Below are 226997 nucleotides of genomic sequence, written 5' to 3' on the forward strand. Positions count from 1 at the left end.
GTCTGCACCAGCTGGAGGTCGTGCGCAGCGAAGCAACCGATGAAGACGGTTGGCTGCTGCAGGTTGAGATTCCAATCGCCGAGGCCGAGAAGCTGGCGGCCGGCGAGGACGGCGCACCGATCCGCGCCATGCTCCCGGAAAAGCTTCCCGAGTGGTGAGGGGTGCGCCGGCCGCTGGCCGGCGCCCGCGATCCTGAGGTAGTGCCGGCCGCTGGCCGGCATCCCATGATGCTGAGGGTGCGCGACCCTACGTCGCACCCGGCGACACACGACATCACCCACGATTTCGGCTAAAACTGGGGGCGTTCGTTCCCCCGTTGATCCAGGATTCCCCATGACCGTTCCTTCCGACGCCGAGCTCGGCGCCCTCGCCAGTGACGTGGGGCAGCGGCTGCAGCAGGCCTCGCTGCAACTGGTGACCGCCGAGAGCTGCAGTGGCGGCTGGATCGCCAAGGCGATGACGGATATCGCCGGTTCCTCGGCGTTCTTCGACTGCGGCATGGTGGTGTACAGCTACGAAGCCAAGCAGCGTCTGCTTGGCGTGCGTGCGCAGACGCTGGAGCAGTTCGGCGCGGTCAGCCGCGAGACCGTGCTGGAGATGGTCTCCGGCGCGTTGATCAATTCCGGGGCGGGCATCGCCGTGGCGGTGACCGGGATCGCCGGGCCGGGCGGCGGAAGCGAGGACAAGCCGGTCGGCAGCGTCTGGATCGGCTGGAAGGGCCGGGGCGGCTACGCCCGTGCGCAGTTGTTCCAGTTCGACGGCGACCGCGAAGCCATACGGCGGCAGACCGTACAGCAGGCGCTGACGGGAATCTTCCCCCTGTTGTGACATCCTGACCGCGTGTGCTGACAGGAGAGTGGGCCGATGTGGGAAACGCTGGGTACCGTGCGTGACCTGGGGCGATTGCAGGAAATCGCGTCGGTCCTGATCCGCTATGGCTTCGGCGATCTGGTGCGCCGGATCGGCCTGGCCGATGTGCTTGAGCGTGCCGGCCGCCTGCTGCACTGGAACGACACCCAGCAGATGCTGCGGATGACCGCGCCGGTGCGCGTGCGCCGCGCGATGGAGGATCTGGGTCCGACCTTCGTCAAACTCGGCCAGGTGCTGGCCACCCGCGTGGACCTGTTCCCGCCGGACTGGATCGCTGAATTTTCCGAACTCCAGAACGCGGTACCGGCGCTGCCGTACGCGCAGGTGCGCGACCAGCTGGAGCGCGACCTGGGCGCGCCGGCGACGGAGGTGTTCGCGTGGCTGGATGAAACCCCGATGGCCGCCGCCTCGCTGGCACAGGCCCATCGCGCGACCCTGCATGACGGCACTGCCGTGGTGCTGAAGATCCGCCGTCCCGGTATCCGCGACGTGATTGAAGCCGACCTGCGCCTGCTGGCGCGCCTTGCCGAGATCGTCGAGGCGCGGCTGCCCGATCTCCAGCGCTACCGGCCGGCCGAGGTGGTGCAGCAGTTCCAGGTGTCACTGCGCCGCGAGCTGGATTTCGCTGCCGAATGCCGCAACGCCGAACGGATCGCGCGCAACTTCCAGGGCCGCAACGACATCCTGATTCCCAACGTGCACTGGCAGTGGACCTGCGAAAGCCTCAACGTGCAGGACTTCGTCGATGGCATTCCCGGCCGCGACCTGGCCGGTGTCGATGCAGCCGGCCTGGACCGCGTGCAGCTGGCCCGGACCGGGGCGCGCATCGTGCTCAAGATGGTGCTCGAGGATGGCTGTTTCCACGCCGACCCGCACCCGGGCAACATCATCTACCTGCGCGACGGCCGGATCGGCGTGATCGATTTCGGCATGGTCGGCGCGATTTCCGAACAGCGCCGCTTCCAGGTCGCCCAGCTCCTGCACGGCCTGGTCACGCAGGAGCCCGAGCAGGTGGCCGACGTCCTGCTGGACTGGGCCGGTGGCGTGGAGGTGGACGAATCGCGGCTGCAGCAGGACATCAGCACCTTCGTCGACCAGTACCGCGGGGTGCCGCTCAAGGACCTGCACATGGGCCTGATGCTGGGCAACATCACCCAGCTGCTGCGCCAGTACGCGCTGACCCTGCCGGCCGATCTGGCCCTGATGATCAAGACCTTCCTGACCCTGGAAGGGATGGGCCGCCAGCTTGACCCGCAGTTCGACATGGCCAGTGCCGCGCGTCCGTACCTGGAACGGGTGATGTGGCAGCGTTACTCGCCCGGCGCCATGCTCAAGCGCGGCAAGCGCAGCCTGGTGGGGGTGATGGACCTGGTCGGCGACCTGCCGCGCGATGTCCGCCGACTGCTGCAGATGGCGCGCCGCGGGCGGCTCCAGCTCAAGGTCGAGACCACCGCACTGCAGGGCTTCGGCGACCAGGTCAACCGCGCCGCCAATCGGCTGGTGATGGGCATCGTGACCGCTGCGCTGATCATCGGCTCCTCCATCGTCATGCACAGTGTTGGCGGCGTCTCCAGCCGCTGGCTGCTGGCGCTGGGCGTAGCCGGGTTCATCGGTGCCGGCTTCTGCGGCGTGTGGATACTGTTCTCGATCTGGCGCAGCGGCAAGAACCCCTAGGGTTCTTGCCGCTGGGATCCGCAGGATCCCCGCAACGTGCCGCCAACGCCGCACGTCGCGCGTAGAGCCGACCGTTGGTCGGCTGCTCTTGGTGGTTTAGCTGGCTGGGCCGGTCATCGTTTGCCCCGGGTAGCGCCCCGCCATGCGTGTCTTCTTCTGTTTTGCCCCACGTAGTGCCACGCCATGCGTGGCTGCTCCCCATCCGGCGCCAGGAATGCCCGACCCACGAGATGGCAGAGGCTCAACGCCGGAGGGATGGCCGCAAGCGGCACGCGTCCGCAGCGTCAGGCATTGCCGCGCTGCGCGCGGTCACCGACCAACGGTCGCTGGCTACAGGCGTTGCTGGCGGCTTCGGCCGGGGCCCGGACCGCTGTCCTTTGTAATGGCTCTTGCTCTGCGGGCACTTGCGTGCCCGTATCGTTAGTAGTAATACTACTAACCATGGACCTGACCGATACCCAGCAGGCGATCCTGCAGTTGATCGCCGAGCGTATAGAGACCGATGGCGCACCGCCGTCGCAGACGGAAATCGCCCGCGCGTTCGGCTTCAAGGGCGTCCGCGCGGCCCAGTACCATCTGGAAGCGCTGGAGCAGGCCGGGGCGATCCGCCGCATTCCGGGCCAGGCCCGCGGCATCCGCCTGGTCCAGGCACCGGCGCTGCAGAGCGGCCTGCCCGAATCGCTGCCCGCCTCGGCGCTGCCGGACCACGTCCTGCGCCTGCCGGTGCTGGGCCGGGTCGCGGCCGGTCTGCCGATCGGTGCGGACATCGGCTCGGATGACTTCGTGGTCCTGGACCGGGTGTTCTTCTCGCCCGCGCCGGACTACCTGCTGAAAGTGCAGGGCGATTCGATGATCGACGAGGGCATCTTCGACGGCGACCTGATCGGCGTGCACCGCACCCGTGACGCGCGCTCCGGCCAGATCGTGGTGGCCCGCATCGATGACGAGATCACGGTCAAGCTGCTGAAGATGGGCAAGGACCGGATCCGCCTGCTGCCACGCAATCCCGATTACAAACCGATCGAAGTGCTGCCGGACCAGGACTTCGCGATCGAAGGCCTCTATTGCGGGTTGCTGCGGCCCAACCGCTGACCCTGTTCCCCCTGAATCACGCGCGGTCTTTTGTGGCACATCTCTGGTTTTGCTGAGGTTGGTACGGATGTCCGATAATTTTTTTCCGAACGCCGGGCAGAATCTCAGCCCGTGCGATACGCCAGCCTTAAAGTGAACCCATGGCCAAGAAGACTTCCAAAGACAGCACCTCCACCGATACGACCTCTGCAAGGACCACTCCGATGGACGAAAACAAAAAGCGCGCCCTCACCGCCGCGCTGAGCCAGATCGAAAAGCAGTTCGGCAAGGGCGCCGTGATGCGCATGGGCGACCGTGTCGTCGAGGCGGTCGAGGTCATCCCTACCGGTTCGCTGATGCTGGATATCGCACTCGGCATCGGCGGCCTGCCCAAGGGCCGTGTGGTGGAGATCTACGGTCCGGAATCGTCGGGCAAGACCACCCTGACCCTGCAGGCGATCGCCGAATGCCAGAAGAAGGGCGGTACCGCCGCCTTCATCGATGCCGAGCACGCGCTGGACCCGATCTACGCCGCCAAGCTGGGCGTCAACGTGGACGACCTGCTGCTGTCGCAGCCGGATACCGGTGAGCAGGCGCTGGAAATCGCCGACATGCTGGTGCGCTCCAGCTCGGTGGACATCGTGGTGGTCGACTCGGTCGCCGCGCTGACCCCGAAGGCTGAAATCGAAGGCGAAATGGGCGACCAGCTGCCGGGCCTGCAGGCCCGCCTGATGAGCCAGGCGCTGCGCAAGCTGACCGGCAACATCAAGCGCTCCAACACCCTGGTGGTCTTCATCAACCAGCTGCGCATGAAGATCGGCGTGATGATGCCGGGCCAGAGCCCGGAAGTGACCACCGGCGGCAACGCGCTGAAGTTCTACGCCTCGGTCCGCCTGGACATCCGCCGTATCGGCGCGATCAAGAAGGGCGACGAGATCATCGGCAACCAGACCAAGATCAAGGTGGTCAAGAACAAGCTGGCGCCGCCGTTCAAGCAGGTGATCACCGAAATTCTGTACGGCGAAGGCATCAGCCGCGAAGGCGAGCTGATCGACATGGGCGTGGAAGCCAAGCTCGTCGAGAAGGCAGGCGCCTGGTACAGCTACGGCGAAGAGCGCATCGGCCAGGGCAAGGACAACGCCCGCGGCTATCTTCGCGACAACCCGCAGGTTGCCCAGCGTCTGGAAGCCGAGCTGCGCGAGAAGTTCCAGCCGGAAGAAGCCGTGCGTGAAGGCGGCGATGACGCCGAAGACGACGCCGAGTGAGTTTCCTGCGGGGCAGGGCGGCGCCGTCAGTGACGCCTGCCCTGGCCCGCAGTTCCACGAATCCCCGACGGGATGGCGCCAAGGATGGCGCACTGTAATGATAGGCGGCCATGCACGATTCCGATCCCCCCGCACCCCGGCGCAAGCGCCGTGTCCAGGAACAGACGCCGGTCCAGCGGGCGTTGGGGTTGCTGGTGCGCCGCGAGCATTCGCGTAAAGAGCTGACCCGCAAGCTGCAGGCCCGGGGCATCGAGAACGAGGCCGCCGAAGCGGCCGTCAGCAAGCTGGCCGAGGCCGGCTGGCAGGACGACACCCGCTTTGCCGAGAATCTGGTCCGGATCCGGGCCAATACCGGCTATGGGCCGATCCACATCCGCGCCGAACTGGGCACGCATGGCCTGGATAGTGATCAGATCGCTGCCGCCATGGATACTTTCGAAGGCGACTGGACCGAGAACGCCCGCGACCTGGTCTGCCGCCGTTTCGGCGAGGCCGGCCCGCAGGAACTGCCACAGCGGCGCAAAGCGGCCGATCTGCTGGCCCGCCGCGGCTTCCCCGGCGACAGCATCCGCCAGGCCACCCGTTACGACCCTGAGGACTGAGCGGCCCGGGCCTGATACCCTTTGTGGTTTCGGCGGTCCTGCAGTTGACACCCGGCCATTGGGGCTGCGTGCCAGGGACTGACCGGCCCGCACAAAGCCAGCCCCCCATGAACGCATCCGTCAAATTCACTACCTCCCAGATCCGCAGCGATTTCCTTGAGTTCTTCAAGGGCAAGGGTCATACGATCGTGCCGTCGGCGCCGTTGGTGCCGGGCAATGATCCGACCCTGCTGTTCACCAATTCCGGCATGGTGCAGTTCAAGGACGTGTTCCTTGGCGCCGAGAAGCGCAGCTACGTGCGCGCGGCCGACGTCCAGCGCTGCCTGCGCGCCGGTGGCAAGCACAACGACCTGGACCAGGTCGGTTACACCGCGCGCCATCACACCTTCTTTGAAATGCTGGGCAACTGGTCCTTCGGCGATTACTTCAAGAAGGATGCCATCGCCTGGGCATGGGAGCTGCTGACCCAGGTCTGGAAGCTGCCGGCCGAGCGCCTGCTGGTCACCGTCTACCAGACCGATGACGAGGCCTACGCGCTGTGGCGCGACATGGTCGGCATTCCGGAATCGCGCATCGTGCGCATCGGCGACAACAAGGGTGCGCCGTTCGCCTCGGACAACTTCTGGCAGATGGCCGAGACCGGCCCGTGCGGTCCGTGCACCGAGATCTTCTACGACCACGGCGACCACATCGCCGGCGGCCCCCCGGGCTCGCCCGACGAAGACGGCGATCGCTTCATCGAGATCTGGAACCTGGTCTTCATGCAGTTCGACCGCCAGCCCGACGGCACCCTGGTGCCGCTGCCGGCGCCGTGCGTGGATACCGGCATGGGCCTGGAGCGTCTGGCCGCGATCCTGCAGCACGTCCATACCAATTATGAAATCGACCTGTTCCAGGCGCTGATCCGCAAGGCCAGCGAGCTGACCGGCATGGCCGATCTGGAGAACAAGTCGCTGCGCGTGATCGCCGATCACATCCGCGCGTGTTCGTTCCTGATCGTCGATGGCGTGCTGCCGTCCAACGAAGGCCGCGGCTACGTGCTGCGCCGTATCATCCGCCGCGCGCTGCGCCATGGCTGGATGCTCGGCGTGCGCCAGCCGTTCTTCAGCAAGCTGGTGCCGACCCTGGTCGAGCAGATGGGCGTGGCCTATCCGGAACTGCCGGCCCAGGTCGACACCGTCGTGCGCGCCCTGCAGGCCGAGGAAGAGCGTTTCGCTGAAACGCTGGATTCGGGCATGAAGATCTTCGACGACGTCGCGGCCAAGGTCAGCAACGGCGTGATTCCGGGCGTGGATGCGTTCCGCCTGTACGACACCTACGGCTTCCCGCTCGATCTCACCCAGGACATCGCGCGCGAGCGTGACCTGACCGTGGACATCGACGGCTTCAACGCCGCGATGGAGACCCAGCGCGAGACCGCGCGCGCGGCCGGCAAGTTCGGCGGCGGCGTGACCCTGTCGGCCGATCTGGTCGCCACGCTCAAGCCGACCGTGTTCCTCGGCTACGACCGCCTGCAGGCCGACGACCTCACCGTGGTCGCCATCCTCAAGGACGGCCGCCCGGCGCAGACCGCCCAGGCCGGTGACGACGTCATCGTGCTGACCAACCAGACCCCCTTCTACGCCGAATCCGGCGGCCAGGTCGGCGACAACGGCACCCTGACCGGCGCGGGCGTGCAGGTGGACATCCGCGACACGCAGAAGTTCGCCGGCCAGTTCCATGGCCATGTGGGCACGCTCACCCAGGGAAGCCTGAAGGTGGGCGACGTGCTGTCCGGCCAGGTCGATGGCCAGCGCCGCGGCGCCACCATCCTCAACCACTCGGCCACCCACCTGCTGCATGCCGCCCTGCGCGAAGTGCTGGGCACCCACGTGCAGCAGAAGGGCTCGCTGGTCGCGCCTGATCGCCTGCGCTTCGACTTCTCGCACTTCGCGCCGATCAGCGCCGAGGACCTGGCGATCATCGAGCGCAAGGTCAACGAACAGGTGCGTGCCAACAACGCGGCCGAAGTCCACAACATGGGCATGCAGGAAGCGCTCGACTTCGGCGCGATGGCACTGTTCGGCGAGAAGTACGGCGAGCACGTGCGCGTGCTGAAGATGGGCGACTACTCCACCGAACTGTGTGGCGGTACGCATGTCTCGCGCACCGGCGACATCGGTCTGTTCAAGATCACCTCCGAAGGCGGCGTGTCCTCGGGCGTGCGCCGTATCGAAGCGGTCACCGGGCAGGGCGCCCTGGATTACGTGGCCCATGAAGAAGCCCAGCTGAGTGAAGCGGCCGCCCTGCTCGGCGGTAACGCCGGTGACGTGGTCGACAAGATCCGCCAGCTCGGCGAGCGCCAGAAGAAGCTCGAGCGCGAACTCGACGCACTCAAGGCCAAACAGGCCGCCGGCGCGACCGCCGATCTTGGCGCCGGCGCAGTGGAGGTCAAGGGCGTCAAGATCCTGGCCGCGCGCCTGGAAGGCTTCGACGCCAAGGCCCTGCGCGATGCCATCGACCGCCTCAAGCAGCAGCTCGGTGATGCGGTGATCGTGCTGGCCGGCACCCAGGACGGCAAGGCCGCCCTGGTCGCGGGCGTGAACGGCAGCGCAATGGGCAAGGTCAAGGCCGGGGAACTGTTGGCCCATATCGCCAGTCAGATCGGGGGCAAGGGCGGCGGCCGCCCGGACCTCGCCCAGGGTGGTGGTGAGGACGGGCCCGCCCTTGCTTCTGCACTGGCCGCCGTCGTCGACTGGGTCACCCCCCGTATCTGAACAACCTGACGGTTCCTGCTCCTTGAAGGGGCGGGAGCCCTGACGGTACTATGGCGAATCTTTTCCCGTTGTCGTGGGGCGCTCTTGCCGGGGCGCCAAGCCGGTGGGGAAATGCCACCACCGGTTCCCTGGAGACTTGAACAAATGTTGATCCTGACTCGCCGCGTAGGCGAAACCCTGATGATCGGTGACTCGGTCAGCGTGACCGTGCTCGGCGTCAAGGGCAACCAGGTGCGTATCGGTATCACCGCTCCGAAGGACGTGGCCGTGCACCGCGAAGAGATTTACCAGCGCATCCAGCGCGGTGATGAGCCGAATGCATCCGGAAGTGAAAATTCTTCGGATTAAGGCTTTACCTGAGGGCGCGGAAAACGTTATTATTCGCGCCCCCGCTGAGATGATTCATCGCAGCGGCGGACCAAGAACACTGGAGCGGTGCCCGAGTGGCTGAAGGGGCTCCCCTGCTAAGGGAGTATAGGGCTTAAAACTCTATCGAGGGTTCGAATCCCTCCCGCTCCGCCAGTTGTAGAAAAGGCCTTCGTACGCAAGTACGGAGGCCTTTTTCTTTGTGCGATCCGGTTGCGCGATCTGGTTCACTCCACCGACTTGCAGACCGCTTCGATGCGATGCCCGTCCGGGTCGATCAGGAAGGCGGCGTAGTAGTGATTGCCATACGCATGAAACCGGCGGAACGCGCGTCGGCCGACGCATTCGGATGGCGAATGCACTCGATCCCCAATCTTCATTGGTGCCGGCGCGGCGGCTCGGCTACGGTCGTTCTCCAGCGGCGCCCACCGGGCGCCCCCGTGGAAGGAGCAGGAACATGTCGATGGGAAGGAGGTCGCTACGCGGCTGGGTGGTCATGAGCCTGCTGATGGGCATGGTCATGCCGGCCGGTGCCGCTTCGTTGGATGAGCGGCTGCATCGGGCGGCGGAGAAGGGCGATGCCACTGCAGTGCGTACGCTGCTGGGGCAGGGCGCCAGGGTGGATGCGCGCGGCGTGGCGAAGGCGACACCGTTGCTGGTTGCGACCCACCACAATCACGTGGAGGCCGCGCTTGCGCTGATCCAGGCGGGTGCCGACGTCAATGCCAAAGATGCGATCCAGGACAGCCCCTATCTCTACGCCGGTGCCCGCGGGCATCTCGAGATCCTGCGCGCGACCCTGGCGGCCGGTGCCGACCTGAAAAGCACCAACCGCTACGGTGGCACTGCACTCATTCCGGCGGCCGAACGCGGGCACGTGGAGACCGTGGCGACGCTGATCGCTGCCGGCGTGGAGGTGGATCATGTCAACAACCTGCGGTGGACCGCGCTGCTGGAGGCGATCATCCTCGCCGATGGCGGCCCGCGGCATGTCGAGATCGTCCGTCAGCTCATCGCGGCGGGCGCGGATGTGAACCTGCCCGACGGTGACGGCGTGAGCCCGCTGCAGCATGCACGCCAGCGCGGGTACCGCGCGATCGAGACGCTGCTTCTCGCCGCCGGCGCTGCCCAGGGCTGAGCATCCGCACGGCGGGGTGGGGAGCAATGTTGCCGCTGCCTTGACGCGGCAACGGCATGCTCTGCACCACCGTTCTGCGACGCTGTGCGCTTCCCCCGCAGAATCAGGAGTCGCCGTGAACGCACGTCGCCACTTCCTCTCCGTTGCCGCCGCCGGCACCGCCGCCTTCGCCGCTTCACCGTTGATGGCGCAGTCGTCCGGCCCGGGCAGCGTCCTGCCCACCCGCGGCCAGGCCTCGACGAAACCCTTGGCCGGCAATCCGGCGCAGCAGGGCAGGCGCTATCGTCCGCAGACCCGCCTGGGCCTGGGCGGTGTCGCGATAGGCAATGGCTTCGCGGCCGCCAGCGACGCACAGAGTGAAGCCACGCTGGCAGCGGCGTATGCGGCAGGCGTGCGCTATTACGACACGTCACCCTGGTACGGGCTCGGCCTGAGCGAGCGCCGCTACGGCCATCACCTGCACAACCACCCGGCGCGCGAGTACACGCTGTCAACCAAGGTTGGCCGGTTGCTGACCGCGACCGCCGGTGAACTGCAGGAGGTGATGTGGAAGGATCCCTCGCCGTTCCATTACCGCTATGACTACTCCGCCGATGGCACGCGGCGCTCGGTAGAGGACAGCCTCAACCGGTTCGGGGTGTCGCAGCTGGACGTGGTCTTCATTCATGACCTGTCGCCGGACAACGAGAAAGACCTCGGCATGCCGTGGGAGCAGCGCTTCGCAGAGGCCGCGAAAGGCGCGATGCCGGCGCTGACCCGTATGCGCGAGGAGGGGCTTATCAAAGCCTGGGGGTTCGGCGTCAATCGCCCCGAGCCGGCGCTGCGTGCGGTGGCCGAGGCCGACCCGGATATCTTCCTGCTGGCCTGCCAGTACTCGCTGCTGGATCACGAGCAGGCCTTGCATGACACCTTCCCGAAGATCGCCGCGCATGGCGCGTCGGTCGTAGTCGGGTCGCCGCTGTTGGCGGGCTACCTGGCCGGGCGGGACCGGTATCTCTATGACGGCAAGGTGCCGTCCTGGGCGCCGGAAAAGCGTGCCAGGGTGCAGGCTATCTGCGATCGCCATGGTGTGGACCTGCGCACGGCGGCGCTGCAGTTCGCCGATGCACCCGAGGTGGTATCGGCGGTCATTCCGGGCGCGCGCACGCCCGAACAGGTGCTGGCCAACGTCGCTTCCATGTCCGTGGCGGTGCCGGGCGCCTTCTGGGCAGAGCTCAAGCAGGAAAAGCTGATTGCCTCGGATGCGCCGGTGCCGCGTGGTTGATCCGGTGGGTGGACCGGCGGATCACCTGACGTGATTGCTACCGGCCAATGACCTGTGGCGCCCCGGCTGCAGCCGGAGCGTCGCCTGTCTGCGGGGCTCTCCACCCGCTCGCTTGCTGCGATAGCCTTTCGCTATAGGCCCGGATGCGGCATCATGCCGCCCATTCGTTCCCTCCAGCCGCCGCCAGAGGAATCCCGTCCTGCCTGGAGGCATTGCCGTGTCCGTCGTTCCGTTCCGTGTTGCCCCGATCCATTCGGGTCGCCGTCGTGCTGTTCCCTCGATCTCCCCGCTGATGCAGGCGATGGGCTGCGTGCTGGGCCTGGCCCTGTCCGCGTCTGCCGTGCAGGCCGACGAGGCGCCGGCGGGCGAGGCACCTGCCAAGGACGGCGCACAGACCCTGCAGACCGTGCAGGTCACCGCCAACCAGCTCGGCACCGTGACCGAGGGCAGTGATTCGTACACGCCCGGCACGATCGCCACTGCGACTCGCCTGGTGCTCAGTCCGCGCCAGACGCCGCAGTCGATCAGCGTGATCACCCGGCAGGAAATGAACGACTTCGGCCTCAACGGCATCGATGACGTCATGAAGGTCACGCCCGGCGTGAGCATCGTTACCTACGACAGCGAGCGCACCGAGTATTACGCGCGGGGCTTTGCGGTACAGAACTTCCAGTACGACGGCATCCCGATGGCGCGCGACTCGGCCTACTCGGCCGGCAACACGCTCAGCGACATGGCCATCTATGACCGCGTCGAAGTGCTCAAGGGCGCCACTGGCCTGCTGACCGGCATGGGCGATCCGGGCGCGACCATCAACCTGGTGCGCAAGAAGCCAACCCGCGAACTGGCTGGCAGCGCAACGCTGGGCGTGGGCTCGTGGGACAGCTATCGCGCCGAGGTCGATGTCGGCGGGCCGCTCACTGAAAGTGGCCGCGTGCGCGGCCGCGTCGTGGGCGCCTACCAGGACAAGCATTCCAATGCCGACCACTACCAGCGCAGCAATGAAGTCTTCTACGGCATTCTCGAGGCCGACATCGGCGAGAGCACCCTGCTGACTGTCGGTGCCGATTACCAGGACAGCGATCCGGAAGGGTCCAGCTGGGGTGGCATTCCGCTGCTGGACAGCGAGGGCAACTTCAACAGGATGCCGCGCTCGTTCAACAACGGCGCACGCTGGAGCCGCTGGGGCCAGTACGCCCGTACCGGCTTCGCCACGCTGGAGCACACCTTCGCCAATGACTGGGTCGCCAAGTTGCAGCTCAATCACCAGGTCAACGGGTATGACGCCTCGCTGGGCGCGGCGGCCGGTGGCAATCCCGATCCGGTCACCGGTGAGGGCGTGAGCATGTGGCTGGGCCAGTACATCGGCAAGACCACCAGCAACGCGGCCGATCTGTACGTCAGCGGCAAGTTCGAGTGGTTCGGCCGGCAGCATGAGCTGGTGGTCGGTGGCAGCGTGTCGCGCAAGCGCTGGGTCAACAACGGCTACTCGCCGCAGCCGGGCTATGTCAGCAGCGTTGCCGACTACTACGCCTGGGCCGGCGATGTGCCCGAGCCGGATTGGCAGTGGGGCTACGGTGACAACCAGGTCACCCGCGAAAGCGGTGCCTACGTGGTGGGCCGTTTCGACCTGGCCGATCCGCTCAAGCTGATCCTCGGCAGCCGTATCGCCAACTACAAGTCTCCGGATACCGACGAGAGCGGCGTGGTCGTGCCGTATGCCGGCCTGGTGTACGACCTCAATCGCAACGTCTCGGTGTTCGCCAGCTACAGCACCATCTTCAAACCGCAGGGCAACCAGGACGAGCAGGGCCGGGTGCTGGATCCGCTGGAAGGGCGCAGCTACGAGGCCGGCCTGAAAGCGGAGTTCTACGACGGCCGACTCAACGCCAGTGCGGCGGTGTTCCAGCTGGAACAGGACAACTACGCGCAGCCGACCGGCGGCAGGACGCCGAGTGGCGGGATCGCCTATGAAGGCCTGATGGGGGTGCGCACCAAGGGCTACGAGCTGGAGGTGTCCGGTCAGCTGGCGCCGGGCTGGCAGGTCCAGGGCGGCTACGCGCACAAGATCGCGCGCCAGCAGTCCACCAAGGTCTCCACGCTGGAGCCGGAAGACCAGTTCAGCGTGCACACCAGCTACCGGCTCACCGGTGCGGCCGATGGCTGGAGCCTCGGCGGTGGCGCGCGCTGGCAGGGCAGCACCTTCGGCACCATCACCAACCCGGCCACCGGCGGAAGCCAGGTCCATCGCACCGAGCCCTATTGGCTGCTCGATGCCATGGCGCGTTACCAGTTCAATGACCAGCTCTCGGCGACGCTCAACGTCAACAACCTGCTGGACAAGCACTACTACACGATCTTCAGCTGGTACAGCACCTACACCTGGGGTGAGCCGCGCAACGTCCGGCTGACGCTGAACTACAGATTCTGATCCACGCAACGACTGATCCGCGCAACGAACGACACCCCGGGCAACCGGGGTGTCTGCGTTTTCCGCGCCTGGTGATTACAGCGCGACGTCGAACACGATGACTTCCGCATCATTGGCGTTCTCCAGCGTCAGCTGCGCCTCGTCGCTGACCTGCAGCGCATCGCCGGTTTCCAGGGTGATGCCGTTGACCTGCAGCTGCCCGCGGGCCACCTGTACATAGGCGCCGCGGCCCGGGGCCAGCGGCAGGTGGACGCGGTCGTCACCGTCCAGGATCGTGGCGTAGAGGTTCGCGTCCTGGTGGATCAACAGCGAGCCGTCACGGCCATCGCGCGAAGCGATCAGGCGCAGCTGGCCGCGCTTGGTCTCCGGCGCGAAGTGGGTCTCCTGGTAGCTCGGGGTGATGTTCTCCTGATCGGGGAACAGCCAGATCTGCAGGAAGTGCACCGCCTCGTCGGCCGAGTGGTTGAACTCGCTGTGGCTGACGCCGCTGCCGGCGCTCATGCGCTGCACATCGCCGTAGCGCAGCACCGAACCGGTACCCATCGAGTCCTTGTGCTCCAGCGCGCCGCCGAGCACGTAGGAGACGATCTCCATGTTGCTGTGGCTGTGGGTGCCGAAACCCTGGCCGCCCTGCACGCGGTCTTCGTTGATCACCCGCAGCGGCCCGAAGCTGACGTAGCGCGGGTCGTAGTAGTTGGCGAAGGAGAAGGTGTGCATGGAGTTCAGCCAGCCATGGTCGGCCTTGCCACGGGTGTTGCTCTTGCGGATCTGCAGCATGGGAATCTCCTGGGTGTTCGATGGTTTCGATGGCGGTCCGGGGTGGTCGCTGCCGTTCCCTTTCCTGTTGCGGCCAGTATCCGCTTGCTCCGGCCGCTTGAAAAACGGATAGTTTCGCAAGCCATCATCGAAAATTTCGAATGCTCAAGCTCAGCCTCGACGCCCTGCAGATCCTGGATGCCATCGACCGCCGTGGCTCGTTCGCCGCGGCCGGCAAGGCCCTGCACAAGGTGCCCTCGACCATCTCCTACACGGTCGCCAAACTGGAAGAAGACCTGGGCGTGCAGCTGTTCGACCGGGTTGGGCCGCGCGCGCACCTGACCCCGGCCGGGGAGGCGCTGCTGGAAGAGGGGCGCCATCTGCTGCGGGCCGCCCGCGAGCTGGAGATGCGGGTGCGGCGCGTCGCCTCCGGCTGGGAAGCCGAGCTGACCGTGGCGGTCGATTCGATGTTCGTACCGGCGCTGCTGGCCGAGGACGTACGAGCCTTCAATGCGGTGGCCGAACAGACCCGGATGCGGCTGATCACTGAATCGCTCTCGGGCACGTGGGAGGCATTGCTGGACCGGCGCGCGGACCTGCTGGTCGGCGCGGCGGGTGAGGGGCCCAGTGGCGGCGGCTATGTAGTCGAGCCGATGGGCGTGGTGCGCTTCGTGTTCGCCGTCTCGCCCTCACATCCATTGGCGGCCGCGCCCGAACCGTTGGGCCGTGAGCAGCTGGCCACCCACTGCGCGATCGCCGTGGCCGATTCGGCACGGCGGCTGCTGCCGCGTACGGTGGGCCTGCTGATGGGGCAGGAAACGGTCACCGTGCCGGACATGGTCAGCAAGTTCCGCCTGCAGTGCGCCGGGCTCGGTTTCGGTTTCCTGCCCGAGCCGTATGTGCAGCAGGCGGTGCGGGACGGCCGGCTGGTGATCAAACAGGTCGAGGAACCCAAACCGGACGAGACGTTCTGGCTGGCCTGGCGCACCGGCGAGGAGGGGGCCGCATTACGCTGGTGGCGGGAGCGGATGCAGCGCCCGGAGGTGCTGGCGGGCTGGTGGCCCACCATGGAAGGCTGGCTGGGCTGATCGCAGGCCGGGCAGGGGCCTGCGCCGATGCCGCTGCCCGTCCCGTTCAAGCTGAATGTTCGCTTGGCTGTCATCGGATGGTCATCTGGATGCGATAGAGCGGCGCCGGCGTGATCGGTACCCTGCGCGACTCGTCTGGTTTTTCCGATTCCGCCCATGAAGCGCTTGCTGCTGTTGCTGCTGGCCGGGGCTGGCCTGTGGCTGGCTGCCTGCTCTTCCTTGACCTCCACCGCTGCCTCGACCTCGTTGAGTGATCGCCTGATCGCGCCCGGCGGCGTATCCACGCTGCTGGACATGCCGCGCATCGCCGAAGCGGTGGAGAGCGTGCCCAACCGGCATGGCCGGGTGACCGGGCGCGCGGGCGTGCCGATCTTCTGGCGTGCGTTCGACCCTGGTCAGTACGGGTTGCATTACCAGTACCTGGCCCAGCAGCACGACAACGGCGAGCCGCTGCGCACCGGCATGGCGCTGGACCTGCCGCACCCGTTCCGGGCGCAGGCACCGCGCGGCACGGTGGTGCTGCTGCACGGCTGGATGATGAACGGTGATGCGATGCTGCCGTGGTCGCTGCAGCTGGCGCAGTCCGGCTACCGCGTGGTCACCATCGACCTGCGCAACCACGGCCATTCGGGTGCGGGACCGTCGGGCTACGGCACCTTCGAATCGGATGACGTGGTCGATGTCATCGCGGCGCTGAAGGCGCGTGGCGAAGTGGTCGGGCCGTTGTACCTGTTCGGGGTGTCCTATGGCGCTGCCACTGCGCTGTTCACCGCCGACAAGCTCGGCGACCAGGTCACCGGCGTGGTGGCGATGGAGTCTTTCGCCAATGCCGGCGATGCCATCCGCAGCATGATCCCGCACCTGATGTCACTGCAGCCGACGGCATGGAAAGCGCAGGCGATGGCCGCCTACGGACGTTGGCGCTATGGCGGTCAGGATATCGACCAGGTGATCGCCGCCGCCAGCCAGCGGCTGGACCTGGATCTGGACCGCGTCGATGTCACCCGCGCGCTGGCCGACAGCCGCGCCTGCGTGCTGCTGCTGCATGGCCAGGACGATCAGCATGTACCGGTCGGGCAGGGGCGCCGCCTGGCGGCCGCCAGCCCGCGCGTGCATTACATCGAGCTGCGTGGCGAAGACCACATCACGCTGCCGCTGCGCGTGGATCTGCTGGGCAGTGTGGTGGATGACTGGCTGGCGCATGATGACCACGCCGGTGGGGCGTGCCCCGCGCCGGAGCTGCCGGGTGAAGCCGACCTGATGGCGATGCAGGCGGCACAGGCGCACGCCCCGCCGCAGGGGTGATAGCTGGGGACAACGCAAAAAAAAACAGCAACCGATGGCTGCTGTTTTCGTCGATGCAATGGTGCGCCCGGAGAGATTCGAACTCCCGACCGCCTGGTTCGTAGCCAGGTACTCTATCCAACTGAGCTACGGGCACATTTGCATTGTCTGGTTGTGTGTCCTGCCGCGCGTGTTGCCACGTTCGACGGGAAGGCAGGCAAGCCTGCCATTCGATGTAATGGTGCGCCCGGAGAGATTCGAACTCCCGACCGCCTGGTTCGTAGCCAGGTACTCTATCCAACTGAGCTACGGGCGCATTTACATCGAATTTTCATTACTGATACCGACGGCGAAATCGATACCCTGTTGATGGTGCGCCCGGAGAGATTCGAACTCCCGACCGCCTGGTTCGTAGCCAGGTACTCTATCCAACTGAGCTACGGGCGCGTCAACAGGAGCGGAATTATGCGGATCGGCGTCGCATTCGTCAACGGTTTTTGTGAAGGTCTTCATTCAAATGAATGAAAAAGGCGCTCCACGACGGCTTCCGGCGTTTTCATCCAGGCGAAGTGATCGGCACGCGTGCCCAGCGCCTGCGCACTCAACACGCTGAGCTGCGCACGCATGCCGGGCATCTTGGCCAGCAGGGCCTGCATCGAGGAAGGCGGTGCCAGCCAGTCGTGATCCATCACCACGGCAGTGGCCTGTCCCTGCAGGGTGCGCATGCCGGCCTCCAGATCGGTCGCCATGCACACCGCCGCATAGTGGTTGTTGAGGCCCACGCGTGACCAGTCGCGGATCAGGCCGCGCGCTTCCGTGCCGCCGAAGCCGAGCTTCTTGCCGTGCAGGACCCCTTGGCGCTGGGCCAGCCAGGGCAGGAAGCGGTACACCAGCGGCAGCGCCCAGCCACGCGGGGCGGGGAAGGTGCGCCAGTACGGCGTGCCGCTGGCGACCAGCCACACCCGTGCGAAGCGCTGCGGGTGCAACCCGGCGAAGCAGCAGGCCAGCTGACCGCCGAGGCTGTGGCCGCCGATGATCAGGGGCGTTACCGCGTCTTCGGGCATCTGGGCCAGGCTGGCCGGCAGGTCGTGTTCGAGGATCTCGCGATACCCCCAATCCTGCGTGCGCGACGGCCGCAGGCGGCTGCTGCCGTTGCCGCGCCACTCATGCAGGTACACCGCGATGCCACGCGCCGCGAGCGCCTCGGCGTAGGGCAGGTAGTGGCGCGCGGCCACGCCCAGCGCCGGCAGCCACAGCAGGCGTGCGCGTGGCTGCGTGGGCACGCGTGCCAGCAGTTCGAAGCGATGGCCATCGCCGGTCTGCACGGGCAGGGGAGAGGCGTCGATCATGCCGGGCGTGCCGCGCCGAAGTGGTCGATCACCAGCACCTCGCTGCGGCCCGGGTAGTAACCGCTCTGCAGGCCACGCGCGACGTAGTCGATGGCCGCTTCGCAGGCGTTCGGCAACGACAACCCCTGGCACAGCTGCGCGGCGATCGCCGAGGCCAACGTGCAGCCGGTGCCGTGCGCATCCACCGGCAACCGGGCGTGGATGAACTCGTCGCGGGTGACGCCGTCGAAGTAGCGATCGATCACGCGGCTGCCTTCATCCAGATGGCCGCCCTTGAGCAGTACCGCGCCGGCACCCAGCTCGAGCAGCGCGTCGGCGGCATCTTCGGCGTCTTCGGCGGTGACAATGCGGCGGCCGAGCAGCAGCTCGGCTTCCGGCGTGTTGGGCGTGAGCAGCGTGGCCAGTGGAACCAGGCGCGTGCGCATGGCCTCCAGGGCGGCGTCTTCAAGCAGTTTGGCACCGCTGGTGGCGACCATCACCGGATCCAGCACGACATGCGGCGGGCGGTGCTTTTCCAGCGCGTCGGCCACCAGGCCGATCACCTCGGCATTGGCGAGCATGCCCAGCTTCACCGCATGGATATCGAAATCGGCGAAGCAGGCGTCGATCTGCGCCTGCAGGAACTCCAGTGGCGGCACGTGCACGGCGGTGACGCCGCGGGTGTTCTGTGCGGTCAGCGCGGCAATCGCCGAAAGGCCATGTACGCGATGGGCGGCGAAGGCCTTCAGGTCGGCCTGGATGCCTGCGCCACCGCCGGAATCGGAGCCGGCGATGGTCAGGGCGGAAACGGGGCTGGAAGGCGTCATGCCTGGATTGTGCAATGTTTGCCGCCGTATTGCTGCCGCGCCGTCAGCGCGCCCGCAGCAGCGCCCACTGCCGGTACAGCACGTAGCCCAGCCCGGTGCCGCCGGTCAGCAGGGCAGGCGCCAGCAGCGCGTCGTAACCGAAGCGCAGGAACAACCCGGCGCCGATCACGCCGCCAGCCAGGAAACCGCTGACGATCAGGCCGCTCAGGGTCAGCCGCCGGATCGGCAATGGCAGCCCGCGCAGCAGGTGGCCCAGGCCGATGCCCAGGTCGGTGAACATGCCGCTGAGGTGGGTGGTGCGCACCACCGCACCGCTGAAGGTGGTGGCCATGGCGTTCTGCAACCCGCAGGCCATCGCCGCGGCCAGTGCGCCCCAGATCTGGTGCTGTTTGAACAGCGGGATGGCGGCCAGCAGCAACAGCGATTCCAGCGTGAGCACCACCCCATAGCGGCGGCCCAGCTGCAGGGTGCTGTCCTGCACGATCATGCCGCTGAGCATCGCGCCCAGGCAGAACGCGATCAGCAGGCCCCACAGATGTCCGACCACGCGCCAGTCGCGTTGTGCCAGCGCCATGCCAAGCTGGCTGGTGGTGCCGGTCATGTGGCTTACCGCCTGGTGTTCGAATCCCAGGAAGCCGACCACATTGACCATGCCGGCCACGCAGGACAGCGCGATCGCACCGATCCAGACCCAGGTCGGAAGCCGGATGCTCATCCGGCGTGCGGGCGGCTCATCGCGGCACGGTCAGCGCCATGCTCAACGGCCCTTCGGCGGGCCGTTGAACTGCACATCGGAGAAGGTGCCGGTGGCCGGATCGAACACCGCGCCCCAGAACTGCGCCCCGCCGTCACAGACCCGGATGGCGTCGCGCGCCGGGTCGATGTCGGTGCCGTCGGGCAGATGGAAGGCGTTGAGGTAGATCAGCTGCTTGCCGCCCATCTCGATGCCGACGTACTGCCGGTCGAAATCGGCCGCATGGGGCACCTGGGCGTCGAGGCCGGGCAGCTGCGCTTCCAGCTGCTCCACCTGCTGGCGGCTGGGCGCCCAGTAGCCGGTGACCGCCCCGGCCTCGCGGCCGGGGCTGGAACGTGAGCAGGTGTCCAGCACCTGGGCGGCGATCACCGGGCGGGTGACCACCCAGGACTGGCCGGTCTTGACTGCGGTGGGCACGCTGGCGCCCGGACGGACGTTGGCAGGCGTGCAGGCGGCCGCCAGCGCGGCAAGCGCCAGCGGCAGGACGGCACGGGACAGGGAACGGCTCACAACACCTCCGAGGCGTAATCGGCCAGGCGCGAACGCTCGCCACGGCGCAGCGTGACGTGGGCGCTGTGCGGCCAGTTCTTGAAGCGGTCCACCGCGTAGGTCAGGCCCGAGGTGGTTTCGGTCAGGTACGGGGTGTCGATCTGTTCGACGTTGCCCAGGCAGACGATCTTGGTGCCGGGGCCGGCACGGGTGATCAGGGTCTTCATCTGCTTGGGGGTGAGATTCTGCGCTTCGTCCAGGATCAGGTAGCGCGACAGGAAGGTGCGCCCGCGCATGAAGTTCAGCGAGCGGATCTTGATCCGGCTGGCGATCAGGTCGTTGGTCGCCGCACGGCCCCACGCGCCGCCTTCCGGGGTGTGGGTGAGCACTTCCAGGTTGTCGGTCAGCGCGCCCATCCACGGCGTCATCTTTTCTTCCTCGGTACCGGGCAGGAAGCCGATGTCCTCGCCAACGCTGACCGTGGCGCGGGTCATGATGATCTCGCGGTAGCGCTGCTGGTCCATGGTCTGGGCCAGGCCGGCGGCCAGCGCGAGCAGCGTCTTGCCGGTACCGGCGGTGCCGAGCAGGGTGACGAAATCGATCTCCGGGTCCATCAGCGCGTTGAGCGCGAAGTTCTGCTCGCGGTTGCGCGCGCTGATGCCCCAGACCGCGTGGCTGCCATGGCGGAAATCGTTGACCAGCGACAGCGTGATCTTCTCACCGTCCACCTTGGCCACGCGCAGTTCGACTTCATCATCGCCGGGCAGGTAGGCGTATTGGTTGGGATGCCAGTTCTCGTCTTCGCTGGCGATGATTTCGTAACTGGTGCGACCCTTGTCGCTCCAGCTGCGCAGGTTGTCGGTGTGCTTCTTCCAGAAGTCTTCCGGCAGCTCGGTGGCACCGGTGTAGAGCAGGCTGAAATCGTCGAGCGCGCGGTCGTTTTCGTAGTCTTCGGAGACGATGCCGGCAATGGCCGCCTTGATCCGCAGGTTGATGTCCTTGGAAACGAACACCACCGGAATCTCCGGGACCTGCTCCTTCAGGGCGAGGATCGCGCCGAGGATGGCGTTATCGGGAATGACCGCGCCGAAGCTCTTGCCGGCGTCGAAGTGGCTGGTCTGGAAGCGCAGCAGGCCCACGCTCTGCTTGCCGCGCAGCTGCAGCCCGTTCGGGCGCTGCAGTGGAATGCCGTCGGCCAGGTTCTCCAGGCCCGAAGCCTGCACCAGTTCATTGAGGAAACGGCTGACCTGGCGCGCGTTGCGGCTGGCCTCGGTGGTGCCCTTCTTGCCGTTGTCCAGCTCTTCGATCACCTGCATCGGCAGGTAGACATCATGCTCCTCGAACTTGAACAGCGCGGTCGGATCGTGCATGAGCACGTTGGTATCCAGTACGTAGATGCGCTTGCCTCGGGTCATCGTCAATTCCTGGTGGCAGAACAGGGACAAGCCATCACGACCTGCGGGGCAGGGTGATGGCCATTGGGGGTGCCGGGGTGGTCACTGGGTTTTCGCGGCCTTCAGGGCTTCAAGGACGGTGTCTGCGTGGCCGGCCACTTTGACCTTGCGCCACGCCTGCACGATACGACTGTCCGGCGAAATGAGGAAGGTGCTGCGCTCGATGCCGCGCACCTGCTTGCCGTACATGTTCTTCAGCTTGATCACGTCGAACGCGGTGCACAGTGCCTCATCGCCATCGCTGATGAGCGGGAAGGCGAAGCCCTGCTTGGCGCAGAAGTTGTCGTGGGATTTGACCGAATCGCGGGAAACGCCGAACACGCGGGCGCCGGCCTGGGTGAACTGCGGGAGCAGTGCGTTGAAATCGATGCCCTCGGTGGTGCAGCCCGGGGTGCTGTCCTTGGGGTAGAAGTACAGTACCAGCCACTGGCCGGCCAGATCGCCGAGGGTGGTGGTCTCGCCGCCGGACAAGGCCAGCGGCAGTGCGAGGGTGGTGCTGTCCAGGGTGTCGCCGTCGTTCATGGGTTCCTTTCCGGATCCTGGGGTGGATCTACTACAACTGCATGAAACCCCGCGCGCCCGTGACGAGCGCGCGAAACATCAGAACTTCATCGGGTCCATGATCGCATCGAGGTTGAGGTGATCGCAGAACTCGAGGAAATCATCGCGCAGCGCGGCGATGTGCATGTTGGCCGGCACACCGATCGTGACCTGCGCGGAGAACATTTCCGCACCGGTCTGCATCGCGCGGTAACGCGTGCTCTGCAGGTTTTCGATGGTGATGCCCTGGCGGTCGAAGAAATCGGCCAGCTGGAACAGGATCCCCGGCTTGTCGGCGGCGATCACTTCCACGATGTAGGGCAGCAGGTTGGACTGGGCCTGCTTGGCACCGGTGCGGTACCAGACCAGCTTCAGGCCTTCCTCACGCTCCAGCCGGGTCAGCATCGCCTCCAGCTTGGCCACCGAGTCCCACGAGCCGGTGGCCAGGGCGGTGACGGAGACGTCGCGGCCGACCGTGGCCAGGCGGGCATCGACCAGATTGCAGCCACTGTCGGCGATACGCCGGGTCACAGGCAGCAGGGGGGACTCCGGATGCGTCGTATAGGCGTTGATCAGGAGGTGGTTTTCGGTCGGCGCAGGCCGCGGCGTGGTGTCGGTCAAGATGGTTCCGGGTGATGCAAGGTGAGTCTGAACGGCCGGACGACGGCACGTTCGCCGGAGTCCAGCATACTTGCCCGCGCTTTCGACCCGCAAGTAACATGCAACGTACATCTGGCCGGCGTTTACGCAGGCACGGTGCCCCCTTTCTTCCGAGCACGATGTCCTTGTCCCTTTCCGGTCTCATCACCGCGCTGGCGACGCCCTTCCAGGCGAACGGCGCATTGGATCCCGACGGTTGGCAGCGCCTGCTGCATCTGCAACTGGAGGGTGGTGTTCACGGGGTGGTGGTGGCCGGTTCGACCGGTGAAGCCGCGGCCCTGTCCGACGACGAATACGACCAGTTGCTGCGCAGTGCGGTCAAAACCGTCGCCGGGCGCATCCCGGTATTGGCCGGCACCGGCCTGTCCGGGACGGCCAAAACGATCGAGCAGACCCGCCGGGCGGCCGCCAATGGCGCCACGCACGCGCTGGTGGTGACCCCGCCGTACGTGCGCCCCACCCAGGAAGGCCTGATCGCGCATTACCGCGCGGTGGCCGACCAGGGCGGCCTGCCGGTCATCCTGTACAACGTGCCCGGCCGCACCGGCTGCGACATGCTGCCCGCGACCGTAGCCGAGCTGGCCAGCCACCCGAACATCGTCGGCATCAAGGAAGCGGTGGGCGATATCGGCCGCGTGCATGCCCTGCTGGCCCTGCGTTCGCCGGATTTCGCCATCCTCAGTGGTGACGACGGCACGGCCGCGCGCTCGATCCTGTCCGGCGTGGACGGCCTGATCTCGGTCGGTTCCAACGCCTTGCCGGGTGCCTACCGGCGGATGTGCGACCTGGCAGCGGCCGGTGAGCGCGAGGCGACCGAGTCGTGGGATGCCCGTCTGGAGCCCTTCCATGAATTCTGCGGCGTGGAGTCCAACCCGATCCCGGTGAAGGACCTGCTGCGCCGGATCGGCATTGGTGACGGCCTGCGCCTGCCGCTGCTGCCCCTGTCCGCGGCCCATCACGCCGCTGCCGAACACCTGGCCACCGATATCGGTGCGCTGGAAGCACTATCCAACCACTGACCACAGTGGTCACCCAGGAGATTCCCATGCGTCAATCCGTTTCCGCCATCCGCGTGCTGTCCTTCGCGATCCTGGCTACCGCCACCCTCGTCGGCACCACCGGTTGCTTCAAGCGCGGTGCCAAGGGCGACTACGCCCTGGCCCCGGAAGTGCGTCCGCTGGAAGTGCCGCCGGATCTGAACGTCCCGGCCGGCCAGGCCGCTGCCACCGCCGCCACCAGCTCCACGCTGGCCTCGCAGTCTGCGCGTCCGGCGCCGTCCTCGACCCAGGCACCGGCCAACAATGCCGGGTTCACCGTGCCGGGCACCAAGGAAGAGGTGTTCGCCAAGGTCGGCACCGCGCTGGAGTCCGTTGAAGGCGTGAAGATCGCCAGCAAGGCACAGCTGCTGGGTTCCTATGACGTGGCCTTCGAAGGCAGCGACTTCCTGGTCCGCGTGGTGGCCGTCGATGCCGGCGCCTATGTGTCGGCCGTGGATCCGCGTGGCCTGCCGGCGACCGCCGCCGCGCCGACCAAGCTGCTGGGTGAGCTGAAGGCGAAGCTGGCTCCGTAAAAGCGCCAGCGGCCGGCACGACCGAAGCTGCGGGTCAGAGAAACGAAAAGGGCGCCCTCGGCGCCCTTTTTGTTGCCGCCAGCGCCGGAAGGCTCAGCGTTCCAGCAGCTTCAGCTTGTCCGGCTTGCCGTCCCATTCGCCGGCGTCGGCGGGCGGGTCCTTGCGCACGGTGAGCACCGGCCAGGCCTGGGCCAGTTCGGCGTTCAGGGCGACGAACACTTCCTGCCCGGCGGGCACGTCGTCTTCGGGGAAGATCGCGTTGACCGGGCACTCCGGTTCGCACAGGGTGCAGTCGATGCACTCATCCGGGTCGATCACCAGGAAGTTGGGGCCTTCGTGGAAGCAATCCACGGGGCACACTTCCACGCAATCGGTGTGTTTGCACTTGATGCAGTTTTCAGTGACGACGAAAGGCATGGGGAAATCCGGCGTTAAGCCGACCAATTCTAGAACAGGTTGTGCCTGAATGCTGGGGCCGTGCGCTCAGCCGAGCAGGCCGCGCTGCCGTGCAAGACGGTACAGGCCCCGCGCCGCAAGGCTTTCAGGTGCATCGACGGGGGTCCTGTGGAGCACCTTCAGCGCGTGGGCATAGCGCGTGGTCAGCGTGGAACTGCCCACCAGGTGCACCTCGGCCCCGGGCGCGGCCAGGTCGCGGATTTCATGGCCGAGCAACAGACCGGAGAGATAGGAGGGGGCGGCCGAAGGCGCGAGACGCTCGAACAGGCCCAACGCACGCACGCCGAACAGGTGGTGCAGCAGGCCACCGGCATCGCCGCTGCGCTGCACGCCTTGGGCGAAGGCGATGGCATCCAAACCATCGCCGTCGTCCATCAGGCGGCCGAGCAGGCTGTGCTGGCGCAGCAGCGCGAACACCTCGCCGGTCATGGCGGTCGCAAAACCGGTGATCGCCCCATCGTGCAGCGTTGCCCACTTGCTGTGCGTACCAGGCAGGCAGACATGGGCATGGCCTGCGCGGCTGTCCAGGCCGAATAATTGGGTTTCTTCGCCACGCATCACATCCGGCGTCCCGCCCGCGGCCTGGACGGCCACGCCAGGCACGAACCAGAGATCACGGCCGGGCAGCCGTGCATCGTGGTGCAACTGCAGCGCTGCGGCGAGATCGGCCAGTCCGGCCGGGCAGGGCAGGTAGGCCTGCTCGATCCAGCCATTGCGGCTGCCGATCATCCCGCTGAGCAGGATCGTGCTGTCCGGCCAGCCATCGACCAGCCCGGCCAGCACGTCGGCGTAGTTGCCATCGCAGTGCAGTATTCCGCGCGCACTGGCGCGCTGCTCAAGGGTGGCACCGTGCTGGTCCAGCCGGTAGCCGCGCAGGCTGCTGCTGCCCCAGTCAACGGCGATCATCCGCGGATCCGGCTCTCGGGCAGGCCGGGCTGCGCCTGGCGCGCGCTGAACAGGCTGCCGGCATGCGTGCTTGCGGCCAATTCCTCCGGCGTGTGGTCCAGCCGCGAGCTGATCACGTACAAGGTACGCAGGTCATTGCCGCCGAAGGCCACGCAGGTGGGGTGTTTGACCGGCACCGGCTGGACCTGCAACAGGGTGCCATCGGGTGCATAGCAGCTGACCTGGCGCGCGCGCCATTGCGCGTTCCAGACCCGTCCGGCCGCATCGACGGCCGAGCCATCCGGTTCGGCCGCCGTATCGGCCAGGGCGGTGAATTCGCGCACGTTACGGGTGCTGGCCTGCTCGGGGTCGTAATCGCAGGCCATGATCCGCGGCGATACCGAGTCGCACCAGTACATCGTGCGGCCATCCAGGCTGAAGCTGATCGCGTTGGAAATCACGATGCCCGGCAGCGGCAGCTCGCGCAGGCCGTGGCGGGTGGAGTACTGGTAGAAGCGGCCATCGGCAGCGCGCTCGGGGTGCTCGTTCATGGTGCCGAACACGAAATTGCCGTGACGATCGGCGCGGCCATCATTGCTGCGGGTATAGGGCTTGTAGGGCTCCACATCGGCAAGCCACTGCAGGGGCAGGGTGTCGTCGGTGGCGCGGGCAAGATCTGCGCGGTGCAGCGAGCTGACCAACGCCACCAGCAAGGTGCCGTCGTCGAACAGGCCGATGCAGCCAGGGCGGTCAGGCAGCACCCAGTAGCGGTGGGTGCCGCGCGCGGGGTGGTGCTCCCACAGCCGGCGCTCGGCGATGTCGATCCACAACACGCTCTGCCGCTGTTCGCACCAGAGCACGCCTTCGCCATGGGTGCAGCGGCTGTCCACCACCAACGTGGCCGGGGCCAGCTCAACGCTCATCGCCACTCACCATTCGGCAACGGAGCCGTCGCTGTGGCGCCAGATCGGGTTGCGCCAGTCAGGCGGGTTTTCATGGGCATGGCGCAGGCGCTCCTCATCGATTTCCACGCCCAGCCCGGGTTTGGGCAGGGCGGCGATGCTGCCATGGTCGCAGTGGAAGTCATCCTTGTTCAACACGTAATCAAGCAGATCGGCGCCCTGGTTGTAGTGGATGCCGATGCTCTGTTCCTGCAGCACCGCGTTGTGCGAGACGAAATCCAACTGCAGGCAGGCCGCGAGCGCGACCGGGCCCAGCGGGCAGTGCGGCGCGAGCGCGACATCGTAGGCTTCGGCCATCGCCGCGATCTTCAGGCACTCGGTGAGGCCACCGGCATGCGAGAGATCCGGTTGCAGCAACGACAGACCGCCGTTGGCGAGGACCTGCTTGAATTCGAAGCGCGAGTACATGCGCTCACCGGCCGCCAGTGGAATCGAGGTGGCCGCGGCCAGGCGCGGGTAGTACTCGGCCTGCTCCGGAAGGACCGGCTCTTCAACGAACAGTGGCCGGTATGGCTCCAGTTCCTTGAGCAGGACCCGGGCCATCGGTGCACCCACCCGGCCATGGAAATCCACGCCGAAATCGATGCTGTCGCCGAATGCATCGCGCAGCGCGGCGACCTTGGCGATGGCGGCATCCACGCGGCGGGGGCTGTCCAGCAGCTGCATCTCTTCAGTGCCGTTGAACTTGAACGTATCAAAGCCGAGCGCGCGGTACCGATGTACCTGCTCGACCAGATCGGCCGGCCGGTCGCCGCCCACCCAGCGGTAGGTCTTCATCCGATCGCGCACCAGGCCCCCAGCAACTGGTAGACCGGCACGCCGAGCGCCTTGCCCTTGATGTCCCACAGCGCCTGGTCGATGCCGGCGATGGCGCTCATCAGGATCGCGCCGCCGCGGTAGAAGCCGCCGCGGTACATCGTCTGCCACAGGTCGTTGATCCGGGTCGGGTCCTTGCCGATCAGATACGCCGACAGCTCATGCACGGCGGCGTCCACCGTGCGTGCGCGGCCTTCGATCACCGGTTCGCCCCAGCCGACGATGCCCTCGTCGGTCTCGATCTTCAGGAACAGCCAACGCGGTGCGGCGTGATAGGTAACCAGTCGGGTGATCTTCATCCGTGCGTAGTCCGGTAGGCCTGGAGGAACGCCTGGGCCTGCTCGCGGGTACGCTGCAGCGGCTGGGCGGGTTGATAGAGATCGCCCCCGATCCCGGCACCGACCGCACCGGCGGCAAGGTAGCTGGCGAGGGAGTCCGGGGTCACGCCGCCGACCACGTACAACGGCAGCTCGCGCGGCAATACCGAGCGCAGGGCGCGCACGTGGCCCGGGCCATAGGTGGCCGCAGGGAACAGCTTGAGCATCTGCGCACCGGCATCGATCGCATCGAATGCCTCGCTGGCGGTGGCGAACCCGGCCATCACCTGCAGGCCGCGATCCACCGCGTGGCGGATCAGCGCCGGCCGCGTGTTGGGGGTGACGATGAAGCGTGCGCCGATCTCCACCAATGCGTCCACCTGCTGTTCGCGCAGCACGGTGCCGCCCCCGATCCAGGCCTGTGCACCGAACGCGCGCTGCGCGCCGGCGATGCTGTCTTCCCAGCGTGGCGAGTTCAGCGGGACTTCGATCGCATCGAAGCCGGCATCCACCAGTGCGCCGACGTGAGCGAGGGTGTCTTCGGGGTGATGCCGCGCAGGATCGCGACAAGCGGCAGATGGAAGGTCGGTGCGGTCATGATTACTCGTGGTAAAGCTGGGAACGGCCACCGTCGATCAGGATGTCGGTGGCATTGATGAAGCGGGCTTCGTCACTGGCCAGGAACAGCGCGGTATGCGCCACCTCGCCGGGCTCGCCGATGCGCTTGCAGGGCAGCAGCTGCTCCTGCGCGTGGCGCGTGGCGGCCGGGTCGGCGCTGTTGGCGAACCAGGCTTCGATCCGCGGCACCAGGATCAGCCCCGGCGAAATCGAGTTCACCCGGATGCCCTGCGCCGCATACTCGATGCCCAGCGCTTTGCTCAGCCCGATCAGCCCATGCTTGGCGACCGGGTAGGGGAAGGCGTGCGGGATGATGCGGTGGCCATGTACCGAGGCGATGTTGACGATGGAACCGGCCTGCTGCGCCAGCATCGCCGGCAGCACTGCGCGGCACACGTTCCAGGCACCTTTGAGGTTGAGGTCCAGGCAGCGCTCCCACTGTGCGTCTTCCAGCTGCAGCGGGTCGGCGAAGACATCGGCCCCGGCATTGTTGACCAGTACGTCCACGCGGCCGTGCTCGGCGCGGATGGCCTCTACCAGGGCACCCACGGCGGCGGCATCGGTGATGTCGGCCAGGCGGTGGTCGATCCGGGCATCCACGGCATGCGGTGGATTGAGATCCAGTCCGATCACCCGGGCGCCGTGCTCGGCGAACAGCGCGGCGGTGGCCGCACCGATGCCGCTGGCCGCGCCGGTCACCAGCGCGATCTTGTCCTGCAGTCGTTTACTCATCGAACAGTGTGTCCAGGGGAGCCAACGGCAGACGGTACGACAAAGCGGGGACGGACAAAGCAGGCTCCAGGAATCGGCGGGCGCGGGGGGCGCTGGCGGGCTGGCAGCCGGCGGCGGCGCAACCATACGATCAGGGTTGCGTGCGAAGGTATTCTTATCAAATGAAATTTTTCGGGATATCTATTCCCCCGTCGAATACCGTGATTCAATGCGGCGATCAACGCAGAACGGATGTGTGATGACGACCGCGCCTGGCCCCTGGACAAATGCCTCCCGGCTCAAGACCCGGCATTTGATGTTGTTGCTGCACCTGCATGAACATGGTTCGGTCCTGCGCGCGGCCGAGGCCGCCGCCATGACCCAGCCGGCCGCGTCCAAGCTGCTGGCGGAGATGGAAGACATGCTCGGGGTGAAACTGTTCGAGCGCCATGCCCGCGGCGTGGAGCCGACCTGGTACGGCCACGTGCTGATCCGGCGCGCACGCTCGGCAATGTCCGAGATCGGGCGGGCCACGGAGGAGATCGCCGCGCTGCGCAGCGGGCATCGGGGCCAGGTGTCGATCGGCACCGTGGTCAACCCGGGCACCAACCTGGTGCCACAGGCGATCGCCGAGGTGAAGCGCGAGTTCCCGGACATCCTGATCCGGGTCGAGATGGACTACAGCCGGCCCCTGGTGGCCCGTCTGCTGGACGGCCAGCTGGACCTGGTGATCGGCCGGATCCTCGGGCCGGAGGGTGCGGCGGACCTGGCCTTCGAAGCGCTGGCCGATGAACCGCATTCGGTGATCGCCCGTGCCGGCCATCCGCTGGCCAACCGCGATGATCTGCACCATGCCGATCTGGCCCGGCATGGCTGGATCCTGCCCCCGGCCGACAGCGTGCTGCGCGCGCGGCTGGACGCGCTGTTCCTGGAGCAGGGCCTGCCGATCCCGCAGAACATCATCGAGACCAGTTCATTGCCGGTGATGACCAGCCTGCTGCGCGGCAGCGATCTGCTCGCCGCGCTGCCGGTGGAATCGGTGGCGCCCTACATCCAGGCCAAGCTGCTGACCGTGCTGCCGATCGATGTGGGCGTCCGCATGGAATCGTTCGGGATCATCTACCGGCGCGGCCACGTGCTGCCGCCCGCCGCCGAACGCATGCTGTTGGCCCTGCGTACCACCGCGCGCTGGCTGTATCCGGGGCTCCGCGGGAGCGGCTGACACGGGCGGGGCCCCTGCTGGTATAGGCACCGTGAATGGTATTCTCCGAAGGAATACATCCGGCCCAATATTTTATTGGCATGGAATGGCTCCCGCTGCCTAAGCTGCCCGCCAGCTACCACCCCTCACGAGGGTGGCCGCGATGATCCCCGGGTCGGTTCCACCGGTGTCGGGGTCACCTTAAAACCTGATTGTTACAGGCAGCGCCGCCTTCGCAGCGCTGTCCACCGTCAGCACATGTGTCCTGGGAGGGAAACATCATGTCAGTACGTTGTTGCCGTGGGGCGACAGGCGCGTCCGTGCCTGCACGCACCCCCACCGCTGTGCGCCGCCGCGCGCTGGCGGTCTGCGTTTCGATGCTGGTTGCCGGCCAGGCCATGGCGCAACAGAGTGATATCCAGGACACCACCGCGGCGACCCAGCTGGACACCGTCCAGGTGACCGGCACCCGCAGCAGCGTGACCCGTGCCCAGCAGATCAAACAGAATGCCGAGCAGATCGTGGATTCGATCGTGGCCGAGGACATCGGCAAGCTGCCCGACAACAATGTCGCCGAGGCACTGCAGCGCATCTCCGGTATCCAGATCACCCGCAACTACGGCGAGGGCAGCACGATCGCCATCCGTGGCCTGACCCAGGTGCGCACCGAGCTCAACGGGCGTGACATCTTCACCGCCAATGACGGTCGCGGCCTGAGCTTCGAGGATGTGTCGGCCGAGCTGCTCGGTGGCGTCAACGTCTACAAGAATCCGTCGGCGGAAATGATCGAAGGTGGCCTTGGTGGCACCGTCGACCTGCGTACGCGGCTGCCCTTCGATTACGAGGGCCGCAAAATCGCCGGCAGCCTGCAGTACAACCATTACGATCTGGCCGATGACAGCAAGCCCGCGTTCTCGGGCATGTTCAGCGACCGCTGGCAGACCGGCATCGGCGAAGTCGGCCTGCTGGTGAACTACTCGCAGCAGACCAGCCCGTTCCGCCAGGACACGATCTCGCTGGAGCCCTGGTATTCGCAGACGGACCTGCCCGGCTTCGAAGGGACCGAGGTATTCGTCCCGCATGGTGCCGGCGTCAATACCACCGTGGGTGAGCGCAAGCGCCGCACCGGCGCGGTGGCGCTGCAGTGGCGCCCGCGCGATGACATCGAGGTGCAGGCGCAGGTGTTGCGCTCGGACTACGATTTCCGCTGGCAGGACTATTCCTTCTTCGCCTACAGCGGCGGCGATGCCATGCAGGGCGCGCGCGATATCGTGGTCAACGACCGCAACGAACTGGTCAGTGGCGTATTCCAGAATACCCCGGCCGATTCCAACACCAGCCTGACCCAGCGCAAGTCGATCACCACCGACTACTCGCTGGGCGCGAAGTGGACGGTGAGCCCGAGCCTGACCCTGAGCACCGATGTCCAGTACGTCGATGCCACCACCAAGGGGACGCGCTACATCGTGGGCACCGGCATGAACGCCACGCCGTTCTACACGATCGACCTCAGTGGCGACCTGCCGTACCTGGCGGTGACCGATGCAGTCGGCAACCAGGGGTATCTCACCGATCCGGCCAACTACGTCGGCTGGAAGTTCCACCTGGACAACAAGGACGACAACAAGGGCACCGAGTTCGCGTGGCGCTCGGACATGGACCTGGCGTTCGAGGATGGCTTCGCCCGCAGCTTCAAGGCCGGCGTGCGCTACACCGATCGCAAGGCCGAGAACCAGGGCAATGTCTGGCGCTTCATGTGGCTGGGCGCGCCGTTCGCCGATTTCCCGAACGTGGGCCTGGTGCCGAACCCGATCACCGACTTCTTCCGCGGCAAAAGCTACACCTTCGGGCCGACCCTGAGTGCCTCCGATGCCGCGGTGGAGAATTACGAGCAGACCCTGGCCGCGTTCGGTGCCGATCCGCTGGAATTCTCGCCGAACAACATCAACAACCAGCGCGAAAAGACCTACGCCGCGTACGGCGTCCTTCGCTTCGGTGCGGATGACTGGGGCGTCCCGTTCGATGGCAACATCGGCGTGCGCGTGGTGCGGACCGAGGTGACCTCCGACGGCGTGCGTACCGGCACCGACATCGAAGGCGGTGGCCTGCTGCCGGTCAATGTCGAGCAGTCCTACACCGATGTGCTGCCCAGCCTCAACCTGCGCTGGATGTTCACCGACCAGCTGCAGCTGCGCTTTGCCGCCTCCAAGGGCATTTCGCGGCCGGGCTTCGACAAGCTCAACCCGAACCTGAGCCTGAGCGCGGCCGATGCCGGGGGGGGCGTGACCCGGCGCACCGGTTCGGCCGGCAATCCCAACCTCAAGCCGATGGAGGCCACCCAGTTCGATACCTCGCTGGAGTGGTACTTCGGGCAAGGCTCGATGATGTACGGCACCGCCTTCTACAAAAAGGTCGATGGGTTCATTGCCAACGCGGTGTTCAACGAGGTCTACGCCGGCGAGAACTGGGAGATCACCCGCCCGGTGAATGGCGATGACGGCAAGATCAAGGGCGTGGAGGTGGGCTACACCCAGTTCTTCGACTTCCTGCCGGGCTGGATGAGCCATTTCGGCCTGCAGACCAACTACACCTATGTCGACTCCAAGGCGCCCAGCCCGAATGCCACCGATACCAATGGCAGCCAGTTGGTGGTGCCGCTGGAGGGGCTGTCCAAGAACAGCTACAACGTCATCCTCAGCTATGAAGTCCCGCGCTTCCAGGCGCGCGTGGCCTACAACTGGCGCAGCGACTGGCTGATCACCACGGCCGGCAACGGCACCGGCAACCTGCCTGTCTACAACAAGGGCTTTGGCCAGCTGGACGCCTCGCTGCGGTTCAACATCAACGAGGTGTGGTCGGTGTCGCTGGACGGCATGAACCTGCTCGATACCCGCAACGAAAGCTACCTGGGCTACACCACGCGCTACCGCGACTTCGTGATCAACGATCGTCGCTACGGCATCACCCTGCGCGCCAGCCTGTAACGCGTGACCGTCTACGGGCCTTCCTGCTTCGTGGCACCTCCCCAGCACGAAGCAGGGAGGACCGCAGCTTCTGTTCCAGGCGTGTGGCCATCGGGCCGCATGCCGCTCCACCGGGAGGCCCGTGCATGACCCCCGCCGATTGGCTGATCTGGACCGTGCGCGCATCGGTCCGCCCGCGTCACTGCCGGGCAGGGTGGCTGGTGCTGCTGCTGGCCGTGTTTCCGGTTCTCGCCACCGCGGCGCCCTACCAGTGGCGCAACGTGGCCATCGGTGGTGGTGGCTTCGTGACCGGGCTGGTCTTCCATCCGGCCGAACCGGACCTGCTGTACGCGCGCACCGATGTCGGCGGTGCCTACCGTTGGGATCAGGCCACCGGCCGCTGGAGCGCGTTGACCGACTGGCTCGGTCGTGACGATGCCAATCTCACCGGTATCGAAAGCCTGGCCGTGGACCCGCGCGACCCGCAGCGTGTCTATCTGGCCGCAGGCACCTATACCAACCCCCGCGTGGGCAATGGCGCGATCCTGCGTTCGTCCGACCGGGGGGCCACGTTCGCGCGCACTGATCTTCCCTTCAAACTCGGTGGCAACGAGCTTTCGCGCGGCAATGGTGAGCGACTGGCCGTGGACCCCCATCAAGGCGGCATTCTTCTGCTCGGCTCACGCAGCAATGGCCTGTGGCGCAGTGACGACCATGGTGCGCACTGGCAGGAAGTGACGACCTTCCCGGCGATCGCGCGCAGCGCGCAGGCCAGCGCGCCGGCCTGGAACGGCACGCAGCAGATCGGTATCGTGTTCGTGCAGTTCGATGCGCGCAGTGGCCGCGCTGGCAACCCTACACCAGTGATCTACGCGGGCGTATCGACGACGACGGGCCCGGCGATTTTCCGTTCCACGGATGGTGGGCGCGCCTGGCAGCCGCTGCCCGGGCAACCGACCGGTCTGCGTCCCACCCGCATGGCGCAGGGCAGCGACGGCCGCCTCTACATCGCCTATGCGGATCTGCCCGGCCCGGACCGCATGGGCGACGGGGCGCTGTGGTGTTTCGACCTCAAGCAGGCTCGGTGGCAGGACATCAGCCCGGTGCCGCAGTCCAGCGACACCCAGGGCGATGGCTTCGGCTGGGGCGCGGTCGCGGTGGAGGCCGGCAACCCGGACGTGGTGATGGCCAGCACCTTCAACCGTTTCGGACCGCACGACGATATCTTCCGTAGTACCGATGGCGGTCGCAGCTGGACCCCGGTCATCGCGGGCGCGAGGTTCGACCACGGCAACGCGCCATGGACCGCACACGCCTCGCCGCACTGGATCGCCGACGTGCAGATCGATCCGTTCGATCCACGCCGGGTGCTGTTCGTCACCGGCTACGGGCTGTGGGCGAGCCGCGATGTCCGCGCGGCCGATCACGGCCAGCCCGTGCAGTGGTGGTTCCAGAATGATGGGTTGGAAGAAACGGTCCCGCTGGATCTGGTCAGCCCGGGGCAGGGCGCACACCTGCTGAGCGCGCTGGGCGACATCGATGGCTTCCGCCACGATGACCTGACCGTGTCGCCATTGCAGTACGCCGGTCCGCGCCTGACCAACAGCGAGAGCATCGACGCTGCCGCGCAGTCACCTTCCCACGTGGTGCGCAGCGGCACCGTGCGCCATCGCCTGCATGACGAGGTACGTGCGGCCTGGTCGAACGATGGTGGGCGTACGTGGCAGGCGTTCGTCAGCGAACCGCCGGACGGCGAGGGCGCGGGCCGCATCCGCATCGGCAGCGATGGCGGCCGTGTGCTGTGGCACACGCTGCGCGGCAGCCATTGGTACACCGATGACCATGGCCGGCATTGGCAGGCCGTGCGCGGCCTGCCCAACACTGCCGTGGTGGTCGCGGACACCCGCTCGCCTGCGTACTGGTATGGGTACGACGCCGCCAGCGGCGCGTTGCTGCGCAGCGACGATGGTGGCGCCTCGTTCGTCGCCGACCGCGTACGCCTGGCGCCGGCCCCGGTGCTGACGGCCGAGCTGCGCGCCGATCCACAGCAGGGTGGGCTGGTGTATGTCGGTGCCGGTCCGCAGGGGCTGCTGCGCTGGCGCGCTGGTGATCTGCAGCGCGTGGCGGGGGTGGAGGCGGTTCACAGCCTCGGCGTCGGCAAGGGTGCCCCGGGTCGTGACGTTGCCAGCGTGTTCGTTGCGGGCACCGTCGAGGGCGTCCATGGGCTCTTCCGTTCCGATGACGGCGGTGCCCGGTGGCTGCGCATCGATGACGCCGCGCACCAGTTCGGTCAGATTCAACGCGTCACCGGGGATCCGCGCCTGCATGGGCGCGTCTACTTCGCCACCGGTGGGCGCGGCATCCTCTATGGAGATCCACAATGAAACGAGCGTGTGCGCTGGCGGTATCGCTGTCGATGTTCACCGCGACCGTGCAGGCCGAGCCGGTCTTGCCCCGGCTGTTTGCCGACGGCATGGTGCTGCAGCGTGACCAGCCGCTGCCGGTGTGGGGTACGGCCACGCCCGGCGCACGCCTGCAGGTCGGCATCGACGGCGAACGTGCCAGTACCACGGTCGGTACGGACGGTAGCTGGAAGGTCGTGCTGCCGCAGCACGCGGCCGGTGGCCCGTTCCAGCTGGAGATCACGGGCGACGGGCGCGCGCTGCAGGTGCGCGATGTCCTGTTCGGCGATGTCTGGCTGGCCAGCGGCCAGTCCAACATGGAATGGCCGCTGCACGATACGCAGGGCGCGGCGGCCGCCGTCGCCGCTGCGAGCGACGCGCAGCTGCGTCATTTCAAGATTCCCAAATCCTGGTCCGGGCAGCCGGAAACAACACTGGCCGGTGGCCGCTGGCTGCCGGCGTCCCCCGCCAACGCGGGGAGCTTCTCCGCGGTCGCGTACTACTTCGCGCGCGACCTGCGGCAGCACGCCGGGGTACCGATCGGCATCATCGACAGCACCTGGGGCGGCAGCACCATCGAAGCCTGGATGCCTGCCGCGCTGCAGGACATTGATGCAGGCGCGCTGGCCACGCGCATGCAGGCGCAACGCGAGACGGATGTACGCACCCTGGCCAAGGTGCGCCAACGCCTTGCGCAGTGGCACACCTTTGACGAGCAGCCGCAGTGGGCCGCAGCCCGGTTCGACGATCGCGACTGGGAAGCCGCCACGCTCCCGGGGCTATGGGAAACCGGCGGCTATGCCGGCATGGACGGGATCGGCTGGTACCGTGCCGAATTCACCTTGAGCGCGGCGCAGGCTGCGCAGGCCGGCACCCTTGGAGTGGGGCGGATCGATGATTCGGACCGCACCTTCGTCAATGGCGTGCAGGTCGGCGCGACGACGATGGCCTGGAACACACCCCGTGTGTATCCGCTGCCCGCCGGCCAACTGCAGGCCGGCCGTAACGTGGTCGCGGTGCGGGTCGAGGACCTGGGCGGTGGTGGTGGCATCCACGGTGAGCCGTCCGAACTGTTCGTGCGCCTGGCCGATGGCAGCCAGGTGCCGCTGCAAGGCTGGCGTTTCCGTCCCGGCAAGGTGACGGTCGCCCTGGACGATGACAAGAACCAGATCCCGACGCTGCTGTACAACCGCATGATCCACCCGTTGCCGCCATTCCCGATCAAGGGGGTGATCTGGTACCAGGGCGAGAGCAATGCCACCGATGCCGGAGCGCTGGCCTATCGGGATCAGTTCAAGGCCTTGATCCAGCAGTGGCGGCAGGACTGGAACGCACCGGCGCTGCCGTTCGTCTGGGTGCAGCTGGCCAGCTTCGGCGCGGGCGCCGATCACGGTGAGCAGAGCCCGTGGGCGTTGCTGCGCGAGTCGCAGTCGGCGGCGCTGTCGCTGCCGCATACCGCACAGGTGGTGAGCATCGACCTGGGTAATGCGACGGATATCCATCCGCGCAACAAGCGCGATGTCGGCGCACGCCTGGCGCTGGCCGCCCGGCACGCGGCGTATGGCGAAACGCTGACGTACAGCGGCCCGGTGCAGCGCGCCGTTCGCTTCGATCGCGGCCAGGCCGTCATCACCTTCGATCCGATGGGCAGTGCGCTGGCGGTGCGCGGCGGTGGAATGCAGGTACAGGGCTTCACCGTGGCCGGTGCCGACCGCCGGTTCCACCCTGCACAGGCGCGAATCGATGGTGATCGCGTGATTGTCCACAGCGAGGCGGTCGCCACGCCGGTGGCAGTGCGCTATGCCTGGCGGGAGAACCCCGCCGACGCCAACCTGATCAATTCGCAACAGCTGCCGGCGTCGCCGTTCCGCAGCGATACCTGGTGACCACAAGGACCCCGTGCATGTCTCCGACCACATACCCGCTTCCGCTGTTCCCGCGCCGCCTGCTGCTGCCGGCTGCCTTGCTCTGCCTGCTTGCGGCCTGTGAGCAGGCACCGACGCCGACACCGGCCGCTGGCGCCACGGCTGCACAGCCTTCCGCGGCAGGCAAACCGGGGACGCCCGACGATGCCAGGCAGGTACCCATCCCGCAGTTCACCAGTAAGGATGGCAAGCACGCGCTGCTGGTGGATGGCGAGCCGTTCCTGGTGCTGGGCGCGCAGGTCAACAACTCCAGCAACTACGGGGCGGCGCTGGAGGCGGTGTGGCCGGCGGTGAAGATCATCGGGGCCAACACGGTGCAGGTGCCGATCGCCTGGGAGCAGATCGAGCCGGAGGAAGGAAAGTTCGATTTCACCTTCGTCGATACGCTGCTGCAGCAGGCGCGTGAACACGACGTGCGCTTGGTGCTGCTGTGGTTTGCCACCTGGAAGAACAACGGCCCGGCCTACGCGCCGCGCTGGGTGAAGACCGATAACACCCGCTTCCCCCGCGTGATCACCCGCGACGGGCGCAGCATCGGTTCGCTGTCGCCGCACGCCCCGGCCACGCTGGAGGCGGATCGCAGGGCCTTCGTTGCCTTCATGCAGCATCTCAAGGCGGCCGATCCACAGCGCACGGTGATCATGGTGCAGCCGGAGAACGAGCCGGGCACCTATGGCAGCGTCCGCGATTTCTCGCCGATGGCGCAGCAACTGTTCGACGGCCCGGTGCCGGCCGAACTGCTGCGCAAGCTCGGCAAGTCACCCGGCACATGGGCACAGGTGTTCGGTGCCGATGCCGATGAGTTCTTCCATGCCTGGTCGATCGGGCGCTTCATCGACCAGGTCACCGAAGCGGGCAAGGCGGTGTATCCGTTGCCGATGTACGTCAACGGCGCATTGCGCGGGCCGTTCAACCCCGGCCAGCCGGGCCAGTACGCCAGTGGCGGCCCGACCGACAACGTGCTCGATGTGTGGAAGGCCGCGGGGCCCCATATCGATTTCCTGGCCCCGGACATCTACATGCCCGAGTACCGCATGTACACCACGGTGCTGGCGCGCTATGCGCGGCCGGACAATGCGCTGTTCGTCGCCGAGACCGGCAACGCGCCACCGTATGCACGCTACCTGTTCCCGACGCTGGGCCATGACGGCATCGGCTGGTCCACGTTCGGCATCGATTTCAGCCACTACAGCAACTATCCGCTGGGCGCGAAGAAGGTGGACGAGGCAACATTGGCGCCGTTCGCCACGGGCTTCCAGCTGGTCAGCCTGGGCATGCGCCAGTTCGCCAAGGCCTCGGCCGAAGGCAAGCTGCATGGCGTGGCCGAAGAAGCCGGCCAGGCCGTGCAGGACGTGCCGCTCAATGCGCGCTGGCGCGCCACCGTCACCTATGGCGTGCCGCAGTTCTGGTTCCAGGGCCAGCCGCCGGGCAATCCCGAGCCGATCGGCAGTGCGCTGATCGCCGAACTTGGCCCGGACGAATTCCTGATCACCGCCCAGCACGCGCGGGTCACCCTGCACCCGGCCGGAGAGGCCACCGCGAACATGGTGCTCGATCGTGTCGAGGAAGGGTTCTACAAGGATGGCCAGTGGCAGTTCCAGCGCAACTGGAACGGCGACCAGACCGATTACGGCTTGAACTTCACCACTGCGCCGCAGCTGCTCAAGGTCACGCTGGCGACGTATTGAACCGGGGGTGCCCGCACCCGCGCAACGAATGAGAAGGGAGCACTGAATGCGTTACATGAGCGTACTGAGCGTGCCGCTGCTGGCATTGCTGGCGTCACCGGCGACGGCCCAGAGCCATCGCGTGCTGGACAACGGTGTGGTGGTGGTGCCGGCCCAGGCCGGCGCGGCCCAGGTCCGGCTGGAACTGGTGGACGACAACATCGTGCGGGTCAGCGCCGATCCGGATGGCGACTTCAAGCGCACTCCCAGCCTGATGCGTGTCCCCGTGCAGGGGAAGCCGCGCTTCACGGTGGAGCAGGGCGGCGGCAACGTGCGCCTGGTTGCCGCCGGCATCAGCGCGGAGATCTCCGAAGCCGATGGCCATGTCAGCTTCCGCGATGCCGAAGGCAAGCCGCTGCTGGCCGAGCGCGCCGGTGGCCGCAGCTTCAGCCCGCTCAGCGTGGAAGGCAAGGCGTACTACAGCGTGCGCCAGCGCTTCGAGTCACCCAGCGATGAGGCGATCTACGGGTTCGGCCAGCACCAGCAGGGCTGGATGAACCAGAAGGGGCGCGACGTCGAGCTGCTCCAGGGCAACATCGACATGGCGGTGCCGTTCATCGTCTCCAGCCGCAATTACGGTCTGCTCTGGGACAACAATGCGATCACCCGGCTGGGCGACCCGCGTGGGCTGCAGCCGCTGCAGTCTTCCCTTCAGGTGTTCGATGCCAAGGGCAAGGCCGGTGCCTTGACCGCCCGCTACATCGTCGATGGCAAAACCCGCGTCGAGCGCCGCGAGCCGGAGGTGAACTACCAGTACATCAAGGACCTCACCGCGTTCCCGGCCAAGGGCAGGAACGCGGCTGAGGGTGGGCGCTCGCAGGTGGTCTGGGACGGCGCGATCGAGGCGAAGACCGCCGGTCGCCATACCTTCTCCCTGTACGGCAGCGAATACATCAAGCTGTATGTGGACGGCAAGCTGGTGATCGATCGCTGGCGCCAGAACTGGAACCCGTGGCATCACGAGTTCGCGCTCGAACTCACGCCCGGCACCCGCCACCAGATCAAGGTCGAGTGGGACCTGATCGACCCCAGCTACATCGCGCTGCTGCATCGTGATCCGCTGCCGCAGGCCGAAGCGGCCGATCTCTCGCTGTGGTCCGAAGCCGGGCAGATGGTCGACTACTACGTGGTCGCCGGCGGCAACGCCGATCAGGTGATCGCCGGCTACCGCGAACTCACCGGCAAGGCCGTGATGCTGCCCAAGTGGGCGTACGGCTTCTGGCAGAGCCGCGAGCGTTACAAGAGCCAGGATGAACTCCTCGGCGTACTGGACGAGTACCGCCGCCGCAAGCTGCCGATCGACAACATCGTACTGGACTGGTCGTACTGGCCCGAAGATGCCTGGGGCTCGCATGACTTCGATCCCACCCACTTCCCCGATCCGGATGGCATGGTCAGGCACATCCATGACCAGCACGCGCAGGTCATGATTTCGGTGTGGCCGAAGTTCTACCCGACCACGGCCAACTACAAGGAACTGGACGCGGCCGGCTTCATGTACCAGCGCAACGTCGAGGTGGGCGAGCTGGACTGGATCGGCAAGGGCTACAAGAACTCGTTCTATGATCCGTATGCGGCCAAGGCGCAGCAGATCTACTGGCGCCAGATCAACGAGAAGTTGAACAGCAAGGGCTTCGATGCCTGGTGGATGGACGCCGACGAACCGGACGTGCACTCCAACCTGGATATCGGTGAGCGCAAGGCACGTACCACGCCGACCGCGCTTGGCCCGTCCACCGAGTTCTTCAATTCGTATCCGCTGCCCCACACCCAGGGCGTGTATGAAGGGGACCGCGCCGCCGATGGCAAGCGTGTCTTCATCCTCTCGCGCAAGGGCTATGCCGGCACCCAGCGCAACGCCGTGGCGGTCTGGAGCGGGGATATCGTGTCGCGCTGGGATGACATGCTCGAGCAGGTCTCGGCCGGCGTGAATACCGCCATGTCCGGCCTGCCCAACTGGACCTTCGACATCGGCGGCTTCTCCACCGAGAAGCGGTATTCCGAAGAGGATCCGGCGCACCTGCCCGAGTGGCGCGAACTCAACACCCGCTGGTTCCAGTTCGGTGCGTTCGTGCCGTTGTTCCGCTCGCATGGGCAGTACCCGTTCCGCGAAATCTGGAACATCGCGCCGGAAGGCACGCCGTACTACGACAGCATGGTGTACTACAGCCGCCTGCGTTACACGCTGCTGCCCTACATCTACACCCTGGCCGCGGACACGTGGCACCGCGACGGCAGCATCATGCGCGGCCTGCCGATGGATTTCCCGTCGGATCCGGCGGTCCGGGACATCAACGACCAGTACCTGTTCGGGCCGTCGCTTCTGGTCGCCCCGGTCACCACGTTCGGCGCGACCTCGCGCAAGGTGTACCTGCCGGCCGGCACCACCTGGCTGGATTACTACACCGGCCAGCGCCTGCAGGGTGGCCAGACCATCGAGGCCGCCGCGCCACTGGAACGCATCCCGCTGTACGTGCGCGCTGGCGCGATCATTCCAACCGGCCCGGTGCAGCAGTACGTGGACGAGCAGCCGGATGCGCCGCTGACGGTGGTGGTCTACACCGGTGCGGACGGTACCTTCTCGCTGTATGAGGACGACGGCCGCAGCTATGGCTATGAGAAGGGGCAGTTCAGCCGCATCCCGCTGCAGTGGAACGAGGCCACGCGCGAACTGCGCATCGGCAAGCGCGAAGGCCAGTGGAAGGGCATGCAGGCGCAGCGCACGATCCAGGTCCGCTTCGTGGACGGACCACGTGCCGATGCCGGTGCGCTGGCCCCGGCCATCGACCAGACCGTGCGCTACGACGGCAAGGCGGTGGTCGTGCCGCAGCGCAAGATGGCAGCCGCGCGCTGATCGCCTACGATGCGGATGACTACCGGTGGACATTTCGCCTTGGAGGGCGTTGAAGTGGCAGCAGGCAGCGCGGGCAAGCCAATGCAGAGCAGGGTGATGCCGTGGAACTGAGCCGTCGCGGTCTGTTCAAAGCGCTCGGGGCCGGGCTGACCCTGTCCGCGACCGGGTGGTCGGCGCAGGCCGGTGCGGTGCCAGGGGCTGTAGCGCGGGGCGACGCCGCTGGGGCGACAGGCGACGGCCTGCAGCTCTGGTACCGCGCGCCCGCCACCGAGTGGGTGCAGGCGCTGCCGACCGGCAACGGTCGATTGGGCGCGATGGTCTGGGGCGGAGTCGCGCACGAACGGATCGGCCTCAACGAGGACACCCTGTATGCCGGGGGGCCCTACGATGCGACCAGTCCGGAGGCCTTGGCAGCCCTGCCGCAGGTGCGCGCGCTGGTCTTCGCCGGGCGTTACGCCGAGGCCGAAGCATTGGCCGACGCCAAGCTGCTGTCGCGGCCGGCCAAGCAGATGCCGTATCAGCCGCTGGCCGATCTGCTGCTGGATTTCGACCGTGCCGATCATATCGACGGGTATCGCCGGTCGCTGGATCTGGACACGGCCGTGGCGACCACCGAATTCCGCAGCGGCGGCGCCTGGCACCGACGCGAGGTGTTCGTGTCCGAACCGGACCAGTGCATCGTGGTGCGGCTCAGCGCCGACCTGCCGGGGCGGATTTCGCTGCGGCTGGGCGTGGACAGCCCGCAGGCGGGCGAGGTAGCCGCCGACGAGGGCGGTCTGCTGTTCCACGGGCACAATGCAAGCTTCGCCGGTATCGAAGGCAAGCTGCGTTTTGCGCTGCGGGTGAGGCCGCGACTGCGCGGTGGCACGCTGCGGGTCGCACGCGATCGCCTGCAGGTGGAAGGTGCCGACGAACTGGTGCTGGTGCTGACGGCCGCCACCAGCTTCCGCCGTTTCGACGACGTCAGTGGGGATCCGCAGGCGCTCACCGCGGCGCACCAGGCGCAGGCTGATGCCCATGATTATCCGACGCTGCTGGCGCGGCATCTTGCCGCGCATCAGGCACTGTTCCGGCGCGTGTCGATCGATCTGGGCAGCACGCCGGCCGCGCAGCTGCCGACCGATCAGCGCGTGCACGCCTTCGCCAGCGGCAACGATCCGGCGCTGGCGGCCCTATATCACCAGTACGGACGCTACCTGTTGATCTGCAGTTCGCGGCCCGGCTCGCAGCCGGCCAACCTGCAGGGCGTGTGGAACGACCTCATGGCACCGCCGTGGGAGAGCAAGTACACGATCAACATCAATACCGAAATGAACTACTGGCCCAGCGAGGCCAATGCGCTGCACGAATGCGTGCAGCCGCTGGAGGAGATGCTGTTCGACCTGGCCCGCACCGGCGCGGTCACGGCGCGGCGCATCTACGATGCCCCGGGCTGGGTGGTGCACAACAACACCGACCTGTGGCGCCAGGCGGGCCCGATCGACGGCGCGCAGTGGAGCCTGTGGCCGATGGGCGGTGTCTGGCTGCTGCAGCAGCTGTGGGACCGTTGGGATTACGGCCGCGATCCAGCCTATCTGCGCCGGATCCATCCGCTGTTCAAGGGTGCGGCCGAGTTTTTCGTGGCCACCCTGCAGCGCGACCCGAACACCGGCGCGATGGTCACCAATCCCTCGATCTCGCCTGAGAACCAGCATCCGTTCGGGGCGGCGATATGCGCCGGCCCGGCGATGGACGCGCAGCTGCTGCGCGATCTGTTCGCGCAGTGCATCCAGATCAGTGCAGCCCTCGGTGTCGATACGGCCTTCGCTGCGCAGTTGAAGACGCTGCGCGCGCAGTTGCCCGCCGACCGGATCGGCAAGGCCGGGCAGCTGCAGGAGTGGCAGCAGGACTGGGACATGGAGGCGCCGGAAATGCACCATCGGCATGTCTCGCATCTGTACGCGCTGCATCCCTCCAGCCAGATCAACATCCGCGACACCCCCGCACTGGCGGCTGCGGCCAAGCGTTCGCTGCAGATCCGCGGCGACGAGGCGACGGGCTGGGGCATCGGCTGGCGGCTCAACCTGTGGGCGCGGCTGGGCGACGGCGAGCATGCGCTGCAGATCCTGAAGATGCTGCTCTCGCCCGAGCGCACCTACCCGAACCTGTTCGACGCGCATCCGCCGTTCCAGATCGACGGCAATTTCGGTGGCACGGCCGGCATCACCGAAATGCTGCTGCAGAGCTGGGGCGGGTCGATCTTCCTGCTGCCTGCCTTGCCGCAGGCCTGGCCCGACGGCCAGGTGCGTGGCCTGCGCGTGCGCAACGCGGCCGGCGTGGACCTGCACTGGCGCGATGGCCGGCTGCACTCGGCCCTGCTGCGCAGTGAGCGCGGGGGCACCTATCAACTCGTGCATGGCGACAGCACGCTGACTGTGGCGCTGCGCGCCGGCGGCCAGCAGCGCATCGGCCTGCGCGGCAATCAACTGGTGAAGCAATGAGTCTGTATGCAGGGCTGGATGTCGGCACCCAGAGCGTCAAGCTGCTGGCCTATGACCCGGCGCTGGGCGAGGTGGTGGCCACGGTCGCCCGGCCGATGCAGCTGGTCAGCCACGACGATGGCACCCGCGAGCAGCAGGCGCAGTGGTGGATCGATGGCATCATCGCCTGCTTCGCCGAGCTCACGGCCGCGCAGCGTGGCCGCATCCGGGCGATCGGCGTTTCCGGCCAGCAGCACGGCTTCGTCCCGATCAACGCACGTGGCGAGGTGATCGCCCCGGTGAAGCTGTGGTGCGACACCAGTACCGCGGCGGACTGCGAGCCGATCATGGCGGCCGTGGGCGGCACCGCCGCCTGCATCGCGCTGGCCGGCAACCCCATCCTCGCCGGTTACACCGCCTCCAAGCTGCCCTGGACGCGCCGCCATCGTGCGCAGGCCTATGCGGAACTGGACGGCATCCTGCTGCCGCACGACTACATCAACTTCTGGCTGACCGGGCAGCGTTACGCCGAGTACGGTGATGCATCCGGCACCGGCTGGCTGGACGTGCGCCAGCGGCGCTGGTCACCCGAACTGCTGCAGGCGATCGACCCGCAGCGCGACCTGGCCGCGCTGCTGCCGCCGCTGGTTCCCCTGGAAACAACCTTCCCCCTGGCGCCGCGGATCGCCGCACTGCTGGGCCTGCCGGCCGACGTGCAGGTCTCCACCGGGGGCGGCGACAACATGATGGCGGCGCTGGGCACCGGCAATGTTGCAGCAGGGCGGCTGACCATGAGCCTGGGCACGTCCGGCACGCTGTTCGCGTATGCCGACCACCCGGTGGTCGACGACGCCGGACGCTGGGCTGCGTTCTGCTCCTCCAGTGGCGGTTGGTTGCCGCTGATCTGCACCATGAACTGCACTGTCGCCACCGAGCGCATGGCGGCGCTGTTCAACCTCCCGCGCGGCGGTGGCGAGGCGCTGATGGCGCAGACCGAACCCGGCGCCGGCGGGCTGGTGATGCTGCCGTACTTCAACGGCGAGCGCACCCCCGACCTGCCCAACGCGCGCGCCTGCCTGCATGGCATGGACCTGCACAACACCACGCCGGCGCATTTCTATCGCGCGGCGATGGAAGGCGCCACCTACAGCCTGCGCAACGGCTATGACGCCTTCACCAGCGCGGGCCTGTCCTTCGACACCGTGCTGCTCACCGGCGGCGGCAGCAACAGTGCGGCATGGCGGCAATTGATCGCCGATGTGTTCGATCTGCCGGTGAAGGTGCCGACCCAGGCTGAAGGCGCGGCCTTCGGCGCGGCGCTGCAGGCGCTGTGGGCCTCGCAGCGCGGGCAGGGCGGAAGCGACAGCCTGGCCGCAACCGTCGATGCGCATGTGCGTTTCGATGCGGCGCTGTCGGCCACCCCGGATCCGCACACTGTGCCGCGTTACGCAGAACACTACCGGCGTTTCCTCCACCATCTTTCCGAGGTTGGTCCGCTGCTGCGCACCGACCCGTCACCACCGCAAGGATCCGAGCAATGAGCACCTCCGTTTACATCGGCGCAAAGGAATACTTCCCCGGCATCGGCCGCATCCCGTTCGAGGGACGCGACTCGGACAATCCGCTGGCCTACAAGGTGTACGACGCGGACAAGCGCGTGGGCGGCAAGACCATGGCCGAGCACCTGCGCTTCGCGGTGGCGTACTGGCACAGCTTCTGCGCGACCGGGCATGACCCGTTCGGCCCGGGCACCCGGGTGTATCCGTGGGACGCGGGCAATACCCCGCTGGCGCGCGCGGAAGCCAAGGCCGATGCCGCGTTCGAATTCATCACCAAGCTGGGCGTGCCGTACTACTGCTTCCACGACATCGATATGGCGCCGGACGCCGACGATATCGCCGAGTACGAGGCCAACCTGCAGCACATGGTCGGCATTGCCGGCGAGCGCCAGAAGGCGACCGGGGTCAAGCTGCTGTGGGGCACCGCCAACCTGTTCTCGCACCCGCGCTACATGAATGGTGCCTCGACCAATCCGGACTTCGCCGTGGTTGCCCGCGCCGCGGTGCAGGTCAAGGCCGCACTGGAGGCCACCGTGGCTCTGGGCGGTGAGAATTACGTGTTCTGGGGCGGCCGCGAAGGCTATGCCTGCCTGTACAACACGGACATGAAGCGCGAGAAGGACAACATGGCGCGCTTCCTTACGCTGGCCCGTGACCATGGGCGCAGCATCGGCTTCACCGGCAATTTCCTGATCGAGCCCAAGCCGATGGAGCCGATGAACCACCAGTACGATTTCGACAGTGCCACGGTGGTGGGCTTCCTGCGCGAGCACGGCCTGGACAAGGATTTCAAGCTCAACATCGAGGCCAACCATGCCACGTTGTCGGGGCATACCTTCGCCCATGACCTGCAGGTCGCCTCCGATGCCGGCCTGCTCGGCAGCATCGACGCCAACCGCGGCAACCCACAGAACGGGTGGGACACCGATCAGTTCCCGACCGACCTGTACGACACCGTCGGGGCGATGCTGGTCGTGCTGCGCCAGGGTGGCCTGGCCCCGGGCGGGTTCAACTTCGATGCCAAGGTGCGGCGCGAGTCGTCCGCGCCGGAAGATCTGTTCGAGGCCCACATCGGCGGCATGGATGCGTTCGCACGCGGCCTGGAGGTGGCGCATGCCCTGATCGAGACCTCGCCGCTGGAAGGGTGGCGCCAGGATCGCTACGCCAGTTTCAGCAGCGGCGCCGGTGCCGAGTTCACTGCCGGTCGCAGCAGCCTGGATGCGCTGCGCAGCCTGGCGCTGGCCCAGGGGGAACCGCAGCAGCGCAGCGGCCGCCAGGAAAGGTATGAGAACCTGATCAACCAGTACCTGCTGCGCTGACCCGCCGTCCCCTTCCGACCCAGGTATCACCATGTCCAGTGCTTCGCTCAGCAGTACCCGCGCCGGCAGCGGCGAGAACACCGGCTTCATCGTCCTGATCAGCTGCGTGGCCACCATCGGTGGCTTCCTGTTCGGGTTCGACAGCGGCGTGATCAATGGCACCGTCGATGGCCTCAAGGACACCTTCCAGTCCAGTTCGGCCGGGATCGGTTTCGAGGTCGCCTCGATGCTGCTCGGTTGTGCCATCGGTGCGTTTTTCGCCGGGCGCCTCGGCGACCGGCTCGGCCGCCGGGGGGTACTGATCATCGCCGCGGTGATGTTCCTGTTCTCCGCGCTTGGCGCGGGCGCGGCGCACAGCTCCACGGTGTTCATCATCGCCCGGGTGATCGGCGGCTTCGCGGTCGGCGCGGCCAGCGTGATGTCGCCGGCCTACATCGCCGAGGTGGCGTCCGCCCGTTACCGCGGGCGGCTGGCCACGGTGCAGCAGATCGCGATCATCAGCGGGTTGTTCTGTGCCTTCCTGAGCAACTACCTGCTGGCCAAGGCGGCCGGGGCCTCCACCCAGGAACTCTGGCTGGGCCAGGCGGCATGGCGCTGGATGTTCTGGATGCAGGCCATTCCCTCGCTGTTGTTCCTGGGCCTGCTGCTGGTGATCCCGGAGAGCCCGCGCTTTCTGGTGGTCAAAGGGCGACGTGACCAGGCGCTGGCGGTGCTGACCCGCCTGTATGGACCGGCCGAGGCGCAGGCCAAGATCACCGAGATCGAAGGCTCGCTGTCCCAGGACCAGCACCGGCCAACCTTCTCTGACCTGATCAGCAGGACCACCGGCAAGCTGCGCCCGATCGTCTGGATCGGTATCGGCCTGGCCGTGTTCCAGCAGCTGGTCGGCATCAATGTCGTCTTCTATTACGGCGCGGTGCTGTGGCAGGCGGTGGGCTTCTCGGAAAATGACGCGCTGCTGATCAATGTGCTGTCCGGCGCGCTCAGCATCGGCGCCTGCCTGATCACCGTGGTCCTGATCGATCGCATCGGCCGCAAGCCCTTGCTGTGGGTCGGCTCGGTCGGCATGGCGATCTCCCTGGCGCTGGTCACTATCGCCTTTGCCAGCGGCTCGCTGGATACCGCCGGCAAGCTGCAGCTGACCGACAACATGGGCGTGCTGGCGCTGGTGGCGGCCAATGTCTACGTGATCTTCTTCAACATGTCCTGGGGCCCGGTCATGTGGGTGATGCTGGGCGAGATGTTCCCCAACCAGATCCGTGGTTCGGGGCTGGCGGTGGCCGGTGCCGCGCAGTGGACCTCCAATTTCGCGATCACCGTGTCCTTCCCGATCCTGCTGGGCAGCATCGGCCTGGCCGGGGCGTACGGCATCTATACGGTCGCGGCGGTGATCTCGGTGTTCTTCGTGCTGCGCTTCGTGAAGGAGACCAAGGGCAAGGAACTGGAGCAGATGGAAGGCTGAACCCCTTCGGAGGTGGCCGGAAGCGTCAGGAAGCCTGGCCGGGGAGGGCGCTCCCCGGCCCGTGCCTGTCACGGTGCACGCCGCCAGCCTGGACCCTGAACGCAAAAAACCCCGCCGTGGCGGGGTTTTTGGCTATCTGCACCGCGACTGGTGCTCCCTAGGGGACTCGAACCCCTGTTTTAGCCTTGAGAGGGCCACGTCCTAACCTCTAGACGAAGGGAGCAGGCTTTGTCGCGAACTGCGCAGCGCGCTAGTATATGGACCTAGATGCCATTGGGCAATCCCGAAAACTCAACCGGAAGCGCCAACATCAATTCCTCTGCTACATCACCGTTCAGCCTGCGCGTGATCCCGCGCGATCAGCACAACATCTCCCGCAAGGACATCAGCCCCAACGCCCTGCGCGTTCTGTACCGGCTGCGTGATTCCGGGTTTGCCGGTTACCTGGTCGGCGGCGCCGTCCGCGATCTGCTGGTGAACGGCCACCCCAAGGATTTCGACGTTGCCACCGACGCGACGCCCGAGCAGGTCAAGCAGTTGTTCCGCAACTGCCGACTGATCGGCCGCCGCTTCCGCCTGGCGCACGTGGTGTTCGGCCGCGAGATCATCGAGGTCGCCACCTTCCGCGCCAACATCGACGATGGCAGCGGCGACCGTGAGATGGAAAACGGCATGCTCGTGCGCGACAACGTGTACGGCAGCATCGAAGACGACGCGATCCGCCGTGACTTCACCTGCAACGCCCTGTACTACGCGATCGAGGATTTCTCGGTGCGCGATTACACCGGCGGCTTTGAAGACGTGCAGGCCCGCCTGATGAAGCTGATCGGCGACCCCGAGCAGCGCTACCGCGAAGACCCGGTGCGCATGCTGCGCGCGGTCCGTTTGGCGGCCAAACTGGGCTTCCAGATCGAAGAGGCGACCGCCGAGCCGCTGCCGCGCCTGGCCAACCTCCTGGCCGAGGCCGCCCCGGCGCGCCTGTTCGAAGAAGTGCTCAAGCTGTTCCTGTCCGGGCACGGCGTGGCCAGCTTCGAAGGCCTGGAGCGCTATGGCCTGCTCGACGTGATGTTCCCGGAAAGCGCCGCGGCGCTGCGCAGCAACCGCAGTGGCGCGTTGCGCCGGATGGTCATCGAAGGCCTGCACAACACCGACCTGCGCGTGGCCAATGACGAGCCGGTGTCGCCGTCGTTCCTGTTCGCGCTGCTGCTGTGGCCGGCTTTCTGCCGCGCCCTGGCCAGCCTGCAGAAGCAGGGTGTCGCGCTGGAAGAAGCCCAGCGCCGCGCCGCTGATCGCGTGACCCTGCACCAGCTGACCACGATCGCGCTGCCGCGCCGCTTCTCGCTGCCGATGCAGGAGATCTGGCTGCTGCAGGGCCGCTTCAGTTCGCGCCAGCGCAAGCGGGTGATCCGCACGCTGACCCATCCGCGCTTCCGTGCCGCCTACGACTTCCTGGTCCTGCGCCAGGTCGCCTCCAGCGAGCACGAAGCCGATGTCGCGTTCTGGCGCGAAGCGCAGCTGCAGTCCGGCACGGAGCTGGATTCGGCGCTGGATGCCGCCCAGGCCGACGGTGAGGGCGAAGACGGTGCACCGCGCAAGCGTCGTCGCCGCCGCCGTCGTCCCGGTGGAGTGGCAGGCGAGTAAGCCGTGACCCTGGCCTGTATCGGATTGGGCGCCAATCTGGGGGACGCCGCGCAGACCCTGCGCGAGGCGTTCCAGGCGCTGGCGGCGCTGCCGCAGACCACGCTACAGGCGCGCTCGCAGCTGTACAGCACGCCGGCCTGGGGCAACGAAGACCAGCCGGCGTTCGTCAACGCCGCCGCCGTGCTGGATACCACCCTGCCTGCGCCGGCGCTGCTGGAGGCCTTGCTGGAGATCGAGCGCCGCTTCGGGCGTGTGCGTGACCCGGCGGTGCACTGGGGCCCTCGCGCGTTGGACCTGGACGTGCTGCTGTATGGCGAAGACGTCATCGATCTGCCGCAGCTGCAGGTGCCGCACCCGTATCTGCACGCGCGCGCGTTCGCACTGCTGCCGCTGGCCGAGATCGCGCCGGAGGCCCTCATTCCCGGTCACGGCCGCGTGCGGGATGCTGTGGTGCGGGTCGAGGCCTGCGGGATCGCTTCAATAGGAGGATAATGCGGGGCTTATCGCCACCGGTTATCAGCTCATGAGTACCCACGCAGACAGCAAGCCCTGGACCGTCCCCGCATTGGCGGAGGCCAAGCGCACGGGGCAGAAGCTGGTGATGTTGACCGCCTACGATGCCGGCTTCGCGCGCAGCTTCGACGCCAATGGCGTGGACCTGATCCTGATCGGCGACTCCCTGGGCATGGTGGTGCAGGGGCACGACTCGACCTTGCCGGTGACCACCGACGACATGGTCTACCACACCCGCGCCGTGGCCCGCGTGCTGGAGCGCGCGCTGCTGGTGGCCGATCTGCCGTTCGGCGCCGATGCCACCCCCGAGCGCGCGCTGGATGCCTCGCTGCGCCTGCTGCAGGCCGGTGCGGAAATGGTCAAGATCGAAGGTGCCGGCTTCAAGCTGGACATCATCCGTTATCTGGTCGAGCGCGAGATTCCGGTCTGCTCGCACCTGGGCCTGACCCCGCAGTCGGTGCTGCGCCTGGGCGGTTATCGCGTGCAGGGCCGTGGCGACGCCGCCCAGCAGCTGCGCGATGATGCCAAGGCCGTGGTCGCCGCCGGTGCCAGCCTGATCGTCCTGGAATGCGTGCCCACGCCGGTCGCCGGCCTGGTCACCGCCGAGGTCAGCGTGCCCACCATCGGCATCGGCGCCGGCCCGCAGTGCGACGGCCAGGTCCTGGTATTGCATGATTTCCTCGGTCTGGACAGCGGCCATCGACGTCCCAAGTTCGTCAAGGATTTCCTTGCCGAAGGCGGGTCGGTTGCCGGTGCGGTCCGTGCCTACGCCGACGCCGTGCGCGACGGCTCCTTCCCCGACGCAGAACACGCCTACGCCTCATGATCGAAACCGTCACCGAACTGTCCCGTCTGCGCGCCGTCGTCAACGGCTGGAAGCGCGAGGGCCTGCGCGTCGCGCTGGTCCCGACCATGGGCAACCTGCATGCAGGGCATTATTCGCTGGTCACGCTGGCGCGGCAGTACGCCGACCGGGTGGTCTCCAGCGTCTTCGTCAACCCGACCCAGTTCGGCCCGAACGAGGACTTCACCCGCTACCCGCGTACGCCCGAAGCCGATACCACCGGCCTGGAGCAGGCCGGCTGCGATGTGCTGTGGTTGCCCACCGTTGAATCGATGTACCCGTTCGGCGTCGAGCTGGCGGCCAGCGTCAACGTGCCGGGCATCAGCGGCCTGCTCGAAGGGGCGCACCGCCCGGGCCATTTCGATGGCGTATGCACCGTGGTCTCGCGCCTGTTCAACCAGGTCCAGCCGGACGTGGCCGCCTTCGGCAAGAAGGACTACCAGCAGCTGGCGGTGATCCGCCAGATGGTGGAAGACCTGGCCTTCCCGATCCAGATCGTCGGCGGCGACATCGTGCGCGAAGACGACGGCCTGGCGATGAGCTCGCGCAACCAGTATCTCAACGCCGAGCAGCGCCCGGTCTCCACCACCATCCACCAGGTGCTGCTGGGCATGCGCGAGGGCTTCATTGCCGGCAAGAGCCGCACCCTCATCGAGGCCGAGGCGGCGGCTGCCCTGCAGGCGGCCGGTTTCCAGGTCGACTACGCGGTGGTCCGCCTGCCGGACCTGTCCGAGCCGGCCGATGCCAACGACGGCACCCGCGTGGCCCTGATCGCCGCCCGGATCGGCAATACCCGGTTGATCGACAACCTGGAGTTCTGAGGCCGCTCTCGCGGTACCCACACAGGGCCACCTTCGGGTGGCCCTGTGCGTTTCCGCAGGCGGCTTCCCCGTTGCGGTGCGGGCTGGATTGACAGTGCGCAGCGCGCGCGACGACGATGTGATCGGGGCCGCCGGCCAACGAATGGGCTGGCGTCAAGCGCGTTCACACAGGGGAAGGGCACATGGCGGGAAAGAAACGGCGCTGGGCGGCCATGGTCGGGCTCGGCCGGATGACCGACCGCGAGTACCGCGCCAACATGAATGGCCTGAACATGTTCTTCGGTGCCGTGCTCGGCCTCGCACTGACCGGGGCCGAACAGCTCAACGACCTGCGTTTCGCCGTGGTCCTGACGATGGTGGCCGGTGCGGTCATCTCCATCCTCTACATTTCCTCCAGCCGGCACAGGGCGGCGTATGCCGCATACGCGGTGCTGGTTTCGGCGACCTTCCCCGAACTGGTGGGGGTGCTCTTCCACGATCCGGACATCGTCCCGGACAAAATCCGACCGACCCTGCTGGTCTGGGCCGGGATGACCATCCTGGTGGAGTTCTGGCAGCGCGAGAAGGAGGCTCCGGCGGCCGGGCCGGCCGGGGCTGATCCGGGTGCCTGAACGGATGGCAGCGCGGGACCGGCCTTGCGGGGCCACCCCCTGCCGCCCGCCCCCCGGGTGCTAGAATTTCCCTTTCCTTTACCGTTGTCCCGTTGCCATGCACCTGTCCCTGCTGAAGACCAAGATCCACCGCGCCACCGTCACTCACTCCGAGCTGAACTACGAAGGGTCCATCGCCATCGATGACAACCTGCTGGCTGCGACCGGCATCCGTGAGTTCGAGCAGGTGCACATCTGGGACGTGACCAACGGTGCGCGTTTCTCCACCTATGCCATCCGCGCCGAAGCCGGCAGCGGCGTGGTGTCGCTCAACGGCGGCGCCGCGCGCCACGTGCAGGTGGGCGACATCATCATCATCGCCGCCTTCGCCAGCATGAGCGAAGAAGAAGCTGACAGCTTCAAGCCGAAGTTGGTATATGTGGACGGCAAGAACCAGATCTCCCATACCAACGACACGATCCCGACACAGGCCGCATGACACAGCACAACGGATTCGACCCGCTTCATTCCCATGCCCAGCGCCTGCGCGGCGCGAGCATCCCTTCGTTGATCGCCGCCGAACCGGGCCGCGCACAATCGCTGGGCGTGCGGGTCGGTCCGTTGTATGTCAATTTCGCGCGGCAGAAGTACGACCGCGCGGCCTTGGACGCACTGCTGCAGCTGGCTGCCGAGCGCGATGTCGCCGGCGGGTTCCAGCGCCTGTTCCGCGGTGAAACGGTCAACGTGACCGAGGGCCGTGCCGCGCTGCACACCGCGTTGCGCGGCGATGCCAGCGGTGCGCCCGTGGCCGGCGAGGCGTTTGCCACCGCCGCCCAGGTGCGCCAGCAGATGGGCGAGCTGATCGCCGCACTGGAAGCGACCGACATCACCGATATCGTCAGCGTCGGCATCGGCGGCTCGGACCTCGGCCCGCGGCTGGTGGCCGATGCACTGCGCCCGGTCACCGGCGCGCGCTTCCGTGTGCATTTCGTTTCCAACGTCGATGGCGCCGCGATGCAGCGCACGCTCGCCACGCTGGACCCGGCCACCACCGCCGGCATCCTGATCTCCAAGACCTTCGGCACCCAGGAAACCCTGCTCAACGGGCAGATCCTGCACGACTGGCTGGGCGGCAGCGAGCGCCTGTATGCGGTCAGTGCCAACCCCGAGCGGGCGGCCAAGGCCTTCTCGATCGCCGCCGGCCGCGTCCTGCCGATGTGGGACTGGGTGGGCGGGCGCTATTCGCTGTGGTCGGCGGTTGGCTTCCCGATCGCGCTGGCGATCGGCTTCAGCCGCTTCGAGCAGCTGCTCGAGGGCGCTGCGCAGATGGACGAACACGCGCTGACCGCGCCGCTGCCGCAGAACCTGCCGGTGCTGCATGCGCTGACCGATATCTGGAACCGCAACCTGCTTGGCCACGCCACGCATGCGGTGATGACCTACGACCAGCGCTTGGCGCTGCTGCCGGCCTACCTGCAGCAGCTGGTGATGGAGAGCCTGGGCAAGCGCGTACAGCTCGATGGCAGCCCGGTCGCCAGCGACACCGTGCCGGTGTGGTGGGGCGGGGCGGGCACCGATGTGCAGCACAGCTTCTTCCAGGCGCTGCACCAGGGCACGAGCGTGATCCCGGCCGATTTCATCGGCTGCGTGCGCAACGATGATCCCTACGTGGTCAACCACCAGGCGCTGATGGCCAACCTGCTGGCGCAGACCGAAGCGCTGGCCAATGGCCAGGGCAGCGAGGATCCGCACCGCGAGTATCCCGGCGGCCGCCCGAGCACCCTGATCCTGCTCGATGCACTGACCCCGCAGTCGCTCGGTGCGCTGATCGCCATGTACGAACACGCCGTGTACGTGCAGTCGCTGATCTGGAACATCAACGCGTTCGACCAGTTCGGCGTGGAGCTGGGCAAGCAGCTGGCCAGCCAGTTGCTGCCGGCGTTGCAGGGGGAGGCGCATGCGATCACCGACCCGGTGACGCTGGAACTGCTGGGCCGGCTCAAGGGCTGAGCATCGGCCCCACCGCATGACCACGAACCGCCGGCCTGCCCGGCGGTTCTGCGTTCTGGCGCCTGCTGCTGCGCGTCCGGATCTGCGCAGTGCGCACCGAGCGGGATACTGCAGCGCAACACGGCAAACCCTGACAGGGCGGAGAGGTATGCCGTGAGCCGCCGGAATTGCAGGGTGGGGCGTCGGTTTGGCTATAGCACAATCCCATATCAGCGCCGGTCGATGGCATAGCCACGCGCCGGATTGACAGCATCGCGCGCAACACCAAAGGTACGTCGTCATGGCGCGGGGAGTCGCGCCATCCGTCTGCTGCTTGTGCGATACCTGGGAGGGTACATGCCGTTGCTTTCGCTTCGCTCCAACCGGCGGTCGATCCGCCACGCTCTCGCGCTGGCCACGTCGGCCACGATGTTGCTGTTGGCCGCTTGCGGCGGTGACCGGCCTGCCGCGACCACACCGTCGCCAGCGGCCGCCACCGCGGCCGACGCCATCCACCCGCAGAACTGGCCCGAGCTGGCGTGGCCGCTGGCCGAGGACCCGGCGCTGGAGAAGCGCATCGATGCATTGATGGCCGGCATGAGTGTGGAGCAGAAGGTCGGACAGACCGTGCAGGGCGATATCGCCAGCATGACCCCCGACGACGTGCGCCGGTACCACATCGGCTCAGTGCTGGCCGGCGGCAACTCCGATCCCGGCGGCAAGTACGACGCGCCGCCGTCGGCATGGCTGGCGCTTGCCGATGCCTACTACGCGGCCTCGCTGGATCCGGCCAGCGGCGGTCCCGGCATCCCGATCATCTTCGGCATCGACGCGGTGCACGGGCAGAGCAATATCGTCGGCGCCACGCTGTTTCCGCACAACATCGGCCTGGGCGCCACCCGCAACCCGGACCTGATGCGCCAGATCGGCCAGGTCACCGCCGTGGAAACACGCACCACCGGCATGGAGTGGACCTTCGCCCCCACCGTGGCGGTGCCGCAGGACGACCGCTGGGGCCGCACCTACGAAGGCTATTCCGAGTCGCCGGCGCTGGTGGCCAGCTTCTCTGGCAAGGTGGTCGAAGGTCTGCAGGGCATCCCCGGCCAGCCGGGCTTCCTGGACGGGCACCACGTGATCGCCTCGGTCAAGCACTACGCCGGCGATGGTGGCACCACGAACGGCAAGGACCAGGGCGATACCCAGGTCAGCGAAGCGGTCATGCGCGACGTGCATGCGGCCGGTTACCCGCCCGCCATCCAGGCCGGCGCGCAGACGGTGATGGCCTCGTTCAACAGCTTCAACGGCGTCGCCATGCACGGCCACAAGCCGATGCTGACCGATGTCCTGAAGGGGCGCATGCACTTCGGCGGCTTCGTGGTCGGCGACTGGAACGGCCACGGCAAGGTCGCTGGCTGCACCAACGACAACTGCCCGGCCTCGTTCAACGCCGGTGTGGACATGCTGATGGCGCCCGACAGCTGGAAGGGGATCTATGAAAGCAATGTCGCAGCGGTGAAGTCCGGCGTGATCAGCATGGAACGGCTGGACGAGGCCGTGCGTCGCATCCTGCGGGTCAAGCTGCGGCTGGGCCTGTTCGAGGCCGGCAAGCCCTCCACGCGTCCACTGGGCGGCAAGTTCGAGCTGCTCGGCGCGCCCGAACACCGCGCGATCGCGCGCCAGGCGGTACGCGAATCGCTGGTGCTGCTGAAGAACCAGGACGGCGTCCTGCCGCTGGCGCCGAAGCAGCGCGTGCTGGTCGCCGGGGATGGCGCAGACGACCTGGGCAAGCAGTCCGGTGGCTGGACACTCAACTGGCAGGGCACCGGCACCAAGCGTGCGGACTACCCGAATGCGGACAGCATCTGGGATGGGCTGAAGCAGCAGGTCACCGCCGCCGGTGGCAGCGCCGAGCTGGCGATCGACGGCAGGTACCGCACCAAACCGGATGTCGCGGTGGTGGTGGTGGGCGAGAACCCGTATGCCGAGTTCCAGGGCGACATCGCCACGCTGGCCTACAAGCCGGGCGATGACAGCGACCTGCAGCTGATCAAGCGGCTCAGGAGCGAGGGCATCAAGGTGGTCACGGTGTTCCTCAGTGGCCGTCCGCTGTGGGTGAACCGCGAGATCAACGCATCCGACGCCTTCGTTGCCGCCTGGCTGCCCGGCTCGGAAGGGGCCGGCATCGCCGACGTGCTGCTGCGCAAGCCCGACGGCAGCGTGCAGCACGACTTCAAGGGCACGCTCAGCTTCTCTTGGCCGCGTACCGCCGTGCAGTACCAGAACAATGTCGGCCAGAAGGACTACGACCCGCAGTTCGCGTTCGGCTTCGGCCTGCGCTATGCCGACAACGGCAACCTCGCCGCACTGCCGGAAGCCTCGGGCATCACCGGTGAGCAGGGCGATGCCGGCGTGTATTTCAACAAGGGCAAGCCGGCCGCGGGTCTGGCGATGCGCTTGAGCGGGGTCAAACAGTCCGAGCTGCCGGCCGTGACCTTCCCGGCCGTGCTCAGCGATGCCAGCCTGAAAGTGACGGCCGTCGATCACAAGGCGCAGGAAGACGCGCGCCGGCTGCAGTGGTCGGGGAGTGGCAAGGCGGACATGGCGCTGCTGTCCACGCGCCCGCTGGACCTCACCCGCGAGAGCAATGGCGATGTGCAGTTGCTGCTGACCGTGCGCCGCAGCGGCGCGATCAGCGGGCCGGTGGGGCTGGCGATCGGTTGCGGCCAGGGGTGCGAGGGTCGGCTGGATCTGGCGGCGACGTTGGGCGCGATCGGCGAGGACGAATGGCAGACGATCGGCGTGCCGTTGAAGTGTTTCGCCGCGGCCGGTGCTGACCTGTCGAAGATCGAGCGCCTGCCGGTGCTGGAGTCTTCAAACGCGCTGGACCTGTCGGTATCGCGCATCGCGCTGGGCACCGGCAATGATGCCCAGACCGTGGTCGCCTGTCCGACCCGGTGAGCCACAGGGCCCCTGCCGCTGGGCAGGGGCGGATCGCCGCCGCGCGCCGCACTTGCCGGCACGCGGGCCGGTGCAACGCTGCACAAGGAGCATGACGTGGGATTGGCAACACTCGATGTGGCAATCGTGCTGGTCTACCTGGCCGGCATCTTCGTGCTGGCGCAATGGGTCTCGCGCGAGAAGGCCGGGCACAGCAAGAGTGCCGAAGACTACTTCCTGGCCGGGCGCTCGCTGCCGTGGTGGGCGATCGGCGCGTCGCTGATTGCCGCCAACATTTCGGCCGAACAGATCATCGGCATGTCCGGCTCCGGCTATGCGATCGGCCTGGCCATCGCCTCCTACGAATGGATGGCTGCGCTTACCCTGCTGATCGTGGGCAAGTACTTCCTGCCGATCTTCCTGCGCAACGGCATCTACACGATGCCGCAGTTCCTGCAGCAGCGGTACGGCAACCGGATCCGCACGCTGATGGCGGTGTTCTGGCTGGGCCTGTACGTTTTCGTCAACCTGACCTCGATCCTGTGGCTGGGCTCGATCGCGGTGACCGAGGTCACCGGCATGGACCAGATGCTGGCGCTGGTGCTGATCGGCGTATTCGCGCTGCTCTACCAGTTGTACGGCGGCCTCAAGGCGGTGGCGCTGACCGATATCGTGCAGGTTTCGCTGCTGATCCTTGGTGGCCTGCTGGTGACCGCGCTCACCCTCAACGCGGTGGGCGGCGACGCCGGCATCCCCGGGGGGTTCCAGAAGCTGTGGGACCAGCACCCGGAACACTTCCAGATGATCCTGCACCCGGACAACCCGTTCTACAAAGACCTGCCGGGGTTGAGCGTGTTGATCGGCGGGCTGTGGATCATGAACCTGAGTTACTGGGGCTTCAACCAGTACATCATCCAGCGCGCGCTGGCGGCCAAGGACATCGGCGAGGCGCAGAAGGGCGTGTTGTTCGCGGCCTTCCTGAAGCTGCTGGTGCCGTTGGTGGTCGTGGTGCCGGGGATCGCGGCGGTGGTGCTGGCGCCGGATCTGGGCAAGCCGGACCGGGCCTACCCGGCGATGATGAGCCTGCTGCCCAGTGGCATCCTCGGCCTGGTCTTCGCGGCGCTGGTGGCGGCAATCGTGGCGTCGCTGGCCTCCAAGATCAACTCGGTCGCGACCATCTTCACCCTGGATTTCTACGCCAAGGCGCGCCCGCAGAGCAGCCAAGCCACGCTGGTGCGCGTGGGGCGCATCGCAGCAACGGTGTCGGTGCTGGTGGCGATCGCCACGGCACGGCCGTTGCTGGGCAGCTTCGACCAGGGCTTCCAGTACATCCAGGAATTCACCGGCTTCTTCACCCCGGGCATCACCGTGATCTTCCTGCTCGGCCTGTTCTGGAAGAAGGCCAGCGAAGCCGGCGCACTGGCCGCGGCCATCGGCTCGTTCGCCTTGTCGATCGTGTTGAAACTGGCGTGGCCGTCGCTGCCCTTCATCGACCGCGTCGGCCTGGTGTTCCTGCTGGCGCTGGTGCTGGCCGTGCTGATTTCGTTGTGGAAGCCGGCGCGCACCGGGCAGGACCTGATCCGTACCGATGACGTGCGCTATGCCACGCCGATGAGTTTCAACATCGGCGGTACGGCGGTGATCGCGATCCTGATCGCGCTGTACACGGTGTTCTGGTAACCGCGCATCCCCGCATGCGGCCAACAAAAACGGCGGCCTCGCGGTCGCCGTTTTCGTTTTCATGCGCGGCGCTGCAACGGGCCGGTCACCTGCTCGGATCGCGCTCCGGGCTGGGCCGCTTGGCCAGCTTGCGCTGCAGCGAGCGCCGGTGCATGCCGAGCAGCCGCGCGGCGGCGGAGACGTTGCCGCCGGTCTCATGCATCGCCTGCTGGATGTGTTCCCACTGCAGCCGGCTGATCGGGGTCATCGCATCCGGCGGTTCCATGTCGCCATCGTCGGCGGGACCATCGTCTTCCTCGCCGAGTGCGCGCAGGATCATCGGCACCGTGGCCGGCTTGGGCAGGTAATCGTCGGCACCGAGTTTGATTGCTTCCACCGCCGTGGCGATGCTGGCGTAGCCGGTCACCAGCAGGATCCGCATGTCTTCGCGCAGGGCGCGCAGCGGCTGGATCAAGGCAAGGCCGGACTCGGTGCCCAGCTTGAGATCGATCAACGCGTAGGCGGGCGGCTGCTGGCGGGCCAGCAGCAGCGCCGAGGCAGTGTCGCTGGCGGTGACGGTTTCCAGCCCCTTGCGGGCCAGGCTGCGCTGCAGCGTGCGCAGATACAGTTCGTCGTCGTCGACCAGCAGGCCGTGGCTGGCCTGACCGGGCGCGGGGGTGAAGGCGGTCATGCGGAAGTCTCCCGTGGGGACAAGGGCAGGCGGAAGCCGACGCGGGTGCCGGCACCATTGGCCGGGCGCATCCACAGCTCGCCGTCCAGGCGTTCGATGGTGGCGTGGGACAGCGCCAGGCCGACACCCATGCCGTCGGTCTTGCCGCTGTTGAACAAGGTGCCGGGCAGCACGGCCTGGCGGGCATCGAACCCGTGGCCGTAGTCGCGCACTTCGCCGATCAGGTCATCGCCTTCGATGCGCAGCGACAGATCCACCTGCGGGCGGTCGGCTTTCTCGCCGGCGTCGGCGGCATTGTTGAGCAGCACCATCAACAGATGGCCGATACCCGGATCCAGCGGCAGGGTCAGCGGGGCATCTTCATTGCGATGCAGTGCGATGGTCGGGCGCACCAGCCGCCATTGCTCCAGCACCTGCGGCAAGGTCACCGCATCGCGGCCGGGGGCATCGCCTGCGGCGGGGCGGGCCAGTGCCAGCACGCGCTCGCGGCACTGCACCAGCAGCTCGCGCAGGGTTTCCACGTCATCACGGACCTCGCTGCTTTCAGTCTGGTCGGCGATGTCGTCGGCCAGCAGGGTCATGGTCGCCAGCGGGGTATTGAGTTCATGCGCCACCGAGGCGGCGTGGGTGGCCAGGGCGACGATGCCTTCGTTGCGGACGAAGCGCTCGCGCAGCAGGGCCAGTTCGTGCTCGCGCTGGCGCAGGGCGATCGCCAGCCGGGTGGCGAACACCAGCACCACCGTTGCCGACAGCAGGAAGTTGCAGACCACGCCCCACTGCTGCATCTGCGCACCGGTGAAGTAGCCGCTGGGCAGTGGCAGGCCGAACACGCCGCTGACCGCGTAGCCGATCAGGCAGGCCGCCGCCACGGCCAGGGTCCAGCGCAGGGGCAGGGCAAGCGCGGCCAGGGCGATCAGGATCAGGAACAGCGAGCCGAAGGGGTTGGCGATGCCGCCACTCCAGCCGACCATCCAGGTCAGCACGGTGACATCCACCAGGATGTGGCCGAAGGCGGTGACCGGCGCGGTATCGGGGCCTTGCACACGCAGCTGCGCGTACAGGTTGAACAGGGTCAGCGCGGCGACGCCGGCCCACAGCGGCAGCTGCGGCAGTTCCAGGCCCAGCACCCAGGTGGCGACCAGGATCGTGGCGGCCTGGCCGGCCACGGCCAGCCAGCGCAGGCTGCACAGGGTGCGGAGAAAGGGGGCGTCGGTACCGGTCATCACCGCACATCCTATGCGCTCCCGACAGCGCCTGCCTGCGACAATCGGCCGCATCGGGGCGGGGCGCCGTGCGGCGGGCGCTGAACATGAGCGCCGAGCAACGACAGGCACCTACGTGCGCGCTGGGCGCGCTAAAATACGCCGATGCATGACGCCGTGACCCGACCGACCCAACCCGCCGACTCCGCCGTGTGGGCCCGCCGCCAGACCCAGCCTGTCCGTATCGGCGGCGTGGTCGTGGGTGGCGGCCATCCCGTGGTGGTGCAGTCGATGACCAACACCGACACCGCCGATGTCGCCGCCAGTGTGAAGCAGGTGGCCGAACTGTGGCGCGCAGGCTCGGAGATGGTGCGGCTGACCGTCAACAATCCCGAGTCGGCCGCGGCCATCCCGCGGATCGTGGAAAAGCTGCAGATGATGGGGATCGATGTCCCCCTGATCGGCGACTTTCATTACAACGGCCACCAGTTGCTGACCCAGGAGCCGGCCTGCGCCGAAGCCCTGGCCAAGTACCGGATCAATCCGGGCAACGTCGGCTTCGGCAAGAAGAAAGACACCCAGTTCGCGCAGCTGATCGAATTTGCGATCCGCTACAACAAGCCGGTCCGCATCGGCGCCAACTGGGGCTCGCTGGACCAGTCGCTGGCGGCGCGCCTGATGGACGAGAACAGCCAGCGCGCGCAGCCCTGGGATGCCGGGCGCGTGCTGCGTGAGGCGCTGATCCGCTCGGCGCTGGATTCGGCCGAGACCGCCGTGGAACTGGGCCTGCCGCGCGACCGCATCGTGCTGTCGGCCAAGGTCAGTGGGGTGCAGGAGCTGATCGCGGTGTACCGCGACCTGGCCCAGCGCTCGGATTTCGCGCTGCACCTGGGCCTGACCGAAGCCGGCATCGGCAGCAAGGGCATCGTCGCCTCCTCGGCGGCGCTGGCGGTGCTGCTGCAGGAAGGCATCGGCGACACCATCCGCATTTCGCTGACCCCCGAACCGGGCCAGTCGCGCACCGCCGAGGTGATCGTCGCCCAGGAACTGCTGCAGACCACCGGGCAGCGGGCCTTCACGCCGCTGGTCACGGCCTGCCCCGGCTGCGGCCGGACCACCTCGGAGTTCTTCCAGGAGCTGGCCAAGGTCGTGCAGAACCATGTGCGCGAGAAAATGCCGCTCTGGAAGGTGAACCACCCCGGGGCCGAAAGCATGACCCTGGCGGTCATGGGCTGCATCGTCAACGGGCCGGGCGAGTCGCGCCACGCCAACATCGGCATCTCCCTGCCGGGGACCGGCGAGACGCCGGCGGCGCCGGTCTTCGTGGACGGTGAAAAGACGGTCACCCTGCGCGGCGAGAACATCGCCCAGGACTTCGTGGCGCTGATCGACGATTACGTCGAACGCACCTATGTCCGAACGCTCGGATAAGCCGGCGGTGCTGGCTGCCCCGGAGGCGGCGGCCGGTTTCCGCCACTGGATGGGCCGCAACGCCTGGCGCTTCGTGCTGCTGTTCGTGGGCGTGCTGCTGCCCCTGGCCGGGTTCGTCGCCCTGGCCGATGAAGTCCATGAGCTGGAATCGATCTATTTCGATGCGCCGCTGCTGTGGAAGATGCATGGCCTGCATTCGCCGGGCCTGGACCAGTTCTTCGTGCTGCTCTCCAAACTGGGCTATGAGTGGTTCCTGATCCCGGCCGATGTGCTGATCGTGGTCCTGCTGGCCTGGCGCAGACGCTGGCGCGAGGCCAGTTTCGTGGCGATCTGCTTTGCCGGCTCGGCGCTGCTCAACCTGGGCAGCAAGCGCTTCTTCCAGCGCGACCGGCCCAGCCTGTGGGAATCCATCGCCCCGGAAAGCACCTTCAGCTTCCCCAGTGGCCATGCCATGGGCTCGATGACCCTGGCCGTCACCCTGGTGCTGCTGGCCTGGAACACCCGCTGGCGCTGGCCGGTCGCGTTCTCCGCGGTGACCTTTGCGGTGCTGGTCAGCCTGTCCCGGGTCTACCTCGGGGTCCATTACCCTTCCGACATCCTGGCCGGCTGGTGTGCCGCCCTGGTCTGGGTGGTAGGGTGCTTCCTGGTCATGTTCCGCCGTCGCCATCCGTGGCGGCATGCCGCTGAGACGAATACGGCGGTAAACTAGCCGAAAGCGGCATGAAAACGGGCGCCATCCATAGGCTGTTCCACTGGAACAGAAGAGGATGAGAGGCACAGGGGGAGGGGCAGACAGCACGTCTGTGATGCGTGGAGCAGAACGCGATGATGGGGAACCCGGTTCCTTGTGATCGACACATCCCGCGGCTAGGCTTGCCCCCGTTCACAGTGTTTGACGAGGTTGGCGGATGACGATTCGAGTGTATCTGGTGGACGATCATGCTCTGGTGCGCACGGGCATGAAGATGATCCTCTCCAACGAGACCGACATCGAGGTGGTCGGTGAGGCGGAGAGTGGCGAAGATGCATTGCCGGATATCCGCCGCCTGCGGCCCGACGTCGTGCTGTGCGATCTGCACCTGCCTGGCGTCAGCGGCATGGAAGTCACCGAGCGCGTGGTCCGTGGCGACCACGGCACCCGCGTGGTGATCGTCTCCGTCCTTGAAGATGGGCCGATGCCCAAGCGCCTGCTCGAAGCCGGTGCTTCCGGCTACATCGGCAAGGCCTGCGATGCCCAGGAACTGCTGCGTGCCGTGCGCGATGCAGCGCTCGGCCGTCGTTATCTCGGCAACAGCATCGCGCAGAACCTCGCGTTGTCCAATGTGGAAGGCAACCATTCGCCGTTCGACACCCTGTCCCCGCGCGAACTGGAAGTGGCGCTGCTGTTGACCCAGGGCCTGCGCCAGGAAGACATCGCCAAACGCCTGAGCCTGAGCGCGAAGACCGTCAACACGCACAAGGCGCGCCTGTTCGAGAAAATGGGCATCAACGACAACATCGCGCTCGCGCGCATGGCCAGCCAGTACGGCCTGGTGGATCCGGCGCGCCCGATGTAATCCACGCGCAGGATGCACGTAAAAAAACGCCCGGGCATGCCCGGGCGTTTTCGTTCAGTGCGCGCGGACCCGCGCCACGATCTTCGCGGCCTGGGCCGCGCTTTCGCGCACCTTGTCCCACTCGCCACGCTCGATCCAGCCCCCCGGCACCATCCACGAACCACCGATGCAGACCACGTTCTTCTGCTCCAGGTATTCGGCGGCGGTGTCTTCGGTGATGCCGCCGGTCGGGCACAGCTTCAGATCCGGAATCGGACCGGCCAGGCCCTTGATCATCGCCAGCCCGCCCACGGCCGAGGCCGGGAACAATTTGCACACCCGGAAGCCGCGCGCATACAGCGCCAGCATCTCCGTCGGCGACGCCGCACCCGGCACCACCGGCAGCGGCGCCTGCGCCAGCGCATCGGCCATGTGCACCGGCGTACCCGGCGTGACCAGGAAATCGGCGCCCGCATCGATGGACTGCTGCATCTGCTCCACGGTCAACACCGTGCCCGCACCCACCACCACATCCGGCAGCTCGCGCTTGAGCATGGCGAGCGCTTCCATCGCCACCGGCGTACGCAGCGTCAGCTCGATCGCCGGCAGCCCGCCCTCCAGCAACGCCGCGCTGACCGCACGGGCCTGGTCCAGCGTATGCACCGTCACCACCGGCAGAATGCCGGCAGCCTTCAACAGGGTTTCAGCGCGTTTCTGATGTTCGGCGATGCTCATGCGTTTCCAATCCTTCTTTTCATCAATGTCTGCGGCGCGAACGACGCGCCGGAATGTGTCGGGAGGCAGCGGGATGGCCCCCACCAGGACCGTCAAGCGGCATGGATGCCGCTTTACGAGCCCCCATGGATGGGTTCACGGCGCGTCCCGGTTGGGGCCGTCCGCTGCCTCAACCAGGACACCTTGCCGCTGCATCAGCTCAGGCGTCCTTCGCCTCATGCGGCGCATCCGCCGCCGCCGCATCATGCCCAAGCTCGTATTCCGCATCGTAATTCCAGATGCTGCCGTCATCGGCGGCCGGCCCACACGAAATCGACATCGCGCCCTGGTCGGCCGGGCCCACCAGGCGGCGGCTCATCGCGAACAGATTGCGGCCCAGATCGTGCGCGGCCGGTGCCGTGTTCGGCGCCGGCTCGCGCGCGGCGAATTCCGCCGCATCCACCAGCAGCTCCAGCGTGCCGGCCTCACCATCCAGACGGATGATGTCGCCCTCGCGCACCCGCGCCAGCGGACCGCCGCGAGAGGCTTCCGGCGTCATGTGGATCGCGGCCGGGAACTTGCCCGAGGCACCAGACAGGCGACCATCGGTGACCAGCGCCACGCGGCGGCCCTGGTTCTGCAGCAGGCCCAGCAGCGGCGCCAGCGAATGCAGCTCCGGCATGCCGTTGGCGCGCGGGCCCTGGTAACGCACCACCGCCACGAAATCGTGCGGCAGCACACCGGCGGCATGCAGCTTGTTCAGCACCTGCGGTGCATCGACCACCACGGCCGGCGCTTCGATCGTGCGGAACTGCGGCTTCACCGCTGACAGCTTGATCAGCGATCGGCCAAGGTTGCCGCGCAGCAGGCGCAGGCCACCCTGGGCTTCGAACGGATCGGCCACGCCACGCACCACGTCCGGATCGGCGCTCTCGCGCACGCCATCGATGTAGGTCAGCTTGCCATCGCGCAGCGCCGGTTCCTGGCCGTACTGGTGCATGCCGCCTTCGGCCACGGTCTGCAGGTCGGCGTGCATCAGCCCGGCCTCCATCAACTCGCGGAACACGAACGCGGTGCCACCGGCGGCGGCGAAGCGGTTCACGTCGGCTTCGCCGTTCGGATAGACGCGGGCCAGCAGTGGGATCAGCTGCGAGAGCTGGTCCATGTCGTCCCAGGTCAGCACGATGCCGGCCGCACGCGCCACCGCGATCCAGTGGATGGTGTGGTTGGTCGAGCCGCCGGTGGCCATCAGCGTGACCACCGCATTGACGATCGCGCGCTCGTCGATCAGCCGGCCGAGCGGACGGAAGTCATCGCCCAGTGCGCTGATTTCCAGCGCACGCACCGCTGCCTGGCGGGTCAGCGCATCGCGCAGCGGCGTATCGGGGTTGACGAACGAGGCGCCCGGCAACTGCACGCCCATCGCTTCGAGCAGGGTCTGGTTGGAGTTGGCGGTGCCGTAGAAGGTGCAGGTACCGGCGCCGTGGTACGAGGCGGCCTCGGCCTCCAGCAGTTCCTCGCGGGTTGCCTGGCCGGCCGCATAGCGCTCGCGCACTTCGGCCTTCTGCTTGTTCGGGATGCCCGGGGTCATCGGGCCGGCCGGCAGGAAGATCGCCGGCAGGTGGCCGAAGGCCAGCGCACCGATCAGCAGGCCGGGCACGATCTTGTCGCAGACGCCGAGGTAGACGCTGGCGTCGAACATGTCATGGCTCAGGCCGATCGCGGTGGACTGGGCGATCACATCGCGCGAGAACAGCGACAGCTCCATGCCGCCGCGGCCCTGGGTGACGCCGTCGCACATCGCCGGCACGCCACCGGCCACCTGTGCGGTCGCGCCGAGTTCGCGCGCGGTTTCGCGCAGGATCTCCGGGTAGTGCTCGAACGGCTGGTGCGCCGAGAGCATGTCGTTGTACGCGGTGATGATGCCCAGGTTGGGCGTCACGCCGCCGCGCAGGCGCGACTTGTCGGTCGGGCCGCACGCGGCGAACCCGTGGGCGAGGTTGCCGCAGCTCAGGCGCGAACGGAATGGACCGTCGCGCAGCGCCGCGTCTACACCGGCCAGGTAGGCGGCGCGCGAGGCGACGCTGCGCTGGACGATGCGCTCGGTGATGGCATGGAGTTTGGGATGCAGGCTCATTGGCTACCGGCTATGAGAAGGCGAACGGAACAACACCGGGGCAACTCAGTCACACCAGTGGACGCGCAGTTTCGCGCCGTCGAGATCGATCGCGTTGAGGATGGGATACAGCTGCGGATTGTTGCTTTCCAGCGCGTGCTTGAGCACTTCCAGCTTCTGCTTGCCGCGCAGCAGCAGCAGGCGCTGGCGGCTCTGCTTCAAGCCGTGCGGGGTGAGCGTGATGCGCAGCGGCCACTGATTGGCACCGGGGCAGCCGGTGGCATCCAGCGCCGCGTAGGGCAGGGTGCTTTCCAGTGCCCGGGTCAGGTCCTTCGACCCCGGGAACAGCGACGCAGTGTGGCCGTCGTTGCCCATGCCGAGCACGCTCAGGCAGGGCCGCTGGCTGTGCTGTGCCTGCAGGTTGGCGCTGTAGACGCACTCGGGCAGCGGCTTGCCGACCCGCACCAGCGGATCGAAATGCGCGCCTTCGGCACGGGTCAGGAAGCTCTCCTTCACCAGCCAGGCATTGCTGTCGCGATCCTGCGGCGACAGCCAGCGCTCATCGACCAGGCTCACTTCCACCCGGTCCCATTGCACGTCCAGCTCGGCCAGCGCCTGGTAGACCGGTGCCGGCGTGGTGCCGCCGGAGAGCAGCATGCGCGCGCGGCCGAATTCGGCGATGTCGCGGTTCAGCTCGGCCGCCATTTCCGCGGCGACGGCCTCGATCCAGCCATCGGCATCGCCGTGCCGGATCAAGGTGAAACGTTCGGACGTATCCAGGGTATTCATGCAGTGCCTCCCGGCAGATCGCGTTCCACATCCGCCGCATAGGCGGCCGCGCCGAGCAGGCCGGGGCTGGGGTGCATCACGGCCAGTGACGGCACCTTGGACATGATCGAAGAGAAGCGGCCCTTGTGTTCAAAGCGCTGGCGGAAGCCGGAGTGCTGCAGCGAATCGAGCATCTTCGGCACCAGCCCGCCGGTCAGGAACACGCCATCCCAGGCGCCCTGCATCAGCACCAGATCGCCGGCGATCGCGCCGAACACCGCGCAGAACACATCCACGGTGCGCATGGCCTGCGGGTCGCCATGCAGCGCCCGCGCGGTCACGTCCACCGGCTGCAGCTGGCCCGGGTCGATATCGGCCATCTCGCACACGGCGCGATGGATGTTGACCAGGCCGGGGCCGCAGATCAGGCGCTCGTTGGAGACACGGCCGAACTGTTCGGACAGGATCTCCAGGATGCGGATTTCTTCCGGCGTACCCGGCGGGAAGCTGACGTGGCCACCTTCGGTTTCCAGCGGATAGCAGCGGCCATGGCGCAGGATCAGCCCGCCCACGCCCAGCCCGGTGCCCGGGCCGATCACCGCGTAGTTGCGCGGCTGGCCCGGCTTGCCCGGCACCCACGCCGCGCCGCCGACCTGGATCACGTCCTGCGGCTGCAGCAGCGAAATCGCCATCGCCTGGGCGGCGAAGTCATTGATCAGGTGCAGGTCGTCGAAGCCGAGCATGTGCGCGGTGCGGATGCGCGAGATCACCCACGGGTGATTGGTGATGCGCGCCTCGTCACCGTCGACACGGCCGGCCACGGCGAACACACCGCGCTTGGCTTCGGCGCCGATCTGCTCCAGGTAGTGCCGTGCGGCTTCGCCGAGCGAGGGGAAGTCAGCGACCGCGAATTCGCGGATGCTGTCCTGCTGCAGCGGCGCGGCCAGCGAGGTATCGGCCAGGGCGAACCGTGCATTGGTACCGCCGATATCCGCGACGAGGACCGGCTGGGACAACACCGTCATGCCTGGCCACCGCGGGTTGCGTCGGCATCGGCGTCGGCAGGCAGGAAGCCTGCGGCTTCTTCTGGACCCCACTGACCGGCCGGGTAGGGCTGCAACGGCAGCTTGGCTTCCTTCCACGCATCGCTGACGCTGTCGATCCACGCCCAGGCCGCGCGCACTTCGTCATCGCGCACGAACAGCGCATGGTTGCCGTTGAAGGCATCCAGGAACAGGCGTTCATAAGCGATGCGGCGGTGCAGGCCGGTCGGCACGGACAGTTCCAGTTCCAGCGGATGCAGTTCCAGCGCGCCCCATTCCGGGCCGGCCAGCGAGCTCATCAGGCCCAGCTCGATGTTTTCCTGCGGCTGCAGCTGGAAGGTGATGCGGTTGGGGGTGGCATTGCCGCGGTGCGGGCGCTCGAACAGCCAATGCGTGACCGGCTTGAGCGTGACCACCACGCGGGTGGTGCGCTCGGCCAGGCGCTTGCCGGTGACCAGGTGGAACGGCACGCCGGACCAGCGCCAGTTGTCGATATGCGCGGTGACGCCGGCGAAGGTTTCCACATCGCTGCCTTCCGGCGGCTGGTAGGCCTGCGCAGGCTGGCCGTTGATGGTGCCGGCGGTGTAGCGGCCCCGCACGCTGTCACGCGCGGCATGCTTGGCATCGAGCGGGCGCAGGGCGCGCAGCACTTTGACCTTTTCGTCGCGGATGCGGTCGGCTTCCAGCGACGCCGGCGGTTCCATCGCGACCAGGCACAGCAGCTGCAGGATGTGGCTCTGGACCATGTCGCGCAGCGCGCCGGAGCGGGCGTAGTACGCATCGCGGCCATCCACGCCTTCGCTCTCGGCCACCAGGATGTGCACCGATTCGATGTAGTTGCGGTTCCAGACCGCCTCGAGCAGCGTATTGCCGAAGCGCAGCGCGATCAGGTTCTGCACCGCGGCCTTGCCCAGGTAGTGGTCCAGGCGGAACACGCGGTCTTCGTCGATCCACTGGCCGATGGTGGAGATGATCTCCTCGGCGCTGGCACTGTCGCTGCCGATCGGCTTTTCCAGCATCAGGCGGTGCGGGGCGGCCAGCGCGCCGCCCTTGGCCAGGCCTTCGCAGGTGGAGATGTACAGGCCCGGCGGGATCGCCAGGTAGCTCACGCAGTTGCGGTCGACCAGGTCGTGGACCGATTCGGCCACGGACTCGGGATTGCGCAGGTCCACCGAGCGGTAGTCGATGCGCTGCAGCAGCGAGTGGATGTCGTCCTGGCTGGCCATCGGCATGGCCTGCTGCAGGCGCGGGCGCAGGATCTCGCGGAAGGCGTCGGTGTCGTGCGGCGACAACGCCAGCGCACGAACCTTGAAGTCTTCGGGGAGCAGGCCGTCGCCCAGCAATCGCAGCAGCGAGGGGAACAGGTAGCGCTGGGCCAGGTCACCTGTGGCGCCAAACAGGAAAAGGGTGTCGTGCATCGCTCGAGTTTCAGATCCGGGTGACATCGTTGTCAATCGCTTCTCGTCTATGTTCTCGGGGGTCGGGCGGGGTCCGTTGTCTGCTTGTTGCAGGTGCAGCACGCCCCATGGATTCCGCCCGGCATGATGGCCTGCCAACCCGGTGTCGTGGGGGATATCGCATCCTCCCCGGCATCCAGGTCACGGCCGACTATCGGATAGTGCCACGTGAAAACGTTTACATGGCAGAATGCGCAGACTGTATTCGATTGCAGTGGTCGCCGTCATGCGGCACCACGCCATCGACCTGCCATCGGGAGGGCCGAAGGCAGTTCCGCATAACAGCCCGGAGACCGGGCGGACTGGAATGGTGATATGGCAAAAGTGCAGTTGCAGGGCGTTCGCAAGGTCTACGACAACGGTCAGGTGGCCGTGCAGGGCGCGACCTTCGAAGTGGCCGATGGTGAATTGATGGTGCTGGTGGGGCCGTCCGGGTGTGGCAAGTCCACACTGCTGCGCATGGTCGCCGGCCTGGAAGAAATCAGTGGCGGCACGCTGACGATCGGCGACCGCGTGGTCAACGACGTGGCGCCCAAGGATCGTGACATCGCCATGGTGTTCCAGAGCTATGCGCTGTATCCGCACATGACCGTGGCCGAGAACCTGGCCTTCGGTCTGAAGCTGCGCGGCCACGACAAGGCCACGATCAGCAAGCGGGTCAGTGAGGCGGCCCAAACGCTGGGCCTGACCGAGATGCTCGACAAGCTGCCCAAGGCGATGTCCGGCGGCCAGCGCCAGCGCGTTGCGCTGGGCCGCGCGCTGGTGCGCGAGCCGGCGGTGTTCCTGCTCGATGAGCCGCTGTCCAACCTGGACGCCAAGCTGCGCCACAGCGTGCGGACCGAAATCGCGCAGCTGCACCGCAAGCTGGGCACCACCATGATCTACGTGACCCACGATCAGGTGGAAGCGATGACCCTGGGCCAGCGCATCGTGGTGCTCAAGGATGGCGTGATCCAGCAGATCGATACCCCGATGGCGCTGTACGACCGCCCGGCCAACCTGTTCGTGGCCGGCTTCCTCGGCAGCCCGGCGATGAATGTGCTGCGCGGTACCCTGCAGCGCACCGACAGCGGCTATGCCGTGCAGGACACCGGGCTGACCGCGCCGCTGGGCCAGGCCCGGATCGATCAGGCGTGGGTCGGCAAGGCGATTGCCGTGGGCGTGCGCCCGGAGCATCTGCAGCCGGCCGCGGCCGGGGATGCGACGGCGTTCGAGGCGATGATCGATGGCATCGAGCCGGTCGGCAACGAGATTTTCGTCAACATGACCAGTGGCGGCCAGCCGTTGGTGATGCGCGTGGCGCCGCAGGGGTTGCCGTCGGTCGGCGAGCCGATCCGCGTGGCGATCCATCCGCAGGGCCTGCATTTCTTCGATGCGCAGACCGGCGAGCGCTTGAACGACGCGTAAGGCGCGGACGGGTTACGGGGTTGCCGGCCGCTGGCCGGCTCCACGCACACCCATCAACGTTCATGGCGTGCCGCATCGACCAACGGTCGATGCCTGTTACCGCGCCAGACCGTCCAGCAACGGCAGGTGGGCGGCCTGGACCCCGCCGACGCTCAACGGCTCCGGCGCGATCTCCAGCGGCAGCACCGCCAGGGCCAGATCACCGGCCACCGAGGCCACCGTGCCGATCGCCGCGTCCTTCTGATGTACCTGCGTGCCGCTGGTCGTGCCCTCCACGACCCGCAGCAGCTGCAGGGCGCGCTTGGCCTTGCCCAGGAAGTGGGTGCGGGCCACGATTTCCTGGCCCGGGTAGCAGCCTTTCTTGACGCTGTACCCGTTCAGGCGGTCCAGGCCCAGCTGCTGCGGCGTCCACTGCTCGCGCTGATCGGCATCCAGGCGCGGCAGGCCGTAGCGCAGATCGGCCTGGCGCCAGGCCAGCGCGATATCCGCGCTGTCGGCGGGGGTCGCCACGGCGTCGGCGGCACCGATGCGCAGGCTGCGCGGGAGTGCGTCGCTGCCCAGGTCCAATTCGATGTTTTCCCCGCCAAGTTGCGCAATCGCGCCGCCGGAGGCCGATTCCGGCGCGGTGAAGCTTGCCGCCACGGCAAGATCATTGCGGACCTCGATCCGCACCTTGCGGCGGAAGACAAAGCGCTGCAACTGCGACGCAATCGCATCGGCGTCGCCATCGGCGAGCACCAGCACGATGCGCTCCTGGTCCAGCCGCAACAGCTGGAACACAGCAATGGTGCGGCCCTTGGCCGTCAGCCAGGCACTCCACTGCCAATGCCGCAGGGGCAGGGCGGTGACATCGCTGGAGAATTGGGCATGGGCGAACGCGGCCGCATCGGCACCGCTGAGACTGAGCAGCTGGTGACCAGGGAGGCGCGAAAAGCCGGCGAAATCGGAGGGCAGGTTGTCAGGCACGTGAACGGGGTCTAAAATTTGTGCGTTGCGAGACCACCCATGATAGGCCAAACAACCCCCTCTCCAGATTCTGAAGCTGAAGGCACGCTGGTACCCGAGGAGCAACCGCTTCCCGAGACCCCGGCATTGCCTTTGGAAATCGGCGGCCGCGGCGGACTTGATCCGGTGCGGTACGGAGATTGGGAGAAAAACGGACGCTGCATCGATTTCTGATCAGCATTGAGCCAACGCGGCATTGCGCCGCCCAGCCGAGACAACGAGCCCAGCGAATGGCCGCCAGAGAACGTCCCCTTTCCCCGCACCTTCAGGTGTATCGCTGGCAGATTCAGATGGCCACCTCGATCCTGCATCGAGCCACCGGCATCTTTCTGTCTGTTGGAGCCCTGATCATTGCCGGCGGCCTGCTCGCCCTGATGATGGGTCCTGAATCCTGGAACTGCTTCACCGGCCATGCCGGCAGCTGGTACGGCAAGCTGTTCCTGTTCGCATGGACCTGGTCCTTCGCCTACCACCTGTGCAATGGCATCCGCCATATCGTGCAGGACTTCGCGATCGGCTTCTCCATTCCCGCCTTCGTGCGCAGCAGCTGGGTCTCGGTCTTCGCCAGCCTGGTGATCACCGCCCTGGTCTGGGCCTACGTCTTCATGGGAGCGGCCGCATGAACAAGTACCGTACCCCGCTGAAGAACGTGCGTGGCCTTGGCGCTGCCAAGACCGGTACCGAACACTTCGTGATGCAGCGCCTGACCGCCACCGCGCTGGTCGGCCTGACCATCTGGTTCCTGGTGTTCGTGCTGAGCCTGATCGGCGCCGATTACGTGACCGCTACCGACGCGGTGTCCAAGCCGTGGAACGCGGTGCTGCTGGTCGGCTTCCTGGTCGCGATGTTCTGGCATGCCCAGCTCGGCCTGCAGGTCGTGCTGGAAGACTACATCCACAATTCGCTGCTGGCCCTGGCGCTGCAGACCACGGTGAAGTTCATCGCCGTGCTCGGCGGGATCGTCAGTGTTTTTGCGGTCGCCCGCATCGCGCTCGGCGTCGCCTGAGTCCAGGCACCAAGACAGGAATCCAGATTAGATGTCCGCTTACAAGATTACGGAACACAAGTACGACATGGTCGTGGTCGGCGCCGGTGGCGCTGGCCTGCGCGCCACGTTCGGTCTTGCCGCCAAGGGCCTGCAGACGGTCTGCCTGACCAAGGTCTTCCCGACCCGTTCGCACACCGTGGCCGCGCAGGGCGGTATTTCCGCCGCGCTGGGCAACATGGGCGAAGACGACTGGCGCTACCACTTCTTCGACACCATCAAGGGCTCGGATTGGCTGGGTGACCAGGACGCCATCGAGTACATGTGCCGCGAAGCGATCCCGGCCATCATCGAACTGGAACACTACGGTGTGCCGTTCAGCCGTACCGAAGAAGGCAAGATCTACCAGCGCCCGTTCGGTGGCATGACCACCAAGTACGGCGAAGGCCCGTCCGCGCAGCGCACCTGCGCCGCCGCCGACCGTACCGGCCACGCCATGCTGCACACGCTGTACCAGCAGTCGCTGGCGCACAACGCGCGCTTCATGATCGAGTACTTCGCGCTCGACCTGATCTTCGATGACGAAGGCGTCTGCCGCGGCGTGCTCGCCCTGGACATGGCCGACGGCTCGCTGCACCTGTTCCGCGCCCACGGCGTGGTGCTGGCCACCGGCGGCTACGGCCGCGCCTACTTCAGCGCCACCTCGGCCCACACCTGCACCGGCGACGGCGGCGGTCTGGTCATGCGTGCCGGCCTGCCGATGCAGGACATGGAGTTCGTGCAGTTCCACCCGACCGGTATCTATGGCGCGGGCTGCCTGATCACCGAAGGCGTGCGCGGCGAAGGCGGCATCCTGCGCAACAGCAACGGCGAGCGCTTCATGGAGCGCTACGCACCGCACTACAAGGATCTGGCCTCGCGCGACGTGGTGTCGCGTTCGATGACCATCGAGATCCGCGAAGGCCGCGGCGTCGGCGAGCACAAGGATCACATCCTGCTCGACCTGACCCACCTCGGCCCGGGCGTCATCGACGACAAGCTGCCGGGCATCGCTGAAAGCGCCCGCATCTTCGCCGGCGTGGACGTGCACAAGCAGCCGATCCCGGTCATCCCGACCGTGCACTACAACATGGGTGGCATCCCGACCAACTACCACGGCGAAGTCGTGCGCAAGGTCGGCGACAACCCCGATGCGGTCGTGCCGGGCCTGTACGCCATCGGCGAAGCGGCCTGCGTGTCCGTGCACGGTGCCAACCGCCTGGGCTCCAACTCGCTGCTCGACCTGGTGGTGTTCGGCCGCGCGGTGGCCAACCGCTGTGCCGAGACCATCAAGTCCGGCGCGCCGCACAAGACCCTGCCGTCCGATGCGTGCGACAAGGCGCTGGGCCTGCTGGACAAGCTGCGCTACGCCAACGGCGACACCCCGACCTCGGTCATCCGCGATCGCATGCAGCGCACCATGCAGAACGACGCGGCGGTGTTCCGGACCAGCAAGACGCTGGAAGAGGGCTGCGCCAAGATGGCCGAGATCTTCGACTCCTTCCAGGACGTCAAGGTCTCCGACCGTTCGCTGGTGTGGAACTCGGACCTGATCGAAACCTACGAGCTGAACAACCTGCTGCTCAACGCGGTGGCGACGATCAACTCGGCCGAACAGCGCAAGGAAAGCCGCGGCGCGCATGCGCATGAGGACTTCCCGGACCGCGACGACGTCAACTGGCAGAAGCACACGCTGGTCAACGTCGACGAGAACGGCAAGTGCGAGTTCGACTACCGCCCGGTCCACATGTACACGCTGAGCAAGGACGTGGACGTCGTCCCGCCCAAGCCGCGCGTTTACTAAGAGACCTGCGGCATGACCTCCGTCCACGCAGCGCCCGCGACCGCCGTCTCCCGCAAGGGTGGGGTGGCGCGTGCGCCGCTGGCCGGTGGTGTCGACTTCCTCATCTTCCGTGCTACCCGCGCCTGCACCGCAGCGCGAGCCGCCTGAGCCAACGAGAACAGCCATGGCCGAGTTTTCCCTCCCCAAGAATTCCAAGATCGGAAAGGGCAAGCACTTCCCCGCCAAGAGCGGTGCGAAGAACACCCGCACCTTCAAGATCTACCGCTGGAGTCCCGACGACGACAGCAACCCGCGCACCGATACGTACGAGATCGATCTGGACGCCTGCGGCCCGATGGTTCTGGACGCGCTGATCAAGATCAAGAACGAGATCGATCCGACCCTGACCTTCCGTCGTTCGTGCCGTGAGGGCATCTGCGGTTCGTGCGCGATGAACATCGACGGCACCAACACGCTGGCCTGCACCCGCGCCATCGCCGACTGCGGCAAGGCCGAAGTGCCGATCTACCCGCTGCCGCACATGAGCGTGGTCAAGGATCTGGTGCCGGACCTGACCCACTTCTACGCGCAGTACGCCTCGATCAAGCCGTGGATCCGCACCCAGACCCCGCCGCCGCCGGATCGCGAGCGCCTGCAGTCGCCGGAAGACCGCAAGAAGCTGGACGGCCTGTACGAGTGCATCCTGTGCGCGTGCTGCTCGACCAGCTGCCCGAGCTACTGGTGGAACGGCGAGCGTTACCTGGGCCCGGCCATCCTGCTGCAGGCCTACCGCTGGATCGTCGACTCGCGCGATGAAGACACCGGTGCGCGCCTGGACGAGCTGGAAGACCCGTTCAAGCTGTACCGCTGCCACACCATCATGAACTGCTCGCGGACCTGTCCGAAGGGTCTGAACCCGGCGCTGGCCATTGCCGAGATCAAGAAGCTGATGATGGCGCGTCGCGCCTGATCCAGACGTGCCCGGTAGCGCCACGCCATGCGTGGCCCTGCAACAAAGGATCGAAACGGTAGCGCCACGCCATGCGTGGCGTCTCAGAAAAGGATCGAACCGGTAGAGCCACGCCATGCGTGGCTTTGCCTTATCTGGAAACGCAGAAAATGGATGAAGCCACCGAACTGAAGAAGCTGCGCTGGCGCTGCCGCCGCGGCATGCGCGAGCTGGACCAGCTGTTCGGCCGTTACCTGGACCGCTGCTGGCTGCACGCACCGACAGACGAGCGCGAGGTTTTCCTGTTCCTGCTGGAAAGCGAAGACGATAAGTTGTGGCGCTGGTTCATGGGTTACGAAGAATGCCCGCATGCCGCGCCCGCTGCCCTCATCGACAGGATCCGCGCCCTGCCAGCTTGAGTGGCACCCCTCGCGCTGGCAGTGCCGCGCGCTGATCGGCATGGGCGCGCTGATGCCCTGGGCCCTGTGGGCCACCGAGCTTCCGGCGCCGTGGGGCCTGGCCTTGGGCCTGGTGGCGATGGTGGGCACGTGGCTGGAGGCGTGGCGGTATGCGCGCGGCCCGGGCTGCGCCTTCCTGATCCCCCTGGATGATGAGCCGGCCCAGGTGGATGGGGAGGCGGTCGAGGACCTGCAGATGCGTCGCCGCGGCCCGCTGCTGCAGCTGCGCTGGCGGTATGAAGGGCGTCGCCACTGGCGCCTGTTCTGGCCCGATACCCTTCCGGCGGCGCAGGCACGTGAACTGCGACTAGCCGTCCGGGCACACTGCATTTCCCGTTCACCCCCTGCAGTGGCACCATAGCCTGAATTGTCCGGCGTACCTGCATGTTCAAACCCATACCTGTCTCGATTGGCCTGCGCTACCTGCGCGCCAAACGCCGCAACGGCTTCATCTCCTTCATCTCCATGGCCTCGATCCTCGGCATCGCGCTGGGCGTGACCGTGCTGATCACCACGCTGGCGGTCATGAGCGGTTTCCAGAAGGAAATCCGCGACCGCCTGCTGCAGATGACCGCGCATACCACCATCACCGCCGACGGCGCCCCGATGGCCGATTGGGCGCATGCGGTGGAGGTGGCGAAAAAGGACCCGCGTGTCGCCGGCGCGGCGCCGTACATCGAAATCCAGGCCATGCTCAGCGGCCCCCGCGTGCAGGGCGCCATCGTGCAGGGCATCGACCCGGCGCTGGAGCCGAACGTCTCGGTCATCAACCAGAAGGTCAAGAAGGGCAGCTTCGACAGCCTGACCGCAGGCAGCTACAACCTGCTGGTGGGCCAGGAACTGGCGATCTACCTCGGCGTCGGCGTGGGCGATACGGTGCTGGTGACCCTGGCGGAAGTGCAGGGCACGCCCATCGGCGCGATCCCGCGCATGAAGCGCTTCACCGTGAGCGGCATCTTCGAGGCCGGTTACAACGAGGTCGACCGCGGCGTGGCCTACGCCAACATGGCCGATCTGGAAAAGGTGCTGCGCATTGATGGCGTCACCGGTGTGCGCCTGAAGCTGCACGACATGGACAAGGCGCTGGACGTCGGCGTCGATCTGGCCCACAACCTGACCGGTGCCTACCGCGTCAGTGACTGGACCCAGCAGAACGCCAACCTCTACCACTCGCTGCGCATGGAGAAGGTGGTGATGGGCATCCTGCTCTCGCTGATCATCGCCATGGGCGCGTTCAACCTGGTCTCCTCGCAGGTGATGCTGGTCACCGACAAGCAGGCCGACATCGCGATCCTGCGCACCCTGGGCCTGACCCCGGGCGGGGTGATGCAGGTGTTCATGGTGCAGGGCTCGCTGATCGGCATCTTCGGCACCGTGCTGGGCGTGATCGGTGGCATCACCCTGACCTTGAACCTGGAGCGCATCCTCGGCGCGATCGAGACGCTGTTCAACGTCAAGCTGCTGCCGGAGGACGTGTACTACATCACCGGCCTGCCGACCGACATGCAGACCCCGGACATCATCATGATCACCGCCGTGGCGCTGGTCATGAGCTTCCTTGCCACCCTGTATCCCGCCTGGCGCGCGGCACGTACCCAGCCGGCGGAGGCCCTGCGTTATGAATGAAGCACTCACCCTGGGCCAGGAAGTCATCCGCGCCGAAGCGCTGGCCAAGACCTATGCCGAAGGCCGCATGCAGACCCCGGTGTTCAACGGGCTGGACCTGCGCGTGGCCGCCGGCGAGACCGTGGCCATCATCGGCGCCTCCGGCGCCGGCAAGAGCACCCTGCTGCACCTGCTGGGTGGCCTGGATACGCCGACGGCGGGCGAGGTCTATGTGGCCGGCCAGCGCATGTCCGGCCTGTCCGACAGCCAGCGTGGCCGCCTGCGCAACCGCGCCCTCGGCTTCGTCTACCAGTTCCATCACCTGCTGCCCGAATTCACCGCGCTGGAAAACGTGATGATGCCGGTGCTGCTTGGGGGCGAAGAAGTGGCTGACGCGCGCAACCGTGCGCAGGCGTTGCTGGAATCGGTCGGCCTGGGGCACCGGGTGGACCACAAGCCGGGCGAGCTCTCCGGCGGTGAGCGCCAGCGTGCCGCCGTGGCCCGCGCCCTGGTCAACCGCCCGGCCTGCGTGCTCGGCGACGAGCCCACCGGCAACCTGGACGACAAGACCGCCGCGACCGTGTTCGAGCTGATGCTCGAGCTCAACCGCGCGCACCACACCAGCCTGGTGCTGGTGACCCACGACCGCTCGCTGGCACGCAAGCTGGACCGCGTGCTGGAACTGCGCGAAGGGCGGCTGCACAGCCTGGCCCACAGCGAGGTCTGAGCAGGCAGCGCTGCCTGCCTGAGCGCTGAACACCCGGCGGGTTCCTCTCGCCGGGACCACGCCGGGCGGCGCATGATCGGCGCACATTCCCCAGCAGGAGGCGTCATGAAGCAGACCCTTGCCATCGCGGCCCTGTGCCTTGGGCTGGCCGCGTGCGCCAGTACCGGCCGCCTGTCCACCGCGCAGAAGCTTGATCTGTACCGCGCGCACGCCGGTCCGCCGCAGCAGGACATGCCGTTGTACGGGTCGTTGTCCGGCTGGACCGAACTGGGCGAGAGCGCGCTGGCGGTGTGGACGCGCCCAAGCGAAGGCTATCTGCTGGAACTGGCCGGGCCGTGCCAGGGGCTGGACTACGCCCCGGCGATCGGCCTGACCAGCCGGGTCGGCCGTATGTCGGCCCGCTTCGACAAGGTGCTGGTGCACGACCCCACGCCGGGGCCGATGAACATGCCGTGCTTCATCAGCAGCATCCGCAAGCTCGATACCAAGGCGCTGCGCAGCTCGGAACAGGCGCTGCGCCAGGCGCAGGTGCAGGAGCGCGAAGAAGGCCAGCAGTCGCCGACCCGGTAGTGCCTGCCGCTCGCGGCCAAGGCCTATGGAGGATGCGCCGCGATCTCGCGGTCGCCACAACCTGGCGATCGCCAACAACCTCGCTATCGCCAACAACTTCGCGGCCGCCAAGAACCTCGCGGCCGCCGACAACGTCGCGGTCCCCACCCTCGCGGTAGATACCGACCGTTGGTCGGTATCAGACCCGGTCACGCCTCCGGAACGAACCCGGCCGGCTTCTCCGCGCCACCGCTGAACAGATATTTCACCAGTTCCTCTTCCAGGAACGCACGGTGCTTGGGATCGCGCGGCGACAGCCGGTTTTCGTTGATCAGCATGGTCTGGTGCGCCAGCCACGCGGCCCAGGCCGGCTTGCCGATGTGGTTGAAGATGCGCTGGCCCAGCTCGCCGGGGTAGGGCACGAAGTCCAGGCCTTCGGCGTCGCGTTGTTCGTACTGGCAGAAAACGGTGCGGGGCATAGCGTTACTCGTTGTCTTGGGATGTTGCTGCGCGCCGCATTGTACGGCGCTTGGGCTGAGCGGGCGGTGCACCGGTCTGGAGCAGCTTGCGGATCGGTGCGGGCAGGCCCAGCTTTTCCAGCTCTTCGGCAGCGACCCAGCGTACGCCGGCATCCTCGCCGCGCGAGCCCTGAACCGTCGCCACCAGTACCTGCAGATGCAGCCGGTAGTGGCTGAAGGTGTGCTCCAGCACCGGCAGCGGCTCGGCATCGTCCAGCGAGCCCTCGATATGCGCATCGAACCAGTCCTGCAGGGCGATGCCGCTGTCAGCCTGGGGCAGGGTCCACAGCTGCGCCCAGATGCCGGTGTCCGGCCGCTTCTGCAGCAGCACGCGGCCGCGCGCATCGCGCAGCAGCAGCGCCACCGCCTCGCGTTCGGGCAGGGTCTTGCCCGGCTTGGGTGTCGGCAGCTGATCGGTACGGCCTTCGCGCCGTGCGACGCAGGTCGCCTGCAGCGGACAGATCACGCAGGCAGGCCTGCTGCGGCTGCAGACGCTGGCGCCCAGGTCCATCTGCGCCTGGGTGTAATCGACCATGCGGGTCGCGGGCACCTGCGCCGCGTGCGCCTCGGCGACCGCCCACAGTTGCTTCTCGATCGCCGGCAGGCCGGGGAAGCCCTCGATGCCGTGATAGCGGGTCAACACGCGTTTGACGTTGCCATCCAGGATCGCGAACCGATCATTCCAGGCCTGGCTGAGAATTGCGCCGGCGGTGCTGCGGCCGATGCCCGGCAGCGCATGCAGGCCATCGAAATCACGCGGCAGCTCGCCGTCATGCAGTTCGACGCAGCGCTGCGCGGCGGCATGCAGGTTGCGTGCACGGGCGTAGTAGCCCAGCCCCGCCCACTGCGCCATCACCGCGTCATTGCTGGCTGCGGCCAGGTCGGGCAGGGTCGGGAATACGTCCAGGAACTTCAGGAAGTACGGGATGACCGTGCTGACCTGGGTCTGCTGCAGCATGATCTCCGACAGCCACACCCGGTACGGCGAGCGCGGGTGCTGCCAGGGCAGGTCGTGCCGGCCATGGTCATCGAACCAGTGCAGCAGCCGGGAAACGAACACATCGTCGGCAGGCAATACGGCGCTGGCGGGTGGCTGGCGGGTCATGCAGATTCCGGAGAAGGACGGGAGCCACGCCATGCGTGGCTGCATCGGCAGCCGGGGAGACCGGTCACGGAGGTGAAGCAGCCACCCATGGGGTGGCTCTACCAGTGAAGCCGCTGCCTGGCCCGGCGGTGATCAGGCGCCGAGTGCTTCGGGCAGCAAGGCGTCGACAAAGGCCTCCGGATCGAACACGCGCAGGTCTTCCGGGCGCTCGCCGATGCCGCAGAAGCGGATCGGAATGCCGAACTCGCGGGCCAGCGCGAACACCACGCCGCCCTTGGCGGTGCCGTCCAGCTTGGTCACCACCAGCCCGGTCACGTTGACCGCGGCATGGAACTGACGCAGCTGCGAGAGCGCGTTCTGCCCGGTGGTGCCATCGATGACCATCAGCACTTCATGCGGCGCATCGGCATCGATCTTGCCGAGCACGCGGCGGATCTTGCCCAGCTCGTTCATCAGGCCAGCCTGGGTATGCAGGCGGCCGGCGGTATCGGCGATCAGCACTTCGGTGCCGCGCGCCTTGCCGGCCTGCAGCGCATCGAAGGCGACCGAGGCCGCATCGGCGTTCTGGCCCTGGGCGACCACGGCCACGCCGTTGCGCTCGCCCCACGCCTGCAGCTGCGCGACGGCGGCGGCACGGAAGGTATCGCCGGCGGCCAGCATCAGGCTGTGCCCGTCGTCCTTGAAGCGCTTGGCCAGCTTGCCGATGGTGGTGGTCTTGCCGACGCCGTTGACGCCGACGGTGAGCACCACGAACGGCTTGGCGGTGCGGTCGATCACCAGCGGCTTGGCGACCGGCTGCAGGATGGCGATCAGCTCGGCGCGCAGCGCGGTGAGCAGCGCATTGGCATCGGCGAACTCGCGCGCCTTCATGCGCTTGCGCAGGCCTTCCACCAGCGCGGTGGTCGCACCGACGCCGACATCGGCGGTGATCAACGCGGTTTCCAGTTCGTCGAGCAGGTCATCATCGAGCTTGGGATTGCGCGAGAACAGGCCGCCGAAGCTGCGGGCGATCACGCTGTTGCGCAGGCGCTCGCGCCAGCCGCTCTTGCCGGCCGCGGCGGGGGCGACGTCCTGGGAGGACGGGCGCTCGGTCACGATGATCGGGGCAGCCGGGGGTGCCGGGACGGCCGGAGCGAGCGCGGCGGGCACGGCCGGAGCAGCCACCGGCGGCGCGACGACGGGCGGCGCAGGCGCGCTCACCGGGGCGGCCGGTGCCGGGCTCGGGGTGGCCGGTGCCGCGCGGTTCTCCACGGGAGCTGCTGGAGCCGGCGCCGCGACGACAGGTGCAGGAGCAGCCGGAGTCGGGACAACCGGTGCGGTCACTACAGGTGCCGGCGCGACCGGCGGCGGGGCGGCAGGCGGTGCGACCACGGGCGCAGGTACAACGGGGGCCGGCACGACCGGGGTCGCAACTGCCGGCGTCGGAACTGCCGGGGCGGGAACCGCCGGGGTCGGCGCGATCACGCGCTCTGCGGGGGCAGTCGGCGCGACGGCAGGCACCGGGGCTTCCGCTGCGGGCGGCAGCGGCGCAGGCGCCGGCGGTTCTGCAGGCTGGGGATTGGCCTGCGGGAACGCGGCTGCCAGCTCCTCGGTGGAGTAATGCTGGGTTTTGGCCGCCTCTTGCGGGGCGTCCTGGGGCTTTTTGCGACGGAAGAAGCTGAGCATTGGCAAAAGACGCTGAAATCAGAGGGGTATGCTACCACTGCGCCCCGACGGCCCATGGGCGTGCAGGTGCGGTGGGGCGGGACTCAAGTAATGGCCGATGCGGCCGTTACCGGTTGTGAAGGGCTGCGCCATGCCGGCGCGGCCGGAACAGCAGAAAACGGTGACCGATGAGCGTGATGTCCATTGCCAGTGCCGGCATGCGTGCCGCCTCGCTCGGGGTACAGACCGCCGCGTCCAACGTGGCACGGTTGCCGGTCACGGATGCGACCCGCCTGGGCGTCGCGCAGACTGCAGCGGCAGGTGGCGGCGTCACTGCCAGCGTGATCACCGCGCCCGACGATGCCAATGCGCCGATCGCGGACCTGCTCACGGCCAAAGAAGCCGCGCTGGCGTTCGCCGCCAACGCGACCGTGCTCCGCCGCCAGGACCAGATGCTGGGCACCTTGCTCGACCGCTGGGCCTGACTCGATCGCGCACGCCGGCCACGGTCCGGCGCCACGCATCATCAACGCCGGCAGGTGCCGACCCTTGGCCGGCACCCACCCGCAGAGCGACTTACGCCGACAGCTCCAGCAACAGCTTGTTGAGCCGGCGCACATACGCCGCCGGGTCCTTCAGCGTGTCGCCCGCGGCCAGCGCGGCCTGGTCGAACAGCACGCGGCTCAGGTCATCGAAGCGCGCGGCATCGCCTTCCTGGTCCAGCTTGCCGATCAGCGGATGGCCGGGGTTGAACTCGAACACCGGCTTGCTGTCGGGCACCTTCTGGCCGCTGGCTTCCAGAATCTGGCGCATCTGCAGGCCCAGGTCCTGTTCGCCGATCGCCAGGATCGCCGGAGAGTCGGTCAGGCGGTGCGAGACGCGCACGTCGGCCACGTCATCGCCCAAGGCGGACTTGATGCGGTCCACCAGCGCCTGCTTGTCCTTGGCGACGGCTTCCTGGGCCTGCTTGTCTTCGGCGCTTTCCAGCGCGCCCAGGTCCAGATCGCCACGCGCGACATCGACGAACGACTTGCCGTCGAACTCGGTCAGGTACCCCATCAACCATTCGTCGATGCGGTCGGTAAGCAGCAACACCTCCACGCCCTTCTTGCGGAACACTTCCAGGTGCGGGCTGTCCTTGACCTGGGTATGGCTGTCGCCGGTCAGGAAGTAGATCTTGTCCTGGCCTTCGATCATGCGGCCCACGTAATCGGCCAGCGAGACGCTGGGCTCGCCGCTGTCGTCATGGGTGGAGGCGAAGCGCAGCAGGCCGGCGATCTTCTCGCGGTTGCCGTAGTCCTCGGCCGGGCCTTCCTTGAGCACCTGGCCGAACTGCTTCCAGAAGCCGGCATAGACCTCCGGCTTGTCCTTGGCCAGTTTCTCCAGCATGTCCAGCGAACGCTTGGTCAGCGCCGACTTCATCGAATCGATGACCGGGCCAGACTGCAGGATCTCGCGGGAAACGTTCAACGACAGATCGTTGGAATCCACCACGCCCTTGATGAAGCGCAGGTACAGCGGCAGGAACTGCTCGGCCTGGTCCATCACGAACACGCGCTGCACGTACAGCTTCAGGCCCTTGGGCGCGTCACGGTGGTACAGATCGAACGGCGCATGGCCGGGCACGTACAGCAGCGAGGTGTACTCCAGCTTGCCTTCAACCTTGTTGTGGCTCCACGCCAGCGGATCCTGGTGATCATGCGCGGCGTGCTTGTAGAACTCCTGGTACTCGGCGTCGGTGATCTCGGTGCGCGGGCGCGTCCACAGCGCGCTGGCACGGTTGACGGTTTCCCATTCGATCTCGGCCGGGGCGTCTTCGCCGTGGTGTTCCTTGACCATCTGGATCGGCAGACCGATGTGGTCGGAGTACTTCTTGATGATGCCGCGCAGGCGCCAGCCATCGGCGAAGTCGCGCTGGTCGTCCTTCAGATGCAGCACGATGCGGGTCCCGCGCTCGGGCTTGTCGATGCCTTCCACGTCGAACTCGCCTTCGCCGCGCGAGGACCAGTGCACGCCCTCGCTGGCGGGCAGGCCGGCGCGGCGGGAATAGACGTCCACCTGGTCGGCGACGATGAAGGCGCTGTAGAAGCCGACGCCGAACTGGCCGATCAGCTGGGAGTCCTTCTTCTGGTCGCCGGAGAGCTGGCGCAGGAAGTCGCCGGTGCCGGACTTGGCGATGGTGCCCAGGTGGGCGATCGCTTCGTCACGGCTCATGCCGATGCCGTTGTCGTCGATGGTCAGGGTGTTGGCGGTGGCATCGAAGCTGACGCGGATGCGCAGGTCGCCGTCGTTCTCGAGCAGGGCCGGCTGGGTCAGCGCTTCGAAGCGCAGTTTGTCCGAGGCATCGGCCGCGTTGGAGATGAGCTCGCGAAGGAAGATTTCCTTGTTGGAGTACAGCGAGTGGATCATCAACTGCAGCAGCTGTTTGACTTCGGTCTGGAAGCCCAGGGTTTCTTTTTGGGTCTGCACGGTCATGGGTCGTGTTGCTCCTTGGGACATTGCCGCGCCCGGCGCGGCGGCTGGCTCAAGGGGTAGGGGTGGATTGTCCCGAATTCAAGAGTGTCGGCAGCCTTCGGGGCCGAATCGCAAGCAGGAGTGCGGCGCCTGCCTCTACAAGGTAGGTCGGACGTGCGACAGGTAGAGCCACGCCATGCGTGGCTGCATTTCATTCCAGCATCGGGGTGCCTGGCAAAGACAGCGACTGGACCGCCTAGAATGTCGTCCTGAACTACCTGCCTGCCTGCCCATGACGCTTTCCCGCCCGCTCGCCCATCCGATCGCCATCCATCTCCGGAGCCCCGCATGAAACCGCGTCAGCCGGCGCCTGCCGTGGGCCAGGTGCGGATCATCGGGGGCAAATGGCGCAATACGAAGCTGCCGGTGCCGCTGTCGCCGGGGCTGCGGCCCAGCAGTGACCGGGTGCGCGAGACGCTGTTCAACTGGCTGATGCCGCGCCTGGGCGGGGCGCGGGTGCTGGATCTGTTCGCCGGCAGCGGGGCGCTGGGGCTGGAAGCGGTCTCGCGCGGGGCGGCGCAGGCCACGCTGGTGGAGCGCGATGCCGCATTGTCCCGGCAGCTGCGCGAGTCGGTCGCCAGGCTGGGGGCGCAGGACCAGATCGCCGTGGTGCAGGCCGATGCGCTGCAGTGGCTGCGGCAGCCGGCCGGACCGCTGGCGGATATCGCGTTCGTCGATCCGCCGTTCGCCGATGGGCTGTGGGAGGCCGTGATGGCGGGGCTGCCCCCGCATCTGGCGCCTGATGCCTGGGTGTACGTGGAGTCCCCGGCCGATCAGGCGCCGAAGATGCCCGCGCCGTGGCTGCTGCACCGCGAGGGGGGCACCCGGGAGGTCCGTTTTGCCCTGTATCGCCGCGCCACTGCTACACTTTCACCAGACCAACACGCGTAGCTGACGTATGACCGTGGCCAACCGCCGCATTGCTGTCTACCCGGGCACCTTCGATCCGATCACCAACGGTCACATCGATCTGGTGAACCGCGCTGCACCCCTGTTCGAGAAGGTGGTGGTGGGCGTGGCGCAGAGCCCGTCCAAGGGCCGACGCTGCCGCTGGAGCTGCGCGTCCAGCTGGCCCGTGATGCGCTGGGCCACAACCGCAACGTGGAAGTGCGTGGTTTCGATACCCTGCTGGCGCATTTCGTGCGCTCGGTGCAGGGCGGGGTGCTGCTGCGCGGGCTGCGCGCGGTCTCCGATTTCGAGTACGAATTCCAGATGGCGAGCATGAACCGCCATCTGATCCCGGAGGTCGAGACCCTGTTCCTGACCCCGGCCGAGCAACACAGCTTCATTTCGTCTTCGCTGGTCCGCGAGATCGCCCGCCTGGGCGGCGACGTGTCCGGCTTCGTGCCGTCCGCCGTGCTTGAGGCACTGCGCAAGGTCCGTGAAGCGAAGTCGGGCCAAGCGTAGTACCTGTCAGACCCATACATACCAAGAATCACCAAGGGAGGAATTCCATGAACAACACCATGCGTGCCATGTTGATCGCGTCGTTCGCGCTGGCCTTCACCGCCTGCAAGAAGGAAGAGGCCGCGCCGGTCGTCGAAGCCCAGCAGGCGCTGGTCGCCCCGGCTGCCGATGACGATGCCGGCTGGAAGAAGTACCTGCAGGCCGTGGCCGTGCAGAACATGGGCAACATCAGCAACAGCCCGTACCTGTACTACCTCTCGCCGGAATCGGATCCGGAATTCGCCGCCAAGTATGAGCGTCAGGTCGAAAGCGCCACTCAGGCCGTCGCCCGTGGCGTGCAGCCGGGCAACATGCTGGCCTTCGGTTCCTCGGCCTCGGCCAAGATGGCCGACATGATCCAGGCCGTGTTCAAGGACGTCTCGCCGGACTCGATGAAGGGTGTGCGCGTGGTGTTCATCGGCAAGGCCGCCGACAACGCCCGCGTCCAGTCGATCATCCAGCCGACCGGCGCCGAGTACATCTTCGTCGAAGCCAAGTAACCCGTGCAGTGGCGGCCGTGCCTTGTGCGCGGCCCGGGTGGCGCCCGCAGGGGCGTCACCGATGACCGGCCCGCGCGCCCGCGTGGGCCGGTTCTCATCCGCCGGCGCGGGCGTGGAGTAACGCCATGTCGCTGAAAATCAATGAGCTCTGCGTCAATTGCGACGTCTGTGAGCCGGCCTGTCCCAATCAGGCCATTTCGATGGGTGAAACCATCTACGTGATCGATCCGGCCCGCTGCACCGAGTGCGTGGGGCATTTCGACGAACCCCAGTGCGTGGTCGTCTGCCCGGTCGAATGCATCGATCCCGATCCGGACATTCCGGAAACCCAGGACGCCCTGCTGGCCAAGCTGCACGGGCTGCAGCGCGATCATCCCGAATTGTATGTCACGGAGTTTCTGCCGAAATGAGAACGCTGTCGCGTCGTTGGTTGCTGCTCGTCCTGCTGGTGGCCCCGAGTGCCTGGGCCGCGGAATCCGCACCGGCGGTTCTGGCCAAACACCCTGACGGCGCCGCCGTCGCCAGTGGCCATCATCTGGCCACGGAAGCGGGCATGGAGATCCTGGCCAAGGGCGGCAACGCGTTCGACGCCGCCGTGGCCGTGTCTGCCACGCTGGCGGTGGTCGAGCCGATCAGCTCGGGCCTCGGCGGCGGTGGATTCTTCCTGCTGCACGATGCGGCCACCGGCAAGGACGTGATGCTGGACGCGCGCGAAACCGCGCCGCAGTCCGCCACGCCCGAGGCGTTTCTCGACAAGAAGGGTGACCTGGACCGCGACCGTTCGGTCAACGGCGCGTGGTCGGCCGGTATCCCGGGCCTGCCGGCCGCGCTGGTGGAACTGTCCTCCAGGCACGGCAAGCTGCCGCTGAAGACCTCGCTGGAGCCGGCGATGCGCATCGCGCGCGATGGCTTCCCGGTGTACGCGCGCATGTCCAAGGGCTATCAGTCCCGGCGTGAGGTGATGCAGCGCTACCCCGGCACGCGCGAGGTCTACGAGCGCAACGGCAAGCCGATCGCCGAGGGCGACCTGTTCCGCCAGCCGGAACTGGCCAAGACCATGGAGCGCCTGGCCGACCAGGGCTTCGATGGCTTCTACCGGGGCGAGACCGGCAAGCTGCTGCTCAAGGGCGTGAAGCAGGCCGGCGGACACTGGACCGCCGAGGAACTGGCCGGCTACCGGGTCAAGCTGCGCGAGCCGATCGCCTTCAAGTACCGCGACTGGACCATCACCACCGCCTCGCCGCCGTCGTCCGGTGGCATCGCGTTGGCCGCCATGCTGCAGATCCTGGAAGGCTGGGACCTGAAATCGATGGATCCGGCGCACCGCACCCATCTGGTGGTGGAAGCCATGCGCCGCGCCTACCGCGACCGTACCTTCTTCCTGGGCGATCCGGATTTCGTGGACATCCCGCAGAAGGTGCTGACCAGCAAGGATTACGCGCAGGGCCTGCGTGCCACCATCCACCCGGACAAGGCCACCCCCAGCGATCTGCTGTCGGGCAACCCGACCCCGCTGGAAGATGACGAGACCACCCATTTCTCGATCATCGACCGCGAAGGCAACCGCGTCGGCGCGACCCAGACCGTGAACCTGCTATACGGCTCGGGCCTGATTCCGTCCGGCACCGGCGTGCTGCTCAACAATGAAATGGACGATTTCGCGCTGAAGCCGGGCACGCCGAACGCCTTCGGCGTGATGGGCTATGCGGCCAATGCGCCCAAGCCGGGCAAGCGCATGCTCAGCTCGATGACCCCGACCTTCATGGAGTCCGCCGACAAGGTCGTGGTGCTCGGCACGCCCGGTGGCAGCCGCATCATCACCATGGTGCTGCTGGGCATCCTGGGGTACGACGACGGCCTGACCGCCCAGCAGGTCGCCGCGCTGCCGCGCTACCACCACCAGTGGCTGCCGGACCTGATCGAGGCCGAGGACGGTACCTTCGATGTGGGCACCATCAAGCAGCTGCAGGCGATGGGCCACAAGATCGACCTGCCCGGCGATACCGCAGCTGGCGGCCGCGGTTCCAGCCACGTCTGGGGCAACCTGCAGACCGTGGAATGGGACCGTCGCAGCAACGTGCTCAGCGGCGGCAGCGACCCGCGCAATCCGGTCGGCAGCGCCGCGGTCAGCCAGGCGCACTGACTGACCGCAGAAACGAGAAACCCCGTCCCAGTGGCGGGGTTTTTTCATGGGCGATGGCTAGCGAATATTTAACGGGCACGCGACGATAATCTGCGAATGAAACTATGGTCCATCCGCGGTAACACCCAGAAACTCGACGGCGGTGCGATGTTCGGCAACGCCCCGCGCGCGGTGTGGGAAAAGTGGGCGGCACCGGACGATCTCAACCGGATCGAACTGGCCTGCCGTGCACTGCTTGCCAGCCCGCTGGCGGGCAAGACCGTGCTGTTCGAAACCGGTATCGGGGCCTTCTTCGAACCGAAGTTGCGTGACCGCTACGGCGTGCAGGAACCCGGCCATGTGCTGATCGAATCCCTGCGCGAGGCCGGTTTCGAGCACGAGGACATCGACGTGGTGGTGCTGAGCCATCTGCATTTCGATCATGCCGGTGGACTGCTGGCGCCGTGGAGCGAAGGGCGCACGCCCGAACTGCTGTTCCCGAATGCGACCTTCCTGGTCGGCGCCGAGCACTGGGCGCGCGCGCTGCATCCGCACCCGCGCGACCGTGCCAGCTTCATCCCCGAACTGCCTGGCCTGCTGCAGGCGAGCGGTCGGCTTGAAATCGTCGACGGCCCGCACTCCAGGACGCTGGGCGACAGCGTGCGTTTCAGTTTCAGCGACGGGCACACGCCGGGCCTGATGCTGGCCGAGATCATCGGCCCCGAAAGCGTGGATGGCCAGGCGCGGGGCGGGGTGGTGTTCTGTGCGGACCTGATTCCCGGCCGCTCGTGGGTGCACGTACCGATCACCATGGGCTACGACCGTAACGCCGAACTGCTGATCGACGAGAAACGCAGCTTCCTGGAAGACAAACTGGCCCGCAACGTCCATCTGTTTTTCACCCACGACCCGCAGTGCGCGCTGGCGCAGGTGTCACGCGATGAGAAGGGCCGCTTCGGTACCGTGCACGAACAGGGCGAACTGAAGGCCCGCGCGCTCGCGTAACGCCTGCGGTACATCCGGCCGCGCATGGGCCGGTGTCACCGCGCGGCCCCCTGCAGTAACGTCTGCGCAAGCACACCGGTAGGTGCCGACCGTTGGTCGGCACGGCACCCACGGCCGCGGGCATTACCCGCTCAACGCGTCAATGCGCCTTCAAACACCCGCTCATGAACGTCTTGCGCGCATCGCCGGCCAGCTTCTTCGCGGCCGCATCGGCGTTGCAGGTCTTCATGCGCTCCTGCGGCGTGCTCGCCGTCGGCGCCGGAGCGCTCAGGCAGGCCTTCTGCGCAGTTTTGTAGTCCTCGCCGGTCTTGCCTTTGTTCTTGGCCGAGCATTCGGCCATCCGCTGTTGCTGCGCGGTCGCCGCGCTGGCGATCACAGGGCCACCCAGAAACAGCAGACAGGCCAGCAGGGACAGGGTCTTCATGACGCAGCTCCACGCACGGGTTGATGGTGCGCGCAGCTTCTGCCCGGCCATGGCCAGGCCGTGTGAAGCACCGGCGGCCGGTGCTGGCCGCCGGTCAGAACGAGCGGATCAACCGGCCACGCGGGTCCCGAAGATGCGGTCGCCCGCATCGCCCAGGCCCGGCAGGATGTAGCCCTTCTCGTTGAGCTGGGCATCGATGGCGGCGGTGAAGATCTCCACGTCCGGGTGCACGGCCTGCACGGCGGCGATGCCTTCCGGCGCGGCGACCAGGAAGATGCCCTTGATGCGGCGGGCGCCAGCGCGTTTGAGCATGTCGATGGTGGCGATCAGGGTGCCGCCGGTGGCCAGCATCGGGTCCAGGATCAGCGCATCGCGCTCTTCCAGGCGGCCGGTCAGGCGCTCGAAGTAGGGCACCGGCTGCAGGGTTTCCTCATCGCGCTGCAGGCCGACCACGCTCACCCGCGCGGCGGGGATCAGCGAGAGCACGCCACTGAGCATGCCCAGCCCGGCACGCAGGATCGGCACCACGGTGATCTTGGCCCCGGCGATGCGCTGCACCGTGACCGGGCCGGCCCAGCCGGCCATGGTGTGGGCTTCGGTATCCAGGTCGGCGGTGGCCTCATAGGCCAGCAGCCCACCGAGTTCATTGGCCAGCTCGCGGAAGTCCTTGGTGCTCAGGGACGCATCGCGCATCAGGCCGATCTTGTGCTGCACCAGCGGATGGCGCACTTCGACGATTTTCATGGGGGAATCAGGGGAGAGGAGAGGTCACTAGTGTGCCGCAACGCCCAACCGAAGCCAAAAGCCGAAGCCGCCATGCCCGGTAGTGCCGAGCCATGCTCGGCAGGCCCGCCAATGACGAAGTCGATCACCGGCGCACCCGTCAACCCGAGGCAGCCGAGCATGGCTCGGCTCTACCCAGACCCCGATCTCCGCCCTCGATGTCCCCGGTGTCATCCCCATGCAACCTCCCGGACATACCGTGCTGACCCATTCTTTACACAGATTGGGGAATGCAGTGCAGAAGAAGCGTCCGTTGGGCCTGGCGATCAGCCTTTCATTGCTGGCGGTGATCACCCCGTCCGCCCATGCCGCCGATACGCCCGATGGCAGCACGGTGGCCGGCAGTGCCGCCGCCGGTGCCGCCGCCATCGACCTGGACCGCGTGGAAGTACGCCCGCAGCTGGAGTCGCAGACGCGCGCGGTCGACCTCAAGCGCAGCAGCGATGCGATCGAAGATGCAGTGTCCTCCGATGCCATGGGCGTCTACCCGGACAAGAACGTGGCCGAATCGCTGCAGCGCCTGCCCGGCGTCAGTGTCACCCGTGACCAGGGCGAGGGGCGCTTCGTGGTCATCCGTGGCCTGGATGCCAATCTCAACAGCGTCAGTGTCGATGGCATCGCCATCGGCACCCCGGAAGACTCCAGCCGCGCTGCACCGCTGGACGTGATTCCCTCCGACTCGACCGAGCGCCTGCGCGTGGTCAAGTCGCCCACCCCGGACATGCCGGGCGACGCCATCGGTGGCGCGATCCTGGTCGAGTCGGCCTCGGCGTTCGATCGCGAAGGCCGCAACCTGCGCGGCAAGATCGAAGCCAGCCACCAGCAGCTCTCCGGCAATACCAGCCCGAAGGCCGCGATCAACTACAGCGAAGTGTTCGCCGATACCTTCGGCGTGGCGCTGGGCGTGAACTACCAGAACCGCAAGTTCGAGTCCGACAACACCGAAGTGGAGTACGGCGAGTTCGACGGTGGTGCCGAGGACGACCTGTTCGCCAACAGCCTGCAGCAGCGCAAGTACGAGATCGAGCGCAAGCGCATCGGCGCCAACCTCAACCTGGACTGGCACCCGGACGAGGACAACCGGTATTACCTGCGCACGCTGTACAGCCAGTTCGACGATGCCGAAACCCGCCAGCGCACCCTCTTCAACTTCGGCGATGGCGAGGTCACCGCGCTGGGCAACAACCAGTACCGCGTCGATGACCTGCCGGCCGATGCGATCCAGAAGCGCATGCGCTACCGCACCAAGAAGGAAAACACGTTCACCACCAGCGCCGGCGGCGAGAACCGGTTGACCAATGCGGTGGTCGATTACAAGGTCGGCTACACGCGTACCGAAGAGCGCGTCAACGACGAGATGGAGGCGCGCTTCGAGTACAACGGCGATGACCTCGGTGCCAGCGTCGATCAGAACAGCGGCATCCCGCGCTACACCCTGACCAGCGCGCAGTGGATGGACAACGGCAACTACGATTTCGATCGTTTCGTGGTGTCGCCCAAGCAGGTCAACGACAGCGAGCGCAGCGCGCAGATCAACGTGCGCTTCGATGGGGATTCGTCCAGCTACAAGATCGGCCTGCTGGGCCGCTGGCGCGACCGCGACGTCAACGTGGATGAGCGCGAACTGCGGGTCGGCCCGGACGTGGCGTTGTCGGACTGGACCACCTCCACGCCCGATCACCGGGGCGGCAGCCTCGGCCAGGGGATGAGCTCGGACGCCATGCGGCGCTACTGGGCCCAGCAGGGCGGCCAGTACAGCGCCCGCCCGCAGGATGCCGGCGGCAACGCCCTGGCCTCGCTGGAAGAGGACTACACCGCCAGCGAGGACATCTTCGCCAGCTACGCGATGGGCACCTGGGATGTTGGCGCGCTGCGCATCATCGGCGGCGTACGCGTGGAGAACACCCAGTTCAGTGCCACCGGCAACAGCGTGGAGGTGGCGCCCAACGGCCGCAGCTTCACGGTCACCCCGCTGAGCGTGAGCCGCAGCTACACCAATGTGCTGCCTGGCCTGCACCTGCGCTACGACGCAGGCGATGACTGGGTGCTGCGCGCGGCCGCCAACAAGACCGTCTCGCGCCCGTCGTTCGGCGATGTGGCGCCGCGTGTCGGCCTGAGCCGGGGCGATGAGGAAGTGCGCATCGGCAACCCGCAGCTGGACCCGTACGAATCGAAGAACATCGACCTGTCGCTCGAGAAGTACCTCGGCAGCACCGGCATCGTCTCGCTGGGGGTGTTCCACAAGTCGATCGATGGCTATATCGTCAACACGGTGAGCAATACGGATCCGGCATATCCCGGCTTCGAAGTCACCCGGGTGATCAACGGCAACAAGGCCACGGTCAAGGGCGCCGAGTTCAACTGGCAGCAGCAGCTCGCCTTCCTGCCGGCCGGCTGGGATGGCCTGCTGGTCGGCGCCAGCGGCACCTGGCTGGACACCGATTTCGACCCGGGCGTGGCCGGTCGCGAGCGCGACGACTTCATGTTGCCGCGTGCCTCCAAGCATGTGTACAGCGCGCACATCGGCTATGAAAAGGCCGGCTTCAGCACCCGCGTGGCAGCGGTCTACCGCAGCGAGTATCTGGACTCGCTGGGCGACAGCCGCGCGTATGACATCTACGTCGCACCCAACACGCAGCTCGACTTCAGCATGGACTACAAGATCACCTCGAACGTGAGCGTCTACTTCGAAGCGCAGAACCTGCTCGACAAGCCGCTTGAGTTGTACCAGGGCGTGCGCTCGCGCACCCTGCAGAACGAGGAGTATGGCCGTACCTACGCCCTCGGCCTGAAGGTGGCCCTGTGATGCGCGCCTCCCATTGCCTGAGCCTGCTCGCGCTGGCGCTGTTGACCGCGTGCAAGCCTGCCGCCGCCCCCGGAGCAGCGGCGCCGGACCCTGCCGCAGCCGGCGCGTCGACAGCTGCTGCCGACGCCTCCGCCGCGCGCCAGGTCGCCACGGTCGCCGAGGCGTTCCTGACCCCGATGACCCCGGACGACAACATCGACTCGCCGGCCAGCTGGACCACGCCCGACGGCCAGGTCTGGCTGATCGCCACCGCCAAGGCCACCGACAAGCTGGTGGTCTATGACGGGCAGACCGGCGCGAAGCTGCGCGATGTCGGCAGCCTCGGCACGGCGCCGGGCCAGTTCGACCGCCCCAACGGCATCGCCGTGGTCGATGACCTGGTGCTGATCGTGGAGCGTGACAACCACCGCGTACAGGTGCTGCAGCTGCCGGACTTCACCCCGCTGGGCGTGTTCGGCGCCGATGAGCTGCGCAAGCCGTACGGGGTGTGGGTGAACAAGCTCGGCAGCGGCTACGACGTGTACGTCACCGATTCCTACGACGCTGGCGAAGACGCGCAGGGCAACGATGTGCTGCCGCCGCTGGCCGAGCTGGACAAGCGCGTGCGCCGGTATGCGCTCACTGTGCAGGGCGGCAAGGTGCAGGCCTCGCTCACCGCCAGCATCGGTGACACCACCGAAGCGGGCGCGCTGCGCGTGGTCGAATCGATCTGGGGCGACCCCGCCAACGACCGCCTGCTGATCGCCGAAGAGGACGAAACCTACGCCAGCGAGTTCAAGGTCTACACGCTGGAAGGTCGCTTCAGCGGCACCACGTTTGGCCGCGATGCCTTCCAGGCCCAGGCCGAAGGCGTGATGCTGCGGACCTGCGGCAAGGATGGCTGGTGGATCACCACCGAGCAGGGCAAGCAGCGCAGCGTGTTCCACCTGTTCGACCGCCACACCTTGAAGCACGTCGGCGCCTTCCAGGGCAACACGGTGGCCAACACCGACGGCATCTGGTCGATGCAGGCGCCGTCCGCGCGTTTCCCGAACGGCGCGCTGTACGCCGTGCACGACGACCAGGGCGTAGTGGCCTTCGATTGGGCCAGCATCGCCAGGCAGTTGTCGCTGCCGCTGGAGTGTGGCGCGTGAGCCGCGTTCCTGCCGCCCTGACCGCGCTCGCACTGGGGCTGCTGCTGTGCAGTGGCAGCGCCGTGGCAAAGAAGGAGGCCGAGACCGGTGCCGAACCCAACACCCAGGTCCCGGCCGGCAACCGCCATTACGCCGCGAGCGGATTCCCGGACCGGCTGGTCGCCTCCCCGGCGCAGGACGCTGCCCGCGGCTTCTCGGTCGCCTGGCGCACCGATACCTCGGTCAAGGCACCGGTGCTGGAGTGGGTGCTGGCCGGCGACTCTCCGGATGTCGGCACGCCGACCCGCATCACCGCCACCACCCAGGCGCTGAGCACCGAACTCGGCACGTCCCACCATCACCGTGCGGACGTGACTGGCCTGCAGCCGGACACGCTGTATCTGTGGCGCGTGCAGGGGCAGAACACCTGGAGTGCCTGGAACCAGCTGCGCACCGCCGGCCGTGCCGAGCAGCCGCTGACCCTGTTGTATTTCGGTGATACCCAGAACAAGAACCTCAGCCACGTCTCCCGGGTGATGCGGGCCGGCATCAAGGCTGCCCCGGACGCGCGCCTGAGCCTGTTCGCCGGTGATCTGGTCAGTGGGGGCGATGGGCAGGACGACAGCGAGTGGGGCGAGTGGTTCGCCGCCGCCGGCTGGCTGCCGCAGGAAACCGCGGTCGCCCCGGCGATCGGCAACCATGAGTACTTCGAGGAGTTCGAAGACACCCCGCAGGAGCGTCGCGTGCTCGGTCGCCACTGGCCAGTGACGTTCGCGCTGCCGCGCAACGGCGTGGACGCCGCGGACACCAGCACCTACTGGTTCGACTACCAGGGCGTGCGTATCGCGGTGCTCGACGGCACCTCTGCGCTCGATCTGGGCACGGCCAAGGCGCAGGCGGCGTGGCTGGACACGGTGCTGGCCGACAACCCGCACCCGTGGAGCATCGTCCTGCTGCACCAGCCGTTCTATTCCCCGCGCGAAGGCCGCGAGAACACCGAGCTGCGCGATGTGCTGCTGCCGGTGGTGCGCCGTCACCAGGTCGATCTGGTGCTGCAGGGCCATGACCATACCTATGGCCGCCGCGGCGAAGGCCAGGGCGCCACGCCGCAGTTCGTGGTCACCGTGGCCGGGCCGAAGCAGTACCGGCTGTCCGATGAGGCCCGCGCCACCATGGCGCCGGTCGGCGAGGACACGCAGTTGTTCCAGGTGCTGAAGATCGACCCGCAGCACCTGCGCTACGAAGCACGCACCGTCACCGGCCGCCTGTACGACGGCTTCGAGTTGACACGCGGCACCGATGGCCGCAAACAGAAGACCGAACTGACGCAGGGACGCATCGCCCCCCGTGACTGCACGCGCGCGCAGACCCTCAAGGGCCGCGCCGACCGTTGCTGGGAATGACCGACCGGCCGGGCCGCTGCGGCGTGCCCGGCCCTTCGTGGAGACCGAGATGATCCATCGGCGTTCCATCGGGCGGGCTGTGTTGGCCGCGTCCCTGCTGCTGCTCACCGGCGCCGGCGTGGCCGGCAACGCGGTGCTGCACCCGTTCCTTGCCGCGCAGCCGAACAATGCCCCGGAGGAGGTGAATCTGGCCGTGGAGATTCCGGCTGGCAGCGTCACCAAATACGAGATCAAGGAAGACGGCCTGGTCCACGTGGACCGCTTCCAGTCGATGCCGGTGGCATACCCGGCCAACTACGGCTCGATGCCGCGCACCCTGGCCGGCGACAACGATCCGCTCGACGCGCTGGTGCTGACCCGCGAGCCGCTGCATCCTGGCGTGATCGTGCGGTTCCGCCCGATCGGCTTCCTGAAGATGGTCGATGACGGCGAGCAGGATGAGAAAGTGATTGGCGTGCCGACCGACAAGATCGATCCCACCTACGCCGCCATCCGCGATCTGGACGATCTGCCGCTGATCGAACGGCAGCGCATCGAAGCCTTCTTCCGCGTCTACAAGGACCTGCCGGCCGGCCGCAACCCGGTCCAGCTCAACGGCTGGGGCAATGCCGCCGAGGCAAAGGCGCTGATCCGTGCCTCGATGCAGCGTTTCGATGCGCAGCAGCGGCACGCGAAAGGCGATTGAGGGTCCAGGTCGCCGGGGCATCCGCTGATCCACGGCTCACGCATCACCTTCCGTGACGCCGAGCGTGTCGGCTATGCTCGATGCCCTGCGGCCGGGCACTGCCGATGGCAGGCCATTCCAGGAACGGGACGACGGCACATGGAAGAGGAGATCAAGCGCGGCGTACTGACCGTGATCCACAACGGTCTGCTCTGGTAGCCCTCCCGGCCGATCACGCCGGGCCGGCGCCCGCCTTCTGCAGCCGCCGCAGGAACACGGCCATTTCCTTGACCGCCTGCTTGTCGCCGTTGGTCCCGGCCACAGCACTACCTTGCTGCCATGCCTGTGCCGCCGCCTCCGAATCCCCGGCCGCCAGATGAGCTTTGCCCAGCCATTTCCAGCCCGCCGAATACCGTGGATCCTGTGCGACACAGCGCTGCAGATGGATGACCGCCTCCGCGGTGTGGCCCGCGTCGAGCAGGGCCTTGCCCAGGCCGAAGCGGAGCAGGGCGCTGTCGCGGCCCTGTTCGAGCAGACGTTGCAGTGCGGAGATATCCATTCGATGCAGACTCAGGCAGCGGTGGGGCGGGCAAGCGTCGGGTCCAGCACTGCAGCCTCGGACGGCGTGGCGGAGGGCTGCGTGCCTAGGCCGAGTGCGGGACCCGTGTCCATCAACGGCCGCCGGCGGCCTGGTAACGGCGCGCGACTTCAGCCCAGTCGATCAGCTCGAAGAACGCAGCGATGTAATCCGGGCGGCGGTTCTGGTAGTTCAGGTAGTAAGCGTGTTCCCACACATCCAGCCCCAGGATCGGCGTGCCACCGGAGAGGCCCGCAACGTCGCCCATCAACGGGTTGTCCTGGTTCGGGCTGCTCTCCACCAGAAGCGTGCCATCGCGGCTCAACGTCAACCACGCCCAGCCACTGCCGAAGCGGGTCTGCGCAGCCTTGGTGAAAGCCTCCTTGAACGCGGCGTAGCCGCCGAGATCGCGATCGATCGCCTGCGCCACAGCGCCTTCCGGCGTGCCGCCGCTGGCGGTCAGCACCGTCCAGAACAGGCTGTGGTTGGCATGCCCGCCACCATTGTTGCGGACGGCGTTGCGCACCCCTTCGGGCAGGGACCCGATATCGGCGATCAGCGTGTCGATATCCGTGCTCTCGATCCCGGCATCGGTGAGGGCGGCATTGAGATTGGTGACGTAGGCCTGGTGGTGCTTGGCATGATGGATTTCCATCGTGCGTGCATCAAAGTGCGGTTCGAGTGCGTCGTAGGCGTAGGGCAGGGCGGGGAGGGTGTAAGCCATGGGTATCTCCAGCAAAACGAAAGGGCGGGTCGGCACAGGTACGAAGCACTGGGGCTTGGGCAGGCCCGCGTTGGTTCGGTGGACGCCACGATAGAACCTCAAGCATGATTGAGGTCAAGCACGGCGATGTGGAACAGTGCGGGCCATCCGCGCGTGATCGCTGCCTGTCCTTCACCTGCACTGGCTATCATTGCCTCTCGAATCTTCCGGGGTAGTCTCGTGTCGGTAGCGTTGGTGTGGTTTCGCCGTGACCTGCGGTTGCAGGACAACCCGGCCCTGCAGGCCGCGCTGGATGCCGGCCATGTGCCGGTACCGGTCTACATCCATGCGCCGCACGAAGAAGGCGACTGGGCCCCCGGCGGCGCATCCAATGCCTGGCTGCACCGTTCGCTGGCGGCACTGGACGCCGACCTGCGCGCCCGCGGCTCGGCGCTGGTGCTGTGCCAGGGCGACAGCCAAGCCGAGCTGGAGCGCCTGATCGAGCAGACCGGGGCGGTGGCGGTCTACTGGAACCGCAAATACGAGCCGGCCACGCAGCCGCGCGATGCGAAGATCAAGCGCGAACTGCGCGAGCAGGGCATCGAGGCCGAGAGCCACAACGGCAGCCTGATGTTCGAACCGTGGGACGTGGCGACCCAGCAGGGTGGGCCGTACAAAGTGTTCACGCCATTCTGGCGCAATGCGTTGACGCGCCTGCAGCTGCCGGCGCCCACCCGCGTGCCTGACCGGCTGCCCGCACACACGGCGGGCGGCGAAACGCTCGATGCCTTCGGCCTGGCACCCTCGATACCGTGGGACCGGCAGTTCTGGGAGCATTGGCAACCAGGCGAGGCCGGTGCGCACGAAGCGCTGACGGTGTTCATCGATGGTGCCCTCAACGGCTATCGCGAGCAGCGTGATCTGCCGGACCGGGTAGGCACCTCGCTGCTGTCGCCGCACCTGCATTTCGGCGAAATCGCCCCGTGGCAGATCGTCCGCCGGCTGCAGGGCGAGCGCAGTGCCAGCCGCGATGCCGACATCGACGGCTACATCCGCGAGCTGGGCTGGCGCGAGTTTTCGTATCACCTGCTGCATCACTTCCCGCAGACGCCGGACCACAACCTCAACCCGCGCTTCGATCAGTTCCAATGGGCCAAGCCCGATGCGGACGCGCTGCGTGCATGGCAGCAGGGCCGCACCGGCATTCCGATCGTGGATGCGGGCCTGCGTGAGCTGTGGGCGACCGGCTACATGCACAACCGCGTGCGCATGATCGTCGCCAGCTACCTGTGCAAACACATGCGCCAGCATTGGCGCGAAGGTGCGCGCTGGTTCTGGGACACACTGGTCGATGCAGACCTGGCCAACAACACCATGGGCTGGCAGTGGGTGGCCGGCACGGGGGCCGACGCTGCGCCGTACTTCCGGATCTTCAATCCGGTGACGCAGTCGCAGAAGTTCGATCCGCAGGCGCGTTACATCACGCGCTGGGTGCCGGAACTGGCCGCGCTGCCGCTGAAGGCACGCTTCGCGCCCTGGCAATCGCCGCAGCTGCTGGCCGAGCACGCCCCAGCCTATCCCGCCTTGCCGCTGGTGGATCTGGGCGAAGGCCGCGACGCCGCCTTGGCCGCGTATCGGCACACAGGCGGGGCGTGATGGCCATCTCGGATCATCCGGCTCTGGGGTAAGCGTTTACCTGAACAGGGAGCTGCCGAGCGTGCCATTCATCATGCCGGCATCGCGTTGGGCTGTTTATGCTCTTCACGGCCCGCAAGCCGGCGCCGTCCGGTAACCAAGGAGAACCCTCATGATTCGACCCGCAACCCGCAACGTGGCCCTGGCCCTGATGACTGCTGCCGCCCTGACGGCCTGCGCCACCGGTGGCTCTTACGTGCAGAGTGACCAGTACGGCAACCCCGTCGAACAGCAGAACCGCACCGGCCGCAACGCCCTGATCGGCACGGCCGTCGGCGTGGCCGCCGGCCTGCTCAGCGGCAACAGCGCCACCGAGCGCCGCCAGCACGCCATGATCGGCGCCGGTATCGGTGCACTCAGCGGCGCGGCCGTCGGCCAGTACCAGGACCGCCAGGAACGCGCGCTGCGCGAACGTACCGCCAATACCGGTATCGACGTCTCCCGTGATGGTGACAACCTGACCCTGAACCTGCCGGACGGCATCACCTTCGATTTCGGCAAGTCCACCCTGAAGCCGCAGTTCTACAGCTCGCTCAATGGCGTGGCCAGCACGCTGGCCGAGTACAACCAGACGATGATCGAAGTGGTCGGCCACACCGACAGCATCGGCAGCGACGCGGTCAACAACCGCCTGTCCAAGGAACGTGCCGATTCGGTCGCCGCCTACCTGGCCGGCCAGGGCGTGCAGCGCGCCCGCATCGAAACCCTGGGTGCCGGCAAGGCCTACCCGATTGCCGACAACAACACCGATGCCGGCCGCGCGCAGAACCGCCGTGTCGAGATCCGTGTGATTCCGTTGCAGCAATAACAGCGCGCCAGCGCGCTGTTATTGCGTGGTGCGAGCCACAGGTTCGCAACACAGAAATGCCGCCCTTGCAGGCGGCATTTTTTGTAGGTACCGGCCGGTGGCCGGTACGCCCTGAACAGTTCCGTCCGCGCACGTCCGCAACACCAACGACAACGCCGCCAAAACAGTACCGGCCGTTGCCTGGCTGATCATCGCAACCGCGCCACCCGGTGCCGGTCACCGGACACCTGAGTGCGGCATCGCCCTAAACGGGCTTGGAACGTTTTCGCGGGCTGATCGCGCCGGCCATCACTCCGTTGTACTTCGACAGCACATCCTCACCCGCCTTTCGGCAGGCCTGGGCCAGTATCGCCTTATCCGCATCGAACACGGCCTCAAGCTCGACCTTGGTCAACGTCTCGCCAGATTTCGCGCCAATGCCGCCTGACAGGTGGCGCCTGACCTTGGCGACGTCCACAGGGGATGCGGCTCGCTTGCCCGGCTTCAATTGAGTGGAGCGTTTCATTGTTGGCCCCCTGAGCGGGTCGGTTCTGCCGAAAGTCTACTACTGCCATCTACAGCGACTGTCAAATCCTGGCCACCCACCGTGATGTCCTGGACAAGTCGACAGAGCACGCCTTTGCGATGGACATGCCGGGTGAAGCCCAGCCTTTCGTAGTACGCCACCAACTCCGGTACCGGACGATTCAGTGCGATTTCGCCACACCGCAGCTGGGTGGCAAGTGCAAGCAGATAGGCGGTCGCAATACGACCGGCTTCGCCTTGCAGGTCGTGTGATGCGGGGTTGGACTGAAGATAGCGGATGCTCGCCACCATCCGCCCCTTGCTGACTCGACCGACGGCCAGAGTGCACAGCACTTCTGCATCGCGTATCGCAAGATCCACTCTGCATGCGTGATTTCTGAAGCGTCTCCAGAGTTCCTGCCAGTCCCAAGGGACATATGGGCGCCGGCGCCTGGTCGCGCAGGGGGCCTCAGCCCAGCGTCGGGCCTGGGCGACCGCATCAGTGTCGATGTCGGACAGTTGTAGATGCGGATAAAGAGCCTTCAGTTCGTTGACGACAACGCGACAGGCTTCGTTCCGGAGCCGGAGGTGTCGCGTTTCCGCGAGCTTGCGAGCAGGTATCTTGTCCAACGTCCGTTTCCATCTGACGATGGAACGAGATTGCAATCCTCCCTTTTTACTCGACAAGAGCGCTAAGCGACGGCGTGGCGTCGGTAGCCGGCCCGGCGTACCGTCAGAATCACCCCGCGGTCACCGTCTCCAGGATGCGCTTCCCGGTCGCCTGCAGCTCGGTTTCCACCTGGGTCTGCTGCTGCTTGGCCAGCTTGGCCGCCGGGCACTGCGCGAGCATGTAGTTCGCATCGAAGTTCATCTTCTCCACCAGGAAATCGACGAACGCGCGGACCTTCGGCGACACCAGCCGGCCGCCGGCGAACACCGCGTTGAAGTCCACTTCCGGCCCGGTCCAGCCGGCCAGTACGCGGCGCACCATGCCCGATTCGACGAACGGCTTGGCCATCACGTCACCGGTCAGCAGCAGGCCTTCGCCGCATACCAAGGCACCATTCAAGGCGGACGGGTCGTTGGCCACCAGCAGCGGGTTGACCGGGAAATCCAGCAGTTCGCCGCCGTTCTCGCCCAGCTGCCAGAAGAACCGGTTGTTGTTGAGGTTGCGCGCCTTGCGCATCGCCAGGATGCGGTGGAACTGCAGCTCATCCGGATGCAGCGGCTCGCCGTAGCGTTCGATATATGCCGGGCTGGCAAACACCTGCGTACGCAGACTGCCAAGCTTGCGCGCCACCAGGTTGGAGTCGGGCAGGGTGCCCACGCGCAGCGCCAGGTCCGCTTCACCGGCGATCAGATCCAGCTTTTCGTTGCCCAGGTGCATGTCCAGCTGGATTTCCGGGTACTGCGCATGGAACTGACCCAGCAGCGGCGCGATCCAGGTGATGCCGATCGAATAGGGCACGGTGAAGCGCAGCCAGCCACGCGGGCCGGACTGCAGCTGGTTGACCGCGCCTTCGGCTTCCTCCAGCTCGCGCGCGATGCGCTGGCAATGCTCGTGATAGACCGAGCCGGCTTCGGTGAGGCCGAGGCGGCGGGTGGTCCGGTGCAGCAGGCGCGCACCGAGGCGCGTTTCCAGTTCCTGCACTTTGCGGCTGACCGTGGTCTTGGGTAGCCCCAGTGCCGTGGCGGCGGCGATGAAACTGCCTTGTTCGACCACTTTGACGAAGATCAGCGTGTCGTTGAGATCGTGGGCCATGACGGGATCCAAAGTCGGGGGAGGGGAAGAGTGCCGCAAATGATTGTGCCGGGCACGGGATGATTATTCCCCTAAATCCGGACTAATCAAGGGGGAGTTTGAAGACTAATCTGGCGCCATTCCAGATATGAAGGACGTCAACCATGTGGTTGCGGAACATTCTTGGCCGCCTGCGTAGCGGCCCCAGCGCCCCGCTGGACCTCGCGATGACCGTTGAAGCTCGCCCGGGATCCCTCTCCCGCAAGGCTTTCCGCGAATTCACTCCGCCTGCCAACATGCAGCGTGGCGGCAGCATCCGCCTGGGCGCCCGCGGTGGCGATCGACTGGGCCGAATTGGGATTATCCCGGCGACGGGAGTGAAAGTCCCATGAATGGGACATTGGCCCCCGAGGTGCTGGTGCTCGGTGGCACCGGCAGCGTGGGCCAGGGCATCGTGGCGGCCTTGCTGGAGGCCGGCAGCCCCGTGCTGGTGGTCGGCCGCGATCCCGGCCGGCTGGCGGCGCTGCAGGAGCAGTTCGCCGACGAGCCGGGCCTGGAGGTCCTGCTTGGCTCGTTGGGCGATGACGGCTCGGCGCGCACCGTGGCCGAGCGCATCGGCGGGCGCCCGCGCGCGCTGGCCGCGGTGGTGGATGCGATGGGCGGCCCGTACAACCGCGGGCGGGTGACCGACCGCAGCGGCGACGCGTTGCTGCAGGCGCTGCAGGCCGACGTGATGCCGCACGTGCACGCCGGCCGGCATCTGCTGCCGCTGCTGCGCGGCGGCGCGCAGGCGCGGCGCTACGTGCTGGTGGGCGGCCCGGCCGGCTTCAAGCCGTGGGCCGGGCATGGCGAGTCCTCCATCACCATGTCGGCCACGCGCATGTACGCGCAGGTGCTGCACCAGGAAGCCCAGGCCCTGGGCGTGCGTGCGCAGATGCTGGAAGTGTGCGATCCGGTGTGTACCCCGGCCAATGCGGCCAAGGCCTGCATCGAGTGGCCGAGCGCGCTGCTGGTCGGCCGCCGTGTTGTCTCGCTGCTCGACAACTGCACCGACAACCGCGCCATCGTCCGCTGCGATGCGCGCGATGCCGAACTGCCGCGCGGACTGCTGCACCTCGACCGCCCTCCACCGATGTCGCGCAACACGGCCGGCACGGCTTGACCTCTACCAAGGTTCAGGTTCCAGGCTACGCCCCCACGTCGCCCCACGTTTTCGATTCTGTATCACCACCCCTACGTACGGATGCATGTCATGACTTCCAACTCCTCCCCGCAACGTTTCACCCGACGGCTGGCCATGGCCGGCGTTTCGATCCTTGCCGCCGCGGTGCTGACCGCCTGCAGTGGCAGCCATGCTGAAGAAGCCGGCATGCCGCCGCCGCCGTCGGTCAGTGCCGCGCCGGTGCTGGTCAAGCAGGTCAGCCAGTGGGACGACTTCAGTGGCCGCGTCGAAGCGGTTGAAAGCGTTGAGCTGCGTCCGCGCGTCTCCGGCTACATCGACAAGGTGAACTATGTCGAAGGCCAGGAGGTCAAGAAGGGCGATGTGCTGTTCACCATCGACGCACGCAGCTACCGCGCCGAGCTGGACCGCGCCACCGCCGAGCTCAACCGCGCGCGCACCCAGGCCCAGGTGAGCCGCAGCGAAGCCGACCGCGCCCGTCGTCTGTCCGACCAGCAGGCCATCTCCACCGAGACCTGGGAACAGCGTCGTGCCGTTTCCGAGCAGGCGCTGGCGCAGGTGCAGGCCGCGCAGGCGGCGGTGGATGCGGCGCGCTTGAACATGGAGTTCACCCAGGTACGCGCCCCCATCAACGGTCGCGCCGGGCGCGCGATGGTGACCGCCGGCAACCTGGTTACCGCCGGCGACAGCGCCAGCGTGCTGACCACGCTGGTCTCGCTGGACAAGGTGCACGTCTACTTCGATGCCGATGAAGGCACCTTCCTGCGTTACGCGCAGATGGCCCGCAAGGGCGAACGCCCGAGCGAGCGCGACAGCGAACTGCCGGTGAAGGTGGGCCTGTCCGGTGAGAATGGTTTCCCGCATGAAGGCAAGGTCGACTTCCTGGACAACCAGGTGACCCGCAGCACCGGCACCATCCGGGTCCGCGCGCTGCTGGACAACGCCGACCGCGCGTTCACTCCGGGCCTGTTCGCCCGCGTGCAGCTGCTGGGCAGTGGCCAGTTCCAGGCCATGCTGATCGATGAAAAGGCCGTGCTGACAGACCAGGACCGCAAGTTCGTCTACGTGGTCGACAAGGACAACAAGGCACAGCGCCGCGATATCGAACTTGGCCGCAATGCCGACGGCCTGCGCATCGTCGAGCAGGGCCTGAAGGCCGGTGACCGCGTGATCGTCGATGGCGTGCAGAAAGTCTTCATGCCCGGCATGCCGGTCCAGGCCAAGGCCGTTGCGATGCAGCCGGTTGCCGCGCCGGTAGCCGCGCCGGCTGTTGCAAAGAATTGAAGGGCAGCCGACTGACCGTCGGTTCTACATAGCAGCCGACCAACGGTCGGCTCTACCGTGACTGCCATCGCCCCGTGCAGGGGAACCCGCCACCGCTGTCGCCTGCGACAGCGGCCGGGGTCGTGCACGCCGGCGCTGGTGAAACCCCAGGAATCCACCCATGGACTTTTCCCGTTTTTTCATTGACAGGCCGATCTTCGCGGCGGTGCTGTCGATCGTGATCTTCGCCGCTGGCCTGATCGCGATCCCGATGCTGCCGATCAGCGAGTACCCCGAAGTGGTACCGCCTTCGGTGGTGGTGCGTACGGTGTACCCGGGCGCCAACCCGAAGGTGATCGCTGAAACCGTGGCCACGCCACTGGAAGAAGCGATCAACGGCGTGGAGGACATGATGTACATCAAGTCCGTCGCCGGCTCCGACGGCGTGCTGCAGATGACCGTGACCTTCCGCCCGGGTACCGATCCGGACGAGGCCGCGGTCAAGGTGCAGAACCGCGTCGCCCAGGCGCAGGCGCGCCTGCCCGAAGACGTGCGCCGCCAGGGTGTCTCCACCCAGAAGCAGTCGCCGACCTTCCTGATGGTGGTCCACCTGACCTCGCCGGACGGCAAGTACGATTCGCTGTACCTGCGCAACTACGCCCGCCTGCACGTCAAGGATGCCCTGGCACGCCTGCAGGGCGTGGGCGATGCGCAGATGTTCGGCGGCGGCGACTACGCCATGCGTGCGTGGCTGGACCCGGACAAGATCGCCGCGCGCGGCCTGACCGCCAGCGATGTGGTGCGTGCGATGCGCGAGCAGAACGTGCAGGTCTCGGCCGGCCAGCTCGGCGCCGAGCCGATGCCCAGCAGCGACTTCCTGACCCTGATCAATGCGCAGGGCCGCCTGCGTACCGAACAGGAATTCCGCGATATCGTGCTCAAGGCCGGTGACGACGGTGAAGTGGTGCGCCTGTCCGATGTCGCCCGCCTGGAACTGGGCGCCGGTGACTACACGCTGCGCTCGCAGCTGGACGGCAAGAACGCGGTCGGTATTGGTATCTTCCAGGCCCCCGGCGCGAACGCGCTGGAGATCCGCGACTCGGTCATCCACACCATGGATGAATTGACCAGGCAGTTCCCGCCGGGCGTGAAGTACGAAGCGGTGTATGACACCACCATCTTCGTGCGCGATTCGGTCAAGGCCGTGGTCTCCACGCTGCTCGAGGCGATCGCGCTGGTGGTGCTGGTGGTGATCCTGTTCCTGCAGACCTGGCGTGCCTCGATCATTCCGCTGATCGCCGTGCCGGTGTCGATCGTGGGTACCTTCGCGGCGCTGTACGTACTCGGCTTCTCGATCAACACCCTGACCTTGTTCGGGCTGGTGCTGGCGATCGGCATCGTGGTCGATGACGCGATCGTGGTCGTGGAAAACGTCGAACGCAACATCGAAGAAGGCCTGACTCCGCTGGCCGCGGCCCACCAGGCAATGCGCGAAGTGTCCGGCCCGATCGTGGCGATCGCGCTGGTGCTGTGTGCCGTGTTCGTGCCGATGGCGTTCCTGTCCGGCGTGACCGGTGCGTTCTACAAGCAGTTCGCCGTCACCATCGCGATTTCGACCGTGATCTCGGCGATCAACTCGCTGACCTTGTCGCCGGCCCTGGCCGCACGCCTGCTCAAGCCGCACGGCGCGCCGAAGGATGGCCTGACCCGCCTGATCGACCGTCTGTTCGGCTGGATCTTCCGTCCGTTCAACCGCTTCTTCAAGACCAGTTCGGAGAAGTACCACGGTTCGGTTGGCCGCCTGCTGGGCCGTCGTGGCCTGGTGTTCGTGGTCTACGCCGGCCTGCTGCTGGCCACCGGCCTGATGTTCAAGGCGGTGCCGGCCGGCTTCATCCCGACCCAGGACAAGCTGTACCTGATTGCCGGCGTGAAGCTGCCGGAAGGCTCCTCGATCGCACGTACCGACGCCATGCTGGCCAAGGTCGCCGAGATCGCGCGCAATACCGATGGCGTGGCGCACACGATCCAGTTCCCGGGTCTGAACGCGCTGCAGTTCACCAACACGCCCAACACCGGTGTCGCGTTCGTTCCGCTCAAGCCGTTCAGTGAGCGCAAGGGCCGCACCGCCGCGCAGATCAATGCCGAGATCAACGCCAAGATCGCCGGGCTGCAGGAGGGCTTTGCGTTCTCCATGATGCCGCCGCCGATCCTCGGCCTGGGCAACGGCAACGGCTACCAGATGTTCATCCAGGACCGCGGCAATCTCGGCTATGGCGCACTGCAGACGGCGGTGAGCACGATGCAGGGTGCGGTCGCGCAGACGCCGGGCATGGCGTTCCCGATCACCAGCTACCAGGCCAACGTGCCGCAGCTGGATGCCGAAGTAGACCGCGTCAAGGCCAAGGCCCAGGGCGTGGAGCTGACCGAATTGTTCGACACGCTGCAGACCTACCTGGGCTCGGCGTACGTGAACGACTTCAACCAGTTCGGTCGTACCTGGCAGGTGATCGCCCAGGCCGACGGCCAGTTCCGTGACAGCGTGGAAGACATCGGTCGCCTGCGTACCCGCAACAACCGTGGCGAGATGGTGCCGATCGGCTCGATGGTCACCGTGAAGCAGACCTACGGCCCGGACCCGGTGCTGCGCTTCAACGGTTACCCGGCGGCCGATCTGGCCGGTGAAGCCGACCCGCGCATGCTGTCCTCGGCCGAGGCCATGACCAAGCTGACCGAAATCGCCGGCAAGGTGCTCCCGGTCGGCATGCAGACCGAATGGACCGACCTAAGCTACCAGCAGGCCACCCAGGGCAAGGCCGCCTTCATCGTGTTCCCGGTGGCGATCCTGCTGGCCTTCCTGGTGCTGGCCGCGCTGTATGAAAGCTGGTCGTTGCCACTGGCGGTGATCCTGATTGTCCCCATGACCCTGCTGTCGGCGTTGTTCGGCGTATGGATGACCGGTGGCGACAACAACGTGTTCGTGCAGGTCGGCCTGGTGGTGCTGATGGGCCTGGCCTGCAAGAACGCCATCCTGATCGTCGAGTTCGCCCGCGAACTGGAAATGGGCGGCAAGGGCATCGTGGAGGCTGCACTGGAAGCGTGCCGCCTGCGTCTGCGGCCGATCGTGATGACCTCCATCGCGTTCATCGCCGGCACCATCCCGCTGGTGATCTCGCATGGCGCCGGTGCGGAAGTCCGCTCGGTCACCGGTATCACGGTGTTCGCCGGCATGCTGGGCGTCACCCTGTTCGGCCTGTTCCTGACCCCGGTGTTCTACGTGGCCCTGCGCAAGTTCGTCAGCCGTAACGGCGGCGGGCAGCTGGTGACCCACGGCGAACCGACCATCCACCACTGATTCCTTCCCCCGCGAGGTTTTTCTCATGAATACCGCTACCCAAAAGATCGCCCTGGTCACCGGTGCCACCCGCGGCATCGGCCTGGAAACCGTCCGTCAGCTGGCCCAGGCCGGCGTGCATACGCTGCTGGCCGGCCGCAAGCGCGACGTCGCCGTGGCCGAGGCGCTGAAGCTGCAGGCCGAGGGCCTGCCGGTCGAAGCGATCCAGCTCGACGTGGGCGATGCCGCCAGCATCGCCGCCGCCGTGCAGACCGTGACCGAACGTCACGGCCGCCTGGACATCCTGGTCAACAACGCCGGCATCCTGCTCGACGACCCAACGCTGGCGCCGTCGGCGCAGACCCTGCAGACCTGGCGCGATACCTTCGACACCAACGTGTTCGCCGTGATTGCCGTTACCCAGGCCTTCCTGCCGCTGCTCAACGCCTCGCCGGCCGGCCGCATCGTCAACGTCTCCAGCATCCTGGGCTCGCTGACCCTGCACAGCCAGCCGGGCTCGCCGATCTACGGCTTCGCGGTGCCCGCCTACAATGCCTCCAAGAGTGCGGTGAATGCGTGGACCGTACAGCTCGCCTACGAGCTGCGCGACAGCACCACCAAGGTCAATACCGTGCATCCGGGCTACGTCAAAACCGACATGAACGGCGGTGAGGGCGAGATCGAAATAAGCGAAGGTGCACGCTCCAGCGTCGGTATGGCGCTGATCGATGCCGATGGCCCCAACGGCAGCTTCACCTACCTCGGCGAGGTGCTGCCATGGTGATCCGCCTGTTGACCGTGGCCGTGACCAGCGCGCTGCTGGCCGGCTGCGTCAGCGTCGGCCCCAACTACCAGGCGCCACCGGCCGAGCCGGTGACCCTGCAGGGCGCCGCCGCGCCGGTGTTCACCAGCACCTCGCCGGTGGCGAGCTGGTGGGCCCAGTTCGACGATCCGGTGCTGGAGCAGCTGGTGCATGAAGCGCTGGGCGCCAACCTGGACCTGCGCATCGCGATGTCGCGGGTGCGCGAGGCCCGCGCGGTGTTCGTCGAGCAGCGCCTGGACCAGTTGCCGCACGTCACCAGTGGCGGCAGCTATGACCGCCGCAAGCAGCCCGATGCCACGGTGGGTGGCGAGCGCGTCTTCAGCGAGACCTACCAGCTCGGCTTCGATGCCGGCTGGGAGCTGGATCTGTTCGGTCGCCAGCGCCGTGCCGCCGAAGCGGCGCGCGCGGACCTGGGCGCCGAGCAGGACAACCTCGCCGACGCGCAGGTCACCGTCGCCGCCGAAGTAGCCCGCAACTACTTCGAGCTGCGCGGTACCCAGAAGCGCATCGCGGTGGCCAAGCGCACCCTGGTCAATCTGCGCGACACCCAGAAGCTCACCGAGACCCGCTGGGAACTGGGCGCCGGCAGCGAGCTGGACGTGCAGAGCAGCCGTGCGCGCCTGAAGGCGATCGAGGCCGACATCCCGCTGCTGGAAGTGGCCGAAGTGCAGTCGCGTCATCGCCTGGCCGTCCTGCTGGGCCAGCGTCCGGATGCACTGGACAGTCTGCTGCAGCCGCGCGAGATGCGGCCGTACGCCAAGGCGTTGCCGTTGGGCGACACCACCGATCTGCTGCGTCAGCGCGCCGATGTGCGCGTGGCCGAGCGTCGGCTGGCGGCGGCCACCGCGCGCGTTGGCGTGGCCACCGCGGACCTGTTCCCGCGGATCAGCCTGAGTGGGTTCGTCGGCTTCCTGTCCGGTGATGCCAGCGGGTTGGTCAACGGCAACAACAAGGCGTGGTCGGTGACCCCGTCGATCAGCTGGGCTGCCTTCGATTTCGGCACGGTCAAAGCCCGTCTGCGCGCCAGCAAGGCGCAGGCCGATGGTGCCGCCGCGGAGTATGAGAAGGCGGTGCTGCTGGCGCTGGAAGACACCGAGAACGCGTTGACGCGGTACGCCAAGCAGCAGGCCCGCCTGGCGATCGTCGCCGAGCAGGCCCAGGCGGCGGGTCGCGCAGAGGAACTGGCGCAGATCCGCTTCCGCGAGGGGTCGGAAGACTTCCTGACCCTGCTCGATGCGCAACGCACCCAGCTGGCCGCGGACGATGCACTGGCCGAGGCCGAATCCACGGTCAACGTAAGCGTGGTGGGGGTGTACAAGGCCTTGGGTGGCTGGGGCCAGCAACAGGATGCAGCCAACACCCCGGTGGCGGTGACGCAGCGCTGACCGGCCACAGGTCACAGGGGCGGCGAAGGCGCCGTCCCTGCAAGAATGGCAACAGCCGTCACATCCGCTGCGCAGGGCGTCGCGGTTGACGGCTTTGCCTCTGCACGGTGCCGATGCACGATGCTACAAGCGTGGGTTGTTCTCTGGAGTGGCCCGCATGCAACCCAATCAGTGGCGTCCTGTCCGTCCGCGTGTGCAGGAGCCGGGCATGGGATCCGGCGCGGGGCTTTCGCGCGGCGTCATCGCGCTGCTGGTCGCCGCGATCATCGTGGTCGCCATCGGATTCGCCCGTTTGACCGAAGGCCTGTTCGAGATCGGCCTGATCGCCACCGGTGTGTTCATCGCCATCGGCGCGCGGATCTGCCAGGCACGCGAGCAGCATCAGGCGCTTTACCAGCTGCTGCAGCAGATCGATGAGCGGCAGCCGTAATCGGCGGGGTGAAAGCGCAGGGCCGCAGTGCGGCCATACGCAAGCCGATGGACGGTGCGGTGACCGCCCATCGCGCGTCTGCTTACCGGCCCGTCGGCGGCGATGCGGGGAACCGCAGCTCGGCCTGGACCGGGTAGTGGTCCGAAGGCAGCACGCCACCGGGTTTCTGGTCCAGCGTGCTGAAACGGTCCACGCTGAAACCGCGTACCAGGATCCAGTCCAGTTCCACCGTCGGTTTGCCGGTGAAATCGTGGAAGGTCAGGCGCGGGCCTTCGACCTTGCCGGCGAGTTCGCGGGCATCGCCCAATGCGGCAGTGAAGGCCTTGTAGGTGTCGCTGCCGGGCTCACTGTTGAAATCGCCGGTGATCACGACCGGGATGTCCTTGGGCAGCGTTGCCAGCCGCGAGACGATCAGCTTCGCACCGAGCACGCGGCGCGGCTCATCTTCCTCGCGGTAGGGCAGGTGGGTGTTGAACAGATAGAAGCGTTGGCCATCGGCCTGACGCTGGAACAGCGCCCAGGTCACCATGCGCGGGAACAGGTTGCCCCAGGTGATGCTGCCCGGCACATCCGGTGTATCGGAGAGCCAGAAGTCGCCTGATTCGAGCACCTTCAGGCGCGCGCTGTCGTACAGCACGCCCATGTGTTCGTCGGCGTTGCCGCCGCGGCGGTCCCTGCCGAACAGGGTGTAGCCGGGCAGGTGCGCGACCAGGTACTCGCCCTGTTTCCGCACCAGCTCCTGGGTGCCGATCACCTCGGGTTTCTGTTCGCGGATCAGCGTGACCATCGCATCGCGGCGGTCTTCCCAGCGCTTGCCGGGGTCGGTATCGGCCGGCGTGCGCACGTTGAACGACATGACCTTCAACGCGTCCGGTGCCTGCGCCCAGGCGCTGCCCAGCGGGGCGGCGAACATCATCAGGGCCAGCAGCGCGGGCCGGTGGAAACGAAACAGCATGTGGAATCCCTCCATTCCATGAAAACGTTCCCAAAGGGTCGCATGGAAGGGCGGGGAAAGGATATGCGCGACATGGCGGTTGGGCGGGGCGCCGGTCGGATCAATTCGACAGCAGGATCACCCCGATCGTGAGGTTGATGAGCGATCCCAGCAGCAGCACCCATACCGTGGAGAGGATCGTGTTCAACCAGGAGCGTTGAAGCGCGACCTTCAGCCAGCCGGCCTGGACCACCGCATACCACAGCGCGGCGATCACCCCCACCGCAGTGCCGAGCACGGTCGACAGCTCGCCGGGCAGCCGTACGAACACCATGCTGGTGGACAACGTCACCGCGAACGGGGCGGTCAGGTAGCACTGCATGAAAAACGGTCGGCGCAGCGACTCCCGGGTCATCGGCACATGCTTGCGCCGCAGCAGGTGCGTGGTGGTCACCAGCGGCCAGATGGCGAAGGTGATCGAGCGGTACAGCAGCAGGCTTTCCTCGTTGCCGAAAATCGAACGCGACAGCGCACCGGTGCCGACCACCTGCTGGTGCAGCATCAGCTCCACCCCGTGAGCGACCAGCACCGACAGCATCAGGAACATCGGCGGGCTGATCGCATCGTCGAACTGGCGCTCCAGCTTTTCCTTCAGCTCGGTATCCACGTACTGGGCCATCCGCCGCGGATGCACCACCACGCGGTACAGCGTGCGCGGGAAGAACAGAAACCAGGTGCACAGCTCGTAGAGAAACTCTTCCAGCGACCGCAGCAGTTTGAGGAAGTCCATCCCGGGCCCTTTGCGTGGACGAAACCGACACCCCCGAGGATACCCGGGGCTGGCCTCAGCGGATGGCGACGGTCAGGCTGTGCGGTGCCTTCTCACCCCGGCGCGCCTGCGCACGCATCTGGTAGACCTGCACCACATAGGTGCCGGTGGACGGCAGGGTGCCGCTCCAGCGCCGGGTCTCGTCGTTGCTGCCCAGGGCCTCGCCCTGGCCGGGCGTTACGCCGGGCGCGAACACATTGAAATTGGCATTGGGGCTGCCGTCGATCGTGACCGCCATGGTCTGGCCGGCGCGCGCGGCGATCATGTAGCGGACGGTGTCATAACCGGACAACGTCCCACGCAGGGTGGCGCTGCTGGCGCCCTTGGTGAAGTGCACGGGGGTGGTGGTGACCTTGTCCGCCGCGGTGGCCAGCATCGGCGTCAGGGCGAGCAGGGCGGTCAACAGCAGCGAGCGGAGCGGCGTCATGGCACATCCTCGGTGGGGGCCCGGCAAGGGCCTTTCGTCGCGAGCATGAGCGCGCGCCCATCAAGGGACTGTCGATGCGCTGCAGATCGCCGCTACCGGGCAGTGAACGCACCGTGCTCTCTCGGTATCGCTTTCCAATACGTTCTGAATTGTTTACGCAGGTGCCCGGCGCGTGCAGGGCGCGCCGCCCGCCACGCACACATGGGTAACGCGGGCAGGCCTAGCGTGGTTTCACCGGCACCACTTCGATGCCGAACACCGGAGATACGGCAATGGCCAACACCCCGAACCCGCAGCAGGGTCAGAACGATCCGCAGCGCAACACCCCGCAGCAGGGCCAGCAGGATCAGCAGGATCAGCGCGACCGTGACGCCCAGAAGCAGCAGCAACAGCAGGATCAGCAGGGCCAGCGCTCGGGCCAGCAAAGCGACCAGGAAGAATAAGGCCAGGCATGACGCACCGGGGGCCCGGCCGATCTGGCCGGGCCTTTGTGCGTCATGGGCAATCACAACGCTTCAGCCATCGCCAGTCGCCGTCGGGCACCGCAGCGGGTTACCGGCTACCATGCCCGCATGAGCATTCCTCTTCCCGACAGCAGCGTGCCACGCCTGCTGGGTTTCGACGTCCCGACCCTGCAGACCATCGTCGACCATGGTGCGGACGAGGCGATCGTGGCGATGCTGGATGTCGCCCCCGATGCCCACTGGTTGAAGCTGTTCGACGAACGCGTCGCCGCGCTCAAGGGCGAGCTCGGCCTGGCCGGGGTCGAACTGGACGGCACCTCGATCCTGTTCTTCGGCTCCATCGCCGACAGCCGCCGCCTGGCGACGGCCGTGTCGGCCCTGATCAATGCGATCAACATGGAAGTGGCCGGGCGCAACGCGCCTTTCCAGCCGACCGCACCGTAACCCAGCCGGCACGGCGCTCAGGAATCGATCCGGGAGGCACGCAGCCGCAGGACCTCGCTCCGTCCCGGCTCGGCAACGCCATGGGGCGACGGGCAGGTGCCGCGTATTTCGGTGACCCACATCACCATCATGCCGACGATGCGGGTGGCATCGCCCGGCCACTGCGCTACCAGCCGGTCGTGGATACCGTCGTACACCGCCCATCGCTCGGCCGCCGACCGGCCGCGCGTCCAGCACTGCTCCAACTCGGCGTGTGCCTGCCGAAATGCCTCTTTCTGTCCGTCCATAGCGATCCCCGACACCTTGCATACCGGGCAGGCGTACCTGCGCGGGTGAGCCTCCCTGCCATGTGACCAACGCCAATCGCCACGCAGACCGGCCACGCCCGCGATTGCGCACGGCACCGCCTGCCGCAGGCTGAACCCGTCGGCGTGGGGCGCCATAACCAAACAGGACGTCCTGTATAGTTACTGCCCGCCCGAAACGTTCGCTCCCCATGACCCCCACCAAGACCCAGCGCTGGAGCCTGTTGCTCACCGTGGCCGCCGGCCTGCTGCTGATCACGCTCGACAACTCGGTGCTCTACACCGCCTTGCCCACCCTGACCGCCGAACTCGGCGCCACGTCGCTGCAGGGGCTGTGGATCATCAACGCCTATCCGCTGGTCATGGCCGGCCTGCTGCTCGGCGCGGGCACCCTCGGCGACCGGCTGGGGCACCGCCGTATGTTCCTGATCGGCCTGGTGATCTTCGGCATCGCCTCGCTGCTGGCTGCGTTCGCGCCGGACGCCAACCTGCTCATCGGCGCCCGCGCGCTGCTCGCGGTGGGTGCCGCGGCAATGATGCCGGCCACGCTGGCGCTGATCAGCCTGACCTTTGCAGATGAGCGCGAGCGCAATCTGGCGATCGCGGTCTGGGGCTGCATTTCCATCATTGGCAGCGCGATCGGCCCGATCGTCGGCGGCGTGCTGCTGGCCCATTTCTGGTGGGGTTCGGTGTTCCTGATCAACGTGCCGATCGTGCTGCTGGCGATGGTTGGCGCCGTGCTGTTCGCGCCGCACGGCACGCCCGATGCGAGCAAGCCGTGGGACCTGATTTCCTCGCTGCTGAGTCTGGTCGCGCTGTCCGGCCTGGTGGTGGCGATCAAGGAAATCGCGCATGCGCCGCCGAACGGGCCGCTGGCCGCGGGCGCGGCGCTGGTCTTCGTCGTGGGTCTGGTGCTGTTCCTGCGTCGCCAGCGTCGCCTGCCGTATCCCATGCTTGATGTGGCGATCTTCCGCAATGCGCCGTTCCTGGCCGGTGTGCTCTCGGCGGCCTTCGCGATGTTCGCCATCGCCGGCCTGCAGCTGCTGACCACCCAGCGCTTCCAGCTGGTCGCCGATTACACGCCGCTGCAGGCCGGTCTGCTGGTGTCGGTGGTCGCGCTCGGCTGCCTGCCCAGCGCGATCTTCGGCGGCGCGTTCCTGCACCGCGTCGGGCTGTTGCCGCTCATCACCGGTGGGCTCGGCGTGGGTACCGCCGGCGTGCTGCTGGTCGCGGTGACCTTCGGTAGCGACCTGGGCTGGACCATTACCGGGTTGCTGCTCACCGGGCTGGGCATGGGCGCGACCATTTCGGTCGCTTCCACCGCCATCATCGGCAACGTGCCGCCGCACCGCGCCGGCATGGCGTCCTCGGTGGAGGAGGTGTCCTACGAGTTCGGCAGCCTGTTCGCGGTCTCGCTGCTGGGCAGCCTGATTGCCGCGCTGTACTCGGCAACCGTGTCGCTTCCGGACGGCGTGGACGCCGCTGCGGGTGAGAGCATCCAGCAGGCGTTCGCCCTGGCCGCGCAGCCCGGTGCCGATGCAGGGTGGCTCGGCGCTGCCGCCAGCGCCTACGACGCCAGCTATGTTTGGGTACTGTATGTGATCGCCGCCGTGCTCCTGGTCGGCACCGTCGTCACCGGCATTCTGCTGCGCCGTCACGGCCCCGGCAGCGCCACCACTGTTTCCCAGGCCCACTGACTCCATGCGCCCGAGCAACCGAACCAACATCCTTGATGCCGCCGTCCGCGTGATCGAACGCGACGGCATCACCGCGCTCACCTTCGAGGCGGTCGCCACCGAATCCGGCATCGCCAGGGGAGGGCTGCTGTACCACTTCCCCTCGCGCGACGCGCTGCTCCAGGGCATCCATCAGCACCTGGCCGGCGTGTGGGAAGCGAGCTTGATCGAGGTGGCCGGCAAGCCGGCCGAGGCCGCCGATGCCACCGAGCGCTACCAGGCCTACGCACTGACCTGTGTGCAGACCGCTACGCGCGCCGAACTCCAGCTGATGTTCGACGCGGCGGCGACGGATGAGAACGTGCAGCCCTGGGCGACCGTGGCCGAGCGCTGGTCGCCGCCGACCCCGCAGGACCTGAGCGACCCGGCCGCGCTGGACCTGTTCATCGCCAAGCTCGCCGCCGACGGCATGTGGGTGTTCGAAGCACTGTCGCGCTCGCGCCTGCCGCCGGAGGTAGGGCAGGCCATCGCCGACCGGCTGGCGCAGATGATTGCCGCCGCTTCAAACACAGCGCGATTTCCGTCATGCGGGTAACCTTGGCGGTTCACTTCTTGAATGACGGGTCCGCCTGATGGATTACCAGCTTGTGATCAAGTTCTGGCGCAAGTCGCTGGAGGATGAGGCATTCCTGGCCACGCTGGAGGCCGACCTGACCGCCGCGCTCGGCAAGGCCGCGACGCTGGACGGCTATGACGTCAGCGCGAAAGAGATCAACCTTTTCATGTTCACTGCGGATCCGCGCCCGACGTTCCGGAAGACCAAGGATGTGCTGGAGGCGATGGGGGTGCTGCATAGTGTGTCCGCCGCGTACCGGCTGGTGGGTGGCGCGCAGTTCACCTCGGTGTGGCCGCTGCGGATGGCGCGAAAATTTACCTTGCCGTGAGGCACGCGTATCGATCCGGGCGATTCAGCCACGCCAGTCGAAACGATTCCGGCGGTGCGGCGGTTATGCTCGCTGCCTGCCCTTGATGGATCCCGCCATGCGCCTGTTCGTGCTGTCCCTGTTGCTGCTTACCGGGTCCGTTGCACCCTCGCTGGCCGCCGAGCCGGCCCAGTCCGCACCCAGCTCGCCGCTGGTCATCGGTGAAACGTTCACCGTGCACTCCACGGCGCTGGGTGAGACCCGACGCATCAACGTGTACCGCCCGCAGCCCTGGGGATTGGACCCGAAGGCGCCGCTCCCGGTCATCTACATGCCCGACGGCGGTATCGCCGAGGATTTCCTGCACGTGGCGGGGCTGGTGCAGGTGCTGTCCGGCAACGGCAGCATCCGGCCGTTCCTGCTGGTCGGCATCGAGAACACCGGGCGTCGCCGTGACATGACCGGCCCCAGCAGCGACCCAGAAGACCGGAAGATCGCCCCGCGCGTCGGCGGTTCAGCTGCGTACCGGGAGTTCCTGCGCGACGAACTGATGCCGGAAGTGCGCCAGCGCTATGCGACCACCGACGAGCGGGCGCTTATCGGAGAATCGCTGGCCGGTCTGTTCGTGGTCGAAACGCTGTTGCAGGAACCCACTCTGTTCAACAGCTACATCGCGCTCGACCCCAGCCTGTGGTGGAACCGGGGGCAGTTGCTGGCCGATGCACCGAAGCAACTGGCGGCTGTCCGCCAAGCGCAGCCGCGGGTGTTCCTGGCCAGCAGTGGGCAGCCGCAACTGGCGGCCAGCACGCTGCAGTTCTCGGCACTGTTGCAGCAGGCCTCGCCCTCGCTGCTGGTGAAATACCAGCCGATGCCGGACGAGACCCACGCCACGATCTATCACCCGGCGGCCCTGCAGGCGTTGCGTACGATGTTTCCGGCGCCAGTGCCTGCCTCGCCCTGAGCATTGACGGGGCGGCAGGCAACAAAAAAGCCGGAACCCCTTGTTTGACGGGAGGTTCCGGCTTTCTGTGGTCCTTATGGGACCGTCTAATGGTGGAGGTGGGCTCTACCTTACTCGTGCGACCGAGCCTTCCGCGGCAAGGGGCGGCGCGCCGGAAGTGGGGTCTGTACCCCCAGCCGTACCCCAGTTTCGTTGCCATGATCCCGCTCCGAAACACGCCCCGAAATCCAGGCCTCGACCTCCGATTCCACCCACCTAACCGAGCTCCCCAAGGTGACCGGTTTCGGGAAGGATCCGACCGAAATGCGCGAATAGAGGGTCGATTTCGACACGCCGACCCCGGTCCTGGACCTCCCCTCTGCGGAGCAGGCGGCGCGGGGTGAGCTGCTGCACGTTGCTGGTCATCCTGTCTCCTTCGCCGCGGTGCGCGGCTGATTCGTTCCAGGGGGGCGAGTACGGCGGTCGGCGGACCGAGCGGCGGTCATTGCCTTCGCCTCGGCCATGTCGCCGGCGGCGAGGTGGTGCAGGGCCAAGCCTCGGGCTTCCCATGCGCGGACGGTCGCGGTGCCTGCCAACTGCAAGGTCGACCCCGCTCATGCTGGCCAGATCGTGCCCGGTGAGCTAGATGGCGTAGAAGAAGGTTGGCTGCAGCCCGTCACCCATGGCGTAGCTCCGTGACAGAATGTTGCCAACTGGATGAGAGGGTGGGAGATGGACTTCTTGGAGACGCTGTTCGGATGCTGGTGGGTAAGCCAACATTGCAATCCCATTTGGGATGCCTGGGCCGCAGGAGCCGGATTTGCCGCCGTCGTCACGACGGGCACCCTCGGGTTCGTCACCTTCCGGCTTGGCAAGTCTGCAAATCAAGCAACTGCCGTGGCAGTTGATATAGCCACTCGTGAGCACGCGCGCCAGACGACTCGTGATGAGACAGAGCGACTTCTCGTGCTCGTTCAGATTACTGGGGAAGTTGCCGGCAATCGCACTCTCATCGACGCTCTGGTCGAGCACATGACCGCGCCTCTTAGCCAGATACATTTTATGAGATCGAAGCCCTATCGAGACGACGTCTTCGATAGTCTGGATAGACTTACCTTCCCGCTCACCCAGACTGTAATGGAGCGAGTTCACTATTTGGATCGGAAAACTGGAGCCTGTCTGGTTCGCGGCTTTGGCATGTGCCAGATGCTGCAGGAGGCTTGCAGGAAGAGAGGAGAGAACGAAAGCGAAGAGGCACTCGGTGAGGCTCATTGGTTCATCGTAGATACGCTGCCTTTGATCTCCAGGGACTTGGCTTTCGTGCAGCGCCAGTGCGAGCGAGCCGCACACGAAGTCGGGCTTGCTGACTCCGAGGTCGCGAAGGCGGCCCTCCTGCACGGCGGGCCCCCATGACAAGTGTTTAACGCTGCGTTCGACTTGGTCGAAGAGGAAGCCCTCGGCGCCTTCTTCAATGGCATCACGGCTTGGATTGGCGAGCAATACGGCCACGTGATGCTCGACGAGGTGCGCTCGGAGTTCTGGCTGATGGTCAATGGTCAGCAGCGGTGGAGAGCAGCATGATCGCACCGTTACTGGCGAAGTTGGCAGGCCACTTCGTTCGCAAGGTCAATCAGTTCTGGGAACTGTTTGCGAGAGAAATCCAAGAACTCTTTACTGAGTTTAGGTGTCGAGTTAATCGCTTTGAACGCACCTTCCATGGTCGTGTGAGATGCGATCAGCCTGTTGACTTGCTCGCCTAGGTCTCCCAGCAAATACAAGTCGGGCCGGAACTGATCGAACTCAGTTGGCCGCCGCGGGCCGTCTTCCGGAACTTGCTTTCGGGCGACGAGATCTTTCTCAAGGAAATGAAATGCCGCCACCAGACTGCCTTTGTACTGGCGAGCGGCAGCTTCGAGGGCGATCCGCATTAACTTGATCTTGTCCTGGCGGAGCCGCTTTTCGTCGTTAATAAGGTGCTGGCGCTGGCGCCAAGGTACATAAACCGCGACGGCAATGCCCACGACGCTGCCCACCGCTTGCACCCATGCAGCCCAATCAGTTCCTGTTGCGGCATCGGCGCAATTATAGATGCAATCCATGTTTATCCCCGAGTTCGGACGAATCAAATCATCACGGTGCGGGTACCGAAGTGCAATAGGCTTCCAAGGAGGGGAGTCTGTAACGCGTCGAGCGATCAAGGCCCCGACCAAAGCAGAACAGACGTATCAACGCCCCGCCCGCGGGCTCGGTTGCGTGGTCTGCCGCTGGCGGCACGCCGCCGGCCTGCAGCGCGGTATCAGTTGCGGCCCGGTCCGTATCCACCACTGGAATATCGGCGAACTGCACGGCCAGAAGCAGATCGGCCAGCACGCCGTGGTCGCCATGGGCGACCACCAAGGCATCCCGCTGCCCGGTAAGAACGAGCGGGCCATGTACGCCCTGTTCGGGCCCAGCTTCCAGGAGCAGGCGCGCGAGTTCCGCATGTGGACCCTCGACGCGCTGCCCGGTCGCGGCACTGAGGCATGGCAGGCCTGCCAGGATCAACTACTCCAGCAGTCAGCACCGAGGGACGCAGCAGCATGAACGACGAGAAGCGATACGCCACTGCCCACGAACAGGGACGGACAGCACGCCGCGTGGGAAGCCGCGCAGCGCCAACCCGTACTAGGGCAGAACCAAGCTGGTACGCGACCTCCACGAGCAGCACGATCTAGGCTGGCTGGCGCAGGACAGTGAGAACGCCGCCGCGCGCCGGAGGGCCCGATGAGCATCCATCTGATCCTTCCATATCCCATCAGCGCAAATCGCTATTGGGCGACGCGCGTGGCCGCCGCACCGTCTCTGCTGGATGGCCTGGCTGCATGACCCACAGCGAGGCGATCAGCAATCTGTGGCTGCGCAAACGATGCCGCCTGCAGCTGCGTCTGCATGGTCGGTGCTGGGCCTGCCAGTTCCGGCAGCGGGGCGCTGAGGGCTACCACTGCAAGGGCTTCACCGCGCGGCAAGGCAGCTGCGACACCGACGGGCGCCTGCCCCTGTTCCGATTCGACGCTGCTGTACTAGAGGGACTGCGCGATGCGCAATGACGATCCGCTGGTCGCTGAGCAGTACGGCGGGTCGCTGTCCTTACGGCAGTATCGATACGAGCGTGGGAAAGCCATAGACTGGTGCCGAGGCCGCATAGCGGCATAAGGAGCGGGGGCGAAGGATGTTTGGGTGGATCAGGGGGCTGTTTGGTTCTTCTCGTACGAATGCACGTGACCCAATGAGGGTAGCGAGCCCGACCCGCGAGCAGTGGCGAAAGTTTCGGGATTTGATTCTTGAGCCGTGGACATTAATTCTCGTTGTGGTGTCAGTGGCGTTGTTTGCCATCGGGCAGAGTGGGTTATCGGGTAGCGTAAACGCGGTGGTGCAGATTCTTCTTGCGACTGCCAGTGGCGTTCTTGGCGCCAGGGTGACAAATCTTATTGCCGAATCATCGGGACAAGGTGTGCTATCGGCTCGAGGAAAGGTTGCAGTTAGAGGCCTAAAGCTGATGCTTGTTCAGACTGCGGCCTTTGAGCAAAGGCTTAGAAAGTTCCTTGCCAATCGCGCGCATATTTGTACAAATCCGGAAGTTACGGAGCGCAACTATGAGGAGGCGATTGAGTTCTGCAAGCGGATTCAAGAGGAGGCCACCAGCGCCATGGAGACTTGGGGCGACATCGTTCCGACCGCTGATTTCAGTACTCTGATTGGTCGGATTACCGAAGCGGATGAGCTCCGCGAAGCAGCTGTTGCGGAGTTAAGGGAAGCGCAAGTTAAGCTTGAGCAGGCTGCCGAGGGTGCAGCCGAAAGACAGCGACTACAGGACCAAGTAAAGATTCTAACCACTCAAGTTGAGCTCGCTGATCGACGAGTCTCAGTGCTGCAGAAGAGGCTAACGAGACAAGGCGTCGGCGCGAGCGGGCGGCCGCCAACCTATGAAGAATGGAAGCTTGAGAAGGAAAGAAAAGTGCGCGAGGCTCAAACCAAAACAGAAGTGCAAAGGGCACTTGATGAGGTATCGGCAAGGTTGCGGCAACTGAATTCCGCGGTTGGCGAGCCGCCACGCGACGATTGACAGTGACGTCGTAAGTGGTCTGATTCTGCAACTGTCAAGAATTGTCCCTGAAGCCCCGGCCCTGCGCTGGGGCTTCTGCGTTCAGGGGCCCCAACACCGATTGACCACCGTGCGACCAGGCCCGCCATCCTCGCCGTGAGGCGACAGGGGCCGGCACATCCATTCCTGGGCGGAAACTGGGCTGGGTCCATGACCCCGGCCAATGTGCCTATCCGGCGGTGGTAATCGGCCTTCTACGCCCGCGGCCCCCCGGACCAACCATGTCACTTCGCACCAGCCGGTAGAGGGGCGGGCACCTATTGCAGCGTGAAGAAGAGGCATCTCGCCGAGCTCATAACCCGGAGGTCGCCCGTTCGAATCTGGCCGCTGCTACCAACCACGGAGACACCATGGTGAGCACTGAAACAGTCGCGGCCGCCACCGGCGCGGCGGGCACCGATGTATGGGAACACGTCCTTCTCGAACCAGGCGATCACCTTCTTGCCATAGGCCGGCACCCAGGGGCGGCCAACCAGCCACTCCCGGGTGATGACCTCGAAGCTCTCGCCGTCCGCCGCGGCACGGGAGGCGGTCGCGGCCTTGCGGTGTTCGCTCCGGTCCACGCCGCTGGTCAGCAGGCGCTGCGCGTCCTACCGTGCCTCTCTCGCCTTGGCCAGGCTGACGTCGGGGTAGAGGCCCAGCGTCAGCAGCTTCTCCTTGCCGGCGACGCGGTACTTCCAGCGCCAGCTCTTGGCGCCTGCAACAGTGATCAGGAGGAACAGGGCGCCGCCGTCAGCAAGCTTCTGTGGCTTGTCGGCAGGCTTGGCGCGACGAATGGCAGCGTCGGTCAGAGGCATGGGGGTATCGGGTTTTGGGGTAGGGCGGATATCCCTAGATATACCCCCACCGTCTCATAGGCTGCCACGGAACAGGCCGGACAACCCCGGACAACAAAAAAGCCGGAACCCCTTGTTTGACGGGAGGTTCCGGCTTTCTGTGGTCCTTGTGGGACCGTCTAATGGTGGAGGTGGGCGGAATTGAACCGCCGTCCGAAGGCACTCCATCCCCGGTACTACATGCTTAGCTCACCGTTGGATCTCATCCTGTGGCAGCACGGTGTGCAAAGCGCACCCCAGGACCAGCCTGCTTTAGTTAAGTCGTGACTGACAGGCAGCCATCACAACCGGTTCCGTGATAATGACCCTACATCTACGAGCACGGGCACAAGTAGGTTCGGGGGTTCGCCTAAGGCGGCTGTAGAACTAAACGCTAAAGCTGTTTTTAGGCAGCGATTGCGAAGTCGTTCGAACCGTAGTTGTCGTCGTTGGCAACTAAAAGTTTGCTGCTGGATTAACGAGGAAAGCTGCCCCCTCGGCATGCACCAAGTAACTTCACAACCCCCGTCGAAACCAATGCACCCCCGGTTTCTTCAAGAACCGCACTTCATCCGGAAAACAGCGCCGGACGTCTACTTGACGGAATGGATGCTACTCCAATCCGGCTGAACAGTCACCTTGCCGGTCTGCCGCTTACTTCTGCAGCTGGCGGCGGCTGTCGGCCTTGTGGCGGGCCTTTTCCTTCTTCAGGCGGTTGTGCTCATTGCGCACGGCCATCGCCTGCTTCTTGGCCTGCGGCTCGACCCGGGCCATCAGCGATTCCACCTGGGCCACCAGCCGGCGGTGCTCCAGGGTGTCGTAGCTCTGCGTTTCCGAGGCAACGCGCTTGGCGTTGCGGATCAGGTAGGTCAGCACCTTGAGCAGCGCGGCCGGGTCCATCGCGCGGGCGAGTTCGTCAAAGATGAACTCCAGCGCGGCCACGTCGGCGCGCAGGGTGGTCAGTTCGTCCGCCGCCAGTGCGGGTGCCGGGGTAGTTTCAAGTGTCACGCGCGGATCCTTTCCGTATCAATGCGGGGATTCTGACAGCTGCGCGGGCCTGGCGGGGAAAGATCACTGTCCTGCCGGGGCCGCAGGGTCAGGTCGGCCTTGGCGATACGTGGCGCTGGCAGCGCCCGGGCAGGGCGTTACAGCGGCTTGCGCAGGTACAGGCGATGGTGCCCGGGCGGGAAGTCCTGCAGCCGGCCGAACACCTCATAGCCCTGCTTGAGGTAGAAGCCCTCGGCCTGCCAGGAGAAGGTGTCCAGCGTCACCGCGTGTGCGCCGAGCGTGCGGGCCTGCTGCTCGGCATCGGCCAGCAGCGCCTGGCCCAACCCCTGGCCACGCTGGCTGGCGTCCACCCACAACGCATGCACCATCAGCCAGCCACCGCAAACGTCGGCGGCAATCCCGGCCACCACCCGGCCGGTGGCATCGTGGATCACCCTGTTGACTGGCTGGTCGTCCAACGCATCGCCACTGGCGGCCTGGTTGAAAGCCAGCAGGCCGGCGAACACCGCGCGGGTGTCTTCGGCGCTGGCTGGCGTGATCGTAGGCGCGGGCGACACCGGGGCCATCAGGCGTCGCGGTTGTGCCGGCGCATGGTGCGCGACTTCTCGCGCGCCCAGTCGCGGTCCTTCTCGGCATCGCGCTTGTCGTGCGTCTGCTTGCCCTTGGCCAGCGCGATCTCGAGCTTGATCTTGTTCTTGCTCCAGTACATCGCGGTGGGCACGATCGTGTAGCCGTCGCGCTGCACCTTGCCGATCAGCTTGTCGATCTCGTTGCGATGCAGGAGCAGCTTGCGGTCCCGGCGGTCGTTGGCCACCACGTGGGTGGAGGCCTGGATCAACGGGGTGATCTGCGCACCGATCAGATAGATCTCGCCATCACGCACGTAGGCGTAAGCATCGATGATGTTGCCGCGCCCGGCGCGGATCGACTTGACCTCCCAGCCCTGCAGGGCCAGGCCGGCTTCGAAGCGATCTTCGATGTGGTACTCGTGCCGGGCACGCTTGTTGAGTGCGATGGTTTTGTTGGCCGTCGCGCCCTTTGCTTTATCCTTGCCGCTGTTCTTGCTCATTTCCCTATTGTCTCCGATTCGGGCACGCCCGGTCGATTCATCAGACATCTGTATCGCATGCCAACTATCCGCCGTAGTGCCCTGGTCGAACATTCGGCTGCCCGCATGTTCGACCTGGTCAATGATATTGACGCCTATCCGCGCCGCTTCCGCTGGTGTTCGGCCTCGCAGATCCTGGAGTCCGGCCCGGACCGCCTGGTCGCGCGCCTGGATCTGGGCTTCGGTTCGTTCTCCACCTGGTTCATGACCGAGAACACGCTGCAACGCCCGCACAGCATCGATATGCAGCTCAAGGACGGGCCGTTCAAGCGCCTGCACGGTCGCTGGGAATTCCATGCGCTGGCCGAAGATGCCTGCAAGGTCACGCTGACGCTGGAGTTCGAGCCGACCTCACGTCTGCTCGGTCCGGCTCTCGCGCTGGGCTTCCAGGGCCTGGCCGACCGGATGGTCAATGATTTCGTCCGCGTCGCCGACGCCCAGGACTGAGCCGTGATCACGGTCGAGGTGGTGCTGGCCTGGCCCGATCGGGCCGCCTTGAAGGTGCTGACCCTCGCCGAGGGCACCACCGTCGCCGAGGCCATCGCGCTGGCCGGCATCGAGGGCAGCGGCCAGTGCCCGGCCGTGGCCGTGCATGGCCTGCTGGCCAAGCCGGATCAGGTGCTGCGCGAGGGCGACCGGGTCGAACTGCTGCGTCCGCTGCTGGCCGACCCGAAAGACAACCGCCGCCGACGCGCCCGCGCCGGCAGCTGAGTGAAGAACGCGGGCCTCAGCGGCCGCGCTTCTTCTTGTCCTTGGGCAGGTTGCGGCCGAACTGGCGCAGCGTGCTGCGGGCCAGCTGGGCGTCGTCGCTGGCGAAGTACTCGCCGTCCCAGCGGGTGACCGCGTCGTTTTCGAAGTAGACGGTGAAGTTCTTCACTTCCGTCTTGCCGACCCGGTTCACGCGCTGGCTGGCGGTGTAATCCCAGCGCTGGGCGTGGAACGGGTCCGGGATGGAGGGCGTGCCAAGCAGGGCGTTGACCTGCTGCTTGCTCTGGCCCACCTGCAGCTGACCGACGGCCTGCTCCCGGATCAGGTTGCCCTGATAGATGGGTTGCTTGTAAATGATGCCGCAGCCCGTGGTGGACAGGGCAACGGCGGCGACCAGCAGGAGATTGCGCATCGGGGAATGGCGTTTGGGGAAATCGAGTCGATGATACACTCCCGACGTGTCGCCGCGACCCAATCCGAGGCAGCTGGCGCTAAATCGCCAATGAACGGAGAACTATGGAAACCCACGACCTGCGCAAAGTCGGCCTCAAGGTGACCCATCCGCGTATGCGGATCCTGTCGCTGCTCGAGCAGCGCAATGCCAGCCACCACATGACCGCCGAAGACATCTACCGCCAGCTCCTGGAGCACGGTGATGAGATCGGGCTGGCCACGGTCTACCGGGTTCTGACCCAGTTCGAGGCGGCCGGCCTGGTGCTCAAGCACAACTTCGAAGGTGGCCAGGCCGTCTACGAGCTGGACCGCGGGGGTCACCATGACCACATGGTCGACGTGGACAGCGGCAAGATCATCGAGTTCGAAAGCCACGAGATCGAGGAGCTGCAGCGCAAGATCGCAGCCGACCACGGCTACGAACTGGAAGAGCACTCGCTGGTCCTGTACGTGCGCAAGAAGCGCCGGTGATGGCGCCCGGCCGGTCGTGACGACCGGCCTGGGCAGGGCACGCTGCAGATCAAACCCCCGCGCCCCGGCCCGGGGGTTTTTCGTTGTCAGGGTGTCGTGACCGGCACGTGGCCGGGCAGCAGCGCCTGCAGGTCCACCGCGTCGGCCATCGCCCGGTTGCCCGCATCGCCCGGGTGCAGGTGGTCGCCGGAATCGAACGCTGGCGCCATCCGCGCCGGATCGGCCGGGTCACGCAGGGCGGCGTCGAGGTCGATCACCGCATCGAACGGGCTGACCTGCCGCAGCCAGGCATTGAGCTGGCGGCGCAGCGCGTCTTTGTCGGGCTGGTAGTAGTTGTCCAGCGGCGTGCCGGGCAGGGCGCCCGCGAACGGCGGCAGGGTCGCACCGACGATGCGCACGCCCCGGGCATGGGCGCGATCCACCAGGGCGCGATAGCCGGCCTGCAGTTCGGCCAGGGTCGGCGCAGGTTCGGAGCGGGCAAAGGCGGTGCCGGGCCAGCCGATGTCGTTGGTGCCCAGCAGCACGATCACGCTGGCCACGCCGGGTTGATCGAGCACATCGCGCTGGAAGCGGGACAGCCCGCCCTCTCCCATGCCATCGCGGAGCAGGCGGCCGCCCGAGATGCCGGCGTTGACCACGGCCACGCCCTGCGGCGCGAGGCGTGCGGCGAGGTGGTCGGTCCAGCGCTGGTCGCGGTCCAGGCTGGCGGTCGCGCCATCGGTGATCGAGTCACCGATCACCACCACGCTGCGGGCGCCTGCGGCGGCCTGCACATCGATACCCGAGACGAACAGGCGGGCGGTGGTGGTCGAGGAGGTGGCCAGCGTCGGGGCGAGCGTCTGGTCGCCAGTGGCGAACGCGGCGGTCTGCCGGCCTTCCCAGTGGAAGCTGCGCAGGGGCGTGCGCTCGGTCAGGTAGACGCTCACCTGCACGGCCTGGAGATCGGTGGTCGCCAGCGCCAGCGGGTCGCTCAGGCGCTCGGTACCGGGGGCGATCACGGTCGCCGCGCTTCCCTCGAAGGACAGCGCCAGGGGCGGCTGGCCAGCCCCGGCGGCAACGCTGGCCGCGCTGATCCGCAGCGGTTGCTCGCCATAGGTATTGCTCAGGCGCACCCGCAGCTGGCGGCCGCCGAGGCTCAGGCGCGCGGTCTGGCGGAAGGTCTGCGCCTCCAGGTGCGTCGGGATCAGCGTGGGGAAGAGGAAATCTGCGCCCCAGACCGGCTGCGGGCTGGCCTGCCAGCTGGCCACCCAGGTGGGCGCAGGGGCGGCAACCGCGGTGCCGGCGGTGGCCAGCAGGGCGGTGGCGGTAAGGCGGGCGAAGGTATTCATCGGGCGATCCGTGGGAGAGGAAATGCGATGGTGATCTTCGGGGTACCTGTGAACTAGACTGCCTGCGGACAATCATCTGTGAACTGGATTCATCCCATGGCAGGCACCGACATCAACCGTTCCGGCGAACTGGAAGTGTTCGTCCGGGTCATCGAAACCGGCGGGTTTTCAGCGGCTGCGCGTTCGTTGGACCTGAGCCCCTCGGCGGTCAGCAAGCTGGTCTCGCGGCTCGAACAGCGGCTGGGCACGCGCCTGCTGCAGCGCTCCACCCGCCAGTTGCAGCTGACCCAGGAGGGCTGCGCCTTCTATGAGCGCGGACTGCGCGTGCTGGCCGATCTGGATGAAGCCGAGCGCTGTGCCAGCGCCCATGCCGAACCGCGTGGGCGCCTGCGGGTGAATGCCAATGTGCCGTTTGGCCAGCATTTCCTGCTGCCGCTGCTGCCGGACTTTCTCGCGCTGCACCCGCGGGTCGGCGTGGACGTGGTGCTGACCGACGAGGTGATCGACCTGCTCGAGCAGCGCACCGATGTGGCGGTGCGCGCCGGCCCGCTGAAAAGCTCCAGTTTGGTTGCACGGCGACTGGGCGCGACCCGGATGATGATCGTGGCCGCCCCCAGCTACGCCACCCGGCATGGCCTGCCGCAGGACGCCGATACGCTGCTGGCCCACAACCGGCTCGACATCGGGCATCCGCGTACGCAGGCCGGCTGGCCACTGGTCGTTGATGGCGAGCGGCAGGTCGTGCCCACCCAGGGCAATGCACGCGCCAGCGACGGCGAGGCGCTGCGCAGGCTGGTGCTCGGTGGCGTGGGCATGGCGCGGCTGGCGGCGTTCCAGGTGCAGGCCGATGTGGCGGCCGGGCGCCTGCTGCCGGTGCTGGAATCGGCCAACCCTGGCGATCTGGAGGAGGTGCACGCGGTGTTCCAGGGGCAGGGCGGCTACCTGCCGCTGCGCGTGCGCGCGCTGCTGGATTTTCTGGTTGCGCGGGTGGATCTGGCCCAGCCGTTGGGGTGAGGGGGCGGGGGGATGCCGCGGGCGGAACCGGGTCCGCGGGGAGCCGGCCAGCGGCCGGCACTACCGGGTCGGGGCCGGCAGGTACCGACCGTGGGTCGGTACCCACCCTCAAACCTGCAACAGCTTGCGCGCCGCGGCGCGGGCTTCCTTGCTGACTTCCACGCCGCCCAGCATCCGCGCGAGCTCTTCTTCGCGGGCCTTGGTGTCCAGCTTCTCGACCGCACTCTGGGTCATGCCGTCCACCGGGGCCTTGCTGACCCGGTAGTGGGCGTGGCCCTTGGAGGCGACCTGCGGCAGGTGGGTGACGCACAGCACCTGACGCTTCTCGCCCAAGGCGCGCAGCTTCTGCCCGACGATGTCGGCCACGGCGCCGCCGATGCCCGAATCGACTTCGTCGAAGACCATGGTCGGCACGGCATCCAGGCCCAGCGCCGCCACTTCGATCGCCAGCGAAATGCGCGACAGTTCACCGCCCGAGGCCACCTTGCGCAGGGCGCGCGGCGGCTGACCGGCGTTGGCGGCAACGAGAAACTCGACCCGCTCGGCCCCGTTCGGGTCCGGCTTGACCACGCTCTGCGGCTCGATATCGATCAGGAACTGACCGCCGCCCATGCCCAGCTCGCCGATCAGGGTGGTGGTGGTGTCCGACAGGGCCTTGGCAGCCTTCCGGCGGCTGGCGCTGAGCGCCTCGGCCACGGTCGTCCACTGGCCGGCGGCACGGTCGATCTCGCCGGCCAAGGCCTGCAGGCGCTCGTCGGCACCGCGCAGCTGCTCGACTTCGGCTTCCATGGCGTCGCGGTGCTCGCCCAGCGCTTCCATCGGCACGCGGTGCTTGCGGGCGAGGTCGTGCAGGCGGCCCAGGCGGCGCTCGATGTCCTCGAACTGCTCGGGGTCGGCATCCAGGTCGTCGTGGACGCGATCAAGCAGGGACAGCGCTTCGTCCAGCTGGATGGCGGCGCTGTCGAGCAGGGCATCGACTTCGCCGAGCCGGCTGTCGTGCTCGGCCACGCGGGCCAGATCATGCCGGGTCTGCTGCAGCAGCTGCAGCACCGAGACCTCGTCGTCGCCGTTGAGGCGGCTGACGGCCACGTCGCAGGCGCCGATCAGCGCGCTGGCATGGGCCTGGCGGCGGTGGCTGCTGCCCAGGGTGGCGATCGAGGCCGGGTCCAGGTCTTCGCGCTTGAGTTCGCTCAGCTGGTGCTCCAGGTAACCGATCCGGTCGCTGACATCGCCCTGGCGCGACAGCGCCTCGGCTTCGTCCACCAGCGCCTGCCAGCGTGCCGCGGTCTGGCGGACCTGGGCGCGCTCGGCGTCGTTGCGGGCGAAGGCGTCCAGCAGCGAGAGCTGCGAGGGGCGCGAGAGCAGGGCCTGCTGTTCGTGCTGGCCGTGGATCTCCACCAGCATGCCGGCCAGCTCGGTCAGCTGGGTCAGCGTCACCGGGCGGCCGTTGATGAAGGCGCGCGAACCGCCATCGGCGCGGATCACCCGTCGCAGTTGGCACTGTTCTTCGTCGTCCAGCTCGTTGTCGCGCAGCCACTGGCGGGCCGGCGCATCGGCCGGCGGCGCGAATTCGGCCGAGAGCTCGGCGCGGGCGGCGCCGTGGCGGACCACGCCGCTGTCGGCGCGCAGCCCGGACAGGAAGCCCAGCGCGTCCACCATCAGCGACTTGCCCGCGCCGGTTTCACCCGAGACCACGGTCATGCCGGCGCCGAATTCCAGCTCGGTGGCGCGGACGACCGCGAAATCCTTGATCGATAGATGTCTAAGCATGGTCTACGTTGTACACGAGGGGCGTCTCCAAGCCGCGCAAGCTAGCATGGGCAGGGGGCGTCTCCAATGACTTGCCAATGCCCCGTGCAGCCATTATCTAAGTGGGCGTCTCACAGGCTGATTCCATGCACCCTTCCGCGTCCCATCTCGCCCCGCGTGCCCGCCATCTGCTGCGGACGCTGATCGCGCGCCACATCCAGGATGGCGAGCCGGTCGGCTCGCAGACCCTTGCCCGGCATGCCGGCCTGGATGTCAGCCCGGCCACCATCCGCAACATCCTGGGCGACCTGGAAGACCTCGGCCTGCTCAGCTCGCCGCATACCTCGGCCGGCCGCGTGCCGACCGCGCACGGTTACCGGGTGTTCGTGGACAGCCTGGTCAAGATGCAGCCGCCGGGGGAGGGTGAGCTCAGCCGCCTGCGCACCGAGCTGGCCACCGGCACCGGCACCCAGGCCCTGCTCGGCAGTGCCTCGGAGCTGCTCTCGGCGATGAGCCATTTCGTCGGGGTGGTCAGTGCCCCGCGCCGGGAACAGTTCGCGTTCCGGCACATCGATTTCGTGGCGCTGGACGCGCGCCGGGTGCTGGCGATCCTGGTGTTTGCCGACAACGAAGTACAGAACCGGGTGATCGAGCCGCGCCGCAGCTTCGATCCGGGCGAGCTGGAGCAGGTCGCCAACTACCTCAACGCCAACTGCGCCGGGCGGCCGCTGGCCGAGATCCGGGCCCGGCTGCTGCTGGAGCTTCGCGATGCGCAGTCGGAGATGGAGCAGCTGCTGGCGCACAGCATCGAGCTGGCCGAGCAGGCCATGGTGCCGCCGGCCGACGACATGGTGCTGGCCGGGCAGACCCGGCTGATGGGCGTGCAGGACCTGTCCGACCTGGAGCGCCTGCGCGAGCTGTTCGACGTGTTCGCCAGCAAGCGTGAGATCCTCCAGCTGCTCGAACGCACCATCCAGGCCCCGGGAGTGCGCATCTTCATTGGCGAGGAGACCGGGGTGATGCCGCTGGAAAGCGTCTCGCTGGTCACCGCCCCGTATTCGGCCGATGGCCAGGTGCTGGGCGTGCTGGGGGTGATCGGCCCCAAGCGGATGGCCTACGACCGGATGATTCCGCTGGTGGAAGCCACCGCCCAAGTGCTGGGCGCTGCGCTGGGCTCGCCCGGTGGCGGCGGATTGTCCCGCGATCGCGCATAAAGCGGCCTTGGACTCTTGAATCCCGTAGCCGCGCCCACATAGGGGTGGGTGGAGGCGGAGAGTCACCGCCAAGGATCCGGAAATGAACCAAGATCAGTCAGATATCGCATCCCAGAATCCCGCCGGCGAGCCGGCCGCGGAGCCGTCCCTGCAGCAGCAGCTGGACAGCCTGCACAACGAGCTGGCGCTGCTGCGCTCGGAGTCGCTGCGCGAGCGCGCCGACCTGGACAACCAGCGCAAGCGCGTGGCCCGCGACGTCGAACAGGCGCGCCGCTTCGCCAACGAAAAGCTGCTCGGCGAGCTGCTGCCGGTCTTCGACAGCCTCGATGCCGGCCTCAATGCCGCCGGCAGTGACCCGAGCCCGCTGCGCGAAGGTCTCGAACTGACCTACAAGCAGCTGCTCAAGGTCGCCGCCGACAACGGCCTGACCCTGCTCGACCCGACCGGGCAGACCTTCAACCCGGACCACCACCAGGCCATCAGCCAGGTCGACGCGCCCGGCGCGGCGCCGGGCAGCGTGGTCCAGGTGTTCCAGAAGGGCTACCTGCTCAACGACCGCCTGCTGCGTCCGGCGCTGGTCGTGGTGGCCCGCGACTGAGCCGCAGGCCGGTGAGCCGGGCGTTGCCCGGCTGCTCGACCGGACGCTGAACGCGTTGGGTCGCCATCGAACACTGTGTTTGATGGACGGCTTGAAAGTGTCCCCAGCGTCCCACACATCCCATTCATAACCCGGCAACTGCCGGATGTACCCAGAACTTTCAGGAGTCTCCCTCATGGGCAAGATCATTGGTATCGACCTCGGCACCACCAACTCGTGTGTGGCGATCATGGACGGCGGCAAGGCCCGCGTCATCGAAAACGCGGAAGGCGATCGCACCACGCCTTCCATCGTCGCCTACACCAAGGACGGCGAAGTCCTGGTCGGCGCCTCGGCCAAGCGCCAGGCCGTGACCAACCCCAAGAACACCTTCTACGCTGTCAAGCGCCTGATCGGCCGCAAGTTCACCGACGCTGAAGTCCAGAAGGACATCGCGCACGTGCCCTACGGCATCCTGGCCCATGACAACGGCGACGCCTGGGTGCAGACCAGCGACGGCAAGAAGATGGCCCCGCAGGAAATCTCCGCCCACGTGCTGGAGAAGATGAAGAAGACCGCCGAAGCGTTCCTGGGTGAGACCGTCACCGAGGCCGTGATCACCGTGCCGGCCTACTTCAACGACAGCCAGCGCCAGGCCACCAAGGACGCAGGCCGCATCGCCGGTCTGGAAGTCAAGCGCATCATCAACGAGCCGACCGCTGCTGCCCTGGCCTATGGCCTGGACAAGGGTGACGGCCGTGACCGCAAGATCGTTGTGTACGATCTGGGCGGCGGCACCTTCGACGTGTCGATCATCGAGATCGCCAACGTGGACGGTGAGAAGCAGTTCGAAGTGCTGGCCACCAACGGTGACACCTTCCTGGGCGGCGAAGATTTCGACAACCGCGTCATCGAGTACCTCGTGGACGAGTTCAACAAGGACCAGGGCATCGACCTGCGCAAGGATCCGCTTGCCCTGCAGCGCCTGAAGGACGCCGCCGAGCGCGCCAAGATCGAGCTGTCCACCAGCCAGCAGACCGAAGTGAACCTGCCGTACGTCACCGCTGACGCGTCGGGCCCGAAGCACCTGAACATCAAGCTGACCCGCGCCAAGCTGGAAGCGCTGGTGGAAGACCTGATCAAGAAGTCGATCGAGCCGTGCCGCATCGCGCTGAACGATGCCGGCCTGCGTTCGAGCGACATCGGTGAAGTGATCCTGGTCGGCGGTCAGACCCGCATGCCGAAGGTGCAGCAGGCCGTGACCGAGTTCTTCGGCAAGGAACCGCGCAAGGACGTCAACCCGGATGAGGCCGTGGCACTGGGTGCTGCGATCCAGGGCGGCGTGCTGGGCGGCGACGTCAAGGACGTGCTGCTGCTGGACGTGACCCCGCTGTCGCTGGGCATCGAGACCCTGGGTGGCGTGTTCACCAAGATCATCGAGAAGAACACCACCATCCCGACCAAGGCCTCGCAGGTGTTCTCCACCGCCGAGGACAACCAGTCGGCCGTGACCGTGCACGTGCTGCAGGGTGAGCGCGAGCAGGCCCGCTTCAACAAGTCGCTGGCCAAGTTCGACCTCTCCGGCATCGAGCCGTCGCCGCGCGGCCTGCCGCAGGTGGAAGTGTCCTTCGACATCGACGCCAACGGCATCCTGCACGTGTCGGCCAAGGACAAGAAGACCAACAAGGAACAGAAGGTCGAGATCAAGGCCGGTTCGGGTCTGTCCGAGGACGAGATCGCACGCATGGTCGCCGACGCGGAAGCCAACCGCGAAGAAGACAAGAAGTTCCACGAGCTGGTCCAGGCCCGCAACCAGGCTGACGCGCTGATCCACGGTACCCGTACCGCGATCACCGAGCACGGCAGCAAGGTCGGCGGCGATGTGATCGGCAAGGTGGAATCGGCCCTGGCCGATCTGGAAACCGCGATGAAGAGCGACGACAAGGCCCAGATCGAAGCCAAGTCGAAGGTGCTGGAAGAAGCCGGCCAGGCGCTGTTTGCTGCCTCCGCAGCGGCAGAGCAGGGCGGCGCGGCGCCGGGCCCGGATGCCGGTGCCAACAACGGCGCGCACGACGATGTGGTCGACGCCGAATTCACCGAAGTCAAGGACGACAAGAAGTCCTGATCCGGACTCGACACGGGACGTTGCGCAGGCAGCGTCCCGTTGTCATATCCCCCTTCTGGTCCTGACAGCCGTTTCCCGGCCTGTCGGGGCGCCCGGCGAAAGAGCGGACCTGGTGCCGCTCTTCCGCTTTGACGAATCCCGACTTCCGGAACCCGATTCAAGTTATGAGCAAGCGCGATTACTACGAAGTGCTGAGCGTGTCCCGCACCGCCAGCGACGAAGAACTGAAGAAGGCCTATCGCCGTTGCGCGATGAAATACCATCCGGACCGCAATCCGGGTGACAGCGAGGCCGAAGCGTCCTTCAAGGAATGCAAGGAAGCCTACGAAACCCTGTCCGACAGCAACAAGCGCCGCATGTACGACGCCCACGGCCACGCCGCGTTCGAGCACGGCATGGGCGGCGGTGGCGGCCCGGGTGGCCCGGACATGGGCGATATCTTCGGGGACATCTTCGGCAACATCTTCGGCGGTGGCGCCGGCGGTGGTGGCCCGCGCCAGGCCCGTCGCGGTGCCGATATCGGCTACGTGATGGAGCTGGACCTGGAAGAAGCGGTGATGGGCGTGGAGCGCCGCATCGAGATTCCGAGTCTGGTCGAGTGTGATGACTGCAATGCCAGCGGTTCGGAAGATGGCAAGGTCGAGACCTGCTCGGTCTGCCGTGGCCAGGGCCAGGTGCGCATCCAGCGCGGCATCTTCGCGATGCAGCAGGCCTGCCACCACTGCAACGGCCGTGGCCAGATCATCCAGAACCCCTGCAAGACCTGTCACGGCAATGGCCGTGTCGAGGAAGACAAGGTGTTGTCGGTCAAGGTGCCTGCGGGCGTCGATACCGGCGACCGCATCCGTCTGTCCGGTGAAGGCGAGGCCGGTCCGGCTGGCACCCCGGCGGGCGATCTGTACGTGGAAGTGCGGGTGCGCGAGCACGCGATCTTCCAGCGCGACGGCGACGACCTGCACTGCGAAGTGCCGATCCGCATCTCGCAGGCCGCGCTGGGCGATACCGTACGCGTGGCGACCCTCGGCGGCTATGCGGAAATCCGCATTCCGGCCGAAACCCAGACCGGCAAGCTGTTCCGCATGCGTGGCAAGGGCGTGCGTTCGGTGCGCAGCCGCAGCGAAGGCGACCTGTACTGCCGCGTGGTGGTGGAGACCCCGGTCAACCTCACCCCGGAGCAGCGCAAGCTGCTGGAGCAGTTCGAGACCACCTTCACCGGCGAGGAAGCGCGCAAGCATTCGCCCAAGTCGGCGACCTTCATCGATGGCGTGAAGGGCTTCTGGGATCGGATGACCTCGTAAGCGCACCTAGATCCACACGATGTACCTGGCCCCCTGCGAGAGCAGGGGGCTTTTTTGTCGTCGGTGTGACGCGGAGGGCCAATTGCAAATGAGGGCATCCCGGCATCTGCGAAGAGCATCGCGTCGCGGTCCGATACAAGATGCTTGCTTCTGGTGTTGATCGCGACAGGTGTGGGTGACTGCGCCTGCAGCGATCACTACCCTGTCTGGATGAATAAACTCACCCGTATCGCCCACGCCGCCGCTCGACCACTGCCTTCCGCTGTACGCTGCGCATTGTCGGTGGCCGTGGTGGCTGCCTCCCTCACTGCAGGAGTGGTGTCCGCCAGGACATTGGATGCATGCAAGCTGGATGCGATTGATGGGACGATCGAGCGTCCTCTGCAGTTGGCGCCTGGCACGCGATGGACGTATTCGGTGGGTGCCGACCATCCTGTGTCGACCCTTCGCCTGGATGGGATGGCGGAGAGTCTGACGCGGCTGACGGTGGGGCACGGTCTGCAGCGAGTGGAACACACCGACACCTATGCGGATGTCAATCCACTTCGTCAGGGGCGAAAGGAAATCCTGCGGTTCCCACTTGCGGTGGGTGCAGCGTGGAACGATGAGTTCGCCGAACCCGGTGCAGTCGTGAGCGAGAATTGGGGCTACCGCTACGACTACGAAGAGAAAGGCAGCAGTCGTGTGGTGGCCATGGAGACAATCAAAATTGGGGTCGGTAACGTCCGTGCGTACCGCATCGAGAGGAGTGCACACTGGCGAAAGTCCAATCCCAGGTCGAATGATATGACCGGCATGCGCTGGCAGGGGCGGGAGGCCGTCGAGGGACTGGAGCGCAGTATCAGCTGGTACGTGCCTGCCATGGGGCGGGTAGTGCTTAAGCGCAGCATCACCGCGCATCCGTCGTATGCCCTCTATCTCTCGGCAGAGGGCAACTCCCGCGATGTCATCGTCACAGAGCTGGTAGCCTTCGAATCGCCGGGAGGCTGCCGAGTGGAAGGGGAGCCCATCCACGCGCAACGGTTCGCCGATCGCCGACCGCTGCATTACCCGTCGGTCTTTAACGATACCTGGGAGTTCGTGTTGCAGCGTCACCCCCACATCCCGGAACGGGCAGATTCGGCAGAGTAAAGGGCGGGATGCGGCGTGGTGGTTGGGGGATAATGGCAATAGAGCCCCCACAGTGCCGGTCCCATGAACGAATCCCTCGAAAGCCACCTGGTCCACGGCCGCCGCCAGCGCCCGGACGGTCCGTCGCCGGTCGACGTCATCTCGGTCCAGTCGCAGCTGGTCTACGGCTATGCCGGCAACAGCGCTGCCGTGCCGCCGCTGCGCGCGCTGGGTGTGCGCGTCGCCGAAATCCCCACCACGCTGCTCAGCAACGCGCCGTTCTACGAGACCACGCGCGGCCGCGTGCTGCCCTCGGACTGGTTCGCCGACCTGCTCCTGGGTGCGGGTGAGCGCGGCCTGCCGCAGCGCGCCCGCATGCTGGTCTCCGGCTACTTCGGCAGCGTCGGCAACGGTGCGGCCTTCGCCGATTGGCTCGATGCGGTGCTGCCGTCCTCGCCACAGCTGCGCTATTGCCTGGACCCGGTCATCGGCGACACCCATACCGGCCCTTACGTAGAGCCGGGCCTGGAAAAAGTCTTCGCCGAGCGTCTGTTGCCGCATGCCTGGCTGGTCACGCCCAATGCCTTCGAACTCGGCCGCCTCACGGGGATGCCGAGCCTGGCCCAGGCCGATGCGATCGCCGCCTCGCAGGCCCTGCTCGCACGCGGTCCGGAATGGGTGCTGGCGCACAGCGTCGGCGGTGATCCGGGCCAGCTGGTCACGCTGGCGGTCAGCCGTGATGCGATCTGGCGCTGGTCCTCGCCGCATCTGCCGGTGGACGTGGCCGGGACGGGCGACGTGCTGATGTCGCTGCTGGTCGCCTTCCTGCTGCGTGGCGAAACCTTCGAACAGGCGATTTCGCGCGCCATTGCCGGCGTGCATGTCGCGCTGGAAACCACGCTGGCCAACGGCCACGAAGAGTTCGATGTGCTGGCCGCGGCGCCGGCGGCGCTGGCGCTGCCCGATCGTTTCGTTCCCGAGCGTCTGGCGTGAGTCTGGCACCGGTCGTGGGCATCGTCGGCAGCGACGGTGCCTACGGGCGCTGGCTGCGCCGCTTCCTGGAACAACGCCTTGGGCTGGAGGTCATCGGGCATGACCCGGCCGATGCCGCATCGGACAGCCCGGAGACGCTGCTGGACCGTGCGGAGGTGTTGATCTTTTCCGCACCGATCCGGCACACGCCGGCGCTGATCGCCGACTATGCGGCGCGCTCGGCCGGTCGCGAAGCCGGTCGGTTGTGGCTGGATGTCACCTCGGTCAAATCCGCACCGGTGGAGGCGATGCTCGCCTCGCAGGCCGAGGTGGTGGGCCTGCACCCGATGACCGCACCGCCCAAGGCGCCCACGCTCAAGGGCCGGGTGATGGTGGTCTGCGAGGCGCGCCTGTCGCAGTGGCAGCCGTTCGTGCAGCAGCTGTGCGACGCGCTGGAAGCCGAATGCGTGCGCGCCACGCCGGAGCACCACGACCAGGTCATGGCGCTGGTGCAGGCAATGGTGCATGCCACCCATCTGGCGCAGGCCGGCGTGCTGCGCGAGTACGCGCCGATCCTGGGCGCCTTGCCGGCGTTGATGCCGTACCGTTCGGCCTCGTTCGAACTGGATACCGCGATCATCGCGCGCATCCTCTCGCTCAATCCGGCGATCTACGAAGACATCCAGTTCGGCAATCCGCACGTCGCACCGATGCTGGACCGCTTGCTGGCCCAGTTGCAGCAGCTTCGGGCGCAGCTGGAGCAGGGCGATGACGCGGCACGGGCGGCGTTCCGACAGCAGCTGTTGCTGGATAATCGTGACAGCCTGGGAACCGGGGTGCTGGCCGATGGCAACTACACCTTCGAGCGGGTCGGGTACCTGCTCGCGGATCTGACCGAGCGCAATGCGATCAGCGTGCATCTGCCGGAAGACCGGCCGGGTTCCCTGCGCGAGCTGCTCCACGTGTTCGAGCGGCACCGGGTCAGCCTGGCGTCGATCCATTCCTCGCGCACGCCCGCCGGTGAGGTGCACTTCCGGGTGGGGTTCGTGGCGGGCAGCGACGCGTTGGCACTGCAGGCGGCCGCCATCGAGATCGATGCCTCCGGCATCGGCCGCGTACTGGTGCGCTGACACGGTGCAGTGCAACATTCATCCACAGGGGGTGTGGATGATCTGCGCACAAACGTGTGGATAAGTGTGTTCGCGCCTTGCGCCAAAAGGCTGTCAAGATACTTGGTCAAAAAATGACCAACATCCGTGCAACTTTTTTGCCGGGCCTCAGGTGGTGAGGGTGAGCTCACCACCGGCGGTCCGGAACTGGCGACCGTCGCGGATCAGATGGCGGCCGTCGGCCAACTCATAGCGCGCCCCCTGGCTGTTGCCGGCGGGCGCATCGACCTGCTCGTCCTTGAACTCAATGATGACGTAGTCGTCGCCGTTGGCATCGGTGGCGGGAAACTGTCGGAACGACATGAAACACCTCCTGCAGCGCATCCAGTGAGGGCTGCAGGATGCGACGCCCGGTGTTACCGGCCCGTCATCAATCGATGAACTGCAGGCGCGCCAGTTCGGCGTAGAGACCGCCTTCAGCCAGCAGTTCGGCATGCGTGCCCTGGGCCACGATGCGACCGTGGTCCATCACCACGATGCGGTCGGCCTTGAGCACGGTGGCCAGGCGGTGCGCGATCACCAGCGTGGTGCGCCCGGCCATCAGGCGCTCCAGCGCCTGCTGCACGGCGCGCTCGCTCTGTGCATCCAGCGCGCTGGTGGCTTCGTCGAGCAACAGGATCGGCGCGTTCTTGAGCAGGGCGCGCGCGATCGCGATGCGCTGCTGCTGGCCGCCGGACAGGCGCGCACCGCGCTCGCCAAGCTCGCTGGCATACCCCTCGGGCAGGGCGCGCAGGAACTCATCGGCCTCGGCCGCTTCGGCCGCGCGCTGTACCTCTTCATCGGTGGCATCCAGGCGCCCGTAGCGGATGTTCTCGAACGCGCTGCTGGCAAACAGGGTCGGCTGCTGCGGCACCAGTGCCAGCTGCTCGCGCAGCTGCGCGGGGTCGACCTGGCGCAGGTCCACGCCGTCCACGAGGATGCGGCCGGCAGCCGGATCGTGGAAGCGCAGCAGCATCGACAGGATGGTGCTCTTGCCGGCGCCGGAGGGGCCGACCAGCGCGACCGTTTCACCCGGTCGCACGTGCAGGTCCACATGATCCAGCGCGGCCGTATCCGGGCGCTGCGGGTAATGGAACACCACCTCCTCGAACCGGATCTCGCCGCGCAGTGGCTGCGGCAACGCGGTGGGATCGGCGGGGGCGGTGATCTCCACCTCTTCCTGCAGCAGCTCGGCAATCCGGCCCATGCCACCAGAGGCTCGCTGCAGTTCGTTCCAGACTTCGGCCAGTGCGCCGACCGAGCCGCCGCCGATCAGCGCGTACAGCACGAACTGGCCCAGGGTGCCGGCACTCATGTTGCCGTCGATCACCTCGTGCGCGCCCAACCACAGCACGCCGACGATCGCACCGAACACCAGCACGATGGCGCTGGCGGTGACGATCGATTGTGCGCGGATGCGCCGGCGTGCGGCACCGATGGCATCGCTGAGGGCGGCGTTGAAGCGGCCACGTTCATAGGGCTCGCGCGCGTGCGCCTGCACGGTGCGTACCGCGCCCAGGGTTTCCGAGGCCAGGCTGTTGGCATCGGCGATGCGGTCCTGGCTGGCGCGCGCGATGCTGCGCAGGCGGCGGGCGCCGATGATGATCGGCAGCACCGCCAGCGGAATGCCGACCAGCGACCAGGCCGCCAGGTGCGGGCTGGTCACGAACAGCATCACCAGGCTGCCGATCACGGTGACGCTGCTGCGCAGGGCCACCGACATGGTCGAGCCGATCACGCTGCGCAGCAGTTCGCTGTCGGCGGTCAGGCGCGAGACCAGCTCGCCGCTGCGGCTGCGGTCATGGAAGCCGGCGCCCAGGGTGATCAGGTGCGCGTACAGGCGGCTGCGCAGATCGGCGACCACCTTTTCGCCCAGCAGGGAGACGAAGAAAAAGCGAGCGGCCGTGGCCAGCGCCAGCACCACCGCGACCAGGAACAGCAGGGCAAAGGCCTTGTTGATCTGGCCCCCACTGTTGAAGCCGTGGTCGATCATCTGGCGGACCGCGACCGGCAGGCTCAGCGTAGCCACCGACGACACGGCCAAGGCCACCAGCCAGGCGCTGAACAGCCCGCCATGCCGGCGCACGAATGGCCACAGCGTGTTCAAGCTGCCCAGGCGGCGCATCGGCGTGTCTTGCGGAGCGGGTGCGTCAGTCATTCGATGGGCCTGGTTCGATGCGGGATTCAATACGGACACGATCACGAGTGGCGTCGCGGAGGCGGTTTTTCAACAGCTCGACCTGATCGGCCGGCAAGCGCAGGTGCAGGTTCACGCCGTCGGCGGTGAAGGCTTCGCCCACTTTTTCGGCCAGATGCGCGCCCAGCGCGGCATGCAGCGGGCCCAGATCTTCGAAACCGGCGTGCACATCCAGTTCGGCCATGGCGATCAGAGGCAGCCGTGGCGCGACCCGCAGGCACTCGGCGGCGGTACCGCCGTAGGCGCGCACCAGGCCGCCCGCGCCGAGCTTGATGCCGCCGTACCAGCGGGTGACCACGACCATCACCCGGTCGAAGCCCTGGCCATCGATCGCCGCCAGGATCGGGCGGCCGGCGGTGCCGGCGGGCTCGCCGTCGTCGCTGGAACGGTAGTCGTTGCCGTAGCGATAGGCCCAGCAGTTGTGCGTGGCATCCAGGACGGCAACCTGCTGCAGGAATTCCAGCGCGGCGGCCACATGCGGAATCGGCGTGGCGTGGGCGATGAAGCGGCTGTGCTTGATGTCCAGGCTGTGGCTGACGGTGGTGGCGAGCGTATCGGGCATTCCCACCATTCTAGTGGGGATGCCCGTTCACCGTACGCGCAGCGTCAGTTCTCGAGCAGCTGGCGCAGATCGCGCGGGATGCGCACTTCCGGGTATTGCTGGAGGTAGCGTTCCAGGCTGGCACGCGCGGTATCCACGTCACCGGCATCGCGACGCTCGCGGATGCGCTTGAGCCACTGTTTGCGCGGTAGGCCGGCGTCGGCCGCGACAGCCTGATGCAGGGCGCGCACGGCGTCGTCTGCCGAGGCGGGTGCCGCCATCGGCGCGGCCGCACGACGCATCACGCCAGGCGCGCTGGGCGCGGGCTTGGCCGGTGCGGCGCTCGTGGAGGCGGCGCGCGGCGCTTGGCGCTCGAGGGTGGAGCCGGTCACCACGACACGGTCCAGCGCCGGTTCTGCCGCCTCCATCGCATAGGAGGTGGCCGCTTCGGGCGCCGGGGACGACATCATCGGTGCCGGCGCCTGCACCGGGGCCGGGGCGGGCGGTGCAGGCGCGGCGATGGCTTCCGGGCGCGGCGCTGCGACGCGCCGTGCGCGCTCGGGTGCCGGCGGCGCGGCGCCTGGAGCAGGTGTGGGGTGTGCCGGGGCCTGTGCCTGGGGCTTGGCCGCGCGCTGCTGCTGCACCACCGGCGGTGCCGCGTCAGGCGGTGGCGGAGACGGCGCGGCATCCATCGCCGGTGCAGCGTCGGTGAGTGCGGCGCTCGAGGCCGGGGCAGCGACCGGCTCGGCCAGAGGGGGCGCGGGCGGATCGTCGGGCTTGAGCTGCCACGCAATGCCCACCGCGAAGATCACCGAGGCGGCCAGCCCGAACGCCGCCGGAAGCCGCGAGCGCGGGCGCCGCGAACGGCGGGGCGCATCGGGCGGGAGCTTCCAGGTGGCCGCATCGGCCGCCGGTGCTTCCACGGCGGTGCGCGCGGCCGCCAGCACGGCCTCGTCGATCGCCGGCGCGGGGCCGGTGGCACTGGGCCGGCCCAGCAGCCGGGCCAGTTCGCGTTCTTCAGGGGTCAGCGGATCCGGGCGGTTCATACGGTCAACCCCGCACGGAGTTTGTCCATGGCATAGCGCAGCCGCGATTTGACGGTCTCGCGGCCGACCCCGGTGATCTCGGCAATCTCTTCCAGGCTCAGTTCCTGTTCCAGGCGCAACTGCAGGACCTCGCGCTGCTCGGGCGGCAACTGCTCCATCGCCAGCTGCAGTTGGCGGCGCTGTTCGAATTCGGACAGCTGGGATTCGGGGGTGCGCGCATCGGTGATCGCCGCGACCCGCTCATCGGCGTCGATCGGGGCCGACGGCCGGTGCCTGGCCGCACGCCAGTGGTCATTGAGGCGGTTGTGGGCGATCCGGAACAGCCAGGTGGTGAAGGCGGCCTCGGGCTGCCAGCCGGCCCGCGCGGCGATCACCCGCTGCCAGACATCCTGGAACATCTCATCGGCCAACGCGCCATCGCGCAGCTGGCGCAGCAGGAAGCTGTACAGACGGCTGCGATGACGGCCATACAGCGCCTCGAACGCACGCAGGTCGCCGCCGGCCCAGGCCAGCATCAGTGCTTCATCAGTCGGCAGGGCAAGGGCGTCCACGGCCGACAGAGTAAGCGCTGCGGGGGTGTTCGCATAGTCGATGGGGCGCCGGGCGGCGGAACGGGTTGGCATGGCGATGACCTGGGGCACAGGATCAAGAACGTCCAGCAGCGCCGGACGGGGTTGAGACGCTTCCATTGCCCCCCGGTCCGCGCGTTATGCTCGCAGGACAGGGGAGGTGCCGGGCAGCCGGCGCCCGAGAGATGAGCGACGTGTCCAGCCAGATGGTGACCTCTTCAGTGCAACGCGACGGTGATGCGGTGATTCCTGCCGCGGTCGCCACGGCGTTGTGCGCCCAGTTGCCGGCGGGCGCAGCGGTCGCCCTGGCCTGGTCGGACCCGGTGCTGGGCGAGGGCCGCCACGGCCATCCGGAAGGCGGCGCCGCAGGGCCCGTTCCCAACGCCCCGCGGCAGCAGGCGGCATCGGCGCGGCTGGCCCTGCAGCAATGCTGGCACCATGGCGGCTCGGAACTGACCCTGGACGTGTCACTGGCCGGCGATACGCCGCCACCGGACAGTTGGTGGACGGCCGCGCGCTGCCTGTTCCAGAGCACCGTGCTGCTGGCCCGGCAGCGGCGCGAGATCGCCTCGCTGGAAGACTCCAAGCGCCTGCAGCAGGCACTGTATGAAATCGCCGATCTGGCCGGTGCCGATCTGGAAATGGCCGAGATGCTGCGCCACTTCCACCGCGTGCTCAATTCCCTGATGTATGCGCAGAACTGCTTCATCGTCGAGTACGACGACGTTCGCCACCGGGTCCGCTTCCTGTACTTCGCCGATCAGAAAGATGATTTCGTCGCCGACCCGGACCGCAGCTACGAAGAACACGAAATGCCGCGCAGCCTCACCTTTGCGCTGTTGCGGCATGGCGAGCCATTGAGTGGGCCCTCGCGCGAGCTGCTGGCCATCCTCGATGACGAACACGACCCCGAGCGTGGGCCCGAGAGCCTGGACTGGCTGGGCGTGCCGATGCTGCGCGACGGGCGCGTATGCGGTGCGATCGTGGTGCAGAGCTACGAGCATCGCGCGCGCTATGGCGAGGCCGACCGCACGCTGCTGGGCTATGTCGCCCAGCACATCCTGACCGCGATGGACCGGCGCCAGGCGCAGGTACAGCTGGAGCGGCAGGTGGAGCGCCGCACGGTCGAGCTGCAGCGCGCCAACCGCAACCTGCAGGAGGAGGTGGTCGAACGCCGCCGCGCTGAGAAACTGCAGATGGCGCTGTTCAACATCGCCGAGCTGGCGATGAGCGCCGAGTCGCTGTCGCAGTACTACGGCCAGGTGCATGGCGTCGTTGGCACGCTGCTGGATGCGCGCAATTTCTATATCGCCCTGGTCAACGAAAAAGGTGACGGGCTGGAGTTCGTCTACTCGGTGGACGAGTACAACCCCTCACGCGCACCGCGGCCCTTCAGTGAAGGCTTGACCGAGTTCATCGTGCGTAACCGCCAGCCGCTGCTGGCCACCCGCGAGCGCATCGATGCGCTGCGCGAGAGTGGGGTGGTGCGCGAGTTCGGCGCGCGGTCGAACTGCTGGCTGGGCGTGCCGTTGCTGAGCGATGACGATGTGGTCGGCGTGATCGTGGTGCAGAGTTATTCGCCGGAGGTGGTGTTCACCCTGCACGACCAGCGGCTGCTGACCTTCGTGGCGCAGAACATCGGCAACGGGCTGTCGCGCCAGCGCGACCAGGAGCGGTTGCGCAATGCGCATGCTGATCTGGAAAGGCGCGTGGACGAGCGCACCCGCGAGCTGGCCGACGTCAACGACAAGCTGCTGGGCCAGATCGGCGAGCGCCTGCGCGCTGAGCAGCGCCTCACCCATCAGGCCATGCATGATGCGCTGACCGGACTGCCCAATCGCCTGCATCTGCTGGACCGGCTGGAAGATGCGATCGCACGTGCGCGCGCCAGCGAGGGACAGGGCTTTGCGGTGCTGTTCCTGGATCTGGACCGGTTCAAGCTGGTCAATGACAGCATCGGCCATGCCGCCGGTGATCAGATGCTGGTCGAGGTGGCCAAGCGCATCGTCTCGATGCTCTCCGCACAGGATGTGGTCGCCCGGCTGGGCGGGGATGAGTTCGCGATCCTGCTCCAGTGCGGCGATGGCCTGGCTTCGGCGCTGGAGTTTTCACAGCGCATGCTGGTGGCACTGGAAGAATCGATGTGGGTGAAGGGGCGCGAACTGTTCCCCTCCGGCAGCCTCGGCATCGCCATGTGGAACCCCCGCTACCGCAACGGCGAAGAGCTGGTGCGCGATGCGGATGCGGCGATGTACCGCGCCAAGGCACAGGGCAACGATCGCTGTGCGGTGTTCGATGAGGCGATGCGCGAGCAGGCCCTGCGCAGCCTGGACCTGGAGGCGGACCTGCGCCGGGCCATCATCAACCGCGATTTCATGCCGTTCTATCAGCCGATCGTGCGGCTCAGCGATGGTGAGCTGGTCGGCCACGAAGCGCTGTTGCGCTGGCAGCACGAGCGCCGCGGGTTGCTGCTGCCCAGCGCCTTCCTGGACCTGGGGGAAGAAAGTGGCCTGATCGAACAGGTGGACTGGCTGCTGTACGAGCAGGTGATCACCCAGCTTGCGCGTGGCGGCCGTGGGTATCTGTCCGTCAATGTGTCCCCGCGGCACTTCCGCTCGGCCGATTTCAGCACGCGCCTGTTCGGCCTGATCGAAGCGGCCGGCGCCGATCCGCACCGGCTGCGGCTGGAGATCACCGAGGTGGCGCTGCTGGATGACGGCCCGCGCACGCTGCGCATCCTGCAGACCCTGCGCGAGCGCGGCGTGCTGGTGCAGCTGGATGATTTCGGCACCGGCTTCTCGGCGCTGTCCTACCTGCATCGCTTCCCGATCTCGGCGCTGAAGATCGATCAATCGTTCATCGCCGGCCTGCACGGGCAGGAGATGCAGAGCACGCACGCGCTGGTGCAGGGCGTGCTGTCGCTGGCACGCACGCTCGGCATCGAAACGGTGGGCGAGGGGATCGAGACCCAGGCCCAGCACGACACGTTGCTGCAGCTGGGCTGCGATTACGGCCAGGGCTATCTGCTGGGCCGGCCGGCCCCGATGGCGACTACCGCGACGGCCTGAACCGTCGCGGCAGCACGGGGATCAACGCAGCGCGTTGGCCCGCTTCTCGTCGATCCACTTGGAGGCCTGCGCCGGCTCGTAGGCGCGCATCCAGGCAAGCATTTCATCGATGTCCGAGCCGTACCACAGGTCCGCGCGCTGGGCCGGGTGCAGGAAGCGCTCTTCGACCATGCGATCGATCATGCCGATCAGCGGGGCGTAGAAGCCATCCACATCCAGGAACGCGCAGGGCTTGTTGCCGATGCCCAGCTGGCGCCAGGTCAGCATTTCGAAGATTTCTTCCATCGTGCCGAAGCCGCCGGGCAGGGCCACGAACGCATCGGACAGATCGAACATGCGCGACTTGCGCTCGTGCATCGAACCGACGATTTCCAGCTCGGTGAGGCCGCGGTGGGCCACTTCCCAATCCGCCAGCTGCTGCGGGATCACGCCGGTGACTTCGCCGCCGCCTGCAAGCACGGCATTGGCCACGGTACCCATCAGGCCGACGTTGCCGCCGCCGTAAACCAGGCGCAGGCCATCCCGGGCGATGCGGTCACCCAGCGCGATGGCGCGCTCGGTGTAGACCGGCTTGCTGCCGGGGTTGGAACCACAGTAAACGCAAATCGACTTCATTGGATCTTCCTGTGTTCAGAAACTGACGCAGCGGAAACGAAAAAGCCCCGCCGATGACCAGTGTTCCGGTCTCGTGACGGGGTGTCGTTCCGCGGATGCGGGCGGTGATTATCGCGCGTTATGGGCGTGGAGGCCAATCGGGGCCGGGGGATGGCGGCTGGGTAGTGGTGGCTCTGCCGGATTTGTGGGAGCCGACCAACGGTCGGCTCTACGGGGTTCATGGGAGCCGACCAACGGTCGGCTCTACCGGGTTCATGGGGGTAGAGCCGACCGTTGGTCGGCTGCCGTTGTCCGTACCGCCGCCTCAGGCCGCCTGCGACTGCTCGCGGCGCGGGCCTTCCTTCAGCGCCCGGCCCACCAGCCCGACCAGCAGGTCCAGCTCTTCGCCGTCCATGCCGAAATGCGGGGTGAACCGCAGCGAGTTCTCGCCGCCGTGGATCACGTTGATACCGTGGTTGCGCAGCCATTCCTCGGTGGAGCCGGCGCCGTAGCACTTGAACTGCGGGGCCAGCTCGCAGGAGAACAGCAGGCCGGTGCCCTGGACCTTGGTGATCAGCCCGCCCAGCTCGGTCTTGAGCTGTTCCAGCTTGCGCACCGCTTCCTCGCCACGCACGCGGATGTTCTCGCGCACCTGCGGGGTCAGCAGCGACAGCGTGGCGCAGGCCACGTCCAGTGCCCGCGGGTTGGAGGTCATGGTGTTGCCGTAGATGCCCTTGCGGTACAGCTGCGCGGCGTGTTCGGTCACGGCCAGCACCGAGAGCGGGAACTGGGCCGCATTGAGCGCCTTGGAATAGGTCTCCATGTCCGGCACGTCCAGGCCTTCGAAGCCCGGGTAATCCACGATCGAGAGCACGCCGTGCGCGCGCAGGCCGGCCTGGATCGAGTCGAGCAGCAGCAGGCTGCCGTGCTGGCGGGTCAGCTCACGGGCCAGCGCATAGAACGACGGCGGCACCGAGCGGCCCGGGTCGCCTTCGCCCATCACCGGCTCCAGGAAGATCGCCTCGATGAACCAATGGTTCTGCTCGGCCTCGGCAAACACGCGCTTGAGTGCGTCTTCGTCGTACGGCGCGATCGCGATCACGCTGTCTTCGCCCCGGTAGCTGGCCAGGTGCTGCATGTAGGTCTTGCGGCTGGAATCGGAATACAGGCCCGGGCGGTCGGTGCGGCCGTGGAAGCTGCCCTTCACCACCACGCGCTTGATCCTGGCGCCAGCGTGGCGGGCCCCCGGATCGGTCTGCAGCTTGGCGTTGACGTCGGCGATGCGGGCAGCCAGGCCGACCGCTTCGGAGCCGGAATTGAGGCACATGAAGTGGCTGTACGGGCAGCCGCCGCGGCGGTGGCCGATCTCCTTGCGCAGGGCCTGGATGAAGCGCTGCTGGGACAGGCTGGGGGTCATCACATTGGCCATCACCTGCGGGGCCGCCATGGCGTCCATCACCGCTTCGGGGGTGTGGCCAAAGCCGAGCATGCCGTAGCCGCCGGCGTCGTACAGCACCGCGCCCTTCAGCGTGACCACCCATGCGCCACGGGCGGCCAGGGCGACGTACGGGGTGACCGCATCGTCGGCATAGAAGTTGACGAAGCCGTCCTGCATCGCATCGATCTGGGCGCGCTCGTCCAGGGCCAGCAGGCCGCCCAGATCGGCGCGCACGCGCTCGAACTCAGTGGCGGCGGCGTCGATGGCCGCGACCAGCGCGGGGTGGCCGGCGGCGAGGCGTTCGAGGGTGGCGTCATCCAGGCCGGTGGTGAGGCGGGTGCCCGGCTGGGCGCGGAGTGGGGCAAGACGTTCGATGAAGCTCATTGCAGATCTCCTGAAACGATGGCGGCACGGCGGAAAAGCAAAACGCGCGTCTATTCGCGCGCGCTTCGGGCATTCCTGCTCGTGCATCAGACTTCCGGCTCGATGCTAGCACGCGGTTTTTCGCGCGATAACCCTGCCAAAAACTGTTGCAAAGCAGCATTTTGCGCGACGTTCGCACAAGGCTGGGTTGCTACCGGGAGCCAGTCGTACAATGGCCGACATTGCCTACACGTTGCCGTGCGCTCCCTTGAAGAAGTCCGATTTCAACTACGACCTGCCGCCTGAACTGATTGCCCAGGCTCCGCTCGCCGAGCGTTCGGCCAGCCGCCTGATGGTGGTGCCGCCGGCCCCGGCCGCCTTCGACCACCGCCAGGTGCGCGACCTGCCCGAACTGCTGCGGGAAGGCGACCTGATGGTGTTCAACGATACCCGGGTGATCCCGGCGCGCCTGTTCGGCCAGAAGGCCAGCGGGGGCCGTGTCGAGATCCTGATCGAGCGCCTGCTCGGTGGCCAGCAGGCGCGGGCCCAGGTCGGCGCCAGCAAGTCGCCCAAGCCGGGCAGCCGCATTGCCCTGGATGCCGGTGGCGAGGCCGAAGTGCTGGGGCGCGACGGGGAGTTCTACGTGCTGCAGTTCCACGTGCCCGAGGCGCTGGAGCAGTGGCTGCTGCACGCCGGCCGGCTGCCGTTGCCGCCTTATATCCAGCGCGAGCCGGGCGTGGACGACCGCGAGCGTTACCAGACGGTCTTTGCCCGCGAGATCGGCGCGGTGGCGGCCCCGACCGCCGGCCTGCACTTCGATGAGGCGCTGCTGGCCACGTTGAAGGAAAAGGGCGTGGAGTTCGGCCATGTGACCCTGCACGTGGGCGCGGGCACCTTCCAGCCGGTCCGCGTGGACGATCTGACCGACCACGTGATGCACCGCGAATGGCTGAACGTCGGCGCCGAACTGGTGCAGCAGGTGCGCCGCACCCGCGCCGCGGGTGGCCGGGTGATCGGCGTCGGCACCACGGTGGTGCGGGCCCTGGAAAGCGCCATGCGCGACGGCGAGCTGCTGCCGTACGCCGGTGAAACCCAGATCTTCATCACCCCCGGCTACCGGATCCGCAGCGTGGACGCGATGGTGACCAACTTCCATCTGCCGGAAAGCACGCTGCTGATGATGATTTCCGCCTTTGCCGGCAAGGACCGCGTATTCGAGGCCTATCAGGCGGCGATCGCGGAGAAGTACCGCTTCTTCAGCTATGGCGATGCGATGCTGCTGTTCCCGCAGGGGGAATAACTGGGGCGGGGCAGGCGCGGCCGTTTTCGGCGACAATGGCAGACTATCTGCCCGAATGACCGCTCCATGTCCCGACTCCAGTTCCAGCTCCAGACCACCGACGGTCGCGCCCGCCGCGGCCGCCTGACCTTCCCGCGCGGGACCGTGGAAACCCCGGCCTTCATGCCGGTGGGCACCTATGGCTCGGTGAAGGGCATCCTGCCGGAGCAGATCCGCGCGCTGGGTGCGGAGATCATCCTGGGCAACACCTTCCATCTGTACCTGCGTCCGGGCCTGGACGTGATCGCCGACCACGGCGGCCTGCACGGCTTCGCGCGCTGGAATGGACCGATCCTGACCGACTCCGGCGGCTTCCAGGTGTTCTCGCTGGCCCACCGCCGCAAAATCACCGAGCAGGGCGTGACCTTCTCCTCGCCGACCGACGGGGCCCGTGTGTTCCTGGGTCCGGAAGAGAGCATGCGCATCCAGAAGGTGCTGGATTCGGACGTGGTGATGATCTTCGACGAGTGCACCCCGTACCCGGCCACCGAGCCGGTCGCGCGCACCTCGATGGAGCTCAGCCTGCGCTGGGCCCAGCGCAGCCGCAACGCGCACGATGAACTGGGCAATGACGCAGCGCTGTTCGGCATCGTCCAGGGCGGTGTCCATCACGACCTGCGCAGCCGCTCGGCCGAGGGCCTGCAGCAGATCGGCTTTGACGGGTACGCCATCGGTGGCCTGGCCGTGGGCGAGCCCGAGCACGAGCGCAACGCCATGCTCGACCACATGCACCCGATCCTGCCGGCCGACCGCCCGCGCTACCTGATGGGCGTGGGCCGCCCGGAAGATCTGGTCGAAGGCGTCGCCCGCGGCGTGGACATGTTCGATTGCGTGATGCCGACCCGCAACGCCCGCAACGGCCACTATTTCACCTCGTTCGGCACCGTGCGCATCCGCAACGCCCGCTACGAGCGCGACATGGACACCATCGAGCCGGGCTGCGGCTGCCATGCCTGCACCAGCGGTTACACGCGCTCCTACCTGCGCCACCTGGACCGCTGCAACGAGATGCTGGCGCCCATGCTGGGCACCATCCACAACCTCTATTACTACGAGAAGTTGATGGCCGACATGCGCGAGGCGATCGCGGCGGGAACCTTTGCCGCCTTCCGCGAGTCTTTCTACGCGGCCCGTGGTGCGGTCACGCCCGCGCTGTAAAGTGACCCGGGCCGGCCGCTCCGGCGCGCCGACCCTGCCAAACGGCCCAAGGACGAACTCCCGGGGCCATGGCATACTTCGAGGCTGACCCCCGTTTCGCGGCGACACCCTGACCCTCAAAGGGGGCGGGGCGCCTCCCAACCCAAGGACACACTATGAACCTGCTCGCCTTCCTGATCCCCACCGCCAACGCCCAGGCCGCCGGTGGCCAGCCGCAGGGCATGGGTCTGACCACCCTGCTGTTCCCGATCATCCTGATCGCGATCATGTACTTCCTGATGATCCGCCCGCAGATGAAGCGCCAGAAGGAACACAAGGCCATGCTGGAGAAGGTCAAGCGCGGTGACGAAGTGCTGACCAACGGCGGCATCGCCGGCGTGGTCACCGACATCGGCGACAACTTCATCACCATCGAAGTGGCCGAGAACGTGCGCATCCGCGTGCAGAAGGGCGCCGTGGGCAATGTGCTGCCGACCGGCACGCTGAAGTCGGCCAACTGATCCACCTCCTTTCCGTTCAACCGCGGTGCCGGGACGGGCACCGCGCGGGACCCAAGCAATGCTCGAATTTCCACGCTGGAAGTATTTCCTCATCCTGATCGTGCTGGCGGTCAGTGCGTTGTACGCGCTGCCCAACATCTACCAGAAGGACCCTGCCGTGCAGATCACCGCCAACCGTGGCGGGCAGATCGACGACGCCCTGCGCGACCGCGTACTGGGTGACCTCAAGCAGGCCGGCGTGGAGCCGCTGTCGGTGGCCAAGGAAGGCGACAGCCTGATCGTGCGCCTGCCGACGCTGCAGGCGCAGACCGCCGCCAACGACGCCCTGCGCGACGAGATGGGCGAGGACTACGTGGTTGCCCTGAACCTGGCTTCCACCGTGCCGGACTGGCTGAGCGACCTGGGCGCCAAGCCGATGGTGCTGGGCCTGGATCTGCAGGGCGGCGTCCACTTCGTGCTGCAGGTCGACCAGAAGGCGGCACTGGACAAGCGTCTGGACGCCTACGCCGAAGACGTGCGCACCAGCCTGCGCGATGCCCGCATCGCCTACCAGTCCGTCGAGCGCCGTGGCGACAACACCATCGTGGCCACCATCAGCCCGTCCGCCGGTGCCGATGCGGCCGCGCGTGCCCGCGAGGTCATGGTCAAGGCGCAGCCGACGCTGGGCTATGAGGTGGCGGGCAACCGCATCACCGTCAGCATGCCGGAGACGGAGCTGACCGCGATCGCCAATGGCGCCATCGAACAGAACGTCAACACGCTGCGCAACCGCGTCAACCAGTTGGGCGTGGCCGAGCCGATCATCCAGCGCCAGGGTGCCGACCGCGTGGTCGTGCAGCTGCCCGGCGTGCAGGACACCGCCGAAGCCAAGCGCATGATCGGTGCCACCGCGACGCTGGAATACCGCGCCGTGGTTGAAGGCAACGCCCAGGACGCGATCGCCAGCGGCCGCATCCCGCCGGAGGCCAAGGTCTACCAGCAGCGCGACAACCGCGGCCCGATCCTGCTCAACAAGCGCGTGATCGTGACCGGTGACCAGATGGTCGCCGCGCAGGCCACCACCGACCAGAACGGCTCGGCGGCGGTGAGCGTGACGCTGAACAACGTCGGCGGCCAGCGCATGTTCGACTTCACCAGCGCCAACGTGAACAAGCCGATGGCGGTGGTCTACACCGAGCGCATCCCGACCGTGAACGTGGTCGACGGCAAGGAAGTGCGCAGCTTCCGCGTCAAGGAAGAGGTGATCTCGGTCGCCAACATCAACGGCGTGTTCGGCAAGAACTTCCAGACCACCGGCCTGGACAAGCTCGAAGCGGACAACCTGGCCAAGCTGCTGAAATCCGGCTCGCTGGCTGCGCCGATGGACTTTGTTGAAGAACGCATTGTCGGCCCGAGCCTGGGTGCGGAGAACGTCGAGCGCGGCGTGACCGCGGTCGGCTTCGCGTTCCTGTTCACCTTGGTCTTCTTCACCGTGTACTACCGGATGTTCGGCGTGATCACCTCGGTGGCGATGCTGTTCAACCTGCTGATCGTGGTGGCGGTGATGTCGCTGTTCGGTGCGACGATGACGCTGCCCGGCTTCGCCGGCCTGGCGCTGTCGATCGGCCTGTCGGTCGACGCCAACGTGCTGATCAACGAACGTATCCGTGAAGAGCTGCGGGCCGGCATGCCGCCCAAGGCGGCCATCGTGGCCGGTTACGAGAAGGCTTCCGGGACCATCCTGGACGCCAACCTCACCGGCATCCTGGCGGGTGTGGCGTTGTATGCGTTCGGTACCGGCCCGCTGAAGGGCTTCGCCGTGACCATGATCGTCGGCATCCTGGCCTCCATGTTCACTGCAATCACCGTCTCGCGTGCCCTTGCCGTGCTGGTTTACAGCCGCCGCAAGAAGCTCAAGACCCTGGCCATCTGACGGGAAGCGAATAGAAACCATGAAACTTTTCCCGTTGCATCTGATCCCGAACGACACCAAGTTCGACTTCATGCGCACCCGTTGGGTGGCTGTCTCGCTGGCTGCCCTGGTGTTCATTGCCGCCATCGGCTGCATTGCCTTCAAGGGCTTCAACTACGCGCTGGACTTCACCGGTGGCACCGTGGTCGAAGTGCGCTTCGACAAGCCGGCTGACGTCGATGCCGTGCGTGAGCATCTGGAAGGCGCCGGCTATGCCGGTGCCCAGGTGCAGAGCTTCGGCAGCGGCAGCAACCTGCTGATCCGCCTGCAGCCGCAGGAAATGGCCGAAGGCGAGAACGCCGGTGAAGCCAACAACCGCACCGCCGAAGCCGTGCAGAAGGCGATCTCGATGGAGGGCAACCAGGCCGCCATCGTCGGCGCCGAGTTCGTCGGCCCGCAGGTGGGTAAAGAGCTGGCCCTGAACGGCCTGTACGCGGCGCTGTTCGTGCTGATCGGCTTCCTGATCTACATCGGTTTCCGCTTCGAGTGGAAGTTCGCGATGGTGGCGATCATCACCACGCTGTTCGACGTGCTGGTGGTGGCGGGCTACTTCTCGCTGAGTGGCCGCGAGTTCGATCTGACCGTGCTGGCCGGCCTGCTGTCGGTGATGGGCTTCTCGATCAACGACACCATCGTGGTGTTCGACCGCGTGCGTGAAAACTTCCGCAGCCTGCGCGTCGAGCCGCTGGAAGTGATGAACCGTTCGATCAACCAGACGCTGTCGCGCACGATCATCACCTCGCTGGTGTTCTTCCTGTCGGTGCTGGCGCTGTACCTGTACGGCGGTGGTTCGCTGGAAGGGCTGGCGCTGAGCCAGATGATCGGTGCGGTGATCGGTACGCTGTCGTCGATCTTCATCGCCTGCCCGCTGCTGACGATGGGCGCGCTGGCCGTGACCAAGCAGGATCTGCTGCCGAAGGCCAAGGACGTGGAAGCGCTGGAGCGTCGTCCGTAAGGTTTCTGGTGGTCTGCAACATCCGGAAGGCCGCGCATTGCGCGGCCTTTCTTTTGGGGCTGCCCGCAGAGCGCGCCAGGGCGGGACCGTCACCTCCCATACACCCCCGTCGGTTGTACTCAGCGGCGCTGCGCACTACGATCCCTTGCGTTCCGCGCAGCCGCCCAGGTGGCGCGCGACCTCCCTTTTCATCGCGCCGGTCCGCCCTGCGCCAGTCCCCTCGAGGTTTACATGGTCATCAAACCGCGTGTGCGCGGCTTCATCTGCGTCACCACCCACCCCGTCGGCTGCGATGCGGCCGTCAAGCAGCAGATCGAGTACATCCAGTCCAAGCCGAAGATCACCAACGGCCCGAAGAAGGTGCTGGTGCTCGGTGCCTCCACCGGCTACGGCCTGGCTGCGCGCATCACGGCAGCGTTCGGCAGTGATGCCGCCACGCTGGGTGTGTTCTTCGAGCGTCCGGGTACCGAGACCAAGCCGGGCACGGCTGGCTGGTACAACACCGCCGCGTTCCACAAGTACGCCGAGCAGGCCGGTCTGTACGCCAAGAGCGTCAACGGCGATGCCTTCTCCGACGAGGTCAAGGCCAAGGTCATCGAGCTGATCAAGCAGGATCTCGGCCAGGTCGACCAGGTGGTGTACAGCCTGGCCGCGCCGCGCCGCAAGCATCCCGGGACCGGTGAAGTGATCAGCTCCACGCTCAAGCCGATCGGCGCACCGATCACGCTGCGCGGCCTGGATACCGACAAGGAAGTGATCACCGAAACGACGATCGAGCCGGCCACGCCGGAAGAGATCGCCGGTACCGTCGCCGTCATGGGCGGCGAAGACTGGCAGATGTGGATCGATGCGCTGCTCGAGGCCGGTGTGCTGGCCGAAGGCGCGACCACCACGGCCTTCACCTACGTCGGTGAGGAAATCACCCAGGCGATCTACTGGAACGGCTCCATCGGCGCGGCCAAGAAGGATCTGGACGAGAAGGTCGTCGGCCTGCGTCAGAAGCTGGCGCCGATCGGTGGCGATGCGCGCGTATCGGTGCTCAAGGCCGTGGTCACCCAGGCCAGCTCGGCGATCCCGACCATGCCGCTGTACCTGTCGCTGCTGTTCAAGGTGATGAAGGCCAAGGGCACCCACGAGGGCTGCATCGAACAGCTCGATACCCTGTACGACATCCTCTACGGCGGCAAGGACGCGGGTACCGCGACCGAGCGCCTGCGCCACGACCTGGTCACCGATGGCGGCCGCAAGGTCGAGCTGATCGACGACGCCGGCCGTCTGCGCGCGGACTACAAGGAAATGGCGCCGGAGGTGCAGGGCGAAGTGGTCGCGCTGTGGCCGCAGGTGACCAACGAGAACCTCTACGAGATCAGCGATCTGGCCGGCTACAAGGCCGACTTCCTGCGTCTGTTCGGGTTCGGCGTGGAAGGTGTGGATTACGATGCCGATGTCGCCACCGACGTGAAGATCCCGAACCTGGTCGAGATGGCCTGACCGGAAGGATGGATGCCGACCAACGGTCGGCATCTACCCGCGCGGCCACAGATGCACGCGCGATGACCCCATCGATGCACGTGCGGTCACCCCATCGATGCACGTGCGGTGCGCCCAATGATGCCCGCGCGCTGCGCCCATTGATGCGCGGAAGAGGGTAGGTCGCGACCGTTGGTCGTGACGCTCCCAATCAGCTGAAATCGAAATCCATCACCGGGCCGGCCGGGCCGACGAAGTCGCCCTGCACGTAGTCCACCCCGGCACTGAAAAGCAGGCTCATCGAGTTGGCATCGGCGACGAACTCAGCGATGGTGCGGATGTTGGCGGCCTGCGCCCGCGCGGTGATCTCGCTGATCTTCCCGCTGTGTTCGCGGGTGCTGGCGAGGTCGCAGGTGAAGTCGCGGTCCAGCTTGAGGAACTGCGGCTGGAAATGGGCCAGCAGCTGGAACGAGTCCAGCCCCGAGCCGAACTGCTCCAGGCCGATCCGGCAGCCGAGCGGCGCGATCGCCGCCAGGAACTGCTGCGCATTGCGCAGGTGGGTGAACACCTTTGCCTCCGGGGCATGCAGCCACAGCTGTTCGCCCGGGACGCCCTGGGCCTGCAGCTCGCGGCGCAGGGTGACGATCATCTGCGGGTCGTTGAACGACTCCGGGGTGATCTTGACCATCAGGTGGGTGACGTGGCCCTCGCGCCTGCGTGCGGCGAGCATGCCGATCGCGTGGGTGACCACCCAGCGGTTGATGTCGGCCAGCAGGCCGTGCTCCTCGGCGATGCCCAGGAACGCGGTCGGGCTGAGCAGCTCGCCGTTGTGCTCCAGGCGCAGGTAGGCCTCGTACAGCTCCAGCGCTTCGCCCTGCAGGTTGAGCACCGGCTGGTAATGCAGCTGGAAGCCATCGCCGTCCAGCGCCTGGCGGATGCGGGCGACCCAGTGCTGGATGCGTTCTTCTTCCACGCGGTCCACCGCCGCCGGGTCGAACACCCGGGTGGTGTTGCCCAGTTCCAGGGCTGCCTGCGTGCACTCGGTGGCGCGCGCCAGCACTTGGCCGATGCTGGCGATCTTTTCGCCGACCTGCACGCCGCCGACACTGACGGTGACTGTGGCCGAGCGCTCGCCGATGCTGAACACCTGCGCGGCGAAGGCGGCCCGGATCTGGTCGGCCAAGACGACGGTCTGCGCGTAGGGTGCTTCGGTGAGCACGGCGAAGCTGTGTTCACCGAAGCGGGCCACCTGGGCAGCGTCGCCAACGGATTGGGCCAGCACGCGGGCAAGGGCGCCGATCAGCGCGTCGGCCGAGTCCAGCCCGATCTCCGGCAGCAGGCGCGCGTAGTGGTCGGGCTCGACCAGCAGCAGGCCGAACCGGCCCTCGCTGCGGCCGGCCTGGGCCACGGCATTTTCGACATGCAGCATGAAGGTCGGTCGGTTGAGCAGGCCGGTGACCTGGTCGCGCTGGCGCAGGTCCTCCACCTCGCGCGCCAGCTCCGGGTCGAACTCCATGCGGCGGCGGAACACCACCTGCAGGCAGGATTCGCCTTCGTAGCTGGCCTGGGTGAACTCCATCGTGGCCGGGAACACCGCCCCGTCCTGGTTGCGTGCGTCCACCTGGTACTGCGGCGGCGGTGCATCGCCCTTGCTCATCGACTTGAGCAGCTGCTTGAAGCCGTCCACGTGCTGCGGGGCGACCATGTCCAGCAGCGAGATGCCCTCCACATCCTCGAAGGTCTCGTAGCCGAACATCTCCAGGTAGGCCTCGTTGGCGCGGATGTGCATGCCTTCATGGACATAGGCGATCGGGTCGCGCGAGGAGGAGATCAGCGCGTCGCAGCGGCGCTCGGTCTCGCGCATCTGGGCCTCGATCCGGCGCAGCCCGCGGCGCGCGTGCAGATCGGTCCATTCATTGCGCACCACCGCCAGCAGGTGCTCGGGGCGGTGGCGCAGTGCGATGGCGCGGATGCCATTGGCACCGGCCTCGACCCACTCGTTTTCATTGATCGACTCGGCCAGCAGGATCATGGGGATGTCCTTGCCACTGGCCGCGATCTGCTGGGTGACCTGCAGCAGCGGGATGCTCTGGGCGGCAGCGACCAGTACCAGGTCGATCGGCTGGGTGCCCAGGACCTGGGCCAGTTCCTCGCCGTGCTGCGGGCGCGTCGGGCGCACCGCGATGCCGCTGTTGCGCAGCGTGCTGACGATGGTCTCGGCGTTCTCGCCGCTGTCGTCCACGATCAGCAGGCGGACCGTCATGTCATTCGCGTTCTGCATTCAGTACTCCCCGGACTGCAAACTTGATACACGATGCGTGTGACTACGTCCATGCGGCAAACCGTAGCCGATCACGGAACGCGGGTCCCGGCTCAGGCCACGCTGCCCGCGGCATGGCCACAGGCCCAGGCCCATTGGAAGTTGTAGCCCCCCAGCCAGCCGGTCACGTCCAGCACCTCCCCGATGAAGTGCAGGCCGGGAACCAGTTGCGATTCAAAGGTACTGGAGGACACCTTGCGGGTGTCGACCCCGCCCAGCGTCACCTCGGCGGTACGGTAGCCCTCGGTGCCACTGGCGACCAGCGGGAAATTCTGCAGCAGATCGGCCGCCTCGCGCAGCTGCGGCTCGTCGATCTGGCGCACCAGCCGGTCCGGCAGCCAGTGCTCGCACAGGCGCAGCGCGAGCCGCCGCGGCAGCACCTCGGACAGCACCGTGCGCAGCTCGGCGGCGCCGCGCTCGGCCTTCATCCGGCGCAGCCAGCCCAGCGCGTCCTGGCCCGGCAGCAGGTCCAGCCGCAGCTCATCGCCGGGCTGCCAGTACGAAGAGATCTGCAGGATCGCCGGGCCGCTGATGCCGCGGTGGGTGATCAGCATGGAATTGCGGAACTCGACCCCGTTGCAGCGCGCCTCGATCGGCAGGGCGACGCCGCTGAGCTCGTTGAAGCGCTCCTGGTGCTTGCCGCTCAAGGTCAGCGGCACCAGCCCGGCCCGGGTCGGCAGGACCTCGTGGCCAAACTGGCGGGCCAGCTCATAGCCGAAGCCGGTGGCGCCCATGCTCGGGATCGACAAGCCACCGGTGGCGACCACCAGCGAGGCGGCGTGGAAGTGACCCTGCGCGGTGTGCACGTGGAAACCGTCCGCGCCGCGCTCGACCTTCTGCACCCCGCAGTCGGTGCGGATCTGCACCCCGGCGGCCTGGCATTCGTCCACTAGCATCTTCACGATCTGCTTGGAGGAGATGTCGCAGAACAGCTGGCCCAGTTCTTTTTCGTGATACGCGATGCCGTGCCGCTCCACCATCTCGATGAAGTGCCAGGGGGTGTAACGGGCCAGCGCGGATTTGCAGAAGTGCGGGTTGGCCGACAGGAAGTTGGCGGCCGTGGTGCCGGTGTTGGTGAAGTTGCAGCGCCCGCCGCCGGACATCAGGATCTTCTTGCCGACCTTGTTGGCATGGTCGATCACCTGCACCATGCGCCCGCGTCTGCCAGCGGTCATCGCACACATCAGCCCGGCCGCGCCGGCGCCGATCACCAGTACATCGCATCGGATCACGGACATCTCAGCGCGCTCAGGCCTGCGGTTTCTGCTTGCGCCAGGTGGGGATGACGCTGAGCTGGGCCTTGTCGGAGGTCAACTGCACTTCGCCATCCTGGATCTGCACGTCCCACTGCATCGTGCGTTCGATCTGCGCGCCCCATTCGGTGACGAACTCGCCCGGCAGGTCCATCACCTCCAGCGTGGCGAGCTTCTTCAGCGCGGAAGCGTTGCGGTCCCACCAGATGTCGGCGGCGCGGCCGCCGTAGGTGACCAGCTGCACCGCGCGCGCGCGGCCGGCGGCCTTGCGCAGGCGCGACTCGTCCGGCTGGCCCAGTTCGATCCACAGTTCGATGTCGCCGGTGTAATCGCGGCGCCACAGGTCCGGTTCGTCATCCACGCTCAGGCCGCGGCCGAATTCCAGCCGGTCGTCGGCGTTCAGCGCGAAGGTGAGCAGGCGCACCATCAGGCGGTCGTCGGTTTCGGACGGATGCTGGGCCAGCGTCAGCGTATGGCTGGCGTAGTAGCCGCGGTCCATGTCGCTGATCTGCAGTTCGGCCTTGCGGATGGTGGCGGTGAGGGCCATGGGGATACCTGAAACAAAGAGCGCCATGATAATGGTTCGCCATGAGTCCGTCCGATCCGATCCTTGCCACCCCCGCGCCCAGTCGCCTGCAGTTGCCGCCCGGCGACTGGCCGAGCCTGCTGGACGGGCTGTGTGCGCGCTTCCCGCGCATCGACCGCGCGCAGTGGGTGGATCGCTTCGCCCGTGGGCGGGTACGGAACGCGCAGGGCAGGGCGCTCGCTCCGGATCATCCCTGGCAGGTCGGGCTGGAGATCGTCTACTTCCGTGAAGTGGCCGATGAGCCGGTGATTCCCTTCGCCGAGGCGATCGTCCATCAGGACGCAGAGCTGCTGGTGGCCGACAAGCCGCACTTCCTGCCGGTTACCCCGGCGGGCGGCTACGTGCGCGAGACCCTGCTGGCGCGGCTGGTGGCGCGCACCGGCAACCCCGACCTGGTGCCGCTGCACCGCCTGGACCGGTTGACCGCCGGGCTGGTGCTGTTCTCGACCCGGCCCGATACCCGCGATGCCTACCAGCGCCTGTTCCGCGAGCGGCGCATCGAGAAGGTCTACGAAGCCTTGGCGCCGGCCCTGCCGCAGGTGGCGTTCCCGCTTGAGCGCCAGACCCGGCTGGTCCCGGGCGAGCCGTTTTTCCGCATGGCCGAGGTGACCGGCGAGCCCAATGCCCGGACCCGCATCGAGGTGATCGAGCGAACCGGGCCGGTCTGGCGTTATCGGCTGCACCCGGTGAGTGGCCGCAAGCACCAGTTGCGCGTGCACATGGCGGGGCTGGGCGCGCCGATCCTCGGGGACGATCTGTACCCGGAGCTGCGCGCGGATGCGCCGGCGGGGGTGCCGCTGCAGCTGCTGGCCAACGAATTGGCGTTCGATGACCCGTTCACCGGAGAGCGGCGCACGTTCTCCAGCGGGCTGTCGCTCCACCTGTAGGGCCGGCCGCTGGCCGGCTGCGGGGGGCCATGGGTAGATCCTGTGGTCGGCAGGTGCTGAGGAGGCGCCGGCCATCGGCCGGCACTACGGATATCGGCCCTGGGTCACGCCGGACCTTCATCCAGCTGGCGGTTCATCACACTGAACGCTTGGCCAGCCAACGATCCAGCTGCGCGGCGAAGGCCTGTTTGTCGCGCGCGTGCAGGGGCGCCGGCCCGCCGGTCTGGATGCCCGAGCCGCGCAGTTCCTCCATGAAATTGCGCATGGACAGGCGCTCGGCCATGTTGTCGGGCGTGTACAGCTCGCCACGCGGGTTGAGCGCGACGGCCTTTTTATCCAACACGAGGGCGGCCAAGGGGATGTCCTGCGTGACGACCAGGTCGCCCGGCTGGACCCGCTCGACGATCACGCTGTCAGCCACATCCAGGCCTGGCGGCACCTGTACCGATCGGATGAAACGGGACGGGGGAGTGCGCAGCCAGTGGTTCGCGACCAGGGTCATCTCGATCCCGGCGCGCTCGGCGGCGCGGAACAGGATCTCCTTGATGACGGCCGGGCAGGCATCGGCGTCCACCCAGATATGAACTTTAGGGGTCGGGGCATCGGTCATTTGGCTGATCTTAAGGTAGGAAAAATCTGAATAGGCGCTCCGGTTTCGTGTAGGATCGCCCGACCCCTTGTCCTGTCAGGCGGGAGGGGGAGGATGGCTGAATAAACCAGCTATCGCTTTTTCGGTAAAACACGAGTATCGTCACCCACACTGTGTTTGCTAGGGTCACCGTGAATCGTGGCCTGGTGCAGTTGATCTCACGATCTGCTCATCGATCCGCTTTACCAACGCCTGCAACTCAGTCTCGGCTCCGATACGCGGCGGCCGCGATTATTTCAACTATTGTTTCAGGAGTTAGTACATGTCTGATCGTCAGCAGGGCACCGTGAAGTGGTTCAACGATGCCAAGGGCTTCGGCTTCATCACCCCGGAAAGCGGCCCGGACCTCTTCGTGCATTTCCGCGCGATCCAGGGCACCGGCTTCAAGTCGCTGCAGGAAGGCCAGAAGGTGACCTTCGTCGCCGTGCAGGGCCAGAAGGGTATGCAGGCTGACCAGGTGCAGGCGGTCTAATCGACCCCCCGCAACCGTAAGGTCGCCTTGAACGCCGGAAGCGAAAGCTTCCGGCGTTTTTTATTGGGCGATGCCTGGCCCTGGTCGACGCGGCGCAGGTTGAAGACGTCACCGTGTCAGCCACCCGGTTACGATGCCGCTTTGCCCCTGCGGAACCGTCGATGATCAAGGTGCACCATCTGGACCACTCCCGCTCGCTGCGCGTGCTGTGGATGCTTGAAGAGCTGGGCCTGCCGTATCAGGTGGTCAACTACCAGCGCGATCCCAAGACCTGGCTGGCACCGCAGGCGCTGCGTGACGTGCACCCGCTGGGCAAGTCCCCGGTGCTGCAGGACGATGCACTGGTATTGGCTGAATCCGGCGCGATCCTGGAGTACCTGGCCGACCGCTATGACAGCGGCCGCCAGCTCTCGCCCGAGCCGATGCCTGCCCAGGCGCCCGAACGCGTGCGTTATCGCTACTGGCTGCACTACGCCGAAGGCTCGGCGATGCCGCCGCTGGTGATGACACTGGTGTTTTCGCGGCTGCGCAATGCGCCGATGCCGTTCTTCGCCAAGCCGATCGCACGCTCCATCGCCGACAAGGCGCTGAAGGGGTTCGTGGGGCCGCAGGTGAAGCTGCACATGGACTGGATGGAGCGCGAGCTGGGCCAGTCGCCGTGGTTTGCCGGTGAGCGCTTCACCGCAGCGGACATCCAGATGAGTTTCCCGATCCAGGCCGCCGCCGCGAGAGGGGGCGATATGGCCGCCTACCCGCGGCTGCAGTCCTTCCTGAGCCGGATCGAACAGCGCCCGGCCTACCAGCGTGCGGTGGAGCGGGGCGGTCCGCTGAACCTGGGCGGCGGTTCACGCTGAGCTTGCGGGGCAGCCCGGCTGCCCCCATTTCATGCGGATGAGCACCCAGCCCCTGCGTTTCGACAACCGCTTCATCCGTGACCTGCCCGGCGATCCGGAAACCGGCCCGCGCGTGCGCGAGGTGCGCCAGGCCGCGTGGTCGTCGGTGATGCCGACCCCGGTCGCCGCCCCACGGCTGCTGGCGTACTCGCCGGACGTGGCCGCGCTGCTGGGCATGGGCGAGGACCTGATCCAGAGCGAGGACTTCGCACGGGTGTTCGGCGGCAATGCGCTGTATGCCGGGATGGCACCGTGGGCGGCCAACTATGGTGGCCATCAGTTCGGCCACTGGGCGGGGCAGCTCGGCGATGGCCGTGCGATCTCGCTGGGCGAACTGCTCACCCCGGAAGGGACGCACTGGGAACTGCAGTTGAAGGGCGCCGGGCGCACGCCTTACTCGCGCGGTGCCGATGGGCGCGCGGTGCTGCGCTCGTCGATCCGCGAGTTCCTGTGCAGCGAGGCGATGCATCACCTCGGCGTGCCGACCACGCGCGCGTTGAGTCTGGTCGGCACCGGCGATGCGGTCGTGCGTGACATGTTCTATGACGGTCATCCGCAGGCCGAACCCGGCGCGATCGTCTGCCGCGTCGCGCCGTCCTTCATCCGTTTCGGCACGTTTGAACTGCCGGCCTCGCGCGGCGACACCGCGTTGCTGCGGCAGTTGGCCGATGTCTGCATCGCGCGCGATTTTCCTGCGCTGGCAGAGGCGGGCGAGGCACGCCACGCACGCTGGTTCGCCGAGATCTGCGAACGCACCGCAGTGCTTGTCGCGCACTGGATGCGCGTGGGGTTCGTGCATGGCGTGATGAACACCGACAACCTGTCGATTCTGGGTCTCACCATCGATTACGGCCCGTATGGCTGGGTTGAGGACTACGATCCGGAGTGGACCCCCAACACCACCGATGCGCAGGGCCGGCGGTATCGCTTCGGCACGCAGCCGCAGGTGGCGTACTGGAATCTCACCCGGCTCGCGCAGGCATTGGCACCGCTGTTCGAGGATGTCACCCCGCTGCATGACGGGCTGGCGCGTTTCCAGCAGGTGCACGCCGAATGCGAGCGCGCCGACATCGCCGCCAAGCTGGGCCTGGACACCTGCCGCGATGACGATGTGGCGCTGATGGCCGCGTGGCTGGAGATCCTGCACGAGGGGGAGATGGACATGACCATCGCCTTCCGTAGCCTGATGGATCTCGATCCCGCCGCGCCGTCGGTGGCGGTGCTGGAAGACGCGTTCTACAGCCCGGCACACCGGGAAGCGGTGCTGCCGTCATTGCAGGCGTGGCTGCAGCAGTACGCGGCGCGGCTGCGCGCCGATGGGCTGAGCGCGCAGGCGCGGCAGCAGCAGATGGGCCGCGCCAACCCGGTGTACGTGCTGCGCAACTGGCTGGCCCAGGAAGCGATCGAGCAGGCCGAGCAGGGCGATCCGAGCGGGGTGCACACGCTGCTGGAGGTGTTGCGACGCCCGTATGAGGTACAGCCCGGGCGGGAGCACTTCGCGGGCAAGCGGCCCGAGTGGGCCCGTGAGAAGGCCGGCTGCTCGATGCTGTCCTGCAGCTCATAGGGCAGTGCGGGCGCTGCCCTATGAGCTGCCCGCCATCGGACGTTTCCACCCGTGAATTCTGCCTTGATGCCGCCTGGCTGATGCTGGGTCGCGCGCGTCGCCGTGCCTGCGTCTACGACAATGGTCGTACGGGCGATGTTCGATAATCGCACGCATAGTCGATAAACGCACTTGAATGGTGCAGTGCGATAAACCTACTTTCAATCCCGTTCCAAGCGATCCACCTCTGGCGGGCGAGGGCAGTACCGAACCGGTACTGAAGCCAGGTGCAGGGGAAGACCGCCGGAGTCCCTTTCCCTGTGCGGAGTATGCGCATGCGTTGCCGTCTGTCTGCTGTTTCCCTGTCCCTGCTTGCCGTGCTGCCATCGCTGGCGCAGGCCTTCCAGGCCGAACCTGCGCGCACGTCACTGGAGGTGCTGCAGGTGGAGCGCTATGCCGATGATGCCAACCCGGGTTCGCTGCGCTGGGCGATCAGTACCGCCAACCAGGCGCCGGGGCGCTACCGGATCGAGATTGCCGCGGTGGGCAACGCCCCCTACGTGATCCGTCCGGCCACGCCGCTGCCGGAGATCGTCGGGCCGGTGCAGATCGTCGGCACGCCGTGGGCACGCGATGGCCAGTACGTCGCCATCGACGGCTCGGCCTACGTCACCGGTACCGGCACCGATGCCTGCCCGGGGGCCGAACCCGGCCAGTCCGGCACCAACGTGCGTACCACTACGTTGCCGGGGCTGGTCCTGCGCGATACCCGCGGCGTGGAACTGACCGGGCTGGAAGTCCGGAACTTCTGCATCGGCGTGTTGATCAACCGCAGCAGCCACAACGAGATCCATGACAACCGCATCGTCGCCAACAAGGGCGGTGCCGGGATCATGCTCACCGGCGACGATGGCAAGGGCCAGTCCACGGCCACCACCACGGTGCACAACCGGATCGTACGCAATCAGTTCGTGGATAACGGCGATGGGCTGGAGCTGACCCGTGGTGCCGCCTGGAACCTGGTGGCCGACAACCTGTTCCAGTCCACGGCGGCCAATCCCGAACCGTCGCAGGGCATCGAGATCCTGTGGGGCAACGACAACACGGTGGTACGCAACCGCTTCGTCGATTACTCCGATGGTCTGCAGATCAACTGGGGCAACCGCAACTACATTGCGGCCAACACCTTCAGCGGCAACTCGATCGGGCTGAGCATCACCGGCAGCGAAAACGTGGTCGACGGCAACACCATCACCGGCAACGGGATCGGCATTGCAGTGCGACCGCAACCGGTCAGCGCACCGAACCGGTTCAGCGCCAACCGGATATTCGGCAACGGGCTGAAGATCGAGCGCTGTGAAGCCGGTGGCGCCTGCGCCACGGGCCAGCCGCGCGGTGCGATCGTGTTCGGTGTGCCGGGGCTGGAGCACGCCAGCTTCATCGGTTCGCGCGGGCGGGGAGTGGAGAATGATCCGGCCAAGCGCGCGCGCATCTGTACCGCGCCGGGCCAGGCCGAGTGCCAACCGGCGCCCAATCTCGGCCAGGCCGCGCCGACGTTGCAGGCGGTGCAGGGCAGTGGTGCCGCGCGCACGGTTCAAGGTGTGCTTCACGGCGTGGCCGGGCAGCGCTATCTGGTGGAAGTGTTCGGCAACCGTGCCGCCGTCGGTCGCGAAGCCGAACGCCTGCTCGGCACGGTCGAGGCGCTCACCGATGCGCAGGGGCAGGGCCGCTTCACGCTGGCGCTGCCGACCACCGGCGAGACGGCCGAGATCGCCACCGTGACCGCCACCGCGACTTCCGCGCTGGGCGCGACCTCGCCCCTCAGCGCGCCGCTGTCGCTGCGCTGATTCCCTCTTCGAGACACACCCATGGCTGCTCTGATCCGAACCTCTCTGTCCACGCTGGTTGCCACGGCGCTGCTGTGCCCGGCGCTGGCCGCCGCACAGTCCGCCAACCGCTACGACGGCGCCACCCTCACCGGCGATTGGGGTGGCACCCGCACCGCGCTGGACGAACGTGGCATCCGCTTCCGCGGCGACTATGTCGGCGAGGCGATGGGCGTGGTCGACGGCGGTTATGGCCGAACCGGCGCGCGCTATGCCCAGCAGGTGCGCGTGGGCGTGGATCTGGACATGGGCACACTGGCCGGCTGGAGCGGCGGTGCGTTCCACGTCACCCTCAACGACCGTCGCGGCAACAGCACCTCGGCCGATCTGGTCGGCAACCGCTTCCCGATCCAGGAGGCCTACGGTGGCCAGTACACCCGCCTCACCGAAGCCAGCTACGACCAGACCTTCAACGCCGGCCAGTCGTATTTCAAGCTGGGCTACTACGCGATGGGCAACCAGTTCGGCCTGCACAGCCTGCTGACCCACTTCGTCAATGCGGCGTTCTGTGCGCATCCGCTGGCGATGTCCGGCAACAGTGGCTGGTACAACTACCCCACGGCGCGGTGGGGCGGTGAAGTGGCCCAGCAGGTCAGCCCGGCGCTGAACGTGCGCACCGGCTGGTTCCAGGTCAACCCCAATCTGGGCGGCAACATCGAACGCAATGCCTTCCGTCCGTTCGTCTCGGGTACCACCGGCTCGCTGTTCCCGGTGGAGGTGACCTGGACGCCGGACAAGGGCGGCGCCCATCCGGGCGTGTACAAGTTCGGTGGCTACTACGACACCTCACGGGTCAACCAGCGTGGCCTGGATACCTCGCCGACCACGGGGCGCCACGGTGCCTACGTGCTGGCCGAGCAGCGCCTGACCCGCGAAGCAGGGGATCCGCAGCGCGGGCTGACCGCGTTCGCGCAGTACATGGTGTCCGACACCGATACCGCGCAGATCCGGCGCTGGTACGCGCTGGGCGGTGTCTACCAGGGCATCGGCTCGCGCGCGCAGGACAGCATCGCGCTGGGCTATGTCGGTGCGGACATCAACCGCCGCCTGGTCGATGCGCGCCGCGCCGATCTCGTCGGCATGGGCGTGCCGGGCGATTCGCCGCTGTACCAGCTCAGCCAGGCAGAAGAACTGTTCGAACTGTCCTACAGCATCCAGGTCACGCCCTGGCTGATGATCCGCCCGGACGTGCAGTACATCGTCAATCCCGGCACGTTCGCCTATACCCGCACCGACAACGCCTGGGCGTTGGGTGTACAGACCAAGGTCACCTTCTGATGCGCGTGCTCACTCCCTATCTGTTGGCCGCCGTGCTGGGCGGCGTGGCATCCGTTGCGCAGGCCGCCCCACCGGCGGTGACGCCGTTGCAGGTCGGTGCGCTGCGCATCGGTGAAGGCGCGCCGCGCACCATCGTGCCGATCACCGGCGCCACCGCGGAACTGGCGCTGCAGCAGGCGGCGGCGATCGCGGCCAGCCCGGCCACCGACCTGGCCGAGTGGCGCATCGATTACCTGGACATCGCCACCGACGGCAAGGCGCTGGTCGCGCTCGGCAAGCGCATCGCGCGCACGCTGGACGGCAAGCCGATGATCGTCACCTTCCGCACCCAGGCCGAAGGCGGAAGCAAGCCGATCAGCGATGCAGACTATGCCGCGCTGTACACCACGCTGCTGCGTGGCCAGTTCGCCCAGTTGATCGACGTGGAGATGTTCCGCGACCCGGCCCGGGTCACGGCCCTGGTCGAGCAGGCACACAAGGCCGGGGTGAAGGTGGTGATGTCCAGCCACGACTTCCACGCCACGCCCGCCCGCGAGGAAATCGTCGCGCGGCTGCTGCGGCAGGATGCGATGGGTGCGGACGTGCTCAAGATCGCGGTGATGCCGCACGACGCGGATGATGTGCTCACCCTGCTGGATGCTACCTGGCAGGTCCGCCAGCGCAGCAGCAAGCCGCTGCTGACCATGTCCATGGGCGGGACCGGCGTGGTCTCCCGGCTGGCTGGTGAGACCTTCGGCCAGGCACTGACCTTCGGGATGATCGGCACGCCTTCGGCCCCGGGCCAGGTCGAGGTCGACCAGCTGCAGTCGGTGCTCCAGGTCATCCATGCCTCCAGCCAGGCCGGTCGTTGAGACCTCCCCGCCGGACACCCTCCGCATCACGTTGTCGCAGGATCCTTGTATGAGCCATGCCGCCGCCTCCGCTTCCCCGCTCTTGCTCGAGCGGATGAGCCCTTTCCAGTGGACCGCCATCGCGATCTGCGTGCTGTTGAACATGCTCGATGGCTTCGATGTGATGGTGATGGCCTTCACCGCGCCGCACGTATCGGCCGACTGGGGGCTGTCGGGCAAGGTGCTGGGCATCATGCTCAGTGCGGGCCTGGTCGGGATGGCACTGGGCTCGTTCCTGCTCGCGCCGCTGGCCGACCGCTGGGGCCGCCGGCCGATGATCATGCTCTGCCTGGTGATCCTGACCGTGGGCATGGCCGCATCGGCGCTGGCCGCCAATGCCTGGCAGCTCGCGGCACTGCGTGTGTTCACCGGCATCGGCATCGGCGGCATGCTGGCCGGGGTAGGGGTGATCACGGCCGAGTATGCCAACGCCAAATGGCGCAGCACGGCCGTGGCGATGCAGGCCACCGGGTATCCCATCGGGGCCACCCTCGGCGGCCTGCTGGCGGCGTGGATGCTGGAGCATTTCAGCTGGCACAGCGTGTTCCTGATCGGCGCCGGTGCATCGCTGCTGTGCATTCCGCTGGTGCTGGCCTGCCTGCCCGAATCGCTGGACTTCCTGGTCGCGCGGCGGCCGAAGGATGCCTTGCCGCGACTCAATGCGTTGCTGGTGCGCATGCGCATGCCGGCGCTGCAGGCACTGCCGCCGGCACCGGTGCGTGCCGATGGACGCAAAGGCTATGCCGCACTGTTCGTGGGCGACCTGCGCCGGGTGGCGGTACTGATCGCGCTGGCCTTCTTCCTGCACATGTTCGCGTTCTACTTCGTCCTGAGCTGGACCCCGAAACTGCTGGTCTCGGCCGGCGTCTCGGCGCAGCAGGGCATCACCGGCGGCGTGCTGCTCAATCTCGGGGGCATCGTGGGTGGCAGCCTGTTCGGCTGGCTCGCCTCGCGCTGGGCACTGTCGCGGCTGACCGCCGCCAGCCTGGTGCTGGCCATGCTGGCGATGCTGCTGTTCGCCGCCTTCAACACCCGCCTGGAGATCGCCTTCCCGATCGCGTTCGTCATCGGCGCAGCGCTGTTCGGTGCGATGGCCGGGCTGTATGCGGCCGCGCCGGTGGTGTTCGCGGCGGACGTACGCACCACCGGCCTTGGCTGGGCGATCGGCATCGGGCGTGTCGGCGCGATTCTCTCGCCGCTGAGTGTTGGCCTGCTCGTCGATGCGGGGTGGTCGCCGGCGGCGCTGTACGTGCTGTGCGCGCTGCCGCTGGCACTGGCTGCGTGGGCCTGCCTGGGCCTGCGCGTCGGCGTTGGCCAGACGCGTACCTGAGCGCCGCGGAGCACGACGATGATGTGCGATTATCGAATCAGGTGGCCGAATATCGGATTGACCGTGCGCATTGCGCTGCGCACCATGGTCACCTCCAGAGTCTTCCCGCAGGTGGCCGCGCATCGCAGCGCGTGGCAAGGAGCAATGCAGTGATCGACAAGACCGTGGCCAGCGCTGACGCAGCGGTGGCCGATATCCACGACGGCGCAACGGTGATGATCGGCGGCTTCGGTACCGCCGGCATGCCCGACGCGCTGATCGATGCCCTGATCGCGCAGGGCGCGCGCGGGCTGACCATCATCAACAACAACGCCGGCAACGGCGACACCGGGCTGGCCGCACTGATCCAGCACAAGCGCGTGCGTCGCATCATCTGTTCGTTCCCACGCCAGTCCGATTCGCAGCATTTCGATGCGGCCTACCGCGCCGGAGAGATCGAGCTGGAGCTGGTGCCGCAGGGCAACCTGGCCGCGCGCATCCATGCGGCCGGCTCGGGGCTGGGCGCGATCTTCACTCCCACCGGTTACGGCACCGAGCTTGCACAAGGCAAGGAAACCCGCGAAATCGACGGCCGCCATTACGTGCTCGAGTATCCGCTGCATGCCGACTTCGCGTTGATCAAAGCGCACCATGGCGACCGCTGGGGCAACCTGGTCTACCGCAAGACCGCGCGCAATTTCGGCCCGCTGATGGCGATGGCCGCGCGCTGTGCGATCGTCCAGGTGGAATCGGTGGTGCCGCTGGGTGAACTCGATCCCGAGGCGGTGGTGACCCCGGGGATCTTCGTGCAGCGGGTGGTCGAACTTCCCGCGTCCACCGGTGCAGGAGCGCGCGCATGAACCGCCTCAGCCGCGAACAGATGGCCGCCCGCGTCGCGCGGGACATCCCCGAAGGTGCCTACGTGAATCTGGGCATCGGGCTGCCGACCACGGTGGCCAACTTCCTGCCGGCCGACAAGGAGATCTTCCTGCAGTCGGAGAACGGGCTGCTGGGCATGGGCCCGGCACCGGCCACCGGTGATGAGGACCCGGACCTGATCAACGCCGGCAAGCAGCCGGTCACCCTGCTCACCGGTGGTTGCTATTTCCACCATGCCGATTCGTTCGCGATGATGCGCGGCGGCCACCTGGATATCTGCGTGCTCGGCGCGTTCCAGGTCTCGGCGCAGGGCGACCTGGCCAACTGGAGCACCGGTGCGGCCGATGCGATTCCGGCAGTAGGTGGTGCGATGGATCTGGCGATTGGCGCCAAGCAGGTCTTCGTGATGATGGACCTGCTCACCAAGCAGGGGCAGAGCAAGCTGGTGGCCGAATGCAGCTACCCGCTGACCGGGCTGCGCTGCGTCTCGCGGGTGTATACCGATGTCGCCGTGTTCGACCTGGGCAAGGACGGCGCGACCGTGCTGGAGATGGTGGATGGGGTGACGCTGGCGCAGCTGTGCGAGCTGACCGGCCTGCCACTACAGATGCGTGAAGGAGCCTGACATGAGCCTGCACGAAACCTATATCGTCGATGGTATCCGCACCCCGATCGGCCGTTATGCCGGTGCGCTGTCCGGCATCCGTGCCGACGACCTGGGCGCGCTTCCGATCAAGGCGCTGCTGGCACGTCACCCGCAGCTGGATCCGGCGCTGATCGACGAGGTGTACCTGGGCTGTGCCAACCAGGCCGGCGAGGACAACCGCAACGTGGCACGGATGAGCCTGCTGTTGGCCGGTCTGCCGGTCAGCGTGCCGGGCAGCACCGTCAACCGGTTGTGCGGCTCGGGCCTGGATGCGATCGGCACGGTGGCCCGCGGCATCGCCGCTGGCGAACTCGGGCTGGCCATCGCCGGCGGGGTCGAATCGATGTCGCGTGCGCCGCTGGTGATGGGCAAGCCGGGGGCCGCGTTCGCGCGTGACCAGACCCTGGAAGACACCACCATGGGCTGGCGCTTCATCAACCCGCGCCTGCGCGAGCTGCACGGCGTGGAAACCATGGGCCAGACCGCGGAAAATGTCGCCGAGCGCTACGCGATCTCGCGCGAGGACCAGGATGCCTTTGCGCTGCGCAGCCAGCAGCGCACCGCTGCGGCCCAGCAGCGCGGATTCTTCGAGGGCGAGATCGTCGCGGTCGATGCGCCGGGCCGCAAGCGCGGCGAAAGCGTGCGCGTGGCGCACGACGAACACCCGCGTGCCGATACCACGATCGAGGCGCTGGCCAGGCTCAAGCCGCTGTTCCGCCAGCCCGGCACCGTCACGGCCGGCAATGCCTCGGGCATCAACGATGGTGCGGCCGCATTGCTGCTGGCCTCCGGTGCGCAGGTACAGGCGCTGGGGCTGACGCCGCGCGCGCGCATCCTCGGGTTTGCCAGCGCCGGCGTGGAGCCGGCGATCATGGGCATGGGTCCGGTGCCGGCCACGCGGCGCCTGCTGGCCCGGTTGGGCCTGGGCATCGGCGATTTCGATGCGATCGAGCTCAATGAGGCCTTCGCCTCGCAGGGGCTGGCCTGCCTGCGCGAGCTTGGGCTCGCCGACGATGCCGCGCACGTCAATGCCAACGGCGGCGCCATCGCGCTCGGTCATCCGCTGGGCATGAGCGGCGCGCGGCTGGCACTCACACTGCTGCGCCAGCTGGAGGCCAGCGGTGGCCGACGCGGCCTGGCCACCATGTGCATCGGTGTCGGCCAGGGCGTGGCGCTGGCGATCGAGCGCGTCTGAATCCCTTTTCCACTTTTCCGCTTCACGGCCGCTGTCGCCTCGGCGTGGCAGCGTGCCGTAGCACCACAGCCGCGGTCTTCCGGCCGCCCGCCAACTGGAGTACGCCATGAGCGATCCCACTGACCTGCGCGGTTACCGCAGGCCGTATCCCGGCACCCAGCCGGACCGCATCCATCTGCCGTATGCCTCCACGCGCCTGCGCGGCCCGGGCCGCGATCCGATCCGGATTCCGGCCACGTTGTCCGAAGTGACCGGGCCCGCCCTGGACCGCATCACCCTGGGCAAGCACGCGGCCGACCTGACCGCCGGCTTCAAGGGCCAGCCGCTGGGCGAGCGCATCGTGGTCAGTGGCCGGGTGCTGGATGAGAACGGGCGCCCGGTCCGCAACCGCGTGGTCGAGGTGTGGCAGTGCAACGCCGCCGGCCGCTACCTGCACAAGGGCGACCAGCACGACGCACCGCTGGACCCCAACTTCACCGGTACCGGCCAGGTGCTCACCGATGATCACGGCCGCTACCGCTTCACCACCATCAAGCCGGGGGCGTACCCGTGGCGCAACCACTTCAACGCGTGGCGGCCGGCGCACATCCATTTCTCGCTGCATGGCGAGGGCATCGGGCAGCGTCTGGTCACCCAGATGTACTTCCCCGGCGATCCGCTGCTGGCGTTCGATCCGATCTACAACTGCGTGGACGATGACAAGGCCCGCGCGCGCATGGTGTCCTCGTTCGATTGGGAAAACACCGAGAACGAATTCGCGCTGGGCTATCGTTTCGATATCGTCCTGCGCGGCCGCAAAATGACCGTGTGGGAGTAAGCAGATGAGTTTCCAATCCACTCCGTGGCAAACCGTGGGCCCGTACTACCGCCTGGGCCTGGAACCGCTGTACCGCACCGATATCGCACCGGCACAGGCGCAGGGTGAGCGCGTGCAGGTGCAGGGGCAGGTGTTCGATGGCCTGGGCGTTCCCGTGTCCGATGCCGTGCTGGAAATCTGGCAGGCCGATGCGCAGGGCATCTATGCGCACCCGGAAGACCCGCGGCATGCCGATCACGATCCCGCGTTCGACGGCTGGGGCCGAGTGCCGACCGATGAGCAGGGGCGCTTTGCCTTCACCACGGTGCGCCCGGGCAGCGTCGCAGGGCCAAAGGGCCAGGCGCAGGCACCGCACCTGACGGTGCTGGTGTTCATGCGCGGCCTGCTGCGGGCGGCCAGTGCGCGCGTGTATTTCAGCGACGCCCCCGGCAATGCCGAGGATCCGATCCTGGCCCTGGTGCCGGCCGAGCGCCGCGCCACCCTCATCGCACAGGCCCAGGGCAATGGCCTGTACCACTGGGACGTGCGCATGCAGGGTGAGCTGGAAACGGTCTTCTTTGATTACTGAGCCCGCCCTGCACGTCGCGCCGACCGCGCGCGGGTAAGCTGGTGCCTACTGTGAATGGATGGCGCGTGATGAGCGATTCCTACTCCCTGCTCGGTGGCCTGTTCGGTGCGCCGGAGGTCGATGCGGTGTTCACCGACACCGCGCGGTTGCAGGCGATGCTCGATGTTGAAGCCGCGCTCGCACGGGCGCAGGTGCGCTGTGCGGTGATCCCCGCCGCGGCGTTGGGGCCGATCGAAGCGGCGTGCCAGGCCGCGCTGTATGACGTGTCAGCGCTGGGCCGTGCAACGGCGCTGGCCGGCAATCCCGCCATTCCGCTGGTCAAGGCGTTGACCGCGCAGGTGGCACGCGACAGCGCCGAGGCAGCGCGGTGGGTGCATTGGGGCGCGACCAGCCAGGACATCATCGACACCGGCGCGGTGCTGCAGTTGCGCGCCGCACTGGGCTGGGTGCAGGACCGCCTGCAACTGCTCTGCGATGCCGTGGCGGGATTGGCCGATGCCGAGCGCGGTACCGGTTTGCCCGGCCGCACGCTGCTGCAGCAGGCGGTGCCGGTGACCTTCGGCTTGAAGGCCGCCGGCTGGCTCGATGCACTGCAGCGCAGCCGGCGTCGCCTGCAGGCCCTGCATGCCGATACGCTGGTGCTGCAGTTCGGCGGTGCCGCGGGCACGTTGGCATCGCTGCAGACGCGCGGCCTGGACGTGGCCCACGCGCTGGGCGAGGAGCTTGGATTGCCGGTGCCTTCCTTGCCCTGGCACACCGCACGCGATCGCGTGGCCGAGTTCGGCAGCGCATTCGCCTTGTTGACCGGCACGCTGGGCAAGATCGCCACCGATATCGTGCTGCTGATGCAGTCCGAAGTGGCCGAGGCGTTCGAGCCGGCCGGCGAGGGCAAGGGCGGTTCTTCGGCCATGCCGCACAAGCGCAACCCGGTCGGCTGCGTGGCGGCGATCGCGGCGGCCAGCCGGGTGCCGGGCCTGCTGTCCACGCTGTTCGTGGCGATGCCGCAGCCGCACGAGCGCGCCGCTGGGCAGTGGCATGCCGAGTGGGAAACCGTGCCCGAGATCGTGCGCCTGTGCGCTGGCAGCCTGGCCCAGGTAACGGGAGTGGTGCAGGGCCTGCAGCTTGACCGCGCGCGCATGCAGCAGCACCTGGACAGCCACGGCGGCCTGCTCTATGCCGAGGCGGTGGCGGTGACGCTGGCCGAAGTAATGGGAAAGTCTGCTGCACACGCGCTGGTGGAACACGCCGCGCGCCAGGCGCTTGCGCAGCACCAGCACCTGCGTGACGTGCTCGCGCAGATCCCCGAGGTCACCGCGCAGTTGTCGCCCACGCAACTGGACGCCTTGTTCGCACCCGACAGCTGGCGCGGCATGGCCGATACCTGGATCGACCGCGTGCTGGCGCAGCGTTGATCCGACCATTTTCTGGAGTGTTGCATGCCGTTTCTTGAGCTGGAATCGCACCGCCTGCATTACCGCATCGATGGAGTGGTCGATGCGCCGTGGCTGACGTTCTGCAACTCGCTGGGCACCGACCTGCACATGTGGGACCGGCAGGTCGATGCGCTGTCGGCACGGTTCCGTATCCTGCGCTATGACCGCCGCGGGCATGGCCAGTCCAGCGCCGCCCCGGGCCTGTACAGCGTCGCCGGGCTGGGCGCGGACGTGGTTGCGCTGTGGGACCACCTGGGGGTGGAGCGCAGCCATTTCTGCGGGCTTTCCATCGGCGGCCTGACCGGGCAATGGCTGGGCGTGCATGCCGGTGAGCGCCTGCACACGCTGACCGTGGCCGCCACGGCCGCGAAGATCGGCACGCCGGAAAGCTGGAACACACGCATTGCCCAGGTGCAACGCGACGGCCTGCTGCCGCTGCGCGAGGGAACGGCCGAGCGCTGGTTCACCCCGGCCTTCGCGCACGCGGCGCCGGCCGTGGTGGAGGACATCCTGCAGCGCTTCGTTGCCACGGACGTGGGCGGTTACATCGGCTGCTGCCATGCCGTGGCCACGGCCGACTTCCGCGATCAGCTGGGGCGCATCCAGGTGCCGACGCTGGCGATCGCCGGCGACGATGATCCGGTGTGCCTGCCGGCGGATCTGGACGCCATCGCGCAGGGTGTGGCCGATGGTCGCGCCATCGCGGTGCCCGGGCGCCACATCTGCAACATCGAATCCGCCGAGGCGTTCACCGCAGCGCTCGCCGCCCATCTTCGCTGACCGGCCACCGATGGTCGGCACGCCCCCACCTCACAACGAGCAGCCCACAATGGACGAACAGGAACGATACGAAGCCGGCCTCGCCGTACGCCGCGCCGTGCTCGGTGACGCGCACGTAGAGCGCTCGCTGCAGGCACGCACCGATTTCACCGAGGAGTTCCAGGCCTTCATCACGCGCACGGCGTGGGGCACGGTCTGGACGCGCGAGGGCCTGCCGCGGCATACGCGCTCGCTGTTGACCATCGTGATGATGGTGGCGCTGGGCCACGACGAAGAGTTCAAGCTGCACATCCGCGCCGCCCGCAACAACGGCGTCACCCCGGACGAGATCAAGGAAGCCTTGCTGCAGGCTGCGATCTACTGTGGCGTACCTGCCGCCAATCACGCCTTCGCGCTGGCCAGGCCGATCCTCGAAGAGCAGGCGGGCGAACAGAACGGGTGACGGCATCGCCGGCCGCGGTCGCCATCTCCGGCGACCAACGCCACCGCCGCCCACCGACGCCATCGCCGGCTACCGACGCACCGGTAGTGCCGGCCGCTGGCCGGCAACCCCACAACGCCAGACAACCCCGCCTCAGTGCAGCAGGTTGCCCAGCCGCTGGGCCGCTTCGCGCAGCCGCGGCAGCAGCTGCGATTGCATGACGCCCAGGCTGATGCGCCCGGCCTGGGTGCCGATGTTGAGCGCGCCCACCACGGTGCCATTGCGTGCATGCACCGGTACGGCGATCGAGCGCAGGCCGATCTCCAGTTCCTGGTCCACCAGGGAAACACCATCGCGGCGCACGCGATCGAGCATCTCCAGGAAGTCCTCCATCCGCGTGACGGTGCGCTCGGTGCGGGGCCGCAACGGATTGCGCTCCAGATAGCTTTCCAGCGTGTCGCGCGGCAATGCCGCGAGCAGCACGCGGCCCATCGAGGTGCAGTACGCCGGCAGGCGGCTGCCGGCGCGCAGGCCGATCGACATGATCCGCACTGTTTCAGCGCGGGCCACGTAAAGCACATCATCACCGTCGAGCACGCCCAGCGAGCACGACTCATGCAGGTCGTCGCGAAGCGCATCCAGCACGGGCTGGGCAGCAGCGGTCATCGACGAAGAGGCCACGTAGGCGCCGCCAATGCCGAGCACGCGCGGCAGCAGCACGAAGCCACGGCCCTGCTCACCCACGTAGCCCAGCTTCTCCAGCGTGTACAGCACGCGCCGCACGGCCGCGCGCGATATACCGGTCTCGGTGCTGATCTGCGACATCGTCACTTCGCGCGGGTGCTGCGAAAACACACTCAGCACGACCAGGCCACGGCCAAGGGACGTCATGAAATCCGGATCGCCCTGGTTGTCCTGGATCTGCTGCATCAGCTCGTGGCTGAGCCCGCGATCCTGCGGTGGGGCAGGGGCGCGCTTGGGACGACGGCTGGGAGGTGCGGCAGACATGGCGGTGGTTCGTGCTCGGTGATCGTGCATGGTAAGGGCTGCACGCGGCGAAGCGAAGCCGCCGCGCCACGGTCGGTGGACCGTGGCGCGCGGGAATCAGCGCGTGGCCGGCAACGCGTAGGCGATCACGTAGTCGCCACGATCCGGCGACTGGCGTGCGCCACCGGCGGAAATCACCACGTACTGGCGGCCGGTCTTCGGCGACACATACGTGATCGGCGTGCCTTGGCTGCCTACCGGCATGCGGGCTTTCCACACTTCTTCGCCGGTGCGGCTGTCGTAGGCGCGCAGGTAGTAATCCTGGGTGCCCGCGAAGAACAGCAGACCCGATTGCGTGGCCAGCGAGCCGCCGAGGGTCGGCATGCCGATCGGAATCGGCAGGCGCATCTTGATGCCCATCGGCCCGGTGTCCTTGACCGTGCCGACCGGCACCTGCCAGACCAGCTCGTGGGTGGCCAGGTTGATCGCCGACATCGTGCCGAACGGCGGTTGCTGGCACGGGATGCCCAGCTTGGACAGGAAGCGATCACGCAGCGAGCCATACGGCGTGCCGGTCTGCGAGGCAGCGCCCATTTCCACGCCGCCGGCGCCTTCGGTCATCTGCGCGCGCGGAATGAGCTTGGTCCACAGGCCCAGGCGCATATCGTTGACGAACAGGTAGCCAGTGGTCGGATCCACCGATGCGCTGCCCCAGTTCATGCCGCCCAGCGAACCGGGCCACTGCAGCGCGAGGTCTTCGCCCGGCGGGGTGAACATGCCCTCGTAACGGAAGCCCTTGAACTGGATGCGGCACAGCATCTGATCGATCGGCGTGGCGCCCCACATGTCCGATTCGGTCAGGGTCTGCGCACCGATCTGCGGCAGGCCGACCGACAGCCGCTGGGTCGGCGAATAACGCTCGCCATCGGCCTTGCCCTGCGGCGCCTTGATGTCGCGCACCTCGGTGATCGGCTGGCCGGTGGCGCGGTTGAGCATGAATACCTGCCCAGCCTTGGTGACCTGCAGCAGGGCGGGCAGGGTGCCGCCCTTGCCATCGGGCACGTCGGTCAGGGTCGGCTGTGCGGGCAGATCGTAATCCCACAGATCGTGATGCACGGTCTGGTACACCCAGCGCTCTTTACCGGTGGCTACATCCAGCGCCACCACCGCCGAGCTGTACTTGTCATCCTGCGGGGTGCGCTCGCCGGCCCACTGGTCCGGCGTGGTGTTGCCGGTGGGCAGATAGACCAGGCCCAGCTGCGGGTCATAGGCCATCGAGGTCCACACGTTCGGAGTAGCGCGGGTGTAATGGATCGAGGGATCCAGCGGCACGTCGGGGGTTTCCCTGGAAAGGTCCCAGACCCATGCCAGCGCACCGGTACGCACGTTGTAGGCGCGCACCACGCCGGACGGCTCGCCGACCTCGATGTTGTCGGCCACGCGGCCGCCCACGATCACCAGCTCACCGGCCACCAGCGGTGCGGCGGTGAGGGTGTAGAAGCCGGGCTTGATCTCGCCCATGCCCTGCTTGAGGTCGACCACGCCGTTGTCGCCGAAATCGGTGCACGGCGCGCCGGTGGCCGCATCCAGCGCGAACAGGCGCGCATCGATGGAGGTCATCAGGATCCGCTTTTCGCAGATCGCCGGCGCGCTACCGGCGACGGCGGCCGCCGGTGATCGCGGGGCTTCGGGCGCAGGCACCGCCGGGGCAGCCGCCGCCACGGTGGGTACGCCACTCAAGGGCAGGCTGGCATCGAAGTAGCCCAGTCCGCGGCAGCGCTGCCAGTTCGGTGCGGTGGCCTTGGGATCGAACGCCCAGCGTTGCTGGCCGCTGTCCACATCCATCGCGATCACCCGGTTGTGCGGCGTGCACAGGTACAGGGTCTGCCCGATCTGCAGCGGCGTGAGCTGGTCTTCGGCGCCGAAGCCATCGCTCTGCGGCACATCGCCGGTGTGTGCGGTCCAGGCGACCTGCAGCTGGGCCACGTTGGCCGGTGTGATCTGGTCCAGCGCGGCGAAGCGGGTACCGGCGGTGGTGTTGCCCCAGTGCATCCAGTCGCGCTGTTCGCTGCCCTTGGCGACCGGCACCACGGCCGGGCGCGCGCCCTGCGCGGTAACGACCGGACGCGGCTGGAAGGCGGAGACCGCGGTGCCCAGCAGGCCGACCAGCAGCAGGGCAGCGACAGCATAGGCCCCGCGCCCGGCGGGCTGCCCGCGGCTGCGCTTGAGCGCCGGCCAGGCCAGCGCCACCAGCATCGCCAGTACGGCAGGCATCACCAGCCGCGAGACCAGCGGCCAGAACGCCAGCCCGGCATCGGCCAGGGCCCACACCACGGTGGCGATGAAGGCCACCGCATACAGTGCCGCGCCGAGCGGACGTCGCAGGACCAGCAGCAGGCCGGCCAGCAGCGAACCGCCGCCCATCAGCAGGAAGTACCAGCTGCCGCCGAGCTGGACCAGGCGGATGCCGCCCACCAGCAGGGCGAGCCCGAACAGCATCACCACGATGCCAAGAATGACCACCAGAGTGCGGCCCAGGGCCGACGGTTTCGTGTTCTCGTCCACGTTGCATGAACCTCTACAGGAAATCCGGTGCCGACCGGCACCGGTCAGGCCCGCGCGCGCCTTGCGTGGCGGGGACCATGGGTCGCTTCGCTGCTTATCGCGGAAGCGAGGTGAACAATCAGTCAGGGCGATTATCGCACGTGTGTGCGAATTCGAGGTGAGCGGACGATGTCATTGCTGGAACGCAGCAATGCCCAGGCGCCGGGGACCGGCAGCCCCGCGCCGAAGCGTTTACCCTATGCCACCCTGTTCGTTTCCAACCCCATGACCGAGTCTTCCGCCACGCCCGCCTGGGCCGGCCGCCTGCGCGACATCGCCGATTTCCCCAAGCCGTGCATCCTGTTCAAGGACATCATGCCGCTGCTCGCCGACGGCCCGGATTTCGCGGCCGCCATCGATGCGATGGTCGCGCCCTGGCGCGATGCCAACCTGCAGGCGGTGATGGGGATCGAGTCGCGCGGCTTCATCCTCGGCGCGGCCATGGCGCGGGTGCTGGGCGTGGGTTTCGTGCCGGTGCGCAAGCCGGGCAAGCTGCCGGGCAAGGTGCTGCGCCAGGATTACACCCTGGAATACCGGACCGACAGCATTGAAGTACACGCCGATGCCTTGCCGGCCGGCGCTCGCGTGCTGGTGGTCGATGATGTGCTGGCCACGGGCGGCACGCTGCTGGCGGCGTTGTCGCTGGCCCGCCAGCTGCAGGTCGAGGTGGTCGGTGCGGCCGTGCTGGTGGAACTGGCCGGGCTTGGCGGCCGCGAGCGCTGGACGAGCGACGTCCCGCTGCTGGCGAACCTGGTGTACTGATTCCAGACGGCGCGCCGGCGCTGGTAGTGCCGGCCGCTGGCCGGCACCTCAAACGCCCCGACGCAAGTGCAGCCGACCAACGGTCGGCTCTACCGCTCAGACATCCATCTTGCGTACGCGGAACCGGCGGCCCTTGATCTTGCCGGCCTCCAGCTGGGCGATCGCCCGGCCGGCCTGCTCGCGCGCAATGGCGACATATGAGCGCGTGGCATAGATATCGATCTTGCCGATGTACTTGGCGGCCAGCCCGGCATCGCCGGTCAGCGCCCCCAGGATGTCGCCCGGGCGCAGCTTGTCGGTCTTGCCACCATCGATGCGCAGCGTGGTCATTGCCGCCTGCGGCAGCACCGGCGGGCGGGCCGTGGCCAGCGGCGTCTTCTGCCAGTCCAGCGGCTTGCCCTGTGCGGCTTCGAGCGCATCGGCGCGGTTGCGCTCGCGATGCGTCACCAGGCTGATCGCCAGGCCGGTCGCACCGGCGCGGCCGGTACGGCCCACGCGATGCTCATAGGTTTCGATGTCGGTCGGCAGCTCGTAATTGATCACCGCCGCCAGGTCCTGCACATCCAGCCCGCGCGCGGCCACGTCGCTGGCGACCAGCACGTTGCAGCTGCGGTTGGCGAAGCGCACCAGCACTTCGTCGCGGTCGCGCTGTTCCATCTCGCCGTGCAGCGGCAGCGCGGAGAAGCCGAACTGCTGCAGCGAAATGGCGACATCGTCGACATCGCGGCGGGTGTTGCAGAACACCACGGCCGATTCGGGTGTGTACTTGAGCAGCAGGCCGGCCAGCGCCTTCTGCTTCAGTGCCAGCTCGGTCTCGCAGAACAGGTGGCGGATGGCCGGCGCATGGTCGGCGCCTTCCACGGTCACTTCCACCGGGTCGCGCAGCAGCACGCGGGCGATCTCGCGGATCTCATCCGGGAACGTTGCCGAGAACAACAGCGTCTGGCGGTCCTTGCTGGTGCGCCCGGCGATCTCGCGGATCGGCTCCTCAAAGCCCATGTCGAGCATGCGGTCGGCTTCGTCCAGCACCAGGGTGGTCACGCCGCCCAGGTGCAGCACGCGCTTGCGGCCCAGTTCCTGGATGCGCCCGGGGGTGCCGACCACGACCTGCGGATCGTGCGCTTCCAGCGAGGCCAGCTGCGGGCCCAGCGGCATGCCGCCGGTCAGCACCAGCAGCTTGAGGTTCGGAATGCCGGTCGCCAGCTTGCGGATCTGCTTGCCGACCTGATCGGCCAGTTCGCGGGTTGGGCACAGCACCAGCGCCTGGGCGCGGGTCACCGATGGGTCCAGCGCCTGCAGCAGGCCCAGCCCGAAAGCCGCGGTCTTGCCGCTGCCGGTCGGGGCCTGTGCGATGACATCGCGGCGCTCAAGGATGGCCGGCAGGCTCTGGGCCTGCACGGGGGTAAGCGAGGTATAGCCCATGGCATCGATGCCGGGCAGCAGCGCTGGTTTCAGCGGCAGGGAGGAGAATTCAGACATGCGATAGTGTCGCAGAAGTCCGCCCGGCGTGCCTCAGCCCAGCAGTGCGCGCACGCCCAGGTTGATCCCCAGCCCGCCCGCCAGCAGCCAACCAAACAACAACAGCGCCAGCAGCAGCGGCCTCATCCCGGCCTTTCGCAGGGCCGACACATGCGTGGTCAGGCCAAGCGCGGCCATGGCCATGGCCAGCAGCACGGTGTCCAGATCGATCGCCGCGCTGACGATGGCGGCCGGCAGCATCTGCAGCGAGTTGAGCCCGGCCACCGCGACGAAGCCGAACGCGAACCACGGCACCACGATCTTCGCGCGCTGGCCGCACGCACCCGGCACGCCACTGCGTGCGAGCAGCATCGACAGCCCGATCAGGAACGGGGCCAGCATCATCACCCGCACCATCTTGGCGATCACGGCGGTGTCGGCAGCCCCCTCGCTGACCGCGCGGCCGGCGGCGACCACCTGGGCCACTTCGTGCACGGTCGAGCCCGTGAACACGCCGTAGGCCTGGGTGTCCATCGGGATCCACCCGTGGGCAAGATTGAGCTGGTACAGCGCCGGATACAGGAACATCGCCAGCGTGCCGAACACCACCACGGTGGAGACCGCCACGGTCACCTGGTCCGCGCGCCCGCGCACCACCGGCTCGGCCGCCATCACCGCGGCCGCACCGCAGATCGAGCTGCCGGCACCGATCAGCAGGGCGCTCTCCCTGTCGAGGCCGAACCAGCGCGTGCCGGCCCACCACGCCAGCGCAAAGGTACTGGTCAGCACCAGCGCATCGGTCAGCACCCCGCCGACACCGACCTGGCCGATATCCTGGAAGGTCAGGCGCAGGCCGTACAGCACGATGCCCGCACGCAGCAGCCAGTGCTTGGAGAAACCAACGCCGGCACCGGCCGAAGCCGCCAACCGTGGGTAAAGCGTGTTGCCCAGCGCGATGCCGAGCACGATGGCCAGGGTCAGCGCGCTGATGCCGTGCCTCTGCAGCCACGGCAGCGGCGCCAGTCCCATGGCCGCTGCAGCCACGGCGCCGGTCAGCAGCAGCCCGGGGAGGCGGCCACGCCAGCGCTGGGCGGTCGTGGGTGAGGGCAGGGCGGCAGCAGGGGTGTTCACGGGTAGCTCCAGTCAGTTCACAGCGATAGCCTGCGCCCCGCGCATAAACCTGTAAAACGCATTGTTATTGTCATATCGACCTGTTTGGTGAGTTAATGGGTGTCATGCACCTCACCCTCCGCCAATGGCAGGTTTTCGTGGCGATCGCCGACGCCGGCACCACGGCCGCGGCAGGGGCGCAGCTGGCCTTGTCGCAATCGGCCACGAGCGCAGCGCTCAATGAACTGGAAAGCCAGCTGGCCAGCCCGCTGTTCGACCGCATCGGGCGCCGGCTGATCCTCAACCCGCAGGGTCGGGCGCTGCTGGATCCCGCCCGCGCGCTGCTGGTTGCCGCGGCCGATCTGGAGCGGCTGGCCGGGGTCGGGCAGATCGCGTCCGGCGCGCAGCTCCTGCTGCTGCGGCTCGCGGCCAGCACCACGATCGGCAACTACCTGCTGCCGTCCCGCGTCGCCACGCTGCTGGCCGACAACCCCCAAGCCCAGGTGGACCTGCGGATCGGCAACAGCGCCGACGTCGTCGCGGCGGTCCAGCGCCTGGAGGTGGATCTGGGCCTGATCGAAGGGCCCTGCCACGAAAGTGGCCTGCAGGTGCTGCCGTGGCAACGCGACGACCTGGTCATCGTGGCGGCGCGCGGGACCACGCCGGCGCACATGGAAATTGCAGCGTTGGCGCAGGCCCGCTGGCTCCTGCGCGAGCCGGGCTCGGGCACCCGCGAGGCGGTCGAGCAGGCGCTGCTGCCACACCTGCACCACTTTGCCCGCGCCATGCAGCTGGGCAGCACCGAAGCAATCAAACAGGCGGCGGCCGCCGGGCTCGGCCTGGCATGCCTGTCGCGGCACGCCGTAGCCGATCTGATCGCGCTGGGTACGCTGGTCATCGTCGATACCCCGCTGCCGCCGATGTCGCGCCAGCTGTGGGTGGTCCGCCATCCGGGCAAGCGGGTTCCGCCGGCGCTGTGGGCGCTGCTGGGGCTGCCTGCGGGCGTGTTCGGTCAGGAGTAAGCGACGCCACGCACCGCCAGCCCGTACAATGGTCGGATGCCTCTGATTACTCTGCAAAACGTCGACTTCAGCGTCGGCGGCCCCCTGTTGCTGGAAAAAGCCGAACTGTCGATCGAGCCGGGCGAGCGTATCGCCCTGATCGGCCGCAACGGCGCCGGCAAATCGACCCTGCTCAAACTGCTGTCCGGCGATCACAAGCCCGATGACGGCGAAGTCCGCGTGCAGCAGGGGGTGCGCATCACCCGCCTGGAACAGGAGGTCCCGCACGGTGCCGCCGGCAGCGTGTTCGATGTGGTTGCCGACGGCCTGGGCGAGCTGGGCCAGTGGCTGGCCGAGTTCCATCACCTGAGCATGGCCGAGGATTTCGACGGCGATGCGCTCTCGGCCGTGCAGGCCAAGATCGATGCCGCCAACGGCTGGGGCCTGGACCAGCGCGTCAGCGAAACCCTGACCAAGCTCGACCTGGACGGCGATGCCGAATTCGCGCGCCTGTCCGGCGGCATGAAGCGCCGCGTGCTGCTGGGCCGCGCGCTGGTGTCCTCGCCGGACCTGCTGCTGCTCGACGAACCGACCAACCACCTGGACATCGAAGCCATCGACTGGCTCGAAATGTTCCTCAAGAACTGGAACGGCAGCGTGGTGTTCGTCACCCATGACCGTCGCTTCCTGCGTGCACTGGCCACCCGCATCGTCGAGATCGACCGCGGCCAGGTCACCAGCTGGCCGGGCGACTGGGCCAACTACGAGCGCCGCCGCGAAGAGCGCATGAACGCGCAGGCGCAGGAAAACGCGCGCTTCGACAAGCTGCTGGCCCAGGAAGAAATCTGGATCCGCCAGGGCATCAAGGCGCGCCGCACCCGCGACGAAGGCCGTGTGCGCCGCCTCAAGGCGATGCGCAACGATCGCTCGCAGCGCCGCGAACTGGGCGGCAACGTGCGCATGGAAGCGGCGCAGGCGGAGAACTCCGGCAAGAAGGTCATCGACGTCAAGGACATCTCGTTCGCCTTCGGCGAGCGTGTGATGGTCAAGGACTTCAGCACCGTGATCCTGCGCGGCGACCGTATCGGCCTGATCGGGCCGAACGGCAGCGGCAAGACCACGCTGCTCAAGCTGCTGCTGGGGGATCTGCAGCCGCAGAGCGGCGAAGTGCGTGCCGGCACCAACCTGCAGATCGCGTATTTCGACCAGTACCGTGCCGTGCTGCGCGAAGACTGGACCGCGATCGAGAACGTGGCCGAAGGCCGCGATTTCATCGAGTTCAACGGCAAGCGCAAGCATGTGCACGCCTACCTGCAGGACTTCCTGTTCTCGCCCGAGCGCGCCCGCGCACCGATCACCCGTTTGTCCGGTGGCGAGCGCAACCGCCTGCTGCTGGCCAAGCTGTTCGCGCAGCCGTCCAACCTGCTGGTGATGGATGAACCGACCAACGATCTGGACGTGGAAACGCTTGAGCTGCTGGAAGAGCTGCTGAGCGATTACACCGGCACGTTGCTGCTGGTCAGCCATGACCGTGACTTCCTGGACAACGTGGTCACTTCCACGATGGTGATGGAAGGTGACGGCGTGGTCGGCGAGTACGTGGGCGGCTATACCGATTGGCAGCGCCACGCTGCACGCGTGGCCGCCGCGGCCGCCGCTGCGCCCGTGGTGGCGACCAAGCCGGTTGCTGCGGCGGCTGCCGCTGCCGCGCCGGCCGAGGCCAAGCGCAAGCTGAGCTACAAGGACGCGCGCGAGCTGGAACAGCTGCCGCTGAAGATCGAAACGCTGGAGAAGGACGTCGAAGGCCTCACCGCCGCGATGAACGACCCGGCGTTCTATCAGCGCAGCGCCGCCGACATGGCCGCGCACAACGCGAAGCTTGCCAAGGTCCAGGCTGAGCTGGACGCCGCGTACGCGCGCTGGGAAGAACTGGACGCCTGACCCGGTGATCGACGTAGAGCCGACCGTTGGTCGGCTTGACGGTACGCGACGTATTGCACCGACCGCTGGTCCGCCGCACGCGTAACGCCGACCGTTGGTCGCCTCACCTGTAGAGCCGACCGTTGGTCGGCTGGCGTCAGAGGTTCATGGCGCCCGAACGAAGCGCAGCCGACCAACGGTCGGCTCTACCGGGCAGGGCTTCGTGGGGCCGGATGGAAGGCCGCCGACCAACGGTCAGCGCTACCGTCGTCATTTCAGGCCGTGCAGATCCCGCAACTGGGTTGGGCGTGAGCCGAAATACGCGGCCAGGTCGGCGATGTCCTGGTCGCTCAGGTCGGTCGCCTGCGGGGTCATCAGCGCGTGCTGGCGATCCCCCGCCCGGTAGGCCTGCAGGCTGTGCGCCAGGTAATCCCCGTATTGCCCACCCAGCTTCGGGTAGGTCGGGTCGATCGGCTTGTTGCCGTCGGCGCCGTGGCAATCGATGCAGCTCTGGCCGGTGGCTTTGCCCTTGACCTGGGCACGCGCCTCACCGGCGGCGATGCGGCCGGCCGGCAGGCCGGCGGAGGAGCCGGACCCGTGTTCACCACTGGCGTGGCCCGGATCGGCGGCGGAATCTGCGCTGTTCTCCACCTGAGACTGCGAGCACGCAGTCATCAGCAGGGCAACGGACAGGGCGATGGCGTAACGCTGGAGTGGCGTGGCTTTCGACATGAGCGCGCTTATTTGACGGTGGACAGGTAAACAGCGAGATCGGCGATCTCCTGTTCGCTGAAACTCATCGACTGCGCCTGCATCGTCGGATGCTTGCGCTTGCCGTGGCGGTACTCGGTCAGCGCCTGGCTGAGGTACTCACGGGTCTGCCCGCCGATCTTGGGCACTTTGTAGCTGGGATAGGCGTTCTTGTACCCGGTGATGCCGTGGCACCCCTGGCACGTATAGGCCAGGACCCGGCCATTGTCGAACCGGCCGGTGACGGCGGCAGGCGCCGGCGCGGTGGCGGCCGGAGCGGGGGTGGCAGGGACTGCAGGAGCGGGTGTTGCGGCCTGTGCGGCGGCCCCGAGGGGCAGGAGGACGGCCAGAACGAGACAAGCGGCGAGCGGCTGCGGGCGCATGATGTCCTTTTCCGATAAACGGGTCTGGTCGTTCCGGCGTGGGGTACGGAACTGGGCCGAGTATAGCCTGCCATTTCATCTAGCTGAAACCGGGCCGGGGGAGGCCATCGCCGCAGCTCACCATGACCTTTGGGATATGGTGTGGTCGTGACGTGGTGCATTACTTTGCTACCACACCTGCCCACGCATCCTTAGGGACACGACGATGTCGCGACAATCATTCCTGCTCGGCCGCACCGGACGCTGTGCCGCTGCACTGCTGATCACCTCCACCCTGCTGCTGAGCGGCTGCGGTGGCGCCGGCCCGGCCGAAGCCAACGCGGCCGAGAAGGACGGCAAGGCCGAGAAGAAGGTCGATGCGGTCCCCGTCGAAGCCGTCGCGGCCAGCCGTCGCGCCGTCGCTGCCAGCTACACCGGTACGGCCGCACTGGAGCCGCGTGGTGAGTCGCAGGTGGTCGCCAAGACCTCCGGCGTCGCGCTGGCGGTGCTGGTCGAAGAAGGGCAGCAGGTGCGTGCCGGGCAGCCGCTGGTGCGGCTGGATCCGGACCGTGCGCGCCTGGCCGTGGCGCAGAGCGAAGCGCAGATGCGCAAGCTGGAGAACAACTACCAGCGCGCCCAGAAACTGGTGGGCCAGCAGATGGTCAGCGCCGCGGATGTGGACCAGATCAAGTACGACCTGGAGAACGTCCGCGCGCAGTACCGGCTGGCCACGCTGGAACTGTCCTACACCACGGTGATCGCGCCGATCTCGGGCGTGATCGCCTCGCGCTCGATCAAGACCGGCAACTTCGTGCAGATCAACACGCCGATCTTCCGCATCGTCGACAACTCGCGCCTGGAAGCCACGCTCAACGTGCCCGAGCGCGAGCTGGCCACGCTGCGTCCGGGCCAACCGGTGACGCTGATCGCCGATGCGCTGCCGGGCAAGACCTTCCCGGGCACGGTGGACCGCATCTCGCCGGTGGTCGATGCCGGCAGCGGCACGTTCCGGGTGGTCAGCGGCTTTGGCGAAGATGCTGAAGGCCTGCAGCCGGGCATGTTCGGCCGCATCCGGATCGACTATGACCAGCGTGCCGACGCGCTGGTCGTGCCGCGCCTGGCGCTGCTAGACGATGGTGAGCCGGCGGTGTTCCGCGTTCGCGATGGCAAGGCCGCGCGCGTGCCGGTCAAGCTCGGCTATGCCGAAGGCCCGTGGGTGGAGATCCGCGAGGGTCTGGCCGCAGGCGACCAGGTGGTCACTGCCGGCAAGGTTGCCCTGCGCGACGGCACCGCGGTGCAGGTGATCGGCGCCAAACCGGCCGCCACCGCCGCTGCCAAGCCGGCGCCGACCAAGGCGGAGAGCCGTCAATGACAGCGGCCGGCAACGACCACGGCAACGATCCGCACCAGGGCGAACGCCCCGGTGCCCACGGCGGCGGCCTGGTGGAATTCGCCACCCGCCGCCGCGTCACCATCGCGATGTTCACCGTCACCCTGATGCTGTTCGGCTTCATCGCGCTGGGCAATCTCAAGGTCAACCTGCTGCCCGACCTGAGCTACCCGACCCTGACCGTGCGCACCGAGTACACCGGTGCGGCCCCGGCGGAAATCGAAACGCTGATCACCGAGCCGGTCGAAGAGGCCGTGGGTGTGGTCAAGAACCTGCGCAAGCTCAAATCGATCTCGCGTACCGGGCAGAGCGATGTCGTGCTCGAGTTCGCCTGGGGCACCAACATGGACCAGGCCAGCCTGGAGGTGCGCGACAAGATGGAAGCGCTGAACCTGCCGCTGGAGGCGAAATCTCCGGTGCTGCTGCGCTTCAATCCGTCCACCGAGCCGATCATGCGCCTGGTGATCTCGGCCAGAACCGATCCTTCCAGCGATGCCGAGGCCGTGCGCCAGCTCACCGAGCTGCGCCGCTATGCCGATGAAGACCTGAAGAAGAAGCTGGAGCCGGTCACCGGCGTGGCCGCGGTGAAGGTGGGCGGCGGTCTGGAGGATGAAATCCAGGTCGACATCGACCAGCAGAAGCTGGCCCAGCTCAATCTGCCGATCGACAACGTCATCAAGCGGCTCAAGGAAGAGAACATCAACATCTCCGGCGGCCGCCTGGAGGAAGGCTCGCAGCGCTACCTCGTGCGCACGGTCAACCAGTTCGCCGATCTGGAGGACATCCGCAACCTGCTGGTGACCACGCAGAGCAGCAACGGCAGCGCTGCCGATGCAGCGATGCAGCAGATGTTCGCGATCGCCGCCTCGACCGGCTCGGATGCCGCCGTGGCCGCTGCCTCTGCCGCGCAGAGTGCATCCAGCAGCAGTTCCACCAACATCGCCAACGGCGTGCCGGTGCGGCTGAAGGATGTCGCCACCGTGCGCCAGGGCTACAAGGAACGCGAAGCGATCATCCGCCTGGGCGGCAAGGAAGCGGTCGAGCTGGCGATCTACAAAGAGGGCGATGCCAACACGGTCTCGACCGCCGAAGCGCTGCGCGCGCGCCTGGAACAGATCAAGGGCCAGGTGCCCGGCGATGCCGAACTGACCACGATTGAAGACCAGTCACGCTTCATCGAACACGCCATCAGCGACGTCAAGAAAGACGCGGTGATCGGCGGCATCCTCGCCATCCTGATCATCTTCCTGTTCCTGCGCGACGGCTGGAGCACGTTCGTGATCAGCCTGTCGCTGCCGGTCTCGATCATCACCACGTTCTTCTTCATGGGCCAGCTCGGCCTGAGCTTGAACGTGATGTCGCTGGGCGGTCTGGCGCTGGCCACCGGCCTGGTGGTGGATGACTCCATCGTGGTGCTGGAGAGCATCGCCAAGGCGCGCGAACGTGGCCTGAGCATCCTGCAGGCGGCCATCGCCGGCACCCGTGAAGTGAGCATGGCCGTGGTCGCCTCGACCCTGACCACCATCGCAGTGTTCCTGCCGCTGGTGTTCGTCGATGGCATCGCCGGCCAGCTGTTCCGCGATCAGGCGCTGACGGTGGCGATCGCGATCGCGATCTCGCTGCTGGTGTCGATGACCCTGATCCCGATGCTGAGCTCGCTCAAGGGCCGCCCGCCGCTGGCCTTCCCCGAAGAACCGGCGCACCAGCCCTGGCAGCCGGACAGCCGCTGGCTGAAGCCGGTCGCCGGCAGCCGTCGCGGCGTGGGCACCCTGGTGCGCTGGATCTGCTTCGGGATCGCCTGGTCGGTGATCCGCGTCTGGCGCGGCCTGGTGGCCGTGGTCGGGCCGGTGATGCGCAAGGCCAGCGATGTGGCGATGAAGCCCTACGCCGGTGCCGAGCGCGGTTACCTCAAGCTGCTGCCGGGCGCGCTGCATCACCCGGGCAAGGTGCTGGGCCTGGCCGCGCTGGCCTTCGTCGGCACGATGGCGCTGGTGCCGATGCTCGGGGCCGACCTGATCCCGCAGCTGGCGCAGGACCGTTTTGAAATGACCGCCAAGCTCCCCGCCGGCACGCCGCTGAAGCAGACCGATGCGCTGGTCCGTGAGATGCAGCTGGCCCACGCCAAGGACGACAGCATCGCCTCGCTGTACGGCGTCAGTGGCAGCGGCACCCGTCTGGATGCCAGCCCGACCGAAAGCGGCGAGAACATCGGCAAGTTGACCGTGGTGATGGCCGGGGGCGGCAACGCGCGCACCGAGGCGGCGATCACCGAGCGGCTGCGCGAATCGATGCAGCAGCACCCTGGCGTGCAGGTCGATTTCGCCCGCCCGGCGCTTTTCAGCTTCTCCACCCCGCTGGAAGTGGAACTGCGCGGCCAGGACATGGCCACGCTGGAAACGGCCGGCAAGGCGCTGGCCGCGATGCTGCGCAACAACCCGCACTACGCCGACGTCAAATCCACGGTGGAAGAGGGCTTCCCGGAGATCCAGATCCGCTTCGACCAGGAGCGCGCCGGTGCCCTAGGCCTGACCACGCGGCAGATCGCCGATGTGGTGGTCAAGAAGGTGCGCGGTGACGTGGCCACGCGCTACAGCTTCCGTGATCGCAAGATCGACGTCCTGGTGCGGGCCCAGGAAGGCGACCGGGCCAGCGTGGACAGCATCCGTCGCCTGATCGTCAATCCGGGCAGCAACCGGCCGGTGACGCTGGATTCGGTGGCCGAGGTGGTCGCCACCAACGGCCCGAGCGAGATCCATCGCGCCGACCAGACCCGCGTGGCGGTGGTGTCGGCCAACCTGCGCGACATCGACCTGGGCGGCGCCGTGCGCGAAGTGCAGGACATGGTGGCCAAGCAGCCGTTGGGGGCCGGTGTCGGCATGCACATCGGCGGGCAGGGTGAGGAGCTGGCCGATTCGGCGCGCTCGCTGATCTTCGCCTTCGGCCTGGCCATCTTCCTGGTGTACCTGGTGATGGCCTCGCAGTTCGAGTCGCTGCTGCATCCGTTCGTCATCCTGTTCACCATTCCGCTGGCGCTGGTCGGCGCGATCCTGGCCCTGATGCTGACCGGCAAGCCGATCTCGGTGGTGGTGTTCATCGGCCTGATCCTGCTGGTGGGCCTGGTGACCAAGAACGCGATCATCCTGATCGACAAGGTCAACCAGCTGCGCGAGGCGGGCGTGCCCAAGCGTGAGGCACTGGTGGAAGGGGCGCGTTCGCGCCTGCGGCCGATCATCATGACCACGCTGTGCACGCTGTTCGGCTTCCTGCCGCTGGCGGTGGCGATGGGCGAGGGCGCCGAAGTGCGCGCGCCGATGGCGATCACCGTGATCGGCGGGCTGCTGGTCTCCACCCTGCTGACGCTGGTGGTGATCCCGGTGGTGTACGACCTGCTCGACCGTCGCGGCGATGCCTACTACCGCGAGCGCGGCCGCCACCTCAAGACGCCGCTGGCCGACGCCGGCCATGGCACTGCACAGGAGCCGGCATGAGCATTGCCGAGTTCTCCATCCGCCGGCCCATCACCACGATCATGTGTTTCGTGTCGTTGGCGGTGGTGGGCCTGATCGCCTCGTTCCGGCTGCCGCTGGAAGCGCTGCCGGACATCTCCGCGCCGTTCCTGTTCGTGCAGGTGCCGTATACCGGCTCCACCCCGGAGGAGGTGGAGCGCAACATCATCCGGCCCACCGAAGAAGCGCTGGCGACGATGACCGGGATCAAGCGCATGCGCTCCTCGGCCACGTCCGAAGGTGCCAGCATCTTCATCGAGTTCACCGACTGGGACCGCGACATCGCCATCGCGGCCTCTGATGCCCGTGAGCGCATCGATGCGATCCGCAGCGATCTGCCGGACGACCTGCAGCGTTACAACGTGTTCAAGTGGTCCAGCAGTGACGACCCGGTGCTGAAGGTGCGCTTGGCCAGTGCCACCGACCTGACCGGCGCGTACGACATGCTCGACCGCGAGTTCAAGCGGCGGATCGAACGCATCCCGGGCGTGGCGCGGGTCAACATCTCCGGCGCTCCGCCGAACGAGGTCGAGATCGCGATCAGCCCGGACCGGCTGACCGCGCATAACCTGAGCATCAACGAGCTCAGTGACCGCCTGCGCACGCTGAACTTCTCGATCTCGGCCGGACAGATCGACGACAACGGCCAGCGCGTGCGCATCCAGCCGGTGGGTGAAATCACCGACCTGCAGGAACTGCGCGACCTGGTCATCGACAACAAGGGCCTGCGCCTGGGCGACATCGCCGAGATCCGGCTCAAGCCCACCCGCATGAACTATGGCCGTCGCCTGGATGGCAACCCGGCCGTGGGCCTGGACATCTTCAAGGAGCGCAGCGCCAACCTGGTGGAGGTTTCGCGCGCGGCCCTGGCCGAGGTCGAGGCGATCCGCAAGCAGCCCTCCATGCGCGATGTGCAGATCAAGGTCATCGACAACCAGGGCAAGATGGTGACGTCCTCTCTGCTGGAGCTGGCCGAAGCCGGCGCGGTGGGGCTGCTGCTGTCGATCACGGTGCTGTTCTTCTTCCTGCGCCACTGGCCCTCCACGCTGATGGTGACCCTGGCGATCCCGATCTGTTTCGTGATCACCCTGGGCTTCATGTACTTCGCCGGTGTCACCCTCAACATCCTGACCATGATGGGTCTGCTGCTGGCGGTCGGCATGCTGGTGGACAACGCCGTGGTGGTGGTGGAGAGCATCTACCAGGAACGCGAACGGATGCCGGACCAGCCGCGGCTGGCCTCGATCATCGGTACCCGCAACGTGGCCATCGCGCTGAGCGCCGGCACCCTGTGCCACTGCATCGTGTTCGTGCCCAACCTGTTTGGTGAGACCAACAACATCAGCATCTTCATGTCGCAGATCGCGATCACGATCTCGGTCTCGCTGCTGGCCTCCTGGCTGGTCGCGGTAAGCCTGATCCCGATGCTGTCCGCGCGCATGCAGACCCCCAAACTGGTGCATTCGGACAGTGGCGTGATCGCCCGCCTGCAGCGCCGTTACGCCACCTTGCTGCAGTGGACGCTGGAACACCGTGGCTGGAGTGTGTTCGGCATCGTGATGGTGATCCTGATCAGCCTGGTGCCGATGAAGCTGACCAAGATCGACATGTTCGGTGGCGAGGGTGGCCACGAGGTGTTCATCGGCTACAACTGGAAGGGCGCCTATACCTTCGGCCAGATGTCCGAGGAAGTCGCCCGCGTGGAGCGCTACCTGGACGATCACCGCGAGGAGCTGCACATCACCCAGGTGTACTCCTGGTACAGCGAGCAGGAAGGCAGCAGCACGATCGTGACCTTCGATACCGAGCACGCCAAGAACATGCCGGCCGTGCAGGAAGCCCTGCGCAAGGGCCTGCCGCGTTCGGCGCGTGCCGATTACGTGGTCGGCAACTCCGGCGACGGCGGTGGCGGCGGCAACAACCAGGTGCAGGTGCAGCTGGTGGGTGACTCGACCAAGATGCTGCAGGAGATCGGCGAGGAAGTGGTGCCGCTGTTGGCCCAGCGCAAGGAGCTGCGTGACGTGCGCATCGACAACGGCGAGAAGGGCAGTGAGCTGTCCATCCACGTTGACCGCGAGCGCGCGGCCGCGTTCGGCTTCAATGCCGAGCAGGTGGCCAGCTTCGTCGGCCTGGCCCTGCGGGGCGCGCCGCTGCGCGAGTTCCGCCGCGGTGACAGTGAAGTGCCGGTCTGGGTGCGCTTTGCCGGTGCCGAGCAGAGCAGCCCGGAAGACCTGGCCAGCTATACGGTGCGTACCGGCGATGGTCGCTCCGTGCCGCTGCTGAGCCTGGTGGATGTGGCGATCAAGCCGTCGGCCACGCAGATCGGCCGCACCAACCGGCAGACCACGTTGACCATCAAGGCCAACCTGGCTGAGAAGGTCACCGTGCCGGATGGGCGCAAGGCGATGGAGGAAACGCTCAAGCCGATGAGCTTCCCGGCCGGCTACACCTTCAGCTTCGACGGCGGCGACTACGGCGACGACAACGAAGCGATGGCGCAGATGATGTTCAATCTGGTGATCGCGCTGGTGATGATCTACGTGGTGATGGCGGCGGTGTTCGAGTCGCTGCTGTTCCCGGCGGCGATCATGAGCGGCGTGCTGTTCTCGATCTTCGGTGTGTTCTGGCTGTTCTGGATCACCGGCACCTCGTTCGGAATCATGTCCTTCATCGGCATCCTGGTGTTGATGGGCGTGGTGGTGAACAACGGGATCGTGATGATCGAGCACATCAACAACCTGCGCCGCCGCGGGATGGGCCGGACCCAGGCGCTGGTGGAAGGCTCGCGCGAGCGCCTGCGCCCGATCATGATGACGATGGGAACCGCGATCCTGGCGATGATTCCGATCTCCATGACCGACACCCAGCTGCTCGGCAACGGCCCGCCGTACTACCCGATGGCCCGCGCCATCGCCGGCGGCCTGGCGTTCTCCACGGTGGTCAGCCTGCTGTTCCTGCCGACCATCTACGCGATGCTCGATGACATGAGCACGGCGGTGTCGCGGATCATCCGGCGCGCGCGTGGCCGCGGCGTCGGGGCCCCGGTGGTCGAGCCCGGCGCGGAATCGGTTTGAGGGTGCATGGAGGCCCGTTGGGCGGGCCTCCTTTTTTTCGGACCGCACCCACGTATGGCATCCATCTACGAATGGAAACGGCGGCCATCACCCTGGTACGGAGCCCGGCACTACCTGCGGTTCCCCATTCGTGCACAAAAAAGGCCACGCAGTGCGTGGCCTTTCCATTCACAGCCAGCGCGGGAATCACCCCGCGACTTTGCCCCACACCTGGAACCCGGTCAGCCACAACCCGAGCATGCTGCCCAGGTTGGTCAGCATGAAGGTGAGCACCACGCGGGTCACGCGGTTGCGGTACCAGCCCTTGACGCTCTGCGCGTCGTCGCGCAGCTTCAGGAAATCCTCGTAGGCCGGCTTGCGCAGGCGCGCTTCCACCAGAGCCGAGAACGCACCGGTCGGGATGCTCAGGCGGAACGGCTTGAACGGTGCCACCACGATCGCGGTCAGGATGCTCAACGGGTGGCTGCCGGCCAACAGGCAGCCCAGGCCGGCCAGGCCGCCGGTATACATCGCCCAGACCGCCAGCAGTTCACTGCCGACCCCCAGGCCACCACGGTAGAAGCCCACGCCGATGCCGGTCAGCACGATGGCCAGGATCGCCAGCGTGATCCACGGAATGTTGCGCTTCTTCGGCACGTCTTCCAGCGACTCGCGCAGCGGGCCCGGCGCATCGGTGTCGGTTTCCAGGTATCTGGCCAGACCGGCCAGATGACCGGCGCCGACCACCGCCAGCACTTCGCGCTGGGCCGGGTCATGCACTTCGCGCAGGCGCGTGGCCATGTAGCGGTCGCGCTCGCCGATGATGGTTTCGTACAGGGCCGGGCTCTCGCTGGCGAACTCGCCGAAGCTGGCTTCGAGCATGTCGCCCTGCTTGAGCTTCTCGATCTCGTCTTCGCCGACTTCCTCGGAGGCGAACAGGCCGGCGCCCAGGCCCATCACCAGTTTGATCTTGCCGAAGAAGCCCAGCCGCTGCGAGGCGCGCTTGAAGGTCAGGCCGACCTCGCGGTCGATCAGGTGCACCGGCAGGTTGCGTTCGTTGGCCATCACTACCGCGCGCTTGAGTTCGGCGCCGGGCTCGATCTCCAGCTGCTCGGCCAGGCGGCGCTGGTAGGCGGCCAGGGCGAGGTTGGCCGCGAACAGGGCGACGCGCCCCTTGCGGATCACCTCGACCAGGTCCAGCTTGGCCAGGGCGTCCGGGTTGGTCAGGGCCTGCAGGCGCTGCGCGTCCAGTTCGACCGCGACCGCATCGAAGCGGCCACTTTCAATTGCACGTTCCACCGCTTCCACGCTGGCCTGCGAGACGTGCGCGGTGCCCAGCAGGGTGTAGCGCACGCCATCGCGCTCGACCACGCGCACGGGTTGACCGGCGAACAGGGTGTCGCCGGCCTCGATCAGGGTATCTGTCATTGCATCATTCATTCGAAGGGGCGCTGTCGGCACCATCGCCGAGCGCGCGCTGCATCTGGACGGTATCCAGCCAGCGGCCATGCTTGCGGCCGAGGCCGCGGAAAACGCCGACGGTATGGAAACCGAAACGCTCGTGCAGTTTGATGGAGGCGGTGTTGGTCGGCTCGCCGATCACGGCCACCATCTGCCGGTAGCCGCGCGCGACGCAGGCATCGATCAGGCCCTGCATCAGCGCGGTGCCGACACCGCGGCCCTGGAAGGCGGCATCCACGTAGACCGAGTTCTCCACGGTCCACTGGTAGGCGATCCGGCCGCGGTAGGTATTGGCGTAGGCATAACCGGCCACCTGGCCATCGACCTCGGCCACGATGTAGGGAAAACCGCGGCCGACGATGTCCTGCATCCGGCGGCGCATTTCCGCCGCCTCCGGAATCTCGTACTCGTAGGTGTTGACGAAATCGGTCACTTCCACCGCATAGATCGCGGTGATGGCCGCGATATCGGCATCGGTGGCGTCGCGCAGCTGCACGGTCACGGTGGAGTGTCCTGGTCGGTCAGTCGATGTAGCGCTTGAGCAGATCGCCGTAGGCATCGATGCGGCGATCACGCAGGAACGGCCAGATGCGGCGGACGTGTTCGCTGCGCTGCAGGTCCACGTCGCAGACCAGGACGGTCGGCTCGCCACCGGCTTCGGCGATGAACTCACCCTGCGGGCCGAGCACATGGCTGTTGCCCCAGAACTGGATGCCCGACGCGCCCAGCGGCGACGCCTCATGGCCGACGCGGTTGCAGCTCAGCACCGGCACGCCGTTGGCCACGGCATGGCCGCGGTGACTGAGCACCCACGCATCGCGCTGGCGGCCCTGTTCGTCGCGCTGGTCATCCGGGTCCCAGCCGATCGCGGTGGGGTAGAGCAGCAGCTCGGCACCGGCCAGCGCCATCAGGCGCGCCGCTTCCGGATACCACTGGTCCCAGCACACGAGCACGCCCAAGCGACCCACCGACGTGTCGATCGGGGTGAAGCCCAGATCGCCCGGGGTGAAGTAGAACTTCTCGTAGAAGCCCGGATCATCCGGGATGTGCATCTTGCGGTACTTGCCCAGCAGCGTGCCGTCTTTTTCAAAGACCACGGCGGTGTTGTGATACAGCCCGGCCGCGCGCCGCTCGAACAGCGAGCCGACGATCACCACGCTGTGCTTCCTGGCCAATGCGCCCAGGCGCTCGGTGCTCGGGCCGGGGATCGGCTCGGCCAGATCGAACTCATCGACCGACTCGTGCTGGCAGAAGTACGCACCGTTGTGCAGTTCCTGCAGCAGGATCAGCTTGGCACCCTGCGCGGCCGCTTCAGCCACGCGCGCTTCGATGACGGCCAGATTGGCCTCGGCATCGCCGTGGTTGCGCTCCTGGATCAGGGCGACGGAAAGGGTGTGGCGTGAGCTCATCCGGAGACGGTCCTGCAAGGGGAAAAACGCAGTTTATCGCGGATGGGTGCACGCAGCGTGCTGGCTGCTAAATGGCTGACACCCACGCGTCGGGTAGTGCCGGCCGCTGGCCGGCTCTGCAGGATGACCGGAACATCGGCGGACAGGCCACAACCATCGGTCGTGGGCTGTCGCTCTTCCGTCGGCTGCCGACCCACTCCGACCCGCCAGGCCGAGGCGCTCACTGGTCGATCAGGCCAGCAACCCCGCCGGCAGCTGCATCGTGATGCAGTGCAGGCTGCCGTTCTGCCAGATCAGCGAACGGCACGGCACCGGCACGATCTCGCGGTCCGGATAGGCCTGGGCCAGCACCGCACGCGCGGCCTCGTCGGCAACATCCCCGTAGGCCGGCATCAACACCGCGCCATTGAGGATCAGATAGTTCGCGTAGGACGCCGCCAGGCGGCGACCTTCATCGATCACCGGCTGCGCCCACGGCAGCGGGAACAGGCGATACGGCTGGCCGTCGGCGGTACGCAGCGCCGCCAGTTCGGCGCCCATTGCCTGCAGTTCGGCGTAGTGCGAATCGCTGGCGTCATCGCAGGCCTGGTAGACGATGCTGTCGGTCGAGGCGAAGCGCGCCAGGGTATCGATGTGGGCGTCGGTGTCGTCGCCTTCCAGATAGCCATGGTCCAGCCACAGCACACGCCCCTGGGCCAGCCAGGTGGCCAGGTCGGCGCTGAGCGATTCGCGGCTGCGCTCGGGATGACGCTCGTGCAGGCACTGCCAGGTGGTCAGCAGGGTGCCGGCGCCGTCGGTCTCGATGCCGCCGCCTTCCAGGGCGAACGGAATGCTCTGCAGCTCGGCATCGTGGAACAGGCCTGCGGCATGCAGCACGCCGACCAGCTGGTCATCCAGGCTGGCGTCGAACTTGCCGCCCCAGCCGGTGAAGCGGAAGTCCAGCAGGCGGAAGCCGCCATCGGCGCGCTTGAGCGTGATCGGGCCGGAATCGCGCAGCCAGGTGTCGTCGTACTGGGCGGTCACGAACCGCACGCGGTCGGTATCGATCCGGTTCGAGCGCAGGCGCGCATCGGCGTACGCCTCCAGGTCGTCGTCGGCGACGATGATCACCACCGGCTGGAAGCGGGTGATGGCCGCGACGAGCGCGATGTAGGTGTCCTCGACGTCACCCAGGCGGTCGGCCCAGTCGGTGTCGGCGTGGGGCCAGGCGATCAGGATGGCGGACTGGGATTCCCATTCGGCCGGAAAGCGGAGCGTGTCGTTCATGATCTCGATGCGATGGCCCGCCGGCTGGCGGGCAAAGGGAAAGGGGTCAGCGGATCGGCGGTTTCGGCCCGATCTCGTTGGCGTCGGCGCGGTTGGCGACCACGTCGATCACCTTCTGCTTTTCGAAGTAGACGGTGAACTGCGGGTAGACCCAGCGGTTGATCGTCGGCCACTGGCGCTTCTGCCCGCCGCGCGGTTCCAGGCGCTCGCCCGGGTCGCCGAATTGCGCCTGGACCTGCTGCATGCTCTGGCCGCGGACGGGCAGGGCGATGGCGGGCTTTTCACGGCTGCGGTCGATCAGCAGGGTGTCGGCGTGGGCGCTGGAGATGGCCAGTACGGCCAGCAACGGCAGGGTGGTCAGGTAACGCTTCATCTCGATCTACTCCCCAGTGGTCAAGAAGGTGGAAGGTCCCGCGGCGACAGGTCTGACACCGGCGGCCGTGGCTACCCGGCGATTACAACAAAAATGGCAGCAAAAAGCCGCCCGGAGGCGGCTTTTTGTTCATCACCCGGCCCGGTGAGGGGCCGGTGGTGGCCGTGAGGCCAGCCGGCTCAGCGCTGGCGAGCCTTGAAACGCGGGTTCGACTTGCAGATCACGAAGATCTTGCCGCGGCGACGGACGACCTTGCAGTCACGGTGACGGGACTTGGCCGACTTCAGGGAAGAAAGGACTTTCATTGCATACCTCGGCGTAAACGTTGGATTCGGTTGGAGCGCGGCCGCGATATGCAGATGACAATCGGCAGGTGACGCCCGTTCAAGCCCGCCATTCTACCGGGCTTTTTTCCATCCTTTCAAGTGGTTGCACCAAAAAGGTCTCGGGAGGCCCCGGGCAGGGGCTAGAATGGGCGGTCAATTTTACAGGGAAACCCATGAATCAGCTTCCTTCCGTGCTCACCATCGACGGTCCCTCCGGGGCCGGCAAAGGCACTGTCAGCCGCATTGTCGCACGCCGGTTGGGCTGGCATTACCTGGATTCGGGCGCCCTGTACCGGGCGGTGGGCGTGGCCGCCAGCTGGGCTGATATCGACACCTCCGACGCCTCGGCGCTGGTCCGCTGCACCTTCGACACCCACGTGCGCTTCGTGGAATCGGCCGATGGCGGGCTGCGGGTGCTGGTCAACGAGACCGACGCCACCGACGAGCTGCGCCTGGAGACCACCGGCGCCCTGGCCTCGGCCATCGCGGCCATCCCGGAGGTCCGGGCGGCGCTGAAAGAGCGCCAGCGCGCATTCAGGATGGAGCCGGGGCTGGTGGCCGACGGTCGGGACATGGGCACGGTCATCTTCCCGGACGCCCCATTCAAGGTGTTTTTGACCGCCAGCGCCGAAGAGCGGGCCGAGCGGCGGCATAAGCAGTTGAAAGACAAGGGTGTTTCGGTTAACTTTGACGACCTCCTGCGCGAGATCATGGCCCGCGACGCCCGTGATGCACAGCGCACAGTGGCGCCCCTGAAGCCGGCAGACGATGCCGTCGTCATCGACACCAGTGGTATTGGCATCGACGCCGTCGTTGCCAAGGTATTGGATCTGCTTCCGGTTTCGGGTGCCTGATCCGTTGTAAAGGAGGGCCGTCAGTCCATCGACGGTGTCGCACCATCGCAAGGCAACAAAAGCTCCGTCCCGCAATGATGCGTGGCGGTTTTCCTACTTAACACACGACCTGCGTTACCGGGGTCGACCAACAGGCGGGCATCAAGCGGTTTCCTTCGGGGGCCAATGCCCATGTGTCCAACAGAGTAAATCTAATGACCGAATCATTTGCAGAGCTGTTCGAAGCCAGTCAGGCCAATCTGGCCAAGCTGAAGCCGGGCTCGATCGTCAGCGGTGTCGTTGTTGAAGTCCGCGGCGATGTCGTGGTGATCAACGCCGGCCTGAAGTCCGAAGGCATCGTGCCGATCGAACAGTTCCGTAACGACGCTGGCGAGATCGATGTCGCTGAAGGCGACGTCGTCAAGGTTGCCCTCGATTCCATCGAGAACGGCTTCGGTGAAACCGTTCTGTCGCGTGAGAAAGCCAAGCGCGCGATGGTGTGGGACGAGCTGGAAGAAGCGTTGGAAAAGAACGAAACCATCACCGGCCGCATCAGCGGCAAGGTCAAGGGTGGTTTCACCGTGGACATCAAGGATGTCCGCGCGTTCCTGCCCGGTTCGCTGGTGGATGTGCGCCCCGTGCGCGACCCGGCCTACCTGGAAGGCAAGGAGCTGGAATTCAAGCTCATCAAGCTGGACCGCAAGCGTAACAACGTCGTTGTGTCCCGTCGTGCAGTCGTCGAAAGCGAGCATTCGGAAGAGCGCGAGCAGCTGATGGACAAGCTGCAGGAAGGCGCGATCCTGAAGGGTGTCGTCAAGAACCTGACCGATTACGGCGCGTTCGTGGACCTGGGCGGTATCGACGGCCTGCTGCACATCACCGACATGGCCTGGAAGCGCGTGCGCCATCCGTCCGAAGTCGTGAACGTCGGCGACGAGCTGGACGTGCGCGTGCTGAAGTTCGACCGCGAGCGCAACCGCGTTTCGCTGGGTCTGAAGCAGCTGGGCGAGGATCCGTGGGACAACATCGCCCGTCGTTACCCGGCCAACAGCCGCGTCTTCGGCAAGGTCTCCAACGTCACCGATTACGGCGCATTCGTCGAGATCGAGCCGGGCGTCGAAGGTCTGGTGCACGTGTCCGAAATGGATTGGACCAACAAGAACGTCAACCCGTCCAAGGTTGTGCAGGTCGGTGACGAAGTTGAAGTCATGGTCCTGGACGTCGACGAGGAGCGTCGCCGCATCTCGCTGGGCATGAAGCAGGTTGCCGCCAATCCGTGGGAAACCTTCGCTGCCATCCACAAGAAGGGCGACAAGGTGTCGGGCCAGATCAAGTCGATCACCGACTTCGGCATCTTCATCGGCCTGGACGGCGGTATCGATGGCCTGGTGCACCTGTCCGACATCAGCTGGAACACCACCGGCGAAGACGTGGTCCGCAACTTCAAGAAGGGCGACAACCTGGACGCCGTCGTCCTGGCCGTCGATCCGGAGCGCGAGCGCATCAGCCTGGGCGTCAAGCAGCTGGAGCAGGATCCGTTCGGCCAGTACATGGCTGCCAACCCGAAGGGTTCCAAGGTCGAAGGCGTGGTCAAGGAAGTGGACGCCAAGGGCGCTACCATCGAACTGGCTGACGGCATCGAAGGCTACGTGGCCGCTCGCGATGTTGCGAACGAGCGCGTGGACGACGCGACCCAGTTCCTGAAGGTCGGCGACAAGGTGGAAGCCAAGTTCGTGGGCATGGATCGCAAGGGTCGTACCCTGCAGCTGTCGATCAAGGCCAAGGATGACGCGGAAATGCGCGAAGTGCTGGAGGAATACCAGTCCTCTTCGGCTTCCAGCGGCACCACCCAGCTCGGCGCGCTGCTGCGTGCACAGCTGAACGGCAACAAGTCCGAGTAATCGGTCTGTCGCTGTCGTACTTTCCTGGACGGCCCGGACATCAGTCCGGGCCGTTTCAGGGTCTGAGTTCCTCCCCAAGAGCCCGTAATGACCAAATCCGAGCTGATCGAAATCCTGGCGCGCCGACAGGCGCATTTGAAGTCGGACGATGTCGATCTGGCGGTGAAGTCGTTGCTGGAAATGATGGGTGGGGCGCTGGCCGGCGGGGATCGCATCGAGATCCGCGGGTTCGGCAGTTTTTCGTTGCACTACCGGCCGGCACGGCTGGGGCGCAATCCCAAGACCGGGGAATCGGTCGCATTGCCGGGCAAGCATGTCCCGCACTTCAAGCCGGGCAAGGAACTGCGTGAGCGCGTCAGCGCCGTGGTGCCGCTGGAAAGCGATCCTGCCTGACGGGTCATCCGCCACGGGGCGGATGCATGATTTCCATGGAGTCGGCTGGTAGAGCGGAGTGTTAGTCCGCTACTCTTGAGCCCTACGGAACTGGAGCTGCTGCATGAACGTCGTACGTCTGCTGATCCTGCTGGCGGTTCTGGTGGTGGGTCTCATCATCGGTGCGCTCAACTCGCAGCCGATCATCATCAGCCTGGGCTTTACCCAGATCAATTCCACCACCGGCGTGGCGATCATCATCGCCTTGTTGTCCGGTGCGCTCATCGGCGGCGGCCTCGTGCTCGCCAGCATGGTGATCCCGCTGTACGCCAAACTGCGCCGTGCGCAGAAGGCCGCGCCTGCTGTGGTCGTGGCACCCCCTTCTTCTTCTACATTCGACGGACGCTGAGCGCCGATGGAATTTGTCTCCGAGTGGTTCTGGTTTTTCCTGTTCCTGCCCCTGGCCGCGTTGTCGGGCTGGGTGATCGGGCGTCGTGGCGGTCAGCGCCATGGCGACAATCAGGTCAGCCATCTGTCCAGCACGTACTTCCGCGGCCTGAACTATCTGCTCAACGAGCAGCCGGACAAGGCGATCGAGCTGTTCCTGCACATCGCCGAGCTGGACAAGGAAACCTTCGAGACCCAGGTCGCGCTGGGCCATCTGTTCCGCCGCCGTGGCGAGGTCGATCGTGCGATCCGCCTGCACCAGGGCCTGGTGAACCGCGCCGATCTCAGCGATCAGCAGCGCGTCCAGGCCTTGCTGGCCCTGGGCGAGGACTACATGAAGTCCGGCCTGCTCGATCGTGCTGAAACGGTGTTCACCGAACTGGCCCAGATCGACCAGCGCGCCCCACAGGCACTCAAGCACCTGATCGGCATCTACCAGGCCGAACGCGACTGGGAAAAGGCGATCGACAACGCCAGCCGTTTCGAAGAAGTCACCGGCGAGCCGATGGGCAAGCTGATCGGGCAGTTCGAATGCGAACTGGCCGAGCGCTACCGTGGTGCCGGCAAGATCGACGAAGCGCGCGCTGCGATCGCACGCGCCTACCAGGCCGATGCGATGTCGGTCCGTGCCGGCATCATCGAAGGGCGCCTGGAGAACGATGCGGGCAATGCCGAAGCCGCCGTGCGCGCCTTCGAGCGTGCCGCCCGCAATGATCCGGAGTACCTGCCCGAAGTGCTGCAGGCGCTGATGCAGAACTACCGCAAGGTCGGTGACCTCGGTGGTGCCCGTGCGTTCCTGTCGGAGATGACCGAGCACTATCGCGGCATCGCCCCGGTGCTGGCGCTGACCCAGCTGATGGAAGAGCAGGAGGGTGTCGCCCCCGCGCGCGCCTATCTCGGCCGCCAGCTCAAGGACCGCCCCTCGGTGCGTGGCGAGTCGGCGCTGATCGACCTGACCCTGGCCGAGGGCGCGGATTCCACCGCCACCCTGCACGATCTCAAGCACATCACCGACCAGTTGCTGGTGCGCAACCCGGCCTACCGCTGCACCCGCTGTGGCTTCGGCGCGCGCACGCATCACTGGCAGTGCCCGAGCTGCAAGGAATGGGGCACCGTCAAGCCGCTGCTCAACTACGCGGTGCTCTGAACCATGATGGTGGGCTGGATGGCAGGGCTGCTGGCGGTGCTGGCGGTCTCGGCGGGCCTGACCTGGGCCGCACGTGCGTACGCGCTCCGTCGCAACCTGTTGGATCAGCCGGGCGAGCGCCGCAGCCATGGGGTGGCGACGCCTCGCGGCGGTGGTATCGCGATCGTCCTGACCCTGCTGCTGGCCTGCGCGGTCGCCGCCGTGATCTGGCCCAAGGCCGGAATCTCGCTGGCGGTGTTCGCGCTCGGCCTGGTACTGGTGGCCGGGATCGGCTGGTGGGACGACCATCGGCCGCTGCCGGCGGTCCGCCGCCTGCTGGTCCATGTGCTGGCGTCCGCGCTGCTGGCTGGGCTGGTCTGGCATGCCAGCGGCAATCCCTGGCAGGCGCTGCTGGCCCTGTTGTTCGCCACCTCGCTGATCAACATCTGGAACTTCATGGATGGGATCAACGGCATCGCCACCACCCAGGCGATCCTGGCCGGTCTTGCCTTTGCGCTGGTGCTGCCGCCGCCCTACGGCCTGGCCGGTGTGGTGCTGGGGCTGGCCTGCCTGGGGTTCCTGCCGTTCAACTACCCACGGGCACGCATCTTCATGGGCGATGTCGGCAGCGGGGCGCTGGGCTATGCCATCGCGGCGCTGGTCTGCCTGGCCAGTGTGCACACCGATATCCATTGGTTGCTGTTGCTGGTGCCGCTTTCGGCCTTTCTTGTGGACGCAGGCTTCACATTGCTTTCGCGCATCCTGTCCGGACAGCGCTGGATGGAACCCCACACGCAGCATCTCTATCAGCGCGCGGTGAAAAGTGGTGCAAGCCACACTTTCGTCACCGGGGTGTATCTTGTTTTTGGAATATTCAGTGCGGCAGTGTTTAATGCATGCACGAATTTGCAGCCGAGGTGGGAGGCTGCCGTGGCCATCGCGTGGTTGATCTTCGCGTACGGCCTTTGGCTGCTCCTGCGCAAGGGAATGCGCAACTAGAAGGAATACGTTGTTTATGACGCCTTGGCAGGACCGACTTACCGGCTTGATGCCGCGCGCGGCCATCGTGGCCCACGACCTGTTCATGGTCTGGGCGTGCTGGCAGCTGCTGCATGCCGGACGCTACTCGATGCTGGCCGACGCGCCGGCGTTGCCGCTCTGGAACATCGACACCTCGCTGGTGCTGGTCATCCAGGCAGTGGTGTTCTGGCGGGTGGGTCTGTACCGCGGCCTGTGGCGCTTTGCCAGCGTTGCCGATCTGCTCAACATTTTCAAAGCCAGCTTCATCGGCCTGCTCGCCATCGTGGTCGCCCTGGCGTACAAGCGCTTTGAAGGCGTGCCGATGTCCGTGCTGGTCATCTACCCGTTCGCGCTGTCGGCGCTGCTGGGCGCGCCCCGCCTGCTGTACCGCGCATGGAAGGACTATCAGGCGCTGCAGTCCGACGTCACCGCGCGCCGTGTGCTGATCCTGGGTGCCGGCCAGGCGGCCGAGGCCCTGGTCCGCGACCTGCGCCGCTCCGGTGATTTCGAGCCGGTCGGCCTGCTCGACGACGCCCCGCATCTGCAGGGCGCCAAGCTGCAGGGCCTGCCGATCCTGGGCACCCTGGAAGATGCCCCGGCCGTGGTCCGCGAGACCGCCGCCAAGCTGCTGGTGATCGCCATCCCGTCGCTGGATGCCGTGGGCATGCAGCGGGTGGTGGCCATCTGCGAAAGCACCGGCGTGCCGTTCCGGATGGTGCCCAAGCTCAACGACATCCTGCTGGGCCATTCCTTGCCGGGTGAGCTCAAGGAAGTGGCGATCGAGGACCTGCTCGGCCGCAAGCCGATCCTGCCGGACTGGGCGCTGATCCGCGGCTGGCTGGGTGGGCGCACTGTGCTGGTCACCGGCGCGGGCGGCTCGATCGGTTCAGAGCTGTGCCGCCAGTGCGCGCGCCACGGGGCAGGGCGCATCGTCCTGGTGGAGATGAGTGAACTGCTTCTGCTGACCATCGAAGCCGAGCTGCAGCGCAGCTTCCCGGATCTGGTGGTGGAAGCGGTGCTGGGCGACTGCGGTGACCCCGCGGTGATCCGCCATGCGCTGTCGCTGTCGCGGGTGGACTCGGTCTTCCATGCCGCCGCCTACAAGCAGGTGCCGGTGCTGGAGCGCCAGCTGCGCGAAGCGGTGCGCAACAACATCCTCTCCACCGAAACGGTGGCGCGCGCCTGCGTCGAAGCGCGCATCGAGCATTTCGTCTTCATCTCCACCGACAAGGCGGTCGATCCGGTCAACGCGCTGGGTGCCAGCAAGCGCTACGCGGAGATGATCTGCCAGAGCCTGGACCAGAAGACCAGCCACACCCGTTTCGTGACCGTGCGCTTCGGCAACGTGCTGGCCTCGGCCGGCAGCGTGGTGCCGGTGTTCCGCGAGCAGATCCTCAAGGGCGGTCCGGTCACCGTGACCGACCCGGAAGTCACCCGTTACTTCATGACCATTCCCGAGGCCTGCCAGCTGATCCTGCAGGCGGCCGCGTCGGCCTCGCACGGGGCGATCTATACGCTGGACATGGGCGAGCCGGTGCCGATCCGCGTGCTGGCCGAGCAGATGATCCGCCTGGCCGGCAAGCAGCCCTACAAGGACATCGCCATCGTCTATACGGGCCTGCGGCCGGGCGAGAAACTGCACGAAACGCTGTTCTATTCCGACGAAGATTATCGTCCGACTGCGCATCCGAAGATTCTCGAGGCAGGCGTGCGCACGTTCGCGCGTGAGCAGGTATTGGCCAATGTGCCGAAACTGCGCGAGGCGATTGCCAGCTACGATACTGATGCGATCAACAGCATTCTGTTTGCGACCATGCCCGAATTTTCTCCTTTGCAACAGGACGATCACGTCAGCTCTGCTAAAGTGCTCGCCTTTCCGGCGCGTGAGGCCACTAGGTTCTGATGAGCAAGCGTATTCGTAAGGCGGTATTTCCTGTCGCAGGGTTGGGAACGCGATTCCTGCCGGCCACCAAAACCGTTCCGAAGGAAATGCTGCCGATCATTGATCGGCCGTTGATCCAATATGCCGTGGATGAGGCGATCGAGGCGGGCTGTGACACGCTGATCTTCATCACCAACCGTTACAAGCATGCGGTCGCGGATTATTTCGACAAGGCCTACGAGCTTGAGCAGAAACTCGAGCGCGCCGGCAAGCAGGAGCAGCTCGAATTGGTTCGCCATGTGCTGCCCAATGGCGTGCGCGCCGTGTTCGTGACCCAGGCCGAAGCGCTGGGCCTGGGCCATGCGGTGCTGTGTGCCAAGGCGATCGTGGGCGACGAGCCGTTCGCGGTGCTGCTGCCCGACGATCTGATCTGGAACCGTGGCAACGGTGCGCTCAAGCAGATGGCCGACGCCAACGAAGCCAGCGGCGCCAGCATCATTGCCGTTGAAGACGTGCCGCATGACAAGACCGGCAGCTACGGCATCGTGGCCACCGAGGCCTTCGACGGCCGCCAGGGCAAGATCAGCGCCATCGTTGAAAAGCCCAAGCCCGAGGACGCCCCGAGCGACCTGGCCGTGGTCGGCCGTTACGTGCTGAGCCCGAAGATCTTCGAGCTGCTCGAAGCGACCGGGACCGGTGCAGGTGGCGAGATCCAGCTGACCGACGCCATCGCCGAGCTGCTCAAGAGCGAGCGCGTCGACGCGTACCGTTTCGAGGGCCGCCGCTTTGACTGCGGTACCCACCTGGGTCTGGTCGAAGCCACGATCCGCTTCGCCCTCGACAACGAGAAGCTGGCCGGCCCGGCACGCGAAGTGCTGCAGAAGATGCTGGCAGAGGGCTGAGAACGAGCCAACGGTAGTGCCGGCCGCTGGCCGGCTCCCGATACAACAGAAAAGGGCAGCCGCGAGGCTGCCCTTTTCGTTTCCCGCCTAGCGACCAATGGTCGGTTGGTGGCGACCCGTTGCAATGTTGCCACCGGTCACGCCGGTCATACCCATTGTCTCGGTGCCGACCCGCAGGCCGGCACCGATCAATCCTTACAGCGATTCGAAGATGCCCGCCGCACCCATGCCGGTGCCGATGCACATGGTCACCATGCCGTACTTCTGCTGGCGACGGCGCAGGCCGTGCAGCAGGGTGGCGGTACGGATCGCACCGGTCGCGCCCAGTGGATGGCCCAGGGCGATCGCGCCGCCCAGCGGGTTGACCTTGGACGGGTCCAGGCCACAATCGCGGATGACGGCCAGCGACTGTGCCGCAAAGGCTTCGTTGAGCTCGATCCAGTCCAGCTGGTCCTGGGTGAGGCCAGCCTGCTTGAGTGCCTTCGGGATCGCGGCGATCGGGCCGATGCCCATCACTTCCGGGCGCACGCCGGCCACCGAGAAGCTGACGAAGCGGGCCAGCGGGGTCAGGCCGTAGTCCTTGATCGCCTGCTCGGAGGCCAGCAGCACCGCGCCGGCGCCGTCGCTCATCTGCGAGGAGTTGCCGGCGGTGACCGTGCCGCCGAACTGGCCGTTGCGGAACACCGGGCGCAGCTTGGCCAGGCCTTCGGCGGACGAATCCAGGCGCGGGCCTTCGTCGGTATCCACGATCTTGTCGCGGGTGATGATGCGGCGGCCGTCGGCCAGGTCCGGCTGGCGGGTGCGCACGTCGTAAGGGCTGATCTCGTCCTTGAACTCGCCGTTCTGGATCGCGGCGATGGCCTTCTGGTGCGAGGCCAGCGCAAAGGCGTCCTGGTCCTCACGCGAGACCTTCCATTCTTCGGCGACCTTCTCGGCGGTGATGCCCATGCCGTAGGCGATGGCGACGTGGTCATTGTCGAACACGCTCGGGGCCATCGCGATCTTGTTGCCCATCATCGGCACCATCGACATCGACTCGGTGCCACCGGCCAGCATCAGGTCCGAATTGCCGAGGCGGATCTGGTCGGCAGCCATGGCCACGGCCTGCAGGCCCGAGGAGCAGAAGCGGTTGACGGTCTGTGCGGCGATGGTGTCCGGCAGGCCGGCCAGCAGCACGCCGATGCGTGCCACGTTCATGCCCTGCTCGGCTTCGGGCATCGCGCAGCCGATGATCGCGTCATCGATGCGGTTGACGTCCACGCCCGGCGCCTGCGCGACCACGGAGCGGAGCACGTGGGCCAGCATGTCGTCGGGGCGGGTATTGCGGAACACGCCCTTGGGCGCCTTGCCCACCGGGGTGCGGGTGGCGGCGACGATGTAGGCGTCCTGGATTTGCTTGGTCATTGCAGTGATCTCTTGAATAGGGGTTGGAAGAGGTTGCCGGCCAGCGGCCGGCACTACCGATGTCTTCCGTCAGTTCCGCAGCGGCTTGCCGGTCTTGAGCATGTGCGCGATGCGGGCCTGGGTCTTTTCCTGCTGGGCCAGTTCGACGAAGTGCTTGCGCTCCAGGGTCAGCAGCCATTCTTCGTCCACCAGCGTGCCGCGATCCACTTCGCCACCGCACAGCACGGTGGCGATGCGCACGGCGATCTCGTAGTCGTACGGGCTGATGAAGCGGCCTTCCAGCATGTTGACCAGCATCATCTTGAACGTAGCGATGCCCACGTCGCCGGCGACCTGGATGCGGCGGGCCGGCATCGGCGGGCGGTAGCCGCCTTCGGCCAGCGCCAGCACTTCGGCCTTGGCGATGTGCAACGTCTCGAAGCTGTTGAACACGACCTTGTCGGTGGCGCGCATCAGGCCCAGTTCCTTGGCGTTGACCGCGGAATTGGAAACCTTGGCCATCGCGACGGTTTCAAAGGTCTTCTTCAGCTCGGCGAACACATCACCGCCCGGACCGGCCGCCTGCGAGGCGCGCACGGCCAGTTCCTTCAGGCCGCCACCGGCCGGCAGCAGGCCGACGCCGGCCTCGACCAGACCGATGTAGCTTTCCAGCGCGGCCACGCTCTTGGCGCTGTGCATCTGGAACTCGCAGCCACCGCCCAGGGCCAGGCCGCGCACCGCGGTCACCACCGGCACCAGCGAATACTTGATCGCCTGGCTGGTGCGCTGGAAGTTGTGCACCATCTCTTCGAACTGGTCGACCTTGCCGGCCTGCAGCAGGCCGAGCGCGCCGGCCAGATCGGCACCGGCGGAGAAGGGTTCCTTCTGCTGCCAGATCACCAGGCCCTTGTAGTCCTGCTCGGCGCGCTTGATCGCTTCCTGCAGGCCGTTGAGCACGTGGTCGGACACGGTGTTCATCTTGGTCTTGAAGCTGACCACCGCGATGCCGTCACCGTCGTGCCACATGCGCACGCCGTCGTTTTCAAACACGGTTTCGCCCGGGCTGAAGTTCTCGCCCAGCAGCGGATCCGGGAAGCGCTGGCGCTGGTACACCGGCAGGGCCGAGCGCGGCAGCTTGGCATTGCGCGACGGGCTGTAGCTGCCCTCGGCGGCGTGCACGCCGTCGCGGCCATCGAACACCCAATCCGGCAGCGGCGCATTGCTCATGCTCTTGCCAGCGACGATGTCGTCGGCGATCCACTGTGCGACCTGCTTCCAGCCGGCGGCCTGCCAGGTTTCGAACGGGCCCAGCGACCAGCCGTAGCCCCAGCGGATGGCCAGGTCCACGTCGCGAGCGGTCTCGGCGATGTCGGCCAGGTGGTAGGCGCTGTAGTGGAACAGATCGCGGAAGGTCGCCCACAGGAACTGCGCCTGCGGGTGCTGGCTCTCGCGCAGCTTGGCGAACTTCTCGGCCGGGTTCTTGATCTTCAGGATCTCCACCACTTCCGGTGCGGCGGTGCGGTCGGCCGGACGGTAGTCCTGCTTCTCCAGATCCAGCACCACGATGTCCTTGCCGACCTTGCGGAAGATGCCGGCACCGGTCTTCTGGCCCAGCGCGCCCTTGGCGATCAGCGCGTCCAGCCACTTCGGCGACTTGAAGAAGTCATGCCACGGATCGTTGGGCAGGGTGTCGCCCATGGTCTTGATCACGTGCGCCATGGTGTCCAGGCCGACCACGTCGGAGGTGCGGTAGGTCGCCGACTTCGGGCGGCCGACCAGCGGGCCGGTCAGGCCGTCCACTTCATCGAAGCCCAGGCCGAATTCCTGCGTGTGGTGGATGGTGGACAGGATCGAGAACACGCCGATGCGGTTGCCGATGAAGTTCGGGGTGTCCTTGGCATACACCACGCCCTTGCCCAGGGTGGTGACCAGGAACGCTTCCAGGCCTTCCAGCACGGCCGCGTCGGTGGTGGTGGCCGGGATCAGCTCGGCCAGGTGCATGTAGCGCGGCGGGTTGAAGAAATGCACGCCGCAGAAGCGGTGGCGCAGCTGCTCGGGCAGCACGTCGGCCAGCTTGTTGATACCCAGGCCCGAGGTGTTGGAGGCCAGCACCGCATGATCGGCCACGAACGGGGCGATCTTCTTGTACAGGTCCTGCTTCCAGTCCATGCGTTCGGCGATGGCTTCGATGATCAGGTCGCAGTCCTTCAACTGCTCCAGGCCGGTCTCATAGTTGGCCGGCGTGATCGCCTCGGCGTAGGACTTGCTGGCAAGCGGGGCAGGGCTGAGCTTGCCCAGGTTGGCAATCGCCTTGAGCACGATGCCATCAGCCGGACCTTCCTTGGCGGGCAGGTCGAACAGCACCGTGTCGACGCCGGCGTTGGTCAGGTGGGCGGCGATCTGGGCGCCCATGACACCGGCACCCAGCACGGCGGCACGGCGGACTAGCAGGGAATTGGACATGTCGATAAGCCTTTGTTGTCTGGAAGCCGGTCAGCGCCCGGCTCTACGGGGTGGAAAGGGAGGACGTCGAAGCGCTCGAGGCCGCGCTGGCGCGGAATCCGGCTTCGGCGAAATGAATCAGTTCCTGGGCGGCATGGGCACGATGCGCCGCTTCGGTGACACCGGCGGGTCGCTTGATCAGGCCGAAGTCGGCCATGGCATAGGTCAGCGAGCCGGCGAGGAAATCCAGGCGCCAGTACAGCTCCTCCTTGCTGAGCTCCGGCACGCAGGCGGAGATCGCCTTGCCGAAGTCGCGCAGGACGTGGCCGTAGTGGTCGGAAAGGAACTTGCGCAGGTTGTCGTTCTTCTCCGCGTAAGCGCGGGCGATGACGCGCACGAAGGCGCCGCCGGTCTGGCGGTCCTGGGCCATGGCCAGGGCCGGCTCCACGAAGGCGGCCAGCACCGGGCGCAGTTCACCGGGGTGCTCGCGGCGGGCGCTGTCCAGCTGGCTCAGCCGGGCCGAGGTCATTTCATCCATGCGGCGGCGGAACACCTCGTTGACCAGGTTCTCCTTGGACCCGAAGTGATAGTTGACCGCGGCGATGTTCACATCGGCCTGGCTGGTGACCTGGCGCAGCGAGGTGCCCGCGAACCCGTGCAGGGCGAACAGTTCCTCGGCGGCGCCGAGAATGCGGTCCTTGGTGGAGAAGTGGGCAGGTTTGGCCATGGGGGCAGGGCAGTTCAATCAAACGATTGTTTGATATTAGACCCGTGGCTGCGCGTCCGCATTGTGCGGCGCAGCAGGAAGGGGCATTCGTTCATCTGCGCGTTGCCGCGCCTGTCCATGGCTGGCAACGTCGTCATTGCCTGAACGGGGGTGAGCTACCCCAGTGGGTGCAGTCCTGCCACGCATGGCGTGGCACTACCGGAGATGGGGAGGACACGGTAGAATTGGCGCACGTATATCAGGCTAAGCCCGCGTTTTGACGCGGGTTTTTTTCATGTTAACCTCGGGCCGATCAAGTGGCCCGCCCAACGGAGTATTCCCATGGCGCTGGAGCGCACCCTTTCCATCATCAAGCCGGACGCCGTCGCCAAGAACGTCATCGGTGAAATCTACGCCCGCTTCGAAAAGGCCGGCCTGAAGGTCGTCGCCGCCAAGTACAAGCAGCTGTCGCGCCGTGAAGCCGAAGGCTTCTACGCCGTGCACCGCGAGCGTCCGTTCTTCAACGCGCTGGTCGAGTTCATGATCTCCGGCCCGGTGATGATCCAGGCGCTGGAAGGCGAGAACGCCGTGCTGGCCCACCGCGACCTGCTGGGCGCCACCAACCCGAAGGAAGCCGCCGCAGGCACCATCCGCGCCGACTTCGCTGAATCCATCGATGCCAATGCCGCCCACGGCTCGGACTCGGTTGAGAATGCCGCGATCGAAATCGCTTATTTCTTCGCCGCGACTGAAGTCGTCTCGCGCTGAGAGTGATGCCGTGAACGAGGTCGTACAGCCAACCGCCATCCCATCCGTGCTCGTTCCGGGCCCGGCTGTGGCCAAGCAGAACCTGCTCGACCTCGATCGCGAGGGTCTGGAGCGCTTCTTCGCCGAGACACTCGGCGAAGCGCGCTACCGTGCCCATCAGGTGATGAAGTGGATCCACCATCACTACGTCACCGATTTCGATGAAATGACCGACCTCGGCAAGGCGCTGCGTGCCAAGCTCAAGCAGCATGCCGAGGTGCTGGTTCCGAACATCGTGTTCGACAAGCCCTCCGCCGACGGCACCCACAAGTGGCTGCTGGCGATGGGCACCGATGGCAAGAACGCCATCGAGGCCGTCTACATCCCGGACAAGAACCGCGGCACGCTGTGCGTGTCTTCACAGGTCGGCTGCGCGCTGAACTGCACGTTCTGTTCGACCGCTACCCAGGGCTTCAACCGCAACCTGTCCACCGCCGAGATCATCGGCCAGGTGTGGGTCGCCGCGCGCCATCTGGGCAACATCCCGCACAAGCAGCGTCGTCTCACCAACGTGGTGATGATGGGCATGGGCGAGCCGTTGATGAATTTCGACAACGTCGTGCGCGCCATGAGCGTGATGCGCGACGATCTGGGCTACGGCCTGGCCAACAAGCGCGTGACGCTGTCCACCTCCGGCCTGGTGCCGCAGATCGACCGCCTGTCCACCGAGAGCGACGTGTCGCTGGCGGTGTCGCTGCATGCGCCCAACGACGCACTGCGCGAGACCCTGGTCCCGCTCAACAAGAAGTACCCGATCGTCGAACTGATGGCCTCGTGCGCACGTTACCTGCGCGCCAACAAGCGCCGCGAATCGGTCACCTTCGAATACACCCTGATGAAGGGCATCAATGACCAGCCCGAGCACGCCCGCCAGCTGGCGCGGCTGATGCGCCAGTTCGACAACGCCGTGCAGGCCTCGAACTCGGGCAAGGTCAACCTGATCCCCTTCAATCCGTTCCCGGGCACGCGTTACGAGCGTTCCGGCGAAACCGAAATCCGCGCCTTCCAGAAGATCCTGCTCGATTCGCAGGTGCTGACGATGGTGCGGCGTACCCGTGGCGACGATATCGATGCCGCCTGTGGCCAGCTCAAGGGCCAGGTGATGGACCGTACGCGCCGCCAGGCCGAGTTCAACAAAACGCTGCAGGACGGGAAAAACCGGGATGCCGCTGCCTGATCGCCGATTGCCAGCCGTTGTTTTCTTCGCGCTGGCATTGGCCGGCTGTGGCAAACAGCAGGGGATCAAGCCGCCGTCCGGTCCACTCGAGGTCGCGCCGACCTACGAGGCCCGCGACAACCCCGAGATCCGCAAGCGGGTGAACTACCAGGACCAGATGGTCCTGGCTGGCGAATCGCTGCGCGCGGGCGCCCCGGATGCCGCCGAGAAGCGGGTGCGGGCCGCGATGAAGATCGATGCGCGCCGCCCCGAGGCCTACATGCTGCTGGCGGCGATTGCCACCCAGCGCGGCAATGAGGCCGAAGCCGGGCGCCTGTACGGCAAGGCGGCCGAGCTGGGCCCCGAGCGCGGCGACGTTCTCAACAATTATGGTGCCTGGCTATGTGCTCATGGCCAGCCGGCCGAGTCGCTGGCCTGGTTCGACCGGGCGCTGCAGGCCCCGGGCTATACCACCCCGGCCTCCGCCCTGGCCAATGCCGGCGGCTGTGCACTGGACGCAGGCCAGCCCGCGCGGGCGGTCCGGGACCTCCGGCGGGCGCTTGAGATAGATCCCGTCAATGCCTACGCGCTGGAGTCGATGGCCCGCAATGAGTACGCCGAAGGGCGTTATTTCGAGGCCCGCGCCTTTTCGCAACGGCGTTTGACGGCTGCACCGGCCACACGTTCCGTGTTACAACTTGCCTCTCAAATCGAGGCGCGGCTTGGCGACAGCGTGGCATCCGGTCGCTATCTGCAGCGAATTCATGACGAATTTCCGCAGGATGCGGCACCTAATCCCCGGGGTTGAAGCATTGTGATTGATGACCAGACTGTGAACGCTTTTGATACTGCGGCCGGTTGCGGAGCTCGTCTTCGCCAGGCCCGGGAAGCGGCCGGACTGACCCTGGAGGCCGTGGGGCAGCAGCTGCGCATGCCGGTCCAGGTAGTGAAGTCCCTTGAAGAAGAGCAGTGGCAGCGCCTTGGCGCGCCGGTCTTCGTCCGTGGCCAGCTGCGCAGTTATGCCCGCCTGCTGAAGGTGGACATCGACGACATCCTCGAGCAGGCCCATATCGGGCCGATCGTGCCGCCACAGCTGGTCAGCCATACCCATACCCCGCGCGCCCGCCGCATTGCCGAGAGCCTGGGCCGTCGCGTCCTGTATGTCGGCATCACCGCGGTGCTGGCCGTGCCGGTCTGGTTCGCCACCCGGGGTCATTTCGATGGCACCGCCACCACCCCGAACACCGCGTCGCTGGATGTGATCCCGGCGGCGGTCCCGGTGGCCGGCGGTGACGCCCCGCAGGCGGCTGCACCGGCCACGGCCGAGACGGCCAAGCCGTCGGCCCCGGCGTCGCCTTACCTGGCGTCGCTGACCCCGGTCCCGCGTCCGGCCGCCGCGCCGGCAGCGCCGGCTGGCGCACTGAGCCTGCAGTTCAAAGGCGACAGCTGGGTGGATATTTCCGGGCCCGACGGCACCACCGTCGAAAAGGCCCTGATCAAGTCGGGCGAGACCCGCAGCTTCGCGCCAGGCCAGGTAGCCCGCATGGTGCTGGGCAATGCATCGGCGGTCGAGGTTCAGCAGGCCGGCACTATCGTCGACCTTTCGCCGTACCAGCGAGCCAACGTGGCACGCTTTACGGTATCCTCTGACGGCTCCGTGGTCCCAGTTTCGCACTGAACCGCGTTTCCCCAATCCAATTCAAATAGCTCCTCCTCATGGGCGGGGCGAGAGTACGCATGGCGATCGACGACCTGCTCGACGAGCACGAACAAAGTGAACGCGTCCGCGGCTGGCTGCGGAAGAACGGTGTCAGCATCCTCGCTGGCGTAGCCATCGCGATCGGTGGCATCTGGGGCTGGAAAGAGTGGCAGACCCGGCACAGCAACAGCCTGGCTGGCGCCAACGTCCAGTACCAGATCGTCCTTAAGAGCCTGGAAGAAAAGGATCTGGAGCAGGCCGCCAAGGGTGTGAAGGACCTGGAAAGCGGCAAGGCCAACATCTACGCCGATCTGGCTGCCCTGCAGCTGGCCAAGGCCCAGGTTGATGCCGGCAAGAACGAAGACGCGCTGGCGACCCTGCGCGCGATCAAGGCCGACCCCGAATTCAAGCCGGTGATCGAGCAGCGCGTTGCGCGCCTGCTGGTGGCCACCGGCAAGACCGAAGATGCGATCAAGCAGCTCGGTACCGCGACCGACAGCGCCAGCCTGGAAATCCATGGCGATGCACTGATGGCGCAGGGCAAGCGTGATGCCGCCCGCGAGCAGTATGAGAAGGCGCTCAAGACGCTGGACGTGGCAGCGCCCCAGCGGCGCCTGCTGGAAACCAAGTTGACGGATGCCGGTGGCACCGTCACCGATCCTGCGGAGTCGGTGTAATGAATCAGATGGTCATGATCAAGCGCGTTGCCACGGTTGCCCTGTTGGGCATGGCCCTGACCGGCTGCAGCACGATGAAGGGCTGGTTCGCCGGCAAAGATGCCGCGGCCAAGAAGGCACTGGAACCGGCCGAGCTGGTGAAGTTCGATGCCACCGCGAAGGTCGACAGGATCTGGACGGCCAACGTCGGCAAGGGTGAGAAGCGCATCGGCGTCCGTCAGGGCCCGGTGGTCGCCGATGGTCGCGTCTACGCGGCCGCCATCTACGGTGGCGTGCATGCCATCGACCTGCAGACCGGCAAGAAGATCTGGACCTACGAACCGGCCAAGGTCAAGAAGCAGCCCAAGCTGCGTCTGTCCGGTGGCCCGGGCGTGGGTGACGGCCTGGTCGTCATCGGCACCCTGGATGGTGAAGTCATCGCGTTGAACGCGGCCGACGGCACTGAGAAGTGGCGTGCCAAGGTGCCGGGTGAAGTCATCTCCGCCCCGGCCGTGGGCCAGGGCTTGGTCTTCGTGCGCAGCAACGACGGTCGCGTGACCGGTCTGGATGCCGAGAACGGCACCCAGCGCTGGTTCAACCCGCGCGAGCTGCCGGCGCTGACCGTGCGTGGCAACGCGCCGGTCGTCACCGGCCCGGGCGTGCTGTTCATCGGCAACGACGACGGCTCCATCGCCGCGCTGGCCATGCAGGACGGCCGCACGCTGTGGGACCAGATGGTCGGCACCGGCGAAGGCCGTACCGAGCTGGAGCGCATGGCCGATATCGACGGCGCCCCGGTGCTGGAAGGCAATACGCTGTTCGTCAGCAGTTTCAAGAACCAGACCATGGCGATCGAAGGCCCGACCGGCCGTCCGCTGTGGGCACGTGATCATGGCGGCGCCGGTGGCGTGGCCCTGACCTCGGGCAATGTGTTCGTCACCGACAACAAGGGCGGCGTGTTCGGCCTGGACAAGGCCAGCGGTTCGGCCATGTGGTCGCAGACGGGCCTGGCCCGTCGTTCGCTGACCGGTCCGGTCATCCACGGCGATTACGTTGTGGTCGGTGATTACAAGGGGTATCTGCACTGGTTGCGGACCGATAACGGTGAGTTCGCGGCGCGCGCCAAGAGTGGCGGCGACGCCCTCCTGGCCCAGCCGGTAGCCGCCGATGGGATTCTGCTGGTGCAGAACGTTGATGGAAAGCTGACCGCGTTCCGGTTGGCACAATAAGGAGTTACCGCGATGCTGCCCTTGGTCGCCCTGGTTGGACGGCCGAATGTCGGCAAGTCCACGCTGTTCAATGCGTTTACCCGTACGCGCGACGCGCTGGTCCATGACCAGCCCGGCGTGACCCGGGACCGTAATTACGGTGTTTGTCGTCTTGATGAAGACCACCCGTTCCTGGTGGTCGATACCGGCGGTATCGCCGGTGAAGAAGAAGGTCTGGCCGGCGCTACCGCCCGCCAGGCCCGCGCCGCCGCCGCCGAGGCGGACCTGATCCTGTTCGTGGTCGATGCCCGTGAGGGCCCGATGGACGACGAGATCCTGTCCTGGCTGCGCAAGCTGGCCCGTCCGACCCTGCTGCTGATCAACAAGATCGACGGCATGAACGAAGACACCGTGCGTTCGGAATTTGCCCGTTACGGCTTCGGCGAAATGCTGACCGTTTCGGCCGCGCACCGTCAGGGCCTGGATGATCTGCTGGACGAGGTCGTGGAGCGGTTGCCGGAAGAGGGCACCACCGAGACCCTGGACACCGATCCGAACCGCATTCGCATCGCCTTCGTCGGGCGCCCCAACGTGGGCAAGTCGACGCTGGTCAATCGTCTGCTCGGCGAGGAGCGCATGATCGCCTCCGAAGTGCCCGGTACCACCCGTGATTCGATCGCGGTGGACATGGAGCGCGACGGGCGTGAGTACCGCTTGATCGATACCGCCGGACTGCGTCGCAAGGCGCGTGTCGAGGAAGTGGTCGAGAAGTTCAGCGTCATCAAGACGCTGCAGGCCATCGAGCAGTGCCAGGTCGCGGTGCTGATGCTGGATGCCTCCGAAGGCGTGACCGATCAGGACGCCAGCGTGCTCGGTGCGGTGCTTGATGCCGGCCGTGCGCTGGTGGTGGCGATCAACAAGTGGGATGGCCTGACCGATTACCAGCGCGAGCAAGCTGAAGCCCTGGTGTCGCGCAAGCTCGGCTTCGTGCCGTGGGCGGAAGTGGTGCGCATCTCGGCCAAGCACGGCTCGGGGCTGCGTGAGCTGTTCCGCTGCATCCATGCTGCGCACGCCTCGGCGACGCACGAATTCAGCACCAGCGAAGTCAACAAGGCGCTGGAAACGGCTTACGAGACCAACCCGCCGCCGGCGATCCGGGGTCACGTGTCCAAGCTGCGCTACGTGCATCCGGGCGGTTCCAACCCGCCGACCTTCATCGTCCACGGCACCCGTCTGAAAGACCTGCCGGAGTCGTACAAGCGCTATCTGGAGAACTTCTTCCGCAAGCGCTTCAAGCTGGTCGGCACGCCCGTGCAGTTCATCTTCCGCGAGGGTGTGAACCCGTACGAAGGCAAGAAGAACGTGCTCACCGAACGGCAGCTCAAGCGCAAGCGGCGCTTGATCAAGCACGTCAAGGGCAAGTGATGCAGAAAAGAGCCGGCGCAAGCCGGCTCTTCTCATTTGGGCGGCCGGCGCGCCCGTGCGCGATAATCCCCGCATGAGCACGATCCCCGAACTCACCCCGGCGCAGGCCCGCGAACGCCTCGCCCATGGCGCGCTGCTGATCGACATCCGCGAGGCGCACGAACGCGCCACCGGCATGGCCGAAGGCGCGCTCGGCATCGCCAAGGGCGATCTCCAGGCCGAGCCAGACGCCCACCTGCCGGCAGCCGACCGCCAGGTCGTCCTGATCTGTCAGAGCGGCAGGCGTTCGATGGAGGCCGCGGTTTTCCTGTCGAACCTGGGCTACACGAATGTCGCCTCCGTCCACGGCGGCACCACCGCCTGGCGCGGTGACGGCCTGCCCCTGGTGCAGCCGATGCAGAGCGATGCCGAACGCGACTTCAACGAGCGTTACTCGCGTCACCTGCTGTTGCCGCAGGTCGGTATCGAAGGCCAGAAGACGCTGCTCGTTTCGCGCGTGCTGGTGCTCGGCGCGGGCGGCCTGGGTGCACCGGCGAGCTTCTACCTGGCCGCGGCCGGGGTAGGGCACCTGCGCATCGCCGATGACGACGTGGTGGACCGCAGCAATCTGCATCGGCAGATCATCCACACCGATGCCAGCGTCGGCGAGCCGAAGGTGCTCTCCGCGCGCGCACGCCTGCTCGCGCTCAATCCCTCGCTGGACGTGGAGGCCGTGCAGGCGCGGGTCACCTCGGGCAACATCGATGCGCTGCTGGAGGGTGTCGACGTGGTGCTGGATGGTTCGGACAATTTCCCGCTGCGCTACCTGCTCAACGATGCCTGCCTGCAGCACGGCATCCCGCTGGTGTATGGCGCGGTGGAGCGGTTCACTGGCCAGGTCAGCGTCTTCGACGCTGGCCGCCAGCGCGGCACCGCGCCGTGCTACCGCTGCCTGTTCCCCGAGCCGCCGCCGCCGGAGTTTGCGCCCAACTGCTCGGAGGCGGGCGTGCTCGGCGTGTTGCCGGGCATGGTCGGCCTGCTGCAGGCCACCGAAGTGCTCAAGCTGCTGCTCGGCATCGGCGAGCCGCTGATCGGCCGCCTGCTCACCTTTGACGCGCTGGGCATGCGCTTCCGCGAGACGCGGCTGCGGCCCGACCCGGGTTGCCCGTTGTGCGCGCCTGGGCGCGACTTCCCCGGGTACATCGATTACGCGGCGTTCTGCAGCTCCTGAGGGGCCGCGTAGATCCACGCCCTGCGTGGATGCGGTTCGCCAGGGTCCACGTAGATCCACGCCCTGCGTGGATGCGTTGGCGAGGGGCCGCCAGGTCAGCGCAGCCACGCATGGCGTGGCTCTACCCCTGGGTTCGGTCGCGATTTCGGGACGATCTGGCATCCGGGTTCGATATCGTTCTGAATTCAGTACGATTAAACGCATCATCCGCGCTATTGCCCTTCCGCGCTTTGCCCTATCGTTGACCCATCTTGTGTAGTCCGGGGAAGCAACCGCATGGCGGTGGAAGCAGGTGCCAGTGAACTGGTGAAAGTCGTCGCTCTGCTGGGCGCGGCAGTGGTCATGGTGCCGTTGTTCCGCCGGCTTGGGCTGGGCTCGGTGCTGGGCTATTTCGCCGCCGGCCTGGCCATCGGCCCGTTCGGGTTCGGGTGGTTCTCCGATCCGCAGGCCATCCTGCATACCGCCGAGCTCGGCGTGGTGATGTTCCTGTTCGTGATCGGCCTGGAGATGCGGCCCTCGCATCTGTGGAGCCTGCGCAACGAGATCTTCGGTCTGGGCACGCTGCAGATCGTGGTCTGCGGCACGGTACTGACCGGCGTGTGCATGCTGCTCGGTTTCCCGTTGCCGGTGGCTTTCATCGGCGCGGCCGGTTTCGTGCTGACCTCCACCGCAGTGGTGATGCAGCTGCTGGCCGAGCGCGGCGACATCGCGCTGCCGACCGGCCAGAAGATCGTCTCGATCCTGCTGTTCGAAGATCTGCTGATCGTGCCCCTGCTGGCCGTGGTCGCGTTCATGGCGCCGGTGCACAGCGATGCGGGCGAGAGCTCGCGCTGGGTCACCGTGGGTATCGCCGCCGGTGCGATCGTCGGCCTGGTGCTGGTCGGCCGCTTCCTGCTCAATCCGCTGTTCCGCATCCTTGCTGCCGCCAAGGCGCGCGAAGTGATGACGGCGGCCGCGCTGCTGGTCGTGCTCGGCGCCGCGCTGCTGATGCAGCTGGGCGGATTGTCGATGGCGATGGGCGCGTTCCTCGCCGGCGTGCTGCTCAGCGAATCCACCTTCCGCCACCAGATCGAAGCGGATATCGAGCCGTTCCGCGGCATCCTGCTCGGCCTGTTCTTCCTCAGCGTCGGGATGGCGCTGGACCTCACCGTGGTCGCCAACAACTGGCCGCTGATCGTCTCCGGCGTGTTCGCGCTGATGCTGGCCAAGGCGGTCTGCATCTACGTGGTCGCGCGGATCCTCGGCAGTGATCATCGGCAGGCGCTGGACCGCGGCGTGGTGATGGCGCAGGGTGGCGAGTTCGCGTTCGTGCTGTTCTCGGCCGCGGCGGTAGCCGGCGTGATTGACGTGCAGGTCAACGCCAACCTCACCGCGATCGTCGTGCTCTCGATGGCGCTGACGCCGCTGTTCGTGCTGCTGCACGACAAGCTCATGCCGGATCGCGAAGTCTCGCTCGACGGCGTCGAAGAAGCCGACGGCCTGTCCGGCAGCGTGCTGCTGATCGGCTTCGGTCGTTTCGGCCAGGTGGCGAGTCAGTCGCTGCTGGCGCGCGATGTGGATGTCACCATCATCGACAACGACGTGGACATGATCCATAACGCCGAGCGCTTCGGATTCAAGATCTACTACGGCGACGGCACCCGCCTGGATGTGCTGCATGCGTCTGGCGCAGGGACAGCGCGTGCGATCGCGGTGTGCGTCAACAACGATCAGGATGCCGATCGCATCGTCGAACTGGTCACCCACGAGTTCCCCCAGGCCAAGCTGCTGGTGCGCTCGTTCGATCGCGAGCATTCGCTGCGCCTGATCCATGCCGGCGTGGACTTCCAGATCCGCGAGACCTTCGAATCGGCCCTGCAGTTCGGTCAGGCCGCGCTGATGGAGCTGGGTGCCGATCCGGATGATGCGCGCGAGATCGCCGAGCAGATCCGCGAACGGGATGCGGAACGCTTCGAGCTGGAGATGGCGGGCGGCGACCTGCGCGCCGGCGCGCACATGGTGTTCGGCACTGCGCTGCCCGGCGTGCCGACGCCGACGCCGTTCACCGCGCCCAAGCGCAAGGCGCGCACGCTCAACGCCGACCAGGTGCCCGAAGAAGAATAAGGCGCCGACACTACCGGTGGGCGGGGCGGGCCGAATCAGGGACAATAGCCGACCGTCGCCCCCACGCCTGCCGCCCTCGATGAGCTCACCGACCCCCGACACCGTCTCTTCCGCCCGCATTCTCGACGGCCGCCGCATCGCCGAAGACCTGCTGGACAGCCTCAAGGTCCGGGTCGATGCCCGCCTGGCTGCCGGTGGCAGCCGTCCGGGCCTGGCCGTGGTGCTGGTGGGTGGCGACCCGGCCTCGACCGTGTACGTGCGCAACAAGCGCCGTGCGGCCGAGAAAGTGGGCATCGAAGCCTTCGATTACGACCTGCCGGCCGGCACCACCGAGGCCGAACTGCTGACCCTGATCGACCAGCTCAACGCCGATCCCAAGATCCACGGCATCCTGGTCCAGCTGCCGCTGCCGGGCATCCCGGACGCCAACCGCCTGATCCACCGGATCGACCCGCGCAAGGACGTGGACGGCTTCCACCCGGAAAACGTCGGCCATCTGGCCCTGCGTGAGTTCGGCCTGCGCCCGTGCACCCCGCGCGGCATCGTGACCCTGCTCGGCCATACCGACCAGCCTGTGCGCGGCCGCAACGCCACCATCGTCGGTGTCAGCAACCATGTCGGCCGCCCGATGGGGCTGGAGCTGCTGATTGCCGGCTGCACCGTCACCAGTTGCCACAAGTTCACCCCCAAGGACGTGCTGGAGCAGTCGGTGCGCAATGCCGACATCCTGGTGGTCGCGGTGGGGCGCCCGGGCATCGTCCCGGGTGAATGGGTCAAGCCGGGCGCCGTGGTGATCGACGTGGGCATCAACCGCCTGGATGACGGCCGTCTGGTCGGCGATGTCGGCTTCGAGGCCGCCGCCGAGCGCGCCAGCTGGATCACCCCGGTCCCGGGCGGGGTAGGGCCGATGACCGTGGCCACCCTGATGCAGAACACGATCGAGGCAGCCGAGGCGTTCTGAGCGGCTTGTGCCGACCCATGGTCGGCGCCTGCTGCGGCCGCGGTCCGGGCCGGCCGACACCTGCCGCCCCCGCGGTCCTGGGCTGCTGCCCCTGGTAGAGCCGACCGTTGGTCGGCTGCACTTGGCGCGGTGGCAGATCGATCCAGAGGCAGCCGACCAACGGTCGGCTCTACCCCCG

206 protein-coding genes, 5 tRNA genes, 1 other RNA gene and 3 pseudogenes (1 of these 215 cut by a window edge) are annotated in these 226997 nt (G+C 66.9%); 135 read left to right on the forward strand and 80 right to left on the reverse strand.

Translation table 11 applies throughout. The features are described from left to right. The 9 genes from hflX to BIZ42_RS16680 all read left to right on the forward strand — a co-directional run. On the forward strand, positions 1 to 158 hold the 3' portion of the coding sequence (hflX, locus tag BIZ42_RS16640) for a ribosome rescue GTPase HflX (RefSeq protein ID WP_070427094.1). Its footprint begins 1153 nt before the window's first position; the window shows 158 of its 1311 coding nt (coding positions 1154–1311); its start codon lies off the left edge, out of view; the stop codon is at positions 156 to 158. A gap of 175 nt (positions 159 to 333) precedes the next feature. Beyond that, positions 334 to 828 (forward strand): CinA family protein, encoded by a 495-nt coding sequence (locus tag BIZ42_RS16645; RefSeq protein ID WP_019183317.1) that lies wholly within the window; start codon positions 334 to 336, stop codon positions 826 to 828. A gap of 36 nt (positions 829 to 864) precedes the next feature. After that, on the forward strand, positions 865 to 2544 hold the full coding sequence (gene ubiB / locus BIZ42_RS16650; RefSeq protein ID WP_019183316.1) for a 2-polyprenylphenol 6-hydroxylase: 1680 nt from the start codon (positions 865 to 867) through the stop codon (positions 2542 to 2544). Between the two features lie 441 nt (positions 2545 to 2985). Then, positions 2986 to 3636, forward strand: coding sequence for a transcriptional repressor LexA (gene lexA, locus BIZ42_RS16655; RefSeq protein WP_019183315.1), 651 nt, complete (start codon positions 2986 to 2988; stop codon positions 3634 to 3636). A gap of 203 nt (positions 3637 to 3839) precedes the next feature. Further along, complete coding sequence (gene recA, locus BIZ42_RS16660) at positions 3840 to 4880, forward strand: recombinase RecA (RefSeq protein WP_026069798.1); 1041 nt, start codon at positions 3840 to 3842, stop codon at positions 4878 to 4880. A 110-nt stretch (positions 4881 to 4990) separates the two neighbouring features. Further along, positions 4991 to 5482 (forward strand): recombination regulator RecX, encoded by a 492-nt coding sequence (gene recX, locus BIZ42_RS16665; RefSeq protein WP_019183313.1) that lies wholly within the window; start codon positions 4991 to 4993, stop codon positions 5480 to 5482. Between the two features lie 107 nt (positions 5483 to 5589). Next, positions 5590 to 8238 (forward strand): alanine--tRNA ligase, encoded by a 2649-nt coding sequence (gene alaS, locus BIZ42_RS16670; RefSeq protein WP_070427095.1) that lies wholly within the window; start codon positions 5590 to 5592, stop codon positions 8236 to 8238. 144 nt (positions 8239 to 8382) lie between these two features. Then, on the forward strand, positions 8383 to 8586 hold the full coding sequence (csrA, locus tag BIZ42_RS16675) for a carbon storage regulator CsrA (RefSeq protein WP_019183311.1): 204 nt from the start codon (positions 8383 to 8385) through the stop codon (positions 8584 to 8586). An 81-nt stretch (positions 8587 to 8667) separates the two neighbouring features. Further along, positions 8668 to 8760: transfer RNA gene (locus tag BIZ42_RS16680), tRNA-Ser, on the forward strand. Between the two features lie 71 nt (positions 8761 to 8831). Here BIZ42_RS16680 and BIZ42_RS19950 read toward each other — a convergent pair. Further along, positions 8832 to 8966 carry a hypothetical protein gene (locus BIZ42_RS19950; protein ID WP_257785232.1) on the reverse strand — a complete coding sequence of 45 codons (135 nt, stop codon included), beginning with the start codon at positions 8964 to 8966 and terminating at the stop codon, positions 8832 to 8834. Positions 8967 to 9100: 134 nt separating this feature from the next. Here BIZ42_RS19950 and BIZ42_RS16685 point away from each other — a divergent pair, with 134 nt between their 5' ends. The 3 genes from BIZ42_RS16685 (at position 9101) to BIZ42_RS16695 (ending at position 13437) form a co-directional block, all read left to right on the forward strand. Continuing rightward, on the forward strand, positions 9101 to 9742 hold the full coding sequence (locus BIZ42_RS16685; RefSeq protein ID WP_083279887.1) for an ankyrin repeat domain-containing protein: 642 nt from the start codon (positions 9101 to 9103) through the stop codon (positions 9740 to 9742). Between the two features lie 115 nt (positions 9743 to 9857). Continuing rightward, positions 9858 to 11006 carry an aldo/keto reductase gene (locus BIZ42_RS16690; protein ID WP_070427097.1) on the forward strand — a complete coding sequence of 383 codons (1149 nt, stop codon included), beginning with the start codon at positions 9858 to 9860 and terminating at the stop codon, positions 11004 to 11006. Between the two features lie 292 nt (positions 11007 to 11298). Beyond that, on the forward strand, positions 11299 to 13437 hold the full coding sequence (locus BIZ42_RS16695; RefSeq protein WP_156785822.1) for a TonB-dependent siderophore receptor: 2139 nt from the start codon (positions 11299 to 11301) through the stop codon (positions 13435 to 13437). Positions 13438 to 13512: 75 nt separating this feature from the next. Here BIZ42_RS16695 and BIZ42_RS16700 read toward each other — a convergent pair whose 3' ends face one another. Next, positions 13513 to 14214 carry a pirin family protein gene (locus tag BIZ42_RS16700; RefSeq protein WP_070427099.1) on the reverse strand — a complete coding sequence of 234 codons (702 nt, stop codon included), beginning with the start codon at positions 14212 to 14214 and terminating at the stop codon, positions 13513 to 13515. 140 nt (positions 14215 to 14354) lie between these two features. Here BIZ42_RS16700 and BIZ42_RS16705 point away from each other — a divergent pair, with 140 nt between their 5' ends. Continuing rightward, a complete protein-coding gene (locus BIZ42_RS16705) occupies positions 14355 to 15281 on the forward strand; it encodes a LysR family transcriptional regulator (RefSeq protein ID WP_070427100.1) in 927 nt (308 codons plus the stop codon). Positions 15282 to 15437: 156 nt separating this feature from the next. Continuing rightward, positions 15438 to 16586, forward strand: coding sequence for an alpha/beta fold hydrolase (locus BIZ42_RS16710; protein ID WP_070427101.1), 1149 nt, complete (start codon positions 15438 to 15440; stop codon positions 16584 to 16586). 59 nt (positions 16587 to 16645) lie between these two features. Here the strand turns inward: BIZ42_RS16710 and BIZ42_RS16715 are convergent. From BIZ42_RS16715 to BIZ42_RS16760, 10 genes are all read right to left on the reverse strand, one after another. Next, positions 16646 to 16722 (reverse strand) — tRNA-Arg (locus BIZ42_RS16715). An 82-nt stretch (positions 16723 to 16804) separates the two neighbouring features. Further along, positions 16805 to 16881: transfer RNA gene (locus BIZ42_RS16720), tRNA-Arg, on the reverse strand. Positions 16882 to 16935: 54 nt separating this feature from the next. Beyond that, positions 16936 to 17012: transfer RNA gene (locus tag BIZ42_RS16725), tRNA-Arg, on the reverse strand. Between the two features lie 62 nt (positions 17013 to 17074). Next, complete coding sequence (locus tag BIZ42_RS16730; RefSeq protein ID WP_070427102.1) at positions 17075 to 17914, reverse strand: alpha/beta fold hydrolase; 840 nt, start codon at positions 17912 to 17914, stop codon at positions 17075 to 17077. Beyond that, the gene (gene thiD, locus BIZ42_RS16735; RefSeq protein WP_019183302.1) at positions 17911 to 18720 is read right to left on the reverse strand and encodes a bifunctional hydroxymethylpyrimidine kinase/phosphomethylpyrimidine kinase; all 810 of its coding nucleotides are present in this window, start codon (positions 18718 to 18720) and stop codon (positions 17911 to 17913) included. Before thiD ends, BIZ42_RS16730 begins: the two co-directional genes overlap by 4 nt. A 43-nt stretch (positions 18721 to 18763) precedes the next feature. Beyond that, positions 18764 to 19435 (reverse strand): YoaK family protein, encoded by a 672-nt coding sequence (locus BIZ42_RS16740; RefSeq protein WP_070427103.1) that lies wholly within the window; start codon positions 19433 to 19435, stop codon positions 18764 to 18766. Between the two features lie 42 nt (positions 19436 to 19477). Then, positions 19478 to 19957: a hypothetical protein gene (locus BIZ42_RS16745; RefSeq protein ID WP_237393606.1), complete on the reverse strand. Its 480-nt coding sequence runs from the start codon at positions 19955 to 19957 to the stop codon at positions 19478 to 19480. Positions 19958 to 19980: 23 nt separating this feature from the next. Further along, positions 19981 to 21378 (reverse strand): PhoH family protein, encoded by a 1398-nt coding sequence (locus BIZ42_RS16750; protein WP_070427104.1) that lies wholly within the window; start codon positions 21376 to 21378, stop codon positions 19981 to 19983. Positions 21379 to 21459: 81 nt separating this feature from the next. Then, on the reverse strand, positions 21460 to 21939 hold the full coding sequence (locus BIZ42_RS16755; protein WP_019183298.1) for a peroxiredoxin: 480 nt from the start codon (positions 21937 to 21939) through the stop codon (positions 21460 to 21462). 78 nt (positions 21940 to 22017) lie between these two features. Continuing rightward, on the reverse strand, positions 22018 to 22578 hold the full coding sequence (locus BIZ42_RS16760) for a glycine cleavage system protein R (RefSeq protein WP_019183297.1): 561 nt from the start codon (positions 22576 to 22578) through the stop codon (positions 22018 to 22020). 164 nt (positions 22579 to 22742) lie between these two features. On the opposite strand from BIZ42_RS16760, the gene dapA reads away from it, so the two are divergent. Together dapA and BIZ42_RS16770 are read left to right on the forward strand one after the other, a co-directional pair. Further along, positions 22743 to 23636 carry a 4-hydroxy-tetrahydrodipicolinate synthase gene (gene dapA / locus BIZ42_RS16765; RefSeq protein WP_026069793.1) on the forward strand — a complete coding sequence of 298 codons (894 nt, stop codon included), beginning with the start codon at positions 22743 to 22745 and terminating at the stop codon, positions 23634 to 23636. A gap of 26 nt (positions 23637 to 23662) precedes the next feature. Beyond that, complete coding sequence (locus tag BIZ42_RS16770) at positions 23663 to 24187, forward strand: hypothetical protein (protein ID WP_019183295.1); 525 nt, start codon at positions 23663 to 23665, stop codon at positions 24185 to 24187. Positions 24188 to 24280: 93 nt separating this feature from the next. On the opposite strand, the gene fdxA is transcribed toward BIZ42_RS16770, so the two are convergent. From fdxA to BIZ42_RS16800, 6 genes and pseudogenes are all read right to left on the reverse strand, one after another. After that, positions 24281 to 24604 carry a ferredoxin FdxA gene (gene fdxA, locus BIZ42_RS16775; protein WP_019183294.1) on the reverse strand — a complete coding sequence of 108 codons (324 nt, stop codon included), beginning with the start codon at positions 24602 to 24604 and terminating at the stop codon, positions 24281 to 24283. Positions 24605 to 24670: 66 nt separating this feature from the next. Next, a complete protein-coding gene (locus BIZ42_RS16780; protein WP_070427105.1) occupies positions 24671 to 25549 on the reverse strand; it encodes a 2-dehydro-3-deoxygalactonokinase in 879 nt (292 codons plus the stop codon). Further along, on the reverse strand, positions 25546 to 26451 hold the full coding sequence (locus BIZ42_RS16785) for an SMP-30/gluconolactonase/LRE family protein (RefSeq protein ID WP_070427106.1): 906 nt from the start codon (positions 26449 to 26451) through the stop codon (positions 25546 to 25548). The genes BIZ42_RS16780 and BIZ42_RS16785 overlap by 4 nt, the downstream gene beginning before the upstream one ends. Positions 26452 to 26457: 6 nt before the next feature. Beyond that, positions 26458 to 27605: pseudogene (gene dgoD / locus BIZ42_RS16790) on the reverse strand (galactonate dehydratase). Further along, a pseudogene (locus BIZ42_RS16795) lies at positions 27602 to 28221 on the reverse strand (2-dehydro-3-deoxy-6-phosphogalactonate aldolase). Before BIZ42_RS16795 ends, dgoD begins: the two co-directional pseudogenes overlap by 4 nt. Positions 28222 to 28223: 2 nt before the next feature. Continuing rightward, the gene (locus tag BIZ42_RS16800) at positions 28224 to 28973 is read right to left on the reverse strand and encodes an SDR family oxidoreductase (protein WP_070427107.1); all 750 of its coding nucleotides are present in this window, start codon (positions 28971 to 28973) and stop codon (positions 28224 to 28226) included. Between the two features lie 238 nt (positions 28974 to 29211). On the opposite strand from BIZ42_RS16800, the gene BIZ42_RS16805 reads away from it, so the two are divergent. From BIZ42_RS16805 to BIZ42_RS16850, 10 genes are all read left to right on the forward strand, one after another. Continuing rightward, a complete protein-coding gene (locus tag BIZ42_RS16805) occupies positions 29212 to 30174 on the forward strand; it encodes a LysR substrate-binding domain-containing protein (protein ID WP_026069792.1) in 963 nt (320 codons plus the stop codon). A 356-nt stretch (positions 30175 to 30530) separates the two neighbouring features. Further along, positions 30531 to 33137, forward strand: a complete 2607-nt coding sequence (locus BIZ42_RS16810) for a TonB-dependent receptor (RefSeq protein WP_235318971.1) — start codon at positions 30531 to 30533, stop codon at positions 33135 to 33137. Positions 33138 to 33262: 125 nt separating this feature from the next. After that, entirely contained in the window at positions 33263 to 35500 is a 2238-nt protein-coding gene (locus BIZ42_RS16815) for a cellulase (RefSeq protein ID WP_070427108.1), read from the forward strand. After that, on the forward strand, positions 35497 to 37404 hold the full coding sequence (locus BIZ42_RS16820; RefSeq protein ID WP_070427109.1) for a sialate O-acetylesterase: 1908 nt from the start codon (positions 35497 to 35499) through the stop codon (positions 37402 to 37404). The genes BIZ42_RS16815 and BIZ42_RS16820 overlap by 4 nt, the downstream gene beginning before the upstream one ends. 17 nt (positions 37405 to 37421) lie before the next feature. Next, the gene (locus BIZ42_RS16825; RefSeq protein WP_070427110.1) at positions 37422 to 39131 is read left to right on the forward strand and encodes a DUF5597 domain-containing protein; all 1710 of its coding nucleotides are present in this window, start codon (positions 37422 to 37424) and stop codon (positions 39129 to 39131) included. Positions 39132 to 39177: 46 nt separating this feature from the next. Beyond that, a complete protein-coding gene (locus BIZ42_RS16830) occupies positions 39178 to 42024 on the forward strand; it encodes a TIM-barrel domain-containing protein (protein ID WP_070427111.1) in 2847 nt (948 codons plus the stop codon). A 101-nt stretch (positions 42025 to 42125) separates the two neighbouring features. Continuing rightward, positions 42126 to 44504, forward strand: a complete 2379-nt coding sequence (locus BIZ42_RS16835) for a glycoside hydrolase family 95 protein (protein WP_070427112.1) — start codon at positions 42126 to 42128, stop codon at positions 44502 to 44504. Next, a complete protein-coding gene (gene xylB / locus BIZ42_RS16840) occupies positions 44501 to 46024 on the forward strand; it encodes a xylulokinase (protein ID WP_019183280.1) in 1524 nt (507 codons plus the stop codon). The genes BIZ42_RS16835 and xylB overlap by 4 nt, the downstream gene beginning before the upstream one ends. Next, positions 46021 to 47361, forward strand: a complete 1341-nt coding sequence (gene xylA, locus BIZ42_RS16845) for a xylose isomerase (RefSeq protein ID WP_070427113.1) — start codon at positions 46021 to 46023, stop codon at positions 47359 to 47361. The genes xylB and xylA overlap by 4 nt, the downstream gene beginning before the upstream one ends. Before the next feature lie 31 nt (positions 47362 to 47392). Next, a complete protein-coding gene (locus tag BIZ42_RS16850; RefSeq protein WP_070427114.1) occupies positions 47393 to 48823 on the forward strand; it encodes a sugar porter family MFS transporter in 1431 nt (476 codons plus the stop codon). A 148-nt stretch (positions 48824 to 48971) separates the two neighbouring features. On the opposite strand, the gene BIZ42_RS16855 is transcribed toward BIZ42_RS16850, so the two are convergent. Beyond that, positions 48972 to 49046 (reverse strand) — tRNA-Glu (locus BIZ42_RS16855). 50 nt (positions 49047 to 49096) lie between these two features. On the opposite strand from BIZ42_RS16855, the gene pcnB reads away from it, so the two are divergent. The 9 genes from pcnB to BIZ42_RS16900 all read left to right on the forward strand — a co-directional run bounded on the left by pcnB (position 49097) and on the right by BIZ42_RS16900 (position 59838). Further along, positions 49097 to 50464 (forward strand): polynucleotide adenylyltransferase PcnB, encoded by a 1368-nt coding sequence (gene pcnB / locus BIZ42_RS16860; protein ID WP_070427115.1) that lies wholly within the window; start codon positions 49097 to 49099, stop codon positions 50462 to 50464. A 3-nt stretch (positions 50465 to 50467) separates the two neighbouring features. Further along, entirely contained in the window at positions 50468 to 50956 is a 489-nt protein-coding gene (gene folK, locus BIZ42_RS16865; RefSeq protein WP_070427116.1) for a 2-amino-4-hydroxy-6-hydroxymethyldihydropteridine diphosphokinase, read from the forward strand. A 31-nt stretch (positions 50957 to 50987) separates the two neighbouring features. Beyond that, positions 50988 to 51803: a 3-methyl-2-oxobutanoate hydroxymethyltransferase gene (gene panB, locus BIZ42_RS16870; protein ID WP_019183275.1), complete on the forward strand. Its 816-nt coding sequence runs from the start codon at positions 50988 to 50990 to the stop codon at positions 51801 to 51803. Then, the gene (panC, locus tag BIZ42_RS16875) at positions 51800 to 52642 is read left to right on the forward strand and encodes a pantoate--beta-alanine ligase (RefSeq protein ID WP_070427117.1); all 843 of its coding nucleotides are present in this window, start codon (positions 51800 to 51802) and stop codon (positions 52640 to 52642) included. The genes panB and panC overlap by 4 nt, the downstream gene beginning before the upstream one ends. A gap of 230 nt (positions 52643 to 52872) precedes the next feature. Then, positions 52873 to 53253 carry a hypothetical protein gene (locus BIZ42_RS16880; RefSeq protein WP_237393525.1) on the forward strand — a complete coding sequence of 127 codons (381 nt, stop codon included), beginning with the start codon at positions 52873 to 52875 and terminating at the stop codon, positions 53251 to 53253. A 97-nt stretch (positions 53254 to 53350) separates the two neighbouring features. Next, positions 53351 to 53731 carry an aspartate 1-decarboxylase gene (gene panD, locus BIZ42_RS16885; protein WP_019183273.1) on the forward strand — a complete coding sequence of 127 codons (381 nt, stop codon included), beginning with the start codon at positions 53351 to 53353 and terminating at the stop codon, positions 53729 to 53731. Next, a complete protein-coding gene (gene pgi, locus BIZ42_RS16890; protein ID WP_046273611.1) occupies positions 53728 to 55242 on the forward strand; it encodes a glucose-6-phosphate isomerase in 1515 nt (504 codons plus the stop codon). The genes panD and pgi overlap by 4 nt, the downstream gene beginning before the upstream one ends. 336 nt (positions 55243 to 55578) lie before the next feature. Beyond that, positions 55579 to 58179 (forward strand): exo 1,3/1,4-beta-D-glucan glucohydrolase, encoded by a 2601-nt coding sequence (locus BIZ42_RS16895; RefSeq protein ID WP_070427119.1) that lies wholly within the window; start codon positions 55579 to 55581, stop codon positions 58177 to 58179. A gap of 96 nt (positions 58180 to 58275) precedes the next feature. Continuing rightward, the gene (locus BIZ42_RS16900) at positions 58276 to 59838 is read left to right on the forward strand and encodes a sodium/sugar symporter (RefSeq protein WP_070427120.1); all 1563 of its coding nucleotides are present in this window, start codon (positions 58276 to 58278) and stop codon (positions 59836 to 59838) included. Positions 59839 to 59923: 85 nt separating this feature from the next. Here BIZ42_RS16900 and BIZ42_RS16905 read toward each other — a convergent pair whose 3' ends face one another. Together BIZ42_RS16905 and BIZ42_RS16910 are read right to left on the reverse strand one after the other, a co-directional pair. Beyond that, complete coding sequence (locus BIZ42_RS16905) at positions 59924 to 60508, reverse strand: response regulator transcription factor (RefSeq protein ID WP_019183269.1); 585 nt, start codon at positions 60506 to 60508, stop codon at positions 59924 to 59926. Next, a complete protein-coding gene (locus BIZ42_RS16910; protein WP_019183268.1) occupies positions 60505 to 61731 on the reverse strand; it encodes an ATP-binding protein in 1227 nt (408 codons plus the stop codon). Before BIZ42_RS16910 ends, BIZ42_RS16905 begins: the two co-directional genes overlap by 4 nt. Positions 61732 to 61875: 144 nt before the next feature. Here BIZ42_RS16910 and ispG point away from each other — a divergent pair, with 144 nt between their 5' ends. From ispG to BIZ42_RS16925, 3 genes are all read left to right on the forward strand, one after another. After that, the gene (ispG, locus tag BIZ42_RS16915; protein WP_019183267.1) at positions 61876 to 63141 is read left to right on the forward strand and encodes a flavodoxin-dependent (E)-4-hydroxy-3-methylbut-2-enyl-diphosphate synthase; all 1266 of its coding nucleotides are present in this window, start codon (positions 61876 to 61878) and stop codon (positions 63139 to 63141) included. Continuing rightward, on the forward strand, positions 63122 to 63850 hold the full coding sequence (locus BIZ42_RS16920) for a phosphatase PAP2 family protein (protein ID WP_070427121.1): 729 nt from the start codon (positions 63122 to 63124) through the stop codon (positions 63848 to 63850). The genes ispG and BIZ42_RS16920 overlap by 20 nt, the downstream gene beginning before the upstream one ends. A 199-nt stretch (positions 63851 to 64049) precedes the next feature. Continuing rightward, positions 64050 to 64697, forward strand: a complete 648-nt coding sequence (locus BIZ42_RS16925; protein WP_019183265.1) for a response regulator — start codon at positions 64050 to 64052, stop codon at positions 64695 to 64697. Between the two features lie 54 nt (positions 64698 to 64751). On the opposite strand, the gene BIZ42_RS16930 is transcribed toward BIZ42_RS16925, so the two are convergent. The 5 genes from BIZ42_RS16930 to zwf form a co-directional block, all read right to left on the reverse strand. Beyond that, positions 64752 to 65411, reverse strand: coding sequence for a bifunctional 4-hydroxy-2-oxoglutarate aldolase/2-dehydro-3-deoxy-phosphogluconate aldolase (locus BIZ42_RS16930; protein WP_070427122.1), 660 nt, complete (start codon positions 65409 to 65411; stop codon positions 64752 to 64754). 199 nt (positions 65412 to 65610) lie between these two features. Next, a complete protein-coding gene (edd, locus tag BIZ42_RS16935) occupies positions 65611 to 67527 on the reverse strand; it encodes a phosphogluconate dehydratase (RefSeq protein WP_070427123.1) in 1917 nt (638 codons plus the stop codon). Between the two features lie 45 nt (positions 67528 to 67572). Continuing rightward, positions 67573 to 68295, reverse strand: coding sequence for a 6-phosphogluconolactonase (pgl, locus tag BIZ42_RS16940; protein ID WP_019183262.1), 723 nt, complete (start codon positions 68293 to 68295; stop codon positions 67573 to 67575). After that, positions 68292 to 69299 (reverse strand): glucokinase, encoded by a 1008-nt coding sequence (gene glk / locus BIZ42_RS16945; protein ID WP_019183261.1) that lies wholly within the window; start codon positions 69297 to 69299, stop codon positions 68292 to 68294. Before glk ends, pgl begins: the two co-directional genes overlap by 4 nt. Continuing rightward, positions 69296 to 70735, reverse strand: a complete 1440-nt coding sequence (gene zwf / locus BIZ42_RS16950) for a glucose-6-phosphate dehydrogenase (protein WP_019183260.1) — start codon at positions 70733 to 70735, stop codon at positions 69296 to 69298. The genes glk and zwf overlap by 4 nt, the downstream gene beginning before the upstream one ends. A 354-nt stretch (positions 70736 to 71089) precedes the next feature. Between zwf and ugpC the strand changes: the two genes are divergently transcribed. Further along, positions 71090 to 72181: a sn-glycerol-3-phosphate ABC transporter ATP-binding protein UgpC gene (ugpC, locus tag BIZ42_RS16955; protein WP_070427124.1), complete on the forward strand. Its 1092-nt coding sequence runs from the start codon at positions 71090 to 71092 to the stop codon at positions 72179 to 72181. A 96-nt stretch (positions 72182 to 72277) separates the two neighbouring features. Here the strand turns inward: ugpC and BIZ42_RS16960 are convergent, their stop codons facing one another. After that, entirely contained in the window at positions 72278 to 73147 is an 870-nt protein-coding gene (locus tag BIZ42_RS16960) for a folate-binding protein YgfZ (protein ID WP_070427125.1), read from the reverse strand. A gap of 39 nt (positions 73148 to 73186) precedes the next feature. Between BIZ42_RS16960 and BIZ42_RS19385 the strand changes: the two genes are divergently transcribed. From BIZ42_RS19385 to BIZ42_RS17005, 10 genes are all read left to right on the forward strand, one after another. Next, positions 73187 to 73360 carry a DUF1674 domain-containing protein gene (locus BIZ42_RS19385; protein ID WP_080114829.1) on the forward strand — a complete coding sequence of 58 codons (174 nt, stop codon included), beginning with the start codon at positions 73187 to 73189 and terminating at the stop codon, positions 73358 to 73360. A 56-nt stretch (positions 73361 to 73416) separates the two neighbouring features. Next, positions 73417 to 73809, forward strand: coding sequence for a succinate dehydrogenase, cytochrome b556 subunit (gene sdhC, locus BIZ42_RS16965; protein ID WP_019183256.1), 393 nt, complete (start codon positions 73417 to 73419; stop codon positions 73807 to 73809). Then, complete coding sequence (gene sdhD, locus BIZ42_RS16970; RefSeq protein WP_019183255.1) at positions 73806 to 74192, forward strand: succinate dehydrogenase, hydrophobic membrane anchor protein; 387 nt, start codon at positions 73806 to 73808, stop codon at positions 74190 to 74192. The genes sdhC and sdhD overlap by 4 nt, the downstream gene beginning before the upstream one ends. A gap of 31 nt (positions 74193 to 74223) precedes the next feature. After that, complete coding sequence (gene sdhA, locus BIZ42_RS16975) at positions 74224 to 76014, forward strand: succinate dehydrogenase flavoprotein subunit (RefSeq protein WP_019183254.1); 1791 nt, start codon at positions 74224 to 74226, stop codon at positions 76012 to 76014. A 163-nt stretch (positions 76015 to 76177) separates the two neighbouring features. Next, positions 76178 to 76963 carry a succinate dehydrogenase iron-sulfur subunit gene (locus BIZ42_RS16980; protein WP_019183253.1) on the forward strand — a complete coding sequence of 262 codons (786 nt, stop codon included), beginning with the start codon at positions 76178 to 76180 and terminating at the stop codon, positions 76961 to 76963. Between the two features lie 149 nt (positions 76964 to 77112). Then, the gene (locus BIZ42_RS16985) at positions 77113 to 77361 is read left to right on the forward strand and encodes a succinate dehydrogenase assembly factor 2 (protein WP_070427126.1); all 249 of its coding nucleotides are present in this window, start codon (positions 77113 to 77115) and stop codon (positions 77359 to 77361) included. Then, positions 77312 to 77761, forward strand: a complete 450-nt coding sequence (locus tag BIZ42_RS16990; RefSeq protein ID WP_070427127.1) for a hypothetical protein — start codon at positions 77312 to 77314, stop codon at positions 77759 to 77761. Before BIZ42_RS16985 ends, BIZ42_RS16990 begins: the two co-directional genes overlap by 50 nt. Before the next feature lie 23 nt (positions 77762 to 77784). Beyond that, positions 77785 to 79026: a lipoprotein-releasing ABC transporter permease subunit gene (locus BIZ42_RS16995; RefSeq protein ID WP_070427128.1), complete on the forward strand. Its 1242-nt coding sequence runs from the start codon at positions 77785 to 77787 to the stop codon at positions 79024 to 79026. Then, on the forward strand, positions 79019 to 79732 hold the full coding sequence (gene lolD / locus BIZ42_RS17000) for a lipoprotein-releasing ABC transporter ATP-binding protein LolD (RefSeq protein ID WP_019183249.1): 714 nt from the start codon (positions 79019 to 79021) through the stop codon (positions 79730 to 79732). Before BIZ42_RS16995 ends, lolD begins: the two co-directional genes overlap by 8 nt. A 105-nt stretch (positions 79733 to 79837) precedes the next feature. Next, positions 79838 to 80302 (forward strand): DUF6491 family protein, encoded by a 465-nt coding sequence (locus BIZ42_RS17005; protein ID WP_070427129.1) that lies wholly within the window; start codon positions 79838 to 79840, stop codon positions 80300 to 80302. A 188-nt stretch (positions 80303 to 80490) separates the two neighbouring features. On the opposite strand, the gene BIZ42_RS17010 is transcribed toward BIZ42_RS17005, so the two are convergent. The 3 genes from BIZ42_RS17010 to ftsY all read right to left on the reverse strand — a co-directional run bounded on the left by BIZ42_RS17010 (position 80491) and on the right by ftsY (position 83569). Then, positions 80491 to 80760 (reverse strand): oxidative damage protection protein, encoded by a 270-nt coding sequence (locus tag BIZ42_RS17010; RefSeq protein WP_019183247.1) that lies wholly within the window; start codon positions 80758 to 80760, stop codon positions 80491 to 80493. 4 nt (positions 80761 to 80764) lie between these two features. Beyond that, a complete protein-coding gene (gene mutY, locus BIZ42_RS17015) occupies positions 80765 to 81904 on the reverse strand; it encodes an A/G-specific adenine glycosylase (protein ID WP_070427130.1) in 1140 nt (379 codons plus the stop codon). Positions 81905 to 82036: 132 nt separating this feature from the next. Continuing rightward, on the reverse strand, positions 82037 to 83569 hold the full coding sequence (gene ftsY / locus BIZ42_RS17020; RefSeq protein ID WP_070427131.1) for a signal recognition particle-docking protein FtsY: 1533 nt from the start codon (positions 83567 to 83569) through the stop codon (positions 82037 to 82039). Between the two features lie 167 nt (positions 83570 to 83736). On the opposite strand from ftsY, the gene BIZ42_RS17025 reads away from it, so the two are divergent. Continuing rightward, positions 83737 to 84033, forward strand: a complete 297-nt coding sequence (locus BIZ42_RS17025) for a hypothetical protein (protein WP_070427132.1) — start codon at positions 83737 to 83739, stop codon at positions 84031 to 84033. Positions 84034 to 84124: 91 nt separating this feature from the next. Here BIZ42_RS17025 and htpG read toward each other — a convergent pair whose 3' ends face one another. Then, entirely contained in the window at positions 84125 to 86023 is a 1899-nt protein-coding gene (htpG, locus tag BIZ42_RS17030; protein ID WP_070427133.1) for a molecular chaperone HtpG, read from the reverse strand. Positions 86024 to 86350: 327 nt separating this feature from the next. Between htpG and rsmD the strand changes: the two genes are divergently transcribed. From rsmD to BIZ42_RS17060, 6 genes and pseudogenes are all read left to right on the forward strand, one after another. After that, positions 86351 to 86953, forward strand: coding sequence for a 16S rRNA (guanine(966)-N(2))-methyltransferase RsmD (rsmD, locus tag BIZ42_RS17035; protein WP_070427134.1), 603 nt, complete (start codon positions 86351 to 86353; stop codon positions 86951 to 86953). A 7-nt stretch (positions 86954 to 86960) separates the two neighbouring features. After that, a pseudogene (gene coaD / locus BIZ42_RS17040) lies at positions 86961 to 87469 on the forward strand (pantetheine-phosphate adenylyltransferase). 47 nt (positions 87470 to 87516) lie between these two features. Beyond that, positions 87517 to 88008, forward strand: coding sequence for a hypothetical protein (locus BIZ42_RS17045; RefSeq protein ID WP_070427135.1), 492 nt, complete (start codon positions 87517 to 87519; stop codon positions 88006 to 88008). Positions 88009 to 88133: 125 nt separating this feature from the next. Continuing rightward, positions 88134 to 88418, forward strand: a complete 285-nt coding sequence (locus BIZ42_RS17050; protein ID WP_070427136.1) for a YfhL family 4Fe-4S dicluster ferredoxin — start codon at positions 88134 to 88136, stop codon at positions 88416 to 88418. Continuing rightward, positions 88415 to 90151, forward strand: coding sequence for a gamma-glutamyltransferase (gene ggt, locus BIZ42_RS17055; RefSeq protein ID WP_070427137.1), 1737 nt, complete (start codon positions 88415 to 88417; stop codon positions 90149 to 90151). The genes BIZ42_RS17050 and ggt overlap by 4 nt, the downstream gene beginning before the upstream one ends. Before the next feature lie 96 nt (positions 90152 to 90247). After that, positions 90248 to 91135, forward strand: coding sequence for an MBL fold metallo-hydrolase (locus BIZ42_RS17060; RefSeq protein ID WP_019183237.1), 888 nt, complete (start codon positions 90248 to 90250; stop codon positions 91133 to 91135). Between the two features lie 139 nt (positions 91136 to 91274). Here the strand turns inward: BIZ42_RS17060 and BIZ42_RS17065 are convergent, their stop codons facing one another. Then, positions 91275 to 91559, reverse strand: a complete 285-nt coding sequence (locus BIZ42_RS17065) for a PsiF family protein (protein WP_070427138.1) — start codon at positions 91557 to 91559, stop codon at positions 91275 to 91277. 108 nt (positions 91560 to 91667) lie between these two features. Beyond that, positions 91668 to 92303 carry a uracil phosphoribosyltransferase gene (gene upp / locus BIZ42_RS17070; protein WP_070427139.1) on the reverse strand — a complete coding sequence of 212 codons (636 nt, stop codon included), beginning with the start codon at positions 92301 to 92303 and terminating at the stop codon, positions 91668 to 91670. Positions 92304 to 92577: 274 nt separating this feature from the next. Here upp and BIZ42_RS17075 point away from each other — a divergent pair, with 274 nt between their 5' ends. Genes BIZ42_RS17075 through BIZ42_RS17090 form a run of 4 tightly spaced genes read left to right on the forward strand, consistent with a single transcriptional unit; the run spans position 92578 to position 98348 of the window. Next, positions 92578 to 95148: a TonB-dependent receptor gene (locus tag BIZ42_RS17075; protein WP_070427140.1), complete on the forward strand. Its 2571-nt coding sequence runs from the start codon at positions 92578 to 92580 to the stop codon at positions 95146 to 95148. Next, complete coding sequence (locus BIZ42_RS17080) at positions 95148 to 96281, forward strand: phytase (protein ID WP_070427141.1); 1134 nt, start codon at positions 95148 to 95150, stop codon at positions 96279 to 96281. The genes BIZ42_RS17075 and BIZ42_RS17080 overlap by 1 nt, the downstream gene beginning before the upstream one ends. Before the next feature lie 32 nt (positions 96282 to 96313). Next, a complete protein-coding gene (locus tag BIZ42_RS17085; protein WP_070427582.1) occupies positions 96314 to 97663 on the forward strand; it encodes a metallophosphoesterase family protein in 1350 nt (449 codons plus the stop codon). Positions 97664 to 97712: 49 nt separating this feature from the next. Continuing rightward, positions 97713 to 98348, forward strand: coding sequence for an inorganic diphosphatase (locus BIZ42_RS17090; RefSeq protein ID WP_019183231.1), 636 nt, complete (start codon positions 97713 to 97715; stop codon positions 98346 to 98348). Between the two features lie 211 nt (positions 98349 to 98559). Here BIZ42_RS17090 and BIZ42_RS17095 read toward each other — a convergent pair whose 3' ends face one another. Both BIZ42_RS17095 and BIZ42_RS17100 read right to left on the reverse strand, forming a co-directional pair. Then, entirely contained in the window at positions 98560 to 98886 is a 327-nt protein-coding gene (locus BIZ42_RS17095; RefSeq protein WP_070427142.1) for a tetratricopeptide repeat protein, read from the reverse strand. Positions 98887 to 98998: 112 nt separating this feature from the next. Then, positions 98999 to 99628 (reverse strand): superoxide dismutase, encoded by a 630-nt coding sequence (locus tag BIZ42_RS17100; RefSeq protein ID WP_070427143.1) that lies wholly within the window; start codon positions 99626 to 99628, stop codon positions 98999 to 99001. Positions 99629 to 99847: 219 nt separating this feature from the next. Between BIZ42_RS17100 and BIZ42_RS17105 the strand changes: the two genes are divergently transcribed. Both BIZ42_RS17105 and BIZ42_RS17110 read left to right on the forward strand, forming a co-directional pair. Beyond that, on the forward strand, positions 99848 to 101263 hold the full coding sequence (locus BIZ42_RS17105) for a deoxyribodipyrimidine photo-lyase (RefSeq protein WP_070427144.1): 1416 nt from the start codon (positions 99848 to 99850) through the stop codon (positions 101261 to 101263). Between the two features lie 151 nt (positions 101264 to 101414). Further along, positions 101415 to 102110, forward strand: a complete 696-nt coding sequence (locus BIZ42_RS17110; RefSeq protein ID WP_019183227.1) for an OmpA family protein — start codon at positions 101415 to 101417, stop codon at positions 102108 to 102110. A 244-nt stretch (positions 102111 to 102354) separates the two neighbouring features. On the opposite strand, the gene BIZ42_RS17115 is transcribed toward BIZ42_RS17110, so the two are convergent. The 3 genes from BIZ42_RS17115 to BIZ42_RS17120 all read right to left on the reverse strand — a co-directional run bounded on the left by BIZ42_RS17115 (position 102355) and on the right by BIZ42_RS17120 (position 104376). Next, on the reverse strand, positions 102355 to 102615 hold the full coding sequence (locus tag BIZ42_RS17115; protein ID WP_156785771.1) for a hypothetical protein: 261 nt from the start codon (positions 102613 to 102615) through the stop codon (positions 102355 to 102357). After that, positions 102612 to 103244, reverse strand: a complete 633-nt coding sequence (locus tag BIZ42_RS19610; RefSeq protein ID WP_156785772.1) for a hypothetical protein — start codon at positions 103242 to 103244, stop codon at positions 102612 to 102614. The genes BIZ42_RS17115 and BIZ42_RS19610 overlap by 4 nt, the downstream gene beginning before the upstream one ends. Positions 103245 to 103353: 109 nt before the next feature. Further along, positions 103354 to 104376, reverse strand: a complete 1023-nt coding sequence (locus BIZ42_RS17120) for a LysR family transcriptional regulator (RefSeq protein WP_019183226.1) — start codon at positions 104374 to 104376, stop codon at positions 103354 to 103356. Between the two features lie 367 nt (positions 104377 to 104743). On the opposite strand from BIZ42_RS17120, the gene BIZ42_RS17125 reads away from it, so the two are divergent. The 6 genes from BIZ42_RS17125 to BIZ42_RS17150 all read left to right on the forward strand — a co-directional run bounded on the left by BIZ42_RS17125 (position 104744) and on the right by BIZ42_RS17150 (position 112767). Further along, on the forward strand, positions 104744 to 105517 hold the full coding sequence (locus BIZ42_RS17125) for an SDR family oxidoreductase (protein WP_019183225.1): 774 nt from the start codon (positions 104744 to 104746) through the stop codon (positions 105515 to 105517). A gap of 90 nt (positions 105518 to 105607) precedes the next feature. Continuing rightward, positions 105608 to 106819 carry an efflux RND transporter periplasmic adaptor subunit gene (locus BIZ42_RS17130; protein ID WP_070427146.1) on the forward strand — a complete coding sequence of 404 codons (1212 nt, stop codon included), beginning with the start codon at positions 105608 to 105610 and terminating at the stop codon, positions 106817 to 106819. A gap of 160 nt (positions 106820 to 106979) precedes the next feature. Next, positions 106980 to 110150 carry a multidrug efflux RND transporter permease subunit gene (locus tag BIZ42_RS17135; RefSeq protein ID WP_046272935.1) on the forward strand — a complete coding sequence of 1057 codons (3171 nt, stop codon included), beginning with the start codon at positions 106980 to 106982 and terminating at the stop codon, positions 110148 to 110150. A gap of 25 nt (positions 110151 to 110175) precedes the next feature. Continuing rightward, a complete protein-coding gene (locus BIZ42_RS17140; protein WP_019183222.1) occupies positions 110176 to 110913 on the forward strand; it encodes an SDR family oxidoreductase in 738 nt (245 codons plus the stop codon). After that, positions 110907 to 112337 (forward strand): efflux transporter outer membrane subunit, encoded by a 1431-nt coding sequence (locus BIZ42_RS17145; RefSeq protein ID WP_070427147.1) that lies wholly within the window; start codon positions 110907 to 110909, stop codon positions 112335 to 112337. The genes BIZ42_RS17140 and BIZ42_RS17145 overlap by 7 nt, the downstream gene beginning before the upstream one ends. A gap of 208 nt (positions 112338 to 112545) precedes the next feature. Further along, on the forward strand, positions 112546 to 112767 hold the full coding sequence (locus BIZ42_RS17150; protein WP_019183220.1) for a membrane protein: 222 nt from the start codon (positions 112546 to 112548) through the stop codon (positions 112765 to 112767). 82 nt (positions 112768 to 112849) lie between these two features. On the opposite strand, the gene BIZ42_RS17155 is transcribed toward BIZ42_RS17150, so the two are convergent. The 3 genes from BIZ42_RS17155 to BIZ42_RS17165 all read right to left on the reverse strand — a co-directional run bounded on the left by BIZ42_RS17155 (position 112850) and on the right by BIZ42_RS17165 (position 114957). After that, a complete protein-coding gene (locus BIZ42_RS17155; RefSeq protein ID WP_070427148.1) occupies positions 112850 to 113722 on the reverse strand; it encodes an endonuclease/exonuclease/phosphatase family protein in 873 nt (290 codons plus the stop codon). 100 nt (positions 113723 to 113822) lie between these two features. Then, positions 113823 to 114491: a hypothetical protein gene (locus tag BIZ42_RS17160; RefSeq protein WP_070427149.1), complete on the reverse strand. Its 669-nt coding sequence runs from the start codon at positions 114489 to 114491 to the stop codon at positions 113823 to 113825. A gap of 55 nt (positions 114492 to 114546) precedes the next feature. After that, entirely contained in the window at positions 114547 to 114957 is a 411-nt protein-coding gene (locus BIZ42_RS17165) for a g-type lysozyme inhibitor (RefSeq protein ID WP_070427150.1), read from the reverse strand. Between the two features lie 272 nt (positions 114958 to 115229). Here BIZ42_RS17165 and BIZ42_RS19715 point away from each other — a divergent pair, with 272 nt between their 5' ends. Then, positions 115230 to 115400 (forward strand): hypothetical protein, encoded by a 171-nt coding sequence (locus BIZ42_RS19715; protein WP_019183216.1) that lies wholly within the window; start codon positions 115230 to 115232, stop codon positions 115398 to 115400. A gap of 129 nt (positions 115401 to 115529) precedes the next feature. Then, positions 115530 to 115865 carry a hypothetical protein gene (locus BIZ42_RS17170; RefSeq protein WP_037553151.1) on the forward strand — a complete coding sequence of 112 codons (336 nt, stop codon included), beginning with the start codon at positions 115530 to 115532 and terminating at the stop codon, positions 115863 to 115865. A gap of 17 nt (positions 115866 to 115882) precedes the next feature. Here the strand turns inward: BIZ42_RS17170 and BIZ42_RS19615 are convergent, their stop codons facing one another. After that, on the reverse strand, positions 115883 to 116152 hold the full coding sequence (locus BIZ42_RS19615) for a hypothetical protein (protein WP_156785773.1): 270 nt from the start codon (positions 116150 to 116152) through the stop codon (positions 115883 to 115885). A 209-nt stretch (positions 116153 to 116361) separates the two neighbouring features. Between BIZ42_RS19615 and BIZ42_RS17180 the strand changes: the two genes are divergently transcribed. The 4 genes from BIZ42_RS17180 to BIZ42_RS17195 all read left to right on the forward strand — a co-directional run bounded on the left by BIZ42_RS17180 (position 116362) and on the right by BIZ42_RS17195 (position 119730). Continuing rightward, a complete protein-coding gene (locus BIZ42_RS17180; RefSeq protein WP_070427152.1) occupies positions 116362 to 117867 on the forward strand; it encodes an MFS transporter in 1506 nt (501 codons plus the stop codon). A 4-nt stretch (positions 117868 to 117871) separates the two neighbouring features. After that, a complete protein-coding gene (locus tag BIZ42_RS17185; RefSeq protein ID WP_070427153.1) occupies positions 117872 to 118441 on the forward strand; it encodes a TetR/AcrR family transcriptional regulator in 570 nt (189 codons plus the stop codon). A 37-nt stretch (positions 118442 to 118478) separates the two neighbouring features. After that, complete coding sequence (locus tag BIZ42_RS17190; RefSeq protein ID WP_070427154.1) at positions 118479 to 118790, forward strand: hypothetical protein; 312 nt, start codon at positions 118479 to 118481, stop codon at positions 118788 to 118790. Between the two features lie 97 nt (positions 118791 to 118887). Then, positions 118888 to 119730 (forward strand): alpha/beta hydrolase-fold protein, encoded by an 843-nt coding sequence (locus tag BIZ42_RS17195; RefSeq protein WP_070427155.1) that lies wholly within the window; start codon positions 118888 to 118890, stop codon positions 119728 to 119730. A 110-nt stretch (positions 119731 to 119840) separates the two neighbouring features. Here BIZ42_RS17195 and BIZ42_RS19395 read toward each other — a convergent pair whose 3' ends face one another. The 3 genes from BIZ42_RS19395 to BIZ42_RS17205 form a co-directional block, all read right to left on the reverse strand. Further along, positions 119841 to 120062: an AlpA family phage regulatory protein gene (locus BIZ42_RS19395; protein ID WP_083279889.1), complete on the reverse strand. Its 222-nt coding sequence runs from the start codon at positions 120060 to 120062 to the stop codon at positions 119841 to 119843. 289 nt (positions 120063 to 120351) lie between these two features. Further along, positions 120352 to 121218, reverse strand: coding sequence for a hypothetical protein (locus BIZ42_RS19620; RefSeq protein ID WP_156785774.1), 867 nt, complete (start codon positions 121216 to 121218; stop codon positions 120352 to 120354). Positions 121219 to 121298: 80 nt separating this feature from the next. Next, positions 121299 to 121808, reverse strand: a complete 510-nt coding sequence (locus tag BIZ42_RS17205; RefSeq protein WP_156785775.1) for a hypothetical protein — start codon at positions 121806 to 121808, stop codon at positions 121299 to 121301. Here BIZ42_RS17205 and BIZ42_RS17210 point away from each other — a divergent pair. From BIZ42_RS17210 to BIZ42_RS19625, 3 genes are all read left to right on the forward strand, one after another. After that, positions 121807 to 122292: a hypothetical protein gene (locus BIZ42_RS17210; RefSeq protein ID WP_156785776.1), complete on the forward strand. Its 486-nt coding sequence runs from the start codon at positions 121807 to 121809 to the stop codon at positions 122290 to 122292. The two genes, BIZ42_RS17205 and BIZ42_RS17210, sit on opposite strands and share 2 nt — an antisense overlap. A gap of 278 nt (positions 122293 to 122570) precedes the next feature. Continuing rightward, on the forward strand, positions 122571 to 122795 hold the full coding sequence (locus BIZ42_RS17215) for a hypothetical protein (RefSeq protein ID WP_070427159.1): 225 nt from the start codon (positions 122571 to 122573) through the stop codon (positions 122793 to 122795). A gap of 122 nt (positions 122796 to 122917) precedes the next feature. Continuing rightward, positions 122918 to 123811, forward strand: coding sequence for a hypothetical protein (locus tag BIZ42_RS19625; RefSeq protein ID WP_156785777.1), 894 nt, complete (start codon positions 122918 to 122920; stop codon positions 123809 to 123811). Between the two features lie 296 nt (positions 123812 to 124107). Here BIZ42_RS19625 and BIZ42_RS19900 read toward each other — a convergent pair whose 3' ends face one another. From BIZ42_RS19900 to smpB, 6 genes are all read right to left on the reverse strand, one after another. Further along, a complete protein-coding gene (locus BIZ42_RS19900) occupies positions 124108 to 124413 on the reverse strand; it encodes a hypothetical protein (protein WP_172838059.1) in 306 nt (101 codons plus the stop codon). A gap of 27 nt (positions 124414 to 124440) precedes the next feature. Beyond that, positions 124441 to 124647 carry an Arm DNA-binding domain-containing protein gene (locus tag BIZ42_RS19905; protein WP_070427161.1) on the reverse strand — a complete coding sequence of 69 codons (207 nt, stop codon included), beginning with the start codon at positions 124645 to 124647 and terminating at the stop codon, positions 124441 to 124443. A 162-nt stretch (positions 124648 to 124809) separates the two neighbouring features. Further along, positions 124810 to 125212: a transfer-messenger RNA gene (ssrA, locus tag BIZ42_RS17235) on the reverse strand. A gap of 107 nt (positions 125213 to 125319) precedes the next feature. Further along, the gene (locus BIZ42_RS17240; protein WP_019183168.1) at positions 125320 to 125673 is read right to left on the reverse strand and encodes a hypothetical protein; all 354 of its coding nucleotides are present in this window, start codon (positions 125671 to 125673) and stop codon (positions 125320 to 125322) included. Positions 125674 to 125810: 137 nt separating this feature from the next. Next, positions 125811 to 126239, reverse strand: coding sequence for a GNAT family N-acetyltransferase (locus BIZ42_RS17245; RefSeq protein ID WP_070427162.1), 429 nt, complete (start codon positions 126237 to 126239; stop codon positions 125811 to 125813). After that, positions 126239 to 126742 (reverse strand): SsrA-binding protein SmpB, encoded by a 504-nt coding sequence (gene smpB / locus BIZ42_RS17250; RefSeq protein ID WP_019183166.1) that lies wholly within the window; start codon positions 126740 to 126742, stop codon positions 126239 to 126241. Before smpB ends, BIZ42_RS17245 begins: the two co-directional genes overlap by 1 nt. Positions 126743 to 126799: 57 nt before the next feature. On the opposite strand from smpB, the gene BIZ42_RS17255 reads away from it, so the two are divergent. Together BIZ42_RS17255 and BIZ42_RS17260 are read left to right on the forward strand one after the other, a co-directional pair. Beyond that, the gene (locus tag BIZ42_RS17255) at positions 126800 to 127228 is read left to right on the forward strand and encodes a type II toxin-antitoxin system RatA family toxin (RefSeq protein ID WP_026069778.1); all 429 of its coding nucleotides are present in this window, start codon (positions 126800 to 126802) and stop codon (positions 127226 to 127228) included. A gap of 3 nt (positions 127229 to 127231) precedes the next feature. Continuing rightward, positions 127232 to 127492, forward strand: a complete 261-nt coding sequence (locus BIZ42_RS17260) for an RnfH family protein (protein ID WP_070427163.1) — start codon at positions 127232 to 127234, stop codon at positions 127490 to 127492. Between the two features lie 16 nt (positions 127493 to 127508). Here the strand turns inward: BIZ42_RS17260 and bamE are convergent, their stop codons facing one another. Further along, positions 127509 to 127901, reverse strand: coding sequence for an outer membrane protein assembly factor BamE (bamE, locus tag BIZ42_RS17265; RefSeq protein WP_019183163.1), 393 nt, complete (start codon positions 127899 to 127901; stop codon positions 127509 to 127511). A 104-nt stretch (positions 127902 to 128005) separates the two neighbouring features. Here bamE and fur point away from each other — a divergent pair, with 104 nt between their 5' ends. Then, the gene (gene fur, locus BIZ42_RS17270; protein ID WP_019183162.1) at positions 128006 to 128413 is read left to right on the forward strand and encodes a ferric iron uptake transcriptional regulator; all 408 of its coding nucleotides are present in this window, start codon (positions 128006 to 128008) and stop codon (positions 128411 to 128413) included. Between the two features lie 86 nt (positions 128414 to 128499). Here the strand turns inward: fur and BIZ42_RS17275 are convergent, their stop codons facing one another. Then, the gene (locus BIZ42_RS17275; protein WP_070427164.1) at positions 128500 to 129741 is read right to left on the reverse strand and encodes an SGNH/GDSL hydrolase family protein; all 1242 of its coding nucleotides are present in this window, start codon (positions 129739 to 129741) and stop codon (positions 128500 to 128502) included. A gap of 96 nt (positions 129742 to 129837) precedes the next feature. Between BIZ42_RS17275 and BIZ42_RS17280 the strand changes: the two genes are divergently transcribed. Further along, positions 129838 to 130755, forward strand: a complete 918-nt coding sequence (locus BIZ42_RS17280) for a LysR family transcriptional regulator (RefSeq protein WP_070427165.1) — start codon at positions 129838 to 129840, stop codon at positions 130753 to 130755. A gap of 108 nt (positions 130756 to 130863) precedes the next feature. On the opposite strand, the gene recN is transcribed toward BIZ42_RS17280, so the two are convergent. Continuing rightward, positions 130864 to 132525 (reverse strand): DNA repair protein RecN, encoded by a 1662-nt coding sequence (gene recN, locus BIZ42_RS17285; protein ID WP_070427166.1) that lies wholly within the window; start codon positions 132523 to 132525, stop codon positions 130864 to 130866. A 125-nt stretch (positions 132526 to 132650) separates the two neighbouring features. Between recN and hrcA the strand changes: the two genes are divergently transcribed. From hrcA to BIZ42_RS17320, 7 genes are all read left to right on the forward strand, one after another. Beyond that, a complete protein-coding gene (gene hrcA / locus BIZ42_RS17290; protein ID WP_019183158.1) occupies positions 132651 to 133718 on the forward strand; it encodes a heat-inducible transcriptional repressor HrcA in 1068 nt (355 codons plus the stop codon). Positions 133719 to 133800: 82 nt separating this feature from the next. After that, a complete protein-coding gene (grpE, locus tag BIZ42_RS17295) occupies positions 133801 to 134316 on the forward strand; it encodes a nucleotide exchange factor GrpE (protein ID WP_019183157.1) in 516 nt (171 codons plus the stop codon). 175 nt (positions 134317 to 134491) lie between these two features. Next, positions 134492 to 136420, forward strand: coding sequence for a molecular chaperone DnaK (gene dnaK, locus BIZ42_RS17300; RefSeq protein ID WP_070427167.1), 1929 nt, complete (start codon positions 134492 to 134494; stop codon positions 136418 to 136420). A 164-nt stretch (positions 136421 to 136584) separates the two neighbouring features. Next, the gene (gene dnaJ / locus BIZ42_RS17305) at positions 136585 to 137718 is read left to right on the forward strand and encodes a molecular chaperone DnaJ (RefSeq protein WP_019183155.1); all 1134 of its coding nucleotides are present in this window, start codon (positions 136585 to 136587) and stop codon (positions 137716 to 137718) included. Between the two features lie 153 nt (positions 137719 to 137871). Continuing rightward, entirely contained in the window at positions 137872 to 138849 is a 978-nt protein-coding gene (locus BIZ42_RS17310) for a hypothetical protein (protein ID WP_237393607.1), read from the forward strand. 63 nt (positions 138850 to 138912) lie between these two features. Next, a complete protein-coding gene (gene pdxY / locus BIZ42_RS17315) occupies positions 138913 to 139821 on the forward strand; it encodes a pyridoxal kinase (RefSeq protein WP_070427168.1) in 909 nt (302 codons plus the stop codon). Further along, positions 139818 to 140930, forward strand: coding sequence for a prephenate dehydrogenase (locus tag BIZ42_RS17320; RefSeq protein ID WP_070427169.1), 1113 nt, complete (start codon positions 139818 to 139820; stop codon positions 140928 to 140930). Before pdxY ends, BIZ42_RS17320 begins: the two co-directional genes overlap by 4 nt. A gap of 147 nt (positions 140931 to 141077) precedes the next feature. On the opposite strand, the gene BIZ42_RS17325 is transcribed toward BIZ42_RS17320, so the two are convergent. The 5 genes from BIZ42_RS17325 to BIZ42_RS17345 all read right to left on the reverse strand — a co-directional run bounded on the left by BIZ42_RS17325 (position 141078) and on the right by BIZ42_RS17345 (position 145283). Next, positions 141078 to 141272: a hypothetical protein gene (locus BIZ42_RS17325; protein WP_070427170.1), complete on the reverse strand. Its 195-nt coding sequence runs from the start codon at positions 141270 to 141272 to the stop codon at positions 141078 to 141080. Between the two features lie 67 nt (positions 141273 to 141339). After that, positions 141340 to 143106 (reverse strand): ABC transporter transmembrane domain-containing protein, encoded by a 1767-nt coding sequence (locus tag BIZ42_RS17330; RefSeq protein ID WP_070427171.1) that lies wholly within the window; start codon positions 143104 to 143106, stop codon positions 141340 to 141342. Beyond that, positions 143099 to 143707 (reverse strand): YigZ family protein, encoded by a 609-nt coding sequence (locus tag BIZ42_RS17335; RefSeq protein WP_083279890.1) that lies wholly within the window; start codon positions 143705 to 143707, stop codon positions 143099 to 143101. The genes BIZ42_RS17330 and BIZ42_RS17335 overlap by 8 nt, the downstream gene beginning before the upstream one ends. A gap of 44 nt (positions 143708 to 143751) precedes the next feature. After that, positions 143752 to 144732 (reverse strand): hypothetical protein, encoded by a 981-nt coding sequence (locus tag BIZ42_RS17340; RefSeq protein ID WP_070427173.1) that lies wholly within the window; start codon positions 144730 to 144732, stop codon positions 143752 to 143754. After that, complete coding sequence (locus BIZ42_RS17345; protein WP_026069777.1) at positions 144729 to 145283, reverse strand: RNA polymerase sigma factor; 555 nt, start codon at positions 145281 to 145283, stop codon at positions 144729 to 144731. Before BIZ42_RS17345 ends, BIZ42_RS17340 begins: the two co-directional genes overlap by 4 nt. A gap of 203 nt (positions 145284 to 145486) precedes the next feature. Here BIZ42_RS17345 and BIZ42_RS17350 point away from each other — a divergent pair, with 203 nt between their 5' ends. After that, positions 145487 to 148369: an EAL domain-containing protein gene (locus BIZ42_RS17350; protein ID WP_070427174.1), complete on the forward strand. Its 2883-nt coding sequence runs from the start codon at positions 145487 to 145489 to the stop codon at positions 148367 to 148369. Positions 148370 to 148390: 21 nt separating this feature from the next. Here the strand turns inward: BIZ42_RS17350 and BIZ42_RS17355 are convergent, their stop codons facing one another. Together BIZ42_RS17355 and BIZ42_RS17360 are read right to left on the reverse strand one after the other, a co-directional pair. Continuing rightward, positions 148391 to 148984 (reverse strand): TIGR00730 family Rossman fold protein, encoded by a 594-nt coding sequence (locus tag BIZ42_RS17355; RefSeq protein ID WP_019183145.1) that lies wholly within the window; start codon positions 148982 to 148984, stop codon positions 148391 to 148393. A gap of 304 nt (positions 148985 to 149288) precedes the next feature. Continuing rightward, positions 149289 to 150785 (reverse strand): aminotransferase class III-fold pyridoxal phosphate-dependent enzyme, encoded by a 1497-nt coding sequence (locus BIZ42_RS17360; protein ID WP_019183144.1) that lies wholly within the window; start codon positions 150783 to 150785, stop codon positions 149289 to 149291. Positions 150786 to 151032: 247 nt separating this feature from the next. On the opposite strand from BIZ42_RS17360, the gene queA reads away from it, so the two are divergent. The 6 genes from queA to fabV all read left to right on the forward strand — a co-directional run bounded on the left by queA (position 151033) and on the right by fabV (position 158158). Then, the gene (gene queA / locus BIZ42_RS17365) at positions 151033 to 152064 is read left to right on the forward strand and encodes a tRNA preQ1(34) S-adenosylmethionine ribosyltransferase-isomerase QueA (protein WP_070427175.1); all 1032 of its coding nucleotides are present in this window, start codon (positions 151033 to 151035) and stop codon (positions 152062 to 152064) included. A 66-nt stretch (positions 152065 to 152130) separates the two neighbouring features. After that, positions 152131 to 153261 (forward strand): tRNA guanosine(34) transglycosylase Tgt, encoded by a 1131-nt coding sequence (gene tgt, locus BIZ42_RS17370; RefSeq protein WP_019183142.1) that lies wholly within the window; start codon positions 152131 to 152133, stop codon positions 153259 to 153261. Positions 153262 to 153416: 155 nt separating this feature from the next. After that, positions 153417 to 153761, forward strand: coding sequence for a preprotein translocase subunit YajC (gene yajC, locus BIZ42_RS17375; protein WP_019183141.1), 345 nt, complete (start codon positions 153417 to 153419; stop codon positions 153759 to 153761). Between the two features lie 58 nt (positions 153762 to 153819). After that, on the forward strand, positions 153820 to 155673 hold the full coding sequence (gene secD, locus BIZ42_RS17380; RefSeq protein ID WP_070427176.1) for a protein translocase subunit SecD: 1854 nt from the start codon (positions 153820 to 153822) through the stop codon (positions 155671 to 155673). A 19-nt stretch (positions 155674 to 155692) separates the two neighbouring features. Then, positions 155693 to 156667 (forward strand): protein translocase subunit SecF, encoded by a 975-nt coding sequence (gene secF / locus BIZ42_RS17385; RefSeq protein WP_019183139.1) that lies wholly within the window; start codon positions 155693 to 155695, stop codon positions 156665 to 156667. A gap of 231 nt (positions 156668 to 156898) precedes the next feature. Further along, positions 156899 to 158158 (forward strand): enoyl-ACP reductase FabV, encoded by a 1260-nt coding sequence (gene fabV, locus BIZ42_RS17390; RefSeq protein WP_070427177.1) that lies wholly within the window; start codon positions 156899 to 156901, stop codon positions 158156 to 158158. 190 nt (positions 158159 to 158348) lie between these two features. Here the strand turns inward: fabV and BIZ42_RS17395 are convergent, their stop codons facing one another. The 3 genes from BIZ42_RS17395 to BIZ42_RS17405 all read right to left on the reverse strand — a co-directional run bounded on the left by BIZ42_RS17395 (position 158349) and on the right by BIZ42_RS17405 (position 162257). Further along, a complete protein-coding gene (locus BIZ42_RS17395) occupies positions 158349 to 160418 on the reverse strand; it encodes an EAL domain-containing protein (RefSeq protein ID WP_070427178.1) in 2070 nt (689 codons plus the stop codon). Between the two features lie 92 nt (positions 160419 to 160510). After that, entirely contained in the window at positions 160511 to 161695 is a 1185-nt protein-coding gene (locus tag BIZ42_RS17400; RefSeq protein ID WP_070427179.1) for an NAD(P)/FAD-dependent oxidoreductase, read from the reverse strand. 10 nt (positions 161696 to 161705) lie between these two features. Further along, positions 161706 to 162257 carry a YaeQ family protein gene (locus BIZ42_RS17405; RefSeq protein WP_019183135.1) on the reverse strand — a complete coding sequence of 184 codons (552 nt, stop codon included), beginning with the start codon at positions 162255 to 162257 and terminating at the stop codon, positions 161706 to 161708. A gap of 41 nt (positions 162258 to 162298) precedes the next feature. Here BIZ42_RS17405 and BIZ42_RS17410 point away from each other — a divergent pair, with 41 nt between their 5' ends. Beyond that, positions 162299 to 163183: a pseudouridine synthase gene (locus tag BIZ42_RS17410; RefSeq protein WP_070427180.1), complete on the forward strand. Its 885-nt coding sequence runs from the start codon at positions 162299 to 162301 to the stop codon at positions 163181 to 163183. Between the two features lie 136 nt (positions 163184 to 163319). Here BIZ42_RS17410 and BIZ42_RS17415 read toward each other — a convergent pair whose 3' ends face one another. Further along, a complete protein-coding gene (locus BIZ42_RS17415) occupies positions 163320 to 163793 on the reverse strand; it encodes a YaiI/YqxD family protein (RefSeq protein WP_070427181.1) in 474 nt (157 codons plus the stop codon). Positions 163794 to 164094: 301 nt separating this feature from the next. Here BIZ42_RS17415 and BIZ42_RS17420 point away from each other — a divergent pair, with 301 nt between their 5' ends. The 15 genes from BIZ42_RS17420 (at position 164095) to pcaC (ending at position 178863) form a co-directional block, all read left to right on the forward strand. Further along, positions 164095 to 164304, forward strand: a complete 210-nt coding sequence (locus BIZ42_RS17420; RefSeq protein WP_017356920.1) for a cold-shock protein — start codon at positions 164095 to 164097, stop codon at positions 164302 to 164304. A gap of 161 nt (positions 164305 to 164465) precedes the next feature. Beyond that, positions 164466 to 165158 carry a glutathione S-transferase gene (locus BIZ42_RS17425; protein WP_070427182.1) on the forward strand — a complete coding sequence of 231 codons (693 nt, stop codon included), beginning with the start codon at positions 164466 to 164468 and terminating at the stop codon, positions 165156 to 165158. 37 nt (positions 165159 to 165195) lie between these two features. Then, positions 165196 to 166761 carry a YdiU family protein gene (locus BIZ42_RS17430; RefSeq protein WP_070427183.1) on the forward strand — a complete coding sequence of 522 codons (1566 nt, stop codon included), beginning with the start codon at positions 165196 to 165198 and terminating at the stop codon, positions 166759 to 166761. 314 nt (positions 166762 to 167075) lie between these two features. Beyond that, positions 167076 to 168587 (forward strand): NosD domain-containing protein, encoded by a 1512-nt coding sequence (locus tag BIZ42_RS17435; protein WP_070427583.1) that lies wholly within the window; start codon positions 167076 to 167078, stop codon positions 168585 to 168587. Positions 168588 to 168608: 21 nt separating this feature from the next. After that, on the forward strand, positions 168609 to 169904 hold the full coding sequence (locus BIZ42_RS17440; RefSeq protein WP_070427184.1) for a carbohydrate porin: 1296 nt from the start codon (positions 168609 to 168611) through the stop codon (positions 169902 to 169904). Continuing rightward, positions 169904 to 170755 (forward strand): type I 3-dehydroquinate dehydratase, encoded by an 852-nt coding sequence (gene aroD / locus BIZ42_RS17445; protein ID WP_070427185.1) that lies wholly within the window; start codon positions 169904 to 169906, stop codon positions 170753 to 170755. The genes BIZ42_RS17440 and aroD overlap by 1 nt, the downstream gene beginning before the upstream one ends. A gap of 49 nt (positions 170756 to 170804) precedes the next feature. Further along, the gene (locus tag BIZ42_RS17450) at positions 170805 to 172124 is read left to right on the forward strand and encodes an MFS transporter (protein ID WP_070427186.1); all 1320 of its coding nucleotides are present in this window, start codon (positions 170805 to 170807) and stop codon (positions 172122 to 172124) included. A 149-nt stretch (positions 172125 to 172273) separates the two neighbouring features. Further along, positions 172274 to 172963, forward strand: coding sequence for a 3-oxoacid CoA-transferase subunit A (locus tag BIZ42_RS17455; RefSeq protein WP_046274344.1), 690 nt, complete (start codon positions 172274 to 172276; stop codon positions 172961 to 172963). Then, positions 172960 to 173607: a 3-oxoacid CoA-transferase subunit B gene (locus BIZ42_RS17460; protein ID WP_019183124.1), complete on the forward strand. Its 648-nt coding sequence runs from the start codon at positions 172960 to 172962 to the stop codon at positions 173605 to 173607. The genes BIZ42_RS17455 and BIZ42_RS17460 overlap by 4 nt, the downstream gene beginning before the upstream one ends. A gap of 7 nt (positions 173608 to 173614) precedes the next feature. Beyond that, positions 173615 to 174823 (forward strand): 3-oxoadipyl-CoA thiolase, encoded by a 1209-nt coding sequence (pcaF, locus tag BIZ42_RS17465; RefSeq protein ID WP_026069771.1) that lies wholly within the window; start codon positions 173615 to 173617, stop codon positions 174821 to 174823. Between the two features lie 106 nt (positions 174824 to 174929). Continuing rightward, on the forward strand, positions 174930 to 175640 hold the full coding sequence (pcaH, locus tag BIZ42_RS17470; protein WP_019183122.1) for a protocatechuate 3,4-dioxygenase subunit beta: 711 nt from the start codon (positions 174930 to 174932) through the stop codon (positions 175638 to 175640). A 4-nt stretch (positions 175641 to 175644) separates the two neighbouring features. Then, on the forward strand, positions 175645 to 176208 hold the full coding sequence (gene pcaG, locus BIZ42_RS17475) for a protocatechuate 3,4-dioxygenase subunit alpha (RefSeq protein WP_070427187.1): 564 nt from the start codon (positions 175645 to 175647) through the stop codon (positions 176206 to 176208). Between the two features lie 68 nt (positions 176209 to 176276). After that, on the forward strand, positions 176277 to 177620 hold the full coding sequence (locus BIZ42_RS17480) for a 3-carboxy-cis,cis-muconate cycloisomerase (RefSeq protein WP_070427188.1): 1344 nt from the start codon (positions 176277 to 176279) through the stop codon (positions 177618 to 177620). Between the two features lie 24 nt (positions 177621 to 177644). After that, positions 177645 to 178421, forward strand: coding sequence for a 3-oxoadipate enol-lactonase (pcaD, locus tag BIZ42_RS17485; RefSeq protein ID WP_070427189.1), 777 nt, complete (start codon positions 177645 to 177647; stop codon positions 178419 to 178421). Between the two features lie 49 nt (positions 178422 to 178470). Further along, a complete protein-coding gene (gene pcaC / locus BIZ42_RS17490; protein ID WP_070427190.1) occupies positions 178471 to 178863 on the forward strand; it encodes a 4-carboxymuconolactone decarboxylase in 393 nt (130 codons plus the stop codon). A gap of 132 nt (positions 178864 to 178995) precedes the next feature. Here the strand turns inward: pcaC and BIZ42_RS17495 are convergent, their stop codons facing one another. Further along, positions 178996 to 179850, reverse strand: a complete 855-nt coding sequence (locus BIZ42_RS17495) for an IclR family transcriptional regulator C-terminal domain-containing protein (protein ID WP_026069769.1) — start codon at positions 179848 to 179850, stop codon at positions 178996 to 178998. Positions 179851 to 179946: 96 nt separating this feature from the next. After that, positions 179947 to 182394 carry a membrane-bound PQQ-dependent dehydrogenase, glucose/quinate/shikimate family gene (locus tag BIZ42_RS17500; RefSeq protein WP_083279892.1) on the reverse strand — a complete coding sequence of 816 codons (2448 nt, stop codon included), beginning with the start codon at positions 182392 to 182394 and terminating at the stop codon, positions 179947 to 179949. Positions 182395 to 182658: 264 nt separating this feature from the next. Here BIZ42_RS17500 and BIZ42_RS17505 point away from each other — a divergent pair, with 264 nt between their 5' ends. Beyond that, positions 182659 to 183195, forward strand: a complete 537-nt coding sequence (locus BIZ42_RS17505) for an adenine phosphoribosyltransferase (protein WP_070427585.1) — start codon at positions 182659 to 182661, stop codon at positions 183193 to 183195. A gap of 96 nt (positions 183196 to 183291) precedes the next feature. Here the strand turns inward: BIZ42_RS17505 and dbpA are convergent, their stop codons facing one another. Then, positions 183292 to 184674 (reverse strand): ATP-dependent RNA helicase DbpA, encoded by a 1383-nt coding sequence (gene dbpA, locus BIZ42_RS17510; RefSeq protein ID WP_019183114.1) that lies wholly within the window; start codon positions 184672 to 184674, stop codon positions 183292 to 183294. 33 nt (positions 184675 to 184707) lie between these two features. Beyond that, positions 184708 to 185784, reverse strand: a complete 1077-nt coding sequence (locus BIZ42_RS17515) for a YeiH family protein (RefSeq protein WP_070427191.1) — start codon at positions 185782 to 185784, stop codon at positions 184708 to 184710. 104 nt (positions 185785 to 185888) lie between these two features. Between BIZ42_RS17515 and BIZ42_RS17520 the strand changes: the two genes are divergently transcribed. Both BIZ42_RS17520 and BIZ42_RS17525 read left to right on the forward strand, forming a co-directional pair. Then, positions 185889 to 186785 carry a LysR family transcriptional regulator gene (locus tag BIZ42_RS17520; RefSeq protein WP_070427586.1) on the forward strand — a complete coding sequence of 299 codons (897 nt, stop codon included), beginning with the start codon at positions 185889 to 185891 and terminating at the stop codon, positions 186783 to 186785. A gap of 36 nt (positions 186786 to 186821) precedes the next feature. Next, a complete protein-coding gene (locus BIZ42_RS17525) occupies positions 186822 to 188705 on the forward strand; it encodes an ATP-binding cassette domain-containing protein (RefSeq protein WP_070427192.1) in 1884 nt (627 codons plus the stop codon). 249 nt (positions 188706 to 188954) lie between these two features. Here the strand turns inward: BIZ42_RS17525 and BIZ42_RS17530 are convergent, their stop codons facing one another. Both BIZ42_RS17530 and BIZ42_RS17535 read right to left on the reverse strand, forming a co-directional pair. Then, positions 188955 to 189416, reverse strand: a complete 462-nt coding sequence (locus BIZ42_RS17530) for a cytochrome c (RefSeq protein ID WP_019183110.1) — start codon at positions 189414 to 189416, stop codon at positions 188955 to 188957. An 8-nt stretch (positions 189417 to 189424) separates the two neighbouring features. Then, complete coding sequence (locus tag BIZ42_RS17535; RefSeq protein WP_019183109.1) at positions 189425 to 189817, reverse strand: c-type cytochrome; 393 nt, start codon at positions 189815 to 189817, stop codon at positions 189425 to 189427. Between the two features lie 205 nt (positions 189818 to 190022). On the opposite strand from BIZ42_RS17535, the gene BIZ42_RS17540 reads away from it, so the two are divergent. The 3 genes from BIZ42_RS17540 to BIZ42_RS17550 are packed head-to-tail and all read left to right on the forward strand — an operon-like array spanning position 190023 to position 197766. Further along, positions 190023 to 191168 (forward strand): efflux RND transporter periplasmic adaptor subunit, encoded by a 1146-nt coding sequence (locus tag BIZ42_RS17540; RefSeq protein ID WP_070427193.1) that lies wholly within the window; start codon positions 190023 to 190025, stop codon positions 191166 to 191168. Next, the gene (locus BIZ42_RS17545; RefSeq protein ID WP_070427194.1) at positions 191165 to 194674 is read left to right on the forward strand and encodes an efflux RND transporter permease subunit; all 3510 of its coding nucleotides are present in this window, start codon (positions 191165 to 191167) and stop codon (positions 194672 to 194674) included. The genes BIZ42_RS17540 and BIZ42_RS17545 overlap by 4 nt, the downstream gene beginning before the upstream one ends. Then, a complete protein-coding gene (locus BIZ42_RS17550) occupies positions 194671 to 197766 on the forward strand; it encodes an efflux RND transporter permease subunit (protein ID WP_070427195.1) in 3096 nt (1031 codons plus the stop codon). Before BIZ42_RS17545 ends, BIZ42_RS17550 begins: the two co-directional genes overlap by 4 nt. Before the next feature lie 186 nt (positions 197767 to 197952). Here BIZ42_RS17550 and BIZ42_RS17555 read toward each other — a convergent pair whose 3' ends face one another. The 6 genes from BIZ42_RS17555 to ykgO form a co-directional block, all read right to left on the reverse strand. Then, a complete protein-coding gene (locus tag BIZ42_RS17555; protein WP_102788351.1) occupies positions 197953 to 199173 on the reverse strand; it encodes a TraB/GumN family protein in 1221 nt (406 codons plus the stop codon). Between the two features lie 4 nt (positions 199174 to 199177). Beyond that, complete coding sequence (locus BIZ42_RS17560) at positions 199178 to 199708, reverse strand: GNAT family N-acetyltransferase (protein WP_019183104.1); 531 nt, start codon at positions 199706 to 199708, stop codon at positions 199178 to 199180. Between the two features lie 19 nt (positions 199709 to 199727). Next, entirely contained in the window at positions 199728 to 200615 is an 888-nt protein-coding gene (locus BIZ42_RS17565) for a carbon-nitrogen hydrolase (protein ID WP_019183103.1), read from the reverse strand. A gap of 231 nt (positions 200616 to 200846) precedes the next feature. Then, entirely contained in the window at positions 200847 to 201881 is a 1035-nt protein-coding gene (locus BIZ42_RS17570; protein ID WP_070427197.1) for an agmatine deiminase family protein, read from the reverse strand. A 46-nt stretch (positions 201882 to 201927) separates the two neighbouring features. Next, positions 201928 to 202254: a hypothetical protein gene (locus tag BIZ42_RS17575; protein ID WP_046273769.1), complete on the reverse strand. Its 327-nt coding sequence runs from the start codon at positions 202252 to 202254 to the stop codon at positions 201928 to 201930. Positions 202255 to 202433: 179 nt separating this feature from the next. Then, the gene (gene ykgO, locus BIZ42_RS17580; protein ID WP_017355593.1) at positions 202434 to 202559 is read right to left on the reverse strand and encodes a type B 50S ribosomal protein L36; all 126 of its coding nucleotides are present in this window, start codon (positions 202557 to 202559) and stop codon (positions 202434 to 202436) included. Between the two features lie 194 nt (positions 202560 to 202753). Between ykgO and cmk the strand changes: the two genes are divergently transcribed. The 8 genes from cmk to galU all read left to right on the forward strand — a co-directional run bounded on the left by cmk (position 202754) and on the right by galU (position 211063). Continuing rightward, on the forward strand, positions 202754 to 203434 hold the full coding sequence (gene cmk / locus BIZ42_RS17585) for a (d)CMP kinase (RefSeq protein WP_046273768.1): 681 nt from the start codon (positions 202754 to 202756) through the stop codon (positions 203432 to 203434). A 194-nt stretch (positions 203435 to 203628) separates the two neighbouring features. Beyond that, positions 203629 to 205314: a 30S ribosomal protein S1 gene (gene rpsA, locus BIZ42_RS17590; RefSeq protein ID WP_019183099.1), complete on the forward strand. Its 1686-nt coding sequence runs from the start codon at positions 203629 to 203631 to the stop codon at positions 205312 to 205314. An 87-nt stretch (positions 205315 to 205401) separates the two neighbouring features. Beyond that, entirely contained in the window at positions 205402 to 205707 is a 306-nt protein-coding gene (locus BIZ42_RS17595; RefSeq protein ID WP_019183098.1) for an integration host factor subunit beta, read from the forward strand. Positions 205708 to 205810: 103 nt separating this feature from the next. Further along, on the forward strand, positions 205811 to 206095 hold the full coding sequence (locus tag BIZ42_RS17600; protein ID WP_019183097.1) for a LapA family protein: 285 nt from the start codon (positions 205811 to 205813) through the stop codon (positions 206093 to 206095). Positions 206096 to 206101: 6 nt separating this feature from the next. Continuing rightward, the gene (gene lapB / locus BIZ42_RS17605) at positions 206102 to 207280 is read left to right on the forward strand and encodes a lipopolysaccharide assembly protein LapB (RefSeq protein WP_019183096.1); all 1179 of its coding nucleotides are present in this window, start codon (positions 206102 to 206104) and stop codon (positions 207278 to 207280) included. A gap of 18 nt (positions 207281 to 207298) precedes the next feature. Beyond that, the gene (locus tag BIZ42_RS17610; RefSeq protein ID WP_070427198.1) at positions 207299 to 208258 is read left to right on the forward strand and encodes a glycosyltransferase family 4 protein; all 960 of its coding nucleotides are present in this window, start codon (positions 207299 to 207301) and stop codon (positions 208256 to 208258) included. Between the two features lie 16 nt (positions 208259 to 208274). Then, complete coding sequence (locus BIZ42_RS17615; RefSeq protein ID WP_046273767.1) at positions 208275 to 210182, forward strand: nucleoside-diphosphate sugar epimerase/dehydratase; 1908 nt, start codon at positions 208275 to 208277, stop codon at positions 210180 to 210182. Next, entirely contained in the window at positions 210182 to 211063 is an 882-nt protein-coding gene (gene galU, locus BIZ42_RS17620) for a UTP--glucose-1-phosphate uridylyltransferase GalU (protein ID WP_019183093.1), read from the forward strand. The genes BIZ42_RS17615 and galU overlap by 1 nt, the downstream gene beginning before the upstream one ends. A gap of 195 nt (positions 211064 to 211258) precedes the next feature. On the opposite strand, the gene BIZ42_RS17625 is transcribed toward galU, so the two are convergent. The 3 genes from BIZ42_RS17625 to BIZ42_RS17635 form a co-directional block, all read right to left on the reverse strand. Further along, positions 211259 to 212467, reverse strand: coding sequence for an acetyl-CoA C-acyltransferase (locus tag BIZ42_RS17625; RefSeq protein WP_019183092.1), 1209 nt, complete (start codon positions 212465 to 212467; stop codon positions 211259 to 211261). Between the two features lie 69 nt (positions 212468 to 212536). After that, entirely contained in the window at positions 212537 to 214909 is a 2373-nt protein-coding gene (locus BIZ42_RS17630; RefSeq protein ID WP_070427199.1) for a 3-hydroxyacyl-CoA dehydrogenase/enoyl-CoA hydratase family protein, read from the reverse strand. Positions 214910 to 214952: 43 nt separating this feature from the next. After that, positions 214953 to 215615 carry a TetR family transcriptional regulator gene (locus BIZ42_RS17635; RefSeq protein WP_019183090.1) on the reverse strand — a complete coding sequence of 221 codons (663 nt, stop codon included), beginning with the start codon at positions 215613 to 215615 and terminating at the stop codon, positions 214953 to 214955. A 321-nt stretch (positions 215616 to 215936) separates the two neighbouring features. Between BIZ42_RS17635 and ndk the strand changes: the two genes are divergently transcribed. The 10 genes from ndk to folD all read left to right on the forward strand — a co-directional run bounded on the left by ndk (position 215937) and on the right by folD (position 226819). After that, entirely contained in the window at positions 215937 to 216362 is a 426-nt protein-coding gene (gene ndk / locus BIZ42_RS17640; RefSeq protein ID WP_008265389.1) for a nucleoside-diphosphate kinase, read from the forward strand. 67 nt (positions 216363 to 216429) lie between these two features. After that, positions 216430 to 217578 (forward strand): 23S rRNA (adenine(2503)-C(2))-methyltransferase RlmN, encoded by a 1149-nt coding sequence (gene rlmN, locus BIZ42_RS17645; RefSeq protein WP_172838060.1) that lies wholly within the window; start codon positions 216430 to 216432, stop codon positions 217576 to 217578. Next, the gene (gene pilW / locus BIZ42_RS17650; protein ID WP_070427200.1) at positions 217565 to 218365 is read left to right on the forward strand and encodes a type IV pilus biogenesis/stability protein PilW; all 801 of its coding nucleotides are present in this window, start codon (positions 217565 to 217567) and stop codon (positions 218363 to 218365) included. Before rlmN ends, pilW begins: the two co-directional genes overlap by 14 nt. A gap of 6 nt (positions 218366 to 218371) precedes the next feature. Further along, the gene (locus BIZ42_RS17655; RefSeq protein WP_070427201.1) at positions 218372 to 219235 is read left to right on the forward strand and encodes a RodZ domain-containing protein; all 864 of its coding nucleotides are present in this window, start codon (positions 218372 to 218374) and stop codon (positions 219233 to 219235) included. A gap of 59 nt (positions 219236 to 219294) precedes the next feature. Then, positions 219295 to 219933, forward strand: coding sequence for a tetratricopeptide repeat protein (locus tag BIZ42_RS17660; protein ID WP_019183086.1), 639 nt, complete (start codon positions 219295 to 219297; stop codon positions 219931 to 219933). After that, positions 219933 to 221141: an outer membrane protein assembly factor BamB gene (gene bamB, locus BIZ42_RS17665; protein WP_070427202.1), complete on the forward strand. Its 1209-nt coding sequence runs from the start codon at positions 219933 to 219935 to the stop codon at positions 221139 to 221141. The genes BIZ42_RS17660 and bamB overlap by 1 nt, the downstream gene beginning before the upstream one ends. Positions 221142 to 221153: 12 nt before the next feature. Next, positions 221154 to 222545, forward strand: a complete 1392-nt coding sequence (gene der, locus BIZ42_RS17670; RefSeq protein WP_019183084.1) for a ribosome biogenesis GTPase Der — start codon at positions 221154 to 221156, stop codon at positions 222543 to 222545. 73 nt (positions 222546 to 222618) lie between these two features. Beyond that, entirely contained in the window at positions 222619 to 223755 is a 1137-nt protein-coding gene (gene moeB, locus BIZ42_RS17675; RefSeq protein ID WP_070427203.1) for a molybdopterin-synthase adenylyltransferase MoeB, read from the forward strand. Positions 223756 to 224031: 276 nt separating this feature from the next. Beyond that, complete coding sequence (locus BIZ42_RS17680; protein WP_070427204.1) at positions 224032 to 225858, forward strand: monovalent cation:proton antiporter-2 (CPA2) family protein; 1827 nt, start codon at positions 224032 to 224034, stop codon at positions 225856 to 225858. 79 nt (positions 225859 to 225937) lie between these two features. Continuing rightward, positions 225938 to 226819 (forward strand): bifunctional methylenetetrahydrofolate dehydrogenase/methenyltetrahydrofolate cyclohydrolase FolD, encoded by an 882-nt coding sequence (folD, locus tag BIZ42_RS17685; protein ID WP_070427205.1) that lies wholly within the window; start codon positions 225938 to 225940, stop codon positions 226817 to 226819. Positions 226820 to 226997 lie beyond the last annotated feature (178 nt).

The organism is Stenotrophomonas sp. LM091, assembly GCF_001806305.1.
GTDB classification, from domain to species: Bacteria; Pseudomonadota; Gammaproteobacteria; order Xanthomonadales; family Xanthomonadaceae; genus Stenotrophomonas; species Stenotrophomonas bentonitica_A.

Excerpts from the sequence above, each read along its gene's own strand:
- BIZ42_RS17435 (WP_070427583.1), top strand. The coding sequence starts at position 167,076 with ATGCGTTGCCGTCTGTCTGCTGTTTCCCTGTCCCTGCTTGCCGTGCTG.
- smpB (WP_019183166.1), bottom strand. The coding sequence starts at position 126,742 with ATGAGCAAGAACAGCGGCAAGGATAAAGCAAAGGGCGCGACGGCCAAC.
- thiD (WP_019183302.1), bottom strand. The coding sequence starts at position 18,720 with ATGACGCCTTCCAGCCCCGTTTCCGCCCTGACCATCGCCGGCTCCGAT.
- BIZ42_RS19905 (WP_070427161.1), bottom strand. The coding sequence starts at position 124,647 with ATGCCTCTGACCGACGCTGCCATTCGTCGCGCCAAGCCTGCCGACAAG.
- BIZ42_RS17145 (WP_070427147.1), top strand. The coding sequence starts at position 110,907 with ATGGTGATCCGCCTGTTGACCGTGGCCGTGACCAGCGCGCTGCTGGCC.
- sdhC (WP_019183256.1), top strand. The coding sequence starts at position 73,417 with ATGGCCGCCAGAGAACGTCCCCTTTCCCCGCACCTTCAGGTGTATCGC.
- mutY (WP_070427130.1), bottom strand. The coding sequence starts at position 81,904 with ATGACCCGCCAGCCACCCGCCAGCGCCGTATTGCCTGCCGACGATGTG.
- pgi (WP_046273611.1), top strand. The coding sequence starts at position 53,728 with ATGACACAGCACAACGGATTCGACCCGCTTCATTCCCATGCCCAGCGC.
- cmk (WP_046273768.1), top strand. The coding sequence starts at position 202,754 with ATGAATCAGCTTCCTTCCGTGCTCACCATCGACGGTCCCTCCGGGGCC.
- rsmD (WP_070427134.1), top strand. The coding sequence starts at position 86,351 with ATGAAACCGCGTCAGCCGGCGCCTGCCGTGGGCCAGGTGCGGATCATC.
- BIZ42_RS17165 (WP_070427150.1), bottom strand. The coding sequence starts at position 114,957 with ATGACGCCGCTCCGCTCGCTGCTGTTGACCGCCCTGCTCGCCCTGACG.
- edd (WP_070427123.1), bottom strand. The coding sequence starts at position 67,527 with ATGAGCCTGCATCCCAAACTCCATGCCATCACCGAGCGCATCGTCCAG.
- BIZ42_RS16785 (WP_070427106.1), bottom strand. The coding sequence starts at position 26,451 with ATGAGCGTTGAGCTGGCCCCGGCCACGTTGGTGGTGGACAGCCGCTGC.
- BIZ42_RS17100 (WP_070427143.1), bottom strand. The coding sequence starts at position 99,628 with ATGGCTTACACCCTCCCCGCCCTGCCCTACGCCTACGACGCACTCGAA.
- BIZ42_RS17520 (WP_070427586.1), top strand. The coding sequence starts at position 185,889 with ATGCACCTCACCCTCCGCCAATGGCAGGTTTTCGTGGCGATCGCCGAC.
- BIZ42_RS17335 (WP_083279890.1), bottom strand. The coding sequence starts at position 143,707 with ATGCCCGATACGCTCGCCACCACCGTCAGCCACAGCCTGGACATCAAG.
- ftsY (WP_070427131.1), bottom strand. The coding sequence starts at position 83,569 with ATGCTCAGCTTCTTCCGTCGCAAAAAGCCCCAGGACGCCCCGCAAGAG.
- BIZ42_RS17615 (WP_046273767.1), top strand. The coding sequence starts at position 208,275 with ATGACGCCTTGGCAGGACCGACTTACCGGCTTGATGCCGCGCGCGGCC.
- BIZ42_RS16710 (WP_070427101.1), top strand. The coding sequence starts at position 15,438 with ATGAAGCGCTTGCTGCTGTTGCTGCTGGCCGGGGCTGGCCTGTGGCTG.
- BIZ42_RS16985 (WP_070427126.1), top strand. The coding sequence starts at position 77,113 with ATGGATGAAGCCACCGAACTGAAGAAGCTGCGCTGGCGCTGCCGCCGC.
- BIZ42_RS19715 (WP_019183216.1), top strand. The coding sequence starts at position 115,230 with ATGGCCAACACCCCGAACCCGCAGCAGGGTCAGAACGATCCGCAGCGC.
- BIZ42_RS17050 (WP_070427136.1), top strand. The coding sequence starts at position 88,134 with ATGTCGCTGAAAATCAATGAGCTCTGCGTCAATTGCGACGTCTGTGAG.
- BIZ42_RS16895 (WP_070427119.1), top strand. The coding sequence starts at position 55,579 with ATGCCGTTGCTTTCGCTTCGCTCCAACCGGCGGTCGATCCGCCACGCT.
- ispG (WP_019183267.1), top strand. The coding sequence starts at position 61,876 with ATGCATGACGCCGTGACCCGACCGACCCAACCCGCCGACTCCGCCGTG.
- galU (WP_019183093.1), top strand. The coding sequence starts at position 210,182 with ATGAGCAAGCGTATTCGTAAGGCGGTATTTCCTGTCGCAGGGTTGGGA.
- folD (WP_070427205.1), top strand. The coding sequence starts at position 225,938 with ATGAGCTCACCGACCCCCGACACCGTCTCTTCCGCCCGCATTCTCGAC.
- BIZ42_RS16705 (WP_070427100.1), top strand. The coding sequence starts at position 14,355 with ATGCTCAAGCTCAGCCTCGACGCCCTGCAGATCCTGGATGCCATCGAC.
- BIZ42_RS17360 (WP_019183144.1), bottom strand. The coding sequence starts at position 150,785 with ATGAGCTTCATCGAACGTCTTGCCCCACTCCGCGCCCAGCCGGGCACC.
- lexA (WP_019183315.1), top strand. The coding sequence starts at position 2,986 with ATGGACCTGACCGATACCCAGCAGGCGATCCTGCAGTTGATCGCCGAG.
- BIZ42_RS16815 (WP_070427108.1), top strand. The coding sequence starts at position 33,263 with ATGACCCCCGCCGATTGGCTGATCTGGACCGTGCGCGCATCGGTCCGC.
- alaS (WP_070427095.1), top strand. The coding sequence starts at position 5,590 with ATGAACGCATCCGTCAAATTCACTACCTCCCAGATCCGCAGCGATTTC.
- BIZ42_RS16990 (WP_070427127.1), top strand. The coding sequence starts at position 77,312 with ATGCCGCGCCCGCTGCCCTCATCGACAGGATCCGCGCCCTGCCAGCTT.
- BIZ42_RS16850 (WP_070427114.1), top strand. The coding sequence starts at position 47,393 with ATGTCCAGTGCTTCGCTCAGCAGTACCCGCGCCGGCAGCGGCGAGAAC.
- BIZ42_RS17405 (WP_019183135.1), bottom strand. The coding sequence starts at position 162,257 with ATGGCCCTCACCGCCACCATCCGCAAGGCCGAACTGCAGATCAGCGAC.
- tgt (WP_019183142.1), top strand. The coding sequence starts at position 152,131 with ATGTCCCGACTCCAGTTCCAGCTCCAGACCACCGACGGTCGCGCCCGC.
- aroD (WP_070427185.1), top strand. The coding sequence starts at position 169,904 with ATGCGCGTGCTCACTCCCTATCTGTTGGCCGCCGTGCTGGGCGGCGTG.
- yajC (WP_019183141.1), top strand. The coding sequence starts at position 153,417 with ATGAACCTGCTCGCCTTCCTGATCCCCACCGCCAACGCCCAGGCCGCC.
- BIZ42_RS17565 (WP_019183103.1), bottom strand. The coding sequence starts at position 200,615 with ATGAGCTCACGCCACACCCTTTCCGTCGCCCTGATCCAGGAGCGCAAC.
- BIZ42_RS17275 (WP_070427164.1), bottom strand. The coding sequence starts at position 129,741 with ATGAATACCTTCGCCCGCCTTACCGCCACCGCCCTGCTGGCCACCGCC.
- BIZ42_RS17065 (WP_070427138.1), bottom strand. The coding sequence starts at position 91,559 with ATGAAGACCCTGTCCCTGCTGGCCTGTCTGCTGTTTCTGGGTGGCCCT.
- BIZ42_RS17255 (WP_026069778.1), top strand. The coding sequence starts at position 126,800 with ATGCCAACTATCCGCCGTAGTGCCCTGGTCGAACATTCGGCTGCCCGC.
- panD (WP_019183273.1), top strand. The coding sequence starts at position 53,351 with ATGCACCTGTCCCTGCTGAAGACCAAGATCCACCGCGCCACCGTCACT.
- zwf (WP_019183260.1), bottom strand. The coding sequence starts at position 70,735 with ATGCACGACACCCTTTTCCTGTTTGGCGCCACAGGTGACCTGGCCCAG.
- hrcA (WP_019183158.1), top strand. The coding sequence starts at position 132,651 with ATGCACCCTTCCGCGTCCCATCTCGCCCCGCGTGCCCGCCATCTGCTG.
- dnaJ (WP_019183155.1), top strand. The coding sequence starts at position 136,585 with ATGAGCAAGCGCGATTACTACGAAGTGCTGAGCGTGTCCCGCACCGCC.
- BIZ42_RS17480 (WP_070427188.1), top strand. The coding sequence starts at position 176,277 with ATGAGCGATTCCTACTCCCTGCTCGGTGGCCTGTTCGGTGCGCCGGAG.
- BIZ42_RS16740 (WP_070427103.1), bottom strand. The coding sequence starts at position 19,435 with ATGAGCATCCGGCTTCCGACCTGGGTCTGGATCGGTGCGATCGCGCTG.
- moeB (WP_070427203.1), top strand. The coding sequence starts at position 222,619 with ATGAGCACGATCCCCGAACTCACCCCGGCGCAGGCCCGCGAACGCCTC.
- BIZ42_RS17095 (WP_070427142.1), bottom strand. The coding sequence starts at position 98,886 with ATGGATATCTCCGCACTGCAACGTCTGCTCGAACAGGGCCGCGACAGC.
- BIZ42_RS17595 (WP_019183098.1), top strand. The coding sequence starts at position 205,402 with ATGACCAAATCCGAGCTGATCGAAATCCTGGCGCGCCGACAGGCGCAT.
- BIZ42_RS17125 (WP_019183225.1), top strand. The coding sequence starts at position 104,744 with ATGAATGGGACATTGGCCCCCGAGGTGCTGGTGCTCGGTGGCACCGGC.
- BIZ42_RS17525 (WP_070427192.1), top strand. The coding sequence starts at position 186,822 with ATGCCTCTGATTACTCTGCAAAACGTCGACTTCAGCGTCGGCGGCCCC.
- BIZ42_RS17210 (WP_156785776.1), top strand. The coding sequence starts at position 121,807 with ATGTTTATCCCCGAGTTCGGACGAATCAAATCATCACGGTGCGGGTAC.
- BIZ42_RS16905 (WP_019183269.1), bottom strand. The coding sequence starts at position 60,508 with ATGACCGCCTTCACCCCCGCGCCCGGTCAGGCCAGCCACGGCCTGCTG.
- BIZ42_RS17350 (WP_070427174.1), top strand. The coding sequence starts at position 145,487 with ATGAGCGACGTGTCCAGCCAGATGGTGACCTCTTCAGTGCAACGCGAC.
- BIZ42_RS16825 (WP_070427110.1), top strand. The coding sequence starts at position 37,422 with ATGTCTCCGACCACATACCCGCTTCCGCTGTTCCCGCGCCGCCTGCTG.
- fdxA (WP_019183294.1), bottom strand. The coding sequence starts at position 24,604 with ATGCCTTTCGTCGTCACTGAAAACTGCATCAAGTGCAAACACACCGAT.
- BIZ42_RS17025 (WP_070427132.1), top strand. The coding sequence starts at position 83,737 with ATGAGCGTGATGTCCATTGCCAGTGCCGGCATGCGTGCCGCCTCGCTC.
- BIZ42_RS17495 (WP_026069769.1), bottom strand. The coding sequence starts at position 179,850 with ATGTCTGCCGCACCTCCCAGCCGTCGTCCCAAGCGCGCCCCTGCCCCA.
- BIZ42_RS17400 (WP_070427179.1), bottom strand. The coding sequence starts at position 161,695 with ATGTCCGTGATCCGATGCGATGTACTGGTGATCGGCGCCGGCGCGGCC.
- BIZ42_RS17180 (WP_070427152.1), top strand. The coding sequence starts at position 116,362 with ATGACCCCCACCAAGACCCAGCGCTGGAGCCTGTTGCTCACCGTGGCC.
- xylB (WP_019183280.1), top strand. The coding sequence starts at position 44,501 with ATGAGTCTGTATGCAGGGCTGGATGTCGGCACCCAGAGCGTCAAGCTG.
- BIZ42_RS17635 (WP_019183090.1), bottom strand. The coding sequence starts at position 215,615 with ATGGCCAAACCTGCCCACTTCTCCACCAAGGACCGCATTCTCGGCGCC.
- sdhA (WP_019183254.1), top strand. The coding sequence starts at position 74,224 with ATGTCCGCTTACAAGATTACGGAACACAAGTACGACATGGTCGTGGTC.
- ndk (WP_008265389.1), top strand. The coding sequence starts at position 215,937 with ATGGCGCTGGAGCGCACCCTTTCCATCATCAAGCCGGACGCCGTCGCC.
- BIZ42_RS17415 (WP_070427181.1), bottom strand. The coding sequence starts at position 163,793 with ATGACCGATGCCCCGACCCCTAAAGTTCATATCTGGGTGGACGCCGAT.
- BIZ42_RS17185 (WP_070427153.1), top strand. The coding sequence starts at position 117,872 with ATGCGCCCGAGCAACCGAACCAACATCCTTGATGCCGCCGTCCGCGTG.
- BIZ42_RS17140 (WP_019183222.1), top strand. The coding sequence starts at position 110,176 with ATGAATACCGCTACCCAAAAGATCGCCCTGGTCACCGGTGCCACCCGC.
- sdhD (WP_019183255.1), top strand. The coding sequence starts at position 73,806 with ATGAACAAGTACCGTACCCCGCTGAAGAACGTGCGTGGCCTTGGCGCT.
- BIZ42_RS16800 (WP_070427107.1), bottom strand. The coding sequence starts at position 28,973 with ATGAGTAAACGACTGCAGGACAAGATCGCGCTGGTGACCGGCGCGGCC.
- pcaG (WP_070427187.1), top strand. The coding sequence starts at position 175,645 with ATGAGTTTCCAATCCACTCCGTGGCAAACCGTGGGCCCGTACTACCGC.
- BIZ42_RS17045 (WP_070427135.1), top strand. The coding sequence starts at position 87,517 with ATGAACAACACCATGCGTGCCATGTTGATCGCGTCGTTCGCGCTGGCC.
- recA (WP_026069798.1), top strand. The coding sequence starts at position 3,840 with ATGGACGAAAACAAAAAGCGCGCCCTCACCGCCGCGCTGAGCCAGATC.
- BIZ42_RS17130 (WP_070427146.1), top strand. The coding sequence starts at position 105,608 with ATGACTTCCAACTCCTCCCCGCAACGTTTCACCCGACGGCTGGCCATG.
- BIZ42_RS17005 (WP_070427129.1), top strand. The coding sequence starts at position 79,838 with ATGAAGCAGACCCTTGCCATCGCGGCCCTGTGCCTTGGGCTGGCCGCG.
- rpsA (WP_019183099.1), top strand. The coding sequence starts at position 203,629 with ATGACCGAATCATTTGCAGAGCTGTTCGAAGCCAGTCAGGCCAATCTG.
- BIZ42_RS16880 (WP_237393525.1), top strand. The coding sequence starts at position 52,873 with ATGACCGACCGCGAGTACCGCGCCAACATGAATGGCCTGAACATGTTC.
- BIZ42_RS17325 (WP_070427170.1), bottom strand. The coding sequence starts at position 141,272 with ATGTCGTTCCGACAGTTTCCCGCCACCGATGCCAACGGCGACGACTAC.
- BIZ42_RS17425 (WP_070427182.1), top strand. The coding sequence starts at position 164,466 with ATGATCAAGGTGCACCATCTGGACCACTCCCGCTCGCTGCGCGTGCTG.
- BIZ42_RS17160 (WP_070427149.1), bottom strand. The coding sequence starts at position 114,491 with ATGGACTTCCTCAAACTGCTGCGGTCGCTGGAAGAGTTTCTCTACGAG.
- BIZ42_RS17540 (WP_070427193.1), top strand. The coding sequence starts at position 190,023 with ATGTCGCGACAATCATTCCTGCTCGGCCGCACCGGACGCTGTGCCGCT.
- BIZ42_RS17630 (WP_070427199.1), bottom strand. The coding sequence starts at position 214,909 with ATGTCCAATTCCCTGCTAGTCCGCCGTGCCGCCGTGCTGGGTGCCGGT.
- BIZ42_RS16730 (WP_070427102.1), bottom strand. The coding sequence starts at position 17,914 with ATGATCGACGCCTCTCCCCTGCCCGTGCAGACCGGCGATGGCCATCGC.
- BIZ42_RS16925 (WP_019183265.1), top strand. The coding sequence starts at position 64,050 with ATGACGATTCGAGTGTATCTGGTGGACGATCATGCTCTGGTGCGCACG.
- secD (WP_070427176.1), top strand. The coding sequence starts at position 153,820 with ATGCTCGAATTTCCACGCTGGAAGTATTTCCTCATCCTGATCGTGCTG.
- BIZ42_RS17570 (WP_070427197.1), bottom strand. The coding sequence starts at position 201,881 with ATGAACGACACGCTCCGCTTTCCGGCCGAATGGGAATCCCAGTCCGCC.
- BIZ42_RS16820 (WP_070427109.1), top strand. The coding sequence starts at position 35,497 with ATGAAACGAGCGTGTGCGCTGGCGGTATCGCTGTCGATGTTCACCGCG.
- csrA (WP_019183311.1), top strand. The coding sequence starts at position 8,383 with ATGTTGATCCTGACTCGCCGCGTAGGCGAAACCCTGATGATCGGTGAC.
- BIZ42_RS16700 (WP_070427099.1), bottom strand. The coding sequence starts at position 14,214 with ATGCTGCAGATCCGCAAGAGCAACACCCGTGGCAAGGCCGACCATGGC.
- BIZ42_RS17205 (WP_156785775.1), bottom strand. The coding sequence starts at position 121,808 with ATGGATTGCATCTATAATTGCGCCGATGCCGCAACAGGAACTGATTGG.
- pilW (WP_070427200.1), top strand. The coding sequence starts at position 217,565 with ATGCCGCTGCCTGATCGCCGATTGCCAGCCGTTGTTTTCTTCGCGCTG.
- BIZ42_RS17120 (WP_019183226.1), bottom strand. The coding sequence starts at position 104,376 with ATGGCCCACGATCTCAACGACACGCTGATCTTCGTCAAAGTGGTCGAA.
- BIZ42_RS19615 (WP_156785773.1), bottom strand. The coding sequence starts at position 116,152 with ATGGACGGACAGAAAGAGGCATTTCGGCAGGCACACGCCGAGTTGGAG.
- BIZ42_RS17090 (WP_019183231.1), top strand. The coding sequence starts at position 97,713 with ATGATCCATCGGCGTTCCATCGGGCGGGCTGTGTTGGCCGCGTCCCTG.
- dbpA (WP_019183114.1), bottom strand. The coding sequence starts at position 184,674 with ATGTCTGAATTCTCCTCCCTGCCGCTGAAACCAGCGCTGCTGCCCGGC.
- BIZ42_RS17450 (WP_070427186.1), top strand. The coding sequence starts at position 170,805 with ATGAGCCATGCCGCCGCCTCCGCTTCCCCGCTCTTGCTCGAGCGGATG.
- BIZ42_RS17555 (WP_102788351.1), bottom strand. The coding sequence starts at position 199,173 with ATGACAGATACCCTGATCGAGGCCGGCGACACCCTGTTCGCCGGTCAA.
- BIZ42_RS17530 (WP_019183110.1), bottom strand. The coding sequence starts at position 189,416 with ATGTCGAAAGCCACGCCACTCCAGCGTTACGCCATCGCCCTGTCCGTT.
- lolD (WP_019183249.1), top strand. The coding sequence starts at position 79,019 with ATGAATGAAGCACTCACCCTGGGCCAGGAAGTCATCCGCGCCGAAGCG.
- htpG (WP_070427133.1), bottom strand. The coding sequence starts at position 86,023 with ATGACCGTGCAGACCCAAAAAGAAACCCTGGGCTTCCAGACCGAAGTC.
- BIZ42_RS17535 (WP_019183109.1), bottom strand. The coding sequence starts at position 189,817 with ATGCGCCCGCAGCCGCTCGCCGCTTGTCTCGTTCTGGCCGTCCTCCTG.
- bamE (WP_019183163.1), bottom strand. The coding sequence starts at position 127,901 with ATGCGCAATCTCCTGCTGGTCGCCGCCGTTGCCCTGTCCACCACGGGC.
- BIZ42_RS17610 (WP_070427198.1), top strand. The coding sequence starts at position 207,299 with ATGGCAGGGCTGCTGGCGGTGCTGGCGGTCTCGGCGGGCCTGACCTGG.
- BIZ42_RS16780 (WP_070427105.1), bottom strand. The coding sequence starts at position 25,549 with ATGATCGCCGTTGACTGGGGCAGCAGCAGCCTGCGCGGCTACCGGCTG.
- ugpC (WP_070427124.1), top strand. The coding sequence starts at position 71,090 with ATGGCAAAAGTGCAGTTGCAGGGCGTTCGCAAGGTCTACGACAACGGT.
- BIZ42_RS17505 (WP_070427585.1), top strand. The coding sequence starts at position 182,659 with ATGACCGAGTCTTCCGCCACGCCCGCCTGGGCCGGCCGCCTGCGCGAC.
- BIZ42_RS16770 (WP_019183295.1), top strand. The coding sequence starts at position 23,663 with ATGCGTCAATCCGTTTCCGCCATCCGCGTGCTGTCCTTCGCGATCCTG.
- grpE (WP_019183157.1), top strand. The coding sequence starts at position 133,801 with ATGAACCAAGATCAGTCAGATATCGCATCCCAGAATCCCGCCGGCGAG.
- xylA (WP_070427113.1), top strand. The coding sequence starts at position 46,021 with ATGAGCACCTCCGTTTACATCGGCGCAAAGGAATACTTCCCCGGCATC.
- BIZ42_RS17330 (WP_070427171.1), bottom strand. The coding sequence starts at position 143,106 with ATGACTGACGCACCCGCTCCGCAAGACACGCCGATGCGCCGCCTGGGC.
- BIZ42_RS17660 (WP_019183086.1), top strand. The coding sequence starts at position 219,295 with ATGGCGATCGACGACCTGCTCGACGAGCACGAACAAAGTGAACGCGTC.
- BIZ42_RS17110 (WP_019183227.1), top strand. The coding sequence starts at position 101,415 with ATGATTCGACCCGCAACCCGCAACGTGGCCCTGGCCCTGATGACTGCT.
- BIZ42_RS17080 (WP_070427141.1), top strand. The coding sequence starts at position 95,148 with ATGCGCGCCTCCCATTGCCTGAGCCTGCTCGCGCTGGCGCTGTTGACC.
- recN (WP_070427166.1), bottom strand. The coding sequence starts at position 132,525 with ATGCTTAGACATCTATCGATCAAGGATTTCGCGGTCGTCCGCGCCACC.
- BIZ42_RS17430 (WP_070427183.1), top strand. The coding sequence starts at position 165,196 with ATGAGCACCCAGCCCCTGCGTTTCGACAACCGCTTCATCCGTGACCTG.
- fur (WP_019183162.1), top strand. The coding sequence starts at position 128,006 with ATGGAAACCCACGACCTGCGCAAAGTCGGCCTCAAGGTGACCCATCCG.
- BIZ42_RS17355 (WP_019183145.1), bottom strand. The coding sequence starts at position 148,984 with ATGAAGTCGATTTGCGTTTACTGTGGTTCCAACCCCGGCAGCAAGCCG.
- pcaD (WP_070427189.1), top strand. The coding sequence starts at position 177,645 with ATGCCGTTTCTTGAGCTGGAATCGCACCGCCTGCATTACCGCATCGAT.
- BIZ42_RS17010 (WP_019183247.1), bottom strand. The coding sequence starts at position 80,760 with ATGCCCCGCACCGTTTTCTGCCAGTACGAACAACGCGACGCCGAAGGC.
- BIZ42_RS16750 (WP_070427104.1), bottom strand. The coding sequence starts at position 21,378 with ATGACCCGAGGCAAGCGCATCTACGTACTGGATACCAACGTGCTCATG.
- BIZ42_RS16645 (WP_019183317.1), top strand. The coding sequence starts at position 334 with ATGACCGTTCCTTCCGACGCCGAGCTCGGCGCCCTCGCCAGTGACGTG.
- BIZ42_RS19385 (WP_080114829.1), top strand. The coding sequence starts at position 73,187 with ATGATAGGCCAAACAACCCCCTCTCCAGATTCTGAAGCTGAAGGCACG.
- BIZ42_RS17190 (WP_070427154.1), top strand. The coding sequence starts at position 118,479 with ATGGATTACCAGCTTGTGATCAAGTTCTGGCGCAAGTCGCTGGAGGAT.
- BIZ42_RS17575 (WP_046273769.1), bottom strand. The coding sequence starts at position 202,254 with ATGAAGCGTTACCTGACCACCCTGCCGTTGCTGGCCGTACTGGCCATC.
- panC (WP_070427117.1), top strand. The coding sequence starts at position 51,800 with ATGATCGAAACCGTCACCGAACTGTCCCGTCTGCGCGCCGTCGTCAAC.
- ggt (WP_070427137.1), top strand. The coding sequence starts at position 88,415 with ATGAGAACGCTGTCGCGTCGTTGGTTGCTGCTCGTCCTGCTGGTGGCC.
- BIZ42_RS16810 (WP_235318971.1), top strand. The coding sequence starts at position 30,531 with ATGCTGGTTGCCGGCCAGGCCATGGCGCAACAGAGTGATATCCAGGAC.
- BIZ42_RS16695 (WP_156785822.1), top strand. The coding sequence starts at position 11,299 with ATGCAGGCGATGGGCTGCGTGCTGGGCCTGGCCCTGTCCGCGTCTGCC.
- BIZ42_RS17460 (WP_019183124.1), top strand. The coding sequence starts at position 172,960 with ATGAACCGCCTCAGCCGCGAACAGATGGCCGCCCGCGTCGCGCGGGAC.
- panB (WP_019183275.1), top strand. The coding sequence starts at position 50,988 with ATGAGTACCCACGCAGACAGCAAGCCCTGGACCGTCCCCGCATTGGCG.
- BIZ42_RS17340 (WP_070427173.1), bottom strand. The coding sequence starts at position 144,732 with ATGAACCGCCCGGATCCGCTGACCCCTGAAGAACGCGAACTGGCCCGG.
- BIZ42_RS16805 (WP_026069792.1), top strand. The coding sequence starts at position 29,212 with ATGACGACCGCGCCTGGCCCCTGGACAAATGCCTCCCGGCTCAAGACC.
- BIZ42_RS17135 (WP_046272935.1), top strand. The coding sequence starts at position 106,980 with ATGGACTTTTCCCGTTTTTTCATTGACAGGCCGATCTTCGCGGCGGTG.
- BIZ42_RS16920 (WP_070427121.1), top strand. The coding sequence starts at position 63,122 with ATGTCCGAACGCTCGGATAAGCCGGCGGTGCTGGCTGCCCCGGAGGCG.
- BIZ42_RS17625 (WP_019183092.1), bottom strand. The coding sequence starts at position 212,467 with ATGACCAAGCAAATCCAGGACGCCTACATCGTCGCCGCCACCCGCACC.
- BIZ42_RS17195 (WP_070427155.1), top strand. The coding sequence starts at position 118,888 with ATGCGCCTGTTCGTGCTGTCCCTGTTGCTGCTTACCGGGTCCGTTGCA.
- BIZ42_RS17440 (WP_070427184.1), top strand. The coding sequence starts at position 168,609 with ATGGCTGCTCTGATCCGAACCTCTCTGTCCACGCTGGTTGCCACGGCG.
- BIZ42_RS17245 (WP_070427162.1), bottom strand. The coding sequence starts at position 126,239 with ATGGCCCCGGTGTCGCCCGCGCCTACGATCACGCCAGCCAGCGCCGAA.
- dnaK (WP_070427167.1), top strand. The coding sequence starts at position 134,492 with ATGGGCAAGATCATTGGTATCGACCTCGGCACCACCAACTCGTGTGTG.
- BIZ42_RS17410 (WP_070427180.1), top strand. The coding sequence starts at position 162,299 with ATGAGTCCGTCCGATCCGATCCTTGCCACCCCCGCGCCCAGTCGCCTG.
- BIZ42_RS19625 (WP_156785777.1), top strand. The coding sequence starts at position 122,918 with ATGTTTGGGTGGATCAGGGGGCTGTTTGGTTCTTCTCGTACGAATGCA.
- BIZ42_RS17170 (WP_037553151.1), top strand. The coding sequence starts at position 115,530 with ATGAGCATTCCTCTTCCCGACAGCAGCGTGCCACGCCTGCTGGGTTTC.
- BIZ42_RS16755 (WP_019183298.1), bottom strand. The coding sequence starts at position 21,939 with ATGAACGACGGCGACACCCTGGACAGCACCACCCTCGCACTGCCGCTG.
- BIZ42_RS17115 (WP_156785771.1), bottom strand. The coding sequence starts at position 102,615 with ATGAAACGCTCCACTCAATTGAAGCCGGGCAAGCGAGCCGCATCCCCT.
- BIZ42_RS17280 (WP_070427165.1), top strand. The coding sequence starts at position 129,838 with ATGGCAGGCACCGACATCAACCGTTCCGGCGAACTGGAAGTGTTCGTC.
- pdxY (WP_070427168.1), top strand. The coding sequence starts at position 138,913 with ATGAACGAATCCCTCGAAAGCCACCTGGTCCACGGCCGCCGCCAGCGC.
- pcaH (WP_019183122.1), top strand. The coding sequence starts at position 174,930 with ATGAGCGATCCCACTGACCTGCGCGGTTACCGCAGGCCGTATCCCGGC.
- BIZ42_RS16995 (WP_070427128.1), top strand. The coding sequence starts at position 77,785 with ATGTTCAAACCCATACCTGTCTCGATTGGCCTGCGCTACCTGCGCGCC.
- BIZ42_RS17395 (WP_070427178.1), bottom strand. The coding sequence starts at position 160,418 with ATGCAGAACGCGAATGACATGACGGTCCGCCTGCTGATCGTGGACGAC.
- bamB (WP_070427202.1), top strand. The coding sequence starts at position 219,933 with ATGAATCAGATGGTCATGATCAAGCGCGTTGCCACGGTTGCCCTGTTG.
- der (WP_019183084.1), top strand. The coding sequence starts at position 221,154 with ATGCTGCCCTTGGTCGCCCTGGTTGGACGGCCGAATGTCGGCAAGTCC.
- BIZ42_RS16980 (WP_019183253.1), top strand. The coding sequence starts at position 76,178 with ATGGCCGAGTTTTCCCTCCCCAAGAATTCCAAGATCGGAAAGGGCAAG.
- pgl (WP_019183262.1), bottom strand. The coding sequence starts at position 68,295 with ATGAATACCCTGGATACGTCCGAACGTTTCACCTTGATCCGGCACGGC.
- glk (WP_019183261.1), bottom strand. The coding sequence starts at position 69,299 with ATGACGGTGTTGTCCCAGCCGGTCCTCGTCGCGGATATCGGCGGTACC.
- upp (WP_070427139.1), bottom strand. The coding sequence starts at position 92,303 with ATGAAAATCGTCGAAGTGCGCCATCCGCTGGTGCAGCACAAGATCGGC.
- BIZ42_RS16910 (WP_019183268.1), bottom strand. The coding sequence starts at position 61,731 with ATGACCGGTACCGACGCCCCCTTTCTCCGCACCCTGTGCAGCCTGCGC.
- BIZ42_RS17545 (WP_070427194.1), top strand. The coding sequence starts at position 191,165 with ATGACAGCGGCCGGCAACGACCACGGCAACGATCCGCACCAGGGCGAA.
- BIZ42_RS17215 (WP_070427159.1), top strand. The coding sequence starts at position 122,571 with ATGACCCACAGCGAGGCGATCAGCAATCTGTGGCTGCGCAAACGATGC.
- lapB (WP_019183096.1), top strand. The coding sequence starts at position 206,102 with ATGGAATTTGTCTCCGAGTGGTTCTGGTTTTTCCTGTTCCTGCCCCTG.
- fabV (WP_070427177.1), top strand. The coding sequence starts at position 156,899 with ATGGTCATCAAACCGCGTGTGCGCGGCTTCATCTGCGTCACCACCCAC.
- BIZ42_RS17155 (WP_070427148.1), bottom strand. The coding sequence starts at position 113,722 with ATGCTGTTTCGTTTCCACCGGCCCGCGCTGCTGGCCCTGATGATGTTC.
- BIZ42_RS17420 (WP_017356920.1), top strand. The coding sequence starts at position 164,095 with ATGTCTGATCGTCAGCAGGGCACCGTGAAGTGGTTCAACGATGCCAAG.
- BIZ42_RS16830 (WP_070427111.1), top strand. The coding sequence starts at position 39,178 with ATGCGTTACATGAGCGTACTGAGCGTGCCGCTGCTGGCATTGCTGGCG.
- ykgO (WP_017355593.1), bottom strand. The coding sequence starts at position 202,559 with ATGAAAGTCCTTTCTTCCCTGAAGTCGGCCAAGTCCCGTCACCGTGAC.
- BIZ42_RS16930 (WP_070427122.1), bottom strand. The coding sequence starts at position 65,411 with ATGAGCATCGCCGAACATCAGAAACGCGCTGAAACCCTGTTGAAGGCT.
- ubiB (WP_019183316.1), top strand. The coding sequence starts at position 865 with ATGTGGGAAACGCTGGGTACCGTGCGTGACCTGGGGCGATTGCAGGAA.
- BIZ42_RS17550 (WP_070427195.1), top strand. The coding sequence starts at position 194,671 with ATGAGCATTGCCGAGTTCTCCATCCGCCGGCCCATCACCACGATCATG.
- pcaC (WP_070427190.1), top strand. The coding sequence starts at position 178,471 with ATGGACGAACAGGAACGATACGAAGCCGGCCTCGCCGTACGCCGCGCC.
- BIZ42_RS17150 (WP_019183220.1), top strand. The coding sequence starts at position 112,546 with ATGGGATCCGGCGCGGGGCTTTCGCGCGGCGTCATCGCGCTGCTGGTC.
- secF (WP_019183139.1), top strand. The coding sequence starts at position 155,693 with ATGAAACTTTTCCCGTTGCATCTGATCCCGAACGACACCAAGTTCGAC.
- BIZ42_RS17060 (WP_019183237.1), top strand. The coding sequence starts at position 90,248 with ATGAAACTATGGTCCATCCGCGGTAACACCCAGAAACTCGACGGCGGT.
- BIZ42_RS16685 (WP_083279887.1), top strand. The coding sequence starts at position 9,101 with ATGAGCCTGCTGATGGGCATGGTCATGCCGGCCGGTGCCGCTTCGTTG.
- recX (WP_019183313.1), top strand. The coding sequence starts at position 4,991 with ATGCACGATTCCGATCCCCCCGCACCCCGGCGCAAGCGCCGTGTCCAG.
- BIZ42_RS17680 (WP_070427204.1), top strand. The coding sequence starts at position 224,032 with ATGGCGGTGGAAGCAGGTGCCAGTGAACTGGTGAAAGTCGTCGCTCTG.
- BIZ42_RS17600 (WP_019183097.1), top strand. The coding sequence starts at position 205,811 with ATGAACGTCGTACGTCTGCTGATCCTGCTGGCGGTTCTGGTGGTGGGT.